At 69.3% G+C, this 221,680-nt stretch carries 225 protein-coding genes, 1 tRNA gene, 2 pseudogenes and 1 riboswitch (2 of these 229 only partly in view); of the genes and pseudogenes, 96 read left to right on the top strand and 132 right to left on the bottom strand.

The window, feature by feature from the left end; translation table 11 throughout:
* From AB0H36_RS01670 to hutH, 4 genes are all read right to left on the bottom strand, one after another.
* Positions 1-603, bottom strand: the 5' portion of a protein-coding gene (locus AB0H36_RS01670) for an ABC transporter permease (RefSeq protein WP_360514687.1). 57 nt of this gene lie to the left of the window's left edge; the window shows 603 of its 660 coding nt (coding positions 1-603); the start codon lies at positions 601-603; its stop codon lies beyond the left edge, outside the window.
* Positions 600-1,598 (bottom strand): ATP-binding cassette domain-containing protein, encoded by a 999-nt coding sequence (locus AB0H36_RS01665; protein ID WP_360514684.1) that lies wholly within the window; start codon positions 1,596-1,598, stop codon positions 600-602. Before AB0H36_RS01665 ends, AB0H36_RS01670 begins: the two co-directional genes overlap by 4 nt.
* Before the next feature lie 128 nt (positions 1,599-1,726).
* On the bottom strand, positions 1,727-3,382 hold the full coding sequence (gene hutU, locus AB0H36_RS01660; RefSeq protein ID WP_360514681.1) for a urocanate hydratase: 1,656 nt from the start codon (positions 3,380-3,382) through the stop codon (positions 1,727-1,729).
* 16 nt (positions 3,383-3,398) lie between these two features.
* A complete protein-coding gene (gene hutH, locus AB0H36_RS01655; RefSeq protein ID WP_360514674.1) occupies positions 3,399-4,946 on the bottom strand; it encodes a histidine ammonia-lyase in 1,548 nt (515 codons plus the stop codon).
* 105 nt (positions 4,947-5,051) lie between these two features.
* On the opposite strand from hutH, the gene AB0H36_RS01650 reads away from it, so the two are divergent.
* The 4 genes from AB0H36_RS01650 to AB0H36_RS01635 all read left to right on the top strand — a co-directional run bounded on the left by AB0H36_RS01650 (position 5,052) and on the right by AB0H36_RS01635 (position 8,594).
* Positions 5,052-5,948 carry a GNAT family N-acetyltransferase gene (locus tag AB0H36_RS01650; RefSeq protein ID WP_360514671.1) on the top strand — a complete coding sequence of 299 codons (897 nt, stop codon included), beginning with the start codon at positions 5,052-5,054 and terminating at the stop codon, positions 5,946-5,948.
* Positions 5,945-6,139: a hypothetical protein gene (locus AB0H36_RS01645; RefSeq protein WP_360514668.1), complete on the top strand. Its 195-nt coding sequence runs from the start codon at positions 5,945-5,947 to the stop codon at positions 6,137-6,139. Before AB0H36_RS01650 ends, AB0H36_RS01645 begins: the two co-directional genes overlap by 4 nt.
* A gap of 23 nt (positions 6,140-6,162) precedes the next feature.
* A complete protein-coding gene (locus AB0H36_RS01640; protein WP_360514665.1) occupies positions 6,163-6,921 on the top strand; it encodes an IclR family transcriptional regulator in 759 nt (252 codons plus the stop codon).
* A 257-nt stretch (positions 6,922-7,178) separates the two neighbouring features.
* On the top strand, positions 7,179-8,594 hold the full coding sequence (locus tag AB0H36_RS01635) for a carboxylesterase family protein (protein ID WP_360515117.1): 1,416 nt from the start codon (positions 7,179-7,181) through the stop codon (positions 8,592-8,594).
* 93 nt (positions 8,595-8,687) lie between these two features.
* Here the strand turns inward: AB0H36_RS01635 and rpsN are convergent, their stop codons facing one another.
* Positions 8,688-8,993: a 30S ribosomal protein S14 gene (rpsN, locus tag AB0H36_RS01630; RefSeq protein ID WP_360514662.1), complete on the bottom strand. Its 306-nt coding sequence runs from the start codon at positions 8,991-8,993 to the stop codon at positions 8,688-8,690.
* On the bottom strand, positions 8,993-9,160 hold the full coding sequence (rpmG, locus tag AB0H36_RS01625; RefSeq protein ID WP_360449989.1) for a 50S ribosomal protein L33: 168 nt from the start codon (positions 9,158-9,160) through the stop codon (positions 8,993-8,995). Before rpmG ends, rpsN begins: the two co-directional genes overlap by 1 nt.
* A gap of 73 nt (positions 9,161-9,233) precedes the next feature.
* Between rpmG and AB0H36_RS01620 the strand changes: the two genes are divergently transcribed.
* The 3 genes from AB0H36_RS01620 (at position 9,234) to AB0H36_RS01610 (ending at position 12,154) form a co-directional block, all read left to right on the top strand.
* Positions 9,234-10,340, top strand: a complete 1,107-nt coding sequence (locus AB0H36_RS01620) for a GTP-binding protein (protein ID WP_360514659.1) — start codon at positions 9,234-9,236, stop codon at positions 10,338-10,340.
* Entirely contained in the window at positions 10,337-10,582 is a 246-nt protein-coding gene (locus AB0H36_RS01615; RefSeq protein WP_360514656.1) for a type B 50S ribosomal protein L31, read from the top strand. The genes AB0H36_RS01620 and AB0H36_RS01615 overlap by 4 nt, the downstream gene beginning before the upstream one ends.
* Before the next feature lie 159 nt (positions 10,583-10,741).
* The gene (locus AB0H36_RS01610) at positions 10,742-12,154 is read left to right on the top strand and encodes an aromatic amino acid lyase (protein WP_360514653.1); all 1,413 of its coding nucleotides are present in this window, start codon (positions 10,742-10,744) and stop codon (positions 12,152-12,154) included.
* On the opposite strand, the gene AB0H36_RS01605 is transcribed toward AB0H36_RS01610, so the two are convergent.
* The 8 genes from AB0H36_RS01605 to kdpF form a co-directional block, all read right to left on the bottom strand.
* Positions 12,151-13,362 carry an SGNH/GDSL hydrolase family protein gene (locus AB0H36_RS01605; protein WP_360514649.1) on the bottom strand — a complete coding sequence of 404 codons (1,212 nt, stop codon included), beginning with the start codon at positions 13,360-13,362 and terminating at the stop codon, positions 12,151-12,153. The genes AB0H36_RS01610 and AB0H36_RS01605 overlap by 4 nt on opposite strands.
* Positions 13,363-13,480: 118 nt before the next feature.
* Positions 13,481-14,323 (bottom strand): hypothetical protein, encoded by an 843-nt coding sequence (locus tag AB0H36_RS01600; RefSeq protein ID WP_360514646.1) that lies wholly within the window; start codon positions 14,321-14,323, stop codon positions 13,481-13,483.
* A 561-nt stretch (positions 14,324-14,884) separates the two neighbouring features.
* Positions 14,885-15,562 carry a response regulator gene (locus AB0H36_RS01595; RefSeq protein ID WP_360514643.1) on the bottom strand — a complete coding sequence of 226 codons (678 nt, stop codon included), beginning with the start codon at positions 15,560-15,562 and terminating at the stop codon, positions 14,885-14,887.
* On the bottom strand, positions 15,559-18,138 hold the full coding sequence (locus AB0H36_RS01590) for a DUF4118 domain-containing protein (protein WP_360514640.1): 2,580 nt from the start codon (positions 18,136-18,138) through the stop codon (positions 15,559-15,561). Before AB0H36_RS01590 ends, AB0H36_RS01595 begins: the two co-directional genes overlap by 4 nt.
* A 12-nt stretch (positions 18,139-18,150) precedes the next feature.
* Positions 18,151-18,729, bottom strand: a complete 579-nt coding sequence (gene kdpC, locus AB0H36_RS01585) for a potassium-transporting ATPase subunit KdpC (protein ID WP_360514637.1) — start codon at positions 18,727-18,729, stop codon at positions 18,151-18,153.
* Positions 18,730-18,742: 13 nt separating this feature from the next.
* The gene (gene kdpB / locus AB0H36_RS01580) at positions 18,743-20,782 is read right to left on the bottom strand and encodes a potassium-transporting ATPase subunit KdpB (protein ID WP_360515114.1); all 2,040 of its coding nucleotides are present in this window, start codon (positions 20,780-20,782) and stop codon (positions 18,743-18,745) included.
* Positions 20,783-20,817: 35 nt separating this feature from the next.
* On the bottom strand, positions 20,818-22,479 hold the full coding sequence (gene kdpA, locus AB0H36_RS01575) for a potassium-transporting ATPase subunit KdpA (protein ID WP_360514634.1): 1,662 nt from the start codon (positions 22,477-22,479) through the stop codon (positions 20,818-20,820).
* The gene (kdpF, locus tag AB0H36_RS01570; protein ID WP_130442715.1) at positions 22,479-22,568 is read right to left on the bottom strand and encodes a K(+)-transporting ATPase subunit F; all 90 of its coding nucleotides are present in this window, start codon (positions 22,566-22,568) and stop codon (positions 22,479-22,481) included. The genes kdpA and kdpF overlap by 1 nt, the downstream gene beginning before the upstream one ends.
* 311 nt (positions 22,569-22,879) lie before the next feature.
* On the opposite strand from kdpF, the gene AB0H36_RS01565 reads away from it, so the two are divergent.
* Positions 22,880-23,500 (top strand): hypothetical protein, encoded by a 621-nt coding sequence (locus AB0H36_RS01565; RefSeq protein ID WP_360514631.1) that lies wholly within the window; start codon positions 22,880-22,882, stop codon positions 23,498-23,500.
* Here the strand turns inward: AB0H36_RS01565 and AB0H36_RS01560 are convergent.
* Entirely contained in the window at positions 23,497-24,300 is an 804-nt protein-coding gene (locus AB0H36_RS01560) for a PhzF family phenazine biosynthesis protein (protein WP_360514628.1), read from the bottom strand. The genes AB0H36_RS01565 and AB0H36_RS01560 overlap by 4 nt on opposite strands.
* A gap of 116 nt (positions 24,301-24,416) precedes the next feature.
* Entirely contained in the window at positions 24,417-24,809 is a 393-nt protein-coding gene (locus AB0H36_RS01555) for a RidA family protein (protein ID WP_360514625.1), read from the bottom strand.
* 147 nt (positions 24,810-24,956) lie between these two features.
* On the opposite strand from AB0H36_RS01555, the gene AB0H36_RS01550 reads away from it, so the two are divergent.
* The gene (locus tag AB0H36_RS01550) at positions 24,957-26,027 is read left to right on the top strand and encodes a hypothetical protein (protein WP_360514622.1); all 1,071 of its coding nucleotides are present in this window, start codon (positions 24,957-24,959) and stop codon (positions 26,025-26,027) included.
* Here the strand turns inward: AB0H36_RS01550 and AB0H36_RS01545 are convergent.
* From AB0H36_RS01545 to AB0H36_RS01535, 3 genes are all read right to left on the bottom strand, one after another.
* Complete coding sequence (locus AB0H36_RS01545) at positions 25,997-26,824, bottom strand: bifunctional helix-turn-helix transcriptional regulator/GNAT family N-acetyltransferase (protein WP_360515111.1); 828 nt, start codon at positions 26,822-26,824, stop codon at positions 25,997-25,999. The genes AB0H36_RS01550 and AB0H36_RS01545 overlap by 31 nt on opposite strands.
* 90 nt (positions 26,825-26,914) lie before the next feature.
* A complete protein-coding gene (locus AB0H36_RS01540) occupies positions 26,915-27,475 on the bottom strand; it encodes a cysteine dioxygenase family protein (protein WP_360514619.1) in 561 nt (186 codons plus the stop codon).
* A complete protein-coding gene (locus tag AB0H36_RS01535) occupies positions 27,472-28,377 on the bottom strand; it encodes an amidohydrolase family protein (protein ID WP_360514616.1) in 906 nt (301 codons plus the stop codon). The genes AB0H36_RS01540 and AB0H36_RS01535 overlap by 4 nt, the downstream gene beginning before the upstream one ends.
* Positions 28,378-28,490: 113 nt before the next feature.
* Between AB0H36_RS01535 and AB0H36_RS01530 the strand changes: the two genes are divergently transcribed.
* Positions 28,491-29,498, top strand: coding sequence for a LacI family DNA-binding transcriptional regulator (locus AB0H36_RS01530; protein WP_360514613.1), 1,008 nt, complete (start codon positions 28,491-28,493; stop codon positions 29,496-29,498).
* 230 nt (positions 29,499-29,728) lie between these two features.
* Here the strand turns inward: AB0H36_RS01530 and AB0H36_RS01525 are convergent, their stop codons facing one another.
* The 3 genes from AB0H36_RS01525 to AB0H36_RS01515 form a co-directional block, all read right to left on the bottom strand.
* On the bottom strand, positions 29,729-32,557 hold the full coding sequence (locus AB0H36_RS01525) for a M36 family metallopeptidase (protein WP_360514610.1): 2,829 nt from the start codon (positions 32,555-32,557) through the stop codon (positions 29,729-29,731).
* Positions 32,558-32,719: 162 nt separating this feature from the next.
* Positions 32,720-33,718 carry a hypothetical protein gene (locus tag AB0H36_RS01520; RefSeq protein ID WP_360514607.1) on the bottom strand — a complete coding sequence of 333 codons (999 nt, stop codon included), beginning with the start codon at positions 33,716-33,718 and terminating at the stop codon, positions 32,720-32,722.
* A gap of 119 nt (positions 33,719-33,837) precedes the next feature.
* Positions 33,838-34,788: a hypothetical protein gene (locus AB0H36_RS01515; RefSeq protein WP_360514604.1), complete on the bottom strand. Its 951-nt coding sequence runs from the start codon at positions 34,786-34,788 to the stop codon at positions 33,838-33,840.
* On the opposite strand from AB0H36_RS01515, the gene AB0H36_RS01510 reads away from it, so the two are divergent.
* From AB0H36_RS01510 to AB0H36_RS01490, 5 genes are read left to right on the top strand one after another with little or no spacing between them, the layout of a single operon-like run.
* Positions 34,777-35,643 (top strand): sugar ABC transporter permease, encoded by an 867-nt coding sequence (locus AB0H36_RS01510; protein WP_360514601.1) that lies wholly within the window; start codon positions 34,777-34,779, stop codon positions 35,641-35,643. The genes AB0H36_RS01515 and AB0H36_RS01510 overlap by 12 nt on opposite strands.
* Positions 35,640-36,452: a carbohydrate ABC transporter permease gene (locus AB0H36_RS01505; RefSeq protein ID WP_360514598.1), complete on the top strand. Its 813-nt coding sequence runs from the start codon at positions 35,640-35,642 to the stop codon at positions 36,450-36,452. The genes AB0H36_RS01510 and AB0H36_RS01505 overlap by 4 nt, the downstream gene beginning before the upstream one ends.
* Entirely contained in the window at positions 36,449-37,081 is a 633-nt protein-coding gene (locus AB0H36_RS01500; protein WP_360514595.1) for a hypothetical protein, read from the top strand. The genes AB0H36_RS01505 and AB0H36_RS01500 overlap by 4 nt, the downstream gene beginning before the upstream one ends.
* Positions 37,065-39,560, top strand: a complete 2,496-nt coding sequence (locus AB0H36_RS01495) for a GH116 family glycosyl-hydrolase (protein ID WP_360514592.1) — start codon at positions 37,065-37,067, stop codon at positions 39,558-39,560. Before AB0H36_RS01500 ends, AB0H36_RS01495 begins: the two co-directional genes overlap by 17 nt.
* Positions 39,561-39,576: 16 nt before the next feature.
* Positions 39,577-40,062, top strand: a complete 486-nt coding sequence (locus AB0H36_RS01490) for a hypothetical protein (RefSeq protein WP_360514589.1) — start codon at positions 39,577-39,579, stop codon at positions 40,060-40,062.
* A 45-nt stretch (positions 40,063-40,107) separates the two neighbouring features.
* On the opposite strand, the gene AB0H36_RS01485 is transcribed toward AB0H36_RS01490, so the two are convergent.
* Positions 40,108-40,488: a DUF779 domain-containing protein gene (locus AB0H36_RS01485; RefSeq protein WP_360514586.1), complete on the bottom strand. Its 381-nt coding sequence runs from the start codon at positions 40,486-40,488 to the stop codon at positions 40,108-40,110.
* 2 nt (positions 40,489-40,490) lie between these two features.
* Positions 40,491-42,014 carry an aldehyde dehydrogenase gene (gene adh / locus AB0H36_RS01480; protein WP_360514583.1) on the bottom strand — a complete coding sequence of 508 codons (1,524 nt, stop codon included), beginning with the start codon at positions 42,012-42,014 and terminating at the stop codon, positions 40,491-40,493.
* 91 nt (positions 42,015-42,105) lie between these two features.
* On the opposite strand from adh, the gene AB0H36_RS01475 reads away from it, so the two are divergent.
* Positions 42,106-43,557 carry a GAF domain-containing protein gene (locus AB0H36_RS01475; RefSeq protein WP_360514580.1) on the top strand — a complete coding sequence of 484 codons (1,452 nt, stop codon included), beginning with the start codon at positions 42,106-42,108 and terminating at the stop codon, positions 43,555-43,557.
* Positions 43,558-43,562: 5 nt separating this feature from the next.
* Here the strand turns inward: AB0H36_RS01475 and AB0H36_RS01470 are convergent, their stop codons facing one another.
* Complete coding sequence (locus tag AB0H36_RS01470; protein WP_360514577.1) at positions 43,563-44,111, bottom strand: hypothetical protein; 549 nt, start codon at positions 44,109-44,111, stop codon at positions 43,563-43,565.
* A 186-nt stretch (positions 44,112-44,297) separates the two neighbouring features.
* On the opposite strand from AB0H36_RS01470, the gene AB0H36_RS01465 reads away from it, so the two are divergent.
* The 5 genes from AB0H36_RS01465 to AB0H36_RS01445 all read left to right on the top strand — a co-directional run bounded on the left by AB0H36_RS01465 (position 44,298) and on the right by AB0H36_RS01445 (position 50,425).
* Positions 44,298-46,466 (top strand): (Fe-S)-binding protein, encoded by a 2,169-nt coding sequence (locus tag AB0H36_RS01465; protein ID WP_360514574.1) that lies wholly within the window; start codon positions 44,298-44,300, stop codon positions 46,464-46,466.
* Positions 46,467-46,553: 87 nt separating this feature from the next.
* Positions 46,554-47,345: a hypothetical protein gene (locus tag AB0H36_RS01460; RefSeq protein WP_360514571.1), complete on the top strand. Its 792-nt coding sequence runs from the start codon at positions 46,554-46,556 to the stop codon at positions 47,343-47,345.
* A 97-nt stretch (positions 47,346-47,442) separates the two neighbouring features.
* The gene (locus AB0H36_RS01455; protein WP_360514568.1) at positions 47,443-49,008 is read left to right on the top strand and encodes an alkaline phosphatase D family protein; all 1,566 of its coding nucleotides are present in this window, start codon (positions 47,443-47,445) and stop codon (positions 49,006-49,008) included.
* A gap of 10 nt (positions 49,009-49,018) precedes the next feature.
* Entirely contained in the window at positions 49,019-49,873 is an 855-nt protein-coding gene (locus AB0H36_RS01450; protein WP_360514565.1) for a hypothetical protein, read from the top strand.
* Positions 49,874-49,948: 75 nt separating this feature from the next.
* A complete protein-coding gene (locus AB0H36_RS01445; protein ID WP_360514562.1) occupies positions 49,949-50,425 on the top strand; it encodes a DNA starvation/stationary phase protection protein in 477 nt (158 codons plus the stop codon).
* Positions 50,426-50,428: 3 nt separating this feature from the next.
* On the opposite strand, the gene AB0H36_RS01440 is transcribed toward AB0H36_RS01445, so the two are convergent.
* Entirely contained in the window at positions 50,429-51,223 is a 795-nt protein-coding gene (locus AB0H36_RS01440; protein ID WP_360514559.1) for an SDR family oxidoreductase, read from the bottom strand.
* 99 nt (positions 51,224-51,322) lie between these two features.
* Here AB0H36_RS01440 and AB0H36_RS01435 point away from each other — a divergent pair, with 99 nt between their 5' ends.
* The 4 genes from AB0H36_RS01435 (at position 51,323) to AB0H36_RS01420 (ending at position 54,801) form a co-directional block, all read left to right on the top strand.
* Positions 51,323-52,060, top strand: a complete 738-nt coding sequence (locus AB0H36_RS01435; protein WP_360514556.1) for an Arc family DNA-binding protein — start codon at positions 51,323-51,325, stop codon at positions 52,058-52,060.
* Complete coding sequence (locus AB0H36_RS01430) at positions 52,057-52,884, top strand: DUF4097 family beta strand repeat-containing protein (RefSeq protein ID WP_360514553.1); 828 nt, start codon at positions 52,057-52,059, stop codon at positions 52,882-52,884. The genes AB0H36_RS01435 and AB0H36_RS01430 overlap by 4 nt, the downstream gene beginning before the upstream one ends.
* A 98-nt stretch (positions 52,885-52,982) precedes the next feature.
* Complete coding sequence (locus AB0H36_RS01425) at positions 52,983-53,198, top strand: hypothetical protein (RefSeq protein WP_360514550.1); 216 nt, start codon at positions 52,983-52,985, stop codon at positions 53,196-53,198.
* A gap of 133 nt (positions 53,199-53,331) precedes the next feature.
* Complete coding sequence (locus AB0H36_RS01420; RefSeq protein ID WP_360514547.1) at positions 53,332-54,801, top strand: hypothetical protein; 1,470 nt, start codon at positions 53,332-53,334, stop codon at positions 54,799-54,801.
* 97 nt (positions 54,802-54,898) lie between these two features.
* On the opposite strand, the gene dcd is transcribed toward AB0H36_RS01420, so the two are convergent.
* Positions 54,899-55,474 (bottom strand): dCTP deaminase, encoded by a 576-nt coding sequence (gene dcd, locus AB0H36_RS01415; RefSeq protein WP_360514544.1) that lies wholly within the window; start codon positions 55,472-55,474, stop codon positions 54,899-54,901.
* A gap of 256 nt (positions 55,475-55,730) precedes the next feature.
* A complete protein-coding gene (locus AB0H36_RS01410) occupies positions 55,731-56,174 on the bottom strand; it encodes a MarR family transcriptional regulator (RefSeq protein WP_360514541.1) in 444 nt (147 codons plus the stop codon).
* Positions 56,175-56,544: 370 nt separating this feature from the next.
* Between AB0H36_RS01410 and AB0H36_RS01405 the strand changes: the two genes are divergently transcribed.
* Positions 56,545-56,618: transfer RNA gene (locus AB0H36_RS01405), tRNA-Gly, on the top strand.
* Positions 56,619-56,725: 107 nt separating this feature from the next.
* Here the strand turns inward: AB0H36_RS01405 and AB0H36_RS01400 are convergent.
* Positions 56,726-57,439, bottom strand: coding sequence for a phosphatase PAP2 family protein (locus tag AB0H36_RS01400; protein WP_360514538.1), 714 nt, complete (start codon positions 57,437-57,439; stop codon positions 56,726-56,728).
* Positions 57,440-57,564: 125 nt separating this feature from the next.
* Positions 57,565-58,203: a helix-turn-helix domain-containing protein gene (locus AB0H36_RS01395; RefSeq protein WP_360514535.1), complete on the bottom strand. Its 639-nt coding sequence runs from the start codon at positions 58,201-58,203 to the stop codon at positions 57,565-57,567.
* Between the two features lie 151 nt (positions 58,204-58,354).
* Here AB0H36_RS01395 and AB0H36_RS01390 point away from each other — a divergent pair, with 151 nt between their 5' ends.
* Together AB0H36_RS01390 and AB0H36_RS01385 are read left to right on the top strand one after the other, a co-directional pair.
* Positions 58,355-60,373: a hypothetical protein gene (locus tag AB0H36_RS01390; protein ID WP_360514532.1), complete on the top strand. Its 2,019-nt coding sequence runs from the start codon at positions 58,355-58,357 to the stop codon at positions 60,371-60,373.
* 88 nt (positions 60,374-60,461) lie between these two features.
* On the top strand, positions 60,462-62,987 hold the full coding sequence (locus AB0H36_RS01385; protein ID WP_360514529.1) for a polysaccharide lyase family 8 super-sandwich domain-containing protein: 2,526 nt from the start codon (positions 60,462-60,464) through the stop codon (positions 62,985-62,987).
* Here AB0H36_RS01385 and AB0H36_RS01380 read toward each other — a convergent pair.
* From AB0H36_RS01380 to AB0H36_RS01340, 9 genes are read right to left on the bottom strand one after another with little or no spacing between them, the layout of a single operon-like run.
* The gene (locus tag AB0H36_RS01380) at positions 62,965-63,441 is read right to left on the bottom strand and encodes a MarR family transcriptional regulator (RefSeq protein WP_360514526.1); all 477 of its coding nucleotides are present in this window, start codon (positions 63,439-63,441) and stop codon (positions 62,965-62,967) included. The two genes, AB0H36_RS01385 and AB0H36_RS01380, sit on opposite strands and share 23 nt — an antisense overlap.
* Positions 63,441-64,043 carry a DJ-1/PfpI family protein gene (locus tag AB0H36_RS01375; protein ID WP_360514523.1) on the bottom strand — a complete coding sequence of 201 codons (603 nt, stop codon included), beginning with the start codon at positions 64,041-64,043 and terminating at the stop codon, positions 63,441-63,443. Before AB0H36_RS01375 ends, AB0H36_RS01380 begins: the two co-directional genes overlap by 1 nt.
* Positions 64,044-64,090: 47 nt before the next feature.
* On the bottom strand, positions 64,091-64,483 hold the full coding sequence (locus tag AB0H36_RS01370) for a type II toxin-antitoxin system VapC family toxin (protein WP_360514520.1): 393 nt from the start codon (positions 64,481-64,483) through the stop codon (positions 64,091-64,093).
* Complete coding sequence (locus AB0H36_RS01365) at positions 64,483-64,716, bottom strand: hypothetical protein (protein ID WP_360514517.1); 234 nt, start codon at positions 64,714-64,716, stop codon at positions 64,483-64,485. The genes AB0H36_RS01370 and AB0H36_RS01365 overlap by 1 nt, the downstream gene beginning before the upstream one ends.
* Before the next feature lie 47 nt (positions 64,717-64,763).
* Positions 64,764-65,945, bottom strand: a complete 1,182-nt coding sequence (locus AB0H36_RS01360) for an MFS transporter (RefSeq protein ID WP_360514514.1) — start codon at positions 65,943-65,945, stop codon at positions 64,764-64,766.
* Positions 65,942-66,967, bottom strand: a complete 1,026-nt coding sequence (locus AB0H36_RS01355; RefSeq protein WP_360514511.1) for a MerR family transcriptional regulator — start codon at positions 66,965-66,967, stop codon at positions 65,942-65,944. The genes AB0H36_RS01360 and AB0H36_RS01355 overlap by 4 nt, the downstream gene beginning before the upstream one ends.
* A 33-nt stretch (positions 66,968-67,000) precedes the next feature.
* Positions 67,001-67,519 (bottom strand): AAA family ATPase, encoded by a 519-nt coding sequence (locus tag AB0H36_RS01350; protein ID WP_360514508.1) that lies wholly within the window; start codon positions 67,517-67,519, stop codon positions 67,001-67,003.
* Positions 67,520-67,533: 14 nt separating this feature from the next.
* Positions 67,534-68,691 (bottom strand): anhydro-N-acetylmuramic acid kinase, encoded by a 1,158-nt coding sequence (locus tag AB0H36_RS01345; protein WP_360514505.1) that lies wholly within the window; start codon positions 68,689-68,691, stop codon positions 67,534-67,536.
* 1 nt (position 68,692) lies between these two features.
* A complete protein-coding gene (locus AB0H36_RS01340; protein ID WP_360514502.1) occupies positions 68,693-69,988 on the bottom strand; it encodes an MFS transporter in 1,296 nt (431 codons plus the stop codon).
* A 132-nt stretch (positions 69,989-70,120) separates the two neighbouring features.
* Here AB0H36_RS01340 and AB0H36_RS01335 point away from each other — a divergent pair, with 132 nt between their 5' ends.
* From AB0H36_RS01335 to AB0H36_RS01325, 3 genes are all read left to right on the top strand, one after another.
* A complete protein-coding gene (locus AB0H36_RS01335; RefSeq protein WP_360514499.1) occupies positions 70,121-70,633 on the top strand; it encodes a SigE family RNA polymerase sigma factor in 513 nt (170 codons plus the stop codon).
* Positions 70,630-71,988 carry a hypothetical protein gene (locus tag AB0H36_RS01330; protein ID WP_360514496.1) on the top strand — a complete coding sequence of 453 codons (1,359 nt, stop codon included), beginning with the start codon at positions 70,630-70,632 and terminating at the stop codon, positions 71,986-71,988. Before AB0H36_RS01335 ends, AB0H36_RS01330 begins: the two co-directional genes overlap by 4 nt.
* A 147-nt stretch (positions 71,989-72,135) precedes the next feature.
* Positions 72,136-73,047: an endo-beta-N-acetylglucosaminidase H gene (locus AB0H36_RS01325; RefSeq protein WP_360514493.1), complete on the top strand. Its 912-nt coding sequence runs from the start codon at positions 72,136-72,138 to the stop codon at positions 73,045-73,047.
* Between the two features lie 11 nt (positions 73,048-73,058).
* Here AB0H36_RS01325 and AB0H36_RS01320 read toward each other — a convergent pair whose 3' ends face one another.
* On the bottom strand, positions 73,059-73,565 hold the full coding sequence (locus AB0H36_RS01320; protein ID WP_360514490.1) for a histidine phosphatase family protein: 507 nt from the start codon (positions 73,563-73,565) through the stop codon (positions 73,059-73,061).
* 191 nt (positions 73,566-73,756) lie between these two features.
* Between AB0H36_RS01320 and AB0H36_RS01315 the strand changes: the two genes are divergently transcribed.
* From AB0H36_RS01315 to AB0H36_RS01290, 6 genes are all read left to right on the top strand, one after another.
* On the top strand, positions 73,757-75,616 hold the full coding sequence (locus AB0H36_RS01315; RefSeq protein ID WP_360514486.1) for an acyl-CoA dehydrogenase: 1,860 nt from the start codon (positions 73,757-73,759) through the stop codon (positions 75,614-75,616).
* A gap of 264 nt (positions 75,617-75,880) precedes the next feature.
* Complete coding sequence (locus AB0H36_RS01310; RefSeq protein WP_360514483.1) at positions 75,881-77,104, top strand: hypothetical protein; 1,224 nt, start codon at positions 75,881-75,883, stop codon at positions 77,102-77,104.
* Complete coding sequence (locus AB0H36_RS01305; protein WP_360514480.1) at positions 77,101-77,754, top strand: hypothetical protein; 654 nt, start codon at positions 77,101-77,103, stop codon at positions 77,752-77,754. The genes AB0H36_RS01310 and AB0H36_RS01305 overlap by 4 nt, the downstream gene beginning before the upstream one ends.
* Positions 77,751-78,989, top strand: coding sequence for a hypothetical protein (locus AB0H36_RS01300; RefSeq protein ID WP_360514477.1), 1,239 nt, complete (start codon positions 77,751-77,753; stop codon positions 78,987-78,989). Before AB0H36_RS01305 ends, AB0H36_RS01300 begins: the two co-directional genes overlap by 4 nt.
* A 129-nt stretch (positions 78,990-79,118) precedes the next feature.
* The gene (locus tag AB0H36_RS01295; RefSeq protein ID WP_360514474.1) at positions 79,119-79,889 is read left to right on the top strand and encodes a DUF4097 family beta strand repeat-containing protein; all 771 of its coding nucleotides are present in this window, start codon (positions 79,119-79,121) and stop codon (positions 79,887-79,889) included.
* Between the two features lie 202 nt (positions 79,890-80,091).
* Entirely contained in the window at positions 80,092-80,340 is a 249-nt protein-coding gene (locus tag AB0H36_RS01290) for a DUF6458 family protein (RefSeq protein WP_360514471.1), read from the top strand.
* Here the strand turns inward: AB0H36_RS01290 and AB0H36_RS01285 are convergent.
* The 8 genes from AB0H36_RS01285 to AB0H36_RS01250 all read right to left on the bottom strand — a co-directional run bounded on the left by AB0H36_RS01285 (position 80,330) and on the right by AB0H36_RS01250 (position 89,446).
* Positions 80,330-82,147, bottom strand: a complete 1,818-nt coding sequence (locus tag AB0H36_RS01285) for an NHL domain-containing thioredoxin family protein (protein WP_360514468.1) — start codon at positions 82,145-82,147, stop codon at positions 80,330-80,332. The two genes, AB0H36_RS01290 and AB0H36_RS01285, sit on opposite strands and share 11 nt — an antisense overlap.
* A 73-nt stretch (positions 82,148-82,220) precedes the next feature.
* Positions 82,221-82,589: a hypothetical protein gene (locus tag AB0H36_RS01280; RefSeq protein ID WP_360514465.1), complete on the bottom strand. Its 369-nt coding sequence runs from the start codon at positions 82,587-82,589 to the stop codon at positions 82,221-82,223.
* 290 nt (positions 82,590-82,879) lie between these two features.
* On the bottom strand, positions 82,880-84,514 hold the full coding sequence (locus AB0H36_RS01275) for a hypothetical protein (protein ID WP_360514462.1): 1,635 nt from the start codon (positions 84,512-84,514) through the stop codon (positions 82,880-82,882).
* A 133-nt stretch (positions 84,515-84,647) separates the two neighbouring features.
* Positions 84,648-85,541, bottom strand: a complete 894-nt coding sequence (locus AB0H36_RS01270; protein ID WP_360514459.1) for a carbohydrate ABC transporter permease — start codon at positions 85,539-85,541, stop codon at positions 84,648-84,650.
* A complete protein-coding gene (locus AB0H36_RS01265; protein ID WP_360514456.1) occupies positions 85,538-86,440 on the bottom strand; it encodes a sugar ABC transporter permease in 903 nt (300 codons plus the stop codon). Before AB0H36_RS01265 ends, AB0H36_RS01270 begins: the two co-directional genes overlap by 4 nt.
* A gap of 43 nt (positions 86,441-86,483) precedes the next feature.
* On the bottom strand, positions 86,484-87,764 hold the full coding sequence (locus AB0H36_RS01260) for an ABC transporter substrate-binding protein (RefSeq protein ID WP_360514453.1): 1,281 nt from the start codon (positions 87,762-87,764) through the stop codon (positions 86,484-86,486).
* A 205-nt stretch (positions 87,765-87,969) separates the two neighbouring features.
* Positions 87,970-89,001 (bottom strand): zinc-dependent alcohol dehydrogenase family protein, encoded by a 1,032-nt coding sequence (locus AB0H36_RS01255; protein WP_360514450.1) that lies wholly within the window; start codon positions 88,999-89,001, stop codon positions 87,970-87,972.
* A 4-nt stretch (positions 89,002-89,005) separates the two neighbouring features.
* Positions 89,006-89,446 (bottom strand): deazaflavin-dependent nitroreductase, encoded by a 441-nt coding sequence (locus AB0H36_RS01250; RefSeq protein WP_360514447.1) that lies wholly within the window; start codon positions 89,444-89,446, stop codon positions 89,006-89,008.
* A 58-nt stretch (positions 89,447-89,504) separates the two neighbouring features.
* Here AB0H36_RS01250 and AB0H36_RS01245 point away from each other — a divergent pair, with 58 nt between their 5' ends.
* Positions 89,505-89,966, top strand: a complete 462-nt coding sequence (locus AB0H36_RS01245; RefSeq protein ID WP_360514444.1) for a MarR family transcriptional regulator — start codon at positions 89,505-89,507, stop codon at positions 89,964-89,966.
* On the opposite strand, the gene AB0H36_RS01240 is transcribed toward AB0H36_RS01245, so the two are convergent.
* Genes AB0H36_RS01240 through paaN form a run of 3 tightly spaced genes read right to left on the bottom strand, consistent with a single transcriptional unit; the run spans position 89,954 to position 93,522 of the window.
* Positions 89,954-90,472, bottom strand: coding sequence for a flavin reductase family protein (locus AB0H36_RS01240; protein WP_360514441.1), 519 nt, complete (start codon positions 90,470-90,472; stop codon positions 89,954-89,956). The two genes, AB0H36_RS01245 and AB0H36_RS01240, sit on opposite strands and share 13 nt — an antisense overlap.
* A gap of 13 nt (positions 90,473-90,485) precedes the next feature.
* On the bottom strand, positions 90,486-91,862 hold the full coding sequence (locus AB0H36_RS01235; RefSeq protein ID WP_360514437.1) for a serine hydrolase: 1,377 nt from the start codon (positions 91,860-91,862) through the stop codon (positions 90,486-90,488).
* Positions 91,855-93,522 (bottom strand): phenylacetic acid degradation protein PaaN, encoded by a 1,668-nt coding sequence (gene paaN / locus AB0H36_RS01230; protein ID WP_360514434.1) that lies wholly within the window; start codon positions 93,520-93,522, stop codon positions 91,855-91,857. The genes AB0H36_RS01235 and paaN overlap by 8 nt, the downstream gene beginning before the upstream one ends.
* 95 nt (positions 93,523-93,617) lie before the next feature.
* Here paaN and paaI point away from each other — a divergent pair, with 95 nt between their 5' ends.
* The 3 genes from paaI to paaK are packed head-to-tail and all read left to right on the top strand — an operon-like array spanning position 93,618 to position 96,568.
* On the top strand, positions 93,618-94,049 hold the full coding sequence (gene paaI / locus AB0H36_RS01225; RefSeq protein WP_360514431.1) for a hydroxyphenylacetyl-CoA thioesterase PaaI: 432 nt from the start codon (positions 93,618-93,620) through the stop codon (positions 94,047-94,049).
* Positions 94,046-95,251: a 3-oxoadipyl-CoA thiolase gene (pcaF, locus tag AB0H36_RS01220; protein WP_360514428.1), complete on the top strand. Its 1,206-nt coding sequence runs from the start codon at positions 94,046-94,048 to the stop codon at positions 95,249-95,251. The genes paaI and pcaF overlap by 4 nt, the downstream gene beginning before the upstream one ends.
* A gap of 15 nt (positions 95,252-95,266) precedes the next feature.
* Complete coding sequence (gene paaK / locus AB0H36_RS01215) at positions 95,267-96,568, top strand: phenylacetate--CoA ligase PaaK (protein ID WP_360514425.1); 1,302 nt, start codon at positions 95,267-95,269, stop codon at positions 96,566-96,568.
* A gap of 30 nt (positions 96,569-96,598) precedes the next feature.
* Here the strand turns inward: paaK and AB0H36_RS01210 are convergent, their stop codons facing one another.
* From AB0H36_RS01210 to AB0H36_RS01200, 3 genes are all read right to left on the bottom strand, one after another.
* On the bottom strand, positions 96,599-97,240 hold the full coding sequence (locus AB0H36_RS01210) for a hypothetical protein (RefSeq protein ID WP_360514422.1): 642 nt from the start codon (positions 97,238-97,240) through the stop codon (positions 96,599-96,601).
* A complete protein-coding gene (locus AB0H36_RS01205; RefSeq protein WP_360514419.1) occupies positions 97,212-97,856 on the bottom strand; it encodes a DUF433 domain-containing protein in 645 nt (214 codons plus the stop codon). Before AB0H36_RS01205 ends, AB0H36_RS01210 begins: the two co-directional genes overlap by 29 nt.
* Before the next feature lie 90 nt (positions 97,857-97,946).
* Positions 97,947-98,618: a DUF433 domain-containing protein gene (locus tag AB0H36_RS01200; RefSeq protein ID WP_360514416.1), complete on the bottom strand. Its 672-nt coding sequence runs from the start codon at positions 98,616-98,618 to the stop codon at positions 97,947-97,949.
* 199 nt (positions 98,619-98,817) lie between these two features.
* Between AB0H36_RS01200 and AB0H36_RS01195 the strand changes: the two genes are divergently transcribed.
* The 3 genes from AB0H36_RS01195 (at position 98,818) to AB0H36_RS01185 (ending at position 100,635) form a co-directional block, all read left to right on the top strand.
* Positions 98,818-99,348: a DinB family protein gene (locus AB0H36_RS01195; RefSeq protein WP_360514413.1), complete on the top strand. Its 531-nt coding sequence runs from the start codon at positions 98,818-98,820 to the stop codon at positions 99,346-99,348.
* Positions 99,345-99,845, top strand: coding sequence for a DinB family protein (locus AB0H36_RS01190; RefSeq protein ID WP_360514410.1), 501 nt, complete (start codon positions 99,345-99,347; stop codon positions 99,843-99,845). Before AB0H36_RS01195 ends, AB0H36_RS01190 begins: the two co-directional genes overlap by 4 nt.
* A gap of 163 nt (positions 99,846-100,008) precedes the next feature.
* Positions 100,009-100,635 (top strand): TetR/AcrR family transcriptional regulator, encoded by a 627-nt coding sequence (locus AB0H36_RS01185; protein WP_360514407.1) that lies wholly within the window; start codon positions 100,009-100,011, stop codon positions 100,633-100,635.
* On the opposite strand, the gene AB0H36_RS01180 is transcribed toward AB0H36_RS01185, so the two are convergent.
* Positions 100,622-103,873 carry a BTAD domain-containing putative transcriptional regulator gene (locus tag AB0H36_RS01180; protein ID WP_360514404.1) on the bottom strand — a complete coding sequence of 1,084 codons (3,252 nt, stop codon included), beginning with the start codon at positions 103,871-103,873 and terminating at the stop codon, positions 100,622-100,624. The two genes, AB0H36_RS01185 and AB0H36_RS01180, sit on opposite strands and share 14 nt — an antisense overlap.
* A 74-nt stretch (positions 103,874-103,947) precedes the next feature.
* Here AB0H36_RS01180 and AB0H36_RS01175 point away from each other — a divergent pair, with 74 nt between their 5' ends.
* Positions 103,948-105,297, top strand: a complete 1,350-nt coding sequence (locus tag AB0H36_RS01175; RefSeq protein ID WP_360514401.1) for a serine hydrolase domain-containing protein — start codon at positions 103,948-103,950, stop codon at positions 105,295-105,297.
* Positions 105,298-105,520: 223 nt separating this feature from the next.
* On the opposite strand, the gene AB0H36_RS01170 is transcribed toward AB0H36_RS01175, so the two are convergent.
* From AB0H36_RS01170 to AB0H36_RS01145, 6 genes are all read right to left on the bottom strand, one after another.
* Complete coding sequence (locus tag AB0H36_RS01170; protein ID WP_360514398.1) at positions 105,521-105,964, bottom strand: VOC family protein; 444 nt, start codon at positions 105,962-105,964, stop codon at positions 105,521-105,523.
* Between the two features lie 31 nt (positions 105,965-105,995).
* Positions 105,996-106,487 (bottom strand): pyridoxamine 5'-phosphate oxidase family protein, encoded by a 492-nt coding sequence (locus tag AB0H36_RS01165; RefSeq protein ID WP_360514395.1) that lies wholly within the window; start codon positions 106,485-106,487, stop codon positions 105,996-105,998.
* 113 nt (positions 106,488-106,600) lie between these two features.
* Positions 106,601-107,416 (bottom strand): ABC transporter permease, encoded by an 816-nt coding sequence (locus AB0H36_RS01160; RefSeq protein WP_360514392.1) that lies wholly within the window; start codon positions 107,414-107,416, stop codon positions 106,601-106,603.
* Entirely contained in the window at positions 107,413-108,402 is a 990-nt protein-coding gene (locus tag AB0H36_RS01155; RefSeq protein WP_360514389.1) for an ATP-binding cassette domain-containing protein, read from the bottom strand. Before AB0H36_RS01155 ends, AB0H36_RS01160 begins: the two co-directional genes overlap by 4 nt.
* Before the next feature lie 88 nt (positions 108,403-108,490).
* A complete protein-coding gene (locus AB0H36_RS01150) occupies positions 108,491-109,807 on the bottom strand; it encodes an MFS transporter (protein WP_360514386.1) in 1,317 nt (438 codons plus the stop codon).
* Positions 109,804-110,544 carry a GntR family transcriptional regulator gene (locus tag AB0H36_RS01145; RefSeq protein ID WP_360514383.1) on the bottom strand — a complete coding sequence of 247 codons (741 nt, stop codon included), beginning with the start codon at positions 110,542-110,544 and terminating at the stop codon, positions 109,804-109,806. The genes AB0H36_RS01150 and AB0H36_RS01145 overlap by 4 nt, the downstream gene beginning before the upstream one ends.
* A gap of 265 nt (positions 110,545-110,809) precedes the next feature.
* Here AB0H36_RS01145 and AB0H36_RS01140 point away from each other — a divergent pair, with 265 nt between their 5' ends.
* Positions 110,810-112,237, top strand: a complete 1,428-nt coding sequence (locus tag AB0H36_RS01140) for a S8 family serine peptidase (RefSeq protein ID WP_360514380.1) — start codon at positions 110,810-110,812, stop codon at positions 112,235-112,237.
* 283 nt (positions 112,238-112,520) lie between these two features.
* Here AB0H36_RS01140 and AB0H36_RS01135 read toward each other — a convergent pair whose 3' ends face one another.
* The 7 genes and pseudogenes from AB0H36_RS01135 to AB0H36_RS01105 all read right to left on the bottom strand — a co-directional run bounded on the left by AB0H36_RS01135 (position 112,521) and on the right by AB0H36_RS01105 (position 119,378).
* Positions 112,521-113,351, bottom strand: coding sequence for a DMT family transporter (locus AB0H36_RS01135; RefSeq protein ID WP_360514377.1), 831 nt, complete (start codon positions 113,349-113,351; stop codon positions 112,521-112,523).
* Between the two features lie 40 nt (positions 113,352-113,391).
* On the bottom strand, positions 113,392-113,664 hold the full coding sequence (locus AB0H36_RS01130; protein ID WP_360515132.1) for a hypothetical protein: 273 nt from the start codon (positions 113,662-113,664) through the stop codon (positions 113,392-113,394).
* Between the two features lie 401 nt (positions 113,665-114,065).
* Positions 114,066-114,146: pseudogene (locus tag AB0H36_RS01125) on the bottom strand (hypothetical protein); the annotation flags it as partial.
* A gap of 72 nt (positions 114,147-114,218) precedes the next feature.
* A complete protein-coding gene (locus AB0H36_RS01120) occupies positions 114,219-115,694 on the bottom strand; it encodes a dihydrolipoamide acetyltransferase family protein (RefSeq protein ID WP_360514374.1) in 1,476 nt (491 codons plus the stop codon).
* A complete protein-coding gene (locus AB0H36_RS01115) occupies positions 115,694-116,671 on the bottom strand; it encodes an alpha-ketoacid dehydrogenase subunit beta (protein ID WP_360514371.1) in 978 nt (325 codons plus the stop codon). The genes AB0H36_RS01120 and AB0H36_RS01115 overlap by 1 nt, the downstream gene beginning before the upstream one ends.
* Positions 116,671-117,738 (bottom strand): pyruvate dehydrogenase (acetyl-transferring) E1 component subunit alpha, encoded by a 1,068-nt coding sequence (pdhA, locus tag AB0H36_RS01110; protein ID WP_360515108.1) that lies wholly within the window; start codon positions 117,736-117,738, stop codon positions 116,671-116,673. Before pdhA ends, AB0H36_RS01115 begins: the two co-directional genes overlap by 1 nt.
* A 440-nt stretch (positions 117,739-118,178) precedes the next feature.
* Positions 118,179-119,378 carry a phytase gene (locus tag AB0H36_RS01105; RefSeq protein ID WP_360514368.1) on the bottom strand — a complete coding sequence of 400 codons (1,200 nt, stop codon included), beginning with the start codon at positions 119,376-119,378 and terminating at the stop codon, positions 118,179-118,181.
* A gap of 190 nt (positions 119,379-119,568) precedes the next feature.
* On the opposite strand from AB0H36_RS01105, the gene AB0H36_RS01100 reads away from it, so the two are divergent.
* A complete protein-coding gene (locus AB0H36_RS01100; protein WP_360514365.1) occupies positions 119,569-120,516 on the top strand; it encodes an EamA family transporter in 948 nt (315 codons plus the stop codon).
* A gap of 506 nt (positions 120,517-121,022) precedes the next feature.
* Entirely contained in the window at positions 121,023-121,619 is a 597-nt protein-coding gene (locus AB0H36_RS01095; RefSeq protein ID WP_360514362.1) for a hypothetical protein, read from the top strand.
* Positions 121,620-122,069: 450 nt separating this feature from the next.
* On the opposite strand, the gene AB0H36_RS01090 is transcribed toward AB0H36_RS01095, so the two are convergent.
* Positions 122,070-122,786: an SDR family NAD(P)-dependent oxidoreductase gene (locus AB0H36_RS01090; protein WP_360514359.1), complete on the bottom strand. Its 717-nt coding sequence runs from the start codon at positions 122,784-122,786 to the stop codon at positions 122,070-122,072.
* Complete coding sequence (gene hisC / locus AB0H36_RS01085; protein WP_360514356.1) at positions 122,783-123,862, bottom strand: histidinol-phosphate transaminase; 1,080 nt, start codon at positions 123,860-123,862, stop codon at positions 122,783-122,785. Before hisC ends, AB0H36_RS01090 begins: the two co-directional genes overlap by 4 nt.
* 186 nt (positions 123,863-124,048) lie before the next feature.
* Between hisC and AB0H36_RS01080 the strand changes: the two genes are divergently transcribed.
* A complete protein-coding gene (locus AB0H36_RS01080) occupies positions 124,049-124,921 on the top strand; it encodes an arginine deiminase family protein (protein ID WP_360514353.1) in 873 nt (290 codons plus the stop codon).
* Between the two features lie 4 nt (positions 124,922-124,925).
* On the opposite strand, the gene AB0H36_RS01075 is transcribed toward AB0H36_RS01080, so the two are convergent.
* Together AB0H36_RS01075 and AB0H36_RS01070 are read right to left on the bottom strand one after the other, a co-directional pair.
* Positions 124,926-125,528 carry a PEGA domain-containing protein gene (locus AB0H36_RS01075; RefSeq protein WP_360514350.1) on the bottom strand — a complete coding sequence of 201 codons (603 nt, stop codon included), beginning with the start codon at positions 125,526-125,528 and terminating at the stop codon, positions 124,926-124,928.
* Positions 125,528-127,120: a phage tail tip lysozyme gene (locus AB0H36_RS01070; RefSeq protein ID WP_360514347.1), complete on the bottom strand. Its 1,593-nt coding sequence runs from the start codon at positions 127,118-127,120 to the stop codon at positions 125,528-125,530. The genes AB0H36_RS01075 and AB0H36_RS01070 overlap by 1 nt, the downstream gene beginning before the upstream one ends.
* 183 nt (positions 127,121-127,303) lie before the next feature.
* Here AB0H36_RS01070 and AB0H36_RS01065 point away from each other — a divergent pair, with 183 nt between their 5' ends.
* Complete coding sequence (locus tag AB0H36_RS01065) at positions 127,304-127,972, top strand: GntR family transcriptional regulator (RefSeq protein ID WP_360514344.1); 669 nt, start codon at positions 127,304-127,306, stop codon at positions 127,970-127,972.
* Positions 127,973-128,148: 176 nt separating this feature from the next.
* On the opposite strand, the gene AB0H36_RS01060 is transcribed toward AB0H36_RS01065, so the two are convergent.
* The 8 genes from AB0H36_RS01060 to AB0H36_RS01025 all read right to left on the bottom strand — a co-directional run bounded on the left by AB0H36_RS01060 (position 128,149) and on the right by AB0H36_RS01025 (position 137,226).
* A complete protein-coding gene (locus AB0H36_RS01060; protein ID WP_360514341.1) occupies positions 128,149-130,194 on the bottom strand; it encodes a hypothetical protein in 2,046 nt (681 codons plus the stop codon).
* Positions 130,195-130,263: 69 nt separating this feature from the next.
* Positions 130,264-131,517: an enolase C-terminal domain-like protein gene (locus AB0H36_RS01055; RefSeq protein ID WP_360514338.1), complete on the bottom strand. Its 1,254-nt coding sequence runs from the start codon at positions 131,515-131,517 to the stop codon at positions 130,264-130,266.
* Entirely contained in the window at positions 131,514-132,338 is an 825-nt protein-coding gene (locus AB0H36_RS01050; RefSeq protein WP_360514335.1) for an SDR family oxidoreductase, read from the bottom strand. The genes AB0H36_RS01055 and AB0H36_RS01050 overlap by 4 nt, the downstream gene beginning before the upstream one ends.
* 10 nt (positions 132,339-132,348) lie before the next feature.
* On the bottom strand, positions 132,349-133,158 hold the full coding sequence (locus AB0H36_RS01045; RefSeq protein ID WP_360514332.1) for a carbohydrate ABC transporter permease: 810 nt from the start codon (positions 133,156-133,158) through the stop codon (positions 132,349-132,351).
* Complete coding sequence (locus tag AB0H36_RS01040) at positions 133,145-134,074, bottom strand: sugar ABC transporter permease (RefSeq protein WP_360514329.1); 930 nt, start codon at positions 134,072-134,074, stop codon at positions 133,145-133,147. Before AB0H36_RS01040 ends, AB0H36_RS01045 begins: the two co-directional genes overlap by 14 nt.
* Positions 134,071-135,357: an extracellular solute-binding protein gene (locus AB0H36_RS01035; RefSeq protein WP_360514326.1), complete on the bottom strand. Its 1,287-nt coding sequence runs from the start codon at positions 135,355-135,357 to the stop codon at positions 134,071-134,073. The genes AB0H36_RS01040 and AB0H36_RS01035 overlap by 4 nt, the downstream gene beginning before the upstream one ends.
* A 16-nt stretch (positions 135,358-135,373) precedes the next feature.
* The gene (locus tag AB0H36_RS01030) at positions 135,374-136,081 is read right to left on the bottom strand and encodes an FCD domain-containing protein (RefSeq protein ID WP_360514323.1); all 708 of its coding nucleotides are present in this window, start codon (positions 136,079-136,081) and stop codon (positions 135,374-135,376) included.
* The gene (locus tag AB0H36_RS01025) at positions 136,078-137,226 is read right to left on the bottom strand and encodes a DUF4185 domain-containing protein (RefSeq protein ID WP_360514320.1); all 1,149 of its coding nucleotides are present in this window, start codon (positions 137,224-137,226) and stop codon (positions 136,078-136,080) included. The genes AB0H36_RS01030 and AB0H36_RS01025 overlap by 4 nt, the downstream gene beginning before the upstream one ends.
* A gap of 229 nt (positions 137,227-137,455) precedes the next feature.
* On the opposite strand from AB0H36_RS01025, the gene AB0H36_RS01020 reads away from it, so the two are divergent.
* On the top strand, positions 137,456-137,842 hold the full coding sequence (locus tag AB0H36_RS01020) for a phage holin family protein (protein ID WP_360514317.1): 387 nt from the start codon (positions 137,456-137,458) through the stop codon (positions 137,840-137,842).
* 11 nt (positions 137,843-137,853) lie between these two features.
* Positions 137,854-138,276 carry a low molecular weight protein-tyrosine-phosphatase gene (locus tag AB0H36_RS01015; protein ID WP_360514314.1) on the top strand — a complete coding sequence of 141 codons (423 nt, stop codon included), beginning with the start codon at positions 137,854-137,856 and terminating at the stop codon, positions 138,274-138,276.
* Here the strand turns inward: AB0H36_RS01015 and AB0H36_RS01010 are convergent.
* Together AB0H36_RS01010 and AB0H36_RS01005 are read right to left on the bottom strand one after the other, a co-directional pair.
* Positions 138,273-139,484 (bottom strand): pyrophosphate--fructose-6-phosphate 1-phosphotransferase, encoded by a 1,212-nt coding sequence (locus tag AB0H36_RS01010; RefSeq protein WP_360514311.1) that lies wholly within the window; start codon positions 139,482-139,484, stop codon positions 138,273-138,275. The two genes, AB0H36_RS01015 and AB0H36_RS01010, sit on opposite strands and share 4 nt — an antisense overlap.
* Positions 139,485-139,662: 178 nt before the next feature.
* A complete protein-coding gene (locus tag AB0H36_RS01005) occupies positions 139,663-140,100 on the bottom strand; it encodes an Lrp/AsnC family transcriptional regulator (protein ID WP_360514308.1) in 438 nt (145 codons plus the stop codon).
* Positions 140,101-140,187: 87 nt separating this feature from the next.
* Here AB0H36_RS01005 and AB0H36_RS01000 point away from each other — a divergent pair, with 87 nt between their 5' ends.
* A complete protein-coding gene (locus tag AB0H36_RS01000; protein WP_360514305.1) occupies positions 140,188-141,102 on the top strand; it encodes a DMT family transporter in 915 nt (304 codons plus the stop codon).
* Here the strand turns inward: AB0H36_RS01000 and AB0H36_RS00995 are convergent.
* Entirely contained in the window at positions 141,037-142,035 is a 999-nt protein-coding gene (locus tag AB0H36_RS00995) for an acetamidase/formamidase family protein (RefSeq protein ID WP_360514302.1), read from the bottom strand. The two genes, AB0H36_RS01000 and AB0H36_RS00995, sit on opposite strands and share 66 nt — an antisense overlap.
* Positions 142,036-142,164: 129 nt before the next feature.
* On the opposite strand from AB0H36_RS00995, the gene AB0H36_RS00990 reads away from it, so the two are divergent.
* The 5 genes and pseudogenes from AB0H36_RS00990 (at position 142,165) to AB0H36_RS00970 (ending at position 147,094) form a co-directional block, all read left to right on the top strand.
* Positions 142,165-142,857, top strand: a complete 693-nt coding sequence (locus tag AB0H36_RS00990) for a response regulator transcription factor (protein ID WP_360514299.1) — start codon at positions 142,165-142,167, stop codon at positions 142,855-142,857.
* A complete protein-coding gene (locus AB0H36_RS00985; RefSeq protein WP_360514296.1) occupies positions 142,854-144,482 on the top strand; it encodes a HAMP domain-containing sensor histidine kinase in 1,629 nt (542 codons plus the stop codon). Before AB0H36_RS00990 ends, AB0H36_RS00985 begins: the two co-directional genes overlap by 4 nt.
* 161 nt (positions 144,483-144,643) lie before the next feature.
* Entirely contained in the window at positions 144,644-146,059 is a 1,416-nt protein-coding gene (locus AB0H36_RS00980) for a trypsin-like peptidase domain-containing protein (RefSeq protein WP_360514293.1), read from the top strand.
* Between the two features lie 94 nt (positions 146,060-146,153).
* A pseudogene (locus AB0H36_RS00975) lies at positions 146,154-146,384 on the top strand (DUF664 domain-containing protein); the annotation flags it as partial.
* Positions 146,385-146,389: 5 nt separating this feature from the next.
* Positions 146,390-147,094 carry a pirin family protein gene (locus AB0H36_RS00970; RefSeq protein ID WP_360514290.1) on the top strand — a complete coding sequence of 235 codons (705 nt, stop codon included), beginning with the start codon at positions 146,390-146,392 and terminating at the stop codon, positions 147,092-147,094.
* Here AB0H36_RS00970 and AB0H36_RS00965 read toward each other — a convergent pair.
* Complete coding sequence (locus AB0H36_RS00965) at positions 147,091-147,423, bottom strand: L-rhamnose mutarotase (protein ID WP_360514287.1); 333 nt, start codon at positions 147,421-147,423, stop codon at positions 147,091-147,093. The genes AB0H36_RS00970 and AB0H36_RS00965 overlap by 4 nt on opposite strands.
* A gap of 284 nt (positions 147,424-147,707) precedes the next feature.
* On the opposite strand from AB0H36_RS00965, the gene AB0H36_RS00960 reads away from it, so the two are divergent.
* A complete protein-coding gene (locus AB0H36_RS00960; protein ID WP_360514283.1) occupies positions 147,708-149,615 on the top strand; it encodes a penicillin-binding transpeptidase domain-containing protein in 1,908 nt (635 codons plus the stop codon).
* A 98-nt stretch (positions 149,616-149,713) separates the two neighbouring features.
* Positions 149,714-150,064 (top strand): zf-TFIIB domain-containing protein, encoded by a 351-nt coding sequence (locus AB0H36_RS00955; protein ID WP_360514280.1) that lies wholly within the window; start codon positions 149,714-149,716, stop codon positions 150,062-150,064.
* 28 nt (positions 150,065-150,092) lie between these two features.
* Here AB0H36_RS00955 and AB0H36_RS00950 read toward each other — a convergent pair whose 3' ends face one another.
* Together AB0H36_RS00950 and AB0H36_RS00945 are read right to left on the bottom strand one after the other, a co-directional pair.
* Positions 150,093-150,506: a PaaI family thioesterase gene (locus AB0H36_RS00950; RefSeq protein WP_360514277.1), complete on the bottom strand. Its 414-nt coding sequence runs from the start codon at positions 150,504-150,506 to the stop codon at positions 150,093-150,095.
* Positions 150,507-150,533: 27 nt separating this feature from the next.
* Positions 150,534-150,848: a WhiB family transcriptional regulator gene (locus tag AB0H36_RS00945; protein WP_360514274.1), complete on the bottom strand. Its 315-nt coding sequence runs from the start codon at positions 150,846-150,848 to the stop codon at positions 150,534-150,536.
* A gap of 109 nt (positions 150,849-150,957) precedes the next feature.
* On the opposite strand from AB0H36_RS00945, the gene AB0H36_RS00940 reads away from it, so the two are divergent.
* Positions 150,958-151,392 (top strand): GNAT family N-acetyltransferase, encoded by a 435-nt coding sequence (locus tag AB0H36_RS00940; RefSeq protein WP_360514271.1) that lies wholly within the window; start codon positions 150,958-150,960, stop codon positions 151,390-151,392.
* 39 nt (positions 151,393-151,431) lie between these two features.
* Complete coding sequence (locus AB0H36_RS00935; protein ID WP_360514268.1) at positions 151,432-152,508, top strand: DNA polymerase IV; 1,077 nt, start codon at positions 151,432-151,434, stop codon at positions 152,506-152,508.
* Here AB0H36_RS00935 and AB0H36_RS00930 read toward each other — a convergent pair.
* Positions 152,505-153,344, bottom strand: a complete 840-nt coding sequence (locus tag AB0H36_RS00930; RefSeq protein ID WP_360514265.1) for an amidohydrolase family protein — start codon at positions 153,342-153,344, stop codon at positions 152,505-152,507. The two genes, AB0H36_RS00935 and AB0H36_RS00930, sit on opposite strands and share 4 nt — an antisense overlap.
* Entirely contained in the window at positions 153,341-154,432 is a 1,092-nt protein-coding gene (locus AB0H36_RS00925) for a mandelate racemase/muconate lactonizing enzyme family protein (protein WP_360514262.1), read from the bottom strand. Before AB0H36_RS00925 ends, AB0H36_RS00930 begins: the two co-directional genes overlap by 4 nt.
* Before the next feature lie 131 nt (positions 154,433-154,563).
* Between AB0H36_RS00925 and AB0H36_RS00920 the strand changes: the two genes are divergently transcribed.
* Genes AB0H36_RS00920 through AB0H36_RS00905 form a run of 4 tightly spaced genes read left to right on the top strand, consistent with a single transcriptional unit; the run spans position 154,564 to position 157,145 of the window.
* The gene (locus AB0H36_RS00920; protein ID WP_360514259.1) at positions 154,564-155,259 is read left to right on the top strand and encodes a GntR family transcriptional regulator; all 696 of its coding nucleotides are present in this window, start codon (positions 154,564-154,566) and stop codon (positions 155,257-155,259) included.
* A gap of 25 nt (positions 155,260-155,284) precedes the next feature.
* Positions 155,285-156,136 (top strand): fumarylacetoacetate hydrolase family protein, encoded by an 852-nt coding sequence (locus AB0H36_RS00915; protein WP_360514256.1) that lies wholly within the window; start codon positions 155,285-155,287, stop codon positions 156,134-156,136.
* Positions 156,137-156,172: 36 nt separating this feature from the next.
* Positions 156,173-156,763 (top strand): class I SAM-dependent methyltransferase, encoded by a 591-nt coding sequence (locus AB0H36_RS00910; RefSeq protein WP_360514253.1) that lies wholly within the window; start codon positions 156,173-156,175, stop codon positions 156,761-156,763.
* A 4-nt stretch (positions 156,764-156,767) separates the two neighbouring features.
* Positions 156,768-157,145 (top strand): VOC family protein, encoded by a 378-nt coding sequence (locus tag AB0H36_RS00905; protein ID WP_360514250.1) that lies wholly within the window; start codon positions 156,768-156,770, stop codon positions 157,143-157,145.
* Between the two features lie 635 nt (positions 157,146-157,780).
* On the opposite strand, the gene AB0H36_RS00900 is transcribed toward AB0H36_RS00905, so the two are convergent.
* From AB0H36_RS00900 to AB0H36_RS00880, 5 genes are all read right to left on the bottom strand, one after another.
* Positions 157,781-158,164: a hypothetical protein gene (locus AB0H36_RS00900; protein WP_360514247.1), complete on the bottom strand. Its 384-nt coding sequence runs from the start codon at positions 158,162-158,164 to the stop codon at positions 157,781-157,783.
* An 88-nt stretch (positions 158,165-158,252) separates the two neighbouring features.
* The gene (locus tag AB0H36_RS00895; RefSeq protein ID WP_360514244.1) at positions 158,253-158,552 is read right to left on the bottom strand and encodes a hypothetical protein; all 300 of its coding nucleotides are present in this window, start codon (positions 158,550-158,552) and stop codon (positions 158,253-158,255) included.
* Positions 158,553-158,655: 103 nt separating this feature from the next.
* The gene (locus AB0H36_RS00890) at positions 158,656-159,216 is read right to left on the bottom strand and encodes a histidine phosphatase family protein (protein WP_360514241.1); all 561 of its coding nucleotides are present in this window, start codon (positions 159,214-159,216) and stop codon (positions 158,656-158,658) included.
* Between the two features lie 115 nt (positions 159,217-159,331).
* Entirely contained in the window at positions 159,332-160,081 is a 750-nt protein-coding gene (locus tag AB0H36_RS00885; RefSeq protein WP_360514238.1) for a CbtA family protein, read from the bottom strand.
* Positions 160,082-160,085: 4 nt separating this feature from the next.
* A complete protein-coding gene (locus tag AB0H36_RS00880; protein ID WP_360514235.1) occupies positions 160,086-160,283 on the bottom strand; it encodes a CbtB-domain containing protein in 198 nt (65 codons plus the stop codon).
* Positions 160,284-160,335: 52 nt separating this feature from the next.
* A riboswitch (cobalamin riboswitch) is annotated at positions 160,336-160,401 on the bottom strand.
* A gap of 108 nt (positions 160,402-160,509) precedes the next feature.
* Between AB0H36_RS00880 and AB0H36_RS00875 the strand changes: the two genes are divergently transcribed.
* The gene (locus AB0H36_RS00875) at positions 160,510-161,151 is read left to right on the top strand and encodes a LysE family translocator (RefSeq protein ID WP_360514232.1); all 642 of its coding nucleotides are present in this window, start codon (positions 160,510-160,512) and stop codon (positions 161,149-161,151) included.
* 157 nt (positions 161,152-161,308) lie between these two features.
* Here AB0H36_RS00875 and AB0H36_RS00870 read toward each other — a convergent pair whose 3' ends face one another.
* From AB0H36_RS00870 to AB0H36_RS00860, 3 genes are all read right to left on the bottom strand, one after another.
* The gene (locus tag AB0H36_RS00870; RefSeq protein ID WP_360514229.1) at positions 161,309-162,682 is read right to left on the bottom strand and encodes an MFS transporter; all 1,374 of its coding nucleotides are present in this window, start codon (positions 162,680-162,682) and stop codon (positions 161,309-161,311) included.
* A gap of 41 nt (positions 162,683-162,723) precedes the next feature.
* Positions 162,724-163,092, bottom strand: coding sequence for a DUF1304 domain-containing protein (locus tag AB0H36_RS00865; protein ID WP_360514226.1), 369 nt, complete (start codon positions 163,090-163,092; stop codon positions 162,724-162,726).
* 95 nt (positions 163,093-163,187) lie between these two features.
* Positions 163,188-164,093 carry a hypothetical protein gene (locus AB0H36_RS00860; RefSeq protein WP_360514223.1) on the bottom strand — a complete coding sequence of 302 codons (906 nt, stop codon included), beginning with the start codon at positions 164,091-164,093 and terminating at the stop codon, positions 163,188-163,190.
* 55 nt (positions 164,094-164,148) lie between these two features.
* Between AB0H36_RS00860 and AB0H36_RS00855 the strand changes: the two genes are divergently transcribed.
* Entirely contained in the window at positions 164,149-164,706 is a 558-nt protein-coding gene (locus tag AB0H36_RS00855) for a CGNR zinc finger domain-containing protein (protein WP_360514220.1), read from the top strand.
* Positions 164,707-164,793: 87 nt separating this feature from the next.
* Here AB0H36_RS00855 and AB0H36_RS00850 read toward each other — a convergent pair whose 3' ends face one another.
* The gene (locus tag AB0H36_RS00850) at positions 164,794-166,545 is read right to left on the bottom strand and encodes a DEAD/DEAH box helicase (RefSeq protein ID WP_360514217.1); all 1,752 of its coding nucleotides are present in this window, start codon (positions 166,543-166,545) and stop codon (positions 164,794-164,796) included.
* A 198-nt stretch (positions 166,546-166,743) separates the two neighbouring features.
* Between AB0H36_RS00850 and AB0H36_RS00845 the strand changes: the two genes are divergently transcribed.
* Positions 166,744-167,256 carry a DinB family protein gene (locus tag AB0H36_RS00845; RefSeq protein WP_360514214.1) on the top strand — a complete coding sequence of 171 codons (513 nt, stop codon included), beginning with the start codon at positions 166,744-166,746 and terminating at the stop codon, positions 167,254-167,256.
* A gap of 890 nt (positions 167,257-168,146) precedes the next feature.
* Here the strand turns inward: AB0H36_RS00845 and AB0H36_RS00840 are convergent.
* The 3 genes from AB0H36_RS00840 to AB0H36_RS00830 are packed head-to-tail and all read right to left on the bottom strand — an operon-like array spanning position 168,147 to position 169,652.
* A complete protein-coding gene (locus AB0H36_RS00840) occupies positions 168,147-168,815 on the bottom strand; it encodes a TetR family transcriptional regulator (RefSeq protein WP_360514211.1) in 669 nt (222 codons plus the stop codon).
* Complete coding sequence (locus AB0H36_RS00835) at positions 168,787-169,206, bottom strand: DCC1-like thiol-disulfide oxidoreductase family protein (RefSeq protein WP_360514208.1); 420 nt, start codon at positions 169,204-169,206, stop codon at positions 168,787-168,789. The genes AB0H36_RS00840 and AB0H36_RS00835 overlap by 29 nt, the downstream gene beginning before the upstream one ends.
* 2 nt (positions 169,207-169,208) lie before the next feature.
* The gene (locus tag AB0H36_RS00830) at positions 169,209-169,652 is read right to left on the bottom strand and encodes a hypothetical protein (protein ID WP_360514205.1); all 444 of its coding nucleotides are present in this window, start codon (positions 169,650-169,652) and stop codon (positions 169,209-169,211) included.
* 115 nt (positions 169,653-169,767) lie between these two features.
* Here AB0H36_RS00830 and AB0H36_RS00825 point away from each other — a divergent pair, with 115 nt between their 5' ends.
* The 3 genes from AB0H36_RS00825 to AB0H36_RS00815 all read left to right on the top strand — a co-directional run bounded on the left by AB0H36_RS00825 (position 169,768) and on the right by AB0H36_RS00815 (position 172,743).
* The gene (locus tag AB0H36_RS00825; RefSeq protein WP_360514202.1) at positions 169,768-170,802 is read left to right on the top strand and encodes an amidohydrolase family protein; all 1,035 of its coding nucleotides are present in this window, start codon (positions 169,768-169,770) and stop codon (positions 170,800-170,802) included.
* Positions 170,799-171,158: a nuclear transport factor 2 family protein gene (locus AB0H36_RS00820; protein ID WP_360514199.1), complete on the top strand. Its 360-nt coding sequence runs from the start codon at positions 170,799-170,801 to the stop codon at positions 171,156-171,158. Before AB0H36_RS00825 ends, AB0H36_RS00820 begins: the two co-directional genes overlap by 4 nt.
* A 142-nt stretch (positions 171,159-171,300) precedes the next feature.
* Positions 171,301-172,743 carry an ankyrin repeat domain-containing protein gene (locus tag AB0H36_RS00815; protein ID WP_360514196.1) on the top strand — a complete coding sequence of 481 codons (1,443 nt, stop codon included), beginning with the start codon at positions 171,301-171,303 and terminating at the stop codon, positions 172,741-172,743.
* On the opposite strand, the gene AB0H36_RS00810 is transcribed toward AB0H36_RS00815, so the two are convergent.
* Entirely contained in the window at positions 172,709-173,854 is a 1,146-nt protein-coding gene (locus AB0H36_RS00810; RefSeq protein ID WP_360514193.1) for an ionic transporter y4hA, read from the bottom strand. The genes AB0H36_RS00815 and AB0H36_RS00810 overlap by 35 nt on opposite strands.
* Positions 173,855-173,918: 64 nt before the next feature.
* Between AB0H36_RS00810 and AB0H36_RS00805 the strand changes: the two genes are divergently transcribed.
* A complete protein-coding gene (locus tag AB0H36_RS00805) occupies positions 173,919-174,422 on the top strand; it encodes a GNAT family N-acetyltransferase (protein ID WP_360514190.1) in 504 nt (167 codons plus the stop codon).
* Here AB0H36_RS00805 and AB0H36_RS00800 read toward each other — a convergent pair.
* A complete protein-coding gene (locus AB0H36_RS00800) occupies positions 174,403-175,296 on the bottom strand; it encodes a LysR family transcriptional regulator ArgP (protein WP_360514187.1) in 894 nt (297 codons plus the stop codon). The two genes, AB0H36_RS00805 and AB0H36_RS00800, sit on opposite strands and share 20 nt — an antisense overlap.
* A 73-nt stretch (positions 175,297-175,369) precedes the next feature.
* On the opposite strand from AB0H36_RS00800, the gene AB0H36_RS00795 reads away from it, so the two are divergent.
* Positions 175,370-175,966: a LysE/ArgO family amino acid transporter gene (locus AB0H36_RS00795; RefSeq protein WP_360514184.1), complete on the top strand. Its 597-nt coding sequence runs from the start codon at positions 175,370-175,372 to the stop codon at positions 175,964-175,966.
* A 14-nt stretch (positions 175,967-175,980) separates the two neighbouring features.
* Complete coding sequence (locus tag AB0H36_RS00790) at positions 175,981-176,781, top strand: MBL fold metallo-hydrolase (protein WP_360514181.1); 801 nt, start codon at positions 175,981-175,983, stop codon at positions 176,779-176,781.
* Here AB0H36_RS00790 and AB0H36_RS00785 read toward each other — a convergent pair.
* Complete coding sequence (locus tag AB0H36_RS00785; RefSeq protein ID WP_360514178.1) at positions 176,778-177,689, bottom strand: SDR family oxidoreductase; 912 nt, start codon at positions 177,687-177,689, stop codon at positions 176,778-176,780. The genes AB0H36_RS00790 and AB0H36_RS00785 overlap by 4 nt on opposite strands.
* Positions 177,690-177,739: 50 nt before the next feature.
* Between AB0H36_RS00785 and AB0H36_RS00780 the strand changes: the two genes are divergently transcribed.
* Positions 177,740-178,435, top strand: coding sequence for a TetR/AcrR family transcriptional regulator C-terminal domain-containing protein (locus AB0H36_RS00780; RefSeq protein ID WP_360514175.1), 696 nt, complete (start codon positions 177,740-177,742; stop codon positions 178,433-178,435).
* On the opposite strand, the gene AB0H36_RS00775 is transcribed toward AB0H36_RS00780, so the two are convergent.
* From AB0H36_RS00775 to AB0H36_RS00760, 4 genes are all read right to left on the bottom strand, one after another.
* On the bottom strand, positions 178,354-179,319 hold the full coding sequence (locus AB0H36_RS00775; RefSeq protein ID WP_360514172.1) for a DMT family transporter: 966 nt from the start codon (positions 179,317-179,319) through the stop codon (positions 178,354-178,356). The genes AB0H36_RS00780 and AB0H36_RS00775 overlap by 82 nt on opposite strands.
* Positions 179,320-179,329: 10 nt before the next feature.
* The gene (locus tag AB0H36_RS00770) at positions 179,330-179,782 is read right to left on the bottom strand and encodes a hypothetical protein (protein ID WP_360514169.1); all 453 of its coding nucleotides are present in this window, start codon (positions 179,780-179,782) and stop codon (positions 179,330-179,332) included.
* Complete coding sequence (locus AB0H36_RS00765) at positions 179,770-180,456, bottom strand: MFS transporter (RefSeq protein WP_360514166.1); 687 nt, start codon at positions 180,454-180,456, stop codon at positions 179,770-179,772. The genes AB0H36_RS00770 and AB0H36_RS00765 overlap by 13 nt, the downstream gene beginning before the upstream one ends.
* 159 nt (positions 180,457-180,615) lie before the next feature.
* Positions 180,616-181,185, bottom strand: coding sequence for a DUF4865 family protein (locus tag AB0H36_RS00760; protein WP_360514163.1), 570 nt, complete (start codon positions 181,183-181,185; stop codon positions 180,616-180,618).
* A gap of 100 nt (positions 181,186-181,285) precedes the next feature.
* On the opposite strand from AB0H36_RS00760, the gene AB0H36_RS00755 reads away from it, so the two are divergent.
* On the top strand, positions 181,286-182,158 hold the full coding sequence (locus AB0H36_RS00755) for a hypothetical protein (protein ID WP_360514160.1): 873 nt from the start codon (positions 181,286-181,288) through the stop codon (positions 182,156-182,158).
* On the opposite strand, the gene AB0H36_RS00750 is transcribed toward AB0H36_RS00755, so the two are convergent.
* Genes AB0H36_RS00750 through AB0H36_RS00740 form a run of 3 tightly spaced genes read right to left on the bottom strand, consistent with a single transcriptional unit; the run spans position 182,145 to position 183,904 of the window.
* Positions 182,145-182,537 (bottom strand): GNAT family N-acetyltransferase, encoded by a 393-nt coding sequence (locus tag AB0H36_RS00750; RefSeq protein WP_360514157.1) that lies wholly within the window; start codon positions 182,535-182,537, stop codon positions 182,145-182,147. The two genes, AB0H36_RS00755 and AB0H36_RS00750, sit on opposite strands and share 14 nt — an antisense overlap.
* Positions 182,534-183,544 carry a pyridoxal-phosphate dependent enzyme gene (locus AB0H36_RS00745; RefSeq protein ID WP_360514154.1) on the bottom strand — a complete coding sequence of 337 codons (1,011 nt, stop codon included), beginning with the start codon at positions 183,542-183,544 and terminating at the stop codon, positions 182,534-182,536. Before AB0H36_RS00745 ends, AB0H36_RS00750 begins: the two co-directional genes overlap by 4 nt.
* 3 nt (positions 183,545-183,547) lie before the next feature.
* Positions 183,548-183,904, bottom strand: a complete 357-nt coding sequence (locus AB0H36_RS00740; RefSeq protein WP_360514150.1) for a helix-turn-helix transcriptional regulator — start codon at positions 183,902-183,904, stop codon at positions 183,548-183,550.
* A gap of 127 nt (positions 183,905-184,031) precedes the next feature.
* Here AB0H36_RS00740 and AB0H36_RS00735 point away from each other — a divergent pair, with 127 nt between their 5' ends.
* Positions 184,032-184,622, top strand: coding sequence for an ATP-dependent Clp protease proteolytic subunit (locus AB0H36_RS00735; RefSeq protein WP_360514146.1), 591 nt, complete (start codon positions 184,032-184,034; stop codon positions 184,620-184,622).
* Here AB0H36_RS00735 and AB0H36_RS00730 read toward each other — a convergent pair.
* Positions 184,558-185,709 (bottom strand): PLP-dependent aspartate aminotransferase family protein, encoded by a 1,152-nt coding sequence (locus tag AB0H36_RS00730; RefSeq protein ID WP_360514143.1) that lies wholly within the window; start codon positions 185,707-185,709, stop codon positions 184,558-184,560. The genes AB0H36_RS00735 and AB0H36_RS00730 overlap by 65 nt on opposite strands.
* 143 nt (positions 185,710-185,852) lie before the next feature.
* Between AB0H36_RS00730 and AB0H36_RS00725 the strand changes: the two genes are divergently transcribed.
* On the top strand, positions 185,853-186,350 hold the full coding sequence (locus tag AB0H36_RS00725; protein WP_360514140.1) for an Lrp/AsnC family transcriptional regulator: 498 nt from the start codon (positions 185,853-185,855) through the stop codon (positions 186,348-186,350).
* 17 nt (positions 186,351-186,367) lie between these two features.
* Here AB0H36_RS00725 and AB0H36_RS00720 read toward each other — a convergent pair whose 3' ends face one another.
* Positions 186,368-187,378, bottom strand: coding sequence for an LLM class flavin-dependent oxidoreductase (locus AB0H36_RS00720; protein ID WP_360514137.1), 1,011 nt, complete (start codon positions 187,376-187,378; stop codon positions 186,368-186,370).
* Between the two features lie 30 nt (positions 187,379-187,408).
* Positions 187,409-187,936, bottom strand: coding sequence for an NAD(P)H-dependent oxidoreductase (locus tag AB0H36_RS00715; protein ID WP_360514134.1), 528 nt, complete (start codon positions 187,934-187,936; stop codon positions 187,409-187,411).
* 170 nt (positions 187,937-188,106) lie between these two features.
* On the opposite strand from AB0H36_RS00715, the gene AB0H36_RS00710 reads away from it, so the two are divergent.
* Complete coding sequence (locus AB0H36_RS00710) at positions 188,107-190,353, top strand: AAA family ATPase (protein WP_360514131.1); 2,247 nt, start codon at positions 188,107-188,109, stop codon at positions 190,351-190,353.
* Between the two features lie 21 nt (positions 190,354-190,374).
* Entirely contained in the window at positions 190,375-190,515 is a 141-nt protein-coding gene (locus tag AB0H36_RS00705; RefSeq protein ID WP_360514128.1) for a hypothetical protein, read from the top strand.
* Here the strand turns inward: AB0H36_RS00705 and AB0H36_RS00700 are convergent.
* Together AB0H36_RS00700 and AB0H36_RS00695 are read right to left on the bottom strand one after the other, a co-directional pair.
* Complete coding sequence (locus tag AB0H36_RS00700; protein ID WP_360514125.1) at positions 190,512-191,084, bottom strand: hypothetical protein; 573 nt, start codon at positions 191,082-191,084, stop codon at positions 190,512-190,514. The two genes, AB0H36_RS00705 and AB0H36_RS00700, sit on opposite strands and share 4 nt — an antisense overlap.
* A gap of 6 nt (positions 191,085-191,090) precedes the next feature.
* Positions 191,091-192,863 carry a histidinol-phosphatase gene (locus tag AB0H36_RS00695; protein ID WP_360514122.1) on the bottom strand — a complete coding sequence of 591 codons (1,773 nt, stop codon included), beginning with the start codon at positions 192,861-192,863 and terminating at the stop codon, positions 191,091-191,093.
* 123 nt (positions 192,864-192,986) lie between these two features.
* On the opposite strand from AB0H36_RS00695, the gene AB0H36_RS00690 reads away from it, so the two are divergent.
* On the top strand, positions 192,987-193,679 hold the full coding sequence (locus tag AB0H36_RS00690; protein ID WP_360514119.1) for a M23 family metallopeptidase: 693 nt from the start codon (positions 192,987-192,989) through the stop codon (positions 193,677-193,679).
* Here AB0H36_RS00690 and AB0H36_RS00685 read toward each other — a convergent pair.
* The 4 genes from AB0H36_RS00685 to AB0H36_RS00670 all read right to left on the bottom strand — a co-directional run bounded on the left by AB0H36_RS00685 (position 193,676) and on the right by AB0H36_RS00670 (position 197,466).
* Positions 193,676-195,913: an arylsulfatase gene (locus tag AB0H36_RS00685; protein ID WP_360514116.1), complete on the bottom strand. Its 2,238-nt coding sequence runs from the start codon at positions 195,911-195,913 to the stop codon at positions 193,676-193,678. The two genes, AB0H36_RS00690 and AB0H36_RS00685, sit on opposite strands and share 4 nt — an antisense overlap.
* Positions 195,914-196,037: 124 nt before the next feature.
* Complete coding sequence (locus tag AB0H36_RS00680) at positions 196,038-196,388, bottom strand: hypothetical protein (protein WP_360514114.1); 351 nt, start codon at positions 196,386-196,388, stop codon at positions 196,038-196,040.
* Positions 196,388-196,837 (bottom strand): YdeI/OmpD-associated family protein, encoded by a 450-nt coding sequence (locus tag AB0H36_RS00675; RefSeq protein WP_360514111.1) that lies wholly within the window; start codon positions 196,835-196,837, stop codon positions 196,388-196,390. Before AB0H36_RS00675 ends, AB0H36_RS00680 begins: the two co-directional genes overlap by 1 nt.
* Positions 196,834-197,466: a DUF998 domain-containing protein gene (locus tag AB0H36_RS00670; RefSeq protein WP_360514109.1), complete on the bottom strand. Its 633-nt coding sequence runs from the start codon at positions 197,464-197,466 to the stop codon at positions 196,834-196,836. The genes AB0H36_RS00675 and AB0H36_RS00670 overlap by 4 nt, the downstream gene beginning before the upstream one ends.
* A gap of 58 nt (positions 197,467-197,524) precedes the next feature.
* On the opposite strand from AB0H36_RS00670, the gene AB0H36_RS00665 reads away from it, so the two are divergent.
* Together AB0H36_RS00665 and AB0H36_RS00660 are read left to right on the top strand one after the other, a co-directional pair.
* Entirely contained in the window at positions 197,525-200,179 is a 2,655-nt protein-coding gene (locus AB0H36_RS00665) for an alpha/beta fold hydrolase (protein WP_360514106.1), read from the top strand.
* 55 nt (positions 200,180-200,234) lie between these two features.
* Positions 200,235-200,597, top strand: coding sequence for a VOC family protein (locus AB0H36_RS00660; RefSeq protein ID WP_360514103.1), 363 nt, complete (start codon positions 200,235-200,237; stop codon positions 200,595-200,597).
* Between the two features lie 232 nt (positions 200,598-200,829).
* On the opposite strand, the gene AB0H36_RS00655 is transcribed toward AB0H36_RS00660, so the two are convergent.
* Together AB0H36_RS00655 and AB0H36_RS00650 are read right to left on the bottom strand one after the other, a co-directional pair.
* On the bottom strand, positions 200,830-201,060 hold the full coding sequence (locus AB0H36_RS00655) for a hypothetical protein (RefSeq protein ID WP_012924486.1): 231 nt from the start codon (positions 201,058-201,060) through the stop codon (positions 200,830-200,832).
* A 196-nt stretch (positions 201,061-201,256) separates the two neighbouring features.
* A complete protein-coding gene (locus AB0H36_RS00650) occupies positions 201,257-202,027 on the bottom strand; it encodes an SDR family oxidoreductase (RefSeq protein WP_360514100.1) in 771 nt (256 codons plus the stop codon).
* 156 nt (positions 202,028-202,183) lie between these two features.
* Here AB0H36_RS00650 and AB0H36_RS00645 point away from each other — a divergent pair, with 156 nt between their 5' ends.
* Positions 202,184-202,735, top strand: coding sequence for a MarR family transcriptional regulator (locus tag AB0H36_RS00645; protein ID WP_360514097.1), 552 nt, complete (start codon positions 202,184-202,186; stop codon positions 202,733-202,735).
* Positions 202,736-202,802: 67 nt separating this feature from the next.
* Positions 202,803-203,171, top strand: a complete 369-nt coding sequence (locus tag AB0H36_RS00640) for a VOC family protein (RefSeq protein WP_360514095.1) — start codon at positions 202,803-202,805, stop codon at positions 203,169-203,171.
* On the opposite strand, the gene AB0H36_RS00635 is transcribed toward AB0H36_RS00640, so the two are convergent.
* The gene (locus AB0H36_RS00635) at positions 203,162-203,977 is read right to left on the bottom strand and encodes a DUF3152 domain-containing protein (protein ID WP_360514092.1); all 816 of its coding nucleotides are present in this window, start codon (positions 203,975-203,977) and stop codon (positions 203,162-203,164) included. The two genes, AB0H36_RS00640 and AB0H36_RS00635, sit on opposite strands and share 10 nt — an antisense overlap.
* A gap of 72 nt (positions 203,978-204,049) precedes the next feature.
* Positions 204,050-204,538, bottom strand: coding sequence for an N-acetyltransferase (locus tag AB0H36_RS00630; protein ID WP_360514090.1), 489 nt, complete (start codon positions 204,536-204,538; stop codon positions 204,050-204,052).
* A 105-nt stretch (positions 204,539-204,643) separates the two neighbouring features.
* Here AB0H36_RS00630 and AB0H36_RS00625 point away from each other — a divergent pair, with 105 nt between their 5' ends.
* Positions 204,644-206,173 carry an LCP family protein gene (locus AB0H36_RS00625; protein WP_360514088.1) on the top strand — a complete coding sequence of 510 codons (1,530 nt, stop codon included), beginning with the start codon at positions 204,644-204,646 and terminating at the stop codon, positions 206,171-206,173.
* Positions 206,174-206,185: 12 nt separating this feature from the next.
* Here the strand turns inward: AB0H36_RS00625 and AB0H36_RS00620 are convergent, their stop codons facing one another.
* Positions 206,186-206,953 carry a glucose 1-dehydrogenase gene (locus tag AB0H36_RS00620; protein ID WP_360514085.1) on the bottom strand — a complete coding sequence of 256 codons (768 nt, stop codon included), beginning with the start codon at positions 206,951-206,953 and terminating at the stop codon, positions 206,186-206,188.
* A 16-nt stretch (positions 206,954-206,969) separates the two neighbouring features.
* Positions 206,970-207,572, bottom strand: coding sequence for a TetR/AcrR family transcriptional regulator (locus AB0H36_RS00615; RefSeq protein WP_360514082.1), 603 nt, complete (start codon positions 207,570-207,572; stop codon positions 206,970-206,972).
* A gap of 47 nt (positions 207,573-207,619) precedes the next feature.
* On the opposite strand from AB0H36_RS00615, the gene AB0H36_RS00610 reads away from it, so the two are divergent.
* From AB0H36_RS00610 to AB0H36_RS00590, 5 genes are all read left to right on the top strand, one after another.
* Complete coding sequence (locus tag AB0H36_RS00610; RefSeq protein ID WP_360514079.1) at positions 207,620-208,444, top strand: virginiamycin B lyase; 825 nt, start codon at positions 207,620-207,622, stop codon at positions 208,442-208,444.
* A gap of 57 nt (positions 208,445-208,501) precedes the next feature.
* Positions 208,502-208,750 carry a hypothetical protein gene (locus AB0H36_RS00605; RefSeq protein ID WP_360515129.1) on the top strand — a complete coding sequence of 83 codons (249 nt, stop codon included), beginning with the start codon at positions 208,502-208,504 and terminating at the stop codon, positions 208,748-208,750.
* Positions 208,651-209,409: a UbiA family prenyltransferase gene (locus AB0H36_RS00600; RefSeq protein WP_360515105.1), complete on the top strand. Its 759-nt coding sequence runs from the start codon at positions 208,651-208,653 to the stop codon at positions 209,407-209,409. The genes AB0H36_RS00605 and AB0H36_RS00600 overlap by 100 nt, the downstream gene beginning before the upstream one ends.
* A gap of 7 nt (positions 209,410-209,416) precedes the next feature.
* On the top strand, positions 209,417-210,364 hold the full coding sequence (pip, locus tag AB0H36_RS00595; RefSeq protein WP_360514076.1) for a prolyl aminopeptidase: 948 nt from the start codon (positions 209,417-209,419) through the stop codon (positions 210,362-210,364).
* An 81-nt stretch (positions 210,365-210,445) separates the two neighbouring features.
* Complete coding sequence (locus tag AB0H36_RS00590; RefSeq protein WP_360514073.1) at positions 210,446-211,255, top strand: phytanoyl-CoA dioxygenase family protein; 810 nt, start codon at positions 210,446-210,448, stop codon at positions 211,253-211,255.
* On the opposite strand, the gene AB0H36_RS00585 is transcribed toward AB0H36_RS00590, so the two are convergent.
* Together AB0H36_RS00585 and AB0H36_RS00580 are read right to left on the bottom strand one after the other, a co-directional pair.
* Positions 211,256-211,840 carry a YdeI/OmpD-associated family protein gene (locus tag AB0H36_RS00585; protein ID WP_360514070.1) on the bottom strand — a complete coding sequence of 195 codons (585 nt, stop codon included), beginning with the start codon at positions 211,838-211,840 and terminating at the stop codon, positions 211,256-211,258.
* Positions 211,837-212,808 (bottom strand): WYL domain-containing protein, encoded by a 972-nt coding sequence (locus AB0H36_RS00580; protein ID WP_360514066.1) that lies wholly within the window; start codon positions 212,806-212,808, stop codon positions 211,837-211,839. Before AB0H36_RS00580 ends, AB0H36_RS00585 begins: the two co-directional genes overlap by 4 nt.
* Positions 212,809-212,895: 87 nt before the next feature.
* Between AB0H36_RS00580 and AB0H36_RS00575 the strand changes: the two genes are divergently transcribed.
* The 3 genes from AB0H36_RS00575 (at position 212,896) to AB0H36_RS00565 (ending at position 215,963) form a co-directional block, all read left to right on the top strand.
* Positions 212,896-213,873, top strand: coding sequence for an ATP-binding cassette domain-containing protein (locus AB0H36_RS00575; protein WP_360514063.1), 978 nt, complete (start codon positions 212,896-212,898; stop codon positions 213,871-213,873).
* Position 213,874: 1 nt separating this feature from the next.
* Positions 213,875-214,687: an ABC transporter permease gene (locus AB0H36_RS00570; RefSeq protein ID WP_360514060.1), complete on the top strand. Its 813-nt coding sequence runs from the start codon at positions 213,875-213,877 to the stop codon at positions 214,685-214,687.
* Positions 214,688-214,916: 229 nt separating this feature from the next.
* On the top strand, positions 214,917-215,963 hold the full coding sequence (locus tag AB0H36_RS00565) for a hypothetical protein (protein ID WP_360514057.1): 1,047 nt from the start codon (positions 214,917-214,919) through the stop codon (positions 215,961-215,963).
* Between the two features lie 54 nt (positions 215,964-216,017).
* On the opposite strand, the gene AB0H36_RS00560 is transcribed toward AB0H36_RS00565, so the two are convergent.
* Together AB0H36_RS00560 and AB0H36_RS00555 are read right to left on the bottom strand one after the other, a co-directional pair.
* Positions 216,018-217,292: an erythromycin esterase family protein gene (locus tag AB0H36_RS00560; RefSeq protein WP_360514055.1), complete on the bottom strand. Its 1,275-nt coding sequence runs from the start codon at positions 217,290-217,292 to the stop codon at positions 216,018-216,020.
* A gap of 91 nt (positions 217,293-217,383) precedes the next feature.
* Positions 217,384-218,229: an NAD(P)H-binding protein gene (locus AB0H36_RS00555; RefSeq protein ID WP_360514052.1), complete on the bottom strand. Its 846-nt coding sequence runs from the start codon at positions 218,227-218,229 to the stop codon at positions 217,384-217,386.
* Positions 218,230-218,320: 91 nt separating this feature from the next.
* On the opposite strand from AB0H36_RS00555, the gene AB0H36_RS00550 reads away from it, so the two are divergent.
* Positions 218,321-219,262: an AraC family transcriptional regulator gene (locus tag AB0H36_RS00550; protein WP_360514049.1), complete on the top strand. Its 942-nt coding sequence runs from the start codon at positions 218,321-218,323 to the stop codon at positions 219,260-219,262.
* On the opposite strand, the gene AB0H36_RS00545 is transcribed toward AB0H36_RS00550, so the two are convergent.
* The 3 genes in view from AB0H36_RS00545 to AB0H36_RS00535 are tightly spaced (at most 53 nt apart) and all read right to left on the bottom strand, a layout consistent with a single transcriptional unit that may run on beyond the window.
* Complete coding sequence (locus AB0H36_RS00545) at positions 219,259-219,948, bottom strand: dienelactone hydrolase family protein (RefSeq protein WP_360514046.1); 690 nt, start codon at positions 219,946-219,948, stop codon at positions 219,259-219,261. The genes AB0H36_RS00550 and AB0H36_RS00545 overlap by 4 nt on opposite strands.
* 9 nt (positions 219,949-219,957) lie before the next feature.
* Complete coding sequence (locus AB0H36_RS00540; protein ID WP_360514043.1) at positions 219,958-221,595, bottom strand: class I SAM-dependent methyltransferase; 1,638 nt, start codon at positions 221,593-221,595, stop codon at positions 219,958-219,960.
* 53 nt (positions 221,596-221,648) lie between these two features.
* On the bottom strand, positions 221,649-221,680 hold the 3' end of the coding sequence (locus AB0H36_RS00535; RefSeq protein ID WP_360514040.1) for an MFS transporter. 1,195 nt of this gene lie beyond the right edge of the window; only the last 32 of its 1,227 coding nucleotides appear in the window; its start codon lies off the right edge, out of view — the gene reads right to left on this strand; its stop codon occupies positions 221,649-221,651.

Raw genomic sequence — 221,680 nt, 5'->3', positions numbered from 1 at the left:
CTGCAGACCGACGAGGATCAGGTCTGCGAGCAGCGCCAGCAGCAGCGAGAGCACCACGCCCACCACGACCGGAGTGAGGAAGTCCCGCTGGAAACCCAAGGTGAACAACTCACCCAGTCCGCCGATCCCGATCACCGCGCCGACGCTCACCATCGAGATGTTCGCGACGGTGACGACGCGCAGTCCCGCGAAGATCACCGGTACCGCGATCGGCAGATCGACCGCGACGAGTCGGTGCAGGGAGCCGTAGCCGACCGCGATCGCGGACTGCCGGACGTCGGGTGGCACTGAGCGCAATCCGTCGATCACGTTCCGGATCAGCAGCGAGACCGTATAGATGGTCAGCGCCACGACGATGTTGACCGGGGACAGCACTTTGGTGCCGAGGATCGCCGGCAACACGATGAACAGCGCGATCGAGGGCAGTGAGTACAGCACGCCGCCGAACGCGATCAACGGGTTTGCCAGCCAGGAGAAGCGGGTCGCCACGTAGCCGAGCGGCAGCGAGATCAGCAGTCCGAGAACGACCGGAATGATCGCCAGGTAGATGTGCTCGCGCAGCTGTTCCCAGATCAGGTCGAGGTTGTCGGCCACCCAGGTCATGATCGGAGTGCCTCTGCGACGATCGACTGGTCGACGACTCCGACTGCCCTGCCGGCGGCGTCGACGCAGACGCCCCAGCCGCTCGGCGAGGTCAGTACGGCGTCCAGCGCGGCACGCAACGAGTCACCCCGCTGGAAGACGGCGCCGATCGGCTGGATCTCGTGATCGTTCCGCCAGCCGACCGGCTTGTTGTCGTCGTCCAGCACGAGATCCGGCGGCAACGGCTTGAGCGGCAGCTCGTCGGGCTGGACGAAGGTGAGCGCGCGGTAGCCGCGGTCCTGCCCGACGAAGCCGCGGACGAAGTCGTCGACCGGGTTCGCAAGCAGGTCGGACGGCGGCGCGAACTGGGCCAGCTTGCCGCCGACCCGCAGTACCGCGACGTTGTCGCCGAGCTTGATCGCCTCGTCGATGTCGTGGGTGACGAACACGATCGTCTTGCCGATGTCGCGTTGCAGGCGGAGCAGCTCCTCCTGCAACTGGTGGCGGACGATCGGGTCGACGGCGCTGAACGGCTCGTCCATCAGCATGATCGCCGGGTCGGCCGCCAGCGCCCGCGCAACGCCGACTCGTTGCTGCTGGCCACCAGACAACTGGGCCGGGTACCGCTCGGCCAGCTTCACGTCCAGGCCGACCCGCTCGAGCAGCTCCATCGCGGTGGCGCGGGTCTTGCGCTTGTCCCAGCCGAGCAGCTTGGGCACGGTGGCGATGTTGTCCACGACCGTCTTGTGCGGGAACAGCCCGGCGTGCTGGATCACGTACCCGATCCCGCGCCGCAGCGTCACCGGGTCCTTGCCCTTGATGTCCTCGCCGTCGATCGAGATCGTTCCGCTGGTGCGCTCGATGGTGCGGTTGATCATCCGCAACGACGTGGTCTTGCCACAGCCCGAAGGCCCGACGAACACGGTGATCTGACCGCTCGGGATCTGCAGGGACAGCTTGTCGACGGCGACGGTGCCGTCCGGATACTGCTTGGTGACGTCCTCGAACTCGATCATGGCGCCCCTTCGCGCTCGTCGTCGGTCGCCCGATCGACCCTAGCGGAACGAGAGACCGAAGCCACGCGATTCTCATTCCCGGGAAAGTGCACCGTAACAATAGACAATGTCACGGTCGCACTCTGCGATCAGACCTCCTGCATCGGAACTCTGACTCCCCGTTCGGCCGCAACCTCTGCTGCCTTGTCGTACCCGGCGTCGACGTGCCGGATGACACCCATCGCCGGGTCGTTGGTGAGCACCCGCTCCAGCTTCTGCCGGGCCAACTCGGTGCCATCGGCAACCGATACCTGGCCGGCGTGGATGGACCGGCCGATGCCGACGCCGCCGCCGTGGTGGATCGACACCCACGACGCGCCGCTGGCCACGTTCACCATCGCGTTCAGCAACGGCCAGTCCGCGATCGCGTCCGAGCCGTCCAGCATTCCCTCGGTCTCCCGGTACGGCGACGCGACGCTGCCGGTGTCCAGGTGGTCCCGGCCGATCACGATCGGCGCCTCGAGCTCGCCGGCCGCGACCATCTCGTTGAACCGGACCCCGGCCTTGTCCCGCTCACCCTGGCCGAGCCAGCAGATCCGGGCCGGCAGCCCCTGGTACGCGACCCGCTCGCCGGCCATCTTGATCCACCGGGTCAGGTGCTCGTTGTCCGGGAACAGGTCGAGGATGGCCTGGTCGGTCCTGGCGATGTCGGCCGGGTTGCCGGACAGCGCCGCCCACCGGAACGGGCCCTTTCCCTCGCAGAACAAGGGCCGGATGTACGCCGGCACGAAGCCCGGGAACTCGAACGCGCGCGAGTACCCGGCCTTGCGGGCCTCGTCGCGGATCGAGTTGCCGTAGTCGAACACCTCGGCGCCCGCGTCCTGGAAGCCGACCATCGCGGCGACGTGCCGGGCCATCGAGGCCTGTGCGCGCTCGGTGAATCCGGCCGGGTCCTTCTCCCGTGCGGTCGCCCAGTCGTCGAACTCGATCCCGACCGGCAGGTACATCAGCGGGTCGTGCGCCGAGGTCTGGTCGGTGACGATGTCGATCGGGGCGCCCAGTTCCAGCAGCTCCGGCACGATCACGGCAGCGTTGCCCAGGACACCGATCGACAGCGGCCGCCGGGCCTTCTTGGCCTCCTCGGCCAGCCGCAGCGCCTCCTCCAGCGAGCCGGCCCGGACGTCGAGGTACCGGTGCTCGATCCGCCGGTCGATTCGCGAGGAGTCGACGTCGATGCAGATCGCCACACCGTCGTTCATCGTCACCGCCAGCGGCTGGGCGCCGCCCATCCCGCCGAGCCCGGCGGTCAGCGTGATGGTGCCGGCCAACGAGCCGCCGAACTTCTTCTCGGCCACCGCGCCGAACGTCTCGTAGGTGCCCTGCAGGATGCCCTGGGTGCCGATGTAGATCCACGAGCCGGCCGTCATCTGGCCGTACATCGTGAGGCCCATCGCCTCCAGCTTGCGGAACTCCTCCCAGGTGGCCCAGTCGCCGACCAGGTTCGAGTTCGCGATCAGCACCCGCGGCGCCCACTCGTGCGTCTGCATCACGCCGACCGGGCGGCCGGACTGCACCAGCATGGTCTCGTCGTCCTTCAGCGTGGTCAGGGTCCGCACCATCGCGTCGAAGGAGTTCCAGTCCCGGGCCGCCTTGCCGGAACCGCCGTACACGACCAGTTCGTCGGGGTGCTCGGCGACCTCGGGGTCGAGGTTGTTCTGCAGCATCCGCAGCGCGGCCTCCTGCTGCCAGCCGCGGGCGGTCAGGGTGGTGCCGCGGGGTGCGCGCACAGGACGGGGTCCGGACATGGGTGATCCAGCCTTTCTAGGAGAGCGGGCCGGTGACGGCCTCGGTCGCGTGGATATAGGTGCCGTCAGCAACAAGGCGGACGGAGTGCTCGATCTCGGGGGCCAGGTGCCGGTCGGTGCCCGGCCCCTCGACGTACTCCCGGAGGGCGGTCCGGACGGCGGCGGTGGCCGGCGCCGGGGTGAGCGGCGCGCGCAGGTCGAGCGCCCGCGCGGCGGTCAGGATCTCGACGGCGAGGACGCGCTGCAGCCCGTCGATCGCCTTGCGCAGCTTGCGTGCGGCCGACCAGCCCATCGAGACGTGGTCCTCCTGCATCGCGCTGCTCGGGATGGAGTCCACGCTGGCCGGTACGGCGAGCCGCTTGAGCTCGGACACGATCGCGGCCTGCGTGTACTGCGCGATCATGTGACCGCTGTCGACCCCGGGGTCGTCGGCCAGGAACGCGTTCAGCCCGTGGTTCCGGGCGACGTCGAGGAAGCGGTCGGTACGGCGTTCGCTGATGCTGGCCAGGTCCGCGACGGCGATCGCGAGGAAGTCGAGCACGTAACCGACCGGAGCACCGTGGAAGTTGCCGTTCGACTCGACCCGGCCGTCCGGAAGCACGACCGGGTTGTCGATCGCGGCGGCGAGCTCGTGGTCGGCGACCGTGGCCGCGTGCGCCGCGGTGTCGCGAGCGGCGCCGTGCACCTGCGGCGAACAACGCAGCGAGTAGGCGTCCTGGACCCGGTTGCACTCGGGACCGCGGTGGCTCGCGACGATCGCGCTGTCCGCGAGGATCGCGCGCAGGTTCGCCGCGGACGAACGCTGGCCGGGATGCGGCCGGAGCGCCTGCAGGTCGTCGGCGAACACCCGGTCGGTGCCGAGCTGCGCCTCGACGCTCATCGCGGCGGCGAGGTCGGCGGTCTTGAACAGCCGGTCGAGGTCGGCCAGCGCGAGCACCAGCATGCCGAGCATGCCGTCGGTGCCGTTGATCAGCGCGAGCCCTTCCTTCTCCGCGAGTACGACGGGAGTCAGGCCGTGGGTCCGCAATGCGTCGCCGGCATCCAGAAGGTTGCCTTCGGCATCGCGTACGAAACCCTCACCCATCACCGCGAGCGCGACGTGCGACAGCGGCGCGAGGTCACCGGAACAGCCGAGGCTGCCGTACTCGTGCACCACCGGAGTCAGGTTGGCGTTGAGGAGACCGGCGTACGCCTGGGCCGTCTCGACCTTCACGCCGGTTCGGCCGGTCGCGAGCGTCGACAGCCGGAGCAAGGCGAGGGCGCGGACGACCTCGGTCTCCACCTCGGGCCCGGAGCCGGCCGCGTGCGACCGGACCAGGCTGCGCTGCAACTGCGCCCGCAACTCCGGCGCGATGTGCCGGGTCGCGAGAGCGCCGAAACCGGTCGAGACCCCGTAGTGCGGGGTGTCCGCGTGCGCCAGGGCCTCGATCGCGGCCCGCGACTTCGCGATCTCCTCGAGCGCCTGGTCGCCGATCCGCACCCGGGCGCCGTGCCGTGCCACCGCCACGACGTCGGCCGCGGTCAGCGGCCCGACGCCGACGACTATCTCGTTCTGCTCATCCACCCGATCATTGCACCGCGCTACACGGACAACCGACAGCAGCGCCAGGCACTTTCTGTCTCGGATCTGAGACACGTCGATGGACCGCCCGACACATAGAGTGAAGGAATGGTGTTCGAGATCCGGCCGGCCCGGCCGGAGGACGCGGTGGGGATCGCCCAAGTCTGGGCAGCCACGATGCCGCAACTGGTCAAGACGGCCCGCGGGATCGAGGCGCAACTGCGAACCGGCAAGAGCCAGGTGGTCCTGGTCGCAGTGGACGGCCGGGACGTGGCCGGTTTCGGGACCGTCTACCTGCCCGACCCGGACGAACGAGGCCCACGGGTCCGGATCGCCGTACAGGTCCCGCCGGCGGCGCGAAGGCGCGGCATCGGCAGCGCGCTGGCCGAGGCGGTCGGTGCCGAAGCGGTGAAGGCGGGCGCGGTCGCGTTGCTGGTCGTCGTCGCGGACGAGGCCGAGTCGAAGCAGTTCGCGACCCGGAGAGGGTTCACCATCGGCCGCCGGATGTCCCAGTCCCGAGCCGATCTGAGCGCCGTACCGCCGCCGGCCGCCCTACCTGCCGGGCTGCGCCTGGCCGACTACGACCAGGTCGATCCGCGGGCACTGTGGCAGGCGGTCGTCGCGGTCACCGGCGGCGATCCGAGCGGGCTGTCGTTCTCGCTGCCGTACGACGAATGGCTGGCCGTCGACTGGGGACACCCGGATCTCCGGCGCGATCTCAGCTTCGCCGTGCTCGACGGCGACACCGTGCTGTCGTTCGTCACCACGACGGCCGACCCGGACCGGAAGGTGATCTGGTCGAACCTGACCGGCACCGTTTCGTCCGCGCGCGGCCGCGGGCTGGCGAAAGTGGTGAAGTCGGCCGCGCTGGCGCGGGCCCGGGACGCGGGCTTCGTCGTTGCGTACACCGGCAACGACGCGGGGAACGCCCCGATGCTCGCAGTGAACACCTGGCTCGGCTACGAAGTGTCGTCGAGCGCCTGGACCGCGGAGAAGGCCCTGTGACTCGAATCGTTCTGTCCCTCACGTTCTTCGGCGTCCTCGCGGTGGTGGTCGGGATCCTCACGTCCGGCGACGACCAGGACATCGACTGGGCGATCACCGGCAGCCTGTTCGGGGTCGCGCTGGCCGGCGAGGGAGTCCGGCAGTGGCTGCGCCGCAGCCGCGCCAAGTCCCGGGAATCGTCCGGAATCTGAGACTTCGCGGTTACGCTGCCGTTGTGAGCGGCAACGTTCCCGCCTCGACCCGCACGCTGCGGGTCCTGACGTTCCTGGCCACCCAGCCCGGACCGGTGCCGATGGAGCGCATCGCCTCCGCGGTCGGCCTGCCGCGCTCGTCGACGTACCACTTGCTGCGAGCAATGATCGATGAGGGCTTCGTGGTGCACCTGCCCGAGGAGAAGCGGTACGGGCTCGGCGTGGCGGCGTTCGAGATCGGGTCGGCGTACCTGCGGCATGATCCGCTGGAGCGGTTGGCTCGGCCGTTGCTCGTTCAGTTGGTGGCTGAGGTGGGTCAGACTGCGCATCTCGGCGTACTGCACGGGCGGGAGCTCGTCTACCTGCTGAAGGAGCAGCCGCCGCGGCCGGTGACGCTCGTGACGGATGTCGGCGTACGCCTCCCCGCGACGCTGACCGCGTCGGGGCGCGCGCTGCTCGCCGAGCTGCCGGCGGCTCAGGTACGGGCGTTGTTCCCCAACCCGGAGAGTTTCGTACGGCGGACGGACCTGGGACCGCAGACGCTCACCCAACTGCGGCGCCTGCTGGCCGACGAGAAGCGCCAGGGCTTCGCGCTCGAGGACTCCTTCATCAGCCCCGGCTTCTCCTCGGTCGCCAGCGCAGCCGTCGACCACGCCGGCCACCCCGTCGCCGCCATCAGCATCACCTTCCGCACCGACGTCGTACCACCCACCGACCGCCGCCTCCTCGCCCACAAAACCCGCCAGGCCGCCACCGCGCTGACCCGGCGGCTCCACGGGTAGTCCCCCGCGCGTGGTCGGGCCAGCCCGCGGTCCTGCTGCCGGAGCGTGGACACGTCGTGGCGGGACGCGGTCGTCGCGGCGGGCTCGGGGGCGTCACGGCAACTGAGTGGGGCTAGCACCACCTCGGGTGGGGACGTGGGGTGACTGTGTGGGGGGCGGTTGGGCGGAAGGGTTGAGGTCTGCCGGACGTCTAGGAGGAGACCGTGGTGCGTGGTGTGGTTGCGTTGGTTGGGGCTGTTGGGGTCGGGGCTGTGGGGATGGTGCCTGCGGCGGCCGGTGGTGGGGAGGTTGTGCGGACGGAAGGTGGGTTGGTTCGGGGGATGGTCCAGGAGGATGTGCGGACCTTTCGGGGGATTCCGTACGCGGCGCCTCCGGAGCGGTGGCGGTCGCCGCGGCCGGCCAGGCCCTGGGAGGGGATACGCGACGCGACGGAGCACGCAGACAGCTGTGCGCAGCCTGAGCATCCGGTTGGCATGGCGAGCACAAATGAGGACTGCCTGTATCTGGACGTGACGACGCCGAGGAGCGACGGGAAGAAGCGGCCGGTCGTCGTCTGGATTCATGGGGGCAGCTTCACCAACGGTGCCAACAGCGTGTACGGGCCCGACAGGTTCGCCGGCCGCGGTGAGGTTGTCGTGGTGCAGGTGCAATACCGGCTGGGCGCGTTCGGGTTTCTCGCCAGTCCGCTGCTCGGCGAGGACTCGGGCAACTACGGGCTGGAGGACCAGCAGGCCGCACTCCGCTGGGTCCGGCGGAACGCCCAGGCCTTTGGCGGTGATCCGCGGAACGTGACCGTGATGGGTGAGTCGGCCGGCGCCTACAGCGTCTGCGACCACCTGGCCTCCCCGACCGCGGCCGGGCTCTTCGATCGGGCGATCATCCAGAGCGGACCCTGCGCACAGGAGTACTCCGCCATCAACTACGCGGCACCCAGACCGCGATCAGTCGCGAACCACTACAGCAGCAACCTCGCGACCGAGCTGGGCTGCACCACTGCGGCCTGCATGAGAGCAATCCCCGCAGAAGAACTGCTCGCAGCGACCGCGGACGACGAGTTCGGTCCGGTGCTCGGTGGGCGTGTCCTCCCGCACCACCCGGCCAAGAAGATGGTCAACAACGTCCCGGTCTTGCACGCAGTCAACCACGACGAGGAGTCCGGTCGGTACGGCGCTCAAGAGGTCTTCGCCCAGCCGATCACGCAGGCGGAGTACGAAACCGCCGTACGCGAAACCTTCGGTGCCAAGGCAGACAAGATCCTGGCCGAGTACGCCGACGTCCGCCCCGCCGGCCGTGCCCTCGCGACCGTCATGACCGACTCGCACTGGTCCACCCCCGCCGCTAGGACCAACCGCATCCTGTCGACACGCATGCCGACGTACGCGGTTGAGTTCGCCGGCGAGGCGCCCTGGTACGCCGGGGCGCCCAAGCCGACCTGGCCCGTCGGCTCGCACCACCTGAGTGACGTCGCCTACTTCTTCGACCTGGCCGTCCTCGAGCCGCCGCAGCAGGAGTACGCCGACCAACTCATCACCACCTGGGCCGACTTCGCCCGCACCGGCACCACCCCCTGGCCGCGCACCCGCCCGGGCGACCGGACCGTCCAGTCCCTCACTCCGACCGGCACCACCCGGACCGACTTCGTCGCCGACCACCGGATCCGCTTCTGGCAGTGATCGACAACGTACGACGGCCCTCCGCGAAGCCACCTGACTTCGGGGAGGGCCGTCGTACGCCCAGGCCGCGGCATCCACGTCGCGGGGCGGGCACTACCAGGAAGACTTGGTGATGCCCGGGAGCTCGCCGCGATGGGCCATCGCGCGGAAACGGACTCGGGAGATGCCCGCCTTCCGCAGGTACCCCCGAGGACGGCCGTCGGCGACGTCGCGGTTGCGCACCCGGATCGGGCTCGCATCCCGCGGCAGCTGCTGCAGCTTGAGCTGGGCCGCGCCGCGGTCCTCGAAGGACGACCGCGGGTCGGCGATGATCCGCTTCAGCTCGGCGCGGCGCGCGGCGTACCGGGCGACGGTCCGCTTGCGCTGCTCGTTCTTGGCGATCTTGCTGGTCTTCGCCATCAGCGCTCTTCGCGGAAGTCCACGTGCTGCCGAACGGCGGGGTCGTACTTGCGCATCACCAGGCGGTCGGGATTGTTCCGCCGGTTCTTGCGCGTTACGTAGGTGAAGCCGGTGCCCGCCGTGCTGCGGAGCTTGACGATCGGGCGGAGGTCGTTGCGCTTGGCCATGCTGGGTTCCTTTCCTCAACTGCGATCCACAGTGTACGTTGTACTGGTAATCATTTTCAATAAGGGAGTGTGGATGCTGCCGGTGACCTTGCTCACGGGGATCGACGAGCGGTTCCGCGGCGCAGTGGCGGGGAACCTGCTGGCCGCAGCCGGCTCGCGGGGCGTACTGGTCGAGTACGACGTCAGCGGCCTGGCCGACGGGTCCGTCGTACGGATCGCCCGGACCGCCGGCGGCGTGATCGACCGCGAGGTGATCCGGATGAGCCACCCGTGCGTGTCCTGCGCGATGCGCGGCTCCCTGGTCGCCCTGCTGGTGAGCATCGCGGCGGTCGAGCGGTACGACGCCGCGATCGTGTCGGTGCCGGGTGCCGGGGACACGCAGGCGATCGCCGAGGAGATCGCCCGCGACGGCGACGGCGAGCTCCGGGTGGACGCGGTCCTGACCACGGTCGACACCGGCAGCGTGATCGACGACCTCACCGGCGATCAGCTGATCCAGGACCGCGGGATCCCGACCGCCGCCGAGGACGGGCGAGCGATCGCCGAGGTGGTCGCCCGTCAACTCGAGTACGCGAATGCCGCCGTGCTGAGCAGCGACGACGAGACCGTCCGGGCGCTGACCCAGGCGATCAATCCACAGCTTCTGGTCCGGACCACGCCGGCGGGGCTGCTCGGCGTACGGCTGCACGATCCGGACGCTGCCGAGACCTGGACCGAGCCCGGCTCGATCTGCGCGACCACCGAGAGCGGCCCGGTCCGGACGCTGGTCTGGCAGGCGGACCGGCCGTTCCACCCGGAGCGGCTCTACGACGCCCTGGAGGACCTCGTCGCCGGTACGGCGCGGGGCCGCGGGACGCTGTGGATCGCGACCCAGCACCGCAACCGGCTGAGCTGGGACAGCTTCGGCACCAACATCTCGATCGGCGTGCTCGGTCCGTGGCTGGCCGACCTCCCGGCCGACCGCTGGGCCGGGGTCGGGCAGCAGCACCAGGCCCGGTCGGCCCTCGAGTGGCACCCCGATCACGGCGACCGGGCGTCGTACCTGTCCATCACCGGGGTCGGGCTGGACGTCCGGGAATTACGCGAGCGCCTGGATGGTTGTGTCCTGCGTGCGGACGAAGCGGTCCACCCCCTGACCGACCCGTTCGCCCCTTATCTGGAAGGAAGTACTGCAGCATGAAGAAGGACATCCACCCCGACTACCGCCGGGTCGTCTTCCGGGACAAGTCCGGCGACTTCAGCTTCCTCACCGGTTCGACGCGCGAGAGCAACGAGACCATCGTGTGGCACGACGGGAACACCTACCCGGTCGTCGACGTCGAGATCTCGGCCGCGACGCACCCGTTCTACACGGGCCAGCAGCGCGTGATGGACACCCAGGGCCGGGTCGAGAAGTTCAAGAAGCGCTACGGCAAGGCATAACCCCGGACACCTTTCAGGGACCTCGGACAGCTGACCAGCTGTCCGAGGTCCCTGGTTCATGTCCGGACTCTCGTCAGCGTCTCGGATTCGAGACGGGGACCGCGGCTGGGTTGCTGCTCAACGACCGTGCGGCGGCTCACACTGAGGACTGTGGAGCCGGTGGAGATTCTCGGGGCTGGACTGACCCCGTTGGAGGCCGTGGCGCTCGGGCAGCGGCGGACTGCGGTGCGGTTGGGTGACGTCGCGCGGAAGCGGATGCACGAGTCGGCGCTGGCGGTGGCCGAGGTCGCTCAGCGGCGGCCCGTGTACGGGCGGACCACCGGGGTCGGCGCCAACCGCGACGTGCTGACCTCCGACCCCGAGCACGGCGCGCGGTTGCTCGGATCGCACTCCACCACCGGTACGACGTCGTACCCGAAGGATGTGGTCCGGCTCGGGCTGCTCATCCGGGTCAACCAGCTCGCGTCCGGCGGATCCGGCCTAGAGCCCGAGGTCGCCGACGCGATCGTCGCGCTGCTCAACGACGACGAACTGCCCGACCTGCACCGCGGCGGCGCAATCGGGACCGGCGATCTCGGGCCGCTCGCCGAGCTCGGCCTCGCGCTCGGCGCGGTCGTCGACGGGACCAGCGCACTCCCCCTGCTCTCCAGCAACGCGCTCACCCTGGCCGAGTGTTGCCTCGCGTACGTCGAGGCCGCCACGCTGATCAACGTCGTACCGCTGGTCGGCGCCCTCTCGCATGTCGCCCTGCGCGGCAACGCCGAGGTGTACGACGTCCGCGTGCACGAAGCCCGCCCGCAGCCAGGCCAGGTCCGGGTCGCACGCCGGATGCGCGGGCTGCTCGACGGCCTGCCGATCACACCCGCCCGGGTCCAGGATCCGTTCGGGCTCCGAGCCTTTGCGCAGGTCCTCGGACCGGCCGTCGACCATGTAGATGCTCTCGGCAACAGTCTCCGGATCGACATCAACGCCTCCGCCGAGAACCCGTTGGTGGCCGGCGACACCGTGCTCCACAACGGCAACTGGCACGCGATGCCGATCGCGCTGGCCCTTGACTCGCTCCGGCTGAGCCTGCATAGCGTCGCGACCTTGTCGACATCCCGCGTCGCGAACCTGGTCGACCCGGAGTTCACCGGACTGAGCCGGTTCCTGGCCAGCGGTGCGGAGGCGAGCTCGGGCGTGATGATGATCGAGTACGTCGCCCACGACGCGCTGGCCGCGGTCCGTTCGGCCGCGCAGCCCGCGACTCTCGGTACGGCGACACTGTCCCGCGGAGCCGAGCACCACGCCAGTTTCGCGCCACAGGCCGCCGTACTGACGGCTCAACTCCTCGACGCACTTCGTGAAGTGCTGGCCAGTGAGCTGGTCACCGCCGTACGGGCGATTCGCCTTGCAGGCTGGACGCCTGACGATCTCACGCCGGCCGCGGTCGGGCCGTGGCTGGCCGACGCGCTGGCCGCGCTGCCAGACGATCTCACCGACCGATCGCTGCGGGAGGACCTGGAGATCGCCCGCGGCCTGCTCACGCAGTGGGGCGATCGCCAGGTCGAGCATCCCGCCGAAGCGGGCTAGAGCTCCTTCAGGTTGAACGCCTGAGCCATTGCCTTGAAGCCTTCGGCGTTCGGGTGCAGGTGGTCGCCGACGTCGTACGCCGGCAGCATCTTGGACGGCGCCCCCGGGTCGCGGACCGCCTTGTCGAGGTCGACGACGGCGTCGTACTCACCGGACGTCCGGATCCAGTGGTTGAGCGCCTGCCGGTCCGCCTCCCCCTCGGGCGTGTAGTAGCCGGCGCCCTCGTACGGCGTCAGCGTCGCGCCGATCACCTTCAGCCCGGCCTGGCGCGCCCGCTCGATGAACTGCCGGTGCACCGCGATCAACGCCGCCGGCTCGACCGCGCCGCGGCTGCCACCGATGTCGTTGATGCCCTCGAGCAGTACGACGGTCTGCACGCCGGCCTGCCCGAGCACGTCCCGGTCGAACCGCGCCAGCGTCGAGTCTCCCGCCGTACCGGCGTTGTTGAGCAGGCGGTTGCCGCTGATCCCGGCGTTGAGGACGCCGAGCTCGCGGTGCGCCGGCTGGGCCAGCAACCGGTCGGCCAACTGGTCCGGGTACCGCAGGTTCTGGTCGATCGGCGACACCACGCCGTCAGTGATCGAGTCGCCGAACAGCACGACCGAGCCGCGCACTCGGCTCCGCACGTCGACACCTTCGATGATGTAGCGGGCCATCCCGGAGATCGCCTGGTACTGCGACCCGTCGCCGCCGGTCTGGTCACCGGTGGCCAGAAAACCCGTCGCGTACCCGGCCGGGTGCTGGGTCAGCGGGCCCGTCGGACCGGGGAAGTACGTACTGATCACCAGGTCGGTGTCATCAGGTACGGCGACGCGCACCGGGTCGGACACCCACTCAGCACCTGCCGGGATCGTCACCGACGGCTGGCCGCCGAACAGCACCGGGACCAGCTTGGCCGGCTGGACCGTCGGCGTACCGGCGAGGTCGTCACCACGCGGCGTCAGCGTCACCTTGCCGACGACGAGCGGGGATGTGCCGTAGACGTTCGACAACCGCAGCCGGAGCTCCGAGCCACCGACGCTCAGGTGAGCCACTTGCCGCAGGGTCGTGTTGGTGACACCGGTCGCCGAGAGACCCGACGTACCCGGTGGAGTGACGGCGACGGCCCAGCTGCCGATCCAGTCGGGTGACAGCGAGGCCGAGGCGGCGGGAGTGAGCGGGATCGCGAGCAGCGCCAGAGCGGCGACGAGCTGTTTGAGACGACGCATGAGACCACCTTCGTCTGGGCGGAAACGGGGTGTTCCCTTCGATCTCACCCAGAGTCGCCACTCACTCGCAACCGGTCATCGGTGAGCGGTCGATCTTCAGAGCCGAACGCACATCCTTTCAGAGTCGGCCGTACGCCTTCAGAGTGCGGAGGGCGGCGATGGTGACGACGCCTCGGTACTCGAGAGTGGCGGCCTGGCTCGGGGGTTCCCAGGTGAGGGCCCAGCCGCCGTCCGGCCGCTGGTCGGCGATCAGGCGGTCGAGGTGTGCCTCGATCTTGGCGTCGTCGAAGAGCGGTCGCCAGAAGCTGTCCGGCGTCGGGGCGAAGTGCAGCGGGGTGACGCCGTACGTCGGGTCCGCGGCGTCGGCGCGGTACCAGTTGAGCTTGGGCAGCCAGTCGCGGATCCTGTCCAGGTCGACATCGTCGGTGTGCTCGAGGAACTCCATCGACACATGCATCGAGTGGGCATCCTCCGGGAAGCCCTTCGCGAGCTCGGCGGCACACCAGGCAGCGGCCTTGTCCCGCCACGGGTGCTCGAAGCCGAACCGGTAGAGCTGCCCGACCAGGCCGGCCGTCGGGTTGAGGCTCGGCTCGTAGGTCCATTCGCTGATGTGCTCGGCCCGCGGGTAGCCCTCGACAGCCGGGCCGCAGAGCGGGACCGCACCATCAGGTGTCGCGATCGCCTGCAGCCAGTCGACGGCCCGCCGGATCATCTCCTCGTCCCGCGCCCCGGCCGTCAGCATCGTCTCGAACGCAACCTGCACGTCCAGCGGCAGGCTGTCCGGGCACCGCTTGTCCGGCTCGAGCCCGTGCCCGAACCCACCATCCACGTTCCGGTAGCCACGCAACGCGTCCACAACCCCACCCGAGTCGGCCCCCTCGAAGACCGTCGCAAACACCCGCCCCTCGAGCAGCCGCCCTTCCCGCCGTACGAAATCCCGTCCCGCACCCAAGATGTCCATACCCCCACCTTGACGCACCCCACCCCCAATCTCTTGAACAAAACAGACAACCCCGCCCCCTCGCCCGCCGCCTCCGCCGGGGACGGGCTTCCTCCTGCTCGACAGGGAGTCCCGATCACCCCCAACGCCCGAAGCCGTTCCGCTACCGGAGCAAGGCCAGCCGGCGCAACTCTCGGGGCAGCTCTCGGGGGCTTGCCCACCCTGCCGTGGACTTACACACGAAACAACCTGTGCAAGCTCCCCAGTCCCTCCGCAGACCCCCGGCTGTAGCCACGTCGACTCTCACCCCAGCCGACAGCATGCGTGCGCTCACACCATCCGCACCCCAATCGCGGCCGGTCCCACCAACCACACCTCTCCAGCGCCTCCACACCACACCACCACGCACCGCAGTCCGCCCCACCCCACCAAAGCACGCCGTCAACCGCGGGCGGCAGCCCGCAAACCGCCCGGCGGCAGCCGGGCAAAGAAAGCACGGCGCCAAGCCGGGGGCGGGTGGGAGCGCGCAGCGGACGCGACGCAGGAGCGACGGCGAAGCACGCGTGGGGGCTTACACCGCGTTTACGGTTCGAAGCGGTAGCCCATGCCTGGTTCGGTGAGGAGGTGTTTGGGGCGGGCCGGGTCCGGCTCGAGTTTGCGGCGGAGTTGGCCCATGTAGAAGCGGAGGTTGCCGCTGGCGGTTTCGTAGCCCGGGCCCCAGACCTCCGTGAGGAGTTGCCGTTGGGACATCAGCTTGCCCGGGTGCCGGACCAGGACCTCGAGCAGGTGCCATTCGGTGGGAGTGAGCCGGATGTCCTCGCCGTTCCCGAGCGTGACCCGCTTGGCGGCCAGGTCGACCGACGCGCCGCCGACTGTGACGACCGGCTGGTCCTGGGAGAGGTTGCTGCGGCGCAGTACGGCGCGCATCCGGGCCAGCAGCTCGTCGATCCCGAACGGCTTGGTCACGTAGTCGTCGGCGCCGGCGTCCAGCGCCTCGACCTTGTCCGTCTGGTCGGTTCGGCCGGACAGCACCAGGATCGGCGCCTCGGTCCAGCCGCGCAGGCCGCGGATCACGTCGACTCCGTCGAAGTCCGGCAGCCCGAGGTCGAGGATCACGAGTTCCGGCGGGTACTGCGCCGCGACCTTCAACGCCGCCGTACCCGAGCCGGCCAGATGCACCTCGTACCCCCGGGCCCGCAGATTGATCTGCAACGCCCGCACGATCTGTGGTTCGTCATCGACCACCAGGACGCGGGTCATTCATGCACCTCCGGCGCAGAGCGTTCGCGGGCGCCCGGCACCGGCGCGTCGGCCGGGCGCAGGGTTGCGGTCGGGATCGCGACCACCATGGTCAACCCGCCGCCGGGCGTGTCCTCCGGCTGCAGAGTCCCGCTCATCGCCTCGGCGAGACCGCGGGCGAGCGCGAGGCCGAGGCCGACGCCGACGGTGTTGTCGGTGTCGCCGAGCCGCTGGAACGGCGCGAACACCCGGTCCCGGTGCTCGCGCGGGATCCCTGGACCGCGATCGATCACCCGGATCTCCACGGTGTCGCCGAGCGCGCTCCCGGTCAGCAACGGCGGACGCCCCGCAGGCGAGTAGCGCAGCGCGTTCCCGAGCAGGTTCACGATCACCCGCTCGAGCAACGCCGGGTCGGCTTCGACCAGCGGCAGCGTGTGCGGGATGTCCACCGTCACCTTGTCGCCGTCGTCGCCGAGCTCCGCGAGTGCGCCGGGCATCACCTCGTCCAGCGCCATCGGCCGAGTGAAGACGGGGAGTACGCCGGCCTGCAGGCGACTCAGGTCGAGCAAGTTGTCCACCAGACGCGTCAGCCGGTCCAGCGACTCGTCCGCGGTCTCCAGGAGCTCGGCGCGCTCCGACTCACTCCACTCGACGTCGTCACTGCGCAGGCTGGTCACCGACGCCTTCGCCGAAGCGAGTGGTGACCGAAGATCATGGCCGACGGCGCGGAGCAACGCCGTACGGAGCCTGTCTGCCTCAGCGAGCGGTTTGGCCTCGGCGGCGGCCTCGCTCAGCCGGGCCTTGTCCACCAGCGCGGCAGCGTGCGCAGCGAACGCACCGACCAGGCGGCGCTCGTCTGCGGCCAGCCGATGCCCCTGCAGAACCAGGACGAGATTCTCGCGCGCCGGGATCTCCGCGTCGCCGTCCTCCGGGCGGCCGCAGGTCATGGTGCCGGCGGTCGCCAGCGGCCGCCAGACCTCGGTCAACTCGTCGTCGTCCACCCGCTCCATCAGGCACGCCCCGGTCATCCCGAAAGCTTCGCGGACCCGCTCGAGCAGGGCAGGCAGCGCGGTCTCGCCCCGCAGCACAGACCCGGCCAGGGTCGCCAACGTCTCCGACTCGGCCGCCGCTCGGGCGGCCTGTCTGGTCCGTCTGGCTGCCCGGTCCACGACCGAGCTCACCATCGCCGCGACGAGCACGAAGATCACCAGCGCGAGCGCATTGTTCAACTCAGCGATCGTGAACGTCCGGGTCGGCGGTGTGAAGAAGTAGTTCAGGACCAGCGAACCACCGACCGCGGTGACCATCGCCGGCCACATCCCGCCGACGAGGGCGACCACGACGACCGCCAGCAGGAACGCCAGCACGTTGCTGGTCAGGTTCAGGGTGTCGCCACCCAGCCCGAGCAGCAGCGCTAGGAGCGGAGGCAGTACGACGGACAGCACGAAGCCCTGGATCCTGCGCCGCCGGGACAGACTGCCGTGCAGCCGCGGCAGCCGGCCGCGGCCCATCTGCGAGTGAGTGACGATGTGTACGTCGATGTCGCCGGAGTCGCGGATCGTGCTGACCCCGATCCCGGGCCCGGTGAGCAGCGAGCTGAACCGCGAGCGCCGGCTGCCGCCCAGCACCAGCTGGGTGGCGTTCTCGGCCCGGGCGAAGGTCAGCAGGGCCGCGGGTACGTCGTCCCCGACGACCTGGTGGTACGTGCCGCCGATGCTCTCGACCAGGTTGCGCTGTTCGGCGAGGCGCTTCGGGTTGGCGCCGGTCAGACCGTCGGAGCGGGCGACGTGGACTGCGAGCAGGTCTCCACCGGAGGACCTGGCGGCGATGCGGGCGGCACGCCGGATCAGTGTCTCGCCCTCGGGGCCGCCGGTGAGGGCGACCACCACCCGCTCCCTGGCTTCCCAGGTCGAGTCGATGTCATGTTGGGCACGGTATTGCTGCAGGCCCGCGTCCACCCGGTCGGCGAGCCAGAGCAGCGCGAGTTCGCGCAAAGCGGACAGGTTGCCGACCCGGAAGTAGTTGCCCAGGGCAGCGTCCACCTTGTCCGCCGCGTAGACGTTGCCGTGCGCCATCCGCCGGCGCAACGCCTCCGGGGTCATGTCGACGAGCTCGATCTGGTCGGCCGCGCGGACCACCCGGTCCGGCACCTTCTCCTGCTGCGGTACGCCGGTGATCTTCTCGACCACGTCGTTGATCGACTCCAGGTGCTGGATGTTGACCGCCGAGATCACGTCGATCCCGGCGGCCAGCAGCTCCTCGATGTCCTGCCAGCGCTTCTCGTTCCGGCTGCCCGGCACGTTGGTGTGGGCCAGCTCGTCGACCAGCGCCACCTCCGGACGCCGGGCCAGTACGGCGTCCACGTCCATCTCGGTGAAGCTGGCGCCGCGGTAGTCGATGATCCGCCGCGGAACCACCTCCAGGCCCTCGATCATCTCGGCGGTGTGCACCCGGCCGTGCGTCTCCACGAACCCGACCACAACGTCGGTGCCGCGGTCGCGCCGCCGCTGGCCCTCGCCCAGCATCTTGTAGGTCTTCCCGACGCCGGGCGCGGCACCCAAGTAGATCCGCAGATGCCCACGGCCGCTACTGCTCATATGTCCATGCTCTCAGAGTGCGGCCAGCGCGTTGTTGAGCTTGACCACGTTCACCCGGGGCTCACCGAGGAAGCCGAGGGTGCGACCCTCCGTGTTGTCCTGCACGAGCTTCTCGACCGTGGCCACAGGCAGTCCACGCTCGCGCGCGACCCGGTTCACCTGCAGGGCGGCGTACGCCGGGCTGATGTGCGGATCGAGGCCGCTGCCACTCGCCGTGACCGCGTCCGGCGGCACCTGAGACGGGTCGACACCGTTCAGCGTCGCGATCTCCTGGCGCCGCTGGTCGATCAGTTTCAGCAGCTCAGGGTTGTGCGGCCCGTACTGCGAGGCCGCGCTCCCCATAGCGTCGTAGTCCACAGCGGAAGGACGGGTCTGGAACCACTCCTTGCCATAGGCCTGCCCGATCAGGTCCGACGCGGTGTCCTTGCCGTCCACCTGGACGATCGAGCCGTTGGCGTTCCCGTGGAACAGCGCCTGCGCCGCCCCGGTCATCACCAGCGGATAGATGATGCCGAGGGCAACGGTGAAGAACAGCAGGGCCCGTACGGCGACCCCGAACTGCCGGACCGAGCCGGGCAGATTGCTTGCCATGAACAACTACCTTTCAGCGGAGACCGGGGATCAGCGAGATCACCAGGTCGAGGAGCTTGATGCCGATGAACGGGGTGATCAGGCCACCGACGCCGTACACCAGCAGGTTGCGCCGCAACATCGACGACGCCGAGGACGGCTTGTACCGGACCCCGCGCAGCGCCAGCGGCACCAGCGCCACGATGACGAGCGCGTTGAACACGATCGCGGACACGATCGCCGACTCCGGCGAGTGCAGCCCCATGATGTTCAGCTTGTCCAGGCCCGGGTACGCCGCCGCGAACAACGCCGGCAGGATCGCGAAGTACTTGGCCACGTCGTTCGCGATCGAGAACGTGGTCAGCGAACCGCGGGTGATCAGCAACTGCTTGCCGATCTCGACGATCTCGATCAGCTTGGTCGGGTTCGAGTCGAGGTCGACCATGTTGCCGGCCTCCTTCGCGGCCGACGTGCCGGTGTTCATCGCCACCCCGACGTCGGCCTGGGCCAGCGCCGGCGCGTCGTTGGTGCCGTCACCGGTCATCGCGACCAGCCGGCCGCCCTCCTGCTCCTTCTTGATCAGCGCCATCTTGTCCTCGGGCGTCGCCTCGGCCAGGAAGTCGTCGACGCCGGCCTCCTCGGCGATCGCCTTCGCGGTGAGCGCGTTGTCGCCGGTGATCATCACGGTCCGGATGCCCATTGCGCGCATCTGGTCGAACCGCTCCCGCATGCCTTCCTTGACCACGTCCTTGAGGTGGATCACGCCGAGCGCGCGCGCCGTACCGCCGATCGCCTCGGCGACGACCAGTGGGGTTCCGCCGGAGGCCGAGATGCCGTCGACGATCTCGCCGAGCTTCGGGTCGGTGGTCCCGCCGTGACCGTGGATCCAGGCGTTCACCGCACCGGCCGCGCCCTTGCGGACCTGCCGGCCGTCCACGTCCACGCCGCTCATCCGGGTCTGCGCGGTGAACTCCACGAACGTTGCGTGCGGCAACTCTCCGGTGTGCCGCTCACGCAGTCCGTACCCGTTCTTCGCCAGTACGACGATCGACCGGCCCTCCGGCGTCTCGTCGGCCAGGCTGGACAGCTGGGCAGCGTCCGCGAGCTCGGTGTCGGTCACGCCGTCGACCGGGATGAACTCCGACGCCTGCCGGTTGCCCAGCGTGATGGTGCCGGTCTTGTCCAGCAGCAGCGTGTTCACGTCACCCGCGGCCTCGACCGCCCGGCCCGACATCGCCAGCACGTTGCGCTGCACCAGCCGGTCCATCCCGGCGATGCCGATCGCGGACAGTAGCGCGCCGATCGTGGTCGGGATCAGGCAGACCAGCAGGGCCACCAGGATCACGATGCTCAGGTCGGTGTGGGCGTAGTTCGCGAACGTCGGCAGCGTCACCGTGGCGATCATGAAGACGATCGTCAGGCTGGCCAGCAGGATGTTCAGCGCGATCTCGTTCGGCGTCTTCTGCCTCGACGCGCCCTCGACCAGGGCGATCATCCGGTCGATGAAGCTCTCGCCGGGCCGGGTGGTGATCTTCACGACGATCCGGTCCGACAGCACCTTGGTCCCGCCGGTGACCGCGCTGCGGTCGCCGCCGGACTCCCGGATGACCGGTGCCGACTCGCCGGTGATCGCCGACTCGTCGACACTCGCGACACCCTCGACGACGTCACCGTCGCCGGGGATGATCTGGCCGGCCTCGACGACCACCAGGTCACCGAGCTGGAGCTGGGTGGCCGGCACCTCCTCCTCCCGGCCCCCGGCCAGCCGCCGGGCGGTGGTCTCGGTCTTGGCCCGGCGCAGGGTCTCGGCCTGGGCCTTGCCGCGGCCTTCCGCGACGGCCTCGGCCAGGTTCGCGAAGATCACGGTCAGCCAGAGCCAGACCACGATCCACCAGACGAACACGCTGGAGTCGGTGAAGGCGAAGACGGTCGACGCGACCGCGCCCACCTCGACCACGAACATCACCGGGTTCTTCACCATCACCCGCAGGTCGAGCTTGCGCAGCGCGTCCGGCAGGGAGGTCAGCAGCATCTTCGGGTTGAACAGACCCGAGGGTGCTCTCTTCGGGGTCACCGCCGGCTTCGACGCCGGCGGCTTCAACAGCGTGGTCACAGTCCCTCCGCGAGGGGTCCGAGAGTCAGTGCGGGGAAGTAGGTCAGGCCGGTCACGATCAGCACGACGCCGACGAGCATCGTCACGAACAGGGCTTTGTGGGTGGGCAGCGTGCCCTGGGTCACCGGGACCGGTTGCTGGCGGGCCAGCGAGCCGGCCAGGCCGAGGGCGAGCACGATCGGCACGAACCGGCCGAACAGCATCACCAGCCCGAGCGCGGTGTTGTAGAAGGGGATGTTCGCGCTGATCCCGCCGAACGCGCTGCCGTTGTTGTTGCCGGCCGAGGTGAACGCGTACAGCACCTCGGAGAAGCCGTGCGGGCTGTCGGTGTTGAAGATCGAGGCCCGCGCCACCGCCAGTCCCATCGCGACCGAGGCGCCGACCAGCACCACGGTCGGCGTGGTCAGGATGTACAGCGAGACCAGCTTCATCTCGCGGGCGGTGATCTTCTTCTTCAGGTACTCCGGGGTCCGCCCGACCATCAGGCCTGCCACGAACACGGTCAGGATGGCCAGGATCAGCATGCCGTAGAGCCCGGTGCCGGTGCCGCCCGGCGTGACTTCGCCGAGCATCATGTGGAAGAGCGCCGTACCGCCGCCGAGGGCGGTGAACGAGTCGTGCGCCGAGTTCACCGCGCCGGTCGACGTACCGGTGGTGGAGCTCGCGAAGAGTGCGGAGGCCCATTCGCCGAAGCGGGTCTCCTTGCCCTCCATCGCGGCACCGGCCGCCTGGGTCGCCGTACCCGCGCCCTGGTTCTCGAAGAACGTGGCGGAGAAGGTGAAGGCCGCCCACAGCGTGCCCATCACGCCGAGGATCGCGTAGCCCTGCTTCTTGTCCTTGACCATGACACCGAAGGTCCGGGTCATGCAGACCGGGATCAGCAGCAGCAGGAAGATCTCGAACAGGTTCGACAGCGGGTTCGGGTTCTCGAACGGGTGCCCGGAGTTGGCGTTGTAGTAGCCGCCGCCGTTGGTTCCGAGCTCCTTGATGACCTCCTGGCTGGCGACCGCGCCGCCCGGGATCGTCTGGGTCTGGCCGACCACCGAGGTGACCTCGTGACCGCTGGAGAAGTTCTGTACGACGCCGGTCGCGACCAGCACCAGGGTGCCGACGATCGCGATCGGCAGCAGGATCCGCAGCGTGGTCCGGGTCAGGTCGACCCAGAAGTTGCCCAGCCGGTCCGTCTTGGACCGGGCGAAGCCGCGGATCACCGCGACCGCGACGGTCATGCCGACGGCCGCGGACAGGAAGTTCTGCACCGCGAGACCGGCGAACTGGACCAGGTGGCCCATCGTCTGCTCGGGCGAGTACGACTGCCAGTTGGTGTTCGAGACGAACGACGCAGCCGTGTTGAACGCCAGCCCCGACTCGACGCCGGGCAGGCCGTTCGACAGCGGCAGGTGCCCCTGCACGCGCTGCAGGACGTAGAGCAGTATGACGCTGACCGCGGAGAACGCGAGCAGCGACCGGGCGTAGACGGCCCAGGTCTGGTCGGCCTTCGAGTCGACGCCGAGCAACTTGTAGGCCCCGCGCTCGATCCGCAGGTCGCGGTCGGACGAGTAGACCCTCGCCATGTAGCCACCCAGCGGCCGGTAGACCGCGGCCAGGCACGCGAGGAGAAGGCCGACCTGTAACAGGCCGGCGGCGGTGTCGGACATCAGAACCTCTCGGGGAAGATCAGGGCGGCGACGAGGTAGAGGACCAAGGCCGCCGCGACCACCAGGCCGGCGATGTTTTCGGCGCTCACAACTTCTCCACTCCGCGCAGCGCGGACCAGACGGCCGCGAAGACGACGACGGTGACGGCGAGGTAGATCACGTCAGCCATGCCGGCGCCACCTCACACAAACAGTGCTCATGACCCCACTGCACACCGCTCGCTGCCCGGTCAGGAGTGTTCTCACAGCCCTCTCACAGCGGCTGACAGACCTCTCACAGGGCTCTCACGAGCACTGATTCCGACGGTGATCTTCGGGTGGGACTTCGCGCTGCGGCCCGTAGTCCGCATACTTACGCCTGGCAATCACCAGCCCACTGATTGATAAGGGAAGAACAGCTAGTGACTGAACTGGATATCGCCCCAACCGAGCAGTTCTTCTCCGCGGAGACCCGGGAGGCGCTCGCCGAGGCGAGCCGCCGGCTGGCGGAGCGGCTCCAGGCCCACACCGAGGCCCTGCTGGCGATGACCGGCGACGAGGAGCAGACCGCGATCTACGACCAGAACGCGGCGCTCGAGGAGCTCGTCGAGAGCTGGAACGACGCCGTCTTCGAGCACACCGGTACGGCGCCGCTGCTGCTGGAGGACAGCGCCGACGACGAGGACGACGAAGAGGTCGAGCAGGACCAGGTGATCAGCGTGGTGTCACGCTTCGACCTGCGCGTGGTCGACCTGGACGCGCTGCTGGAGGCCGGCCGGGCCGCGCAGGAGCGGCACCCGGCCGAGCTGGACGAGACCGGCGAGAAGGACCCGGTCGACTCGGCCGAGCAGGCGATCTACGAGATCAGCCGTGAGGTCGGCGAGGCGTGGTTCGAGCTCCCGGGCATCGAGATGGTGGCCGGCGCCCGCGCGTACGTCGTACCGGAGCACCCGTTCGAGCCGCTGGACGCGGACGCCGAGGACGTCGTCACCGAGCTCATCGCCCCGAACGGCGTCGCCACCCACGCGGAGACCTGGGCCTAGACCGTCAGCTCACCGTCGAGTGTGGTGACTGCGCTGCCGCTCAGGTAGACGCGGTCGCCAGCCGCGGTGACCTGTAGGACACCGCCTCGGGCGGAGGCCTGGTAGCCGACCAGGTCGTCCCGTCCGAGGCGCCCGGCCCAGTACGACGCCAGGGCGGTGTGCGCGCTGCCGCAGACCGGGTCCTCGGGGATCCCGGCGGCGGGCGCGAAGAACCGCGAGACGAAGTCGTATTCCTGACCCCGCGCAGTGACGATGGTGCCGCGGTTGCCGTCGCGGCGGTTGACCGCCTCCAGCGCGCCGATGTCCGGCGTCACTGCCCGCACCGCCGCCTCGTCCGGCAGCACCACCAGTACGTCGGTCAGCGCGCCGGTGCTGTGCACACTCTCCGGCTGCGCCCCGAGCGCCTCGACCAAGCCGTCCGGTACGGCGATCTCCGTGGTCGGCGAGATCGGGAAGTCGAGCGTGATCGCGTCGCCGACCGACGCGAGCAGGATGCCGCTGCGCGTGCTGAACCGGACCTTCCCGCCGACCAGCCCGTCGCCCGCCAGCACGTGCGCGGTCGCGAGGGTCGCGTGCCCGCACATGTCGACCTCGATCGTCGGGGTGAACCAGCGCAGGTCCCAGTCCGCGTCGGACTGGTCGGACGGCCGCGCGAAGGCGGTCTCGGACAGGTTCATCTCCGCCGCGACGTCCTGCATCCAGCCCGCGTCCGGCCACTCACCGGCCGCCAGCACGCACACCGCCGCCGGATTCCCACCGAAAGCCCGCTCCGCAAATGCGTCGACCACCCTGATCCTCATACGCCCGACGCTAGATTTCCCGACCCCCGGAATCCATAGCCACTTGCCAACCGGGTGGCCCGCTCATGCCATCGCCACCGGCCCCCCACCACTACCGGCCGAAGGCCGGCTGCTTTTCATGCCATTGCGACGGCTTCGATCTCCAGGAGCCAGTTTTCTGAGTAGATGTCGCAGATGATGACCGTGAGTGCCGGCGCGTGGTCGCCGAGGACCTCCTCGCGGATCTTCGAGTTCAGCCCCCGGAACTGCCGGTCCGACAGGTACGTCGTCACCTTCACCAGGTTCTTGACGCCCATCCCGGCCTCACCCAGCACCGCGAGCACGTTCCGCCAGACCATCCGGCACTGCGCCTCGAAACTCTCCGGCACCCGCCCGTGCTCGTTGCCCCACGGCACCTGGCCGCTGACGAACACCATCCGCCGGGCGCCGTCCACCTGTACACCGTGCGTGTAGTTGCCCGCGGCCGCCGGCAGGATCGCCGGGTTCAACGGCGCGATCGCAAAATCCATCCGTCCCCCTCCACTCCACCAGTCCCCGCCCCCGGGTGTCAGTACTGCCCTCATGTCTACCCTGCCGACCTCCGCCCACACACGCGGCGGCCCGGATCGATGAGGAACCGACAAACAAGTGACATCTCGGCCGGTAGGGTCACCAGGATGGAACGGACGGTCGAGCGTCTCCTGGGGGTCCGCGTCGTCGAGCGCATCGACCTCGGCAGCAGCGAACAGGCCCCGGTCGCCCGGCTGATCCTCGATCGCCCGTACGACGGCATCGGCCCCACCGTGATCGCGAAAGGACTCCGGCGCGGCGGCACCGCTTGGGGTGATGGCGCCGAGTTCCAGCGCAACGAGAAGCTGGCGCTGAACCACCTGCGCGGGACGGGACTCGCACCCGTGCTCCTCGCACGCAGCGAAGAGCCGGCGGACGAGCAGGACGAGCAGGTGATGGTGATGTCCGACCTCGGCCCCGGCCCGACCGTGCAGGAGTTGTTGTTCGGCGACGACCCGGAGGCGGCGACTGAGGGTCTGCTGGCGATGGCACGCCTCGCTGCCAAGCTGCACAGCGCCGTCGATCCGCAGTTCGCCGCGGCCCACGAGGTGCGGTTCCTCGACCATCCGCTGCACCTGTGGCCGGAGGTGGTCGACGCGGCGGCAGAGCTCGGCTTCCCGCCGCCGGGTGACGTCGAGCTGGCCGCGCTGACCGACGACCTCGGCAGCCGGGCCACCTTCACCCACGGCGACCTCACCCCGAACAACGTCGTACTCGTCGACGGCGAGGCCCGCTTCGTCGACCTGGAAGGGGCCGGCCGCCGGCATCCCGGGATGGACGCGGCCGGCTTGCGGCTTCCGTTCCCGGCGTACGGGTACTGGGCGGTCCTCCCCGACGACGTGCTTGCTCAGGTGGACCGCGCGTACCGGGACGGGCTCGGTCCACTGGACGATTCGACGTACGAGCACCTGATGGCGACGGGGTGCGCGGCGTGGGCGATCGTGCGCGCCGCGCGGTTGCGGCTGATCGCGTCGACCGACCAGGACCCAGCCGAGGCGGTCAGGCGCCGTACGCAGATCGTCCAGACCCTCACGTCGGCGGCAGCGACCGCCGTACCTTTCTATCCGGCGCTCGGCCGGTGGTTCGAGGAGCTGACCGGGAGCATGCAGCTGCGCTGGGAAGAGGCCCGCCGACCGCCTCGCGGATTTCAGGCCTTCAAGGACTTCTCGAACCAGTGATGGGCGTACGGCTCGTCGTTGAACGCGGGCACCTCGGTGTAGCCGGACGCGCGGTACAGGCTGATCGCCTCGACCAGGTTGCGGTTGGTCTCCAGCCGTACGGCGCTCGCGCCCCGAGCGACCGCCTCGCGTTCGAGCTCGGTCAGCAGCCGCCGCCCCAGGCCGAGGCCGCGCGCGTCTGGTGACACCCACATGCGCTTGATCTCCGCGGGCTCGTCGCCGTGCAGTTTCAAGGCGCCGCAGCCGACCGGCTCCGAGTGCAGCGTGGCGACCAGCAGCAACCCGGCCGGCAGCGTCAGCTCGGCGTTGTCCGCCGAGATGCTCCGGGTGTGGTCGAAGCCTTGGTCGAAGCGGTCGCGGAGCTCGTCGAAGTACGACTGCACGCAGTACGCCGCCTCCGGCTGCCGCGGATCGGTGATGGCGACCTCCACCATCGACGCGGTCAGCAAGCGGGCGACGTCGTCCATCGCCGCGACCAGCCGCTCGCGCTGGCTCTCGCTCAACGGCTCGAGGATCGATGCGGCCAACTCGTCCGACCGCTTGTCCAGCACCTGCCGCTCGGCCGCGCCCTTCCTGGTGAGCCGCGCGATCCGCACCCGCGCGTCCGCCGTACTCGGCTCGACCCGGACCAGCCCGTCGCCCTCCAACGACCGCAGCAGCCGGCTCAAGTACCCGGAGTCGAGATCCAGCCGGGCCCGCAACGCCCGCACGTCACACCCGTCCCCGATCTCCCACAGCACCCGAGCCTGCCCCAACGACCGATCCCGAGCCATATACGCATCACTCAACGCCCCCACCCGCTGAGTAACCACCCGATTGAACCGCCGCACCACCGCAACACCCATCCTCTGACCTTAGTCAGAGAATGGGTGCCGGTACAGACAGCTTCAGTCGAGCGGGCGGAGTTCGTCGGCGTAGGAGACGGAGACTCGGCGGAGGACGCCTTCCTTGACGGAGTACTGGCCCATGCGCCACAGCGGCGGGCTGTAGGCGTGGACGGTGACACTGCCCTTGTCGAGGCCGGTCAGGCGGTGGATGTGGTCGGGGCCGAAGCCGTAGACGTCGCCGGCCTCCACCTCGGTCTCGATCGACTCGGTGCCGATCGCCAGGTTGTGCTCGACCAGCTTGCCCTTGGCAACCGCGACCGCGCCCGAGGAGACGTCGTGGTCGTGCCAGCCGGTGTCGTTGACCGGCGTCCAGCAGATCAGCCAGACGTCGACGTTCGCGTCGCGGTGCAGCGAGGCGAACACCCGCTCCTCGTCGCTGTAGGCGACCTTGTCCTCCCACAGGCGCGGCTGCGCTGCAACCGACGAGGCCAGCTCGGACAGCTCCTGCGGGTCGAGGTCCCGGCCCGGGAGGTTGTCCAGCGAAAGACAGTTGTTGAGATCCACAAGCCGGCTGGGCTGGCGCGCCGGGACGTTCGGGACGTCGATGGGCTGAGCAGTCACTGCACTCCCCTCTCAGGAGATGGTTTCCCGGCCCCGTACAGGAGCCGGTGTGGGTTGTCGTGGCGGATCACCGCGGTCGCGGCGGCGCCTTGGCGATGGTCGGTGATCCCGGCGTACGGCCGGTCGGTGCCGTGCACGACCTGGTCGATGCCGAGGACCCGCGCGACCGCGTCGATCCCCTGCGGGCCGTAGCTCGAGGTGTCGACATACAGGTTGGGGTCGATGGTGCCGAGCCGGCCGCCGCGGGCGGCCAGCCGTTCGTGGTGCACCGGCGCGAGACCGGCCGCGGCGACGAAGCACAGCCGCAACAGCGGGAACTCGCGTCGGCCGCCGTACGCGTGCCAGGCCCACCAAGCGGCCTGCAACTGGTTCGCGTAGTCGACGACGGGCGCCCACCAGCAGGGAGCCTCGTCGATCGGCTCGGCGGCACCCGGGTGGACGAGGATCGGCTTGTCCAGCCCCTCGGCAGTCGCCAGCAGCTCCCCCTGCGCGGCCCATCCGGCCGGCGTGCCGAGGACGTGCGCGGGCAGCTGCACACCGAGGAATCCGTTGCTCAGCAGGGATTCCAGGCCCTGAAGGTCGGGCTCCAGCAGGCAGATCGACGCCCACGCCTTGAACGGCTCGGGCAGTGCGGCCGCGCCGGTGTGCCATGCGTCGAGCAACGCATGATCACCGAGCTGCTCGACGCCGAGCGGACTCGACAGTGAGACCGCGGCAAGCGCCGTACCGGCGTCCTGCTCCAGCGCCACCCGCTTGTCGATCGCGTGCGCCGCCGGGTCGCACTCGTACGGCGCCTCGGTCGCGGTGTGCAGCGTCCACCCGTCGAGGTACGGCGCGGTACGGCGAGCCCGGAGCCGGTCGACGAACTCCGCCGGCCACAGATGCTGGTGGACGTCGATCACGGCTCCTCCTCCCGGACCTGATCAGATTGAAGCGCTTCAGGATGTCTAGAGTGAAGCGCTTCAAAGGGCTGGTTGTCAAGTTTCTGTCCGACGGACGGGCTAGGGTTCAAGGCATGTCCGGAAACACCCGGAGGCCGACCCTCAAGGACATCGCGGCCGAGACCGGCCTGTCGATGGCAGCCGTGTCCTACGCGCTGCGCGGCCTGCACGGGACGCCGGAGACCATCCAGCGCGTCCAGGAGGCCGCCGAGCGGCTCGGCTACCAAGCGGACCCGGTCGCCCGAGCCCTCGCGTCCGGCCGGAGCGGCTCCGTCGGCGTGCTCTGCGCATCCCTCGAGGACCTCTGGCAGCAGCGTCTCGCGGCCGCGCTCGGCCGGGAGCTGCTGGCGCCGGACCGGAACGCCTGGATCATCGACTCGGCCGGCGACGCCGACCGCCAGCTCGAGCTCGCCCAGCACCTGGTCGACCACCGCGCCGACGCGATCGTGGTGATCCCGGTCAACCCGGCGGCGAAGGGCTGGGCCAACATCGCCCAGCAGGCGCCCGTGATCGCGATCGGCGACGCGCTGGCCGGCGCGAAGGCGAAGTCCGAGGTGATCTTCGACAACGAGAGCGGCGTCAGTACGGCGCTGCGCCGGCTGGCCGACGCGGGACACCGGACGGTGGCGGTGCTCAGCCCGTCGCACCGCTTCGAGATCCAGCGCCCGGCCGAGGAGATCGCTCAGCGGGTCGCCTCCGGACTGAAGCTGAAGGTCCGCATCCTCCCGTGCCCGCACGACCTGCCCGGCGCGACCGAGGTCGCCCGCGAGCTGCTCAGCAGCACTCCACGACCGACCGGCATCCTGGCGCTCGCCGACTCGATGGCCTTCGGCGTGTACGCCGCCAGCCGCGAGCTCGGCCTCCGCGTCCCCGAAGACCTCTCCCTGCTCGGGTACGACGACCAGCCGCTGAGCCAGCTGCTCACGCCGCCGCTCTCGACCTTCCACTGGCCGCTCGACGACCTGGTCGCCGACGTGGTCGCGCGGGTCACGTCCGCCGTCGACACCAACCGCCGGGTCCGCCGTACCACCGTCGCCCCGACCCTGATCGAGCGCGGCTCGGTCGCCGCCCCGCCCACCTGAGCGCGGCGACGACCCCTGAGCCACAACATCCATCCCGCGAAACTAAACCAATCCAATCGACTTACTTCCCACCATCCACCATCCGGACCGACGCCTGTGCATGGAGTGTGCCCAGCCCCCGCGTGCTCCGGGGAAGAGCCAACCCACGCGTGCTCCGCGTAGGTCAACCATCGAACGACGGAAGGCCGGCCGAGTGGGATGCTCGGCCGGCCTTCGCGGGGGGACGCAGGCTACTTCGTGCCGAAGACCTGGATCTCGGTCAGGTCGGTGAACTGGCAGCCGGCGTAGCCGCCTGCCGGGCAGTTCCTGGCGAAGTCCGGGACCTGCGGGCTGAGCAGCCAGACCCGCACGTACTGGACGTCGGTCGCGTTGCCGCTCGGGGTGAGCAGGTTGTACTTGCCCACGTTGGCCGCGGTGAACGTGCCCTCCTGAGCGGTCGCCCAGGTGGTGCCGTCGGCCGAGGTCTCGATCCGGTACTGGCCGGTGGCCGCGTCCTCCGGGTCACCGCAGGTGTTCGACGGGTCGACGTTGAACGCGCTGATGTCGACCTTCTCCGGCAGCTTGATGTCCACGTGCTTCGGCACCATCACGCCGGTCGGCGTGCCGTTGTCGTCGCCGGTGGTACTGCCCCAGCCGGTGCCCTGGGCATTGTCGATCGCACCGCCCGGGCCGCAGCCGTAGTCGCTGTAGTCCGGGCCGTTGAAGTCCGTCACCGAACCGCCGCCGGAGGTGGCCGCCCAGTTGCGGCGCGGCGCGAAGTCGGCCTTGCCGCCCGCCTTCACGGTCACCTTCTGGACGATCAGCTCGTAGCCGGGGCCGGCCACGACGACCTTCGGGTAGGTGCCCGGGGCAACGTTGGTGATGGTGTACTTGCCGGCCGCGTCCGTGACGCTGGAGTAGTCACCCGCGTAGCCGGAGGCGTGACCACCGATGTAGACGAGTGCACCGGCCACCGGAGCACCGGTGTCCTTGTCGGTCACGGTCCCGGTCAGGGTCGTGGTCGCACCCGTCGGCGGCTTGTGGAAGTCCTCCGCCGGGTACGCGTCGCCGCCGTCGACGACACCGGCGTACCAGCCCATGCCGCGGTTGGCGAACACGGTCCAGATGACGTCGGCGTTCTTGCCGCCGCTGGCGACCAGGTCGGCCTGCACGATCGCGTTCCGCATGTCGAGCATGGTCGGGTCGGCCGGCGACAGCTCCATCGCCCGGGTGATCAGGCTGACCGCGTAGCCGCGGCCGAACCGCTCCCGCAGGTCCCACAGCGTCTGTGCCCAGACCTCACCGGACGCGTGCACCTCCGGCGACCCGCCGATGGTCGGGAAGTCGCCGTACGTGTAGCCGCCCTTCGAGCCGTCCGGCTGGACGCAGTTCGGGCTGACGGACTTGACCCGGCAGTCCATCGCCTGGGTGCGGATCGAGCCGCCGTTGGTGACGTACTTGCCCTCGAGCACCTCGCCCGGCGCGGTGGTGTCCTTCTCCAGGCCGTGCGAGACCAGGTAGTCGAGCGCGTAGAAGTCGCTCCAGGCCTCGCCCATCGAGCCGCCCTGGATGCTGTTCAGCGTCGAGTTGCCGGTGGCATCGACTACCAGGCGGTTCGACAGGCCGTGGGTGTACTCGTGGTACAGGATGTCCGCCGAGCTCGACGAGCTGGTCGGCACGAACCCGCCCTTGAACAGGTACATCTGCATGGTCGGCGGGGTGCCGTCCGGCGGGGTGCTCATGTTCGCGTTGTTGGCGTGGTCGGCGTCCGGTCCGCCGTCGGCGCCGGTGGCCGCGCCGTCGAGGGCGTTCAGCAGCACCGGGTCACCGCCCGCGGCGTCGAACGAGCCGGCCGCCGGGGTGAAGCTGATCGGCGGCTTGGCCAGCCAGTCGTGGAAGTTGCTGGCCAGGTAGAACCCGTTGGTGACGTCCTGGTTCATGTTCGTCTTCCAGGAGTCCGGCTTGGCCGGGTCCCAGGTGCAGATGTACGACGTGGAGCAGGACGACGCGGCGTTCGGGAACGACACCAGCTTGAACTCGGCGGTGGTCTTGGTACCGGGCACCTTGACGGTCTCACCGGCGTTCGGCTGGTTGTCGTCGTTCAGGTCCGCGAAGGCGGCCACCGAGGTGCCTTCGAGCAGGGTCTTGGCGTTCTTCGGCAGCCACTTGTTGTAGACCAGGTTCTCGACCCGCTGCGTGCCGCCCTTCGCGGCGCCCGGGTAGTTGTCCACCACGAGGGCGTCGCCGAGGCCGTCGCTGGACAGGTTCCGGCGGTACAGCAGGCCGCCGGTCTGGGCGTCGATCACGTGCGTGTAGATCTTGGTGCCGCCGGTGTTGGTGTACGTCATCCAGCCCTTGCGCAGGCCGTCGGCGGTGTGGAACCACACCAGCTTGGCGGTGTCGCCGTTGCTCCACTTGGTGACCGCGCCAGATGCCTTGGCGGTCGCCGGCTTCGCCGTACCACCGACGTCGTTGGCCGCGGCGGTGCGAGCCTCGGCCGCGGTCAGGCTCGGCGCGGCCGCGGCGGACCGGCCCTGGGCCTGCGAGGTCAGTCCCGCCACCGGGGCGCCCATGACCGAGATGAGCTGGCCGTTCTTGGTGACGTTGGCCTTCAGGCCGTTGCCGAACACCTCGACGCCGTCGACCACCTGGGACCAGAACACGTGGTGGGTGCCGAGGTCGTCGATGTAGTCCTTGCGCAGCTTCAGCGTGCCCAGGTCGGCCTCGGACAGCTTGAAGACCTCGGGGTGCGCCTTCACGTAGTTCAGCGCGATGTCCCGGGCCTTCTTGGCGCTCCGGCCGGTCAGGAAGCCGTCCAGCTTCGTCACCTGGGCCGGGGTGCCGGTGTTCGGGTCCACCTCGACGACGCCCTGGGAGCCGAGCGAGTTGCGGAACTTCTCCGAGGCGGCCGACTCCTTGCCGGCCACCTTGGCGGCCCGCGCGTACGTCGTCTTCGCGCTCGGGATCCGGGCGTCGTAGTAGCCCTTCTGGTCCTTGCTATGGGCCTTTCCGGGCTGGGCCGCCGGGCCCTGCTCCGGGCCGGCCGTCTGCGCGGCCGTGGCGCCGCCGGCGGCGGTCACGACCAACACAGTGGCTGCGGAGACAGCGGTGGCTGCCAGGAGCCCCCGCCCTCTGCGTGATGTGGTCACAGCAACGCTCCATGGAGTTGGGTGCGCGGATCGCCCTGCACGATCCGTCCGCGGGCGACCCTAGGCCGCAGAGAGGTTCCCGAGGAAGGAAAATCACCGGAACGGCGTGGAGACGAGGGATGTCCTTCGTGCCCGGAACAGTACTAGGAGCGACAGCAGAATGGTTGCACCCAGCCACGAAGCTCCGGCCGCGAGTGTCGGGCCGCTCGGATGCACGATCGACTCACCGCGCTGCGCCTGCCAGGTGACCAGCCAGATCAGCCCTGCGTACGACGCGGCGCCGACGAAGACAAGCGCGGTCCGCGGACCCTCGGGCCGCAGGATCGGGTACCGCCGGGCGAGCAGAACGAGGCCGAGGGCAACCAGCGGGATCGCCTGCAGCGCGTGCACACCGAGGAAGTGACCGATCCTCAGGTCACCGGCCTGCGTGCTCCAGCCGGTGATCGGCAGCCCGGCGCCGCCGTCCTCGACACCCACGGAGTGCGACCCGAGGTGCAGATGCTTGCCTGCCGCGGCAGCTTCTCTTTCCTGCGCCGGAGTGATCCGGAACATCAGGTTCCCGAGCAGCATGCCGCCGAGCGTCGTACCCAGGGCCAGCCGGATGCTCCAGCGCAGCGCCCGGTCACCGGGCTTGTCGAACAGCAACTGGATCGCGATCACCAGTACGGCGGCCCAGACCAGGTAGATCGTGGTCGCCATGATGTTGTGGATCAACTGGTCGGTCGGCGTTGACATGTTGAAGTGCAACTGCCGGCCGCGAACCACGACCTGCCCGGCGATGAGGACCATCTCGGCCGCGACGCCGACGGCCACGACCGTGCCCATCCACCAGCCGAGCCGCCGGGCCTTGGTCTGCAGCGACAGCATCCACGCCAGCGTGACGCAGTAGATCCCCAGGCTGATCGCGAACTTCAGCGGCTTCATCCAGATCGGATGACCGAGCAGGATCCGGTCGTCGAACAGGGCGCCGCCGATCGCGACCAGGGTGGTCGCGGCGAGCCCGATCGACGCCCAGAGCAACGGTCGGTGCAGCCGTCGCGGCGTGCCAGGAAGAGTCGGTACGGCGTCCGGCCGCGCGGTGGTCGTGGTCATGCATCGATCCTCGGCACTGCAGCGCCGGGGATCAGGAGCGTCACCTCCACTCGAGGGGTGGACCTGGACCTACCCCCAGAACGGGCGGACCCTGGGCGTGGCAGGGTCCGCCCGTTCGCTCAGAAGGCGCCGGCTGCGTTCGGGGTGCCGAGGCCGGTCGGGCCGTCCCAGCCGGTGCGCGCGGTGCACCACTGGGTGGTCGGGCAGGTCCCGTTGCTGCCGCTGGTCACGTCGAACAGCGAGCCCGGGTGCGCGTACGGCAGTGCGTTCGCGTAGCCGCTGGTGTTGCCGGACAGCGCGTAGACCGCGGCGATGATCGGCGCTGCCTCACTGGTGCCGCCGAACTGCGCCCAGGTCGACGCCGTCTTGCTGGTCGGGTAGTAGATCGCCATGCCGCCCTTGGCCGGGTCAGCGGCTGCGGACACGTCGGCCATCGCCCGCTTCGAGCAGCCGGTGCCGAAGCTCGCGGCCGCACTCAACGCCGTGTTGTACGACGAGCAGCCCGAGCCGGCGCCGTCCCACACGGTCTCGCTCCAGCCACGACTGTTGCTGGCCGCAACAAGCGACGTACCTCCGACGGCAGTCGTGTACGACGACGAAGCCGGGTAGCTGCCGCCCTGGTAGCCGTCGTCACCGGTCGATGCGGTCACGGCGATACCAGGGTGGTTGTAGTAGCTGCCGTATGTCGCGTCGGACGCGTCGCCACCGCCGTAGCTGTTCGAGATCGCGACCACGCCGGGCTGCTTTGACGCGGTCACGACCGCAGTGCCGAGATCGGCGAAGCTGGCCGAGTCGGCCTGGACGACGACGATCTTCGCATCAGGTGCGGCCGCCGAGACCGCGTCGACGTCCAGGGCCTGTTCGCCGGCCCAGCCCGCGTTGAACCGCGGCAGCGACGTACCGCCGGTCTGGTTGATGATTCGCAGGCAGCCGTTGGCCGTCGTACACGCGGACAGGCCGAACTGGGAGCGGTAGACGCCGAGGTCGCGTTCCAGGTTCGGGTAGCCGTAGGCATCGACGATCGCCACCGTGCGGCCGCCGGCGCTCAGGCCGTTGGTTTGAAACCACAACGGCGGGACTGGCTGCCCGGTTATCTCTTCATCAGCCCTGCCGTCCTGCTCTTCCTGGTCTTCGTCGCCGCTCCCCTGGTCGCCGCGTTCGGGCTGAGCCTGTTCCACTGGGACCTGCTGAGTAGGCCGGAGTTCGCCGGGCTGGACAACTTCCGGCAACTCGTGACCGACGGGGACACCATCCGCGCGGTGATCAACACCTTCGTGTTCGCGATCTCGTCGGTGGTGACGCACATCGGCTTCGGCATGCTGCTCGCGCTCGGCGTGCACCGGACCATGACGCGCGGCACGAAGTACTTCGTCCGGACCGCGTTCTTCTTCCCGTTCCTGGTCTCGTGGGCCGCGGTCGCGCTGATCTGGAAGTACGTCCTGGATCCGACGTTCGGCCTGGTCAACCACTACCTGTCGGCGACCACGAACTGGCTGGCCTCGCCGACCTGGGCGTTGCCGACGCTGATCGCGGTCGACTGGTGGCACACGATCGGCTACACGTTCATCATCCTGCTGGCCGGCCTGCAGACGGTGCCGGCCCAGCTGCACGAGGCCGCTCGGGTCGACGGCGCGAACGCGTGGTGGCGGTTCTGGAGCGTCACGATGCCGGTGATGTCGCCGACGATCTTCTTCGCCACCGTGATCACGTTCATCGGCGCGTTCCAGATCTTCGACCCGATGGTGATCATGACGCAGGGCGGGCCGGACGGCGCGACCCGGAGCATCGTGATGTACACCTACGAGAAGGGCTTCCAGTCCTTCGAGGTCGGGTACGCCGCCGCCCTCTCGCTGGTGCTGTTCGTGGTGATCATGATCGTGACCGGCTTGCAGTTCCGGCTCAGCCGCCGGTGGGTGCACCAGTGAAGGGCAAACTGATCGACCTCGTGCTGGTGCTCGCCGGGCTGCTGATGATCGCGCCGCTGGTGTGGCTGATCGTGAACGCGCTGTCCGAGCCGATCGACGCGTTCCAGCTGCCGCCGCGGTGGATCCCGCGACCACCGACGCTGGAGAACTTCCAGCAGGTGCCGGACCTGATCCCGTTCGCGCAGATGGCCTGGAACAGCTTGCAGATCGCGGTCATCACCACCGTCGGGTCTCTGCTGACCAGTGCGCTGGCGGCGTACGCCTTCTCCCGGTTGCGCTTCCCGGGACGGGACCAGATCTTCTCGGTGCTGCTGGCGGCGCTCGTCGTACCGGTGCAGCTGACCGTGGTGCCGATCTTCATCCTGATGCGGTGGCTGCACCTGGTCGACACCTCGGTGGCGATCTGGCTGCCGGCGCTGGTGAACGTGTTCGGCATCTTCTTCCTGCGGCAGTACATCGCGTCGATCCCGCGGGAGCTGGACGAGGCTGCGATCATGGACGGCGCCGGGCACTTCTGGATCCTGTTCCGGGTGATCCTGCCGCTGGCCCGGCCGGGGCTGACCGCGCTCGGCATCTTCGTCTTCGAGGCGTCCTGGAACAACTTCTTCTGGCCGTACATCTTCCTGTCGTCGCCGGAGAAGATGACCCTGCCGGTCGGGCTGGTGTCGTTGCAGGGGGCAATGGGTGGCGGTCCGGCCGTGGTGCTGTTCGCGGCGATCACGCTGGTGGTGCTGCCGATCCTCGTGCTGTTCCTGATCTTCCAGCGGTCGTTCATCGCGTCGATCGCGACCACCGGGCTGCGTGCATGACCGACTACCTCCCTGCCGCCTTGCGGGCCATGTGGCACGAGTCGCCGCTGCTCGCAGCCGCCGGAGTCCTCGTGTGTACGGCGTCCGGACTCGTCGTGCTGTTGATGCCGGGTGTGTCGCCGGTCAGCGTGCTACTCGGTGCGCTCGTGGTCGGACCGGTCTGGGCAGCTGTGATGGCTACTGCTGACTCAGCCGTGCGAGATGGCCGCGGTGGTGTGTGGTTGCTGCTTCGCAACCTGAGGAGATGCGGTCTCGCGGGCGTTGAGGTGGCCGCCGTACCTGCCGTGTTCGGTGCGCTGGCTCTGCTCAATCAGGCCGTCTACAGCGGTCCGGTCTTCGCGGTCCCGTTGGCTGTCAGCGGTTGTGCGACCGTGCTTGCCTTGCTGGCGTCCTGCTACGCGTTCAGTCTGCGCGTGACGGCGGGCCTGCGTGGCAAGACACTGTGGCTGACCGCGCTTCACCTGGTCGCACGTGCGCCGTTGGTCCCACTCGGCGTGCTGGCGTTGGCCTTCGTCGCGCTGCTGCTCGGTACGTCGGTCACTGCATCGCTGTTGTTGCTCGCCCCTGGGCCGGTGGCGTTGTTCGCCTCGGCCGGTACCTGGACGGAGAATCATGCACTACACCGGTGACAAGCTGACGCACTTCGCGCTGCCGTTGGGAGGTCTGGGGACCGGGACCGTGGCGCTGGCCGGCAACGGCGCGTTGCGGCAGTGGCAGTTGCACAACATCGGCAACCACGAGGCCCATGTGCCGGACAGCTTCTTCGCGCTCCGGGTGTCGCAGGTGGAGCCGCCGATCGACGAGATCCGTTTGCTGCAAGGGCCGCTGCGGGAGCCGACGAACACGCCGCTGGTGACTGATGACGTCGTACCGGCTGGTGAGCGGCGGTTGCACGGGCTGCTGCGGCCTGTTGGTGAGGCGACGGTGTCAGCGGTGTATCCGCGGGCGCGGGTCGACTATGCGACTGACCTGCCTTTGGACGTAAGCATGGAGGTGTTCAACCCGCTGGTGCCTGCTGATTCGGCTGCGAGCTCATTGCCGGTCGCGGCGTTCACCTTCACGTTGCACAACCGCGGCGACTTCGCCGTGCACGGTCTGCTCGGCGGCGCCTTGCAGAACTCGGTGGGCTGGGACGGGGTGACTCCGATCGATGGCGTCTCGTGCTCCTTATACGGCGGCAACACGAACCGAGTACGGCGTTCCGGAGAGTGGACAGCGCTCGTCTTGGAGAACACTGTTCTCAGTTCGGATCACCCGGGCGCCGGGCAACTGGTGTTCTCGACCGAGAACAGTGATGCCTTGACCTATCCCCAGTGGTCGACGCCGGAGCAGTTCATCACCTTCCTGGCCGGTCGCCCGACCCGCCGACCGTTCCCCGCCGACGGTCCGAGTGCCCCCGGGACAACCTGGAACGGCGGGCTGGCCACGCCGTTCCGCCTGCAGCCGGGCGAGACCACCCAGGTGCGGTTCCTGATCGCCTGGCACTTTCCGAACCGATATGTCGACTTTCAGCAGTTCGGCCCGAAACGCGACTACGGCCACAGCCGCTTCTGGCTCGGCAATGCGTATACCCGCCGTACGCCCGATGCCGTTGCAGTGGCCGACTCCTTCATCACCCAGTGGGCTGAGCTCGAGGTACGCACCACATCCTGGGCAGACGCGTTCGAGGACAGCACGCTGCCCGGTGAGGCCGGACCACGACTCGCTGCACTGGTTGCCGACGTACGAAGCCCGACTGTCTTCCAGACCGACGACGGCACTGTGTTCGGCTTCGAGGGAGTGCTCGGTGCGTCCACCGGAATGTGGGGCGGCCGGTACGGCGGCTCCTGCCCACTCAACTGCACCCATGTGTGGAACTACGAGCAGACCCTGGCCCGTCTCTTCCCCGCGCTCGAACGGAACATGCGCGACACGGAGTACGACGTGATGCAGGCGCCCGAGGGCTACATCCCACACCGGGTGATCGCGCCGACGTACCACCGGCAACTGTGGGACGAGGTGATCGGCGGCCCGGAGGAGCCGGCGCTCGACGGCATGCTCGGCAACATCCTCAAGACCTACAGAGAGGTACGGCAGGGCGCAGGACTCGACTGGCTCGCCGAGCGGTGGCCGAACGTCGAGCGACTGCTCACCCACATCCGCACCAAGTGGGACCCAGCGGGGACCGGCGTACTGCGCGGCATCCAGCCCAGCACGCACGACATCGACCTGTGCGGCGTCAACACCTTCATGGGCTCGCTCTGGCTCGCTGCACTCCGCGCCGCCGAGGAGATGGCCCAACTGCTGGGTGCGGACGGCAAGGGCTACCGCACGCTCTTCGAAGCAGGCAGCAAGGCATACGACGACCTCCTGTTCACCGGCGAGTACTACAAGCAGGTGCTCGCACAGGACGAGAAGCCGGACTTCCAGTGGGGCGACGGCTGTCTCGCCGACCAACTGGTCGGCCAGTGGTGGGCGCACCAACTCGACCTGGGCTACGTCCTGCCCGCGGATCACGTGAAGACCGCCCTGCGCAACGTGGTCCGGCACAACCTCCGCACGAACTTCGAGGGCTTCGACCACCCCTACCGCGTCTTTGCCGACGGCAACGACACCGGCCTCCTCATGTGCACCTGGCCGTACGGCGGCCGCCCGGACGTCCCGACCCGGTACTGCGACGAGGTGTGGACCGGATCCGAGTACCAGGTCGCCGCCCACTGCCTGTACGAAGGCCTCGTCGACGAGGGCTTCCAGATCCTCCAGGGCCTCTGGAACCGCTACGACGGCAGCCGCCGCAACCCCTTCAACCCGATCGAGTGCGGCGACCACTACATCCGCAACGCCGCCGGCTGGACCGTCCTCGAAGCCCTCGCCGGCTTCCGGTACGACGCCCTGTCCGGCGCCCTCACCTTCGCCCCACTCGACGTCGCCCGCTCCGCCGACACCTGGCAACTCCCCTTCGTGGCCGGCACCGGCTGGGGCGTCGCCACCAGCACCCCCGAGTCCCTCACCCTGACCTGCCACGCCGGCCACCTGACCGTGGTCACAGTCCACGTCGACGGCACCGCCCTGCCGGCCGCCGAAACCGTCGTCGCCCCCGGAAAACCGTTGGTGATCCCCAGAACCTGACCTCTACCGTCGACACATGTCGCTGCTCGAACGCGCACAGTCTCTCCAGGACGAGGCCCGGCAACTCACGGCCCAACTGCAACTCGAGACTGCCTTTCCCTGGCAGCCAGTGGTCATCGGAAGTGCCCTGTCCGGCCTGATGGTCGTACGCGACCTCGACGTCATGTTCGACGCCCCCGACGCCACCGCTGCCACGGTCCTGGAAGGCCTGGCAACCCTGGCCCAACGAGTCGACCTCCGCAGCGTCGACTTCCACGACGAACGCGCCGACCGCCGCCCGACCCCAGCCATCACCGACGAACGCTTCTACGCCGTCCTCCACACCCCCACCTGGAAGATCGACCTCACCTTCTGGCTACACGTCGTCGACCGCCCCCACGTCCCCGACGCCCTCCGACTCCGAGACGCCCCATCCGACAAACGCCTCACCATCCTGCGGTTGAAGGCGGCCGGGCCAGACCTCGGGAGCTCGGACATCTACGACGCCGTACTCGGGAACTGAAGAGTGCCGGCCGGCCGGCAACGCCAGCGGACGGGCGGCACTCGCTCAGGGGAGTCCTAGGGCTGCGAACTCCTGGTCGGTGAAGAGGCGGGAGCGGATCAGGAAGCGGACGCCTTCGGGGGCCTCCACCGAGAAGCCGCTGCCGCGGCCCTTCACGACGTCGACGGTGAGCTGGGTGTGCTTCCAGTACTCGTACTGGGCCGCGGACATCCAGAACGGGACCGGCCGGTCCAGTCCGGTCACCACCAGGTCGCCGAGATGCACGTCCGCCGACCCCGTGCGGAATTCCCCGTCCGGGTAGCACATCGGCGAGCTGCCGTCGCAGCACCCACCGGACTGGTGGAACATCAGCGGACCGTGCATCCCGGTGAGACGGCGGAGCAGGTCCGCCGCCTCGTCGGTGAGCAGCACCTTCGCGACCGCCATGGTCAGAAGAACCCCAGCTTGCTGGGGCTGTAGCTGACCAGCAGGTTCTTGGTCTGCTGGTAGTGGTCGAGCATCATCTTGTGGTTCTCGCGTCCGATGCCCGAGCTCTTGTAGCCGCCGAAGGCCGCGTGCGCCGGGTAGGCGTGGTAGCAGTTCGTCCAGACCCGGCCGGCCTGGATCTCGCGGCCCGCCCGGTACGCGGTGTTGATGTCGCGCGACCAGACCCCGGCGCCCAGGCCGTAGAGCGTGTCGTTGGCGATCTTCATCGCGTCGGCGTAGTCGTCGAACTTCGTCACCGCGACGACCGGCCCGAAGATCTCCTCCTGGAAGATCCGCATCTTGTTGTCGCCCTCGAACACGGTCGGCTGGATGTAGTACCCGCCGGCCAGGTCGCCGCCGAGCTCGGCGCGGCCGCCGCCGGTGACGACCCGGGCGCCCTCCTGCTTGCCGATCTCGATGTAGGCGAGGATCTTCTCGAACTGGTCGTTGCTGGCCTGCGCGCCCATCATCGTGTCGGTGTCGAGCGGGTGGCCCTGCTTGATCGCCTGGGTCCGGCCGACCGCGTCGGCCAGGAAGCCGTCGTAGATCGAGGACTGGATCAGCGCCCGGGACGGGCAGGTGCAGACCTCGCCCTGGTTCAGCGCGAACAGCGTGAAGCCCTCCAGCGCCTTGTCGTAGAAGTCGTCCCGCGAGGACGCGACGTCCTCGAAGAAGATGTTCGGGCTCTTGCCGCCGAGCTCGAGCGTGACCGGGATGATGTTCTCCGACGCGTACTGCATGATCAGCCGGCCGGTCGTGGTCTCACCAGTGAACGCGACCTTGGCAACTCTGTTGCTTGAGGCAAGCGGTTTGCCGGCCTCGACGCCGAATCCGTTGACCACGTTGAGCACACCGGGTGGCAGCAGGTCGTGGATCAGCTCGAGCAGCACGTGGATCGACGCCGGGGTCTGCTCGGCCGGCTTCAGTACGACGGCGTTGCCGGCGGCCAGCGCGGGCGCCAGCTTCCAGGTCGCCATCAGGATCGGGAAGTTCCACGGGATGATCTGCCCGACCACGCCGAGCGGCTCGTGGAAGTGGTACGCGATGGTGTCGTCGTCGATGACCGAGACCGAGCCCTCCTGGGCCCGCAGCGCACCGGCGAAGTAGCGGAAGTGGTCGACCGCCAGCGGCAGGTCGGCGGCCAGCGTCTCCCGCACCGCCTTGCCGTTGTCCCAGGTCTCGGCGACCGCGAGCGCCTCGAGGTTGGCCTCGATCCGGTCGGCGATCTTGTTCAGGATGGTGGCCCGTTCGGCCGGCGAGGTCCGGCCCCATCCCGGTGCGGCACCGTGGGCGGCGTCGAGGGCTCGCTCGACGTCGTCCGCCGTACCGCGGGCGATCTCGGTGAACACCTCACCGGTGACGGGAGTCGGATTCTCGAAGTATCCGCCCTTGACCGGCGGCACCCATTCGCCGCCGATGTAGTGCTCGTAGCGCGATTTGTACGCGACCGGGCTGCCATCCGACCCGGGAGCTGCGAAAATCGTCATCGGTCCTCCTTCAACGTCGTCGGAACCTGACGGTGGATCGAACGTAGGTGGCGCTACGTTGCACGGACGTTGCAACCCGGAGTGAGGCTGGATGGACGCACCGGAGCAGGCACGCCGGTTGAGCAGGCTGTACGACGAGGTGCTCGGCGGCGGCCGCGTGCCCGGCGCACCACGCCCACTGGTCGCCGCCTCGTGGGAGCGGTCTCTCGCCGCCGCGGTCGACCCCGAGCGGGACGCGCCGCCGGTGGTCGTCGACGCGGACCTGCTCGAAGGCCTGCGCGCGAACCACCCGCTGAGCGCCGTCCTGCCGGTGCTCCGCCAGACGCTGACGTCGATCGCCGACGAGGCGTCGCACATCATGATCATCACCGACGCCCGCGGCATGATCCTGTGGCGCGAGGGCGCGGCCGACGTACGGCGCCAGGCCGACCGGATCGCGTTGTCCGAAGGCGCGGTGTGGTCGGAGGACCAGATCGGCACCAACGGCATGGGTACGGCGCTCGCCGTCGGGCAGCCGGTGCAGATCCACTCGGCCGAGCACCTGGTTCGCCGGATCCACGAATGGACCTGTGCCGCCGCTCCGGTGCACGACCCCGACACCGGCAAGCTGCTCGGCGCCGTCGACGTGTCGGGCCCGTTGCGCACCGTCCACCCGGCGATGGTTGCCCTGGTCACTGCCGCCGCCCAGCTGGCCGAAGGACAGCTCCGCGTCCGGATGGCCGCGGCCGACGAACTCCTCCGGGCCCGCAACATGCGGCACCTGAACGCATTGGGCGACGAGCCCGGCGCATTGCTGACCCCGACCGGTCGCGTGCTCGCGGTCCAGCCGCTCGAGTGGTTGCCCGACCGGCTCGACGTTCCCGACGGCGCGGACCGGATCGACCTCGGCGACGGTCGCGAAGGCGTGATCGAGCAACTCGACGAAGGCTTCCTGCTACGCCTCCCCGGCACGCCGGTCCGCCGGTCGCGGCCGTCGTTGCGGCTCAAGCTCCTCGGCGCCGGCCAGCCGATCGCGGTCGTCGGCGACCGTGAGATCGCGCTGACGCTACGACGAGCCGAAGTACTCGCCCTGCTTCTGCTGCACCCGGCCGGCCTCACCGCCGAGCAGCTGATGCTCCAGCTGTACGGCGACGAGGGCAACCCGACCACGGTCCGCGCCGAGATGCACCGGCTGCGGAACCTGCTCGGCGGCGGCGTCCTGGACACCAAGCCGTACCGGATCATCGCCGACGTCTCCGGCGACATCACCGACGTACAGAACGCTCTCCGCGCCGGCGACCTGAGCAGCGCCCTCGAGCTCTACCCCGGCGCGCTGCTCGCACGCTCCGACGCCCCGGCCCTCCGCGCCGAACGCGACGAGCTCGACGCCACCCTCCGCCGTGCAGTCCTCGACTCCGGCGACGCCGACCTGCTCTGGCGCTTCGCCCAGACACCGACCGGCGCCGAGGACCTGGAGATCTTCGAGACTCTGCTGATCGTGCTCCCACCGACCGATCACCGCCTGCCTGCCGTGGCGGCTCGGCTGCACCGGTTGGCGGAGTAAGTAGGTCACTCGCGGCCGATGAGGATCCACATGTAGTCGCGGTTCTTGACCGGGAAGGTGGCGGTCTTGCTGCTGATTTCCTTGGTCTTCTTGCAGTCGCTGGTGGTGTAGCGCCAGCGGACCACCTGGACGCGCCAGGACTGCTTGAGCTGGTGCAGGCGGCGGATCTTGCCGGGCGGGACCTCGGCCGTGTACGACCAGGTCTGGGAGACCGAGTGCGACTTGCCGACGGTCTTGGAGTACTTGTTCTGGATCTCCGCGATCACCAGCGGGATGCTCACGCCGAGATCGCCGGACCAGGACGAGTTCGACTCCGAGGTCGCCGTCTTCTGGTAGGTGATCCGGCCCGGGCCCTCCAGCCACTCGCTGTAGAGGTTCGTGCCGACGTAGACCTCCTTGCCGCCCCGGGTGTACCAGTAGACCGCTTTGGTGTCGCACTTCTTCGCGACCCGGACGTCCGGATCCACTGGCGCCGCACTCGCCGTACTCGCTCCGTGCACCAGAATTCCGCTCGCCAGCACCATTCCCGCGACCGCTGCCCGCTGAAGACGCATCGCACTCTCCCGTGAATTCATTCCCATCACTGCACTCGCAGTGGTAGGAAACTTACGGATTGGTCCAATGCGGCGACAACGGATCCCCGGTAACGGTCCGTCTCGGTTTGTTCAAGGTCACATCTCGGGCGTGATGAGCCCGACACCGACATGACTCGCGGGTAACCAACCAATAACATCGCTGGTATGCAGATCCTCGCCATCGTCGTCTCGCTCGCGATCACCGCTGTCGGCGTCGCGTTGTTCGGCAAGACGATCGGGCACATGGTGTCCGTCATCAGGCTCGGCCGGCCCACCGCGGGCCGGACCGGCCACCCGGCGCAGCGCACGGTCACGCTGGCCAAGGAGACGCTGGGCCACACCCGGATGCTGCAGTGGAGCCACGTCGGCATCCTGCACTGGTTCGTCGCGTTCGGTTTCATCGGGCTGTTCCTCAGCCTCGTGACGGCGTTCGGCCAGCTCTTCGACGCGCACTTCGCGCTGCCGATCATCGGGCACTGGTTCGTCTTCGAGTGGGTGACCGAGTTCCTCACCTGGACCGGCCTGGTGTCGATCATCGGGCTGATCGTGATCCGGCTGCTCAACCTGCCGAAGGGCCACCTGGCCCGGTACAGCCGGTTCTTCGGGTCCCGCGCCTGGCAGGCGTACTACGTCGAGTACACGATCCTCGGCGTCCTGGTCTGCATCCTGCTGCTGCGCGGCCTCGAATACCAGCTCGGCGCCGGGGACAAGTTCCACTTCCCGGGCACGTACTTCATCGGCGAGCGCCTGTTCGGCGGCCTGAGCGAGCAGGGGCTGGAGAACGCGGTCTACCTGGTCGCCATGGTCAAGATCCTGATCTCGTTCGCCTGGATGATCACCATCTCGCTGAACGCGACCATGGGTGTCGCCTGGCACCGGTTCACCGCCTGGCCGAACATCTGGTTCAAGCGCGAGGACGACGGCGGTACGGCGCTCGGCGCCCTGCAGCCGATCATGGTCAACGGCGCGCCGATCGACTTCGAGAACATCGACGAGCTGGACGAGGACGCCGCCCTCGGCGTCGGCAAGGTCGAGGACTTCACCTGGAAGGGCCTGCTCGACTTCACCACCTGCACCGAGTGCGGCCGCTGCCAGTCGCAGTGCCCGGCCTGGAACACCGAGAAGCCGTTGTCGCCCAAGCTGGTGGTGATGAACCTGCGCGAGCACGCGTACGCCAAGGCGCCGTACCTGCTGGCGTCGTCCGACGACGAGCGCAAGTCGCTGCCGGAGCTGGTGCTCGCCGAGCAGGACAAGCCGCTGGTCGGCCCGGCCGACGTCGCGGTGATCGACGAGGAAGCGCTGTGGGCGTGCACGTCGTGCGGCGCGTGCGTGCAGCAGTGCCCGGTCGACATCGAGCACGTCGACGCGATCATGGACATGCGCCGCTACCAGGTGCTGATCGAGTCCTCCTTCCCGTCCGAGCTCAACGGGCTGTTCAAGGGCCTGGAGAACAAGGGCAACCCGTGGAACATGAACCCGTCCGGCCGGATGGACTGGGCCAAGGACCTGCCGTTCGAGGTGAAACAAGTCGGCGGCGCCGGCCCTGATGATCCAGAGTCCCTGGACGAGGTCGAGTACCTGTTCTGGGTCGGCTGCGCGGGCGCCTTCGAGGACCGCGCGAAGAAGACCACGCAGGCCGTCGCCGAGCTGCTGAACATCGCCGGCGTCAGCTTCGCCGTGCTGGGTGACGGCGAGACCTGCACCGGCGACCCGGCCCGGCGGTCCGGCAACGAGTTCGTCTTCCAGCAGCTGGCGATGCAGAACGCCGAGGTCTTCAAGGAGACCAAGGTCCGCAAGGTCGTCTCCACCTGCGCGCACTGCTTCAACACGCTGAAGAACGAGTACTCCCAGCTCGGCGTCGAGCTCGACGTCATCCACCACACCCAGCTGCTGAACCGCCTGGTCCGCGACGGCAAGCTGACCCCGGTCGCCCCGGCCGACAGCTCGCTCAACGGCCAGAAGATCACCTACCACGACCCGTGCTACCTCGGCCGCCACAACCAGGTGTACGACGCCCCGCGCGAGCTGCTCGACATCATCCCGGGCGCCGAGTACGCCGAGATGCCGCGGAACCAGACCAAGTCCTTCTGCTGCGGCGCCGGCGGCGCCCGGATGTGGATGGAGGAGAAGATCGGCAGCCGGATCAACCTGAACCGGACCACCGAGGCGGTCGAGACCGGGGCGGACAAGATCGCCACCGGCTGCCCGTTCTGCCGGGTGATGCTGTCCGACGGCCTCACCGCCAAGCAGGCCGACGGCTCGGCCCGCGAGTCCGTCGAGGTCGCCGACGTCGCCCAGCTCCTGCTCGCCTCCGTAAAGCGTGGGGAAAGCTGACTGCCACCAGCTGCAAATCCCTTCCCCCTCAGGTGGTCCAGACCATAAGATCCGGCGTCTGCATCATCTGGGGAGGAATCAGCAGTTATGAAGTTCCGCTTTGCGCTGTCCGCTGCCGCGACAGTGCCACTCGTTCTCGGCCTGGCTGCCTGCGGCGGCGAGCCGGCCGCGACCGGCTACAAGCCGTCCACACCGGGGTCGACGTCGGTCAGCACCGCCGAGCCGCAGAAGGTCGTCCCGGCGGCCGCGCACCTCGACTCGACCAGCTTCATGCCGGCCGTGAAGAAGGGGATGGTCGGCAAGGACACCGTGAAGGTCTCGATGACGATCGAGACCGGTGGCGAGAAGGCGACCATCACCGGCGAGCAGTCGATGAATCCGGTCAAGGCGAAGATCGACATGAAGGGCGCCGCGTTCGGCGGCCGGATGAAGCTGATTCTGGTCAACGACATCGCGTACGTGCAGATGAGTGACCTGCCGAGGGGCAAGTACCTCAAGATCGACCCGAACTCCGACCACCCGATGGCGGCCGAGGTCGCCTCGATGGTCGAGGAGATGAGCCCGACCAAGACCTTCGACGCGTTCGACGCCGGCCTGAAGAAGGTGGAGTACATCAAGACCGAGGCGCTCCAGCGCCGCAAGGTCGACCGCTACGAGGTCACCGTGGACACGGCCGCGGCGATGAAGGCTCAGGGCCAGAAGATGCCGGCGGGCGCCCCGAAGGCGATCGTCTACACGATCTGGATGGGCCAGGCCGACCACCTGATGTACAAGGTGTCGTTCAACCTGATCGGCGCCAGCGCGACGATGACGACGTCCGACTGGGGCGAGCCGGTCAGCATCAAGGCGCCGGCGGCGAAGGACATCGTGGAGGAGTGAGACCGGAATCGGTCAGATCCCACCCGATCGTGAGAACTTCTCGTAATCTCCCGTTACGGAAGTGATCACCTCTGGATGATCGGGTGGGCTGGTGCCGATGCGAAGTACTCGACGAAACTTCCTGACCGTCACCGGAGCGGCTGCCGCACTGGCCGTGACCGGCAACCTTCCCGACGTGCAGCGGGCGTTGGCCGGCGCGACCGGCGGCCCCGACCGGCGGGATCTGTACACGCTCGGGGTCGCATCCGGGGATCCGTTGCCGGATGCGGTGGTGATCTGGACCCGGCTCGCGCCGGAGCCGCTCGCGCCGTTCGGTGGGATGGATCGCCGGCCGGTCGAGGTGCAGTGGCAGGTCGCTGAAGACGAGCGGTTCCATCGGGTCGTCCGCCAAGGCACCACCCAGGCCCGGCCCGAGTCGAGTCACTCGGTGCACGTCGACGTACGCGGCCTGCGCCCGTGGCGGCACTACTGGTATCGCTTCCGCGTGAACGGGAAGCTCAGCCCGGTCGGCCGGACCCGGACCGCGCCGCCGGCCGAAGCGTACGTCCCCGAGATGTCGCTGGCGTTCGCGTCCTGCCAGGCCTGGTGGGAGGGCTGGTACACGGCGTACGCCGACATGGCCAAGCGCGAGCACGACGTGGTGTTCTTCCTCGGCGACTACATCTACGAGTTCGGCATCGACCGCGGCATCCGGCCGAACTCGAACGAGCCCTGGATGACCCAGCAGACCGTGACGCTGGACGAGTACCGCGTCCGGTACGCGTCGTACAAGATGGATCCCGACCTGCAGGCGGCGCACGCGTCCGCGCCCTGGGTGGTCACGCTCGACGACCACGAGGTGGTCGACAACTGGGCCGACGAGGCGCATCCGAGCGCACCGCCCGCGCAGTTCCTGGTACGGCGAGCCAACGCCTTCCGCGCGTACTGGGAACACATGCCGATGCGGCTGGCCCAGCTGCCGAAGGGCCCGGACATGCAGCTCTACCGGCGGATCCGGTACGGCCGGCTGGCCGAGTTCAGCGTCCTCGACACCCGCCAGTACCGCTCTGACCAGGCGTACGGCGACGGCACCAAGGCGCCCGGCCCGGAGACGAAGGACCCGGCGCGCACGATCACCGGCGACGCGCAGGAGAAGTGGCTGCTCGACGGCTGGGCCGCGTCCCGGTCGCGCTGGAACGTGCTCGCGCACCAGACCGCGATCGCCCGGCTGGACACCAAGGAAGGCCCTGAGGTGCTGGTGCCGATGGACACCTGGGACGGATACGAGGCGTCCCGCGACCGGGTGCTCGGCGGCGCCGTACAGCGCAAGGTCCGCAACCTGGTCTCGATCGCCGGCGACCTGCACCGCAGCGTCGCCTCGGACCTCAAGCTCGACTTCGCCGACCCGGACTCGCCGACCGTGGGCACCGAGTTCGTCGGGACGTCGATCACGTCCGGTATCGACGGGATGGATCTCGATCCGGGCGGCGCGACGCTGCTCAAGGAGAACCCGCACATCAAGTTCGGCAACTTCCAGCGCGGCTACGTGAGCTGCAGCATCACGCCGCAGCGCTGGATCTCCGACTACCGCGTGGTCGACAAGGTCAGCGTCCCGAACGGCGCCGTCAGCACCCGCACCCGGCTCCTCGTCGAGGACGGGCGCCCGGGAATCCAGACCCTCTGAGGAGAGACCGATGACGATTCGATGGCAGTCGGCGGTCGCCCTCGGCGCCGCGGTCGCGACCGGCGTGGTCGCCTCGACAACCGGCGGCGCTCCGCGCACCGACGTACAGATCTCCGTGGCCCCGCAGCAGCTGAGTGTCGTGGGCCTGCCCTGCTTCCCGGGCATGCTCAACCTCACGATGACCAACACCGGCAGCGAGGACAGGTACGCCGACCTGACGCTGGACCCGAGTGGTCCGCTCCAGCCGTCCCGGGAAGTGTTCTCGTCCTGGCTGCCTGCGGTCGACCCGGACCAGCCGGTCAGCGCGCCGGTCGAGGTCCGGGTCCCGCGGGACACGCAGCCCGGGCAGTACTCCCTCGACCTCGAGGTCGAGGGGTCCAAGCTGACCGTCCCGGTCACGGTGAATCCGCTGCCATCCAAGGGGCCCGGCGACAACCTCGCGCTCGGCGAGCAGGCGTCCGCCTCGTCGACGCACGGCAACTTCGCGCTGTGCGGAGCGGTCGACGGCGACAGCGACTCCGAGCACTGGGACACGCTGACCGGCTGGAACGACGGGACTCGCGCCGCCTTCCCGGACACCTACGACGTCGCGCTGGCCGAACCGAGCACGATCAACCGCGTCGAGCTCTACACCCTCGACTCGGTGAAGTACCCGGCCCCGGCCAACGGCCTCCGCGACTGGGACGTCCAGGTGCGCAACGGGACCGGCGACTGGCAGACCGTCACCCAGGTCCGCGGCAACACCGCCGGCCACGTCACCTCGACCTTCACCCCCACCCAAGCCACCGCCGTCCGCATCCTCTGCCTCGCCGGCAACGGCAACACCTACTCGCGCATCGTGGAGCTGGAGGTGTACGGCTCCTAAGCGCATGGCCAGATCTGTGGCAGACCCGTCGGAATGGACATGGTGTCGGCAGGCTGCCGTCAGCAGGATTGAGGCATGACAACCACAGCGACTCGCCCCGCCTTCCACGCCTCCGCAACGCTGACGGCAGACCTGCAGCAGCTCCTCGCCGACCTGATCGCCCTGCACCTGCAGGCCAAACAAGCTCACTGGAACGTCGTCGGACGCAACTTCCGGGACCTGCACCTGCAGCTCGACGAGATCGTCGACGTGGCCCGCGTCGCCGCGGACACCATCGCCGAGCGGATGCGCGCCCTCGGTACGACACCCGACGGACGCGCCCCGACGATCGCGGCGTCGGCGACGCTGCCGGAGTTCCCCGGCGGCGAGCAGGACGTGACGGCCGTCGTCGACGTGGTGACGGCCGCGCTGCACGCCACCGCAGGTACGGCGCGCTTCATCCACGACCGCGTCGACGCCGAGGACCCGTCGACGGCCGACCTGCTGCACGCGATCATCGTCGACCTCGAGAAGCAGGCCTGGATGCTCGGCACCGAGAACCGGGGTGCCTGAGGCTCAGCGCAGATAGGAGGCTCCGTTGAAGTCGAGGACGGCGCCGGTCGACCAGCCGGCCTTGGGTGACGCGAGCCAGTAGACGGCGTCCGCGACCTCCTCGGCGGTGGCGGTGCGGTTGAACGGGCTCTGCGCCCGGATCGCGTCACCGCCGGGGCCGCTCAGGACGGACTCAGCCATGTCGGTGGCGATGAATCCGGGCGCAATTGACGTCACCGTGATGTCATGCGGCGCCAACGACACCGCCAAGGACTGCCCGAGCGAGTGCAGTCCAGCCTTGGAGGCGCCGTACGCAGGCACGTCGGGCTCGCCGCGGTAGGCCCCTCGCGACCCCACGTTGACGATCGCGCCCCGCCGTACGCCCTCAGCCGGGTCCTTGTCGAGCATCTGCCGGGCCACGCACCAGGTCACGTGCGCCGCCCCCTCCAGGTTCACCGCGAGGGTACGGCGCCACGCCGACACCCATTCGTCGTACGACGTCTCGGCCAGTGGATGCCCGATCCGCCGGGACCCCGACACCGGCTCGTCGACGAACAGCGCGGCGTTGTTCACCAGTACGTCGATCCGGCCGAGAGCAGCCGCCGATTCCTCAACCAGGGCAGGGATTGCGGCCGGATCGCCGAGATCGGCCGCAATCACCGCGTGACCGTCTCCGGGCAGTCCGGCGCGCACCTCCTCGGCCCGGTCGACCGCTCCGCGGCAGTGCAGCACGACCCGGTCACCGGCCTGCGCGAACACCCGAGCGACCGCGGCTCCGACACCCCTGGACGCACCTGTGACGAGTACCCCTCTGGACACGCTCTCTCCCTGTCGTCGACTGTGCCCATTCTGCCGTGGCGGCGCGATGACATCAGAACGGGTTGACAGTGACGTCACTATGACGTCATAGTTGCTGTCATGGAACTTGACCACTATCTCGAATCGGTCCGGCGGAGCGTGGAGAACGCCACCGCCCTGGCCGACGAACAGACTCGCTCCGTGGCACAGCGCCTCGGAGCCACGCTGGATGACGCGGGCCGGCTGGCCCTCATCTCAGCCCTGTCCGACGCCGCCGGGGAGATCAGCCGCGAGCTGTCCCCCGGTTCGGTCGAGCTCCGGATGGCCGGCGGCCGTCCGGAGTTCGTCGTCACGCCGGCCCCGAGCCAGCTGACCGGACACGACGACCACGACGACATCGACGAGGAAGAGACCGACGAGCCCGCGGAGACGATCGCGCCGGACGCGGACGAGCCGACCGCGCGGATCACGCTGCGGCTGCCGATGTCGGTGAAGAACAAGGTGGACGAGGCCGCTGCCGCCGAGGGCATCTCCTCGAACGCGTGGCTGATGCGCACCGTGATGACCGCGCTGAGCGACCGGGGCCGCGGTGTCCGCGCTCCGCGTCCGCCGCGGCCCCCGCGCGCTCCGCGGGGTGGCTTCTTCGGGCCTGAGGGCCCACTCGGCCCGAACGGACCGCTCGGACCCGACGGCGTCTTCGGACCGGACGGTGTGTTCGGCCCCGACGGCCCGTTCGGCGACGAGGGTGTCTTCGGACCGGAGCGCGGCCGGCGTGGCCGCGACCGGGACCATGGCCGGCGCGACCGGGACCGCGGGCACCGCGGGCCGGGCCAGCGGATGACGGGGTGGGTCCAGTGAGCTTCACATCGCAACTCACCGAGGACGCGAGCAAGATCGACCGGGTCCGGATCGAGATCGGCTCCGGGCTGGTCGACATCCGGCCGGCCGACGGCGACCAGACGACTGTCGACCTCGAGGTCAGCGCCGGCGACGAGAGCGACGTCATCTTCGAGGTGCGCGACGGCGAGCTGATCGTGGAGGGTCCGCGCGACGTCCGCCGCGGCCCGGAGATCCAGGTCCGGATCGCCACCCCGGCGACTCTCGACGCCCGGATCAAGACCGGTTCCGGCGACATCACCTCCCGGATGCCACTGGGCACCGCCCGGCTGGGCACCGGCTCCGGCAACATCACGCTCGACCGGGTCGAGGGCGACCTCGGCGTCAGCACCGGCAGCGGTGACGTCCGGGTCGGGCACGTCGTGGGCGCGGTCCGGGCCGGCACCGGCTCGGGGTCGATCGACATCGACGAGGCCGGCGACGCGCTCGGGCTGAGCACCGGCTCCGGTGACGTCCGGATCGGCGACGCGGCCGGCCGGACCACGGTCAAGGTCGGCTCGGGTGACATCACCATCGAGCGGATCCGGGACCACTCGGTCGCCACCTCCGGTTCCGGCGACGTCACGGTCGAGGTCGCCGACGGACCCAGCGTGCAGGCCGAGACCGCGCGCGGTGACGTCCGGATCGGGGTGCCCGACGGCGTCCCGGCGTACCTGGACCTGAAGACGGTCACCGGACGGATCCGGTGCGACCTCGAGCCCGGCGACCAGCCGGCCGAAGGCGAGCGCTCGCTGATGCTGCGGGCGCGCACGGTCTCCGGCGACATCAGCGTCGTCAGGGCCTGACTGATCGCCCCAGGAGGTCCCGCCGGGACTGGGATCCGGCGGGACCTGGGCGAAGCATTGCCGAAACCAGCACGGGACGACGTGAGGGGAGCAGGACGATGATCACCGAGTATCAAGAGGTCGCGCGTTGCCAAGTCGAGGACCGGATCCGGGCCGCCGAGCTGCGGGCCCAGCGCAACGAGCTGCGAGCGGCTGCGAAGGACGGCCGGGTCAGCGGTCCGCGGCACGAACTGGCCGCCGTACTGCGTCGCCTGGCCGATCGCCTCGAGCCGCAGCCACAGCACCGCCGAACCGGATTGTCGGTCGTCCGGTGACCGGCCGGCCGGTGAACGGGGCGGCCGCCCTCTGCAGCTTGCTGCAACGCCTGGGTCTGGTGACTCTGGGGACCCGGAGCCACTGCTAGCGTTCGTCGCGACCGTTTCGGTGCGACCTGGGGAGTAACGAACGATGCAGCGTCCGATGGCCGTCGCCACCGCCGCCACCGCCGCCGTTGTCCTGCTGGCCGGGTGTGGCGGCAACGACGACAAGCCGAGCCCGACGTCCGAGAGCAGCGGCACCACCTCCAGCACGCCGTCCGCCCCGGCAGTCGCCTCCTTCGACCCGCCGAAGGCCTTCGTCGCGAACGCAGCCTTCGGCATCGAGCGCACGGCGAAGGACAACGAGTACTCGCTGCACGAGGGCATGGTCGGCCAGACCACCCTGATCGCGGGACGCACCGGCATCACCGGCCGCAACATCGCCGCCCAGGGCCAGCCGTGGACCATCCCGTCCGCCGAAGCCTCGACCACCGAGACGGTCGGCCTGTCCGCACCGATGGGTGTCCAGCTCGACGGCAAGGACGTCGTCGCGATCGCCTACGTCCAGAAGGACAAGGGCAACGGCACCCAGAAGGCCAAGGGCCAGGTGGTGTTCCAGTGGCTCGACGCGACCGACGGCAAGAAGGTCGCCGAGGTCATCGCGGACCTCACTCCGGCGCTGGGCGCCGGTGAGGGCGGCGACAACGTCGTGAGCCAGGCGTACGACGCCAAGACCGGCCAGATCGTGGTCGGGGTCGGAGCCGACGGCCAGGCGGCCGCCAAGAAGGGCGGCGAGGTCTTCACCGTCTACGCCGACCCGAAGACGCAGAAGTCGGCCGTCATCCCGTTCGTGATGCCGGCCGGCGTGCTGAACGGCGTCGTCGCCGGCGCGAAGGCCTCCAACCAGGAAGGCGCCGCCGACGGCACGGTCGTGATCGCCGACGGGGCGACCGGCAAGATCACCAAGCAGACCCCGACCAAGCAGGACTACCTGGTGGCGGCCGGCAGCGGTTCCCAGCGGGCCTACTTCGGGTCCACGACGGCCCTGGACGGTGACAAGTTCAACAACGTCCTGTACTCGGTCGACATCGCGACCGGCGCCGTCGTACCGACCAAGTCGCAGGTTGTGGACGAGCGGATCAGCACCTTCACCTGCTGGGGCGACCAGGCAAAGGCTGTGGTCTGCACGTCCGGTGAGTCCGGCGGCCAGGAGATCATCGGCTTCGACGACAGCACCGGCGCGAAGACCTGGGGATACACGGACAAGTCGGCCAGCCGGGTGGTGCCGTCGGTCACCGCGGCGTTCCACGGCGTCGTCTACGCCCAGACCGAGGCGCAGCCGGTCCTGATGGACGCGGCGACCGGCGCGGACGTGCCGACCAGTTCCGCGACACCCACCGAAGGTGCCGCCCCGACGGAAGGCGCCTCCCCGACCGAGGGGACGCCGTCGTCCCAGGGCAACGACCCGGGCAGCGCGAACGGCTCGGACATGTCGCTCTACAACGGCAAACCGAAGTCGCCGACCGCGGTCACCCAGTACGGCGGCGTCTACCTGCAGCCCCCCGGCGGCACCACCTACGACTTCCAGTCCATCCTGATCACCCTGTCCCCCACCGACTGATCACCACCCCGACCGAAGGCCGGTTGCGGTCACGCAGTACGGGCACTCGGCAGTGGCTTCTACATGATTCTGATCGCGCTGAGTCCTACCGCGTGATTCAGATGTCGGTGCGGTGGAAGTTCTTGAAGGAGCGGGACGGGGTGGGGCCGCGCTGGCCTTGGTAGCGGGAGCCGTACTTGGCCGAGCCGTACGGGTGCTCGGCCGGGGAGGACAGCCGGAAGAAGCACAGCTGGCCGATCTTCATCCCGGGCCAGAGCTTGATCGGCAGCGTCGCCACGTTCGACAGCTCCAGCGTCACGTGCCCGGAGAACCCGGGGTCGATGAACCCGGCGGTGGAGTGCGTGAGCAGCCCGAGCCGGCCCAGCGAGGACTTGCCCTCCAGCCGCGCCGCCACGTCGTCGGGCAGCGTCACCAGCTCGTACGTCGACCCCAGCACGAACTCACCGGGGTGCAGGATGAACGGCTCCTCCCCCTCCGGCTCGACCATCCGGGTCAGGTCGGGCTGTTCCTCGGCCGGGTCGATGTGCGGGTACTTGTGGTTCTCGAACACCCGGAAGAACCGGTCCAGGCGGACGTCGACACTCGACGGCTGCACCATCGCAGCGTCGAACGGGTCCAGCTGAACCCGCTTCCCGTCGAGCTCGGCCAAGATGTCGCGGTCGGAGAGCAGCACGACCGCACGTTAGCAGCGCCCCAGCCCCCAGCCCAGCGCCAGCCCACGGATTCCGGTCCAATCCCCCATTCGTCCTGGTGTGGCCGCCGACCGGCGACCACACCGGGAATTCGTACGCCTACGGCCCACGATCCGGATCGCGGTGCCCGGTGGCGGCTGTCCGGAGCCCTCAGCTCCCCGGCGTCACCACTCCTCCGGGCCTGTCCCGCGTCCACCTCGGGGCCTGAGGCAACGAAAGTGCCTCAGTGCCGGCCGCTCAGCCGGACAGCTTGTTGAAGCGCGACACCTGGGTGGCGAAGGTCTTCACCTGCGCCGGCGACCAGTCCTTGAGCAGGTCCTCGATCACCTTGTGCCGCTTCTTCCGGGCCGCCGCGAGCTTGCGCTTGCCGGCCGCGGTCAGCGTCAGCAGAGTCGCCCGGGCGTCCGACTTGTCGGCCGCCCGCTTCAGCAGACCCTCTTCCTCCAGCCGTGCGCAGGCCCGGCTGACCGGACCCTTGTCCACCTCGAGCGCAGCAACCAGGTCGGCCATCCGCACCGGCGCCAGCTCCTCGACGTGGTTCAGCAACGCGTACTGCGCCGGCTCCAGGTCCGGGTGCGCGTCGTCGGACAGCTTCCGCTGCAGACCACGCAGCCGCCGTCCCATCGTGACGAGCTCCTTCTCCAGGTTGTCCAGCACGTCACTCGTGTCTGTTGCCACCATTCACCCCTTCATCCAGTTGCCCCGCAACCATCTTGTCCGGTCCCGGTGAGGACCGCATCCTCACGTTGCGTCGAAATGTTGCCCCCGGCAACGCGTTCTAATCTGCCAGAAGATGCCGGACCTGCCCAGTCCTGGGCGTGCCCTTTGTGGAAAACTGCCCAGGAACCCCACCCGCAAACCGCCCCGCAGCCCCTTTTCGATGCATTCGGCATCAGTTCTTGGGTACGGCGACGCCGTACACCTCCCCGCCCCCGGCCACGACCCGGCGCACCGGATCCTCATCCGCGCCGCGGCACGCCGGACCCACCGTGGCCGGGACCCCACCCATCAGCTATGCTCGTCTCCGCCTGCTGGTGCCACCGCCAAGCATGCGGGTGTAGTTCAATGGCAGAACATCAGCTTCCCAAGCTGACAGTGCGGGTTCGATTCCCGTCACCCGCTCCATTTGTCAGGACAAAGTCGAGCCCGGGTCTTCAGGACCCGGGCTCTTCGTTCGTCTGCTGTTGGTTGCCTTGGCACCCTACTTCCGACAATTCGGCTTTTCGGCTGGATCAAACGGTTGACTCAGGCAATCGTCGGGTGGTCTCACGGTCGAGCAGCAGGCCGGCCATCCTCGTGGTGAGTGGAGTGGCGATGAGTAGGAGCGCTGCGACGAGGGTTGCGCCGAGGACGGTGCCGGCTGCGACGTCGTGGGGGTAGTGGACGCCGGCGGCGACTCGGGCCAGCGCGACTCCGGCCGCGAGCGGCAAGGCGAGGGCGGCGAGTCGGGGGCGCAACAGGGCGATGCCGATGGCCAGGCCGGCTGCGAGGGTGGCGTGGTTGCTCGGGAATGACCAGTCACCTGCCGCGGGACAGTGCGCGATCACCTCGGCGCCGGGCACCGCGCGGCACGGACGCTCTTCGTCGACCACCAGCTTCAACGCCTCACTCAGGCCGTAGGCCACGACCGTCCCGATTCCGGTGAGCAGTACGCCGGCCACCGTCCGGGCGTCGCGATAGTGAAAAGCCACCCGCAGAAGAAGCAGCCCCAGCGCGACCAGCAGACCGCCGCCCGCGAGGTCGACCAACGACCCCATCCAGGACGGCGCGTCCGCCACCACGTCGTTCAGCGCCCGGAACGCCGACGCGAAGTCGCCGGTCGTCACCCGCACCGGGACGGTCGTCCCCAGACCGCCCGGATAGAGCAGTACGACGACAACCGTCCCCAGAATCAGCACACCCAGCGAACCCAGTACCCGACGGACTCCGTCGTACCTCCATGTCATGACCTCGACGCTAGGAGCGACGACGAGCCGCCGCAGTGAGCCAAAGTCCTACCGGCCCCCTGACGATCGTCAGGTTGTTGCCTGGAGCACCTTGATACGCACCGGAGCGCCGCGGCCGCGCAGCGTCAGGTGGGGAGAGCATCCTCACTCCTGGAGAGATAGGGCGCGATCATCAGGTCCAGCTGCTCGGTCAGGAACTCGTGCAGCGAGCCCCAGCCGTTCACCGCCCAGACCTGGAGGGCGCCGTTGAAGCAGACAAGGGTGTGGCGAGCCAGCGCCGGTACGTCGGTGTCCGGCCGCAGCTCGCCGGCCTCACGGGCGGCCAGGTAGAGGCGGGCGCAGCTGTCCACGATCGCCGCGGAGTGCGCCAGCGCGTGCGCCCGGAACTCCGGGTCGGCGACGTCGAGCTGGACGAAGCCGAGGCCGTTGCCGAGCTCCTCGCGGTGCTTGATGTGGGCAACCGCCGTCAGCGCGAAGTCCCGCAGGATCGCGAGCGGGGAGGTGTTCCGCGCCTCCGCCTCCTCGACCGCCCGGAGCACCATCAGCGGCGACCGGGCCGCCGAAGCGAGCAGCAGGCCGCGCTTGGAGCCGAAGCGCTGCATCAGCGTCGGCGGGGCCAGGCCGACCCGCTCGCCGACCGCGGCGAGGGTCAGTTTCACCGGTCCCAGCTCGGCCAGCACCTGGCGGGTCGCGTCCAGGATCACGTCGTCGCTGACCAGCCGCGGCCGGGCCACTCCAGCACCTCCGAGTTTGTGAATCGCCATTCGTTAATTCATGAACAGTAACAGATCCTTGTGCGATCAGTTATCCAGAGCAACGGGTGAACGACGGGACCCGAAGAGGGCCCGTCCCGGGAGCCCGTTGCCCGGTCCACCCGCCGCGGGCTGGGTTCGTCGTACCAACGGGAGCCTCTTCATGCGTTTCGCCCGCACCGCCCTGGGCCTGTTGCTGACCCTGGCCGGCCTCGTGGTCACCATCGCCGGAGCAGTCGCCGCCTTCTGGCTGGTCGGCCCGGACAACACGGTCACCACCGGCAGCCGCCAGTTCACTAGCCAGGGCCTGGCCGTCATCTCCGCGCCCGACCTGCTCGACCGGCACGGACCGACCCTGCACGTGACCGCGACCGGCGACAAACCGGTCTTCGTCGGCGTCGGGCAGGACCTCGACGTCGCCGACTACCTGGCCGGCGCGTCCCACACCCGGCTGATCCGGTTCGACCCGCCGGCCACCTTCGGCACGCAGGAGATGCGCGGCCGCAGCGCCCGGCTGACGCCGCCGGCCGAGCTTGACTGGTGGGTCGCGGAGGCCGGCGGGACCGGCCGGCAGTCGCTCGCGTGGCCGATCCAGGACGGCCGGTACGACGTGGTCGTGATGAACGCGGACGGCACACCCGCCGTGGGCGCCGACGTCCGGTTCGGCGTCGAGGTTGAGCGCGCGTTCGGGGTCTGTCTGCTGGCGCTGGGCGCCGGCATCCTGGTGCTCGCCCTCGGCCTGGTCCTCACCTTCCGCCGCCGCAAGCCGCCCGGGGTTGCCCCCATCCCCCGCCTGCTGCCCGCGCCTGTCGCCATGCCGGCACCCCAGCCCGCCGCCCTGCCGGAGCCGGTTGCCACCTCGGAGCCGGCGGTTGCGCCGGAGCCGGTCGCCAGGCCGGTCGTGCGGCAGCCGGAGCCGAGGCAGCGGGAGCCGCGGCTTCCGGAGCCGATCGGCGCTGCGCCGATGCTGATGACGCCGTCGGCGGTGGCCAAGGCGAAGGCGAAGTCGCCGGCGTTCCTGGTCGCGGTCGGCGCAGTCCGGGCCGACGACGAGCCGCAGTACGAGACGCAGTACGACGAGACGCCGTACGAGACCGCCTGCGAGACGACCCTCGAGACCACCTACGCGATCACCGAGTACGACGAGGAGCCGGAGACCGTGCGGCTCGAGGAGTCGCCGGAGTTCGAGCGCAGCGACGAGGCGGTCCGGAAGACCGCCGCCCTGCTCGCCAGCGGCGCTTTGTTGCTCACGACAACGAGCTGCGGACTGCTGCCCGCCAAGAACAGCATGGCCGCGCCGGAGACCCGCCCGGCCGTCACCCTGGCCGACGCGCAGGCCGTGGTCGCGAAGTACAACCAGGTCAACAACCAGGCGAACCAGGCCCGCGACGCCAAGCTCGCCGAGACGATCGAGGCGAATCCGACGCTGGCCCAGACCCGGGCCGGCTACCTGATCGGCCGCAAGCTCGACCCGAGCGGCAAGGACAGGAACAAGCCGTTCACGTACACCGAGCCGCAGATCGGCGCGCCCGAGTTCGGGTCGTACCCGATGCGGTTCGTGGTCAGCTCCGGCGTCTCGACCGACCCCGGCAGCCGTCAGCTCGGCGTCTGGCAGCGGCAGAGCGCCGGCACCCCGTGGCTGCTGACGAACTCGGTCTACCCGCTCAAGACGGTGAAGCTCCCGTCGATGGAAGGCCTGCGGACGCCCGCCCAGGCCGACCTCGACCAGCTCGCCGCCCAGCCGTCCGCGGTCGGCGCGGCGCTCGCGTCGTACCTCTCGACTGGCGGGAAGTCGAAGCTGTTCACCCCCTCGCCCGGTACGACGTCACTCCTCGAGCGGCGCGCGAAGTCGAAGGTGGCGGACACCGACGAGAGCTACATCGCGAGCGTCGCCGACACCTTCGCGGCGTCCGGCGAGCCGCTCACCTTCATCACCTCGACCGGCGAGGCGCTGGTCTTCCTCTCCCTCACCGAGCAGTACCTGCAGCGCGTCGAGCCCGGCTCGAACGCCTACTGGACCAGCGGCGAGGCGACCGCGTTCAGCAGCATGGTCAAGTACACCCAGACCATCCACCAGGACTACCTCTACCAAGCCGCGCTGGTCATCCCCACGAAGTCCGCCGGGGGCCCGACCCGCATCCTCTCCATCGACGGCCAGCTGGTCGGCGCCGGAGGTTCCTGAATCATCAGCATGCAAGCGCTTGCCGAAGGATAGTTCCGGCTGATTGACTCCCGGGGTGAGGTTTTTCCCAACCGCTGAGGGAGTATCAGTGGACATCACCCGCCGCCGCCTGCTGTCGTTCGTGCCCGCCACCGCCCTGCTGACCGCGGTCAACCCTGCCCCAACCGCCCGCGCCACCGCGGGCGCGACGATGGCTGCCCTGGAGGCCGACGCGAGCCAACTGCTCGCCAACGCGGTCGCGATCTATGCCGGTACGCCGGAGTCGAACGCCCGGCCCGAGGTCGCGGCCAAACTCGCCAACCTCGACGCGACCGCCCGGACCTGGCTGGCCGCGATGGACCGAGCGCAGGCGAACGAGCTCTTCGCCGGCCTCCCGCTCGGCACCAGCGATCCGAACTTGAATGCGTCGTACCAGCACCTTTACGAGATCGCGCTCGCGACCAAGCGCCCCGGCCCGGCGTCCGACCTGCAGGGCAACGAGCAGGTGCGCGCCGGGGTCGCGGAGAAGCTCGCCTGGCTGCACGAGAACTACTACGGCGACCAGTCGAAGGGGTACTACGGCAACTGGTTCACGTGGGAGATCGGCATCTCCACCCACGTGTCGAAGACGCTCGCCCTGCTCGACGCGCCGGCCGCACTGGTCGCGCAGTACGTCCCCTCGATGGACGCCTACCTGCGCAACGGCAAGGACGGCGACGTCGACCTCGACTCGCGCTTCCACACCGGCGCGAACCTCGTCGACATCACCGCCAACCGGGTCCTGCAGGGCGCGCTGATGGGTGACGACGCGCGGATCCGGAAGGCGCTGCAGGACCAGTTCACCGTGTTTGCGACGATCGACCCGTACAACCTGCAGCACGGCGTGACCGACGGGTACTACGCGGACGGCTCGTTCATCCAGCACTCGTCCGTCGCGTACACCGGCTCGTACGGGAAGGGACTGCTCAGCCGCGTCGTGCAGACGATCAAGGTGCTGGCCGGCACCGAGTACGCGCAGGGTGACGACCTGGTCGGCGTGGTTCAGGGCTGGGTCGAGCACGGGTTCGCGCCGCTGATCTTCGAGGGCTGGATGATGGAGATCGTCAAGGGCCGCGCGGTCTCCCGGACCGCCACCGGGTACGCCGACGTCGCGGTCGTGGTGGAGGCGATCGTCGACCTGGCCGACTACGCGACCGGCGCGGACGCCGACCGGCTCAAGGCGTTCGCGAAGTTCACCGCGCAGCCGACGATCAACCCGGTCAGCTTCGTGTCGCCGGTCAGCATCGCCCGGTTCGCCGACCTCAAGGCCGACCCGGCCGTCGTCCCGGCCGACCTGAACCCGGCGGCGAGCACCACGGCGTTCAACGCGATGGACCGGACCGTGCACCGGCGGCCCGGGTACGCGTTCGCGCTGGCCCGGAACTCGGAGCGGATCAGCAAGTACGAGTACATGAGCGGCGAGAACCTGCTGCCGTGGTTCCAGGGCGACGGCGCGCACTACCTCTACCTGGCCGGCCAGGACCAGACCCAGTCGTTCGGGATCGACTACTTCACAACGGTCTCGCCGTACGCGCTCGGTGGGGTGACCGCGCCGGTCGAGGCCCGCAAGTCGATCCCGGAGCTCTACGGGACGCCGTACTACGACAACCCGGACCACCCGCTGAACTTCACGCCGTCGAGCGAGTCGCAGAACAAGTACGTGTACTTCCCGGTCGGGACGAACGCGTACTCCGGCGGCGCGACGCTGGACGCCTACAGCGCGGTCGGGTGGGTCCAGTCGAGCGACTTCGCGTACGAGTCGCGTGACGAACTGCCCGACGACTTCGTGGTCTACCGCAACGCCGAGGCGACCAAGTCGTGGTTCATGCTCGACGACGAGATCGTCGTACTGGCTGCCGGCGTCACCGACGACACCCGCGCGGTGACGACGACGCTCGACACTCGAATCGCGGCTCCAGGGGATGCTGTGTCGATCACCGGCGTACGGCGGGATGGCCAGGCCTGGACCGGGAGGGGTACGACGGATCCGCGGTGGCTGCGGTACGCGAACGGCGGAACGTCGATCGGGTACTACTTCCTGCAGCCGAGTCAGGTGTCGGTCGGACTGGAGCAGGTGACGCGCAGCCGGCGAGTGGTGCGGACGTCGAACCCGGACACCGCGGTGACCAAGCAGGTCTTCGGGCTGACGGTCGCGCAGCCGGCCGGGTCCAAGCAGTCACTGGCCTACGCTTTGGTGCCCAATGCAACAGAATCCGGGCTGCGCTCCTACCAGCACGGGCGTGTGGTCGTGCTGTCGAACACCCCACGGCTGCAGGCGATCACTCATCTCGGGCTGCGGCTGACCGGCGCCAACACCTTCGGTCCCGGGCGGCACAACCTGCCGGGGCTCACCATCGACGGGCCGGCGTCGGTGCTGCTGCAACGACACCAGGACCACGCGGTCACCGTCGCCGCGTCCGATCCGACCACCTCGCGCGACACGATCACGGTGAACCTGTGGGCGCACTACCTGCGTCCCGAGTCCCCGGTTGCCGATGTTCAGGTGGTGCGGACGGTGACCGGGACGCGGCTGACGTTCACCACGCATCACACGTACGGACGGAGCCTCGCGGTCAAGCTTCTTCCAGCTTGGTGATCAGGGCCTGCATGGTGGCGAGCGTCGTACGGAGCTCGTCGAGGTCGACGGTGGCGGCGAGCTTGTCGCCCCACGGATGCTGGGCGATCGAGATCTGCCGGATCGCCCAGTAGCCGGACTCGGTACAGGCGAGCAGCTTGGCGCGGCGGTGGGCCGGGTTCGGGCGGTATTCGGCCAGGCCGCGCTCGACCAGCAGGTCGGCGATCCGCTGCACGCCCTGCCGGCTGACGCCCATGATGCGGCCGACCTCCGCGACCGATCGCGGCTCGTCGAGGACGCCGCCGAGGACCTGCCACCACGCGGCGGTCAGCCCGCCGTGCGCGGCGAGGTCCTGGGCGGCCTCCATCAGTCGCGCGTTCAGCCGGAAGGTGGCCAGGACGACGTCCGTCAACAGCGCACCACCTTCCGACTGCGGATCCGGCCGCGGCCAGTCCTCGCGTGGTGGAACAGTCATCAGCCGACCAGAGCCGGGTACGACGACGGGTCGGCGCGGTGGAACACGCCTTCGTACGCGTCCAGCTTCTTCTCGTCCGCGAGTCCGAGCCGGCCGAGCGCCGCCCGCGCGAACTGCACCGGCGAATCCGGCCCAGCCGTGATCAGATCGCCGTCGACGACCGCACGCTCGTCCACGTAGTTGTCCCCGCCTTGGTAGCCGGTGGCCAACAGGTACTCCTTCACCGCGCTCGTGTGCTTGCGCTCGTCGAGCAGCCCCTCACGCGCCAGCCCGGCCGTAGCCCCACAGATCGCCGCCACCGGCACACCCGCCTCGAGGAACCGCCGCGCCAACTTCGCGAATGCGTCCCCCTGCCCCTCATCCCACAGCGCCGACCCAGCCAGCACCAGCAGATCCCCGTCCGCAGGCTCGACGTCTCCCAGCGCCACGTCCGGCACAACCCGCAACCCACCCATCGTGGTCACCGGCTCCGCTGTCTCCCCCACCGTCACAACCTCCCACTGCTCGCCGGTAAACCGCCCGGTCCGCAGCTCGACCAGCAGATGCCCGATCTCCCAGTCCGCCCACGTCTCGTAAACACCCACATACGCTGTCTTCGTCATAGACAACATGTTGTCATGACGGCAACATGTTGTCAATAGCTCCCGACTCAGGCAGGCATGTCGACGGGGAGTCCAGCGACGCGAGCCGCGTCGGCGAGGCGCTTGTCATAGGTGATGAAAGAGGTGAGCTGAGCACGGACTCGAAGAGCCGTCGCCAGGTGAATGGCATCGAGACTGCGGACGGTCGCGGGTTTCACGGTCTGTGCGAGGATCCGGATGCCGGCATCCAGTTCCAGCAGGTCGATCAGATCAAGGACCGGGTGGAGCCGGACTACTGCTGCAGGGGCATAGCGGGCCAACGCCCGGGACGACTCGACCTCCGCGAGGACCGAGCTTGTCCAGCCCGTTTCGGCTCGCTGGTCGAGCCAGTCGCGGAGCGCCTGCGACTCGGCTTCGGCGTGCACGAGCTTCACGATCGCCGCCGAGTCCAGATAAATCATCAGCGCTCACCCTCGCGGGCACGCGCGATCTCCGCGGCGACGTCGATTCCATCGGGTTCACCGAGCGGCATCCGCAGTACGGCACGACGCATCGCAGCGGCGCGCTCCCTCCGCTGAGCGGCTTCCAGTACTGCCTGCCGAACAGCCGCCGAGCGTGAACTGCCGTCGTGAGTCAGAACGTCCAGCGCGTGCTCGGTCTCCGCGTCGGTCCTGATGGTGATGCTGTCTCCCATGAAGCCAATGTAAGACAAAGTGTCTTTCATTGCCAGGCGCGCAGACCTCAGACCGCGGCGCCGCGTTGGGTTGTGGAGGTCAAGGCGAGGCGGGTGAGGGTCAGGCCGGCGAGGGCGGTGGTGGTGGCGCAGAGGGTGAGGGCTTGGTGGATGTTGAGGGCTGCCAGGAGGTTGGTGGAGGGGATCAGCGGGATGGTTTGGGCGAGGGATGGGAGGGACTGGAGTCGGGTCAAGTGGGTGCGGGGGGTGGCGCGGACGAAGACGGGGGCCAGGTGGGAGGTGAAGAGGCCTACGCCCAAGCCTTGGAGGAGTGCGGCTGCGGTGGCGAGCCAGGGGGATGGGGAGAGGGTCAGGGCGGTGATGCCTGCGGCGCCTAGTAGGCAGCCCAGGCCGGCGGTGAGGTTGGGGCGGGTTGACGTGCCGCGGCGGGCTGCCACGAGGGTGACGAGGAGGCTGCCGGTGACGGTTGCGGCGACGATCAGGCCGGTTTGGGTGGCGGACCAGGCGTGAGCTCTTGCCAGGAGTGGGATGCAGAGGGACGTGACTGGCAGGACGAAGGCTGCGACTGCGGCGACCACGAGCAGGATGGTTCGCAGGGTCCGGTCCGACCAGGCGACGCGGATGCCGTCGAGGGCGTCGCGGGCCACCGACTTGCGGTCGGCTGACGGCTGCACGTCGTACGGCGGTTTGATCGCGAGGAGGACGCAGCACAGTACGGCGAAGGTTGCGGCGTCGATCGTGAGGGCGCCGGCCAGGCCGAGGGAGGCGACGAACAGGCCGCCCATGGGGCCGCCGGCGAGCCTGACGACTTGGTTGGCCGACGTACTCATGGCCATGGCCTTCGGCAGGTCGTCGTCGGTGACGAACAGGCGGGGCAGGGCGCCGGCGGCCGGCAGTGCGAAGGCGTCGACGGTGCCGATGACGGCTGCGGTCAGGATCAGCAGAGTGGCCGAGCTGCCCGCGAACGCCACGGCGGCGGCCAGGCCGAAGCAGCATGCGCCGACGATCGCCGAGCAACTGATGAGAACGCGGCGGGGACCCCAGCGGTCGCCGAGGACGCCGCCGAGCAGGAGGAGTACGGCGCGCGGCAAGGTGAACGCGGTCAGCACGAGCCCCGCGACGTGCGGGGCGATCCCGGTCGCCGCCCAGCCGAGCGCGAAGAACAGCGCGCTGTCGCCGAACGCCGAGAGTGTGGACCCTGCCAGCCAGCCGTAGTACGGCCGGTTCACCCGTCCAGCCGGACAGGCATCACCAGCGTGGTGAACGTGCCCTGGTCGGCCGAGCGTACGACGACCGGCCGGTCGGACGCCCCGATCTCGAGCAGCACGTCGGGCCCGACACTCGCCTCCAACGCGGCCGCGAGCAGGCCTGCGGTGAACCCGATCCGCGCCGACCCGGACCCGATCACGTCGAGCTTCACCTCACCGTCGATCCGCAACGCCACCGGATCGATGTCAAAGGCAACAACATCCCGCCCTTCCAGGGCCGCCCTCAACTCACCCCGATCCACCACGACCCGGCACGTCGGCGGCGTCAACCCGTCCAGAATCCCTTGGTACGCCGGATACTCGCCGGAAACCACCGTCAGCCGGCGCACATCCCCGTCCCGCGCGAGCTCCAACTCGTCACCTGCCAACTCGACCCGCACCTGGTCCCCGGCGGTCAACCACCGGATCAACTGAGTCAGCTCGGACGCCGGCACCAGCACACTCGTGGTCGCCCCGCTGAAGTCCACGGGTTGAACGGTCCGCACCGACAACCGATACCGATCGGTCGCCACCAACCGCACCTCGTCCGCGGTGAGCTCCAACCGCACGCACTCCAGCACCGCAAGTTCGGCCTTGGCATCAGGTGAAGCGGCGGCGGGGGTTACCTGGCGGATGGCGCTGGCCAGCTCGGGGGCGCCCAGGACGGCGACTGTGCGGTTGGCCAGGAGGGTGGACAGGAGGTGGTCGGCGGCGGCTCGGGTGGCGGTGGATTTGGCTTCGAGGGTGCGTAGGTGGGTTTGGATTTGGGCGGCCAGCTCGGCGGGGGTGGCGTCCAGGGCGGTGCGGACTTCGGGGAGCGGGAGGCCTATCTCGCGGAGGTTGCGAAGGAGGCGGGCCCGGGGCGCCTGGGACGGGGCGTAGTAGCGGTAGCCGTTGGTCTCGTCGACCTCGGCAGGCGGGAGGACACCGCAGTCGTCGTAGAAGCGCAGCGCGCTCGGCGCCAGGCCCACCAGCCGGGAGAACTCACTGATCGTCAACCTCATGCCGTGACCCTCAGCCCTGCACCAACTCGAAGGTCAACTTCGCAGCCGTCCCCACAACCCCAGCGTCTTCCCCAGCCGCTCGCCGCGGATCCAGTCCAGGATGCCCTTCGCCGACCGCTCGGGTGACACGTCGCCACGAACCGAGCGCGGCACGTGCTTGCGGATCTCGACCGCGTCCGCGATCGCCTCCTCGATCTGCGCGTCGGGCCAGCCGCGTCCGGCCAGCCGCTTCCGCCGTACGGCGTCCGGGCAGTCCAGATGCAGCCACCGGCCCTCCGGCAACTCGGCCGGCAGCCCCGGCGTGAGCAGCAGCACCGGGATCCCGGACCGGCGGATCAGCTCGGTGATCCGCAACCACAGCGCGTTGTACGCCGGCCAGATCGGCGCCGCGGTCGGAGCGGCGATGTCGATCCCCAGCAACCGTCCGTGATCGTCCAGCAACTCGTCCATGTCCATCACGACCATGTTGCCCGGACTCAACCGCACCAGTTCCGGCACCACCGTCGACTTCCCGGAACCGGGTGCACCCGTCACCACGAAGAGCCTTGTCACGAGACCAGTGTGAGTCAATCGATCGTGAGACTCATCGGGGGTCGCGCGTCTCCGGCCACAACCGGCAGTCCGCGCGCTCCCGGCGTGATCGACCCGAGCACGCTTGTATGCCGCGCGCCCGTGCAGCTCGGGACCGTCCCGCCCAGCCCGTTCACGGTCAGGAACCCGAGTACGGCGAACGCGTAGGCCTCCTTCGCCGCCGACGGCAACCCCAACTCGTCCGTACTGCGCACCGGCACCGACCCGAGGTCCGACGCCAGCATGTGCATCAGCACCGGGTTCCGGATCCCTCCCCCGGACGCGACCACCTCGGTCCCGCCGTACCGCCGTACGGCGTCCGCGACGGTCCGCGCGGTCAGCAGGGTCACCGTCGCGAGCAGGTCGTCCGGCGGGACCTCCGACGACAACCCCTCGAGCGCCCGAGCCAGGTAGGCGAGGTTGAACAGCTCCTTGCCCGTGCTCTTCGGCGCCGACCGGCCGTAGTACGGCTCGGCCAGCAACCGCTTGAGCAGCTCCCCATGCACCCGGCCGCGCCCGGCCATCGCGCCGTCCACGTCGTACGGACGGCCGGTCAGCTCGGTCACGACCGCGTCGATCAGCGCGTTCGCCGGCCCGGTGTCGAACGCGACCGGCTCGCCGTGCACCACGGTGATGTTCGCGATTCCGCCGAGGTTCAACGCGATCGGCACACCGGGTCGCCCACGCAACCAGAGCACGTCGATGATGCTCACGAGCGGCGCACCTTGCCCACCGGCGGCGACGTCGCGGGCCCGCAGGTCCGACACCACCGTCGTTCCGGTCGCCTCAGCGATCCACGCCGGCTGGCCGAGCTGCAACGTGCCGCGGACGGTTCCGCCGTCGACCCAGTGGAACACCGTCTGACCGTGCGACACGATCAAGTCGGCGGACCCGCCGCAGAGTTGCTCCACCGCCTGCCGCGCGACGTCCGTGAACGCCTGCCCGATCCCGGTGTCCAGCCGGCACACCTGCTCCATCGACGTACTTGCCGGTGGCAACGACTCCGCGATCGCGGCCCGCAACTCCGCCGGATAGGGCTGGCTGAGCAGACCGAGTGGCGTCAGCACCAACCGGTCCCCGTCCAGCCGCAGGTCCGCGGCGGCCGCGTCGATCGCGTCGTACGACGTCCCGGACATCAGGCCGATGACTCGCATGTCAGTCCCGCAACTCCCGTCGGTGGTCGTCACCGCGCAACGTGAGCAGGGCGACCACGCTCACCGCGCAGGTCACGGCCACGTAGTACGCGGGGATGTCGATGTTCTTCGTCCGCTTGATCAGCTCGGTGATGATCAGCCCGGCGCAGCCGGAGAACACCGCGTTGGACAGCGAGTAGGCCAGCCCGAGACCGGTGTAGCGGGCCCGGGTCGGGAACATCTCCGCCAGCATCGCCGGCCCCGGACCGGCCATCAGCCCGACCACCAGACCGGCGACGAACACGGCCGCACCCTTGACCGCGGTCCCGGACTCCTTGTCCTGCAGCAGATTCATCAACGGGAACGCGAGTACGACGACCAGCGCCGCGCCGGTCACCATCACCGGCCGACGCCCGATCCGGTCGCTCAGCCGGCCGGCCGGCAGGATCGCCGCGGCGAACCCGGCGTTCGCCAGCACGGTCGCGACCAGCGCCTGCTGGAACGTCGCGTTCAGCGTGGCCTGCAGGTACGACGGCATCACCACGAGGAACGTGTATCCGGCGGCAGACCAGCCCATCAGCCGGCCGATGCCGAGCGCGATCGCCTTCGCGACCTCCCCGGCGCCGGCCGGGCGCGGCTCCTCCTGCTGGACCCTGGCGAAGTTCGGCGTCTCATCGAGCCGGAGCCGCAGCCACAACGCGACCAGGCCGAGTGGCAACGCGAGCAGGAACGGCACCCGCCAACCCCAGTCGGTCAGCGCCTCCTTGCTCAGCACGGTCGCCAGGATCGCTGCGAGTCCCGCGCCCGCGAGCAGTCCGAGGGCGACGGTGAACGACTGCCAAGCGCCGTACAGACCGCGCTTCGTCTTCGGCGCGAACTCGGTCATGATCGACACCGCGCCGCCGAACTCACCACCGGCCGACAACCCCTGCAGGGCCCGGACCAGCGTCAGCAACCAGGGCGCCGCGGCGCCGACGGTCGCGTACGTCGGCAGCAGGCCGATCAGCGTGGTCGACAGCGTCATCAGCAGCAGGACCAGGATCAGCGTCGGGCGCCGGCCGATCCGGTCGCCGACCCGGCCGAACACGGCGGCGCCGATCGGCCGGAAGAAGAACGCCAGCGCGAACGAGGCGTAGGTCTTGATCAGGCTCTCGGCGTCGCTGGTCGAGGTGCTGCTGAAGAAGTTCGCCGCGATCACCGTCGCGAAGAAGCCGTAGGCGCCGAACTCGTACCACTCGACGAAGTTGCCGACCGTGCCGGCGACCAGGGACCGCCGGGTCCGCGGGTCGGCAACGGTCTGACCGGGTGCTGAGCTCATCGGCGTCCTCCTAGGACAGGGCCCGTAAGTTTTTCCCATCCCCACTGATCATCTTCGTCTATAACTTCCCAGCCGCGCGACCCGTCATGCAACCTTCCGGGTGCCGCCGGTGTCTAGGTAGTACCAGACCAGATGACCGAGGAGGGGCGGATGGTCACCCGCGGTGACGATTTCGACGAGTTCGTCCGGGGCAGCTCGACCCGGCTGCTCCGGACCGCCGTACTGCTCACCGGCGACCGCGCGGCGGCCGAGGACCTCGTCCAGGAGACGTACGAGCGGGTGTACGTGCGCTGGCGGCGGATCCACAGCGCGCCCGAGGCCTACGCCCGCAAGACGCTCGCCAACCTCGCGGCGAACCGGTGGCGCAGCCGGGGCCGCAAACCGGAGCTGGCGCTCGTCGACCACGACGTCCCCACCCCGGACGGGACCGAGGACCTCGTCGTCCGCGACCAGCTGCTGACCGCGCTCCAGGAGCTGCCGCCGCGGCAACGAGCGGTGGTCGTCCTCCGGTACTACGAGGACCTCACCGAAGCGCAGACCGCCGAGGCGCTCGGGTGTTCCCTCGGCACCGTGAAGAGCCAGGCCTCCCGTGCTCTGGACCGGCTCCGCCTGATCACCGAACCAGCCCTGGAAGGACTCCGATGACCGAGACCGAACTCAAGCAGCGGCTGGGCGCCGGCGTCGACGACGTCGAAGCGCCCTCGGACCTGCTCGACCGGGCCCGCCTCGGTGGCGCCCGGCGGCTCCGCCGGCGCCGCTTCCTCGCCCTCACCGCCGGCACGCTCGCCGTGGCCGCCTTCGGCGGTGTCGCCGTCACCGCGCCGGCCGTTCTGGACCGCCTGCAGGACCCGCCGGCCGCGTCGGCACCGGTCGCCGCCGATCTGTACAGCTTCCTGACGAAGACGCCGACTCGAGGCAACCTGGCGGACGACCACGCCTACCTCGAGGAGGTCCTGACGGCATGGCGGACCAGCCACCGCAAGTCCCCCAACTACGACCGCGGCATCTTTGACCACCTGCAGGGCAACCCGCAGGTCTACTGGGCCGGCAACACCCCCGGCGGCCGGGTCGCGATCGTGGCCGAGCACTCCTACCTGCGGCACCACGACAACATCCAGCTCGACAAGGAGGGCGTCTACACCCTCGTCGGCTTCGTTGTCGACGGCAAAGATGGCAAGCCCACGATGCTGGCCGACAGCTACCCGGCTCCCGGCGCCGGACTGATGACCGGAATGGTGGCGACGAAGGGCGACACCAAGGCGCTCGTCGTCCTCGACACCGGCAAGAAGGCCGGCTGGTCGGCCGGCCGGACGTACGGCGAGGACGGCGGCACCAGCCGCGAGTACACCCCGCTGCAGTTCAAGGACGGCGTCAGCGTGGTCGAGCTTCCGCGGGACGCCGACCTCGCGGATCTCAGCATCAGCGGGCTGCCGGCCAACGGCGAGGCCTACCAGGGGATCGTGAACGGCGGCGTCGAAGCGGCGAAACCGGAGCAGAACCCCGGCGACCGGCGACTGTGGAGCGACTTCACCGAACTGGAGACCTGGCCGATGACCGCCGGCGCGGACACGCTGAGCACGGTCGCGACGAACCGGTTCGAGACCGCCCTTGACGCCGTAACGGACAAGAACTACTACACCCTCGGTCACTCGTTCTGGGTCGCGTACGGCGTGACCGCGAACGGCTCGTCGGTGTACATGGGCGAACAGCAGGTCGACAACGACCCGACGCGCGTGTACGCCGTACTCGAGCCCAAGGCCGGCAAGCGCACCATCGTCCCCGGCGGCGTCCCGGACGGGAACTCGCCGCTGCCGGTGTCGGTCAAGCTGCCCGCCGGCCAGGGCTGGGCCGTCGCGCGCAAGGGCGCGAACCTCTCCTACCGGTACGACGGCGGCGCCTGGAGCACACCGCGCACAAACGCGGTCCTGGTGCCCGCCGGCGACAAGGCGGAGGTGAAGGTCGAGGCGAGCGGGACGACGGAGGTGGTGACGCTGCGCTGACGACCTCTTGACAGCGGGTTCGGGCCGATCGATGATCTTGCCTGCTATACCGGTTTATCTCCTCTCGCCGCCTGGGCGTTCGGCCAGGCGGCGAGAGCGACTTAACCGATATAGCTACATCCCGCCCCGATGACGAGGAGTCGATCGATGAGTGCACCGCTCATGCGCAGAAGGACCCTGTTGTCAGCCCTGGCCGCGACCACCGCCGCCGGAGCCGCCGTACCGGCCGCCGGCACCGCCTACGCCAGGCCGCGGCCGCGCGCGAAGACCGGACCGATCTCGGTGGTCTACATCGAGGTCAACAACGAGAGCATGACGAACGCCGCCAAGTACACGCTCAGCAAGGGCGGCGCCCAGGTGTTCGACGTCGCGATCATCTTCGCGGCGAACATCAACTACGACGGCACGAACGCCTACCTGCACTTCAACGAGAACGTGCAGAACGTGCTCGACAACGTGGCGACCCAGGTCCGGCCGCTGCAGCAGAAGGGCATCAAGGTCCTGCTGTCGATCCTCGGCAACCACCAGGGCGCCGGCTTCGCGAACTTCCCGTCCCAGCAGGCCGCCGACGCGTTCGCCCAGGAGCTGGCCGACGCGGTCAACCAGTACGGCCTGGACGGCATCGACTTCGACGACGAGTACGTCGAGTACGGCAACAACGGCACCGGACAGCCGAACGACTTCTCGTTCGTCTACCTGGTCCAGGCGCTGCGCCAGAAGCTGCCGAACAAGCTCATCACGCTCTACGACATCGGCCCGGCGTCGGACCGGCTGAGCTACAACGGCGTGAGCATCGCGAACACCTTCGACTACGCCTGGAACCCGTGGTACGGCACCTGGATGGTCCCCAGCGGACCGAGCGACAAGGCCCGGCTCTCCCCCGCCGCCGTATCGATCACCGCGACGAGCTCGTCCACCGCGGCCAGCCTCGCCCAGCGCACGGTCGACGAAGGGTACGGCGTCTTCCTCACCTACAACCTCACCTCGACGACCAGCGCGAGCTACATCTCGGCCTTCACCAACAAGCTGTACGGCAGCTCCGCCGTCTACATCCCCTAAAGCACGTACTCCTAGCCTGGTCGCCACTCGAACGGAGTGGCGACCAGGTCTTCGAGGGATGCCCGGCTGCCGAGCAAGTGGTCGAGCGACCAGCGGTTCGCGGAGTGCGCGACAATCAGCACCACCTGGCCGTCGTACCAGCGTTTGAGGTCCTCGAGGAACGATCGGGTCAGCTCCATCACCTCCCAGTAGCTCTGCCCGCCCGGAAACGGGGTCTGCACCCGATTCGCCCGTGGCTCGAGCGAGCCGCGCGGCGCGCCGTTCAGCACGCCGTAGTTGCACTCGCGCAGGCGCCAGTCCTGGAAGTGCGGCGCCGTCAGGCCGGACGCCTCGACCGTCTGCACGGCCCGGCGCAGGTCGGAGCTGAACACGACGTCGACGTCCTTGCGGCGGGCGCCCAACTCGGCCGCCTCCCGCCGCCCCGCAGCGGAGAGCTCGCCGGGCAGCCAGCCGGTGGCGATGCCCTGCTCGTTGTCGAGCGTCGTCGAGTGCGTCTCGTAGACCAGCCTCAGCTTCACGGGACAAGTCTCCTGGATCACGTCCCGGACAAACTTCTTTGTCTTCGTTACCCACGGGTATATACTTAAGTTACTCGTGAGTACAATGCTGCCGAAGAGGTAGGGGACCCCTGTGAGAGAGCGAAGCGATCGAACAAATATGCACAGCAGCCTCTGGCTCACGCCGCAGCCGAGCGAAGCGAGGTGAAGGCGTGAGCCACTACAAGTCGAATCTGCGGGATATCGAGTTCAACCTGCTCGAGGTCCTGGGCCGGGACGAGGTGCTCGGGCAGGGCCCGTACGCCGAGATGGACGTCGACACCGCCCGTGAGGTGCTGGCCGAGATCGACCGGCTGGCCAAGCACGAGCTGGCCGAGTCGTTCGCCGAGGCCGACCGCAACCCGCCGGTCTTCGACGCGGAGGCGCACGAGGTGCGGATGCCGGAGGCGTTCAAGAAGAGCTACCACGCCTACATGGACGCCGAGTGGTTCAAGCTGGAGCTGCCGGCCGAGCTGGGCGGCCAGCCGACGCCGCCGTCGCTGCGCTGGGCCGCCGCCGAGCTGGTGCTGGGCGCCAACCCGCCGGTGCACATGTACGCCGCCGGCCCCAACTTCGCGCACGTGCTCTGGCGCAACGGCGTCGACCGCGACAAGAAGATCGCGCACCACATCATCGAGCGCGGCTGGGGCGCCACCATGGTGCTGACCGAGCCGGACGCCGGCTCCGACGTGGGCGCCGGTCGGACCAAGGCCACCCTGCAGGACGACGGCAGCTGGCACATCGAGGGCGTCAAGCGGTTCATCACCTCGGGCGAGCACGACCTGACCGAGAACATCGTGCACCTGGTGCTGGCCCGGCCGCAGGGCGTCGAGGGCGTCGGCGGCCCGGGGACCAAGGGCCTGAGCCTGTTCGTCGTGCCGAAGCACCACTTCGACCTGGAGACCGGCGAGCTGACCGGGGAGCGCAACGGCGCCTTCGTCACGAACGTCGAGAAGAAGATGGGCATCAAGGTGTCCACCACCTGCGAGGTCACCTTCGGCGACGGCATCCCGGCCAAGGGCTGGCTGCTCGGCGAGGTGCACGACGGCATCGCGCAGATGTTCCAGGTGATCGAGTACGCGCGGATGATGGTCGGCACCAAGGCGATCGCGACCCTGTCCACCGGCTACCTCAACGCACTGGAGTACGCCAAGGAGCGGGTCCAGGGCGCCGACCTGACCCAGCCGGCCAAGGACGCGCCGCGGGTCACCATCACCCACCACCCGGACGTCCGCCGCTCGCTGCTGACGCAGAAGGCGTACGCCGAGGCGCTGCGGGCGCTGGTGCTGTTCACGGCGACGTACCAGGACCGCGCCGAGCAGGCCCGGTACGCCGGTGAGCACGACGTCGTCGCCGAGGGTGTGAACGACCTGCTGCTGCCGCTGGTCAAGGGCTACGGCTCGGAGAAGTCGTGGACGCTGCTCGGCACCGAGTCGCTGCAGACCTTCGGCGGCTCCGGCTTCCTGCAGGACTACCCGATCGAGCAGTACGTCCGGGACGCCAAGATCGACACCCTGTACGAGGGCACCACGGCGATCCAGGGCCAGGACCTGTTCTTCCGCAAGATCATCAAGGACCAGGGCAAGGCGCTGGGCCACCTGGCCGAGCAGATCCAGGGCTTCGTCGCCTCCGAGGCCGGCAACGGCCGGCTGAAGGAGGAGCGCGGGCTGCTGGCGAAGGGCCTGGAGGACACCCAGACGATCCTCGGGGTGATGGGCCAGGCGCTGATGGCGAGCAACCCGCAGGCGGAGAACGGCGACCCGCGCAACATCTACAAGGTCGGCCTGAACACCTCGCGGCTGCTGTACGTGCTGGGTGACGTGGTCTGCTCCTGGCTGATGCTGCGGCAGGCCGAGGTCGCGCTGGACCGGCTCGGCGGCGAGCTGTCCCCGGCCGAGCAGGACTTCTACACCGGCAAGGTGGCCGCGGCCCAGTGGTTCGTCCGGTCCACGATGCCGTCGGTCCGCGCCGAGCGCGTCAAGGCCGAGCTCACCGACCTCGACGTGATGGACCTGCCGGAGTCCGCCTTCTGAGTTTCCCGGCTCCTCGATCACTTGCGCGGATCGGGCCGGAGGCCGGGCATTCCGGGGCAGATCGATCTGCCCCGGGTTGCCCCGCGATCTGCCCTGGTGAAGCAGCTCTCGATAGAGGAACGTTTCTGCCCGTGGCACCCAGCGACCCTGGCTCGGCTTCCCCTGTCCGAGCCAGGGCCGTGCCAGGTCGGAGTGGGGAACCTCTCGTCCACGGAGTGCGTCCGTGGTGCTGTGTCCACGTCAGGTCGTCGTACGCTGTGCGCGATGTTCGCCCGCCTGTGTCGCCTAGCCGCCCTGCTCGCCGTCCTGGCGTGCCTGCCTGTTCTTCCCGCGCGGGCCGCGACCCCGGAGCTCGCCGACCGGGTCGCCGCCGCCTGGCGGAACGACAAGATCTACGTCGACGAGCGGCTCCGCGCGATCCCCGAGCTGGACCGGGTCCGCGCGGCGGCGGCCACCGTCGACTTCGCCGTGTACGTCGCGATCGTGCCGCGGACGCCGTACACCCGGGCGAAGACGAGCGACCTGATCACGCTGCTGCAGGCTCGCGTCGGGCAGCCAGGGCTGTACGTGGTGGCGACGGCCTCGGACAGCTACTGGTTCTTTACGGACGAGTTGTACCGGCCGGCCGGGCTGAAGGGCCGCAGCCTCACCCGGGTCCAGTTGGACGACGAGCGGTACCGCGACATCGTCGACGACCGGCCCGGTCCGCGGATCGTGCGGTCGATCCAGCAAGCCGCGACCGCGTACGACGGTCGCCCGTTGCCGGCGATCCCGGCCGCCGACCTGGAGCCGGAGCGTGAGGTGCGGCGGGGCAGGTCGGCCACCGACCTGGAGGACCTGTCCACGTTCATCGGCATGGGGGCCGGCGCGCTGGCCGGTTTCGCGCTGACGCTGTGGCTCGTCCTGCGCAGGCGCGGCGGGGGACGGGACTCGACGCGCGGAGCGGCCGGCGGCGAGCCGATGACCGTGGACAAGATGCAGTTCCGGGCGGACGACTGGATCGAGCGGGCGCAGCTGGCACTCGACCGGTTGGACAAGAGGCGCGGAAAGTCGGTGAAGGTGCTCGACCAGCGCGACGACGCCTACCGTCGCCTCGACGCGGCGCGCAAACTGCGGGATGGCGAGCCCGACGACCTGCTGTCCGTGACCGGCGCCTTCGTACTGGCCCGCCAGGCCGAGCGGGGCGCGAGTGGAGCCCAGGTGCTGCCGCCGTGCTTCTTCGACCCGACCCACCGGTCCGGGACGATGACGGTCGAGTGGTCGGACGACATCGCGGTGCCCGCCTGCCAGGCCTGTGCGCGGATCGTCGGCAAGGGCGAGACGCCGTACGGTTTGCAGGTCTGGCAGCGGTCCGGCCTGCTGGGCCGCGAGCACGTTCCCTACTGGACGCTGGACCCCGAGGACAACGTCATGGTCGCGACCGGCTTCGGCGCACTGTCCGACGACCTGCCCGAGCGGGTTACTCGACTCCAGGACGGTGTCCGGTGAGGCGCCTGATCCTGTTGCTTGCAGCAACTGTTGTGTTCCTGTCCGGGACGGCGTGGGCCGCGGCCCCGGCGGATCCACGGATCACCGCGGCGACCGCCGCCTGGGCGACGCAGCCGCTGTACGTCGACCAGGACTTTGCGTCCGTGGTGGACGCGTCCCAGTCGGCGGAGCTGCTCCGCGCGATCGAGGCCGCGCCGGTCCCGGTGTACGTCGCCGTCGTACCGACCGGGGAGTGGTTCGAGGAGGAGGGCGACACCGAACTGCTGGCCGGCCGGCTCGCCGCCGCGCACGGCAAACCGGGCTTGTACGTCGTGATGGACAGCAACACGACGCACGGCGTCGAGCACGAGATCGCGGCCTGGGCGCCGTCCAGCGACTACGCGAAGGCGAAGCAATCGATGGGCAGTCAGCTCTCGGACTACCTCGCGGACGTCAAGAAGGACGACCGGTACGAGGCGAAGCCGGCCCGGACCCAGCCGCTGCCGCCGCGTCCGGAGACGACCTCGGAGCCCGAACGATTCACGGTCGGCGCCGCGATCGGCAACGGGATCGGCGGCGTCGTCCTCGGCCTGATGGGCGGCGCGCTGCTCGCCGGCGTCGTCCTCGCCATCGCGGCCATGGTGGCCCGACGACCTGGAGGAACCCGGTGAGAACCCGGCTGGCCCTGACCGTTCTGCTCACGCTGCTGGTGTCGCTGACCGCCGTCCCCGCGCGGGCCCAGACTCCGGCCGAGCGGGCGAAGGAGATCGCGACCGTGTTGGCGAAGACGCCGCTGTACGTCGACCCGGCGTACGACTCGGCCCTGCCGGACAACCTGCGCGAGGACGTGCTGGCGAAGACGAACGCGCTCGGGTATCCGGTGTACTCGATCGTGTTGCCGTTGACACCCGGCGACGCGTTCCAGGGCAAGGAGCGCAGCGCCCTCACGCTGATCATCGACGCCCTCGACCGGCCAGGGTTGTACGTGGTCGTCGACGGCGGCGGGCGGTTCCCCTGGTACGAGGCGCACGAGTTGCCGCAACTGGACGACGACAAGCTCCGTGCGGTCCGGGAGCGGGCGCTCGACGACACCGGGTACGACGCGGGGCCGACCGAGGTGCTGGCCCGGATGTACGCGCTGCTGGCAGCTCCCGCGTTGCCGCCTGCCACGACCAAGCCGACCACCCCGCGGTCGTCGTCGCGGGATGATTCGGACGAGGAGTCGGTGGCCGGCACGGTAGTGCTGTTGGTCGGTCTGGGGATCGCCGCTCTGGTCGGGCTGGGCCTGGTCATCGGCCTGCGTAGGCCGGGCTCGCGACCACAGGACCGGCCACGGCGGGAGAAGCCGTTCAGCATCCCGCCGCACGTGGCCGCGACGGTGGCCGCCGAGCGACGCCGACGGCTGGCGGGCGAGACGGCTGTCGAGCTCACCACACTGGGCTCGGACCTGGCTGCGTTACCCGCCGCCGAGGGCGAGGGGCTGCGGCACCAGCAGGCGGCGCTCGACGCGCATCAGGCCGCCGGGAAGGTGCTCGACTCGTCGGAGGATCTCGTCGACGTGGTCGGCGCGATGGTGCTGCTGGACAAGGCACGGCGGGAGTACGACGCGGCCGTGGCGGTGGCGGCCGGGCGGAAGCAGGACGCCGTACCGGCGTTGTGTGCTTTCAACCCGCTGCACGGGCGGTCGTCGGGACGGCCGACCCAGGTGGAGGCCAACGGGACGACGTTGACGCTGCCGTTGTGCGGCGAGTGCCGGCGGGCGCTGAAGCAGGGCAAGGCGCCGGCCTCGCTGCCCGGTGCCGATGGTCCCTACTGGCACGGCCACGACCTGTGGGCGCGGACTTTCTTCGGCAGCATCGACGACGATCTCGCCGATGCGGTGTCGCGGGGCGAGTACCGGCGCTGACCTCAGGCGTCCCTGAGGTGTGGTTCAGGGACGCCTCGGGGGATCTGCCGGATCCTGCGCCACCGGCCCCCGGCCTACTGTCGAGCGGACAGGACGGCCGGTCGTGGCCGGGACTCGAAGGGGCGGATGATGGCGGAGACCAAGCAGCTCGGGGCAGTGCTTCTGGTGGCCGGGGCGGCCTTGGCATTCTGGCAGTTCGGGGACCGGGACTCGACCGACGACCACGAGCTCGGCGACCGGATCAGCACGGTCCAACTGGCCGCCGAGAGCTCCGACGTCACCATCAAGGTCTCCGACGGCGACAAGACGACCGTCCAGGAGAAGCGGCACTTCTGGTTCTGGAAGCACGGGGATGCCTACTCGGTCGAGGACGGCGTCCTGAAACTCGACGGCGACTGCGGCTGGCAGTGCAACGCCGACTTCGTGGTCACCGTCCCGCGCGGGACGAAGGTGACCGGCGAGAACGGCAGCGGGGACGTCTCGATCACCGGCGTCAGCGGGGTGGACGCGCAGTCGCGGTCCGGGACGATCGAGATCAGCGACGTGACCGGCGACGTGAAGCTCGACCTGACCTCGGGTGACGTGGTCGTGAAGGACCTGACCGGCAAGCTGGATGTCAGCGCCACGTCGGGTGACATCGAGGCGTCCGGGTTGAAGGGCGGTCCGGTCACCGCCGAGACCACCTCGGGTGACCTCGAGCTCCAGTTGGCCGAGGCGAACGACGTCCGGGCGAAGGGCACCAGCAGCGACATCGAGGTGATCGCGCCGGCGGGCGGCTGGAACGTCAGCACCGAGACCCGCAGCGGCGACGTCGAGAACAACCTCGGCGACGACCCGAACGGCTCCCGCTCCATCACCGCCACCACCACCAGCGGCGACATCGAGCTGAAGACCAGGTAGAGCGTTTACGCACGGGTACCGAGTGTGCGTTCGGTGGTGTAACAGACATGCGTTGTGCATGGATTACACCGTGCGATCAGAGTAGTTTCGACGGTGAGGAAACACTTCACTAGGAGGCTCACATGAGTGAGCGAAGCGAGCTCATCAGAGAGCACAGCGCACCTCGTGTCTCATGGGCGCCCGGAGCGAAGCGAGGACGACCATGAGCATCGGTGTGGGGATCTTTCTGATGGTCGTTGGCGCCATCTTCGCCTTCGCCGTCCAGGACTCGTGGGACGCTGTCAACCTGACCGTGGTGGGCTACATCCTGATCCTCGCCGGACTGGCCGGGATCGTGCTCTCCTTCTACATCACCAACCGGCGCCGTCGGGTCGAGACCGACGCGATCGATCCGGCGATCGAGGAGGAGTACCGGGTGGTCGAGGAGCACCACCGCGACGTCAAGGAGTAGACGCTCCGGACAGCACCAGCTCGAGCCGCGTGGCACCGTCCGGGGTCACGCGGATCGGAACTCCCCAGTCCTGCCGGTGCATGTGACACGCGGGGAACTCGACTTCCGCTGAGTCGTCACACGACGCAGCCTGTACGGCGACATGCAGCACGCCGTCGCCGACCCGCTCATCGATCACGAGCCTGCGGGTGAGGTCCGTTGAGTCGCCCGTGCCTTCCAGGAGCAGGCTCTCCGGGGTCGACGACACGAGCAGCCGGGTCGACGGGCCGTAACGGTCGTCCAGCTTCTGCCCCGGCGGCGGCGTGAACACGACCTCGAGCGTGACCTCGCCGGGCGTGACGTCCATCGGTGGACGTTGTGTCCGGGTGCTGAACTCGTCCGCGGTCGCCGAGGCGCCGAGCGGGATCCGGCTCAGCCGGTGCGCGGCCGACTCGACCACCAGGAGTTCGTTGCCCACGACAACGGCACCGCTGGGCTCGGCCAGGCCGGTCGCCATCGTGTCGACCACCTCGGTGCGCGGGTCGAACCGTCGTACGGCGCCGTTGTAGGTGTCGGCGATCGCGATCGAGCCGTCCGGCAGGACGGTCACGCCGAGCGGGTGCTGTAGCAGGGCATCGCTCGCCTTGCCGTCGCGCAGGCCGAAGTCGAACAGCCCGGTGCCGACGGCCGTGTGCACCTCGGTGTCGATCCAGCGCAGCGCGGAGATCTCCGAGTCGGCCAGCCAGAGACGGTCGCCGTCGACGGCGAGTCCGCTGGTCTGCGCGAACCAGGCCTGGTCGAGCGCGCCGTCCCGCAGGCCCTCGTTGGTGGTGCCGGCGGCGACTTCGGTGACCTTGGCGAACGGGTCGAAGGTCCAGAGCTGGTGTACGCCGGCCATCGCGATCCACACCTTGTCCTGCCACCAGGCGACGTCCCACGGTGAGCTGAGGACGTCGGTGCCGTCGCCGTCCATCCACTGCTTGCCGGTGCCGACCAGGGTGGTGACGTGGCCGGTCTCCAGGTTGATCCCGCGGAGCGCGTGGTTCACGGTGTCGGCGACGACGACGTCGTACCCGAGCTCGGCGGCGACGTCGGCCGGTAGACGGGTGAGGCCGTTCGGCTCGGAGAAGGTCGCCTGGTCAGCGGGGCCGTCGGCGAATCCACGGTGGCCGGTGCCGAACCGGCGTACCACTGTGGTCGCGTCGGCGGCGAGCTCGACGATGCTGTGGTTGCCGGCGTCGGCGACCAGGAACCCGTTGTCCAGAGCAACCACCTTCGCCGGGAAGCGGAGGTCGGTGGGCTCGGGCGCCGGAGCGACGTACGGCGACTTGCCCCGCGTCAGCGTCCCCGCCTGCTCGTGCTCGGCGATCAGCTCCGCCAGCTGGGCGTCCAACGCATGGGCATGGCCCTCACCGGAGTACTGCGCGACGATGTAGCCGTTCGGATCCACGAGCACCAGCGTCGGCCAGGCCCGGGCGGTGTAGTTCTGCCAGGTGATCAGCTCCGGGTCGTCCAGCACCGGATGCCCCACCTCGTACCGCTCCACGGCGGCACGAACCGCCGCCTCCTCCCCTTCATGCGCGAACTTCGGCGAATGCACCCCCACGATCACCAGCGCATCCCCGTACTTCTCCTCCAACGGCCGCAACTCGTCCAGCACATGCAGGCAGTTGATGCAGCAGAACGTCCAGAAATCGAGCAGCAAATGACGACCTCGGAAGTCCGAGATCGAGTAGGACTTACCGCCAGTGTTGAGCCAGGCACGGCCGCGCAGCTCGGGCGCACGGACGAGCGGGCGACGTGGACCGGAGTTTGAAGCAGGAGTCACCGGTCCATTGTCGCCGATCCACCCAAGCACCCGGATCGTCGTCCGCCGACGCTGAGAGGGGCGGGCGGCACGCTCATTCTCCTGGCTCAGCAGCCCAGGTGACGGTCAGACGCTCGTCCGCGACGAACCGGGCCCCTCGCCGTCCCTGACACACGGCGACCTCATCGATCGCCAACTTCAGCAGCTCCCGCTTCTCCCGGACATCCGCCAACGACCACTTCGTTCGGATCAGGGCCGCATCTCGAAGCCAGGAGGATTCGACGACCGGCGGCGGCGCAGACGCCAAGGCATGGCGGAGATCTTCAATGCGACGAGACAGGGCCTCGTTGAGCGACAAATACCGATCGCGATCGATGAGTCGCCGTACATAGTGATCCTCGTCCAGCAACCTGCGCGATGCTTCCTCCTCGGCGAGAGCATTCTGAATCGCCGCCCTCCTCATGGCTGCCTCAGGGTCCGCCGCCGCGGTCAGGCGCGTGACAATGACTTGAAACAGCTCATCGCCGTCTCGCAGCGCTCCCAGACGATTCAGCCAGATCTCTGCAACCGCCGCGTCGAGGGCTGGCTTGTAGGCACCGCCCGGCGAGTCGCACCAGCGGCCTAGCCGGATCGACTGGCAGCGGTACGAGTTGCCCTGCCTACTACTCCGGTCCCCGATGCCCTTGCACTACAGGTCTATCAGGCCGCCGACACTCTTGGTCATCCGGGCGTCACAACTCCGCGCTCTCGACGTCAGCGCGGGAGGATGAGGGTGTCGGTGAGGAGTTTGGCGGTTTTGCGGAGGGTGGCGGGGGAGGAGGAGAGGTCGGTGGCGAGCGTGTAGGGGGTGAGGGGCTCGCCGGGGCCGACCAGGCGATGGCGGTGGGCGAGGAGCCAGACGATGGCTCTCGGCCAGGTGGAGAGGCGGGCTTTGGCGAGCAGGTCGGGGGCGTCGCGGACGAGGCGTTCGGCGATGTCGAAGGCGTCGGGGGCGTACGTCGTACCGAGGGTTTCGCCGGCCATCAGCCAGGCGTGCGGGGCGAGGACGGACAGGGTCGCGGCCTGGGACTTGTCGAGGCCGCGCAGGTCCGGCTGGGGTGGGGTGCCGAGGCCGGACAGCGCCCGGTAGGCGTCCTCGAGGTCGTTGGACGACTCGTCGAGGAAGACGCGTTCGCCCGGTTTGGAGCCGACCGGGTCGACCATGGCCGCGGCCTCCAGGGCCGGCGTCCACACGTCCACCGCGTCGACCGCCTCGTCGATCGCGTCCAGCGCCAGCTGGGTGCGGTCCCCCGCGAACTCCAGCCACGCCTTCACCACCACCGGCACCGCCTCGAAGTAGGTGCTGTCAGCAAGCACCTTGCGCGGCAGCCAGTGCGCCAGGAACAACTCCACCAGTACGGCGCTGACCCGCAGCGGACCGCCGACCGTGTGGTCCACCGCGTGGTCGATCCACAGCCGCGCGATGTCCGCGGCGTCGTCGGACAGCCCAACGGCGTAAGAGGACCTGAGGAACTCCTCGACCAGCTGCTCGCGCTGCTTCGGTGACAGCAACGGCCGGATCGGCGGGCGGATCGGGCGCTCCGGCAACTGGGTCAGCCGGTTCACCAGCAGGCCGGAGAAGAACTCGAAGTCCTCGGTCACCGGCGGGTCGTCGTAGTCGTTGGTCTCGCCGAGCGCCTGCAGGATGATGCCGGCCGCGGTCGGCGGCCGGACCGTCCGGATCGTCACCCGGCCACCGCGCTGGTACGCCTCGAGCACCCGGTCCACCGGCGGGCCGACGAACACGTCCTTGACGATCGCGCCGAGGTTGTTGTCGATGAACACCACCACGGTGTGCGGATGCTGCTCGTCGTCGTAGTCCAGCACGACGCTCAGCCCGTCGCCGGTGATGTCCTCGGAGACGATCGCGCTGGTCAGCCGGAACCCGGCGATCCGGGTCACCCACTCCGACACCCAGGGCTCGGTCCGCAACCGGGACAGGTGCGCACGCTGCAGCGGCAACCGCCCGGCCGGGCCGACCGTGCGGGCCAGACTCGTCAACAGGACAAAGGATTCCGGGTCGCGGCGCTCGCCGAGCACCCGGGCGGCGTCGGCCCAGAAGAACCGCTCCACCTCACCGATCTCGTCCGGCCGCCCGGCCGGCCACAGCTGGTCGGCAAGCATGGCGGCGGATCGCGCCACCGAGGCCTCCGCGATCACCGGGTGCAGGGCCCGCGGCGCGGCGGCGAGGTCGAGGGACAGCGTTTCCAGCAGGGTTTCCAGCACGGCGACACTCGGCGTGGTGTCGACGTCGACACCCGCTGTGGGTCCTGGGGGCGGAGCCGGGGTGGAACCGACCAGCCGCAGATGGCTTGGTCGTCCGTTCCGGCCTCGTGGTGACTTGGTCACGTCCGCGACATTACCGCCCAGCCCCAGTCCGCCGCAGGCCCCTGCGCGCGTCCTGTGGATAACTAGGTCGACACGCCGTCACCAGCCGACTGCGGCCCGTGTATCGAGTAGCACGGGCCGCAGACGCCGTACGTCAGCCCTTCAGGGCGCCTGCCATCAGGCCGCCGATGAACCAGCGGCCGAGCAGGATGTAGACGAGCAGGGTCGGGAACGACGTGATCAGCGCGCCCGCCATGCTGGCCGCGTAGTCGACCTTCTGCCCGCCCGCCAGCGCTGCCAGGCCCAGGGTGACCGGGCCGTTCTGCTGCGTGGTGAGGAACAGCGCGAACAGGAAGTCGTTCCAGACCGAGGTGAACTGCCAGATCAGCGTCACCACGAACCCGGAGATCGAGATCGGCAGGATGATCCGGCCGTAGGTCTGGACCAGACCGGCGCCGTCCACCCGGGCCGACTCGATGATCTCGTTCGGCACGATCGTGGCGTAGTAGTTCCGGAAGATCAGTGTGCAGATCGGGATGCCGTAGATGACGTGCGCGATGATCAGGGTCGGCACCCCGCGGGTGACGTCCAGCTCGGTGAACGTCGTCCGCAGCGGCAGCATCACCGCCTGGTAGGGGATGAACATCCCGAACAGGATGAACGCGAACACGATGTTCGCGCCCGGGAACCGCCAACGGGCCAGCACGAACCCGTTCATGGATCCGATCATCGACGAGATGATCGCGGCCGGGATCGCCAGCGACAGCGACCGGACCATGTACGGCTGCAGCACGTCCCAGGCCTTGCTCCACGGCTCCACCGTCCAGACCTGCGGCAGGTTCCACTGCGCGGCGGCGGTGGTGTCGCTGGACGTCTTGAAGCTGCCGACCACCACGACGTACACCGGGATGAGGACGAACAGCAGGAAGAACAGCAGCAACAGGTACTTGACCGATCGGCTGAGCCGGGTCGTCCCGTCGGCGCTGGTCCGTGGCTTCCGGCGAATCGCTGTCGCGGTGGTGCCGGTGGCCGCTTCCGTGGCGGTCATTCGTTGGACTCCTGCCGGACCGTGTACGCGACGTACGGAATGACGAGTACGGCGACGACCGCGAGCATCACGATCGCGATGGCGGCCGCCTTGGCCTGGTCGCCGCGCAGCAAGGTGTTCCACAGGTAGATCGAGGGCACCTCGGTGCGGAACTGGTTCGGCCCGGTGATCGCGTAGATCAGGTCGAACAGCTTCAGCGACATGTGGCCGAGGATGATCAGCGCCGACAGCGCGATCGGCGACAGCTGCGGGAAGAGCACGTGCCGGTACAGCTTGAACTCCGAGGCGCCGTCGACCCGCGCCGCCTCGCGCAACTCCGGCGGGATCCCCCGGAAGCCGGCCAGGAACAGCGCCATGATGTACCCGGACAGCTGCCAGACCGCCGGCAGCGCGATGGCCGCCATCGTGGTCCATCTGCTCCCGGCGGTCCACCAGGAATTCTCCAGGAAGTTCAGCTGGAGTAGATGGAACAGCCGGTTCAGCCCGCGGGCGTCGTCACCCTGGGACGGGTTCAGCAGCCAGCCCCAGACGACCCCCGAGGCGATCATCGAGATCGCCATCGGGAACAGGAAGATCGACCGGAACACGCCCTCGCCGGTGACCCCCTTCTCCAGCAGCAGCGCCCAGATCAGGCCGAAGATCAGCGTGCCCACGATGAACAGCACCGTGAGCACGCCGAGGTTCTTCAGCGAGTTGAGGAACCGGTCCTCGTTGAACAGGTTCGTGTAGTTCTCGAACCCGACGTAGTCGACCGAGCCGCCTCGGCGCGCGGTGTGCCGGTCGGTCATCGACGTGTTGAACGTCCACGCGATCAGCCCGTACACGAAGTACCCGAGCAGCAACACAGTCGGCAGCAGCACCAGGGCTCCAGGACCCCAGGTGCGAATTCTCCCGTGCATGCTCAGCTCACCGCCCGAGGACCGGTCCGCAACTCGCCTCGCATCAGCTCGTCTTCATCGCGGTGCCCAGCGCCTGCTGCAACTGAGCGACGTCCTGGCTGCCACTGAACTGGCTGATCGCGGACAGGATGTCGTTGTTCTGGCCCAGCGTGCACGCGGCACCGTGAGCGCAGGACGGGACGATCTTGTCCTTCTTCCAGTCCGCCATCGCCGCCTGCTGGTACTTCGGGTAGTCCGCCGGGTTGGCGTCCGACCGAGCCGGGATCGAGCCCTTCTTGGTGTTGAACGCCTTCTGCCCCTCGGCCGAGCCGGTGACCTTCAGCCAGCACTTGGCGCCGTCGGGGTTCTGCCCGTTGGTCGGCAGCGTGAACGAGTCCGCCAGGTACTGGAAGTTGCCCGCCGTACCCGGAGCCGGCCAGTAGGTGTAGGCCGTGTCCGGCACCTTGTCGGCCAGCTGCTGCGCGGCGACCCAGTCACCCATCAGCGTGTAGCCGGCCTGGCCCTTGTTCACGTACCCCAGCGCGTCCGGCCAGTCGATCGCCTCGCGGTCGGCGTTGGTGAAGCCGAGCAGGGTCTTGTACTTGTTCAGCGCGGCCGTCACGTCGCCGCCGGCCCAGTCGGTCTTGCCGTCCCAGAGCCCGGTGAACTTGTCCGGCCCGAGCTCGGCCAGCAGCACGGCCTCGACCAGCATCTGCTGGGCGAAGCCCTTGGAGATCGCCAGCGGCGCCTTCACCCCGGCGGCCTTCAGCTTGTTGAGGTCGGCGATCCAGGCGTCCACGCTGGCCGGAGCCGTGGCGCCGTCGATGCTCGCCTTCTTCAGCACCGTCGGGTTGGCCCACACCACGTTCGCGCGGTGCACGTTGGCCGGGATCGAGTAGATCTTGCCGTCGACGGTCAGGTTGTCGATCAGGTTCTGCGGGAAGGCCTTGTCCAGCCCGAAGTCCTTGTACAGCTGGCTGACGTCGTCGACCTGGCCGGCGTTGATGTAGTCCTTCAGCTCGGCGCCGGCATGCGCCTGGAAGGTGGACGGCGGCTTGCCGGCCTGCAGGTCGTTGGCCAGCACCTGCTTCGCGTTCGAGCCGGCGCCACCCGCGACCGCGGAGTTGACGAACTTGAAGTCGGTGCACTCGGTGCCGAACACCGAGACCAGGCCGTCCAGACCGGCCTTCTCACCACCGTCTGCCCACCAGGTGAAGACGGTGACGTCCTTGGTCGCGGCCGCGTCCCCTCCGTCGCCACCATCGTCGCTGTTCCCGCAGGCGCTGACCGCGAGAAGACCCGCCGCACCCAGCACCGCGACGGCCTTGCTCAGACCACCACGCATGTTTTCACTCTCCGATCAGTTGATGGAGCCGCCTGTGACAACGATGCCCCCTTGACGGCCCAACTCTGGGCACGCCGCGCGCCAGGTGTCAACGATCCGCGCAACCGCGTTGCGCAGCCGTGACCCCCGGTGGGGCTCACGTGTGAGAGCGCGCACATCGAGCGCCCGACCGGGCACCGCGCGCACTGAGATTGCGCGTTTGTGACTACGGTGTGAGCAGAACCTTGATCGCGCGGCGCTCGTGCATGGCCTGGTAGCCCTCGGCTACATCGGCGAGCGGGAGCTCGGAGTCGAACACCAGGCCTGGGTTGATCTCTCCGGACAGCACGTCGGCCATCAGTTCGGGCAGGTATGCCCGCACCGGCGCCATCCCGCCGGCCAGCCCGACGTTGCGGCTGAACATCGTGCGGATCGGCACCTCGACCCCGTGCGGCACTCCCACGAACCCGACCGTTGCCCCGGCCCGCGCGACGTCGAAGGCGGTCGTCATCGCCTGCCCGGTCCCGACACACTCCAGTACGGCGTCCGCCCCGACCCCACCGGTCAACTCGAGTACGGCGTCCCGCGCCGCGTCACCGCGTTCGGCAATGATGTCCGTGGCACCGAACTTCGCCGCAAGCTTCTGCCGTGGTTCGTGCCGCGACAGGGCGACGACCCGCTCCGCGCCCATCCGCGAAGCAGCCAGTACGCCGCACAGCCCGACAGCACCGTCTCCGACCACCACGACCGTGTCACCGGCCTTCACCCGGGCGGCCCGCGCCGCATGCCAGCCGGTGCCCATCACGTCGGACAGCGTGAGCAGCGACGGGACGAGGGAGTCGTCCGGCGGCTCAGGCGTGGCGACGAGCGTGCCATCGGCGTACGGAAGCTTGACGTACTCCCCTTGACCGCCGTCGGCCAGGCTGCTGCCGTAGCCGACCAGATTCTGGCAGGCGGTCTGGTAGCCGGCCTGGCAGTGCGGGCAGGTCCCGTCGCTCACCACGAACGGCGCGACCACGAAGTCACCCGGCTTGACCGTGCGGACGTCGCTGCCGATCTCCTCGACGATCCCGACGAACTCGTGCCCGATCCGGCTGCCCGGCCGGATCTTGTTCTCCCCACGGTACGGCCACAGATCCGACCCACAGATGCACGAGGCAACCACCCTCACCACCGCATCCGTCGGCCCGTCGAGCTTCGGATCGGCGACATCGCTCAGCCGGACGTCGTACGGCGCATGGATCGTGGTGGCTCGCATGGCCTCACACTACGAGAAAGACCACCGATCCCGGCGCGGCCGCGGCGAACTCGTCCGGGTCCGCGCTCGTGACGGCGCCGACGTGGATGAAGAACGGCACACCGTTGGGGACCTCGGCCGGAAACGCCCGGAGCACCGCCTCCTTCTCGGCCGGATCCACGACCTCCTCCAACCGGACCCGCCTGGACTTCCGGCCGGCTGCGAGCACGCCCCACCCGGCGGCCTGTGCGTTACGCACCCAGTCCGAGGTCGGCACCGGACTCAGGATGTAGCGCCTCCCGTCCACGGTCAGCGGCGAGACCGGGGTCGTCCGCATCGCACCGCTCGAGCGGCCGGGCACGGACAGCACGTGGATGGTGCCGAGCGGCAGCCCGGCGCGGGACAGCAGCCTGACCAGTCGGTTCACCGGCTTCAGCCAGCCGGGCAAAGGCGTCGTGACAGCCATCGCAACCTCCGCTTTATTTCGACGATCGAAACATTGGATCGAGGGTAGACTATTTCGAGTGTCGAAACAAAGCCTGATCGGGGAGATCACCGAGGCGGTGGTGCGGTTCCAGAACGCCACGGATCGGGTGGACGCCGCGGCGGCTTCGGCGCTCGGCGTGAATCGGACCGATCTGCTGTGCATCGGGCTGCTGCTGCGCAGCGGTGGACTGACCGCGGGGCAGCTCGCGGTCGAGGCGGGTCTGAGTCCGGCCGCGACGACCGCTGCGATCGAGCGGCTGGAAGGCTTCGGGTACGCCGTACGCACGAAGGACGACGCTGATCGGCGCCGGGTGCTGGTGACGGCGACGCCGTTGGTGGCGGGGCGCGTGGAGAAGCTGTACGGCCCGGTCAGGCCGTCCGGGACAGCGGTGCTGTCGCGCTACACCCGGGCGGAGTTGGAGACGATTCACCGGTTCCTGGTCCAGGGTGAGGAGTTGCAGGACCGGGAGGCGAAGCGGATCCGGGGTCAGAGCGTGTAGTAGCGGCCGCGGCGGTGGACCAGGGCGGGGGTCTCGTCGGGCGAGAGCTCGACGTGGGCGATCTCGAGCTGGACCTGGAGGGCCCAGCCGACCTCGGGTGGGTCTGGGGTGACCAGGGTGCAGCCGGCCCAGGTCTCGACGCCGACCGGCGCCGGACCCCATTCAGTGTCGGTCCAGTCGATCATCTTGAACGGACCGCCAGGTGCCGGGGCGACGTACCCGAACGCGTCGGCCAGTTGGCGATGCGGTTCGCCGAGCAGGGCGACGACCGCGGTTCTTGCCTGCTGCAACGTTTCCCAGAGGTCCGAGTCCGGGTCGATCAGGCCGACGACATACCCCGGGTCACCGTCCGCCACGATCATCGACGCCACGGTCAGGCCGGCCCGCTTGCCGTCGTACGCGGTGGTCCAGAGACCAACGGGCGACGCCAGCCGGCCGCGCAAGCGCCGTACCGGGCTCCGCTCGGACTCGGACGGCAGGAACGGATGATCGCCGTGGATCGTCATGCAAGAACGGTACTCAGCCGGCTGTCACCCGCGACGGCAGGGCGAACTGTTCGATCGGCTGCATCCGCAGTCCGCCGGCGGACCGGATCGACTCCGGGCGGCCGTCCGCGCCGAACGTGAAGTGGTACCGCTGGCCGTACGACCCGCCGCCGTGGTCCTCGGTTACCAGCAGGGTGTCGCCGTCGACCTCCAGCGTCGGCGGCTTGTCCGCCGGATCGCCCAGGGTTGGATCGACCGTGTACAGCCGCCCGCCGAGCTCGACGATGTCGGTGACGCCCCAGAGCCCGGCGTACCGTCCGGTGAAGCGGCTCAGGTCGGCCGACTGCCCCGGGCGCTCCTTCGACTGCGCCAGGTCGAGCAGCTTGAACAGGCTCTCGGCCAGCTGCTGCGCCGGCCCGTCGATCGCGTTCGTCAACACCGACACCGCGATCCCGGCCTTGCCGTCGACCAGCGACCGCGTGATGTGGCCCGGGTAGCCGCCGCCGTGGCCGAACAGCTCCCGGTCGCCGGTCTTCGCCAACTGCAGACCGAGCCCGTACTTCGGCCAGTCGTCGGTCCCGACGCTCCACTGCGCGTGCTGCATCTGGCGCTTCGACGAGTCGGTCAGCAGCCGGTCGTCGCCGGGCAAGTGCGCGGAGAAGTACGTGACCAGGTCGGTCGCGGTGCCGTAGAACCCGGTCGCGGCGGCCAGCGCCTGGGTGTCGACGTGGTCGATCGGCACGCGCGTGTCGGCGTACGCGAGGGAGCTGTAGCCGGTGGCGTACTCCGCGCTCCGCGCCGGATCCAGCTCGGGTCCGAGGTCGGACAGCCCGAGCTTCTCGACGATCTCGGTCCGGACATGGTCGTTGTACGACCGGCCGGTCGCGCCCTCGATCACCAGCCCGAGCAGCCCGTAGCCGATGTTGGTGTACTTGAACCGCTCGTGCTCCGCGATCACCGCGGCCTCCGGCGACCGCAGTACTGCGAGCAGCTCGTCGCGATCGGGGAACGGCTGCGCGAGCTGCCAGAAGTCCGCGTCGTCGCTGTCCCGGGTCAGGCCGCCGGCATGACTCAGCAGATCCCGCAACGTCAGCTTGCCGGCCGGCGCGTCGACCAGCTCGGTGACGTGCATCTCCGCCTTGTCGTCGAGCCGCAGCCGGCCCTTCTCGACCAGCTGCAGCACGGCCGTCCCGGTGAACGTCTTCGAGTGCGACGCGATCCGGAACAGGTGCCGTTCGGTCAGCGGTACGGCGCCTTCCACGTCAGCCAGACCGTACGCCGCGCTGAGGGCGACCGAGCCGTTCGCGAACACGGCCGCCTGCACGCCCGGCACCCGCAGATAGCGCTGTCTGAACGCGAGCCAGCTGCGGTAGTAGGTCAGAACTTCCTGCAGAGACGCACCATCAGACATGACGCCTAGACTGAATGACGCGGAAGCGACTCGCAACGTAAGCGCCGTCGGTGTATGTCGCGTTGGCGGCCGGGTTGGCGCCGGTGCCGTGGAAATCGCTGAAAGCAGCCGATTGATTGACGAACACCTGACCGGTCAGGTTCTCCGACAGCGCGACCCCCGCGTCCAGGGCGGCCTCCCGCGCCGCGTCCAGGGTCTTGGCGTCGGTCGAGTAGATCCCGGCCGTCATCGCGCCGCCGTCGGTGACGGTCTTGCGGAACAGGTCGATCGACTCGTCGGTGTCGGCCGTCTTGACCAGGAACGACACCGGCCCGAAGCACTCGCGCCCGTACACCTCCTCGTCCTTGGCGTCGATCGCGACCAGGAGCGGCGTGCGGACCAGGGCGTCCGGGAAGGCCGGGTGCTGGATCGAGCGTGACTCGAGCACGACGTCGCCGTACTCCGGGGCGAGCTCGAGCCGGCTGATCACGGCCTGGTTGACGATGCCGCCGAGGATCTCGACCGCGCGGGCGTCGTCGCCGAGCAGCTTGCCCATCGCGCCGGCGATCCCGGCGCCGACCTCCTCGAAGGACTTGCGGCCCTCGTCGGTCTCGATGCCGCCGGCCGGGATGAAGAGGTTCTGGGTGGTGGTGCACATCTGGCCGGAGTACAGCGACAGGGTGAAGGCCAGGTTCCCGGTCAGCGCCTTGAACGCGTCGGTCGAGTCGATGATGACCGCGTTCACGCCGGCCTTCTCGGTGAAGACGGTCGCCTGGGTCGCGTTCTGCTCCAGCCACTCGCCGAACTCGCTGCCGCCGGTGAAGTCGACCAGCTTGACCTCGGGCCGGGTCGCCAGCGGCTTGGCCAGGCCGTCGCCGGCCCGCTCGGCGGCCAGCGTCACCAGGTTCGGGTCGAGGCCGGCCTCGGCGAGCACCTCGCGGCACACCTGGACGGTGATCGCCAGCGGCAGGACGGCCAGCGGGTGCGGCTTGACGACCACGGCGTTGCCGGTGACCAGCGACGCGAACAGGCCGGGCCAGGAGTTCCAGGTCGGGAACGTGTTGCAGCCGATCACCAGCGCGACGCCGCGACCGGCGACGGTGAACGTCTTCTCCATCCGGATCGGGTCGCCCTTGGCCGGCTTCTCCCAGGTCGCCTCGGCCGGGTAGCGGTTCATCTCCTCGTAGGAGTACGCGACCGCCTCGAGCGCCCGGTCCAGCGCGTGCGCGCCACCCGCTTGGAACGCCATCACGAACGCCTGGCCGCTGGTGTGCTGAACCGCGTTGGCCAACTCGAAGACGCGCTTGTGCAGCCGGTCGAGGATCTCCAGGGTGACCCCGGTCCGGCCGTCGATCCCGGCGTTGCGCCAGTCCTTGAGCCCGGCCTGTGCCGCCGCGAGCAGGTCGTCGAGACCGTCCTCGACCATGCGTGGGTAAGCGATGTCCAGCTTGATGCCGTACGGCGAGTGCTCGGTGACCACCTCGCCGCGCGACCCCGGGATCTCCAGCGGGAACGTCGTACCGAGGTAGGCCTCGAACGCGGCCTTGCCGTCGGCGGCCGCGGTCTCGCCGTACACCCGCGGACTGGGCGACTCCGGGAAGGCGGAGTGGTAGCCGCGGCCGCGGATCGCCTTCAGCGCGTCGTCGAGGCGCTCGCGGTGGGTCGCCAGCCAGTCGGTCATGGGTCCTCCAAGCTCGGGGTCTGCGTCTGTGATGTTACAGTCGATGCCGCGACCGGGGATAGAGTGTCACAAGCCTTCTTCTCGATAGGGCAGGTATGGCTGACGATTTGGCGGCCCGGGTGGCCGCGGCGATGTGGGCGGAGGACACCGCCTCCGCCGGCCTGGGGATGCGGCTGGCCGAGGTCGGCGACGGATTCGCCCGGATCGAGATGCCGGTGCGCGAGGACATGGTGAACGGGCACGGTATCGCGCATGGTGGATTCGTGTTCTGCCTGGCCGACTCCGCGTTCGCGTTCGCGTGCAACTCGCGCAACCAGGTCACGGTCGCGCAGACCTGCGACATCGTCTTCGTCGCCCCGGCCAAGCATGGTGACGTGCTCGTCGCCGAGGCGCGGGAGCGGACGTCGTACGGCCGGAACGCGATCTACGACGTGACCGTCCGGCGCGGCGACGAGGTGATCGCCGAGTTCCGCGGCCGCAGCCGTCAGTTGTCCGGCACGATCATTTCCCCGGAGGAAGAGTCATGACGCGTGAGGCGTTTCTGGTTGATGGTGTGCGGACGCCGATCGGCCGGTACGGCGGTGCGCTCGCACCCGTCCGCCCCGACGATCTGGCCGCTGGGGTCGTGTCCGCTCTGCTGGGCAGACACTCTTCTCTTGACCCCGCGATGATCGACGACGTGATCCTCGGCTGCGCGAACCAGGCCGGCGAGGACAACCGGAACGTGGCCCGGATGGCGGTGCTGCTGGCCGGCCTTCCCGCCCAGGTGCCTGGTACGACGATCAACCGGCTGTGCGGATCCGGGTTGGACGCGGTCGCGTCGGCGGCCCGGTCGATCATTGCCGGAGACAACGAGATCGTGGTCGCCGGCGGCGTCGAGTCGATGTCCCGGGCGCCGTTCGTGATGCCCAAGGCAACGACCGCGTTCGCGCGGCAGGCCGAGATCTTCGACACCACGATCGGGTGGCGGTTCGTGAACCCGGTGCTGCAGCAGCAGTACGGGATCGACTCGATGCCGGAGACGGCCGAGAACGTCGCCGCGGACTTCGGCGTCTCCCGCGAGGACCAGGACCTGTTCGCCCTGCGCAGCCAGCAGCGCGCGGCGAAGGCGCAGGCGAACGGGCGGCTGACCGAGGAGATCGTGCCGGTCTCGGTCCCGGGCAAGCGAGGCGCTGTGACTGTCGTCGAGGTCGACGAGCACCCGCGGGAGACCTCGCTCGAGGCGCTGGCCGGGCTCAAGACGCCGTTCCGCTCCCCCGGCACGGTCACTGCGGGCAACGCCTCCGGCGTGAACGACGGTGCGGCCGCTCTTTTGGTGATGAGCGGTGCGGCCGTCGAGCGGCTCGGAGTCACACCGTTGGCGAGGATCGTCGGTACGGCGGCGGCCGGCGTGCCACCGCGGATCATGGGAATCGGCCCGGCCCCGGCCACGCGCAAGCTGCTCGACCGGTCCGGTGTCGCGCTGTCGGACGTCGGCGTGATCGAGCTGAACGAGGCGTTCGCGTCGCAGTCCCTCGCCGTACTGCGGGAGCTCGGTCTGCCCGACGACGCCGAGCACGTGAACCCGAACGGCGGCGCGATCGCGCTCGGCCATCCGCTCGGGATGTCGGGCGCTCGACTCGCGCTCACCGCTGCCCTCGAGCTTCGCCACCGCGACGCCGGGTACGCGCTGGCCACCATGTGCATCGGAGTGGGCCAGGGCATCGCGACCCTGCTCGCTCGTCCGTGACCTGGAGGTGTCGTGATGCTCGGCGAGCCCTGTCCCGAGGACCTGCGTGACGACGGCGAGCGGCTGTCCGTCGACGAGCTCCGCTCCCGTCAGCTTTCTCTGCTGCAGTCGACGGTCGCGTCGGCGTACGAGAACGTGCCGCACTACCGGGCCGCGCTGTCCGCGGTGGGATTCGAGCCGGGCGACCTGCGATCGCTGGCGGACCTGAGCAGGCTGCCGTTCACCGCGAAGGCGGATCTGCGGGAGAACTATCCGTTCGGGATGTTCGCCGTACCGCGGTCTGAAGTGGTGCGGGTGCACGCCTCCTCGGGTACGACGGGACGGCCGACGGTGGTCGGGTACACCCGGCGCGACCTGGACAACTGGGCCGACCTGATGGCCCGGTCGATCCGTGCTGCCGGTGGCCGGGCGGGCGACGTGTGCCATGTTGCCTACGGCTACGGTCTGTTCACCGGCGGGCTGGGTGCTCATTACGGCGCCGAGCGGCTCGGGTGCACCGTGGTACCGGTGTCCGGCGGGATGACCGAACGGCAGGTCGACCTGATCCGCGACTTCGGCGCCCGGATCATCATGGTCACCCCGTCGTACTTCCTCGCCATCGTCGACGAGCTGGAGTCCCGCGGCCTCGACCCCCGCGACACCTCGCTGCGCATCGGGATCTTCGGCGCCGAGCCCTGGACCGAGCAGATGCGCTTGGAGGTGGAGGAGCGGACGGGCATGCATGCCGTGGACATCTACGGCCTGTCCGAGGTGATGGGGCCGGGCGTCGCGCAGGAATGCGTCGAGACCAAGGACGGCCTGCACATCTGGGAAGACCACTTCTACCCGGAGATCATCGACCCCGTCACCGGCGAGGTCCTCCCCGACGGCTCGGTCGGCGAACTGGTGTTCACCACCCTCACCAAGGAAGCATTCCCCGTCCTGCGCTACCGCACCCGCGACCTGACCCGCCTGCTCCCCGGCACCGCCCGCCCCGGCATGCGCCGGATGGAGAAGATCACCGGCCGCACCGACGACATGATGATCGTCCGCGGCGTCAACGTCTTCCCCACCCAGATCGAGGAACAGATCCTGCTCGTCCCGGGCCTCACCCCGCACTACCTCTGCATCCTCACCCGCCCCACCCGCCTCGACGAATTGACCGTCCAGGTAGAAGCCACCCCCGATTTGGGTGATCGCAATACCGCCGCAGCCCACCTGACCCGCCGAATCAAGGACCGAGTAGGCGTAACCGCCACCGTCGAAGTACTCCCACCCCACACCTTGGAACGCTCCCTAGGCAAAGCCAAACGAATCAAAGACAACCGCGGACTCTGACTCACGCGCGGCTACCGCCGTGCGTTCCGGCTACCGCCGTGCGTTCCGGCTACCGCCGGGTCTGCGCGCTCCTCCGTCGCACGCGATCGACCACCCGGTCGACGTGGTCCGTAGGCGGGCTGTCCCACCGGCCCGGCGGTTGTCGCATCGGCGGTGACCGTCAGACTCCGACTCGAACCGAGGGCTCGGACAGGAACTGGTGACCATCCACAGGCCATTCGCTGTTCGACCCCACCAGAGGGGCGTCACCACAGTCCAAGGCGGCCGACTGCTAGAAACGCAGGTCCTGCAGCCGGTCGGCGTACACGCCACAGACGAACGGACCGGGCTGCTCGCACCGCCTGAGAGGGCCGGCCACAAGCACTCGAACCGCAAGACCTGCTCCGCCTTCGTGAGGTTCGCGTTGGTCAAGCAGAAGACTCGCAAACCCGACCTGGCCAGCGCGGCACGCTCGAGCGGTCGCCTCCGGATCGCATCGTCCTTCGTCAGCACGACGAGATCCTCAGCATCGGCCCAGGCAATCCATTCGGTGTCCTCGACGGTCCGACGTCCGAACACCTCGTGCTTGGTCAACGCTTCGCTGCCCAGTCGACGAACCAGGTGAGGGATCGCGATGCCGCCAAGACCGACGTCGATGTAGAACCTAGGCTGCTCGGATGTGGGGCCGGACAAGGGCCTCGACCTCGGTGGTCTGGATGCCGAACTCGTCGGCGATCAGCTGGTAGGGCTCGCCCGCCCGTGCCAGGTCGACCACATCCTCGACGCGCACACCGACGCCTGCCAGAATCGGCTGCCCGAAGGAGACCAAGGGATCGACAACGACGTCGGCCCCTCGATACGCCACCAGCCGAAGTCTGCTCGCGTAATCGTCGGGCGCCCACTCGACGGATTTCAGCCCGAGCTCGACTACGCCAGGCAGGCCGCCTTGGCTGTCGCGGATTCGCTCCCATGAAGCGCCCTCGCCTTCGGCCGCGATCTCAGCCAGGAGGTCGCGTCCATCGTGGGCGATACGTCGCCAGGCGAGCGGATACGGCCTGTCGAGCTCGTTGCGCAGCCGGATCGCAGCGTCGCGAATCGCACCCAGAGACAGACCGGACTGCCGCAGTTGGCGAAGCATGTGCGTCTCGACCAGGCTCGCGAAGGTGATCGACGCGTCGCTGGTTCGTTGTCGCTCGACGACCTGGAGCGCTCGTGTCTTCACCCAGTAGCCGAGGGTCGAGGGAGGTAGGTCCAGGTGGCTCGCTGTCTCTGCGCGCGTGAGAATCGGCAGGTCGAATCGCGGATCCATCCACACCACCTCCTTCCGTGATCACAGCCTGTCGATGACCAGGATGCCAGTCCGGGCGGACAGTATGCGTTCGGCTATCCACAGAACCGCCTACAGGAGGGGTTCGGGTTGGGGGTGTTTGGGGCGGCGGAAGGTGGGTGGGCGGACGAGGGCTTCTACTTCGAAGTCTTCGAGGTTGTGTTTGGCCGCCAGGTCGCGGTACGTCGTGCCGGTGCGGACTTGGTCGACTACCTCTTCGACGCGGACCTCGGAGTCGGCGACGAGGGGTTGGCCGTGGGAGCGGCGGGGGTCGACGATGACGTCGATGTCGTGGTAGATGACGAGGCGGAGGGTGGCGGCGTAGCCGTCGTCGGACCAGGTGATCGCGGCTGAGCCGCGGCGGAGGACGCCGGGGAGGCCGCCTTGGCTGTCGCGGATGCGTTCCCAGCCTTGCTCGCGACCTTCGGCGGCGATCTCGATCAGCAGGTCGCGGCCATCGTGGGCCAGGCCGGACCACGCCAGCGGGTAGTGGCGGCCGGCACGGGAGCGCAGGGCGACGGCGGCTTCGCCGATCGCCTGCAGGGACAGGCCGGCCTGGCGGAGGTGCCGGAGCATGTGGGTCTCGACGAGGCCGGCGAACGTGATGGTCGGCTCGCCGCGCCCGCCGCTGCGCGCTTCCAGGGCACCGGACCGGAGCCAGTCGCCCAGAGTGGTGGGTGGTAACCCCAGGTGAAGCGCGACCTCGGCGCGGGTGTAGAGCGGAAGGTCGAACCGTGGGTCCACGTCTCACCTCTTCGCGCGGTGCGGGCGCTGTCCGGACCAAGACTGCCAGAAACCGAGTTCCGGACCGGGCCGTCGGGCGGATATGGTGCTGTCAACTGGTGGAGAGGAGGTGAGCGCGATGTGCAGTCCGACCGTCGTGCCGCCCGTCCGCCGTGCCCGCGGCTGAGACCGGGTGGCTCCACATTCACAGGAGCTTTGAATGACCGAAGTACTGCGTCCGCCGCTGACCGCCGACGAGCGCGCTCAGCTGATCGGATGGCTCGACCTGCAACGTTCCTTCGTCCGGATGAAGTGCGAAGGACTCTCCGAAGAAGATGCCCACCGCAAGCTTCTGCCGACGTCGCCGTTGATGACGATCGCGGGGCTGGTGGCGCACCTGCGCTGGAACGAGTACGCGTGGTTCCAGCTCAACGTGGCCGGCGTACCGGACACCGGCCAAACCCCTTGGACCGAGGACGGGCATCCCGACGCGGAGATGTTCGTCGACGACGTGCCGCTGGCCCGGTTGCTCGAGGAGTACGACGCCGAGTGCAAGCAATCCAACGCGGCAATCGCCGGCCTCCCGCTGGAGACCGTCGAACGCGGGCAACCGGCAGACAAGGCGGCCTCGTTGCGGTACGTCCTCTGCCACATGATCGAGGAGACCGCGCGACACGTCGGCCACCTCGACATCATCCGCGAACTCCTCGACGGCCGTACCGGCTACGTGCGGATGGCGGACCCCACATGAGGCCACCACTGACCGGCGACGAACGCGCCCAACTGGTCGGCTGGCTCGACCATCAACGATCGCTGGTCCGGCCGAAGTGCGAGGGCCTCAGCGAGATCGATGCCCATCGCAAGTTGTTGCCCACGTCACCGCTGATGACGGTGGCCGGGCTGGTCGCGCACCTGCGCTGGGTCGAGTACTCCTGGTTCACCGAGAACCTCCTCGGTACGCCGGACACCGGCCAGACCCCGTGGACCGAAGGCGGCCATCCGGACGCCGAGATGTTCGTCGACGACGTACCGCTCGCGCAGTTGCTCGACGAGTACGACGCCGAGTGCAAGCGGTCCAACGAGATCGTCGCCGGCTTCGCGCTCGACGACGTGGAACGGCTCTTGGTCCGCGACGCGGGCCGGGCGTCGGTGCGGTACATCCTCTGCCACATGATCGAGGAGACCGCGCGGCACCTCGGGCACCTCGACATCATCCGCGAGGTGCTCGACGGCGCCACCGGCGACTGAGGTGAGCGGACCGCCAGGCCATCACAATCGCGACCACGAGGACCGGGTGACGCTCGGCCCTGCTCCGGTCAGCGATCTGTGATGGCCTGGCGACCCGCGACAGTGACGCCGAGTGGTGGATAGGATGTCCGGCATCTGGCACGGGGTAGCGACAAGAGGTGTGATGAGGGAACCCTCCGTACGCCGTTATTCCGGGCGGTCAGTCGAGGAGTGGAAGGCTGCGCGGCGCGAGCGGTTGCTGGCCGCCGCGCTGGAGTTGTTCGGGACCGAAGGCTATCCCGCGACGTCCGTGGAACGCCTGTGCACACAGGCGAAAGTGTCCACCCGGCACTTCTACCACGAGTTCCAGAACAAGGAAGCCGTGCTGCTCGCGGTGCACGCGCAGGTGATCGAGCTCGCGGTGCGCAGCACCGGCGACGCGCTGCGCCAGACCGACGGCCGGCCGATCCGCGAGCGGATCGAGGCGGCGGTCGACAGCTACCTGCGCACGATCATGGAAGACCTGCGCCGGGCCCAAATCTCGTTCGTCGAAGTGGTCGGGACCAGTCCCGCGGTCGAGGAGCAGCGGATCGCGTTCCGGGAGCTGATGATCGGCAGCGTGCAGGAGCTCGGTGGCACCGCGGTCGGGCGTGGCGAGATCAAGGACAAGGACTTCCGGTTCCTCGGTCTGTGCTTCTTCGGTGCGGTGAACACCGTCGTCTACGACTGGATGCTGGCCGACCCGCGGCCGCCCGAGCAGACCGTGCAGCAGGCGCTCCGCGACCTGGCCGTCCAACTCATGACGAGCTGAAGCGCTTGCGGAGCTCGGCGAGGGCCTCGTCCCGCGGGAGCGACGCGCCGGCGTCGTACGCCTGCTCGAACGCGCTCGCACCCAGTACGTCGCGCAGTCGGTCGAAGCTCGCGCGGACGTCGGCGGTGGGGATGCTGCGCATGCCACGCATCGCCGCGGCGAGGCCGAGGGTCCGGGCCGCGAGCTCGGTGTCTCCGGCGAGCAGGTCCACCTCCGCGGCGCCTTCCACGATCACCGACGCCACCGGCATGTCGTCGGTGCTCAGGCCCAGCTCCATCGCCTGGCGGCTGTAGGCGACGGCGTCATCGAGCTCGCCACGCGCGACGCTCACCCGGCTCAGCTGCGACAGCATCATCGCCTGGCCGTGCGGCGCCATCCGCTCGGCCTCGAGGTCGAGCATCGAGTACGCGCGCTCCGCCAGCTCCTTGGCCTCGTCGAGCTTGCCTGTCCGCAGCGCGATGCGCGACATCCCGGCGTACGCCATTCCCTGGCCGCTGCGCGAACCGGTCTCCTCGGCCAGCCGCATCGCCCGCTGCAGGTCGGCCCGCGCGCCCTCCAGGTCGCCCAGCTCGATCCGGCTCATCGCGCTCTGGCCGAGGATCTGCGGGACACCTTCGACGGTGCCGAGCTCCTCGAGCAGGCCCATCGACTCGTCCAGCGCTTCGAGGGCGCGCTCGTGGTCGCCCTGGATGCCCAGGTAGCTGGACAGGCCGCGGAGGGCGAGCGAGATGCCCCAGCGGTCGCCGATCGCCCGGAACCCGTCGAGCGCGAGCGTCAGGTCGGCGGCCATCTGGTCGACGTCGCCCTCGTTCTCGCGGAACATCGCGGTCATCATCACGCCCATGTTGCGAGTCCACGGGTCCTGGTGCTCGCGGGCGACCTGCAACGTGTTGAAGCAGGCCGCCTTGTCGCGCCGGATCGCCGACCAGACCGCGTTCGTGAACAGGCCGACACCCGCGCTCGCGACCTGCTCGTGCCGCCGGCTCAGCAGGCGAACCTCGGCCAGCCCACGCACCGCCTGCGGGAACGAGTCGGTCGGGTCCTCACCACTCGACAACGTGCCGAGCGAGAACAGCATCAGCGCCGTCGCCCGGTCCAGCGGCGAGCTAGGACCAGGTACGGCGAGCGCCGCCCGCATCCACGTGACACCTTCGGCCGGGCGACCGCACATGTTCCAGTACTCGCCGAGCGCGGCCACCAGCTGGACGGCCGACCGAGCCGAGCCGCTGTCGATCGCCGTACGCAGAGCGTCGACGAGGTTCTCGTTGTCCGCGGTCAGCCGGGCGATCCACTGGATCTGTTCGGCGGACCGCAGCTTCGGCCGGGCCTGGCGGAGCAGGCGGCTGAAGTACTTGGTGTGTGCGTTCCGGAAGTACCCGTACTCACCCGAGTCCTGCAGCTGCTCGGCGGCGTACGCGCGGACCGTCTCGAGCATGCGGTAGCGCACGGACCGGTCGTCGGCCGCTGCCTCGACGAGTGATTTGTCGACAAGGGACGCCAGTACGCCGAGCACGGACTCGGGCGGCAGGTTGTCGTCGCTGCACACCTGCTCGGCGGCCTCGAGCGTCGCACCGCCGGAGAAGAGCGACAGCCGCCGCGCGACCGCCTGTTCCTCCGGGTCGAGCAGCTCCCAGCTCCACTCCACGACTGCACGCAACGTCTGGTGGCGGGGCAGCGCCGTACGCGATCCGCTGGTCAGCAAGCGGAACCTATCCGCCAGCTTGTCGACGATCTGCGCCGGAGTGAGCGCCCGCAGGCGCGCCGCCGCCAGCTCGATCGCCAGCGGCATCCCGTCCAGCCGCCGGCAGATCTCGGCGACCGCTGCCCGGTTGGTGTCGGTGAGCATGAAGTCGGGGCGTACGGCGCGGGCCCGGTCGACGAACAGCTGCATCGCCGGGTAGTCGCCGTCGGCGTCGTTGTCCTCGGGCGGCAGGCCCAGCGGCCCGACCGGATGCAGGTGCTCGCCCGGGATGCTCAGCGGCTCGCGACTGGTGGTGAGCACCCGCAGCCGTGGGCAGGCCGCGAGCAGCGAGTCGACCAGACCGGCGACTTCGTTGACCAGGTGCTCGCAGTTGTCGAGCACGAGCAGGATGCGGCGATCGGCGATCACCTCGACCAGTCGCTGCGTTGCTGCCCGGCTGGTCGGGAAGTGCTTGGGGGCGAGCGCCGTACTGAGCTCCTCGACGTACTCGGTCGCGCCGAGCGCGGACAGCACAGCCGGCGCGACGTCCGCCGCATCACCGAGTGGCGCAAGCTCGACGAACCAGATCCCGTCGCCGCTCTGCTCCATGAGCGAGCGCCCGGTCTCGGTCGCCAGTCTGGTCTTCCCTGCGCCACCAGGGCCGACCATGGTCACCAGGCGCGTCCCGTCGCTCACCAGGCGGGCCAGCTCGGTCACGTCATCCCGCCGCCCGACGAAGCTGGTCAGTGGTGCACGCAGGTTGCTGCGCGGCTTCGGAGCGGCCGGCGCAGGTACGGCGGTCGTCGTGGCGGGCGGATCGATCGAGTCACCCCGCAGTACTGCGACATGCAGATCTCGGAGCCTGGTCCCGGGATCGGCGCCGAGCTCGTCGGCCAGGGTCTCGCGGACTCGCTCGTACGCGGCCAGCGCCTCGGCTTGGCGGCCGTCGGCGTACAGGGCTCTGATCAGCAGCTCGTGCAGTCGCTCGCGCAGCGGGTGGGCCGTGGCGAGGCCCTCGAGCTCGGCGATCAGCTCGCGAGCGTGACCGCAGCTGACTGCGGCCTCGGCGAGGTGCTCGGTGGCGGCGAGCCGGAGCTCGGCCAGGCGGTCGGCCTCGATGGCGGCGAACGGCAGGTCGCGGAGGTCGGTCAGCGCGTCACCGCGCCAGAGCTTGTCTGCCTGGGTGAGCAGGGTCCACGCCTTCTCCGGGTCGGAGCCGATCAGCCCGCGGCCGCGCCGTACCAGGTCCTCGAACTGGAGGGCGTCGACGCAGTCCGGGCCGATGGTCAGCGTGTAGCCGGCCGGGCCTGACTGGACAGCGATGCTCGACTCGGTGGCGGGCAGGCCGGCGCGCAGGCGGGAGACGAGGGACTGCAGCGCGTTGGCGCTGGGCGCCTCGGTACCCCAGAGGCCGTCGACCAGAGTCTCGACGCTGACCGGTTTGCCCGCGCTCAACGCGAGCCGGGCGAGCAGTCCGCGCAGCCGAACTCCGCGGACGTCCAGCGGAGTCCCGTCGGCCGCCCACATCGCGAGAGGCCCAAGCACCGCTATGCGCACCCGACCAGCCTCGCACATCCCCCCGACCAAATACCCCTGCCGTTTGTCATTGCCTTCCCTTACAGTCGGCAGTCGTGACAGATATCGCCGCGCAGACCCAGACTGCGCTCACCCGCCTCGTCGCGGAACGTCAGACCAAGGGGCGCGTGCCCGGTGTCGTGGGAGCCGTCGCCCGGGACGGGGCGCTGGCCTGGTCCCACGGGGCCGGATCCGCCGACCTGGACGCTCCCGGTGTGCCGCCGACGGCCGACTCGCAGTTCCTGATCGCCTCGCAGAGCAAGACGCTGACCGCGGTCGCGATCATGGCGCTGCGCGACGAGGGCAAGCTCACCCTCGACGACCCGGTCGAGAAGCTGATCCCGGAGAGCAAGCACGAGGGCATCACCGTGCGGCAGATGCTCAGCCACGCCAGCGGGATGCAGCGCGAGCCGGTCGGCGACGTCTGGGACGTGATGAAGTTCCCGGACCGCGACGAGCTGGTCTCGGGCTGGAACGACGCCGAGCGGGTCGGCAAGCCGCACCACCGGTTCCACTACTCGAACCTGGTCTTCTCACTCCTCGGCGAGATCGTCGCCCGCCTCGACGGACGCTCCTGGTACGACGCGATCAAGACCCGGATCCTGGATCCGCTGGAGATGCGCCGTACGACGGTCGGCATGGACGGCGGACCGACAGCCGTCGGCTACTACGTGCCGCCGTTCTCCGACGTTCCGGTCCGCGAGCAACTGCTGAACCTCGGCTCGATGGACGCCTGCGGCGGGCTCGCGAGTACGGCGGAAGACCTGGCGAAGTGGGCCATGTTCGTCGCGAACCCGGTCGACGAGGTGCTGTCGAAGGACACCCTGGACGAGATGTGCCAGGTGCAAATCATGGCCGACCTGGACCGCTGGCAACTCGCCTTCGGCCTGGGCTTCATGCTGCTGCGCCGCGGCGACCGGATCTTCGTCGGCCACGACGGCGGGATGCCCGGTCACATCACGTCGACCTTCGTGCACCGGCCCTCCGGTACTGCGGGCATCGCACTGCAGAGCTCCACCTCCGCGCCGGCGCCGGGCCTGCTGGCCACCGACCTGATCATCAAGGTCCTCGAGGACGACCCGCTCCCGGCCGACCCCTGGGTCCCCGGTACGACGGTGCCGGACGAGCTCGTCGGCGTCCTCGGCACCTGGTTCTCCGAGGGCACCCCGTTCGTCTTCTCGGTCAAGGCCGGCGAGCTCCAGGCCAAGTCCCCCGCCGCAGCCGAGCACCTCGCCCCCGCCGTCTTCACCCGCCTGTCCGAAGACGTCTACCGCACCACCTCCGGCCGCGAAACCGGCGAACTCCTCCGCATCACCCGAGACGCCACCGGCACCCCAACAAAGTTGCACTGGGCAACCTACCTCTGCACCCGCGACCCATTGGCCTTCGGCGAACACCTGCACTGAGTGTCCTCAGTTGCCCGGGGTCTGCTCGTCGGTTAGGCTCTGAGTATTCCCCCAGTTGCTTCGGTGGCTGGGCGCGAGGCCCCACTTCGGTGGGGCTTCTGCTTTTCACCAGTCCTGGGGCTTGTGGACGACCGAGCCCACGGAGTCCAGGATCTTCTGCGGGAACTGGCTTGCTCCCAGGACACCTGGCCTGATCGGCTTGGTGAACGTCGGCCGGCAGGTCTCAGACGACGCAGAAGTCGTTGCCTTCGGGGTCGGCCATCCAGAGGTGGTCGAGGTCGGGGGAGGCGTCTTTGCGGATCTCGTGGACGATGGTGGCGCCGGCCTCGACGAGGGTGGCTGCGACGGCGCGGATGCGTTGTTCGCGCAGCGGTTGGGGTTCGGCGCGGCCGCCGCTGACCTGGAGGTCCAGGTGCAGGCGGTTCTTGACCGTGCGTGGCTCGGGGACCTTGAGGAACGAGATGGCGGGCAGCACGCCGTTCGGGTCGGACAGGCTGGCGCCGTCGTTCCACTCGTCCTCGGGCACGTTCTGGTCGGTCAGGAACGCCTCCCAGGTGTCCCAGCCCGTCGGCGGATCCGAGCCCACGTAGCCGAGCGCCGTACCCCAGAACCGCGCGAGCCGGCCCGGGTCCGCGCAGTCGATCGTCATCGTCCATCTGGTCGTCATACCGCCACTCTGACGGACGCCATGGACAGATCTAGCTGCGCCAACGCGTGGCGCTGAACCCGTGCTCCTTGCCGAAGGCGAACACCTGTGCCGGCTCGACCGCGTAGACGTGCCGCGGATCGAGGTCGGCCGGATCGTAGAACTCGCCGTCCCTGACGAATGGATGCCACCACGGATACTTGACCGGGAACAGGTCCGCGATCGCCTGCAGCCGGGCTCCGTCCCGAACGCGATCGGCAGTCCCTTCGAGAACCAGGTCGACCTCAGCACCGGGCACGGTGACCGCGCAGCCGTTGTTCCGCTCGAGATTGCGGGTCTTGCGGGACCGCCGGAAGGTGACGAAGCAGAACGTTCCGTCGAGCGACACCCCCAGCACCGGCACCACGTGCGGCCGCCCATTCGGGTCGGTCGTCGCAAGCAGGAAGTCCTCCGCCTCGGCAACACGCGTCTGCGCGTCCGCCCAGGTGAGCGCTGTCAGAGGTGTGTCGCGAGGGCTGGACAGTTGCTCGGGTGCCGGTTCCATGTCATCGACACTAGGGTCGACAACAGCATTGCGAAAAGCGATGATTGTTGATCGAATCGATCGCTACTGACGATAGGGGCCGGGAACGTCCCCGGCCCCTATCCGTCGGATGATCAGGTACGGCGGCGGTAGGCGCGGATCGCCAGGGGTGCGAAGACCGCGATCAGGCCGGCCATCCAGGCGAGGGTGATCAGCAGCGGCTTCTGGATGTCGCCGCCGAGCATCAGCGCCCGCATCAGGTCGACCAGGTACTTGACCGGGTTCACGTTCACGAACGCCTGCAGGAACCCCGGCAGCGTGCTGGTCTGCACGAACACGTTGCTGCCGAAGGTGAGCGGGAACATCACCAGGAACGCGATGCCCTGGACCCCCTGCGCCGTTCGCAGCGTCAGCCCGAGCCAGACCCAGATCCAGCACATCGACAGCGCGAACAGCAACACGATCAGGAGCGCCAGCAGGCCGTAGCCGACCCCGTTCTGGAATCGGAACCCGAGCACGAACCCGGTGCTCATCAAGATCACGATCGACAGCGTGTACCGGACCGCGTCACCGAGAACCGCGCCGATCAGCGGCGCCACCCGGGCGATCGGCAGGGACCGGAACCGGTCGAAGACACCCTTGGCGAAGTCGTCGTTCAGCCCGACGCCGGTGCCCATCGTGGAGAACACCACGGTCTGCACCAGCAGCCCTGGCAGCAGGAACGGCAGGTAGTCCCGCCAGGTCCCGCCCTGGGCGATCGCGCCGCCGAACACGAACAGGAACAGCACCAGGAAGATGATCGGCTGGAACGTCACGTCCGCCAGCGCTTCCGGGTTCTGCCGGATCCGGACGATGTTGCGCCAGGCAAGCGTCAGGCTCTGCTCGACCCAGGCGAACGGCCGGCTCCGGCGGCTCGCGTGGGCCGGGGCTTCCAGTGTTGCGGTGGTCATCGACGCACTCCTTCCAGTACGGCGTCCTGCGTCTTCTCCTCGGCGGTGTGCCCGGTGAGGGCGAGGAACACCTCGTCCAGACTCGGCAGCCGCAGCGCCAGCTCGGTGACCGCGATCCCCTCTTCGTCGAGGCGCCGTACCACCACCGGCATCGGCGTGCCGTCGCTGACCGGTGCGCTGACCAGGGTGTTGACGACGTCGACGGTCGGGCGGACGCCGACCGACTCGGCGACGATCGCGGCGACCCGCTCGAGGTGCGCGGGCTCGGCCGGGCGTACGTCGAGCGACTGCCGGCCGGCCTGGGCCTTGAGCTCGGCCGGACGCCCGGAGGCGACCACCTGGCCCTTGTCGAACACCACGATCGAGTCGGCCAGCGCGTCGGCCTCCTCCAGGTACTGCGTGGTGAGCAGCACCGTGGTGCCGTCGAGCACCAGGTTCCGGACCGTCTCCCAGACGCCGTTGCGGGCGTGCGGGTCGAGACCGGTGGTGGGCTCGTCGAGGTAGAGGATGCTCGGGTTCCCGACCAGGCTGGCGGCCAGGTCGAGCCGGCGGCGCATACCGCCGGAGTACGTCTTCGCGATCCGCTCCGCCGCGCCGGTCAGCTCGAACCGCTCCAGCAGCTCGTCCGCCTTGGCCCGGGCCTGCGCCCGCGAGTACCCGAGCAGCCGGCCGATCATGACCAGGTTCCGGCGGCCGGACATGTCCTCGTCGACCGAGGCGTACTGCCCGGTCAGGCCGATGATCCCGCGGACCTTGCCGGCGTCGCGGACGACGTCGTACCCGCCGACCATGGCGTGGCCGCCGTCCGGGCGGATCAGGGTGCCGAGGATGCGGACCGCGGTGGTCTTGCCGGCGCCGTTCGGCCCGAGCACGCCGAGCACGGTGCCGGTCGGCACGCTCAGGTCGACGCCGGCGAGGGCGGTGGTGTCGCCATATTTCTTGACCAAGCCGACCGCCTCGATGGCGACCTGGTTCGTTGTGGTCATCGGTTCCTCCCAGTGGACTCACTTCACTGGGACTACCGTCCGACGCCGTACTGGCACCGCCCTGGCACTCCGCTGTCAGGCCGCTGGCTCAGCCCTTCAGCGGCATGATCTGGTTGGCAAGCAGGGCCTGGTAGGCCTCGGGGTTGTAGCGGGCCAGGTGGCCGCGGGCCTTGCGGCGGTACTTGAGGATCTGCCGGGTGCCGATCGCCCACAGCACGTACTGGAACGCCAGCGCGAACTTGAAGTCGTCGATCGTCTGCGGCGCACCGCCCGACGACACGTCCAGCAGGATGCCGACCATGCCGATGCAGATCAGCATCGCGATGAACCCGCCGGTGTTGACCATCCCGTTGGCCGCCCCGAACCGGGTCGCCGGGTTGAACGTCCGGGCGTAGTCGAGCCCGAGCATCGAGCCCGGTCCGCCGGCCGCCTGGACGACGATCAGCATCAGCAGCACCGGCATCGGCGCCCGGCCCGGCCACAGCAGTACGACGGTCCACATGAGCACCGAGCCGCCGATCACGGCCAGCACGATCCACGACCGGTAGAACGGGAACCTCGCGGCATACCGGCCGACCAGAGGCCCGTAGAACAGGCTCGCCAGCACGGGGAGGATGAGCATCGCGGCAGCCGTGGTCGGAGGGACGCCCTGCCCCTGGACGAGGAACGGGTAGCCCCAGAGCAGACCGAACGTTCCGCCGGAGAAGCTGGTGGTGAAGTGCGTCCACAGCCCGAGCCGTGTGCCCGGCTCCTGCCAGGCGCGGCGCAGGTTGCTCCGTACTTCGGTCAACGACTGCTTGGTCCGCCTGAGCGGCACGTCGTACGGCGTGTCCCTAATCAGGAACAGTACGGCGACACCTGTGACCAGACTGAGCACACTGGCAGCGGCGAACGTGCTGGTCCAGCCGAAGGCGTGGAACGCGGCGGCCATCGGCACGGTCGAGACGATCGCGCCGACACCGCCGAGCATCCCGGTGGCCTGCGACATCACCGGCTGCCGTAGCGCGGGGAACCAGGACATGACGACCCGCAGCACGCTGATGAACACCAGTGCGTCGCCGACACCCAGTACGGCGCGTGCAGCGAGCGCAGCCGGATAGGAGTCGACCAGACTGAACGCGGACTGCGCAGCGAACAGCAGGACCGACGCAGTGATCAGCAGGCGCTTGGAGCCGTACCGGTCCAGCAGGATGCCGACCGGCACCTGCATGGCGGCGTACACAGTCAGCTGTACGACGGTGAAGCTCGCAAGCGCGGATGCGGAGATGTCGAAGCGCTCTGCGGCCTGCAGACCGGCGACACTCATCGAGCCGCGGTGCAGCACCGTCACCAGGTAGGTGAGGACAGCAGTGGTCCACACCGCCCAGGCACGCCGTCCGCCCAGGGGGTAGAGAAGTTCTGTCACCGAGTACTCCGCAGGTCGGTGGCGGCCTCGTTGATGTGGGTGACGACCAGCTCGCGGAACCGCTTCACGCTGTTGCCGTCGAGGGCGTCGATCATCTCCTGGTGCGCGGTGATGGACTTGTCCATCCGGGCCGGCTGCATCTCGATGCCCGGCACCCCCATCCGGACCTGGCGGTCGCGCAGGCTGTTGTACAGCTTGGCCAGGATTTCGTTGCCCGCGGCACCGACGATCGCCTCGTGGAAAGCCCGGTCGGCCTCCAGGAAGCTCTTCGCGTCGCCGGTCCTGCGGTGCGCGCGCATCTCGTCGACGCGCTGGGTGAGCGTCTCGATCAGCTGCCGGCGCCGCGGCCAGACCTTGGCGGCCGCATGCGTCTCGATCAGCTCGCGGGCCTCGAGCACGTCGTCGATCTCCTGCGGGAGCACCGGCAGGACGAGCGCGCCCTTCTTCGGGTACAACTTCACCAGGCCGGACTCCTCCAGCCGGAGCAGCGCCTCCCGGACCGGGGTGCGCGACACCCCGACGGCCGTGGCCAGCTCGCCCTCGGTGAGCAGCTCGCCGCCCGGGTAGGTGCGATCCAGGATCGCGGCCTTCACGTACGCGTAGACCCGCTCGGCGGCCGGGATCTTCTCCACCCCCGGCGCCGCCTCGACCACGACCCGCGCGATCTCCGCGGTCTGGTCGCCCAACTCGATGTCTGCTGCTCTCGCCGGCGCTTGTTCCGGCACCCCGCCTGTCACTGAACCCTCACCCATACGACTCGTATCTCTGTTGTATCTATCCTACAACAGTGGCCCGTCCACCGGTGTTCCCCAGCTTGTCCACCAGTTATCCACAGGTCAATCCACAGATGTGGGCAACTCCCTGTGAACAAGTGAACCGTGTGTAGTGACGATCTTGGGCTTGTGGAGGGTTTCCCCTGCGTTGTGGATGAAGAACTCCGCCGGTTCGGAAATCGCTCTAGAGTCTCCGATTACCGTGCTCGACCGTCCTCGAGGAGACAGTGTGATCCGAACCTCCCGGCCTCGCCGGCTGACTGCCGGCCTGGCCGCCGCCGCCCTGGCCCTGACCGCATTCGGTGCGTCGACGGCGAACGCCGTACCGACCGCTGAGCCGACTTCGGCGGCGGCCGCGCCTGGGCCGCTGATGAACTACGTGGTCAACACCAAGGCGTCCGCCGGGCATGTGAAGAAGGTCGAGAAGGCGGTGGTCGCGGCCGGCGGCACCGTCGTCCAGTCGTACCGGCAGCTCGGCGTGGTGATCGCCCAGTCGACGAACGCCGACTTCAAGACCGCCGTCCGCACCGGCAAGTACGGGCGCGACGTGCAGTCCGTCGGCGCCACCCGGACGGCCGCGGTGAGCGAGGGACCGGCCGGCGGCCTGAAGTCCCTCGGCGAGGTGACGGCCGCGCCGGCGCCGGACCCGCTGGAGAAGGACCAGTGGGACATGGTCCAGATCAAGGCCGACCAGGCGCACGCGGTCACCGACGGCTCCCGCAGCGTCCTGGTCGGCATCAACGACAGCGGTGTCGACGACACCCACCCGGACCTCGCGCCGAACTTCGACAAGGCCGACTCGGTGAGCTGCGTCGACAACGGCGTACCGGACACGGCCGAGGGCGCGTGGCGTCCGACCACCAGCTCGCACGGCACCCACGTCGCCGGAACCGTCGCCGCCGCCCGGAACGGCGTCGGCATCGTCGGCGTCGCGCCGAACGTGCGGATCGCCTCGGTGAAGGTGGTCAACAACGACGGCTTCATCTACCCGGAGTACGCGATCTGCGGCTTCGTCTGGGCCGCCGAGCACCACATGGACGTCACCAACCACAGCTACTTCATCGACCCGTTCGAGTTCTGGTGCAAGGACACCGGTGACCAGGGCGCCGTCCAGGAAGCAGTACGGCGTGCCGTCGACTACGCCACGCATCGCGGCGTCCTGTCCGTGGCCGCGGCCGGCAACTCGAACTACGACCTGGCCAACAAGACCACCGACTCGAACAGCCCGAACGACACGACGCCGGTGACCCGGACGATCAACAACGACTGCCTCGACATGCCGACCGAGCTGCCGGGTGTCGTCACCGTCGCGAGCACCACCCAGGCCGGCGTCCGGAGCGGATTCTCCAACTTCGGCCTGAACAAGATCGACGTCGCCGCCCCCGGCAGCTCGATCCTGTCGACGGTCTGGCCAGGTGGCGGCTACGGCCGGATGAGCGGCACCTCGATGGCGTCCCCGCACGTCGCCGGCGTGGCCGCGCTGATGAAGTCCACCCACCCGTGGTGGGGCCCGAAGCAACTAGAGTCCGCCCTCCGCAACCAGGCCGACGACACCGCCTGCCCCACCACCCCCGACCCCCGCTGCACCGGCACCACCGCCAACAACGCCTTCTTCGGCGAAGGCCTCACCGACTCCCTCGACGCCGTAACCCCCTAACCAGACCGAGTGGGGGTCCCCCGCCCGGGACCCCCACTCCTCAACAACTGTGGTCAGCCCACGCGTCCGCTACGCGCGGCTCCTACGTCGCCGTGCTACGCAGCCGCTCCCACCCACCCGTCTGCTGGGCGCTGCCGCGCCCCCATGCGCGCTGCCGCGCTCCTTCGACCGCCATGTGATGCCGCCGGGCCGTACTCCATCAGCGCTGGTGGAGACGGGCGGTGGAAGGAACTGTTCGTAGAGAGGTGTGCGGCCTCAGACGTCACCCGTGGATGAGTGCTTGTCAGCCCAGGCTGATCAGTACGATGCCGCCTACTACTACTGCGGCGGCTAGGGCTCGGCGGGGGCCGAAGTGTTCGCCGAAGAAGAGGGCGCCGATGATGGCGCCGAAGATGATGCTGGTTTCGCGGAGGGCGGCGATGGCGGCGAGGGTGCCTCGGGTTTGGGCCCAGAGGACGAGGCCGTAGGCGACCATCGAGACCACGCCGCCGCCGAGGCCGGAGAGTACGGCGGAGCGGGGCTGCCGGAGCACCCTGGTGCCGCGCCAGGCGAGGACGACCAGCGGCATCAGGAAGCCCTGGAGCATGAAGACCCAGCCCATGTACGTCAGCACCGGCATCTTGTGGACCGCGAGGCCGTCGACGACCGTGTACGCCGCGATCGTCAGCCCGGTGCCGAAAGCCGCCAGCAGCGCCGGGACTTGCTGTCGACCAGGCCGGCCGATGAACACCAGTGCGATCAGGCCCGCCGAGATCAGCAGCACCCCGGCGAGCTCGACCACGGCCAGCGCCTGATGCAGCACGACGATCGACACCACGGCCACCACCCACGGCGACGTACCGCGGGCCAGTGGATACATCTGGCTGAACTGACCCAGCTGGTACGACGCAAGCAGGCCACCCAGATACGCGAGATGCAGCACCGCCGACGCGATGATGTAGCCCCAGGTATCCGCCGGTGGCAGGCCCATCACCAGGACGGCGACCAGCCCGATGGCCCCCGCCGCCAGCTCGAACAACGCCAGCCCGGCCACCCGATCCGGCGCGCCATGAGCCATCGCGTTCCAGGTGGCATGCAGCACCGCCGCCCCCAGCACCACCATCAAGACCACCACCGCTACACCCTCTCACCAGACATCTGAGCGGTCAGGCGGATTACGCCGACGGCAAGCGGGCCGAGGTGGTGGCGCAGGGTCTCGGCGAGTTGCAGGAGGCCAGGGTCGGGCCGAAGATGCCGGTCGGGTTCACCACGACAAGCTCGGTGTCACCGTCGTCGTTCTCCATCAGGTCCCACGCGGCCCGCTCGGCGATCGCCTTCGAGCGCGGGTACGGCGCCAGACCCGGCGTCTCGGGATCCGTCCAGTCGTCCTCGGTGAACTCGGCGCCCGGCTTCGGCGTGTACAGCGACCTTGAGAACCCACCGACCATCTCGAACGCCGAAATGTGGTTGGTGGCTTCTCAAGGTCGTGCTGGCAGTACCCGCAGGGTGCCCTCGCGCGCGGGCGGATCAGCTCGTCGGGATCGGCGGGCTGGGCGACCGGGATGGGCGAGGCGACATGGTGGACCTCCTCGCACCCCGCCACTGCGGCCGGCCAACCGTCGTCCGACATCAGGTCCGCGGGAACCACCTCGAGGCCGGCATCGTCCGCACCGCAATGGCGAACGGCCGCGCGCAACTGCCTGCTGGGCGCGATCTCGGCCTCGATGCGCTCCGCGTGCCGGAGCAGCAGGTCGCGCTGTTCGGCTGCTGCCTCGCGGCCGCGGGCGCGGTTGGCCAGGTACGTGCGCATGTCCTCGATGCCGACGCCGGCCGCGCGGAGACAGACCAGCGCCTCGAGTACGTCGAGGTCCTCGGTGCGATAGCGGCGGTGCCCGCTGTTCGGCGTCGCGGCCGATCGGGCCGGCCGCAACGCTCACACACCTCGAGCGCTTGAGGGCAACACGAAGGCCCGGGTGGTTGCACCCGGGCCTTGGTGTTTGCGTCAGAACATCAGGGCGCGGGCTGGGTCCTCGAGGATGCCGGCGACGTCGGCGAGGAAGGTGGAGCCCTTCTCGCCGTCGATCATGCGGTGGTCGAAGGACAGCGCGAGCGTGGTGATCCAGCGCGGGACGATCTCGTCGTCAACCACCCACGGCTGCTTGCGCACCGCGCCGAACGCGAGGATCGCAGCCTCGCCCGGGTTGATGATCGGCGTCCCGGCGTCGACCCCGAACACGCCCACGTTGGTGATCGTGAACGAGCCGCCCGCCTGGTCGGCCGGCGAGGTCTTGCCCTCGCGCGCGGTCGCGACCAGGTCGTTCAGCGCGCGGCACAGGTCGGGCAGGGTGAGCGAGTCGGCGCTCTTGATGTTCGGCACGATCAGGCCGCGCGGGGTGGCCGCGGCGATGCCGAGGTTCATCGAGCCCTTGTAGACGATCTCCTGCGCCTGCTCGTCCCAGGCCGCGTTGACGATCGGCGTACGGCGAGCCGCCAGGACGACCGCCTTCGCGACCACCAGCAACGGCGACACCTTGAGGTCGCGGAACGCCTTGTCGCCCTTCAGCCGCTCGACCAGCGCCATGGTCTCGCTGACGTCGACGGTGATCCACTCGGTCACATGAGGCGCCGTGAACGCGCTGGCTACCATCGCCTGCGCCATCACCTTCTGCACACCCTTGATCGGCACCCGCGTGTCACCCTGCGCGGACACCACCGGAGCAGCCTCCACCACCGGAGCAACCACGGGCTCCGCCGCCTGCGCGCCGGACGCGTATGCCTCGACATCAGCCCGCGTGATGATGCCCCCGGCTCCGGTGGCGGTCACAGCTGCGAGGTCGATGCCCAGATCCTTGGCGAGCTTCCGCACCGGAGGCTTGGCCAACACGTGCACGGCACCTGCAACCCCGTTGCCTTCAGCAACGGGCGAGGGGACGACGGGTGCCGAGGCGGCGCCTGCGGCGCTGGTGGCGAGGGCACCCGGCGCGGTGCCGGGCGCAGCGCCGACTGGCGCAGCGGGCGTGGGTGGCGCCGTGGCAGCAGCAGCCGGAGCTGAGCTGGCGGAGGGTGCGGGTGCGCCCTTGCGGGGGCGGCGTTTGGCTTCTGTGGTTCGGGGGCCGTAGCCGACCAGGACGGCGGTGCGGCCGCCGGGGGCTTCGCCGCCGATCTTGCCGGCCTCGGGCTCGTCCGGAATGGCGGGCACCATGTCGTCGGCCAGCTGGCCCTCGTCACCGGCGACGGACTCGGTCTGGACGGCGATGATCGGCGTACCGACCGGGATCGTCTCGCCCTCGGGGACCAGGAGCTCGGTGACGGTGCCGGCGAACGGCACCGGGAGCTCGACCAGCGACTTCGCCGTCTCGATCTCCACCACGGTGTCGTTCAGCTTGACCGTGTCGCCCGGCTTGACCTTCCAGCTGACGATCTCGGCCTCGACCAGGCCTTCGCCGACGTCGGGGAGGCGGAACTGCTGGATGCCCATCAGTACCCCATCACCCGGTCGACCCCGTCGAGCACCCGGTCCAGGTCGGGCAGGTACTCCTCCTCCATCCGCGACGGCGGGTACGGGGTGTCGAACCCGGCCACCCGCAGCACCGGCGCCTCGAGGTGGTAGAAGCACTCCTCGGTGATCCGGGCCGCGAGCTCCGCGCCCGGGCCGAGCGTGTACGGCGCCTCGTGCACCACGACCGCCCGCCGGGTCTTCTTGACCGACGCGAAGATCGCCGGCAGGTCCAGCGGCGAGATCGTGCGCAGGTCGATGACCTCCAGGCTCCGGCCGTCCTCGACGGCGGCCTCGGCCGCCTGCAGGCTGGTCTTCACCATCGGGCCCCAGCAGAACAGCGTCGCGTCGGTGCCCTCGCGGACCGTCTTCGCCTGGTGCAGCGGCAGCGCCGGCGGCACGGTCTCGTCCAGCTCGGCCTTCTCGTGGTACCGGCGCTTCGGCTCGAAGAAGACGACCGGGTCGTCGGAGGAGATCGCCTGCTGGATCATCCAGTACGCGTCCACCGGGTCGCCGCAGGAGACGACCTTGAGGCCGGCCACGTGCGCGAACAGCGACTCCGGCGACTCCGAGTGGTGCTCGACCGCGCCGATGCCGCCGCCGAACGGGATCCGGATGACGACCGGCATCTTGATCTTGCCGAGCGACCGGTAGTGCATCTTCGCGACCTGGTTGATGATCTGGTCGTACCCCGGGAAGACGAACCCGTCGAACTGGATCTCGCAGACCGGCCGGTACCCGCGCAGCGCCAGGCCGACCGCGGTGCCGATGATGCCGGACTCGGCCAGCGGGGTGTCGATCACCCGGTCCTCGCCGAAGTCCTTCTGCAGCCCTTCGGTGACCCGGAAGACACCACCGAGCTTGCCGATGTCCTCGCCCATCACGACGACCTTCGGGTCGGCCTCCATCGCCGCCCGCAGGCCCATGTTGATGCCCTTGCCGAGGCTGATCTTCGCCATCAGTGACCCTCCCCTTCGAACGAGGCGGCGTACGCGGCGTACTGCTGCTTCTGCTCGGCCAGCTGTGCGGTCTGCTCGACGTACACGTGGTCGAAGAAGTCGGTCAGGTCCGGATCCGGCATGGACAGGCAGCCGGCCCGGAGCTCGGCGGCGATCTTGTCCGCCTCGGTGTCGATCTCGTCGAACCACGCCACGTCGACCGCGGCCGAGCGGGTCAGGTACGCGCGGACCCGGGCGATCGGGTCCTTGAGCTTCCAGTGCTCGAGGTCCTCGTTCAGCCGGTACTTGGTCGGGTCGTCGGAGGTGGTGTGGGCGCCCATCCGGTACGTGTAGGCCTCGACCAGGGTCGGGCCGCTGCCCTCGCGGGCCCGCTTCAGCGCCTGCTGGGTGACGGCGTACGTCGCGAGTACGTCGTTGCCGTCGACGCGGACGCCCGGGAAGCCGAAGCCGGCCGCGCGCTGGTAGAGCGGGATCCGGGTCTGCCGGTCGATCGGCTCGGAGATGGCCCACTGGTTGTTCTGGCAGAAGAACACGACCGGGGCGTTGAACACCGAGGCCCAGATGAAGGCCTCGTTCACGTCGCCCTGGCTGCTGGCGCCGTCGCCGAAGTACGCGATCGTCGCCTCGCCGCTCTCGGCGTCGCCGATCGCGTGGTCGCGCTGCTGGCCCATCGCGTACCCGGTCGCGTGCAGCGTCTGGGCGCCGATCACGATCGTGTACAGGTGGAAGTTGTTGTCACGCGGGTCCCAGGCGCCCTGGTCGACGCCGCGGAACAGGCCGAGCAGCCGCAGCGGGTCGACGCCCTGGCACCAGGCGACGCCGTGCTCGCGGTAGGTCGGGAAGACCATGTCCTTGCTGTTGAGGGCGCGGCCGGAGCCGATCTGCGCGGCCTCCTGGCCGAGCAGTGACGCCCAGATTCCGAGCTCACCCTGCCGCTGCAGGGCGGTCGCCTCGGTGTCGATCCGGCGGACCAGGACCATGTCCCGGTAGAAGCCCTTGATCGCCTCGTCGTCCAGGTCGAACGCGTAGTCCGGGTGCTCGACGCGCTCACCTTCGGGCGTCAGCAGCTGGACGAACTCGACCTCCTCGGAGGCCTGGGGCGGACTGACCGGCGCCTCGTGCGGCGCGAACACTTCCGGGGCACTCCCCGGCACCGACTCACTCACATGCACTCCTCGGGTTCGAGCGCGGGATCGCCGCGACCGCAACGTTGCACGGGGGCCGGCCCTTCAGCCGGGTGAGGCTTCGCAGGCAGGACCGCGTGGATCCAGGGGTTGATGCACTGTCTCTACTACCAGTAGACCTCCTCACCGGCCTCACTGGCTGCACTACTTGCCGGACACCGTACCCAGCAGTTGCCTGATCCGCTAACTGTCTGGACGCTCGCGGGTACGGCGGTACCGAAACTGGTCCCCGGCTGAGACACCAGTCCATCAACTGGTCACATCTTCCCGCTTGTGACAGTCGATCGGCGAACGATGCGAGATGTGTCACAACTGGGTACCGATTACGGGAGCTTTTCGAGTCGGACGAGCTTGAAGTTGGTGCCTTCGCGGTCGCCGTCACCCGGCGTGTTCTCGCCGTCATGCACAGCGAACAGGCCATGCGGAAACAGCGGCCCGAGCGGCTCGGTCGTCACTGCCGCACCGTCACTGTGTTGTACGCCGTCCGTCCGCGGCCCGTCCGCCACCTGGAAGCCGGCGCGATAAACCAGCCGGCGCCCCTCCATCCGGTAGATCGCGAACGTCGAGTCACCCTGGCTGGACGCGTAGAGGGTCCGTACGCCGTGCCGGTAGGCGATCGTCAGCCCCTCGGCGTCCGCGCTCAGGTGCTTCCCGGCGTCAGCGCTGACCGGACCGGTCGGCTCGCACTCCTCGGTCTCCTCGTCGTACGCGGCCGGCTGACCGAACTCGCGCACCTTCTCGAGCAGCTCCGGCTTCCCGTTCAGCGGGATCCGCCAGACGCCGACGTCCTCCTGGGCGGCGTACAGGTCGTTCGTGGTGCGGTCGAACACCATGCCCTCGAGCTGCGGCCGGTCCCCCGGCTCCTCGCAGGGGCTCCAGATGCTGCCGTCGGACAGCTTGAAGCTGCTCGGCAGGTCGACCTTCGTGATCGGGAGGTAGGTGACCTTGCCCTTGCCGTCCGGGACCAGCCGGAAGAAGCCGACCCGGGTCTCGCTGCGCCGGGTCACCGCGACGACCGGCTGACCCTTGACCACGGTCGCGGCCAGGCCGTACGCGGTCCGCTGCTCCTGGACCTCCTCGGTGTCCTTGCTGAACACGAGTGGCGCGTCGGCGCTGGTCACGTCGGTGAGCCGGCCGGCCTTCACGGCGTACGTCCGGAGCTGGTCCCGGCCACGGTCGGTAACGACAGCCAGGTTGCCGACGAGGTCGACGTTGTTGAACCGGCCAGGCTCCTGCCCCGGCGCGGGCGCCGGCGGCGTGGCGAACCGCTGCACCTCCTTGCCGGTGAGGTCGAAGACGGTCAGCCCGCCGTTCTTCAGCGTGCCGAGTACGACGCTGCGCTCGGGGTGCTTGCTGTCGATCCAGATGGCCGGGTCGTCCGCGTTGGCGTTGCCGCCCGCGTCGTCGTCCCAGTTCGGCGCGGTCTCGGCCGCCGCGGCCACCTTCGGAAGCTCACTCGCGTACGCCGGCTGGACACCCAGCGTCACGACCAGCGCACCAATCACCACACCGGCGACCCGCATCCCACTCTCCTCACTGTCGGCACGCACTGTTGGCACGCACTGTTGGCACGCACTGTCGGCACCACGGGGCACCTTGCCGGGCCCCGATGGCGTGGCGGGAAACAGCGGATTGCTGGCCGGAAACCGCCTTGCGCCGGCCATGACCCGTAATTATCGTTTAGGCATTACACCCCTGACAGTGAGGACGAGGATGGCCTCCGCTTCCGCCGCCGTACTGCCCGAGACCGGTGGGCGCCAGGCGTCAACGGCGATGATCTGGTCTGCCCTGGCGGTCGTGTACGTCGTCTGGGGTTCGACGTACCTCGGGATCCGGGTGGTCGTCGAGGCAGAGATCCCGCCGATGCTCGGGATGGCCGCCCGGTTCCTGGTGGCCGGCCTCCTGCTGGCGGCGTTCCTGGGCCTGAAGTCGGGCTGGCGACGGCTGCGGGTGAGCAAGCAGGAGGCGCTCGGCGCGGCCGTGGTCGGTCTGCTGCTGCTTGCCTTCGGCAACGGCGCGGTCGCGATCGCGGAGCAGACTGTGCCCTCCGGGCTGGCCGCACTGCTGGTCGCCGCGATCCCGCTGTGGCTGATGCTGCTGCGTGTCGGCGGTGGGGATCGACCGCGGGCGCTGACGTGGGTCGGCGTACTGATCGGCTTCGCTGGTGTCGCACTGCTCGCGTTGTCAGGTGGCAACACGAGTGCGAAGCCGCTATCGGTGGCGATCCTGGTCGTCGGCACGATCTGCTGGGCGACGGGCTCACGGTTCTCGCCGCAGCTCGGTCTGCCGCGCGATCCGCTGGTGGCGGCGCTCTACGAGATGCTCTTCGGCGGTGCGGCGATGGTGTTGCTCGGCGTACTGCGGGGCGAGCCGGGCCGGCTGCACATGGACCGGATCGACGGCTCGGGGTGGATCGCGCTGGGGTATCTGGTCGCATTCGGGTCGCTGCTGGCGTACACGGCGTACAGCTATCTACTGGCGAACGCGCCGATCTCGCTGATCGGGACCTACGCGTACGTGAACCCGGCTGTCGCCGTACTGCTCGGGTGGCTGATCCTCGACGAGCACGTGACCTGGCAGATCCTGTTCGGGGGCGGCGTGATCATCATCGGGGTGGCCCTGGTGGTGACGGCCGAGCGGCGGCCGCGTACGACGTCCTGACCGTCGGGGCTGCCGTCATCGGCTCCTGACAAGGAAGAACCCGGGCCCCTGAGGACCCGGGTCTCCCACCGCTGCCGATGCGCGCGGCAGCGGGACCTTGTTGCCGGCCGACGCCATGCCCCGAAAAAACACGGCGCGAAACTCCGGCAATGGTTCCAACGATATTCCGATTCATCATGGTATTGCCAATTCGGCGACCACCGAGCCCACCGACAACAATCTTCCGAATCACCGGGTTTCATCCGTCACCCGCGCACACTCAACGACGGACACCGGCATCGGTTACGGGCGGTCGCCGGCAAAAGTGAGGATGCCTCCAACCGCACCTGGTTACCGGCAAGTTGCCTGGTCAGGGCGGGTTCGTTGCCTCGTCAGCGAAGTCATCACGCGACGGCTATGAGGGCCCCCCGTGGATCAAATAGTTGACGAAAAAGTTTGTAACCGGCCCCGTCAGGTGTCGTTACCACTAAGACGAATCCGTCAAACCCGAAAGGAAACCTGGCATAATGCAGGTAACTCGCAAGATCGCCGCTGCCGCGGCCGTGGCGACCGTCGCCACGCTGGGCCTGGCCACCGTTGTGAGCGCGAACGTTCTCGACGACGCCACCCAGAAGGCTCAGGGCACCGGCCTGGCCGACGCCGCGTCCGTGGCCAGCAAGGGCTACGGCAAGGGCGGCCCGAGCTGGCACTGGGTCAAGAAGGACGGCTCGCTCGTCGCCGTCGACGACAACAACGTCGGTCCGTTCCAGGCCTGCCACAACTTCGGTTCCGGCACCGGCATCGGCGGCAACGTGCCGGTGAGCGACGTCGTCGGTATCGTCGGCTGGGGCAACGACGGCAACAGCGTGACCGCCGTCAAGACCTGTGAGCAGGACAGCGAGCAGAACAACAAGAAGTGGTACAAGGCCGACTCGGACGGTCTGGTCTCAGTGAGCAACAACAACGTTGGCCCGTTCCAGGCCTGCCACAACGAGTTCTCGGCCACTGGCATCGGCGGCAACGTGCCGATCACCAACCTGAGCGGCATCCTGGGCCTGGACAACGACGGCAACTCCATCGACTCGCTGAAGACCTGCGAGCAGGAGTCCGAGCAGAACAACTGACCCCTCCCTGGTCAGTGATGCAGGACCCGAACGAGTCACCTCGGTGGGGTGACTGATTCGGCAGCACCACCCGCGGCGCCGGGAGCAAGCCTCACTCCTCCCGGCGCCGCCCCCCGCCCGGCCCCGTCCCAGCGCGGGCCGGGCGCAGATCTTTCATCCGAGGAATCTCCCCCACGCGTGCTGAGGATCCTTCCCACGCGTGCTATGCAGCCGCTCCTTCGTCGCGGCTACCGCGAAGATGCGACCGCAGCAGCCACGTTCCGCCGGGTGCCGGCGTCTGTGGTGCGAGCAACCGGTCGGTCACGCAGGAACCGTGGGCATGCCACAGGTTATTTCGTGTGCAAGCCCACCAGAGAGTGCCTCCGGTCCCGGGGTGCCGCCGGAACCACCGCCATCTGAAGCGCGATAGCGCGCACCAAAGGGTGGATGGGAGCGGGCGCGTGGGGACAACTACAGGTTTCTCAGGTCGACGCAGGTGCCGTTGGGGAGGTGTCGGTTCAGCAGGGACCAGATGCCGGTGGCGGCGTCTGTCGGGGTGGTTAGGGCTCCGGTCTCCTTGAGGTGGTGGAAGCGGGCTACTGCGGGGAAGGCCTGCTCGGGGGTCGAGCGGATCTCGGACTGCATGGCGGTGTCGACTACGCCGGGGGCTACTGCGATGACGCGGCAGCCGCCGGTGTCGGGCTGTTCGGCGCCTACCGTGCGGACCCAGTGCTCGACGGCCGCCTTGCCGGCGTTGTACGACGACCAGCCTGCATAGGCCGTCGTCGCCGCGCCGGACGACAGCAGGACGAGATGGCGCTCGCACGTCAGCCCGGCGGTTGCCTGGAGGAACGCCTGTCCCAGGACCTGCGGCGCAGCGGAGTTCAGCAGGACCGCGCGGGTGTAGTCGGATCCGTCGACAGCGGCCGCCGGCCCGATCGGCGAGATCGTTCCGGCGTTGTGGATGAACACCACGCGGTCGCCGTTGTACCCGGCCAACTCGTCAACGAAGTGCTCCGCGACACGAGCCCAGTTGGCCGGGTCCGACAGGTCGGCCTTGAAGTGTTCCGCGGGACCACCGCCACTGCGGGACACGTCGATCACGCGCGCGTCGTCGTACGGGACCGTTGCGGCCAGGGCCGCGCCGATCCCGGCTGACGCTCCCGAGATCCAGATCAGCGAGGTCACTGGCGCCAGGCGCGGGCGACGGACAGGAACAGGTCGTTCGCCTCGCGTTCGCCGATGGTGACCCGTGCGCCGTCACCCGGGAACGGCCGGACCGAGACACCCTCGGCCTGGACCGCCTCCGCGAACGCGACGGTGTCGTCGCCGAGAGGCATCCAGACGAAGTTCGCGTGCGTCTCGGGGCCGTCCCAGCCGGCGGCACGGAGCTCGTCGACGACCCGGGTGCGCTCGGTCACCAGCGCGTCGACCCGCTCGAGCAGCTCCTCCTCCGCGGCCAGCGACGCGATCGCCGCGACCTGCGCGACGTGGCTGACCCCGAACGGCAGGGCGCACTTGCGGATCGCCGACACCACCGGCGGGTGCGCGACGGCGTACCCGACCCGGAAGCCGGCCAGGCCGTACGCCTTGGAGAAGGTCCGGAGTACGACGACGTTCGGCCGGTCGCGGTACAGGTCGATGCCGTCGATCACGTCGGGCTCGCGGACGAACTCGCGGTACGCCTCGTCGATCACGACCAGGACGTTCGACGGTACAGCGTCCAGGAACGCGAGCAGCTCGTCACGCCGTACGACCGGTCCGGTCGGGTTGTTCGGCGTACAGACGAGGACGACCTTGGTCCGCTCGGTGAGCGCGGCCTCCATCGCCTTGAAGTCGTGCCGCGCGTCGTCGGTCAGCGGCACCTGGACCGACGTCGCGCCGGTCAGCTGGACCGCGATCGGGTACGCCTCGAACGAGCGCCAGGCGTAGACGACCTCGTCACCCTCCGAGCACGAGGCCTGCAGCAGGTGGTAGAGCAGCGCGACGGACCCGGTCGCCACGGCAAGGTCACTCGCCGGTACGCCGAACCGCGCCGAGAGCGCCTCGAGCAGGTCGACCGCGCCCATGTCGGGGTAGCGGTTCATCTGGCCCGCGGCCTCGGTGGCGGCGGCGAGGACGCCGGGCAGCGGCGGGTACGGGTTCTCGTTGCTCGACAGCTTGTAGGTCGGCCGGTCGTCGGTCCGGGCCGGCGGACGGCCGGGCTTGTAAGCCGCGACGTCGTCCAGGCACGCCCGGAACCGCACCACATCCTCTGCGCTCATGTCCGCAGGCTAGCTCCAACCCCACTCCCGAACCACCCTCCCGGACGTGGTCTGGCCCACCCCACGACCGGACGTTTGACTCCCGGCGATCCGGACTGCACACTGACGGATTGTCGGACAATCAGGGGATCTGTCAAAAGATCTCAGGTGCCGCGGCCGTCCGGACGCGGGTTGGAGGGAGTGCTCATGGGTCAGTCGCTGGGGTGGGGTCGCCGGTATCTGATGGTCCGCCCGGACCACTTCCGGATCGACTACGTGATCAATCCCTACATGTCCACGCACGACCAGCCGGACCCCGAGCTGACGCTGAAGCAGTGGGACTCGCTGCGGCAGGCGATCGTCGACGCCGGCGGCGCGGTCGAGGTGCTCGCGCAGCGGCCGGACTCGCCGGACATGGTGTACGCGATGAACCTCGGCCTGGCGACCGCGGACGGGCGGGCGATGCTCTCGCACATGCGGTTCGAGCCGCGGCGGAAGGAGTCGCTGACCGCGGCTGACTGGTTCGTCGGGCACGGGTTCACCCTGGACCAGACCGGATCGGGTGGCGTCGGGGCGCACTTCGAGTCCGGGGACGCGTTCGTGTACGGCGACAGCCTGGTCGTCGGGTACGGGCCGCGGACCGAGCTCGGTGCGCTCAAGCGGCTGGCGGCCGAGTGGGGCATCCGGGTCCGCGGGCTGCGGATCACCCACGAGGGGATGTACCACCTCGACCTGCCGTTCTGCCCGGTCGACAGCACCCACGCGATGATCTACCCGCCGGCGTTCGACACGGAGAGCCAGGCGGAACTGTTCCGGATCGTGCCGGACCCGATCGTGCTCACCGATGACGAGGCGTTCGCGTTCAGCGGCAACTCGATCGTCGTGAACGAGACGATCATCATGCCGGCCTGCTCACCGCGCCTGCACGACATCCTGACCGGCCTGGGGCTGCGGGTGGTCGTCCTCGACCTCACCGAGTTCCACAAAGGCGGCGGCTCCGCCCGCTGCCTGACCAACCCCCTTGACTTCGACCTGACCCCAGCCACCGCCCCCGGCGGGGAGCTCATCCTCCCCGCCTGACCGCCTACTTCGTGTAGATGAGCTCGAGTTTCTCGGGCTCGTAGCCGTGGCCGGTCAGCCACTCGAGGGCCTTCTTCTGGCCTTCGGAGTCGGTGATCTTGATGTAGAAGGCCAGGTACTCGGGGTCGCCGGGGTGGGCCTGCGAGATGCCCTGGTTGATGGTGAAGCCGGGGCCGATGTACGGGAGCTCCTGGAGGATCGGGTACTTGGCAGCGAGGCGGCGGTTGAGCTCGTCGAAGCGGCGGCCGGACTCGGCCTCGGCCTCCAGCTGCTCGCCCGGGTGCTGCTTCTCCCAGGCGCGGCCCTCCGCGCTGTTGGAGAACAGGTACATCTTGTACTGCGAGTCCTCGCTGATCTCGACCGTCTGGGTGTAGGACTGGAAGCCACGCCGCTCGCCGGTGAGCGTGTGCTTGCCTTCCTTCAGCTTGATCTCGCCGTTGGCCGGGACCTGCTTGCCGTCCACGGTGAGGGTCAGGTCGTTCGGGATCGACTTCACGGTGAGCGTGTGCTCGGGGTTGCCGCGGAACAGCAGGATCCCACCGAGCACGATCAGCGCGATCACGACCACCGTGCCACTCAGCACGAACAGCCGCCGGTTCTCATCCATCAGTCCGAAGCTCCAGATTGCTTGAGCCGGGCCACCGTGTAGTGGCCGCGGCTGTCGGAGAAGTACACGTGCGAGGCCTCCGGCACGTGACCGTACAACGACGCCGACGCCGCGTTGTACGTGCGCCCGTCGCCGCCCTCGTAGTTCCCGGTGTACAGGTAGGTGTGACCGTCGATGATGAAGATGTCGCCGGGCTTCAGCTGGCCCTCGTTGGTGAAGTTGTCGAACAGGTCGTACTTCCCGGAGTTGCGCAGGTAGGCCAGCTGGGCGGTCGTCCCGCGCGGGGCGTAGTCCGGGTCCGCACCACTCATCCGCATCACCGTCGCCACGAACACGCCGCAGTCGGTCAGCACGTCCTCACCGGACGAGCCGTTGTGGTCGCGCACCGCCTGCTCGTAGGTCGGGTTGATCGGCTTGGGGTTGTGACCGTGGTTCGGGGTGTCCCAGGCGAGTTGGAGGGCGGTCTGCACGATGTCGCCGTTGCCCGCGCAGCCGCCGCCGTCGTCGGACGGCGCGGTCCCGCCGAACGTCTCCAGCACCTCGCGGGCCGCGGTCTTGCGCTGGGTGTACCGCTCGTGGTTGAGGTTGTCGGAGCCCAGGAAGCGTTCGTAGTACCGGCCGAAGGCGACCGCGGCGTCCTCGACCGACCGCGCCTGCTTGAGCATGTCGCCGGCGTGCTCTTCCGGGATCGCGGTCTCGCCGGCCAGCTGCTTCTTGAGGAACTCGAGCTGGTACTCCAGCGAGGCGATCACGGCGTCGTCGATGCCGGCCTGGCGGGACGGGTTGATCATCTTGCCGGCCGGCGTCCACTGGACGATGCCCCAGCCGCCGGAGAAGGTGACCACGTCCGACGGGTTGGTCACCGTGCCCGGTGCGGTGCCCTCCTTCCGGCCGGGCTCCACGCCGGACTCGTGGATCATGTTGCCGACGATCCCGGCGGCCTGCTCCTTGGTGTAGCCGTTCGAGGCGAAGTAGTTGAACGCCTTCTGCTGGTTGTTCGACCCGACCAGGCCGCTGCAGCCGCACCCGCCGCTGTCGGCTCCGGTCTCGTCGCCGAACAGGTTGTCTTCCTCGGGCTTGGTGTTGACCAGGTCGCCGTTATTTTCCTTGTCGATCCACAGCTCGAAGTGCAGGTGGGCGCCGGTCAGGCCCGGAGTACTTTCGTCCTCGGAGCCGACGGTGCCGATCGGGTCGCCCCGCTTGACCGTCTGCCCGTTCCGGACCGAGATGTCCTTCAGGTACTTGTACCGGGTCTCGACGCCCCGGTCGTGCTTGATCCGGATCTGGCGGTCGGCCGTGGAGACGATCTCGCCGTCCTCGCCGGCGTAGACCTTCTTGCCCTCCTCGATCTCGAAGTCGATCCCGGAGTGGCTGTTGCCCTCGGAGTCGGGATCCGACCAGCCCTGGTCGATCTCGTGCCGGTCGGTCGGCCACGCGAAGGTGGCGCCCTCGGTATCGGACGGCACGCACTGGGCCGCCGCGGTGTCCATGCTGGCCAGGCCGCCGACGATCAGCGCGACCACGATGATCAGCGGCAGGACCAGCACCAGCATGACGCCGCCGAGGATCGGCAGTGCTTTGCTGTCACCCACGGTCGGCTCCTCGCTGGCTCAGTGGCCCTCCGCGGCGGATCGCGGAGAGGGGCGGCCACTGGGGAAGATGCTGCCCGAAAACAAGGTCACCATGTCGGGAGTTATCCACAGGTTGGGCGGCGGGTCGGGCGCGGACGCCGGGTCGCGCGCGACAACGGACCTTGACTGGACGAGAATCTCCCCATGTACGAACGGCTGCGGGTGGATCGCTCGACCACGGTGGACCGGGTGGTCGACGCGCTGCGCGCTGCCCTCTTCGCCGGCGACCTGGAGCCTGGTACGCCGTTGCGCGAGCAACCGCTCGCCGAGGCGCTGGGTGTTGCCCGGAGCACCGTTCGCGAGGCGATGACGATGCTGGTCACCGAGGGTCTCGCGATCCGGGAGCCGAACAAGGGCGTCAGCGTCGCGATCCTGCACCCGGAGGCGGTGGCCGACATCTGCCGGGCCCGGTTCGTACTGGAGTCGGCCGGGATCCGGGCCTGGTTCGACGCCGACGAGGCAGCGCGGGAGCGGGTCCGGGAGGCGATGCGGACGTTCGCCGCGACCGCCAAGGACGGCGCCGACCCGGAGGCGATGACCGAGACGCACCTGGCCATCCACCGCAGCCTGGTCGCGCTGACCGGCAGCGAGCGGCTGATCGCGACCGCCGACGCGATCACTGGCGAGGCGCGGCTCGCGCTGGCCCGCGTGGACGCGCTCCGCCAGGACGCCCGGCAGCAGGTCGCCTCACACCGCAAGCTCGTCCGCCTGCTCGAACGCGGCGAGCTAGACGAGTGCGTCGAGGAACTCAGCCGCCACCTAGCCGGCGCCCAAGAGTCCCTCCTCGAAGCGATCGCAACCCCTCCCACCTAACAGCTCGCCCCCCAATCCGAGGGGTTGCCCCCTCAAATTCCCAGCGGGCAACCCCCCATCTCAGTCGGCAACCCCCAGCCCAGAGCGACAACCCCACACCTCAGCGGGCATCCCTCGAACTCGGGGGTTGCCCACTCAAAACCCCAGCGGGCAACCCCCACATCAGTGGGCAACCGCTAGCGGGGGAGCAGGCCGGTGGCGGTGATGTCGTAGGTCGTTGAGCCGATGCGGAGGCCTGTCAGGCGGGCGTCTGGGTCTAGGGCGCTGACCTGCGGGTTCGCCGTGACGGTGCCGTCCAGGGCGATGTCGAGGCCGAAGATGCCCTCCAAGATCAGGCTGACCCAGGAGCCGGAGGACGAGCAGGACCAGTCGATCAGGTAAGGGAACTGCGGCGGCGACTTGCGCGCCCCACCCGCCATCGCCGGCACCGCCTCCTCCACGAAGTGCGCCTGACCACACGGCCCCTGGTTGGCCGTACGAGCCAGCCCCGGCAGCCAGTCCAGCAAGACGTCACCACGACCCAGTGCGAACAACGCTCGCCCCGCATCCGCCGGCCAGGCCGGATACGCGCCGTTCCACTGGTGATCCGGCCGCACGCTGAAGGCAGCATCCGCGTCGTACGGCGACAGCGCACGCATCCACGTGGGCGTCTGCAACTCCCGCCGGAAGAACGCGACCATCTCGCTGCGCTGCTCCGGCGAGAGGTCGGCCGCCATCGTCGTACCCACGATGTTGAAGTCGTAGCAGTGCCGAACCGGGACCAGTGCGCCATCCGGCTGGCGTGCGTGCCAGAACCCGGCGCCCTCGATGTACAGCTCGTTGACGTGGCCTGCCTGCTCGTCCGCCTCCTTGCGCAGCAGCTCGGCACGGTCGTCGTCGCCAGAGCGTGCGGCGACCTCAGCGGCGACGCGCAGGCACCAGATGTTGGCGGCGTTGAAGCTGGCCACCTCGTGCACGTAGCTGCTGACGCACTCCAGCAGATTGTCGATGCCGCCGTAGTCCGCCAGCGCGTGCTCGCCACGCATACCGCGCCAGGCGGTCGCCCAGTCGTGCAGGTGCTCCGCCACCGGCTTGTCGCCCACAGCGGCGTCCAGGAAGCCGGAGTCCCCGGTGAAGCGCACGTAGTCGCGGACCAGCCGGGTCATGGCGAAGTCGTTGACCGAGTACCAGTAGCCGACCGGACCGCCGGTCAGCCACTCGGTACCGAAGTGCTTGTGGATGTCGAGGTCGATCCAGTGCTCGATGTGCCGCCGCATCGGCTCCGGGTCCAGCAGAGCATGCGTCAGCGAGGACAGGCTGTAGTCCCAGATGAAGGTCGTGGTCTGCCAGTACCGCGGCATCAGCGTGTCGTACGTCCGCCCGAGCACACTGGCCGGGTTGTCGCGCCGGAACCACACCACACCGAGCACACCCCACCAGTACAGCTTCCGCAGCGCCTCGTTCGACGTCTCCAGGATCGGCAGCGACCCACTGAACCCGTCACCGGCCGGGTCGAACGCATCCGCCAGCGCCTTGTCCCACGCAGTCTCCGCCGCAGCGAAGACAGCCGTCACATCGTCCACACAGGCGTCGTAATGAGATGTCGCCTCAGCGAGATCGCCCGCCAGCACGTGCACATACCCAAGACGCGCGCGCCCCGACTCGTCGAGCTCAACAGTTGCCTCAAGCATCGACCGGCCCACGGAGGCCGGTACGTCGACACCCTGCAAGCTCACCGCGGACCCGGACTCCCCCGTGCCGACAACCCGATTGTCGACAATCCGCAGGGGGTTCGGTTCCGACGGCGGCTCGGGCTTCAACCAACCGCTCCCCGAGCGGGTCGCCGTGCTGTCCAAAGCAAACCCGAGGCGGACCGAGCGACCGGCCGCACCGGACACCTCGAGCTGCACGACGACCGCGGGGCGACCAGGAGCGCAGGCAGTTGTCGTGCGCAGCGTCAACCCGTCGACCACTGTCGAGCGCACCACGCAGTCAGGACGCCACACCACCTCGACCACGCCGCCGTACGAGCGGGCCAGCCGCCCGTCCACGTACAGCTGACCGGTGATGCAGTCCCCATGCGAGTACGGCGGGAAGTTCACGCTGCGGATCGCGAACACGTCCAGGTCCACCTGCGCGGTGCCCAGGAAGTTCGTCAACCCGGGCGGGTTGAACATGTCGTCGTACGTGTGGGTCAAGACGTCGCTGGCGAGGTCGGCGCTGGACGGGATGGTCGTGGTCATGGGGCCTCCCGGCCTGGACTGAGGAGCGGAGGGAGCGAAGCGACTGGAGTGACGAGGGAAGGCCGGGAGTCAGGGCCCCATGACACGCCGTGCCGGAGGCGCGGCCGAAGGCACAGGGTCGGCCCAATCGGTGTTCGGCAGCAGGGGGTACCAGTCCGGTCTGGCCGGGTCCCGGTCGTAGGGGTAGGGGCCGAGCTCGTGGAACAGCTCCGCGTACTCGGCGAGTTTGTCGCGGTCCAGCTCGACGCCGAGCCCGGGGCCGTCCGTTACGGCGATCGCGCCGCCGTCGTACGGAATCTTGCCGCCGGCAATGATGTCGTCGCGCAGGTGGTGGTAGTGCGCGTCCGCCGCGAAGGACAGGTTCGGTACGACGGCCCCCAGGTGCAGCATCGTGGCCAGCTGGATGCCGAGCTCGCCGGAGGAGTGCACGGCGACGCCGAGCTGGAACGTCTCGCAGACGCCGGCCGCCTTGATGCACGGCCGGATGCCGCCCCAGAACGTGGTGTCGAGCAGGATCACGTCGACGGCGGGGTCGCGGACGTTCGCGGCGAGCTGCTCGAAGTTCACCACGACGGTGTTCGTGGCCAGCGGGATCGAGGTCTTCGAACGGACCCGGCGCATCCCGTTCAGGCCCCAGGTCGGGTCCTCGAGGTAGTCGTTGTCGAGGTCCTCGATACCGCGGGCGAACCGGATCGCCTCCTCGACCCCGAAGGCGCCGTTCGGGTCGAACCGGACCCGGTGCCCGGGGAACGCCTCGGCCAGCGCCCGGAAGCACTCGCGCTCGTAGTCCGGCGGGAAGACGCCGCCCTTCAGCTTGTGCACGCTGAACCCGTGCTCGTCGACGAGCTCGCGCGCATGCTTGACCAGCTGCTCCGCCGTGCGGATCTCGCCGGTCCCGTCGTCGGCCGCGTGCCGGAAGAACAGGTAGCTCGCGAACGGCACCTTCGAGCGGACCTTGCCACCGAGCAGCTCGTGCACCGGCACGCCGAGGTGCTTGCCCTGCAGGTCGAGACACGCGAACTCGACCGCGGCCAGCAGCTGCGTCCGGTTGTTGTAGAGACTCGCGGTCGGGTTGGCGAGCATCCAGCGCAAAGCTTCGGTACGCGCGGGGTCGTGGCCGACCAGATAGGGCTTGAGACCGACGACAGCCGCCTCGGCGCTCTGCCCGCCACCGCCCATCTCGCCCAGCCCGATCAGCCCGTTGTCGGCCTCGATCTCGACCACGGTCCGCACGAAGCGCCCCCAGTGCGCGCCGTTGCTGTGCCGCAACGGCGCCTCCAGCGGCATCGTCACGGTAGTGGCCCGGATGTCGACAATCCTCACTTCGAGTCCTCCGGCAGTACGACGGCCAGCCCCGCGGTCAGCCCGCCGTCCACCTTCACGTCCGCCCCGGTCACGAAAGCCGCCGCCGGAGACGCCAGGAAATGGATGACCTCGGCAACTTCTCCAGGCGTCGCCACCCGGCCGAGCGGGTGCGAGCGGCCCCACTCGGCAACCACCTCGTCCGTCGACCGCCCACCACCGAACTGGGCGGCCGACGTCCGCAGCATCGGCGTGTCCACGGATCCCGGACAGACCGCGTTCACCCGGATCCCCTCCGGAGCGTGGTCGACAGCCATCGCCCGGACCAGGGACAGCAGCGCACCCTTGCCCATCGAGTACGCCGCCACGCTCTTCTGAGCCGCGTACGCCTGCACGGACGCGACCACTACGATGCTGCCACCACGCGGGAGCTTCGGCACGAACGCCTGGCACGCGAAGAACACGCCCCCGACGTTGATCGCCATCACCTCGTCGTAGACGGCATGCGGAGTGTCCACCACCGTGCCGTACCGCTGCACCCCAGCCGCGCAAACCAGCACGTCCACGCTGTCCAACTGCTCCGCAGCTCCTGCCAAGGCAGCCCGGTCACCGGCGTCGACGGCGATCCCCCGCACCCCCAACTCGTCCTGGAGGGACGCGAGGGCATCCGCATCCCGGTCCAGCACCACGACGTCGTCGCCCGCGGCATGGAAACGTTCGACCGCACCACGGCCGATCCCCGCGGCTCCCCCGGTGACTACAACCGTGCGACGGCCCCCCACCCCGCCGCCGGAGGCGGCGCTGTCGTCGACACCGAAGGTGTCCTCAGGTGCCTGTGGCATATGCGTCCTTTCAGAACTGACCCAGGGCCAGGCCCCGGGAGAAGAAGCGTTGTGCGGCAAGGAACAGGATGACGGTGGGCAGTGACACCAGCAGGCCGCCCGCGAGCACGGTCGGCAGCGCGGCGCCGCCGTACGTGCTCTGCAGGCCGGTCAGGGCGGGCATGATCGGGCGGACCGACTCGGACTGGCTCAAGGTCAGGCCGAGCAGCAGGTCGTTCCAGACGAAGGTGGCCTGCAGGATGAAGATCGCCGCCAGCGCCGACCCGGCCATCGGCAGGTAGATGCTGCGGAAGATCCGGAACAGCCCGCCGCCGTCGACCACCGCGGCCTCGAACACGCTGCGCGCGATCCCGGTGAAGAAGTTGCGCATCACGAACGCCGAGAACGGCACGCTGATCGCGGTGTAGACGACCACCATCCCGAGCCGGGTGTCGTAGAGGCCGGAGTCGGCGTACCCGGAGAAGAGCGGCATCAGGATCATCTGCAGCGGGAAGATCGTCCCGCCGAAGATGAACACAAACCACAGGAACCCGTGGCGCAACCGCAGTACGACGATCGCGTAGCCGGCCGCGGCGCCGATCAGCACCGCGAGCACCGGCGACACCACGCTGTACAGCGTCGTCGCCACCAGGGTGTCGCCCAGCGCGGCCTTACTCCACGCGTCCGCGAAGTTCGCGAACAGGGCGAACCCGTCCGGCTTCCACACAGACGCAGGGTCGTACCCGTCGACGGCCTTGGACGCGTTGACGATCAGCAGGTAGACGGGCGCGAGCCACAGCAGCCCGAGGACGACGAGGACTCCGGTCCTAACCTTGCTCACGCGAGTCCCCCAGTTGGTAGCGCAGGTACAGGATCGACGCGGCGAAGGTGACCAGGCTCAGGAACAACGCGATCGCGGAGCCCTGCCCGTAGTCGTTCAGTACGAACGTCTCCTTGTACATGGAGAGTGCGAGCGTCTCGGACGACGTACCAGGACCGCCTTGGGTCATCACCCACACCACATCGAACGTCTTGAGACTGCCGACGATCGACAACCCGATCACGACCGTCGTGATCGGCCGAAGCTGCGGCCAGAGGTGGTGCAGGAACAGCCGGAACCCCTCGGCGCCGTCCAGCCGGGCAGCCTCGAGCGGCTCGGCCGGGATGGACTGCAGACCGACGACGAACAGCAGCGCGTTCACACCGGCCGCCTGCCAGGTCACCGCGACGATCATCATCAGCGTGTTGCCCGGGCCGGCCTGCAGCCAGCCAGTGTGCTCACCGGGCAGCCCGAAGAACCCGAGTGCCTGGCCGAGCGCGCCGTCCGGCTGCAGCACGAAGCCCCAGATGACGCCGACGGCCACACCGGAGATCGCGTACGGCAGCAGGAACGGCAACCGCAGCCACGTGCCCCACTTGTGCCCATACGTCAGTACGGCGACCAGCAGCCCGAGCATCACGGGGAGCGTCACCATGCCGGCGACCCACAGCAGCGTGTTGACCAGCGCCCCCACCAGGTCGGGATCGCTGAACATCGCCTTGTAGTTGGCCAGCCCGGACCAGACCGGCGACGCCAGGCCGTCGTAGTCGGTGAAGCTGATGTACGTCGTCCACAGGAACGGCAGGTACAGCAGCAGTGCGACCACACCAGCAGCCGGCAGCCCGAACAGGGGCGCGACCCGCGCACCCGTCCGGGCTGACTGCTGGGCGGTGGCCCGCTGCTTGGTGGCAGCGGGCCGCTCGATCGTGGAGGTCACTTCTGCTTGGCCCAGTACGCGTCCGCCTCGGCCTGGATCTTCTGAAGGCCCGGCAACGGGTCGCCCGGCTTGGTGACGAACGCCCCGAACACCTCCAGCGCCTTGTTCGCGACCGGCACCGGCGTCGCCTCGAACCAGCGGTTGATCAGCCGGTACCCGTCACCACCGACGTCCTTGTTGAGCGCGGCCAGGCTCGGGTCCTTGACCTCGGCCTTCGGGTTGAAGGACAGGTCGCCGCGGGAGTTCGCCCAGGCGGTCTGCGCCTCCGGAGTGACCCACCACTCGGTCCACTTCTTGACCGTCGAGGTGTGCTCGCTCTGAGCCGCCGAGCACACCGGGCCGGTCTCGAAGATCATCGACGTCTTCGGCAGCGCCGGGTTCACGTTCGGGATGACGAAGAAGTCGTAGTCGGTGCCGGCCTTCATCTTCAGCGAGTTCAGGTTGCCGCTGAACCAGGTGCCGAAGTTGATCATCGCCACGTCGCCGTTCTTCAGCTGAGCCTGCGGCTCGGTCTTCGAGCCCGGGTCGCTGAAGTAGCCGGCGTCGATCATCTTCTTCCAGTCGTTCATCACCTCGACCACACCCGGGTCGGTCCACTTCGCCTTGCCGGCCGCGAGGGCGTCGTACAGGTCCGGGTCCTTGCCGGCCAGCAGCGTCTCGAACCAGACGAAGCTGAACAGGATGTTGGTCTGGTAGAACGGCTTCACGCCGGCTGCCTTGACCTTGTCGGCGACCGCCACCAGGTCGGCCCAGGTCTTCGGGGTCGCGGTGATCCCGGCCTTCTTGAAGACGGCCTTGTTGTAGTACATCACCCAGTAGCCGGCGTTCAGCGGGACGCAGTACTGCTTGCCGTCAAACGTGAAGTACTGCTTGAGCTGCTCCGGCACGTTGCCGTCGGCAACCGCCTTGGTCCACTGGTCGGTGGTCTCGGCGACCAGCTTCTGGTCGACGAGGTCCTCGAGCTCCTTGCCGGTGTGCCAGGTGAACAGGTCCGCCTTCTCCTTGGTCCGGAACGACGACCGGATGAACGCGGTGTAGGTGTTGGAGTCGGAGTACCCGACCGGCTCCATCCCGACCCCGATGTCCTTCTTGCTGGCCGCGCCGACCTGGACGAAGGCGTCCTTCCAGCCGCCCTTGTCGTTGTAGAACTTCAGCGAGTCGACCGGCTTGTCCTCGCCCTTGGCGGCCTCGGTGCCGCCGCCACCGCCCCCGCAGGCGGACAGCACGAGCGCGCCGGCCACCGCCAGAGCGGTCAGTGCTTTGCGGTTGGTGATGCGTGACATGGTGCGTCCTTCCAGCTCAGGGTTGCTGAAGTCGGTCGTTGATGACGGCAAGGACTCCGTCGAGGTGTTCGCGGGTGAGGCGTTCGGCCAGCTCGGGATCACCGGCCAGTACGGCGGCGTGGATGGCCCGGTGCTCGTCCAGGTCGGTCTGCCGGTCGCCGTGGATGTGCAGGATCTCCAGCTGCTCGCGGACGTTGACCACGGTCACGGACTCGACCACCTCGGCCAGCGTCGCGTTCCCGGACGCCTGCGCGAGGGAGCGGTGGAAGTCCATGTTGACCTCGGCCAGCTGCGCGTGGTCGCCGGAGGCGATCAGCTCCGCCGCGGCGGTGAGGTCGCGGTCCATCCGCTGCAACGCGGCCTCGGTCCGGACGCGCGCGGCCAGGGCGGCCACCGGCGGTTCGATCAGGGCACGGGCCTGCAGCAGCTCGATCAGGCGGTCCGACGAGGGGGTCGGTGCCAGTGGGTTCGGCAGGACCAGGCGGCCGATGTGCGGGCCGACGTACACACCGGACCCGTGCCGCAGCTCGACCGCACCGGTGGCTTCCAGCCGTCGCAGCGCTTCCCGAACCGTCGGTACGGCGACCTTGAACCGGTCGGCCAGCGACCGGACCGACTCGAACTGGTCACCCGACGCCAGCTTGCGGTCCGCGATCAGCGCCAGCATGGACGCGGCCAGGTCGTCGAGCAGACTCCGCCGTACGACGCCACCCGACGTGCTCATTGCGCTGCCGCCAGGGTGACGGCGACGAAGCGTGGCCGGTAGATGCTCACGTCGGCGTACAGGTCGGTGTTGGCGTCCAGGCTGTTGACGTTGTAGCTGATCAGCAGCTCGTTGCCGCGGCGCCGGTCCGGGTGGTCGTGGGAGTTGTAGGTGATGATGTTGGCGTTCTGGTAGCTGCCGTCGGCACCGGTCTCCGGGGTCTGATAGAGCTCGACCGGCTTGACGAACGGACCGGTCGGCGAGCAGGAGAAGTACCCGAGGACTCGCTTGCTGAACAACTCGGTGGTGTCGTGCGTGACCAGCACGTAGCCGTCACGCCACCTGGTCACGCTGTGCTCGTTGGCGACGCCCTCCAGCACGCGCACCGAGGCGGTCTCGTCCGCCGACCAGCCGCTGCCGGTCCAGTACTCCCACGGCTTCCCGATGAGGTCGTCGCCGCGCACCCGCGCCACGTGCTGGTACTTCGACGCACCCAGGTCCTCGACACCGTAGATGTAGGTGTAGCCGCCGTCCCGTTGCAGCCACGCCGACCACTGCACGTTGGCGGCGGACGGGATCGGGATCAGCTTGCGGAGCTTCAGCGACTTGCTGTCGAACCGGGCGACGTAGTTGCTGGCCCAGCGCCAGTCCCACTGTCCCGGACCGGTCTTCTCGAACCGGAGGGCGACGACGTCGAGGTTGCGGCCCGCGTCGCTGGTCTGCGCTGCGCCGAACCAGTACCAGCCGTTGGCCGGCGGTGGTACGAGCGCTTTCGGGTTGACCGTCGTACCCCCGGTGACGGTCTTCAGCGAGCTGCCCCGCTGAACCACGAACGAGTTGTTGATGAACGGCGTCGTGGTCGGACGACTGCCGTCGGGGTTCACCGGGCCGAGGAACGTGTCGGAGAAGATCCACACGGTCCGGCCGCCGGAGAGCTTGACCGAGTTGGTGGTGTCGCCGCCGGTCCAGCCCTTGCCGGTGTAGCTGTAGGCGTTGAGCTGACCCTCCGGGTCGGCATGCGGCTGCGCCTGCGCCGTCCAGTTGGTCCGTACGGCGTCGCACTCGGCGGCCCCGTCCGGAGTGGCAGCCTCGGCCGCCGGCACGCCAACTGCCGTCGCTGCCAGCGACAGTGCGGCTACTGCAGACACCCAACGACGTGGTGACATCTTGGCTCCCAGCCCCGGTTTCCCGGCAGTCATTCACCGCACGAACGAAAGTGATCTGATCACTTGGTCATTAGCCTGTCAAGACCTCGCCCTCTGATGCACCTTGAGAACCCACCAACCACTTCCGGCGCCCGGAAATGATCGGTGGGTTCTCAAGGTCGAGGGAGTCGGGGTCGGATCAGGGTGTGGCAGGGTCGCGGGGCACCTGGCGGGTGGGAGGATCGACGGCATGAAGAACTTGATCATCAAGTTGCTCGCCAACGCGGTCGCGCTCGCGATCGCGGCCTGGCTCATCAGCGGGATCACCATCCAGGGCGCCACCACCGGCCGGCGGATCCTCACGCTGCTGATCGTGGCGGCCATCTTCGGCCTGGTGAACGCGATCGTGAAGCCGATCGTGAAGCTGCTGTCGCTGCCGTTCATCATTCTGACGCTCGGCCTGCTGATCTTCGTGATCAACGCCGCGATGCTGCTGCTCACCTCGTGGATCACCGGGAAGCTGGACGTCCAGTTCCACGTCGACGGCTTCTGGGCGGCGCTGCTGGGCTCGCTGGTGATCACGGTCGTCGGCATGCTGCTGAACGCCGTACTCCCGGACAAGGCGGAGATCCGCTGACCGTGCGCCGGGTGGAGATTGTCTGCAGCGGGAACATCTGCCGGTCGCCGATCGGTGAAGTGGTGCTGCGCGCGAAGCTGGCCGAGGCGGGGATCGACGACGTGGTCGTGACCAGCTCAGGGACCGGTGGGTGGCACGTCGGCGACCCGATGGACCCGCGCGCCGCGGCCGCGCTCAGGCGGCGTGGGTACGACGGCAGCGCGCACCGGGCGCAGCAGTTCCGGACCGGATGGTTCGTCGACCGCGACCTGGTGCTCGCGATGGACTCCGGTCACCTGTCGGAGCTGACCCGCCGGGGCGGAACGGTCCAGTTGTTCGCGGAGATCGACGTACCGGATCCGTACTACGGCGAGGACGACGGCTTCGACGACGTCCTCGACCAGATCGAGAAGGCGGCCGACGTGTGGGTCGGCCGCCTCCGGTCGAAGCCCTAGGACTGGCCGATCTCGGACCGCAGGCCGACGAACCAGTCGACGCCCGGGTCGAACTCCTTGCCGCCGGCGATCCGCGGGAACTCGATCGCCCGGAGCTCGTCGCCGCGCTCCTCGTCGTGACCGACCACACCGCTCTCACCGCGCAGCGCGGCGTCGACCGCGTAGTCGGTGCACTCCTTGATCAGCGCGAGGTCGCGGTCGTTGGCCGCGGCCGAGCGGCTGAAGTAGCCGCTCTTCTGCACCATCGTCTTCTCGGCGCCGATCCGCTCGGCGAACTGCTTGGCGAACCACGCGCCCGGGTTGATGGTGTCCAGCTTGACGTGCCCGAACGGGTCCCGGCCGACCTCCTCGCCGCGAGCCTCCAGCTCGGCCACGATCGACTCCACGCCGGCGCCCTCGGACAGGAAGATGTTGACGCAGTCGGTCTCGTCCATCACCTTGCGCAGCCGGTCCGCCTCGGCGTCCAGGTCGATCGTTGCCTCCGGCACGTACACCGCGTGCACGTCCCAGCCGGCCGCGTCCAGGCCGATGCCCGGGTTCCAGTCCTGCTGCTTCCACCAGTCGCGGTACGCCTGTGCCGTTGCCGCGGTCAACCATCCGCAGTTGCGGCCCATCACCTCGTGGACGATCAGCATCCGGGGGTTCGAGGAGTGCTCGGCGACGATGTTGCGGGCGTACAGCGCGCCCTGCTCGGCCGCGGTCCAGGCGCCCAGGCTCTGCCGGATCGGGATCACGTCGTTGTCGATCGTCTTCGGCAGGCCGACCACGGTCAGGTCGTAGTCGTGCTCGTGCAGGTACGCCGCCAGGTCCGCGGCGGTGGTGTTGGTGTCGTCACCACCGATGGTGTGCAGTACGTCGACGCCGTCGGCGACCAGCCGCTCGGCCGCGACCTGGAGCGCGTTCTGGCCGTCGGCGATCAGGCCGCGCTTGACCAGGTCGGCGGTGTTGGTCAGCTTGACCCGGCTGTTGCCGATCGGGCTGCCGCCGAACTTGTGCAGCAGGCCGGCCTTCTCGCGCACCTCGGGGGTCACGTCGAGGTGCCGGCCGCTGAGCAGGCCGTGGTAGCCGTTCAGGTAGGCGATGATCTCCACGTCGGGCGCCACCTCGGTGTAGCGCTCGATCAGCCCGCCGACGGCGGACGACAGGCAGGGCGCGAGCCCGCCGGCGGTGAGCAGGGCAACTCTGCGGACAGACTTGTCGGCAGCCATGGGTCGGGTCCTTCCAAAGGTCGCTGAAGTCGCCCCCAAGAGTAGTGATGCAGACCACTCCCGGCGGTGGTTAGGCCCACTGTGCGGACCGCCACGCCATCACAACCGCGGCCGCGGCCGCGGTCCCCGCGGGAGGCGGGCGGGATCGGGCGATTGTGATGGGCTGGCGGTCCGCCCCTCAGTCGAGGGGGACCGGGCGGGGTGGGACCGGGGTGGAGACGACGAACGAGCTGTTCGTCCGGCCGTAGGGGCCGAAGTGGTCGAGGAGGGCCTCGAGCTTGTCGATCGCGGCGACCTGGACCCGCATCAGGAAGCAGTCCTCGCCGGAGATCCGGTGGCACTCGACGACCTCCGGCGTACTCCGCGCCAGCTCCGCGATCCGCAGGACCTGGCCAGGCCCCGGCTGGAGCCGGACCCAGGCGGCGACCGGCCGGCCGAGCGCAGCCGGATCGATGTCGAGCCGGTACCCGCGGATCACGCCGGACTCCTCCAGCCGGGTGACCCGCTCGCGCACGGTCGGCGTCGAGACACCCAGCCGGCGGGCCAGCTCGGCAGTCCGCAGCCGGGGATCGGCTTCCAGCTCCTGCAGGATCCGGATGTTCAACTCATCCAGCAATCCGCTTTTCGTTTCGGTAAGCAACTCAGCCTCCTAGCCTCCGTATCAGCATGGTAAACCCAATCCATCCTTTCTAGCGTTGTGGGCATGAATCCCACCGCACTCGGTGCCGCCGGCGTGAGCGTCGTCCTCTGGGCCTCGTCGTTCGTGGCGATCCGGCACCTCGGGACCGAACTGTCGGCCGGTCCGCTGTCGCTCGCCCGCCTGCTGGTCGGAAGCGTCCTGCTGGGACTGCTCCTGCTGGTGAAGCGAGAGCCGTTCCGGATGCCGCAGCGGCGCGACTGGCCGCTGCTGCTGGCTTGCGGTCTCCTATGGTTCGGCCTCTACAACGTCGCGCTCAACGCGGCCGAACGGCGACTCGACGCCGGTACGGCGGCGATGGTCGTCCACATCGCACCGCTGCTGGTCGCCCTGCTGGCCGGACTCGCCCTGGGCGAGGGCTTCCCGCGGCAGGTGGTTCTCGGCAGCCTGATCGCCTTCGGTGGCGTGCTGGTAATCGGCCTGACGACGTCGACCGGTCGGGCCGAAACCTGGGGTGTCGTGCTGTGCGTGACGGCTGCCGTGTCCTATGCCGTCGGTGTGGTCACGCAGAAGCCTTTGCTGAGCCGGCTGCCCGCTGCACAGGTCACCTGGCTGGCCTGCGTCATCGGCACGGTCGTCTGCCTCCCGTACACGCCCGCACTGTTTCAAGAGATCGGTACGGCGCGTCCGGCGACGCTGTGGTGGGTGTTCTACCTCGGCGCCTTCCCGACCGCGCTCGGCTTCACGACCTGGGCCTACGCCTTGTCCCGGACCAGTGCGGGTCGCATGGGCGCGACGACGTACCTGGTGCCGATGATTGCCATCCTGCTCGCGTGGGTGTTCCTCGGTGAGACACCGGCCGGTCTCGCACTGGCGGGTGGGGCGCTGTGCCTGGTCGGTGTGGCCGTCAGCAGGTCACAGCGTCGCCGCAAGGTCGCGGAGGTGCCGGTGGATGCCGCTGTAGACGTCGGCCGCCGGTAGCAGGCGCTTCGGGACCTTGGTGACCACGCTGTAGTTGGCGTCGACCACGTTGGCCAGCGGTACTTCGCTGACCTGGCTGAGCAACTGGTAGGCGTCGAGCTTGTCCAGGCCGTACAGGGACCCGAGCCAGCCGACCATGTCGACCTGTCCGGCCCGCCAGGCGTCCTCGAGTGGCCGGCTCGACCCGACCACGGCCAGGTAGTCGTCGTTCTCGATCCGCGGCCAGGCCGGTCCCGGCGTCTTGAGCAAGTCGACGATCAGTACGACGTTCATCGCGCCCTCGACCGCGGTCCCGCAGGACTCGCCCTCGCCCTGGCGGTAGTGGCCGTCGCCGACCGAGAACAGTGCGCCCTCGACGTTCACGTTGAGGAAGCAGGTCGCGCCGACTCGCATCTCCGGCGTGTCCATGTTGCCACCGAACGTGTCCGGCACCAGCGACGAACGCACCTCACCCGCCGCCGGCGCAAGGCCGACTGTGCCCAGCATCGGCTCCATCGGCAGCGAGACCTCGAAATCGCTGCCCTGCGCCTGGAAGCCGACGGTCTGCTTCTCGGTGTCGACCTCGTAGATCCAGGTCCGCTCGGGCAGCGGGTCCTGCAGCGTCGCCGTCCGGTCGGTGCTGGTCAGGCCGCCGAAGAACGGGATCGTCGCGGAAACACCCCAGCTCCGTGCCGGGGTGAGCTCGACGAAGTGCAGGACCAGGGTGTCCCCCGGCTCGGCGCCCTCGACGTGGAACGGGCCGGTCTGCGGGTTGACGAACGGCATGGTCAGCGATGCGCTCGCGAGGTCCGCCGTACTGCGCAGGGAGCCGCAGAACGCGTCCTCGGTCCAGAGTTTCAACGCCGTCCCCGGCCTGATCCGCCGCACCGGGGCGGCGCCGCCGAAGGTCCAGGCGTACTCGTCGGGCTGGGGCGTGAATTCGACGATGTCCACGAGTCGCAAACCTAAGGTGCCCAGGAGGTGTTGGGCGAGCGATCAGCGGGTTCTCAGGCGATTCTCACAGAGACGGCCTAATCTCGACAAAGATTGAACTGGTCCTTCTAGCGAAGCGGGGAACGAGAGATGCGCGTACTGGTGGTGGACGACGACCGGGCGGTCCGGGACTCGCTGCGCCGTTCGCTGGAGTTCAACGACTTCGAGGTGGTGACCGCGTCCGACGGCGCCGAGGCGCTCGCGGTGATCGGCAACGTCGAGCCGGACGTCGTGGTGATGGACGTGATGATGCCGCGGCTGGACGGCCTGGAGACCACCAAGGCGCTGCGCGCGGCCGGCAACAACGTGCCGATCCTGGTGCTGACCGCGCGGGACGCGGTGGCCGACCGGGTGGACGGCCTGGACGCCGGCGGCGACGACTACCTGACCAAGCCGTTCGCGCTCGAGGAGCTGCTGGCCCGGCTGCGCGCCCTGCTCCGCCGCAGCACCGCCCCCGGCGAAGGCGGCCAGCGCGGCGAGGTCCTGCAGTACGCCGACCTCGTCGTCGACGTGGACGCCCACGAGGTGCACCGCGGCGACGTCCCGATCCCGCTCACCCGGACCGAGTTCTCCCTGCTCGAGCTGCTGATCCGCAACCCGCGCCGGGTGCTCGAACGCGCGGTGATCCTGGATGCCGTCTGGGGTTACGACTTCCCGACCACCGCGAACTCCCTCGAGGTCTACATCGGCTACCTGCGCCGCAAGACCGAGGTGAACAACCTGCCGCGCCTCATCCACACTGTGCGTGGCATCGGCTACGTACTGAGAGACACCCCACCGTGAGTTCGTCCAACCCCGACTTCCCGTCGTACACCGATCGCCCGACCCAGCAGGCCGCGCCGGCCGGTCGCGGGCCGGTGCAAGGCCCGCCGACACCAGGCGCTCCACCGCCTCCGGTTGCCAATGGCAACGGCAACCGGGTGGTGGCGACCGCTACCCAGACCAAGGACTGGTGGCAGGCCAAGCTCCATCGGCTGAGTCTGCACGCCCGCGTCACTCTGCTGGCGGCCGTCGCGGTCGGCCTCGCGGTGGCGATCGTCAGCATCGCGGCGTACATCACCGTGCGGCAGCAGATGTACCAGAACCTCGACGACAGCCTGATCGACCGCGCCGGCGCAGCCGCCCAGAAGGGCGTCCTGACGAACCTGACCAACCTGGGCAACGTCCCCTCGGACGCGCTCGGCCTCAGTGACATCCGAGTCGGCATGATCAGCGCGGACGGGGAGACGTTCGGCGCGCGGAACAGCCTGCTCCCGCCGATCGGCCCGGCCGAGCTCGAGATCGCCCAGAACCAGGGCGACGAAGCCAGCCTCCGGACTGTCGGAGCCCGCAATGGCGAGTCCCACTTCCGCGTGGTCGCCGTACCGGCGCGCTACTGCCCGCTCGGCGTCGACTGCCGGGACGACCCCGGGGCGTTCCAGCCGGCGGCACTCGTCGTCGCCCAGTCGCTGGAATCGATCGACCGGACGCTGCACAACCTCGGCGTCGTGCTGTGGGCCTTCGGGCTGATCGGCGTGATCGGCGCCGCCCTCGCCGGGAACGCGATCGCGCGGTCCGGCCTGCGGCCGCTGGCGCGGCTGACCGCTGCCGCCGAGCACGTCGCCCGGACCGAGGACCTGAAGCCGATTCCGGTCACCGGGTCCGACGAGATCTCCCGGCTGGCGCAGGCGTTCAACGCGATGCTGGGGGCGCTGGCCCGCTCGCAGGACCGGCAACGGCGGCTGGTCGGTGACGCCGGGCACGAGTTGCGGACGCCGCTCACCAGCGTCCGGACGAACCTCGACCTGCTCGCCCAGGCGGACAAGCGGGGTGGCCTCCGGCCGGAGGACCGGCAGCAGCTGCTGGACGACGTGCGGGCGCAGATGGACGAGTTGACCACGCTGATCGGCGACCTGACCGAGCTGGCGCGCGACACCCCGCAGGTGCGCAACGCCGAGTTGATCGAGCTGCAGAACGTGGTCGAGGACGCGGTGATGAAGGTACGGCGGCGCGCGCCGGGCCTGGAGTGGGACGTTCAGCTCACGCCGTTCCCGGTGTGGGGTGACGAGCGGCTCCTCGGCCGCGCGGTGACCAACCTGCTCGACAACGCCGCGAAGTACAGCATCCCCGAGGACACCGCCGTACGCGCGGACGGACAGCCCGTCGGCCGGGTCACAGTGCGGCTCCAGGACGGTGTGCTCACGGTGACGGACTCCGGTCCGGGCATCGCCGAGGCGGACCTGCCGCACGTCTTCGAGCGTTTCTACCGCTCCAGCGAAGCCCGCAGCCGTCCTGGCTCGGGGCTGGGCCTGGCGATCGTGAAGCACGCGGCCGAGCAGCACGGCGGCATGATCTACGCGCGCAATGCGCCCGGCGCGGGCGCGCAGTTCACGCTGTGGCTGCCGCACGCCGCCACCCAGACCCGCTGAGTCGCAGCAGGCCCCCGGTACGCCCGTACCGGGGGCTTTTGTGTGCGCAAGGGAATCTGAAGACGAGCTGACTGATCCTTCAGGGGATCTTCATGGAGTTCTTCGGCAGCTCTGACGGGATCTTCAGGGGCCTCTCAGGTCCAGCCCGCAAAGTATTGGCCATGAACGAGAACCAGCCGCAGCAGCCGCAGAACCAGCCGGGCCAGAACCCGCAGCAGCCGGAGCGGACGCAGCAGTTGCCTGAGCGGACGCAGCAGCTTCCGCTGGGTGGCTACGGCCCGCACCAGCAGCAGCAGTTCGCGCCCCAAGGTGGGCAGCCGCGGCAGGGTCAGCACCCGTCGGGCGGCAGTGCTTACCCACAGTTCGGGGCCCCGGGGACGCATCAGGGGACGTCTCCGGGCCCGAACTGGCCCTTCGGTCCGCAGCCCCCGCAGGGCGGCGCCCAGACCGGGGCCCCGGCATCCGCCGGCAAGCCCAAGCGGCTCGGCCTTGCGCTGGTAGCAGCCACGGCTCTGGTCGTCGGCACCGCCAGCGGTGTCGGCGGCGCCGCGATCTACTCGGCGACGAACGACTCCACCAGCAACACCCCGTCGGTGACCGCGCCGCTGAACGGCAACCAGGCCGCGCCGGCCTCGGCGCCGGACGGTTCGGTGCAGGCCGCCGCCGCGAAGGTGCTGCCGAGCACGGTGAAGATCGCGGTCGCGACGTCGCAGGGCGCGGGGACCGGCTCCGGCATCGTGATCAGCAAGGACGGCCTGATCGTCACCAACAACCACGTGGTGGCCGGCGCCGGCAACGGCGGCGAGATCTCCGTGATCCTGAACGACGGCCGGACGGTCAAGGCCACCATCAAGGGCACCGACCCGCTCACCGACCTGGCCGTGATCAAGGCGGACGCGACCGACCTGACCCCGGCCACCCTCGGCAGCAGCGGCAAGCTCGCCGTCGGCCAGGGCGTGGTTGCGATCGGCTCGCCGTTCGGCCTGGAGGCCACCGTGACCAGCGGGATCGTCTCCGCGCTGAACCGCCCGGTGACGTCCGGCGACGACGAGCCGGGCAGTACGACGGTCTTCCCAGCAGTACAGACGGACGCCGCCATCAACCCCGGTAACTCCGGTGGCGCCCTGATCGACCTCGCCGGCCAGGTGGTCGGAATCAACAGCGCGATCAAGACCGCCGGAGGATCGGGACAATCCGAAGGCGGCAACATCGGCCTGGGCTTCGCAATCCCGATCGACCAGGCCAAGCCGATCATCGACGAGCTGGTGGCCAAGGGCAAGGCCACGCATGCGCGGCTCGGCGTCCAGGTCGGCGACGCGCAGTCTTCCGGCGGGCTCTCCAGCGGAGCACGCCTCGGCGAGGTGACGCCTGGCGGTGCGGCGGACAAGGCCGGTCTGCAAGCGGGTGATGTGGTGACCGCTGTGGACGGCAAGGCGATCGCGTCAGGGGACGCGTTGGTCGCCGCGGTCCGTTCGCACCGCCCGGGCGACGAAGTCAAGCTCACGCTGACCCGCAACGGCCAGTCCCAGACGGTGACCGCCACCCTCGGCTCCGACAACGGCAACCCCACCGGCTGACCCCGGACCCTTCCCTGACCGGGACTGCGGCCGCCCACCGAGCGGCCGCAGTCCCTCAACTCCAGCCGCCGCCGAAGGCGGCGTTGTCTTTGTCGACGGCGTACCGCTGGGTCAGCTGCTGGACGAGTTCGAGGCGCAGTGCAAGGAGTCGAACGAGATTGTCGCCACGCACTCGCTGGACGACGTCGGCAAGCACCCGGACTTCGGCGCGGGCCAGGCCACGCTGCGCTGGATGCTGCTCCACATGCTGGAGGAGACGGCCCGGCACGTCGGCCACCTCGACACCATGCGCGAGCTGCTGGACGGCCAGAAGGGGTACTACTAGATGTCATGAGTGTGGAGATCCGGCGGGCGAATGAGCGGTTCCAGACCACGAGTGAGTGGCTGGACTCGCGGCACTCGTTCTCGTTCGGACCGCACTACGACCCGGCGAACATCGGGTTCGGCTTCCTGGTCGCGCACAACGACGACACGGTTGCCCCCGGCACCGGGTTCGACACGCACCCGCACCAGGACCTGGAGATCGTGACCTGGGTACTCCGCGGCGCCCTGGCGCACCGAGACTCCGAAGGCCACACCGGCGTTGTGCACCCCGGTCTCGCGCAGCGGATGAGCGCCGGCTCGGGCATCCGGCACTCCGAGTGGAACGACGGCGACGAACCCGTGCACTACCTGCAGATGTGGGTACGCCCGGAGCAGTTCGACCTCACGCCGTCCTACCAGCAGGCTGCCGTGGACCTCTCATCCGGCGAGCTGGTCCCGATCGCGTCCGGCCTGCCGAAGCACGCGAGCAGCACCGCGATCAGCATCAACCAGCGCTCCGCCGGGATGTCGGTGGCCCGGCTGGCTCCGCGTCAGGCGGTCGGCTTGCCGGCAGCGCCGTACGTGCATCTCTTCGTTGCCCGAGGCACCGTGAACCTGGAGGGCGCCGGTGACCTCGGTACGGCGGACGCCGTACGGCTGACCGGGGTCGACGGACCACGGGCCACCGCGGGAGCCGACGGGGCCGAGCTGCTGGTGTGGGAGATGTATTAGTCGCGCTGCTCGCTCATCGTCCAGACGTGACGGAGCGCCTGGCCGGCGACGCCTTCGGGGTTCTGCGCGAAGCCTTCCACGAACTGGCTCATGTGCTGCTGCCACCGCTGGTCGATCGGGTCGTCCTTGAGCTGCGCGACGGCGGCCTCGAAGTCGGCGCACACGACCAGGTGGAACAGGTCGCGGCCGCTGCGCCAGATCGACCAGTCGTCGATGCCGGCGTCGCGCATCACCGTGATCAGCTCGGGCCAGACGCGGGCATGCTCGAGCTCGTAGGCCTCTTCGGTGCCGGGAAGAAGCCGGCTGTGCAGAGCTAGGCGGTTCGTCACAAGGGAGCAGAATACGCCGGGCGACGCCGTCGCGGTGACCGAACCGTGACCCGTCCCGAGGGCTGGATTCGACGGTGATCGTGATTCGTCCTGGCTCTTGCTGCCGATACACCGCGGCGATCGATCGCTGCCAGATCAGGTGAATTTCGCGATGACTGCCAACTCCGGGGGTGGGGCGGGCGTCGTAGCTTGAGTGGCTTGAGTAGTTTCGCCCTCGTGGGGGGATGGCCACACGCCGAAGACTGTCCCCAGCCTCCATCCGTCATCGTGCGAGAGTTGAGAACGTGAAGCGAACCACTGCGATCGTCTGTCTGAGTAGTCTGCTGATCACCGCCGGTTGTTCGGACAGCAAGTCCGGCAGCGACGGCAAAGCGGATCCCAACGACGAGAAGCAGGCGTCCGCCGAGGTGGTGAAGCAGTTCGCCACCGCCTGGGTCGCCGCGTGGGCTCCGGACGGCAAGCCGGACGCGGCCGGGGCGCTGACCGACAACCCGACGGTCTTCGCCAAGCGGCTGGACGACGTCGACTCCGCCCTGGTCGCGAGCACCGTCAAGGTGGAACCGCAGGGCGACCCGGAGTGCGCCGACGACAACACCTGCACGCAGGAGCTCGCCGTCGAGGCTGAGCTGCGCGGCATCGGCGCGATGAAGTGGACCAGTACGGCGACCGCCGTGAAGGGCGACGGCGGCTGGAAGATCAAGGCCGCCGGCGACACCATCTACCCCGGGCTCGGTGACGCGAACTACCTGAAGCGGGCGCGCGCGCTGCCCGCGCGCGCGTCGATCCAGGACCGCAACGGCGTCGCGCTGACCGCGAACCGGCAGGTCGTCATCGTCGGTGTCGCGTCCGGGACGAAGGCGACGGCAGCGACGTACGCCGCCTTCACGAAGAATCTGGACGTGGACGGCGCGAAGCTCGCGGCCCGGGCCAAGGCCGCGCCGGCCGGCCAGTTCGTCGACGCGATCACCATCCGCGCCGAGGAGTGGGAGAAGCTGCGGCCGACGATGGGCAAGCTGCCCGGGGTGCTGACGATGGGCGGCACCCAGTCGCTGCCGCCGACCGCGTCGTTCGCGCGGTCGATCCTCGGCACCATGAAGACCGCGACCGAGGAGACGCTGAAGAACGCCGGGCCGACCGCGTCCGCGCAGGACCAGGTCGGGACGACAGGCCTGCAGTACGCGTTCCAGGAGCAGCTCGCCGGAACGCCGGGCGGGACCGTCACGCTGCGGGACGGCAAGACCAAGATGACGATCAAGACCGTCTTCAGCCAGAAGGGCACCGCCGGGAAGCCGGTGAAGACCACGCTGGACACGAAGCTGCAGGTTGCCGCCGAGGCCGCGCTGGCGACGAGCAAGCTGCCGGCGTCGCTGGTCGCCGTACAGGCCTCGACCGGTCAGATCCTGGCCGCGGCGAACGGGCCGCAGCCGACCAACTACAACCGCGCCTTCCAGGGTCGGTACGCGCCGGGCTCGACGTTCAAGATCGTCACGTCGGCGGCGCTGCTGGGCAGTGGTGAGACCGCCGCGACCTCGCTGCCGTGCACGAACACGATCACCGTGTTCGGCAAGTCGTTCAAGAACTACGACGGCCTGGCGGCGTACGGCGGCGGGACGATGCAGAAGGCGTTCAACGAGTCCTGCAACACCGCGTTCATCTCGCAGCACGGGCGGCTGCCGAAGGACGGGATGACGAAGGCGGCCGCGATGTTCGGCCTCGGCCCGGACCTGAACCTGTCGATCCCGGCGTACGGCGGTTCGGTGCCGGCGCCGAAGGACGACGTCGCCGAGGCCGCGTCGATGATCGGCCAGGGCACCGTGACCGCGAGCCCGCTCGGGGTCGCGATGATCGGTGCGACGGTCGCCCACGGGACCGCGATGAAGCCGGTGCTGGTCCCGGGCAAGGACGCCGCCGGAGCGGCCGCCTCTCCGTTGCCCCCGGCAACCGCCGCGGCGCTGCGCACGTTCATGCGCACCACCGTCACCGGCGGGACCGCGAAGGTGCTGGCCGGCAACGGCGCGGTCGCCGCCAAGACCGGCACCGCCGAGGTGGTCCAGAACGGCAAGGTCGTCACCAACGGCTGGATGGTCGGCTACCGCGGCGACGTGGCCTTCGCCGTCATCGTCGAAGGCGGCGAGTCCGGCGCCAAGGCCGCCGGCCCGATCCTGAAGAACTTCCTCGGCCGCTTCCAGTAGGCCGGTCGGCTTGCTGAGGCGTCAGGAGAGTGGGGCAACTCCCTGAGAGTTCCCTGAACTCCCGTCGTTTCGGGGAAATCGTCACCTAGGGTGGCGGAATGGAGAGTTTGACCTGCCCCAAGTGCCGAGGCGCGATGCGTACCTACGAACGCAGCGGCGTCACCGTCGACCAGTGCTCCGAGTGCCGCGGGATCTTCCTGGACCGTGGTGAGCTGGAGCGGCTGGTCGACGCCGAGCTGAAGTACAACGCACCGCAGCCTCGCCGCGACGAGAAGCGGTACGACAACGACCGCAGGGACTACGACGACCGCCGCGGCTACGACGACAAGCGGGGGTACGACGACCGTCGCCGCTACGACGATGACGACCGTCGGTATGACCCGCGGTACGGCAACCAGGGCCACCCGCGCAAGAAGAAGAAGTCCTTCCTGGAAGAGCTCTTCGACTGACCCAGGGGCCCGGCGCTGTGATCGCCCGTCATCGACGCGCGGCGATCACAGTGCCCTGCGCGACGGCGCACAGCGTGGCGGCGCCGTCGCCGTCGATCGTCGACAACTCGCAGGTGCAGGTAGCCTGCCGGCTGCCCGCGTGCACGACCTTCGCCTCCGCACGCAGTACCGCGCCCTGGGCCGGGCGCAGGTAGCTGATCGTGAAGCCACCGGTCAGCACCTCGGGCCCCATCGCCGCCCCCGCCGCGAAGGTGATCGCGTTGTCGGCCGCGTAGCCGAGGACGCCACCGTGCAGGAACCCGTTCTGCTGCTTGAGGTCGTCGCGGATGTCGAGCTCGAGGGTCGCCCCGCCGTCGCCGAAGGCGGTCAGCCGGGCGCCGACCAGCACGCTGAACGGCTGCGCGGCCAGGACCTTCTCGGCCAGCTCGTAGGTCAGCTCCATGCATCCAGGTTAACCGGCGGGTAACCCTCAGTGCTGCCGAGCGTGCAGGGCCGGCTCGCGCTCCTCCTCGGTGGTGCCACCCCAGACGCCGTACGCCTCCCCGACGACCAGGGCGTGCTCGCGGCACTCCCGCCGTACCGGGCAGGTCCCGCAGAGGGACTTGGCGAGCGTCTCGCGGGCGTGCTTGCGCAGGCCGCGCTCGGACTCGGCGGCGAAGAAGAGCTCCGGGTCGACGTCGCGGCACGCGGCCTCGTCCTGCCACGCCCAGTTCTCGATCAGCGGGTACGGCAGACCGACCGGCGCCTTGGCCACTGCGCCTGCGGGAGGTTTGCGCCGTCTCATCCCGGTTTCCTCACCTGCGTCCACATCACGTGTTCAGGTACCCGCCGCGCAAACGCCGGGGCAGTATGGTCGGCAGATGAGCACGCCGCCGCCCGTCACACTCCGTCCGATGACCGAGACCGAGTTCGAGGCCTGGAAGCACCGCAACACCGAATCGTTCGCCGCCGGGATGGGACCTGCCCGCGGGCTGACCCCCGAGGAGGCGATCGAGGTCGCTCACCGTGAGGTGGAGAAGTTGCTGCCCGACGGTCGGGACACCGAGCAGCACGTGATCTGGATGGCGTGCGACGGCGACGAGCCGGTCGGCAGCCTGTGGATCACCACGAAGCCGCGGATCCCGTTCATCTTCGGTCTCGAGGTCGACGAGAACCACCGCGGCAAGGGCTACGGCCGCTCGATCATGCTGGCCGGCGAGGAGGAGGTCCGCCGCCTCTGCTACACCCAGCTGGACCTGAACGTCTTCGGCAACAACCGGACCGCCATCAACCTCTACACCTCGCTCGGCTACACCGTCACCTCGCAGCAGATGCGCAAGAAGCTCTGATCCACGCCGCTGTCGGTGGGCTGTGGTTATCTGTCGGGTATGAGCTGGTGGCTCCTGCACGTGGACATGGATCAGTTCATCGCGGCTGTGGAGATCCGCCGGCGTCCGGAGCTGGCGGGGTTGCCGGTGGTGGTCGGCGGGTCCGGGGATCCGACGCAACCACGGCAGGTCGTGGCCACGGCGTCGTACGAGGCTCGTGAGTTCGGCGTGCACTCAGGGATGCCGGTGCGGGCGGCGTACAAGAAGTGTCCGCAGGCAGTGTTCCTGCCGTCGGACCCGGTCGCTTACGAGGCGGCGTCGACCGAGGTGATGGACACGCTGCGAGCGTTCCCGGTGGTGGTCGAGGTGTGGGGCTGGGACGAGTGCTTCGTCGGCGCCGAGACCGACGATCCGGAGCGGCTGGCTGCGGAGCTGCGAGCGGCGGTCGCCGAGCGTACGACGCTGACCTGCTCGATCGGTATCGGCGACAACAAGGTCCGCGCCAAGCTGGCGACGACGTTCGCGAAGCAGCCGCGGTCGCACGCGACGCCGTTCGAAGAGGCCGGTACGGCGCAGGTCGACGGCGTCTACCGCCTGACGGCTGCGAACTGGCGCGAGGTGATGGACCACCGGGCGGTCCGGGAGCTGTGGGGCATCGGCAGCCGGATGGAACGCAACCTGAACGAGCTCGGCGTCGTCACCGTCGCCGACCTCGCCGCCGCGGACCTCGACATGCTCCGGAAACGCTTCGGCCCGAAGATGGGCGCCTGGTACGCCGCCCTCGGCCGCGGACTCGGTGACACCCAGGTCACCGACGTACCCCGCGAGCCGGTCTCCCGCAGTCGCGAGGAGACCTTCCCCGAGGACCTGGCGGAGCGCGACGAGATCGTCGAGCAGGTCCGCCGGATCGCCGTCGAGGTCACCCGGGACGTCGTCGCCGAGGGCCGGAGCATCCAGCGCATCGCGGTCAAGGTCCGGTTCAAGAACTTCTACACCCCGATCAAGAGCCGCAAGCTCCCCGAAACCACCCAGGACCCCGAAGTCATCGCAGCCGCCGCCCTCGAAGTCCTCGACAAGTTCGACCTCAAACGCCCAGTCCGCCTCCTCGGAGTCCGAGTCGAATTCGCAACTGACTAGAGCTTGTAGGTGTGGGTGGCCGTGGTTTTGAAGACGGCCTCGCGGTCTGATGCGTTGAGGGTCGCAGTGAGGGTTTCGGCGGTGGAGACGACCTCGGTGTAGGACGCGGCGAGCAGGCAGACCGGCCAGTCGGAGCCGAACATGGTTCGGCTCGGGCCGAAGGCGTCCAGGACGGTGTCGGCGTACGGCTGGAGGTCGGCGGGCTTCCACGTGGACCAGGGGGCCTCGGTGACCATGCCGGAGAGTTTGCAGGTCACGTTCGGGAGCCCGGCCAGCTCGCGCAACTGGCCGGCCCACGGCTCGAGCGGCTCGCCAATCACGGGTTTGGAGATGTGGTCGACGACGAAGGTGAGGCCGGGATGGGCTCGCGCAGTCTCGATCGCGGCGGGCAGGTGCGGGGTCTTGGTGAGCAGGTCGTAGACCAGGCCGACGTCCGCGACCGCGGCGAGACCGCGTTGCACCTCGGCGCGCAGCAGCCAGTTCACGTCCGGCTCGTCGTGCACCTGGTGGCGGATCCCCTTCAGATAGGCGCCGTCCGGCCGCGCCTGCAATCCGGCCAGCACGTCGGCGATGTCGGGCGCGGCGAGGTCGGCCCAACCGACCACGCCGGCGACCAGGTCGTTGCTGGCAGCAACTTCGAGGAACTCGACCGTCTCCTCGACCAGCCCGACGGTCTGGACCAGGACGGTCGCGGTGACATCGGCCGCGGCCGCGAGTGGCGCCAGGTCGTCGATAGAGAAGCTCCGCCGGATCGGGTCCATCTCCGGTCCTGTCATCCAGCTCTGCTCGCGGACGGTCAGGTCCCAGACGTGGTGGTGGGCATCGACTCTGCTCATCCGACCCTCCGATCGTCGATCGCGTCGCTGTCCCAGTCGATCCCGAGCCCGGGCGTGTCCGGAGCCACCGCGTGACCGTCCGCGACCACCATCTCGGACCGCGTGATCGCCCGCAACTGCGGGATGTGTTCGACGTACCGGCCGTTCGGTACGGCGGCCGTCAGGCTGACATGCAGTTCCATCAGGAAGTGTGGACAGACCTCGAGGTTGAACGTCTCGGCCAGATGCGCCACCTTCAGCCACGGCGTGATCCCGCCGATCCGGGCCACGTCGACCTGGACGATCCCGGCTCCGCCGGCGGCGACGTACTCCCGGAACTGCGACACCGAGTACAGCGACTCGCCCACCGCGATCGGGATCGAGGTGGACTCGGCCAGCCGGACATGGCCGGTCAGGTCGTCGGCAGGCAGCGGTTCCTCGAACCACGACAGGTCCACGGCTTCGAAGGCAGCGGCTCGCCGTTTGGCCTCGGCGTACGTCATCGACTGGTTCGCGTCGACCATGATGTCTATCGACGGTCCGACCGCGTCGCGGACCGCCTGCAGCCGTTCGAGATCCTCGTGCACCCGCGGCTTGCCGACCTTGAGCTTGACCCCGGGCCAGCCGGCCTTCTGCGAGGCCAGCGCCCCGGCGACCAGTTCGTCGGTTGTCAGGTGCAACCAGCCGCCCTCGGTGTCGTACAACGGCACCCGCTGCCGGTACCCGCCCGCCAGCCTCCACAACGGCTCGCCGGCCCGCAGACACCGCAGGTCCCACAACGCGGTGTCCACCGCCGCCAGCGCCAGCGAGGTGATCGCGCCGACCGTGGTCGCGTGCGTCGACCAGAACAGGTCCGACCACAGCGCCTCGACGTTCCGCGCGTCCGCACCCACGAGCCGCGGGAGCAGATGGTCGGTCAGCAGCGCCAGTACGGCGGTGCCGCCGGTGCCGATGGTGTAGGAGTACCCCAGCCCGGTGATCCCGTCGGCCGTCTCCAGCGAGACGAAGATCGTCTCCTGCTTCAGGAACGACTGCACCGCGTCGGTCCGGACCGTCTCGACGTCCAGGTCGACGAGGAAGGCCTCGGCCCGGGTGATCGTCGTACTCACGGTGCGCTCGAGGGGCTCGGGATGGTCATCGGCGGCTCCAGATCCTATAGGATATTGCGAACCTGATGCTGCCGCTTCACACTGGAGCCGTCAAGTGTGGGGCAGAATGAGAGCCTCTGGGAGGAGCGACGGTGACCGATGCGCATGTGGGTCTGGCGGGGCAGCTCACGCGCCTGCCTCAGCGACAGGTGCTGAGCGACGACGTCTACGAGACGGTCAAGGGCCTGATCATGGACAGCGTGGTCGAGCCCGGCACCCGGCTGAACATCGACGCGCTGACGCGGGAGCTGGGCATCTCGCAGACCCCGATCCGGGAGTCGCTGGCCCGGCTGGAGTCCGACGGCCTGGTGATCAAGGAGCCGCTGCGCGGTTACCGGGTGTCGTCCCGGCTGACGCTGGCCGAGTTCGAGGACCTGTTCGAGTACCGGCTGCACATCGAGCCGTGGGCGGCCGGCCGCGCCGCCGAGCGGGCCGGCACCGAGGACCTGTCCCGGCTCAAGTCGGAGATGCTGAGCTACACCGACGTACCGGACCGTCCGGCGTACGAGAGCTACCGGGCGATGGCCGCGCACGACCAGCGCTTCCACGACCTCGTGCTGGAGCTGTCCGGCAACGAGACCGCGCGGCTGTCCTTTGCCCGGACACACTGCCACCTGCACCTGTTCCGGCTGTACTACGGTGGCGGCATCGCGACGAAGGCGTTGCGTGAGCACAAGGCAGTCGTGACCGCCGTCCGGAAGGGCGACCCGGGGGAAGCGGCCGACGCGATGCGGGCGCACATCGAGGCCTCCCGGGCCCGGTTGCGGCCGATGTTCGACAAAGTGTGATCCGTCCTGATCCAGGGAGATACCTGTGGAACTGCTGCGTCTCGGCGCAGTCGGCGAGGAGCGCCCGTACCTGCGCGCCGCCGACGGCACCGTTCACGACCTGAGCCCGCTCACCGCCGACATCGACGGGGCCTTCCTCGCCTCCGACGGCATCGCCCGCACCCGGGCCGCGCTGGCGGCCGGTGAGCTCCCGGTGGCCGACGTCGAGGGCCTGCGGGTCGGCGCCCCGATCGCGCGCCCGCCGGCGGTGGTCTGCATCGGCCAGAACTACGCCGCCCACGCGGCCGAGTCCGGCGCCGAGCCGCCGAAGCAGCCGATCGTCTTCTTCAAGCACCCGAACACCGTTGTCGGCCCGTACGACGAGGTGCTCGTGCCCCGCGGATCGGCCAAGACCGACTGGGAGGTCGAGCTCGCCGTCGTGATCGGCAAGGAGGCCCGGTACGTCGAGACCGACGAGGACGCGCTCGCCTGCGTCGCCGGGTACGCGGTCTCCAACGACGTGTCCGAGCGCGCCTTCCAGATCGAGCAGTCCGGCGGCCAGTGGTCGAAGGGCAAGTGCTGCGAGACCTTCAACCCGCTCGGCCCGGCGCTGATCCCGGCCGACGAGGTCGACGACGTCCAGAACCTCGACCTGAAGTCCTTCGTGAACGGCGAGCCGCGGCAGGCCTCGAACACCCGGGACATGATCTTCTCCGTCGCGGCGCTGATCCGCGACCTGTCGCAGTACATGACGCTGAGCCCCGGCGACATCGTCAACACCGGCACCCCGGAGGGCGTCGCGTTGTCCGGCCGGTTCCCGTACCTGGCCCCCGGCGACACCATGGAGCTGGAGATCCAGGGCCTCGGCAAGCAGAAGCAGACCCTCGGCAAGGCCTGATCGAAACTGTCCCCGGCCGGCCTTAGGGTCGGCCGGGTGGACTCCCTGGATGACATCCGGACTTCGTACGACACCGTCGCGCAGTCGTACTCCGAGATCGTGCAAGACGGGCCGGCCGACGAGCCGGAGTGCCTTGACCTGTTCGCGAAGCTGGCCGTGGGACCGGTCCTCGATGTGGGGTGTGGACCGGGGAGGCTCGCCGGTCTCCTGCATGAGCGCGGCCTGCAGGTGATCGGAGTCGACCTGTCCCCCGGCATGATCGAGATCGCGCGGCGCGACCATCCGGGGCCGGACTACCGAGCCGGGTCGATGACGGCCCTGGATCTGCCGGACGGTTCGGTCGGCGGCGTGATCTCCTGGTGGTCGATCATCCACCTGCCCCGCGGGGTGGTGCCGGAGGCGCTGGCGGAGTTCCACCGCGTGCTCGCCCCCGGTGGCGCCCTCACGCTGGGCTTCCACCTCGGAGACGAGTCCACCCACAAGACCTCCGGGTACGGCGGCCACCCGATGAACATCTACGTTCACCGCTGGACCCCGCTCGCCCTGACCGACCTCGCTGTCGCCGCGGGCTTCACGCCGTACCTGGATGCTGCCCTCGCCGACGACCGCCTCTTCTTCCGGAAGTGATCCCATGACCTCGCGCGTGCGCACCGTCACCTTCGACACCCACGACCCGTACGAGCTGGCCGGCTTCTGGCTGAAGGTCCTGAGGGCTCCTCGGCCGGACGACGACCAGCCGGGCGACCCGTCCGCCGCCGTGGTGACGGACTCGATGACGCTGCTGTTCGAGCAGAACGACGACGAGAAGGTGGTCAAGAACCGCGTCCACCTGGATCTCGAACCGGACGGTCCTCGCGACGAGGAAGTCGAGTGGCTGCTCACCCTGGGCGCGACGGTCGCGCACGACCGCCGCGAACCGGATGGCACGGGTTGGGTCGTCATGCTCGACCCGGAGGGCAACGAGTTCTGCGTCCTCCGAAGCGCCGCCGAACGCGCCGCCACCAGCTGACCATCCCACGCGTGCTCCCACCGCGGGTGCGGGCTTCTCGCCCGGTCGACTACGCGGGGCCGGCGCCCGTCAGCCAACCAACCGCGTGAGGGGGGATTAACTGCTGACCGGCCCGGGTCGGCGATCAGCAGGAATGCGTTGGGGTGCGGCGGCCGAGCTCGCCACGACTGGGGGCCTTGCGGAGGTACTCGTGGGCTTGCACACGTTATGTCCTGCGCAAGCCCACCAAGGCAGGGGTAAGCCGCCGAGATCTGTCCCCGTCACGATCGAGCAGGCCGGGCGACTGCGTTACCCCGGATGAAAGCCGGTGTGTTCTGCCGTCCGGGTTGCCGGGAGCTCGCGGGGCCATGTGATTGGCGACTACCACCGAACCGCGAGGCCGCGTCGTACACCAGCGGACGGTCGTTCTGCGGACAGCAGCCGCCGGAGGGTGGTCGATCGCTTGCGAGGAACGAGCGAGCAGGCCGGGCGACAGCCCAATTCGCGGGGCGACAACACCGCAGCTGCGGGCGGCAGCCCGCGTACCGCCGGCGGGAGCCTGGCAGAAGAAGACCGGCGCTGAGCCGGGGGTGGGTGGGAGCGCGCGTAGCAGCCGCGACGGAGGAGCGGCTGCGTAGCACGCGTGGGGCAGACTCCTACAGGTCGTCGACGTACGGTGTTTGGCCGGTGAAGGTTATGCGCCAGTCGGTGTTGCGGGCTTCTACGAGCAGGTCGTAGCCGTCGCGGCGGGCGAGTACGCGGTACTTGCCGTCCTCGGCAGGCTCGTCCTCGACCTTCCAGCCGCGGGCTTCCAGCGTCTCGGCGGCGAAGCTGATCAACGCCTCCGGGTCCGGGGACGTCGGGTCGCCGGTCTCGACCGCGATCGTGCACACGGACTCGGGACCGCGGTCGTCGGACAGGGCGCCTGGGCTCACGGGACCGACATCCTGGGTCACCGTGGGTGTCTGGTCCGGTACGACGGTCGCCGCGACCGCGAGCAGTTCCGAGCGGAGGAAATTGCGGGCCTGCGTAAGCGTCATACGGGTGGGTCCTTTCGGTGACACCAACCGTCATACACCTTGCCTGGCGATCCCCGCGACGCCAAGCCGCGATTCGCCGTACGACTGCCTACTCGGTGAACCGCGGGGTCTCCCCGGCCAGCGTCAGCCGCCACTGCCCATCCCAGCCGTGGACAGTGATCCCGAAGCCGTGCCGGCGGGCGAGGGCCAGGTGATGTCCGTCCTCGACAGGCAGGACCGTCGCTTCCCAGCCCCGCGCGGTCAGTGCGCTGCCCGCCGCGGCAACCTGGCCGGCCGGATCGATCACATCCGGGTCGCCGTTCTCCACCGTGATGGGACAGATTGTGTCCGGCCCGCTCCCGTCGAACAGCGCCTCCGGATTCACCGGGCCCGGGTCGTGCGTGACCACGGCGTCGTACCCGGCAGGTTCCGGGTACGTGCGATCAGCTGGTCAAGCCGATCGGCCTCCGTCATGGCTCCCCTCCATCCCCGCGACACTCCGCGGGGAGGAGTCAACCGCACTCGCGGGTCAGCCGAACGCGAGTGACCACGTTGTGGAGCGAGAGGGCGACCGTCGCCAGCGGCCGGACGTCGACGTGGCGGAGCGACTCCGCGGGCGCGTCGAGGACGTACAGGACGATCGCCCGGACGACGGCGGGGTGCACGACGGCCACTGCAGTACGGCGCTCGTCGTCCTGACCGACGTCTCCGAGCCAGTCCGCGACACGGGTCAGTAGGTCGTTCTCGGTCTCGCCGCCCGGTGGCGCGGTGTGCGGTCGCTCGAGCCAGGCGGCGACCCGCTCCGGCTCGGCGGCCAGCAGGTCTTCGAGCTCGCGGCCGGACCACTCGCCGTACTCCCGATCCCGCAGCGCCGCCTCGACGACCGGGGTCAGGCCGAGAGCTTCCGCGGTGCGTACAGCGGCCACCTCCGGCCCGGCGTACACCGTGTCAGCCTCGAGCTTGAGCTCGCGGGCGGCCGACAGGCTCGCATGGTCCGGCTCGGCGTCACCCCCGAGGACGAGGCCGCGCAACGCGGGAGTCAGAGCATGCGCGACCAGCGTCAACCCGGTCATGGGGCCTCCCGGCCTGGACTGAGGAGCGGAGGGAGCGAAGCGACTGGAGTGACGAGGGAAGGCCGGGAGCCAAAGCCCCATGACCCGCCGAGCGCTGGCGAGGCATTCAACACTGTCAAGCGGCAACCACTTTCTGTCGGGACAACCGGTGGTCCACCGCGGCGGCGTACCCGAATCCGAGCAGGAGCCACAGCGTCGCCTGCGTACCGAGCGAGGCGAACCGGAACTGCCACAGCAGCGTAGCGGGGAACGACCCCGGAACCTCGTTGATCGCAGGCAGGATCAGGTACGCCGCCACGATCGTGACGAGGAAGGCACCGGCCCCGCCGGCGAGCCGCGCGAGGTCGCCGTACCGGGCGGCCCAGCGGGACGCGGCGACGCCGGCCCACCCGGCGAGCAGGCCGATCACCAGCGTCAGCAGGTAGGTGACGGTACGGCGGGTGATCGTCTCGGGGTCGCCGACGGCCGGTGGGTTCGGCGGGTACTTCAGGAACGGCACCAGCACGATCCCGACGAACCCGGCTGCGGCGAGTCCGAGAGCGGCGTACGAGTCGTTGCCGGTCCGCAGCTTGCGCCGGAGCAGGGTGTAGGCGACGGCGAAGATGCCGCCGAGGGCGACGCCGTACAAGGTGGTGGCGAGGAAGAGCCCGGCTCGCTGGCCGTCGCGGCTGACGAGCGGTTCTTCTTCGGCGGCGGACGCGGTGCCGTCGCCGTGGTCATGGGTGTGCGCGCCGGCGGCCTCCTCGATCGCGATCGCGGCATCGATGTGCGGTTCGCCCATCGTGTACGCGAAGGCTCCGGCCAGCAGGCCGGCGAAGAGTCCGACGATCAGTCCGCGCACCAGGAGCGATCCGAAGGTGCGCATCGGGCTAGTGGCAGGGCACGCCGAGCAGGTGCCGGCCGTCGTGCATCAGCTCGTGCAGGTACATGCCCGACTGCGACACGGCGCCCTGGTCGAACGCGACCAGATAGCCGAGCAGGAGCAGCAGGCCGACGCTGAGCAGCGTCACGGCGAGCAGCCGGGGTGAAAGGGCCGGTACGGCGACTGTGCGGGCAGGAGCTGCCATCTGAACCTCCTGGGGAAGTGCGCGTCCCCTTCGAAAGGCTGCTGGTGCCCGAGCGTCCTGACTCACGAGCAGTGCTCGCTCACAGTGGCGCGGCCGTGCCGGACTCTCACCGGCTTCCCTCATGGCACCGCAGGTTGTCCCAGGAACCGTAGCGGTGCGAGTCGACGGGGGTCAACGAGTGGACAAGTGAGGTGACGTTCCCCACCCCCGCCCTTAACCTGGGCAGATGCCGTCCGGTCATCATCTGGTCGCGTTCGCGATCACCGCGTTCATCATCATCGTCGTCCCCGGTCCGAGTGTGCTGTTCATCGTCGGCCGAGCGCTGGCGGTCGGGCGGCGGGAGGCGGTGCTGACGATGGTCGGCAACACCGTCGGCGCCGCGGTCCTGCTGATCGCGGTCGCGCTCGGCCTCGGCACCCTGATCGCCGCCAGCGCGATCGCCCTGACCGCGGTGAAGCTCGCGGGTGCGGCGTACCTGATCTATCTCGGCGTGCAGGCGTTCCGCAGCCGGAAGTCGCTGGTCGAGGCGATGACGAGCGGGGTGAAGCCGGGCAGCAGCCGCCGGACCATGCGTCAGGGGTTCCTGGTCGGGATCACCAACGCCAAGACGGCGGTGTTCTTCGCCGCCGCGCTGCCGCAGTTCGTCGACCCGGGCGCGACCAGCCCCGCGTGGCTGCAGATCCTGATGCTCGGCCTGATCTTCATCGCGATCGCCCTCGTCTCGGACAGCGTCTGGGCGCTGGTCGCCGGCACAGCCCGCGAGTGGTTCGCCCGCTCACCACGCCGCCTCGAGCTGGTCGGCGGCACCGGCGGCCTGATGATCATCGGCCTCGGCGCCAGCATCGCGGTCACAGGGTCGAAGGAGTAGTGCCTCGTCGAGGACCGTTGGTGCCTCTAGCGGTGGTCCAGTCGTCCGCTGGCAAGGCGGAGGAGGAGAGCAATGCGGAGCATTGCGCGACGACGACAACGCCGCCAGCGGGCGTCTGGGGCGCCGCTAGGGGTGCCGAACGGTTCTTGACGAGGCACTAAGTACGGCGTCCCGCCTGGACGCCGAGGAGGGCGAGCAGGGCCGGGAGGCCGAAGGCGACCAGGTAGGCGGTCGGGGCGGAGTGCGGCTCGAGTACGGCGAAGAGTGAGCCGCCGACGGCCAGGACCGTTGCGGTGGACAACGAGTCGCTGAGCTGCAGGGCCGAGCTGTTGGCGCCCTGCTCGTCGCGCTCGGAGTACTCGAGCACCAGCACCGACAGGGTTGGGAAGACCGTGCCCATGCCGAGGCCGGTGAGGCTCCAGCCGAGGATGCCGACGACGACCGGGACGCCGTCGTTCAGGGTCAGCGCAGCGGTGACGATCCCGAGCAGGATCGCGACCATACCGGCCTGCAGGAACACCGCGTGGGAGAACGGCTGGTTGGGCCGGCCGCGGTACCAGGAGGCTGCGCTCCAGCTCAGCGCGCTGACGGTCAGCACGAGTCCGGCGACGGCCGGGGACAGGCCGCGCTCCCGGGTCAGCATCAGCGGCAGGAACACCTCGGCGCCGAAGCCCGCTGCCGCGACCAGGCCTCTGAGCGCGACGACGGACGGCAGGCCGGACTTGAAGACGAAGGTGCCACTCGGCAGCAGCTTCGGGGCGAAGACGACGACACCGGCCAGACCGATGGCGAGCAGTACCAGCTGCAGTCCGCCGTGCTGCTGGCCGCCGTAGTGCAGCAGACCGACGCCGACCGCCGCTGCGACTGCCCAGAGCGCCCGCTTGTCCCAGAGCCGCCCGGACCGGGGTTCATGGGCGTCCCCGCGGGCCAGACCCGGCCGCATCACGAGAGCCGCCGGGATCGCGATCGCCGGTACGGCGAGGAACACGATCCGCCAGTTGGTGTGCTCGACGATCAGACCGGCGATCGCAGGGCCGACCAGCGACGGCACGACCCAACCGGTGGCGAACGCGGCGAAGATGCGGGGCCTCAGCTGGGCCGGGTACAGCTGTCCGACCACGACGTACAGGGCGACCGTCAGCAGGCCGGATCCGAAGCCTTGGATGACGCGCCCGACGACCAGCACCTCCATCGTCGGAGCGAGGCCTGCGATGACCAGACCCGCCAGGAACCAGGCCGTCCCGTGCCAGAGCGGCCGGGTCGGGCCCTTCAGGTCACTCCAGGTGCCGGAGATGACCATCGCGACCACGCCGGATGCGAGCGGGCCGCCGAACGCGAGGGCGTAGAGGTAGAGCCCGTCGAGCGCTTGGGCGACCGTCGGCATGGCGGTGGTGACGGCCAGCGACTCGAACGCGACCAGGGTGATCAGCGCGACCATCCCGATGGTCAGCGCCCGGTACTGCGGCGAGAGCACACCACCGGTCGTGGGTGGGGCTTCAGTGCTGGTCGGGTCCGCGGCTGTCGTGGTCATGCCGAGAACCCTCGGACATCAAGTGCACTTTAAGTCAACTGTCAAAGCACAGCGGCGAGCACGAGCGCCAGGATCGGCGGGACGGCCTGTGCGGCGGCAGCGCGCACCATCCGGCGGTCGGAGGCGATCAGGACGAGGCCGGCGCCCGCCATGCACGCGCAACTGAACAGCGCGATCGCGTGCCCCTCGTCACCGCCGAAGATCAACCCACCGAGCGCGCCGAGGGCCAGGAACAGGTTGTAGAAGCCCTGGTTGAACGCCCACGGCGCCGCGACCGCGGCCTCCACGTCGTCCTTGACCAGGAACCGCCGATACGTGCTCGGCTTGCGGAACAGCAGGCTCTCCATCGCGAACACCGCCAGATGGAACACACCCGCCAGTACGACGAACACCTGCGCGATCGGACTCATCCACGTCCTCGCTTCGCTCCGGGCGCGGATGAGGCACAAGACACGCTGTGTTGGATTGTGACCTCGCTTCGCTCGCTCACGAGCGAACCGTACTCTCAGCCGCGCCACTCGACCGCGAAGGCGCGCGCGGGGTTGGTCCGGAAGATCGCCTCCGCCACGCCCTTGCCCAACTGCCGTTCGATCCGCGGGCGGAGGTGAGTGAGCAGGTGCGGCATGCCGGGGCCCTCGCCGGTCGCAGCCCGCGCCCGCGCGGTCGTGGTGTCCCCGCCGAGCAGCAGTCGGTCGCCGTACCCGCTGTCGACGAGTGTGGCGAGGCAGTCCATCAGCCACGGGTCGGTCGCGTGGTTCGCCCGCGAGGGCCCGTCGAACGCCAGCCACGCACCCCGCTCGGCCAACTCCCGGTGCGCCCGGTGATCAGGCGACCGGTTGAGATGCCCGAGGATCACCCTCGACGGCGGTACGGCGAGCTCGTCGACCAGCAGATCCAGTACGGCGTCCGCCGCGGAGCAGTGCTCGTGATGGACCGCGATCGGCGCTCCGGTGACGTGATGCGCCTCGGCCGCGGCCCTCATCACGGTCTGCGCGTGGTGGTCCAGAACATGAAATCCGCCGGCCACCTTGATCAAACCGGCCCGGACCGAACTGTTGCCGATGCCAACGGTCAGCTCACGCGTGAAGACCTCCACCAACCGATCGCGTACTCCGTCGACGAACCCCGCCGGATAGTGCTCGGGGCGATGTAGCCCGGTGGCCGCGACGATCGAAACCCCTGCATTCCTTGAGATCCCGGGTAGCTCGTCGGCGCGTCGGCCCAGCCCGTGCGGCGTCCACTGCACGATCGCCTCACCACCCGCTGCGGCGAAGTCCTGCACCTCGGCCAGCGCCGCCTTCGCATCGTCCAACTCCTGCCCGGGCAACACGACCGAACGGAAGAACAGGTGGTCGTGCGAGTCGCAGACGCCGAGCTCGCCGGGAGCGCGATCGCCCAGGACGGTCCTCACGGTTGTAACGGTTGACACGTTGCCAACGTAACGGCCGGGGCGTTACGATGTCCAGGTGGCTGATCGGATGGACTTTCGGTTCGACCTGGGCGCGACCTGGCTTAATCTCCTGGCGACACGCGGTACGCACTTCGGCGAACACCCGGTGGAGCGGATGCCGACCGTCGAGCGGTTCGCGGAGTGGCTCGATCGGGTCGAACTGCGGCCGACACGAAAGGTCACCGCCGAGGACCTGGCGTCAGCGCACGAGTTGCGCGAGACGCTGCGCCCCATCGCACTGGCGACGGTCGACGGCGTACGACCGAGTCCGGCAGATGTGAAAGCGCTCGGCCGTTTCCTCGATGCCGATCCGCTCCAGCTGAAGGTCACCGACCGGCTGACGCGCAGCCGCCCCACGACCGCGACCGAATCCCTCAGCCGAATCGCCCGTCAGGCCGCAGATCACCTGACCGGCCCCGAGCGGCACTTCCTCGCAGCGTGCCCCGAGCAAGACTGCCGAGGCGTCTTCAGCGACCCCTCCGGCCGCCGCCGCTGGTGCCCCAACCCAACCTGCGCCACCCGAGGCCGAGTCCGGGCCCACCGAGCCCGAAAAGCCCGGTCAGACAACGCCTGACCGGGCCTCTCCAAGCTGCGACCGACGGCCCTGCGACCGCGGGTCCGAATCTTCAGATCCGCGGATCGCCGGGTCAGCGACGATCGGTCAGCGGCTGCGGCGGGATGTGCCGGTGCGGGTGCCGGCGGAGAAGGCGGCGGCGCCGGCGGTGCGCGGGGTGGAGCCCGGCGTGCTGGTGCTGTACGTCTTCGGAGTGCTCGCGGACTTGGAGCGACCGCGACCCCGCGCCGATCCACCAGACTTCGCCCCGTCAGCAGGCCGCTGACCGCCCGACCGCTGGCCGGTCGCCGACCGCTGGCCCGTCGCCGACCGCTGGCCCGTCGCCGGCTGCGAGCTGCGCCGACGGCGGTTGCCTCGGCCTGACGTGCTGCCGGTAGAGGCGACGCGCTCCGGGGCATTGAGTTGCGGCTCGACGAAGGTGCGCTCACCTGGAGCCAGCTCAGTGAGGAGCGGGTCACCGGCGGTGAGCTTGGTGACCGTCGGGGCGATCCCGGCCTTGCGGGTGAGGTCGCGGACATCGCGGACCTGGTCGTCCGTCATCAGCGTGACGACCGTACCCTCGGCTCCCGCGCGGGCCGTGCGACCCGAACGGTGCAGGTATGCCTTGTGCTCGATCGGCGGATCCGCGTGGATCACCAGCGCGACATCGTCGACGTGGATACCGCGGGCCGCGATGTCGGTCGCGACGAGCGTCTTCGCCGTACCGTTGCCGAAGGCCTCGAGGTTCCTGGTCCGGGCGCCCTGGGACAGGTTGCCGTGCAGCTCGACGGCCGGGACGCCCTGGGCGATCAGCTTCTTCGTCAGCGCCTTGGCGCCGTACTTGGTCCGGGTGAACACGAGCGACCGGCCCGGTGCCGCGGTCAGGTCGACCAGCACCGGCAGCCGGGAGTCGGACTGCACGTGCAGCACGTGGTGGGTCATCTTTGCGACCGGCGACTGCGCCGAGTCGACGCTGTGCGTGACCGGGTCGGTCATGAACCGCTGCACGAGTACGTCGACGCCGGCGTCCAGCGTGGCGGAGAACAGCAGCCGCTGGGCGTCGGCCGGGGTCGCCTCGAGGATCCGCCGTACGGCGGGGAGGAAGCCGAGGTCGGCCATGTGGTCGGCCTCGTCGAGCACGGTGATCTCGACACCGTCGAGCTTCACGTGACCGGCCTGCAGGTGGTCCTCGAGCCGGCCCGGGCAGGCGACGACGATGTCGGCGCCCTTGCGCAGGCCGGTGATCTGCGGACCGTGGCCGACGCCGCCGAAGATCGTCATCGTGCGCAGCCCGAACGCGTCGGTCAGCGGCGTGATCGACGCCTGGATCTGGGTCGCCAGCTCACGGGTCGGCGCCAGGATCAGCGCCCGCGGGTGATGCGGCCGGCGCTTGGCGCCGCTCGCAGCGAGGCGGGCGATCACCGGCAACACGAACGCGTACGTCTTGCCGGAGCCGGTCCGCCCGCGACCGAGCACGTCCTTGCCGGCCAGCGAGTCCGGCAGCGTCGCCGCCTGGATCGGGAACGGCTTGGACACACCGGCCGCGGACAACGCGTTCACCAACGGACCCGGTACGCGGAGATCGGCGAACGTGAGGTTGTCGGGGACAACGAACTCGGCGACGTCGTCGTACGTGTCCAGGTCTGCAGTGTTGTTGCTGTTGACAACCTTCGGCTGCCGGTCGCCGCGGCGGCGCTGCCGGCCGCGGCTCGGGCGCTCCTGGTTGCCGTCCGCTGTTGCGGTGGTTGCGGGCGCACCTGCACCGTCGGGGCGGGCGCCGGAGCGGCGCCGGCGACGCGGACGGGAGGTGGAAGTGGATTGGGCTTGCGTGGATGTGGACGTGGGGCGGCTGGCCGCCATGTAGTGCTCCAAAAGTCGGGGGGTCGTCCTGCCCGGCGCGGCTCCGGCCGCGGCGCGTGGTAGTCGACTGCTGGCGCAGTGTGTTTGCGCTCACCGGCCCGAGGCAGAACTGGGCGGGCCGTCTTCGCCAGTCTACGGCACCAGGGGGCACGCGCACGTGAGTTGTCGACAGGAGGTCCGTCACATAGGTTCAGGCGCGTGACTACGGCTGACTCCCGGGTGATCCCGGCCAAGGTCGGGGGCGAACGCGAGCTCCTGCAGGGTTTCCTCGACTTCCACCGCGGCACACTGCTCTGGAAGCTGTCCGGCCTGACCGGCGAACAACTCGTCCAGCGCACGGTCGAGCCGTCGAGCATGTCGCTGATCGGACTCGTCCGCCACCTGACCGAGGTCGAGCGCTACTGGTACCAGCGCTGCCTGGCGGGGCAGGAGGTGCAGCACAAGTTCTGGAGCAACGAGTACCCGGACGGCGACTTCGACCTCGTCGACCCCGCCCAGGCCGAGGAGGACCTGGCCGGCTACCAGGACATCGTGAAGATCTCCGACGGGATCATCGCCGAGTACGACCTCGACCACACCTTCATCCGCCCGCGGCCCCGCGGCGAGTACTCGGTGCGCTACCTCCTCCTCCACATGATCGAGGAGTACGCCCGCCACAACGGCCACGCCGACCTCCTCCGCGAACGAATCGACGGGCTGACGGGGGAGTAGATCTCCCCCACGCGTGCTACGCAGCCACTCCTCCGTCACGGCCGCTACGCGCGCTCCCACCCACCCGGTTGTTACTTGCGGGCTGCCGCCCGCGATTGAGGGCTTGGTTGGTGGACGTCCGCAGGACAGCCGCCCGTCAAGGCGACTGCTTGGTCGGTGGGCGATCCGCAGGACGACTGCCCGTCACGGCGACTGCTTGATCGGTCCCCGTCCGCAAGACGACTGCCTGCCACGGCGACTGCTGGTCGGTGCCGTCCGCAAGACGACTGCCCGTCACGGCGACTGATTGGACGGGGTGCTGTCCGCGGGACGAGTCGGCCGCTGTAGGTGCATGGTCGGGCGCTGTCGGTGAGACGGCTGCTCGCCCGGAGGTAGGCGTACAAGCGCCGACCTGCGGCTGGCTGGAGTCGGAGGCGTCATGCCCCTTCTGGGTGCTCGCACAGGAGGTAGCGGTTCTCCTGGCTGATGCGTGGGTCGGCTTGGTCCCCAGAACGCCGCCGGTGGGATCGAAGGCACGGTTCCCTCGTCTCGGCCGTGCCACTCCGGTCACTCCCTCGAACTGGATCCCGTGCTGCGGACCGCCAGGCCATCACAATCAACACCTACATCCGACGCCCAGCCTGGCACCGCCGACGGCAGCCGATTGTGATGGCCCAGCGGTCCGGCTTCCCAGGCAGTCGCCGTGACGGGCAGTCGTGGTGCGGACGGGCGCTGGTCGTGCGGTCGAACGCGGCGGCAGCCGCGGATCGCGGGCGGCAGGCCGCACGTGTTGGGTGGGAGCGCGGAGCGGGCGCGGTGGAGGAGCGGAGGCGGCAGCCGCGCGTGTTTGGGTGGGAGCGCGCAGTGGGGAAGCGGCCGCGTAGGGCGCGCGGGTCGGACGCAGGTGTGGGTCAGGTTTTGAGGGTGCGGATTAGGGCGGTGAGGTCGTTGACTACGCCGCGGACGCCGGGGAGGCGGGTTAGGCGGAGTAGGCGGTCTACCAAGGGGACCGAGCGGTCGATCAGGGACTTGGTTCGGCGTAGGGCGGGGCTGTCGTCGTGGACCCAGAAGAGGACTATGCCCATCTGCATCAGCCACAGGAGCTCGGGGAGCTCGGCCTTCAGGTCGGCGGGGAGTTTGAGGTCGGAGCCGTCGACGACCTGGCGGAAGATCTCGACGCTCGCCTCGCGGGCCGGGCGGGACTGGTCGCTGAACGGTGACAGTGGGCTCTTCGGCTCGGCTGCAGTCTTGAAGAAGGTCCCGGCGAACTCGTGGTACGGCGCCGCGACCTCCAGCCAGGTCCGCAGTACGCCGGTCAGTCGCGGCACGAACGCCTTCTCCGTGGCCAGGATCGAGGCGACCGCTTCCCGGTGCTGGTCCTGCAGGTGGTCGTAGTACGCCTGCATCAGGTGTTCTTTGGAGCTGTAGTAGTAGTACGCGTTGCCGACCGACACCCCCGCCTCGGTGGCAATCGCACGCATCGTGGTCTTGCCATACCCCTGCTCGCGGAACAGCCGCAGCGCGGTGGACAGGATCAGCTCCCGGGTCTGCTCACCCTTCAACGTCGCACGTTCCGTCACATCGGTCAGCGTAGTCACCTCCCTCCCGAACACTGGTCCAGCTCCGCAGACCGGCGGCCGCCTGCACCATCGCCCGCGCCACCGGTCGCATCGCCGGGTGCGCCAGTCGTACGGCGGTGTGCCTGTGCTCCCACGTTGTCCACAGGCACACGATCCACGCGCGGTCGCCGACGTACACGGACCCGTCGTCGGCGACCGTCACCTCCCGCAGCGTGGCCGCGTGGTCCAGGCCGGGGTAGAGCGCCCGCGCGTCCGCCGACCCCGCCGCGACGAACCGCAGGTGCACTACCCCTCCATCCCCGTTCGGCGCCGGCCGCTGCGCCGCCAGCCACGCTCTGAACCGGCGGCACAGCCCGCACTGCTCGTCGTACAGGACGGTCAGCTCACGCATGGTCAGTAACCGAAGCGCGGCGGAGGCTCGGTGCCGGTCAGCGCTCCGGCCGGGCCTCCGGGCGGGAGGACGTCGTTCGGCGGCACCGGCGGGTTGGTCATCTCGTCGATCCGGCTGCGGCGACGGATCGCGTTGAAGACCCAGACGTTCGTCAGGTGCAGCCCGCCGAGCACGAGCATCACGATGCCGAGCTTCACGCTCAGCTGCTCGAACACCCCCCGCGCGTCCAGCACGGCGTTGTCGGTGCGCAGGAACAGCGTCACGAAGCCGAGGTTCACCAGGTAGAACCCGACCACGAGCAGCCGGTTCACCGCGTCGGCGAAGTCCTCGTTGCCGTGGAACACGTCGACCAGGAAGATCCGCCCGTTCCGGCTCAGCGTGCGCGCCACCCAGACGATCAGCGGCACTGAGATCACCAGGTACAGCAGGTACGTCGTCACGGTCATGCCGATCACCATCCTCACTTTTGAACACGTTCAAGTAGAACGTAGCGCCAGCTTTTGAACATGTTCAAGTAGGACGGTACGTGAGCTGGGTCTCCTGCTGGGGCAGGATGGCGGGATGACGACCTGGGTCTTCGAGGGGACGGTCCTGCCGGCCGGCGACATTGCCCGGCTCGTGCTCGGGGCCGGTGACAACGACGTGCTGCCCGGGCGGTTCGCCGTACCGGGGCTGGTGGACTCGCACTGCCACCTGACCATGGGGCCCGGCGACCACGGGCCGGCGATGTTCGGCGCGGACTTCGCGAACGAGCGGCTCGGCGAGCTGGCCAACGCCGGGGTGAGCGCGCTCCGGGACGTCGGCGGCAACCGCGAGGTGACCCTCAAGCTGGCCACGACCGAGGACGACAGCCGTCCGTTCGTGCTCGCGGCCGGCCGATTCCTCGCCCCGCAGGGTCGCTACTTTCCGGGGATGTACGACCCCGTCGCCCCGGAGGACCTGCTCGCCGCGGTCGAGGCCGAGATCGCGAACGGCGCAACCTGGCTGAAGCTCGTCGCCGACTTCCCGGAGGTCGGCCCGGACGGCCCGATCCGCGGCAGCGAGGTGGCACAGACCTACCCGACCGACGTCATTCAGGCGATGGTCGACCTCGCGCACTCACGGGGTGCGCGCGTCGCGGCGCACACGAACACGCCGATCGTCAGCGACCTGGTCCGGGTCGGCATCGACTCGATCGAGCACGGAACGTCGCTCACCGAGCAGGACCTGGAGACCCTCGGCGCCCGCGGTGGCGCCTGGACGCCGACCCTCTGCGCCTCGGTCGGCGAGATCCCGAACGCCACTCCGGAGCAGGAGTCGCGGCGCCAGGCCCGGTCGGAGTACCTCGCCTCGGTGCTCCCACTCGCCGACCGGTACGGCGTCCATGTCCTGACCGGATCCGATGTCGTCGGCTCGGTGGCCGGCGAGGTGGCCCTGCTCGTGAAGCACGGGCTGACCGTGGACCAGGCGCTGGCCGCCGCGTCGACGAGCGCGCAGGAGTATCTCGGCCTCCGCGGCGACGGCAACCTCGTCACGTACGACGCCGATCCGCGCGAGCACCCCGCCGTACTCGCGAACCCGGCGGCCGTCGTCCTCAACCACCGGCGGATCGCGTGAAGGAGAAGGACCTGGACCGGTGGGTCGCGAAGTACCGGAAGGCCTGGGAGTCGAACGATCCGGCCGACATCGCGGCACTGTGGACCGAGGACGCCGCCTGGTACCGGCGTCCGGACGAGGAGCCGGTGCTCGGCCGGGACGCGATCGTGACGGCCTGGCTGGAGGTGGCGGACGCGCCGGGTGAGACGACGTTCGAGTACGACGTGCTCGGCTTCGGCGACGGGGTCGGGTTCGTCCGCGGCTGGACGACGTACCTGACCGAGCCGCCGGCCGAGTTCAGCAACCTGTGGGTGATCCGCCTCGACAAGGACCGCGCGCACGAGTTCACCGAGTGGTGGATGGAACGGCCGCTCTGAGCTAGCCTTCCGGGTAGGAGCTCAGGGCGCCACCGGTCCGCGGGAAGGGCTCAGCCCACCTGATCACGGAGTTGTGCGGTTGATGTTCACCTCCTTTCTCGCCTGACGACGCGGACAGCAGGCTCGTAGAGAGGAGGTCGCGATGCCGACCCGGAATCTCCCGAACGACCCGCACCTGGACCACCTGCGCAAGCAGGCCAAGCAGCTCCTCAAGCAGGTCCGTGCCGACGACCCCGACGCAGTCGCCCTCGCCGCCGAGTTCCACCCGGTGCAGACGCTGGCCGACGCGCAACTGGTGATCGCCCGGAGCTACGGTTTCCCCAGTTGGCCGCGGATCGTGCGGCATCTCGAGCTGGTCGACCGGTACAGCCGGTCTCCGCATCGGCAGTCGATAGGCGGCCCGCTCGAGACGCCCGAGCAGCGCGCAGACGAGTTCCTCCGGCTGGCGACCCTGCACTACGGTCAGGACGACCCGGCCCGGCAGCACTCCGCGCAGCAGCTTCTCGAGCGCTTCCCGGACATTGCCTTGAGCAACATCTACACCAAGGTCGTGGCCGGCGAGCTGGACGCAGTACGCGCGGAGCTTCCGCGGCAGGCACGCGCAGAGGGCGGACCGTACCGGTGGGAACCGTTGCTGTACCTGGCCTACAGCCGCCTGGACGCGCCCCATCAGGTGGAGATCGCCCGCCTGCTGCTCGAACACGGCGCGGACCCGAACGCGGGCTACCTATGGCAAGGCATGCCGTCACCCTTCACCGCCCTGACCGGCGTCTTCGGCCGTGGTGAAGGCGATCAGCCGCCGCATCGCGACCGGGTCGAGCTCGCGCGACTGCTCCTCGACGCCGGCGCCGACCCGAACGACAGCCAGACCATGTACAACTGCGGTCCCGGTGCTCCTCCGCCGTACGACGACATGCACTTGGAGCTCCTGCTCGAGTACGGGCTCGGACGCGGCGACGGCGGTCCGTGGCATGAGCGGATGACCGCTGCGCACCCGACACCACAGCAGCTCCTGGAGGACGAGCTGGTGTTCGCCTCCTCAGAAGGTTTGCTGCACCGCGTCGAGCTGGTGCTTGCCCAAGGCACTGATCCGGGGGGACGCGGGACCGAGCACCCGGTGTTCTGCGGACACCGTGCCTACGAGCTGGCCGCCGTCCAAGGGCACGCCGAGATCGCCGAGCTCCTCCGCGCTGCCGGCGCGGCGCCGCTCGATGAAGTCCACCAGGTGTTCGCGGCGATCATGCGTGGTGAGACGCCGGACGTCAGCCCCGAGCTCGCCGCGCGTGCCGTCGCCCGCAACCCCTACCTCCCGATCCGGGCCGGCGAGATCGGCCGGACGGAAGCCCTCACACCGTTGAAGAACCTGGGCTTCGACCTGAACATCATGGGCGGGTCCGCAGCGATCCACCAGGCCGCGCTCTACGGACACCTCGACACCGTGAAGAAGCTCATCGAGCTAGGCGCCGACCCCGAGCAACGCGATCCGTCGTACGGCGGGAACGCGCTCGGCTGGGCCGATCACAACCACCAGCAGGCGGTGATCGACTACCTCAAGGGCTTACCGCAAGGAACAGGAACGCGCTGAAAACCATCAGGTGTACGGCACCCTGCAGCAACGTCGCGCGTCCGGTGGCCAGTGTCAGGATGCCGGTCACCACGGTCAGCGCGAACAGCACCATCTCCTTGCCACCCAGCCCGAGCACCAGCGGTCCGTCGAGCCAGATGGACGCGATCGCGATGGCCGGGATGGTGAGGCCGATGCTTGCGAGCGCCGACCCGAGCGCGAGGTTCACGCTGGTCTGGAGGCGGTTCCGCAGGGCTGCCCGCACTGCGGCAACCGTCTCCGGCAGCAGCACGAGCAGCGCGATGAGGACGCCGACCACCGCGAGCGGCGCGCCGGCCGATTCGACCGCGGACTCGAGCCGCGGCGAGACCGTCTTGGCCAGTCCGACCACCGAGATCAGGCAGACGAAGAGCAGGCCCAGGCTGAGCAGCGCGGTCTTGCTGCTCGGCGCGACCGCGTGCTCGTCCTGGTCCTCCTCGTCGACCACGGCCGGTGCCTCGACATCGCGGTGTCGCTGGACTTCCGGCGTACCGGCGAGGACCGGCAGGAAGTAGTCGCGGTGCCGGACGGTCTGGACGAAGACGAAGACGCCGTACATCACCAGGGAGACGACACCGGCGAAGGCGAGCTGGGCCGGGCTGAACTGCGGGCCCGGCGCGCTGGTCGTGAACGTCGGCAGCACCAGGCTGAGCGTGACGAGCGCGGTCATCACGGCCAGGGCGCCGCTGGACGCCCGGACGCGGAACTCCTGCACGTGGTGGCGCAGCGAGCCGACGACGAGAGACAGGCCGAGGATGCCGTTGCAGGTGATCATCACCGCGGCGAACACCGTGTCCCGCGCCAGTGACGACGCCTTGTCGCCGCCGGACGCCATCAGCGTCACGATCAGCGCGACCTCGATGATGGTCACGGCGAGCGCGAGGATCAGCGTGCCGTACGGTTCGCCGACGCGGTGCGCGACAACCTCGGCGTGGTGGACGGCCGCGAGCACCGCGGCGCCGAGCCCGGCGCAGACCAGGATCAGCAGGATGGCGCCCAGGTCGCGACCCCAGGACAGCAACAGCACGAGGAAGGCCAACGGGGGCACGGCCAGACTCCAGCGTGGGAGCCCTTGGAGCACGGTTCTTGTCATCCTCAGACAGTCTATCGGGAATGTTGTTGGCATCCTGGGCTTCTCGGGTGATGCTTCTCGCACTATGTCAGTACAGATCAGGAATGCCACACCGGCCGACTGGGCGGCGATCTGGCCGTTCTTCCACGACATCGTCACCGCGCAGGAGACGTACGCCTACGACCCGGAGCTCACCGAGGAGCAGGCGGAGGCGCTCTGGATGTCACCGTCCAAGGACCCGCTCAGCCGGACCACGGTCGCGGTCGATGCCGACGGCACCGTTCTGGGCAGCGCCAACATGTACCCGAACCGGCCGGGTCCGGGATCCCACGTCGCGAGCGCGAGCTTCATGGTCGGCTCGGCGGCCCGCGGCAAGGGCGTCGGGCGGCTGCTCTGCGCGGACATGATCGACTGGGCCCAGCGATCAGGCTTCCGGTCGATCCAGTTCAACGCGGTCGTCGAGACCAACGCGGCTGCCGTGCACCTGTGGCAGGGCCTGGGCTTCACCATCATCGGCACCGTCCCCGAGGCGTTCCACCACCCCAAGCACGGGTACGTCGGCCTGCACGTCATGCACCGCCCGCTCTGAGTCCCACCGCAGCTGCGCGCAGCACTGCGGCGGTCAGCGCGTCCAGGACGCTGGACTGGAGCTTCCAGTGCTGCCAGTACAGCGGGACGTCTATGTACTTGCCCGGAGCAACATCCACCAGGCGGCCGGCGGCCAGGTCGGGTTCGGCGACCTCGTCCTCGATCATGCCCCAGCCGAGGCCGATCCGGACGGCCTGGTGGAACGCGCCAGGCGCCGGCACCGCGTGCGTCGGCGGGTCGAGCTTGCGCCTGGTGACCTTGCGGATCAGCCGGTGCTGCAGCAGGTCCTTGGTGTTGAACACGATCATCGGCGCCTCAGCCAGCGCGTCCGGTAACGGCTTCCCGGCCAGCCAGCGCTCGGCGAACGCGGGCGTGGCGACCGGCAGGTACCGCATCTTCCCCAGCGGCACGACGCGGCAGCCCTGCACCGGCCGTGGATCGCCCGTCACTGCGGCGAGGACTGTGCCGTTGCGCAGGAACTCCGCGGAGTGCTCCTCGTCCTCCTGATGGACGACGAACCGCGCCGCGTGCTGCTCGGACAGGTCGAGCATCGCGGGCAGGAACCAGTTGTTCAGCGAGTCCGCGTTCACCGCGATCGGCAAGCGAAGCGTGTCGACCTTGCCACGGACCGCCGCGATCGCCTCCAGTTCCAACAGCGAGACCTGCCTGGCCAACCGGAGCAGGGCTTCACCCGCCTCGGTGGGTTTGGCCGGTTTGGCGCGCATCACGACGACCTGGCCGAGCCGGCTCTCCAGCGCCTTGATTCGCTGGCTGACGGCCGAAGGCGTGATGTTCAGACGGCGTGCGGCCGCGTCGAAGCTGCCTTCGTCGACCACGGCCGCGAACGTGTCGAGCTGTGCGGAGTCGATCTGCATGATGAAACCATGCTAATGCCCCTTCAGAATCTTTAGCTGGTTTGAGGGCGATCGGCTACCTACCGTCGTAGACATGCCCCTCCTTGCCGGCTTTGCCACGACCTTGTCCCTGATCGTCGCGATCGGAGCGCAGAACGCCTTCGTGCTGCGCCAGGGCCTGCGCCGCGAGCACGTGCTGCCGGTGGTGCTGGTCTGCGCCCTCTCCGACGCACTCCTCATCTCCAGCGGAATCGCCGGCCTCGGCGCGCTGCTCACCCGCAGCGAGCTCGCGCTCGACATCGCGAAGTACGGCGGCGCCGCCTTCCTCTTCGTGTACGCCGCCTTCGCCGCGAGGCGCGCGCTCAACCCCGGCGCGATCAGCCCGGCCGACCACGCCCCCGCGGCCCTGCGCAGCGTGTTGCTGACCTGCCTCGGCTTCACCTATCTCAACCCGCACGTGTATCTCGACACCGTCGTACTGCTCGGATCGCTGGCCAACCAGCGCGGAGCGGACGGCCGCTGGATCTACGGCATCGGCGCGGTCACCGCGTCGTTCACGTGGTTCTTCGCACTCGGATTCTTCGCCCGCAAGCTCACGCCGCTGTTCGCCCGCCCGCGCGCCTGGCAGGTCCTCGACTCGACCATCGCCGTACTGATGGCCGGCCTGGCCACCTGGATGCTCCTCGACTGACCGAGACTGTGCCGGTGGACGTAACAGTGTTGTGCGATGCGGTGGCGGTGTTCCCGGAGCCCATTGAGGACGCGCTGCCGGGGTGGAGCGCGGAGAATGCGGCGTGGACCTCGGCGGTGATGCCCGGGAACGTGCGGGCCGCGGGCTGGTGGCTGCATTTCCACAGCTATCTGGTGACCGGGGACTCCGGTGTCGTGCTCGTCGATGCGGGCATCGGCCCGGCAGGCGGCGAGGCCGCCAAGTGGCTGGGGGTGGCCGGACGGCTACCTGGGCTGCTGGAGAAGGTCGGCGTGCGGGAGAGCGACATCGACACCGTCGTGCTGACGCATGTGCACCTCGATCACGTGGGGTGGAGCGCGGATGCCGATCGGCCGCGGTTCGAGAACGCGGAGTACGTCGTACAGCGGGCTGAGCTCGAGCACGTGCGGGGCGGGGCGACGTACGAGCGGATGCTCCGGCCGATCGTGGACGCCGATCAACTCCAGGTGGTGGACGGCGAGACCAGGTTGCGCGGACTGCGGCTGCTGCCGACGCCGGGGCATACGCCCGGGCATCAGTCTGTGGTGACTGAGCGTGCGGTGCTCGGCGGCGATGTGCTCGTACATCCGGCGCAGGCTCGGTGGCCTGAGCTCATCTACGTGTACGAGCGGGATCCGGCGCGGGCCGTGACCTCGCGACGTGAGGTGCTGGAGTTGGCGGCCGCGTCGGGGATTCCGATCGCGGCCGCCCATCCACATGCTGCGCTGTCCGGTGACGTGCGCGCGTTGGCGGCTCCGGCCGATGGCAGCGCGGTCTGCCCGCCGTACAAGCTTTAGCGGTAGCCGGTGGTGTCGGCCGGCTTGCCGGGGTCCTGGACCTCGACCATGTACCGCCACGCGTCCGGCCGGCTCCCGTCGAGGTCGGTGAAGCCGTAGACCTGGGCGAGCTCGCCGCTCGACGTGGACTTGCCGTTCCAGCGCCGTACGTCGGGGTCCGCGGCCAGCGCTGCCGCCGCGCGGCCGACGTACGACGGGCTCTCGGAGATCGCGAAGTGCGGGATCCGCTCGGTCGCGTCCTGCCAGGTCTCCTCGGTCACGCCGAAGCCTTCGAGCATCGCCTCGGACCGCAGCCAGCCCGGAGTGAGCAGGACGGCGGTCGCGTCGTACTTGTCGAGCTCGTGGGCGAGGGCGAACGCCATCCGGCTGACGGCGCCCTTGGCGAGGTCGTAGAAGAACGAGACCCGGTAGTTGTCCGCGTTGTACTCGTTCGTCCCGTCGGTCATCTCGATGACCAGGCCACCCGGTGACTTGATCAGCAGCGGCAGCGCGTAGTGGCTGGTGATCACGTGCGTGTCGATGCCGAGCCGGAGCAGCCGCAGGCCGTCCTCGAGGTTGCTCTCCCAGACCGTCTTGTCCCACTCGGGCTCGCTGAACTGACCCCAGATGTCGTTCACCAGGATGTGCAGCGCGCCCTGCTCGGCCTCGATCCGCTCGATCAGAGCGCGGACCTGCTCGGGATCCAGGTGGTCCACCGGTACGGCGATGCCGTGACCGCCGGCCTGGTCGATCAGCTCGGCGGTCTCGTCGATCGTCTCCGGGCGGTTCATCTCCGACCGCCGCCCCTTCGTGGTGCGCCCGGTCACGTACACGGTCGCGCCCGCGGCGCCGAGCTGGACCGCGATCCCCCGCCCGGCTGCCCGGCTCGCCCCGGTCACCAGCGCAACCTTCCCCGCCAACGGCTTCATACCCGCCTCCATGTTTTCCATACGCTGTATGGTTATGTACCATACGGCGTATGGTTAATGTTGGCAAGCGGTCCGGCCGACCTCGTGCCGGCGAGGAGCGGCTGAGCCGGGAGGCGATCCTGACGGCGGCGCTGCGGATCGTCGACGACGAGGGGATCGACGCGCTCACCATGCGGCGGCTCGCGTCGACGCTCGGGGTCAACCCGATGTCGCTCTACCACCACCTGCCGAACAAGGCGGCCGTCCTGGGCGGGCTCGCAGAGCTGGTGTTCGCCGGCGTGGAGCAGACCGATCCGGGCGACGCCGTGCCTTGGCAGGAGCAGCTCAAGCAGGCGGCGCGGGCGTATCGCAACGCGCTCCGGGCGCATCCGAACCTGGCGCTGCAGGTGCTGTCCGACACGTCGGCGGTCTCGGAGGTCGTGGTCGTGACGGTGGAGCCGTACTACCGCGCGCTCGATCGCGCCGGGTTGTCACCGCGGCAGATCGTCGAGACGGTGAACACGCTGGTCGACTTCATCCACGGCTTCGCCCTCGGCGAGGCGTCGGTCCGCTCGGAGACGTTCGACCTGGCTCCCGACCTGCTCGCCCGGGTGCAGGGACTGCCCGCGGGCAAGGCGCCGACGCTGGTCCGGGTGGTCAGCGAGCTGGGCCCGGAGGGTCTCGCCTACGACTTCGACAGCGGCTTCGAGTCCGGGCTGACCGTGCTGACCGCCGGTATCGCGACCTTGGCCGACCGCGACCGGTAGCGCGAGATCGCGACCCCGACCAGGCAGAGCAGGCCGCCGAGATAGGCCAGTGGCGCCGGGCTCTCGCCGAGCAGCAGCCAGCCGAGGAAGATCGTCAGCGGCGGGACCAGGTACGTCGTCGCGCCCATCCGGCCGGCTGTCGTGCGGGCCAACGCATAGGCCCAGGCGGTGAAGGCGATCGCGGTCGGGAACGCCCCCAGGAACACGACCCACCAGATGCTCGACGGCCGCGCGTCGGCCGTCTCCCGGACCAAGGCCGGCGCGAACGGCAGGCAGCTGACCGTGCCGATCAGGCAGGCCAGCCAGGTCACCTCGAGCGCCGGCAACCTGGCGAGCAACGGCTTCTGCGTGACGACGCCGATCGCGTACGCCGCCGCGGCGGCGAGGCACAGGACGACGCCCCACGTCTCGGCCCGGCCGTCGGACGAGGAGAGCCCGATCAGCACCACCCCGCCGAACGCGGCGACGCTCCCGATCACCAACTGGCGCGGGAAGCCCTCGTGCAGGAAGACGCCGGCCAGCAGGGCGATCAGCAGCGGGCCGATGTTCACGAGCATGGAGGTCGTGCCGGCGTCGAGGTGTTGCTCGGCTGCGTTCAGCGTGAGGTTGTAGACGCCGAACCACAACAGACCGCACGGCACCAGGAACTTCCAGTCACCCTTCGCCGGCCAGCGCCGCGGCCGCGTGAACACGAACACTCCCAGCAGCACGCTGCCGACCAGCAACCGGCCCAGCGACAGCGCACCGGCCGAGAACTCGTGCCCGACATGACGGATCGCCACGAACGCGGCAGCCCACAACACCACCGCCACCGCCGCAGCACCCACCGCCTGCACGCTGTGCTGGATACCTCCCCCACCCCACCACCCCGGTCGCTTCCTCATGTCTGCGAGGCTAGGTCTCGGACACTTCGGCCGACACCGAATTCTTCGCCGGCGGCAGCGCGAACGGTACGACGATCGCCGTCAGCAGCACCGGGATCGTCAGCGCGGCAACCAGCACCGCCATGCTGAACCACAACGAACCGACCGCGAACCCGACGTACACCGCGACCGCGAACACCTCGGCGAAGAACCCCGACACCGACGTCACGGTCGCCCGCGCCGGACCGGTGATCGAGTCCTGCAGCCGCGCCTCGGCGACCACGATCACCAGTTGCATCACGCCGTACCCGATCGCGATCGGCGCGAAGCCCCAGGCCGTGCCGCTCAGCGCACCCCAGGCGATGAGTCCGGCCGTCGCTCCGAGCCCGATCGCGAAGGTTGCTGCTGGCAACTTGTACGCCGGTCCCGCGAGCGCGCCGCCGATCGCCTGCGCGGCAACGGTCACCGCGATCAGCAACGGCACGACCTGGTCGACGCTCCCGCATCTCTCGCGAGCAACGGGAAGTACTCGTCGAACGCCAGGAAGCCACCGAGCAGGGCCACCAACGCCACTGCTCTCCGCACAGCCCGACTGGTCAACGCCTCGGTCACGCCTGCCCGCAGCATCGTCCAGTACTCGCTGAGCGCAGCCCGGGTGGTGGTCGAGTGCGGCTCGTCCTCCTCCGGCTGGGCCGGCTCGACGGCCGGCGCCTCCGGGAGCGTCAGCGCGACCGCAGCCTGGACCAGACAGCTGAGGACACTCACGATTCCCGCCAGCACGTAGCCACCGAGGTCGAACAGCGGCGCGGCCAACGCGGTCGCGGCCAGGTTGGCGATCAGCGAGGCCGACCTGGCCCGGCCGAGCAGCCCGGCGTACTTGTCGGTGCAGTCGCGGGCGGCCAACTCGTCGTACACGAAGGCCTCGAACGTGCCGGAGATCAGCGCGGACGACACACCCCACAGCACGAAGCCGAGGGCGAAGCCGGCGAACGACGGCACGGTGATCCACGCCGCGTACCCGAGTGCGCTGATCAGCGCGCCGAGGACCAGCAGCTTGCGCCGCGAGTACGTGTCGGCCCAGGCGCCGGACGGCACCTCGAGCACGAAGGCGGTCGTCGACCAGATGACGAACAGGATCGAGATCTGGGCGGCCGACAACCCGTGGTCGGCGAACAGCAGCTGGTAGAGCGGGTACAGCGGGATGAAGTCCTGCAGCGCCTCGTACGCGACGATGCGGCTGGACAGGCTCCTCGGCAGGCGGTCAGGGCGTCAAAGGTGCGGGCTCGGATATCTCATGTCTTGAAAGATACGGCGAAATCAGCGCCCCAGCAGATCTTTTCTTCCGGGTGTGGACAAGTGCAGCACCTGGTACCGCGTGCCCGGCACCGGGCCGGGCTCCGGCGAGTTCCACAAGGTGAAGAACACCAGCTCCCAGCGGCTGGGATCGACGGCCAGCGCCGCAGAGTGCACACCGGACCGCGCCGCGTTCTCGCGGAGCACCTCGAGCGCCGCACCGATCGGCTCCGCGGGGTCCACGTCGTTCGCCAGCGTCTGCGTGTGCCTGGTCGCGCTCAGCGCGGGCTGATCCGCCGCCGGGCCGGGCAGCGCCTCCACCCCGGTCCAGTGCCGCACCGGCGGCCGGCCGAAGGAGGTGCAGATCGCGCTGAAGAAGCCGCCGCCCCAGAGGAAGCGGCCCATGCCGGCCGAGTCGTTCCACAGATAGAACGGCGCGTACTGGTTGATCATCGCGCCGTTCGCCCGGTCCTGGATCAGGTACGCCTTGATCCCCAGCCCGTCGAAGTCGTCCAGCCGGTGCCCGGTGGTCTCCACCCGGCGCCGGATGATCCCCATGTCGTAGTCGGTCGGCAACGTGATCTCGTACTGCATTGCGTACACGGTCCACACCCTTCCGCTAGGTCCCGGACATACTAGTAGGTACAGAAGAATTGGGGAGCGCTGTCGTCCACACGTCGGTCAGAGTAGGGCGATGGGTGACGTGATCGAACGGATCTGGGCGAAGTTGCCTGCGGGCAGCCGGGAGCCGCTGGTCGACGGCTTGAGTCCGTCGGACCTGCAGTCCGTGCTGCTGGACGTGAGCCGTGGCCGGGCCGCGAAGGTGACGCCGGCGCGACTGCTGCAGCGCTGGCAGCAGGACCGGTTCGTGCAGCCGTCGACGTCCGACCCCCGGCAGCTCGTGAAGACCCAGCAGCGACTGTGGGAGCGGCTGCCGGACCAGTTCGCCGGCGTCGAGCTGTCGCCCGTGACTCCGCTCGGCACCTGCTCGGCAGTGTCCAACATCAACCAGCATCAGGTGCTCAGCACGATCCGCAGTACCGAGGTCGCCAGCGACCCGACCAACGAGCTCGCGATCGAGGCGGCCGTACGGCGTCGTGCCGGTGAGCCACGGGTGCATCTGGCCGCGTGCCAGCGGGTCGTGCGGGCGCAGGCGGTCGAGGGGCCGGGGATGTTCGCGCACTTCCAGCTGTTCGTGCTGGTGTCGAGTGCGCGGGACACCGGCTCGGGACGGACCGAGGCGGAGCTGCTGGTGGACCACCTGCAGTACTGGCACGACGTGCTGGGTGATGCGGCCGAGCTGACCTTCACCACGTTCACGCCGTCGGCTGTGCGGGAGCGGATCGACGACACCGTCCGTCCGGCGCTGAAGACCGAGCTGGTCGAGGACGCGGCGCGGGAGAAGGGCCGGAACTACTACGCCGGTACGGCGCTGGGCATCGGCTGCGACGGCGCAGAGCTGGGCGACGGTGGTTTCACGTGGAGTGCCGACCTGCTTGGCGATGCGAAGGAGCGCTGCCTGATCTCCTGCGTGTCCACCGAGCGCCTGACCGCTATCTCAGCTTGAGCAGCGCCGCATCGGTCGGCCTGAACCCGCACGCCTCGACGTAGAACGCGGTCAGGTGTGGCTCGTAGTCCACATGGAGCCACTCACACCCGGCCGCCTTCGCCTCCTCGGCAGCAGCAAGCACCAGCCGCTTCCCGATGCCCTGCCGCCCGTACTCCGGGTGTACGGCGGTGTCCAGCACGAACGCATGGGCACCGCCGTCCCAGCACACCTGGACGAACCCGACCAACTGCTCGTTGCTGAAGGCCCCGACCCACGTGAGCGCCCACCGCTCCAACCGCTCCCGCCACGGCTGCACCGTGATGTCACTACCGAACGCAAGCCCGTGAAGCGTCGACAGCTCGACGTCATCCACCGGAAACCGCACCACGAGCTTCACAACACCTCCTCCGCCGATGGGCGTTGACGGGCTTCGGTGCTGATCAGGATGACGGTGCTGTCCGGCCTGAGCTGCAGGCGGTCGCGGGCGGCGCGGAGGCCGGCGAGTGTGGCTGCGCCGCTTGCGCCCGACGAGATGCCGGCCGCGGCCAGGTCGTCCACTGCCTGCAGCGCCTCGTCGTCGTCGACTGTGACCGCGTAGTCGAGGCCTGAACGCAGTACGGGGTAGGCGAGGGTCGACGCCGTACCGCAGTTGAGGCCGGCCATGACCGTCTTGCCGGTCGGCACGGTGACGAGTTCGCCGGCCAGCAGACTCGTGGTGACGCAAGAGGCGGATGCGGGTTCGACACCGAGCACAGCGGGTGTCAACGGGCCACTGCGGTAGTGCGTGACGGCTGCCTGCGCGATCGACCCCACGCCCATCGGTACGACGACCAGGTCCGGCTGTACGTCGATCTCGCGGAACAGGGTCGAGTACCCGTCCACGATGTGCTGCGGCACCACCTCGTACCCGGGCCAGGCGGAGTCCTGGATCAGCAGCCGGCCGGGGTCGTCCGAGTACGACGCTGCCTCCGCGACGGCGGCGTCGTAGTTGTCAGGTACGACGGTCACCGTCGCGCCCTCGGATCGGATCGCGTCGATCGCCGCATCGCTCACGACGTCCGGGACGAACACGTGGGAGGGCAGGCCCAGCAGGGTCGCACGGCGAGCCACTGCCCGGCCGTGGTTGCCATCGGTCGCGGTCACGAGCTCCACCGGACCCGCGTGATCCTGCAGCGCGCGGTGGATCGCCCACCACGCGCCAAGCGCCTTGAATGCGGGCAGGCCGAGCCGCTGCGACTCGTCCTTTACCAGCACCTGGCCGACACCCAGCTCAGCGGCCACCGACGGGACAGGGGTCAGCGGCGTCGGGCGGTACCCCGGGAGGCTCTGGTGGAAGGCCAGGACCTCGTCGGGTGGAGGCGCCGTACGCCAGGAGCGTGCGGTCGGGTTGTCGTACCAGCGCACGACCTAGGCGACCAGGCAGAAGGCCTCGGCCGAGCCGGAGTAGGCACGCGGGGACGAGGCGATCCGGCGCGGAGCCGACTGCTCGACCCGGATCGCGGCCGTCTGGAGGTGGATCGGCAGCGTGGACCGGACGGCGGTCGCCAGGTCGAACTGCACCTCGGCCAGCAGGTCGGTCAGCTCGAGGTCCAGCGCGCGGCAGATCGCGGCGAGGATCTCGGACGACGGCTCCTTGCGGCCGCGCTCGATCTCGGACAGGTAGGGCACCGACACCTGCGCCAGCTCGGCGAGCTCGCGCAGGGTGATCCCCCGCTCGCGCCGCAGCCGGCGGAAGACGTTCCCGATCACCTGGCGTAGCAGCACGTCTGGCCCTCCTTGCCTCCGGATGTCCTGTTACGAGTGTGCCATCCCGGCCAGGTCTGCGGTGGGCAGATCTGCCACGGGCAGATTCCCGACCGATTCCGGACGGTCCGCGCGCAGGCTGGACGGCATGAGTGAGATCAAGCCTCTCGACGACCACATCTACCAGCGGCTGCTGTGGCAGCGGATCCTCGTCCTGGGCGACGAGATCAAGGTCGAGAACGCCAACGCCCTGTGCGCCCAGCTGATCCTGCTGAACGCCGAGGACCCGAAGGCGGACATCTCGCTGTACATCAACTCCCCCGGCGGCTCGGTGTCTGCCGGGCTGGCAATCTACGACACGATGAACTTCATCTCCAACGACGTGGCGACGTACGCGATGGGCATGGTCGCGTCGATGGGGCAGGTGCTGCTCACCTGCGGGGCGCCGGGGAAGCGGTACGCGCTCCCGCACGCCCGGATCATGATGCACCAGCCGACCGGCGGGATGGGCGGTACGGCGTCCGACATCAAGACCCAGGCCGAACAGGCCATCAAGGCACGCGAGGACCTGGCCCGACTGATCAGCGAGCGGACCGGCCAACCGGTGGACCGGATCACCACCGACTTCGACCGGGACCGCTGGTTCACCGCCGACGCGGCCCGCGACTACGGAATCATCGACCAAGTGCTGACTGAAGATCAGCAGTCAGGTCGTCAACGTCTTCCAGCCCGAGGCTGAGGCGTAGCAGACCCGCGTCGGGCTTGGCTTCTTCTGCGACCAGGCGGTGGGTCAGGGCGGCGGGGTGTTGGATGAGGGTGTCTACGCCGCCCAGGGAGACTGCGTGGGTGATGAGGCTCAGGGAGCCGGCTACTCGGGCGGCTGCTTCGTAGCCGCCGGTGACGGTGAAGGCCAGGACGGCGCCTGGGCCGGACTGTTGGCGGCCGATGAGCTCGTGGGGGTCGGAGAGGCCGGGGTAGTAGACGGCCTCGACGGCGGGCTGGGCTGAGAGCCAGTCGGCGAGTTTGGTGGCGGTTGCCTGCTGCGCCCGTACTCGCACTGGCAGCGTCTGCAGTCCCCGGTGCAGTTCGTACGCCGCCAGCGGGTGCAGGAGGCCACCGGTCACGGCCCGGATCTGACGGAGCCGGGCTGTCCACTCCACGCCGGCCGCGACGACGCCGCCCATGACGTCGCCGTGGCCGCCGAGGTACTTGGTGGCCGAGTGCAGCACCAGGCTCGCCCCGTGACGAGCCGGCTGCTGCAGGACCGGCGTCGCGAACGTGTTGTCCACAAGCACCGGCACGTCGCCCGCCTGCCGGACCACGGCCGCGATATCCACAAGCTGCACGGTCGGGTTGGCCGGCGTCTCCAGGAGAACCAGTCCGGTCTCCGGCCGGATCTCCGCCGCCACCGAGTCGGCCGACGTGTAGCTGACCGTCGTACCCAGCAAGCCTGTGGACAACAGGTGGTCGGACCCGCCGTACAGCGGTCGTACGGCGACCACGTGCGGGCGGCCGGCGGCGACAGTGGCGAGCAGGCAGGCGGTGAGCGCAGCCATCCCGGAGCCGAAGGCGACCGCCGAGTCGGTGTGCTCGAGCTCCGCGAGCGCGTCCTCGAAGCGGGCCACCGTCGGGTTCCACAGCCGCTGGTACACGAGGCTGCCGCCGTCCGGCGCCTTGCCTTGCGTGAGTACGTCGTACGACGTCCCGCCGGCCGTCACCCCGGGCAGCGGATAGGTCGTGGACAGGTCGATCGGCGGCACGTGGACGCCGAGCGCGGTGAGGTCGTCACGGCCGGCGTGCACCGACCGGGTGTCGAGCTGGGTCATCCGTGCCTCCTCAAGGTCGCCTGCACTCACTCGGCGATGAGGATGGAATCTTCTGCAGATCAGCCGCAACAGTTCCGAAGAAAATTCATCCACAGGCTCATCCACACGCTGTGGATTCTGTGGAGGAGTCCTACAGTGGTGCCATGCCGAAGGATCGTCGGACCCCCGGTCCCGCCCCGCGCGCGGCTCCGGACGGGCTCGACGACGTCGACCGGGAGCTGGTCCGATTGCTGGCCGGCAACGGCCGGATGCCGAACAACGCGCTCGCGGAGGCAGCAGGCATCGCCCCGTCGACCTGCCTGATGCGGGTGCGGTCGCTGCGGGAGCGCGGGGTGATCCGGGGCTTCCACGCCGACGTGGACCTGGCGGCGCTCGGGCAGCCGCTGCAGGCGCTGGTCGCGGTGCGCATCGGGGCGCACTCGCGTGACGAGATCAACCGCTTCCGGACGAAGGTGCCCGGGCTACCGGGTGTGCTGTCGCTGTTCCACGTCAGCGGCGCGAACGACTACCTGCTGCACGTGTCGGCTGCGTCGCCGGACGCGTTGCGCGAGTTCGTGCTGGACCACCTGACCGCTGACCCAGCCGTAGTACACGCCGAGACGAGCCTCATCTTCGAGCACGTCCGCGGCGGAGCGAGCTAGGGCGCGTCAGACACGCCCTAAAGACCCCAGGCGGCTGCCAGCTGAGCAAAGGAGTGCCGGCGCTCGGCGGGGTTGTGGATATTCGTGGTGATGATCAGCTCGTCGGCGTCCGCGGCCTTGGCACGGCTCGACAGATCGGCAACGACCTGGTCGGGCGTGCCGACAGAGACCAGACCGGCCCACTCCTCGACGGCCGCGCGTTCGGCGTCGGACCACGGGTAGGCGGCAGCCTCCTCGGGAGACGGCAGCGGGCCCGGCCGACCGGAGCGCAAGCGCAGCATCGAGAGCGCGTTGGCCTGAGCCAGCTGCTGCGCGCGTTCCTCGGTGTCGGCGACGATCGCGGCCAGCGCGAGGATGACATGCGGCGTCGATTGGTGGTCGGAGGGCTGGAAGTTCTCCCGGTACGACGCGATCACACCGGCCGGGTCGAGAGTCCCGAAGTGACCGGCGTACGCGAATCCGGTCCCGAGTGCGGCCGCGGCCTGACCGCCGTACGTGCTGGAACCGAGGATCCACACCGGCGGCAGCGGTACGTCGTCCGGTTGCGCGGAGATCGGCGCGAACGGGTGACCGGCCGGGAAGCCTTCCGCGTACGCGCGAAGCTCGGCGTACTGCTCGGGGAAGTCGTCAGCGCCGAGCGCCTCCCGGCTGCGGCGCAGCGCGAGCGCGGTCCGCTGGTCGGTGCCGGGCGCGCGGCCGATGCCGAGGTCGATGCGATCGGGGTGCAGGCCGGCCAGCACGCGGAACGTCTCGGCGACCTTCAGCGGTGAGTGGTTCGGCAGCATGATGCCGCCGGAGCCGACGCGGATGTGCGAGGTGGCCGCGGCGACGGCCGCGATCATCACCTCGGGCGTCGAGCTGGCCACGCTCGGGATGTTGTGATGCTCCGCCAGCCAGTAGCGCTTGTACCCGGCGGCCTCGGCGGCGCGGGCGAGCTCGAGGGTCTCGTGCAGCGCCTGTGACGGTCGCGATCCCGTCGGCACCGGCGAGAGGTCGAGCACGGACAACGGCATCGGTTCGGAGGTCACGTTCAACCACCAACCGCGGCCCGCCGCGAGCTATTCCGGGTACGGCGTTCGTTCGCGAGCGTCCCGCAGTGGCCTGGCCCACCAGGCGAGCTGGTCGAGCAATGCGGCCGCGGCACGCGGTGTCGTGGGGTCGACGGGCTCGCCGTCCGCCGTGAAGTCGGTCTCGTGGAAGCCGAGGGTGTCGCGAATCGTGACCGCGTGGAGCTCGCCGAACACCAGTCGCAGCTGCTCGGCGGCCCGGAGTCCGCCCGACCGGCCGCCGTACACGACGAAGGCGATCGGCTTCCCGTACCAGGGCCGCCGTACGGCGTCGATCGCGGTCTTGAGGTCACCCGGGTACGCGTGGTTGTACTCGGCGGTGACGATCACCGCGGCGTCGGCGTCGGCGATCCGGGCCGGCAACTCGGGCAGCGGGACGGCGCTCAGGTCGATCAGGTCGAGCTTGAAGTCGTCGGACTGCTCGACCTGGCGGGCGAACCAGCGGGTGACCAGAGTGCCGAAGCGACCGGGGTCGACGGTGCGGGTGAGCAGGGCCAGCCGCAGCGGATGAACGGTCACGCCGGGGACGCTAATACCTCAACACCACTTGAGGTCAAGGCGGCGACGAGGAGGCAGTTCAGAATAGGGGGGATCCGGGATAAACTCAGGGATTTATGGCTGCCACCGGAGGAAATGCGGAAATGTCCTCCAGGAACCAACGGGCTGCATTTTATCACAAGGGGTTTGAATTGCCGAATCCGGTTCAGGCCGAGCAGGTTCACCTGACGGCGTTCTACGCTGCGCTCGACGCCGAGCGGGAGCGCGCCGAGGCCCGCAAGCAGGACGAGCAACTGGTCCATACCCGTAACGCGCAGGCCTTGCACCAGCGCGACGGCCGGATCCGTGAGCTGAACACCCGGCTGGCCCGGCTCAACTCGGCCGAGGAAGGCCTGTACTTCGGCCGCCTGGACGCCGCCGACGGCGAGACCCTGCACATCGGCCGGCTCGGCTTGCACGACGACGACTACGAACCGTTGCTGGTCGACTGGCGCGCGCCCGCAGCCCGCCCGTTCTACATCGCCACGGCAGTCGCGAACGAGGGCGTCGTACGGCGCCGCCACATCCGGACCCGGCTACGCAAAGTGGTCGACGTTCAGGACGAGCAGCTCGACCTCGACCGGGACGCGCCGGACGCGTCCAAACCCGGGACCGGCGTAATGGGCGAGGCGGTCCTGCTCGCCGCGCTCGAGGCCCGCCGGACCGGCCGGATGGAGTCGATCGTGCAGACGATCCAGGCCGACCAGGACCGGATCATCCGCTCGGAACTGCCCGGAATCCTGGTCGTCCAGGGCGGTCCGGGCACCGGAAAGACCGCGATCGCGCTGCACCGCGCGGCCTATTTGCTTTACACGCACCGTGAGCAGCTGGAAAAGCGCGGAATTCTCGTGGTCGGCCCGAATGCGGCGTTCCTGCGGTTCATCGGCGAGGTGCTGCCGTCACTTGGTGAGGACGGCGTCCGCCTCGTCACCGTCGCCGAGCTGTACCCGGGCCTGACCGCGACCCGGCCGGAGGTCGCAGAGAGCGCCGAGGTCAAGGGTCGCGCGGTGATGGCCGAGGTGATCGCGAAGGCGGTCGACGACCGGCAGTGGGTGCCGGACCGCCCGATCCAGCTCACCGTCGACCGGACCGTGCTGCGGCTCGACCCGTCGTTCTGCGCGGACGCCCGGGCGCGGGCCCGCAGCCGCAACCTGACCCACAATCAGGCCCGGCCGTTCTTCCTGACCGAGGTCGTCGACTTCCTCACGAACCAGTACGCCGACCTGATCGGCGCCGACCCGCTCGGCGGCGAGAACCTGCTCGACGACTACGACCGCCAGGAGCTGCGCAAGGAAGTCCTCGCCGAGCCGGCTGTGCAGGCGCTGCTCGACCAGCTCTGGCCGCTGCTCAGCCCGCAGAAACTCCTCGAGGACCTGTACGGCGACGAGGACCGGCTGGCCGTGGCTGCGCCGCAACTGAGTGTCCTCGATCGCGAACACCTCCTGCGGTACGGCGACGACTGGAGTCCGTCCGACGTACCGCTGCTGGACGAAGCGGCGGAGCTGCTCGGGGACGATGGCCGGGAAGCGGCGAAGGAGAAGGCGGCCCGGGCGCGGGCGATCGCTTACGCACAAGGCTCGCTGGACGTGCTGACCGGTTCGGCGTCGACCGACTTCGACGAGGACGACGACGCGGAGGTGCTGACCGCGAAGGACATCCTGGACGCCGAGATGCTCGCGGAGCGGTACGAGGCGGACGACGACCGGACGCTGGCCGACCGGGCCGGGGCCGACCGGCGGTGGACGTACGGGCACGTGATCGTGGACGAGGCGCAGGAGCTCGCGCCGATGGCGTGGCGGGCGATCGCGCGGCGTTGTCCGCTTCGCTCGATGACTGTGGTCGGTGATGTCGCGCAGACCGGTGCGATCGGCGGTGGGACGAGCTGGGAGAGTGCGCTCGGGTCGACGTTCGGCGATCGCTGGCGGCTGGCCGAGCTGACGCTCAACTACCGGACACCGGCCGAGGTGATGGAGCTCGCTGGTGATGTCCTGCGCGAGGTCGACCCACGGGCGAAGGCGCCGCGCTCGGTCCGATCGACCGGAGTGCGGCCTTGGCACGCGAACATTGCGCCGGCGGACCAGGCGGCGTACGTGCAGAAGGTGGCGGCCGAGGAGACGCAGCACGGGCAGGTCGGTGTCATCACGTCCCGCAACCGACTCGAGTTCGTGCAGGAGGCGGTCGCTCACCTCGACGACGTGACGGTGCTGAGCGCGGCCGGCGCGAAGGGCCTCGAGTTCGACTCTGTCCTGGTCGTCGACCCCGACGGCATCCTCGTCGAGTCACCACGCGGCCTCCGCGACCTGTACGTCGCCCTGACCCGCTGCACCCAACGCCTAGGAGTAGTCGGCCCGCTCCCCGACGTACTCCAGTCCTCCACTGCGTGGGATGACCGTCGGTGAGGCGAGTCCTACCGTCGAAGGATGAAGAAGCCGCTGAGGTGCGTCCTCCGCGTGCACACCTGGCGAACCAGGCGCAATGAGGAGGGCCAGCGCTACCAGCTCTGTCTGGGGTGCGGGATCACGCGCGACAAGCTGACGCTCAACGACTTCGGGGGTGGTTAGTGGTCAGCGCAGCATTTCTGTTGGTGTTGGAGTTCGAAGGGGATGAGGAGGTTGCCGGCGGCTGGCTGGACCTGGAGGACCAGGCGGCCGGCGCGGCGGAGGGGGCGCAGGAAGTCTCGGGTGTCGACGAGTGCATCGTCGGTGACGGATAGACCGCCGACGGCCTCGAGTTGATCGATGCCGCAGCGGGTGCGGAGTTCCGCGGCCGGCATGATCCCGTGCGCTTGTTCGTGGCCGGGCCAGCGGACAGCGCGTCCCGCCGTACCGAGGGCTGCTTCGACGGCGGCGAGGTAGGCACCGCGGACGAGCTGGCTCGGGCCGGCCAGCTCCGGCTCGGACGCGCCGGGCCGGGTGATCGCGAGGCCGGCGTGCTGAGTGGCGAAGCGACCGCGGACGGCGTCGGCCAGGTCCGCCGTACTCATCAGCGAGACCGCCACGTGCGGGCGGTCGCCGCCTGACACCATGTGGGTGCAGGCGACGACCGGCTGGTCCACGGCGTCGAGCAGGTCGTACAGCAGGTGGTCGGCCGCGGCCGTGTCCCGGCTGTCTGCGTCGATCGCGATGATCATGGGCGACTACTTCGGCAGGACCCAGATCGGGTTCGTGTAGAACCACAGGTCGACCCACGGGTCCGCGTCGCCGACCACGTCGAGCTGCGGTCCGGCCGGGTCGACCGCCGCGCCGAGGTAGCCGGGCTGGCTGCGCTTCCCGTCGGTGCCGCGGACGCGGACGTAGAACGGCGCCTCCGCCTTGCCCAGCGGGTAGACGAGCTCGAACGTGCCGCGCCGGCCCGAGGTGTCCCACTGCCGGACGACCTTCGTGTTCGGTGCGGTGAAGGTGTCGCGGTCGGAGACGGTCCCGGTGACCGCGCCCTGGATCACGTCGACCCGGTTCAGGGTCGGCACGAAGCTCGCCCAGTTCGGCATCGTCTGCGCGGTGATCCGGACGACGAGCTCGAGCGCCTTGCCCTTGCGCGTGATCAGGGCGCCGCCGAGCGGCTCGCCGTACCGGTTGCCGACCTCACGGACCTCGACCTCGACGCCCTTGGCCAGCGCGCCGTGGTCGACCCAGACGCGGCCGTTGCGCAGGCCCTCCATCACCGCGAGGTAGTCACGCCGGTCCGCGCCGACGTGCGTGCGGCTGTAGAAGCCGGGCCAGAAGTCGCCCGCGGTCCGGTTCACCGTGTTGCCGTAGACCGGGTCCATGTAGCGGCCGTCGCGGTCGAACTGCGCCTGGCTCGAGCCGTCCGGACGACGCGAGGTCTCGTTCCAGTTCACGTGCGAGTCGGAGTTCGCGCTGATCCACCACGGCTTGCCCTCGGCGAGCAGGCTGTCCCACAGGCCGCCGACGGTCGCCGTCATCCAGTCGAAGCCGCCCCAGGTCCGGTAGCTCTCGGCCGGGTAGCCGGGGAACGAGTTCGCGTTCGGCGAGTTGCCGTAGAAGCCGCGGGCGCTCGCGCCGCCGATCCCGGCCGGCAGTCCGGCCGCCTGGTGACCGGGCGCGCCCTCGAAGCCGACCGCGATCCGCGGGTCCGCGTCGCGCCAGTTGCGGATCTCGTGCGGGCTGTCGATGCCGTTGCGGGCCGGGTGGTTGGCCAGGAACAGCGCGTCCGCGACCCGGCGGCTGTCGACCTGCTGACCGAGCCACTGGATGCCGGACACCGCGAGCGCCTCGTTGGCGGGCGTGTTCGCGCCGGCGCCCTTCACACTGCCGTCGTAGCTGTTCTCGAACTGCTTCAGTACGTCGACCTCGCGGCTGCCCGGTGCGACGAAGACCGTGCCGTGCTCGGCGGCCGGGATGTTCCACTCCAGGCCCTGGAAGATCAGCGTGTTGCGCAGCTCCGAGCGGGCCGCCTTGATCTGCGGGTTGACCAGGTCGACGCCGATCCGGGCGTGCGTCGCGCCGCCGTGGTCGGTGATGACCAGCCAGTCCAGCCCGTACGCCGCAGCGTGCCGAGCCTGGTCGATCACCCGGTACAGACCGTCGGAGCTCAGCTGCGTGTGGATGTGGTGGTCGCCGGCCAGCCAGACGTTGGGGCGCTGGCCCGCCTTGAAGATCCAGCCGTCCTGGGGAGCGGCCGCCGCGGCGACCTGCGCTCCGGTGACGGCGAGCGCCGCCGTACCTCCGAGGATGCCCGCCGATCGCAGCAGGACGCGCCGGGACACCTCGGTCGGCGAGAGGTCGCTGTCCGGCACCGACTCGTCGAGCGCCGCCAGCGTGGCCGCGTCCAGCTCGGTGTTCGGGTGGTGGTGGTGATGCCCGTGGCCGTGGTCATGACCGTGGTCGTGGCTGTGGTCATGCCCGTGGTCGTGGTCGTGCGGGTGGCTGTGGTCGTGCGCGTGCCCCATCGTGCGTCCTCTCGGATGGCGGAATCCCGCGCGATCATCGCCCTTTCCCATGACCACCAGATGTTGTCCCGGTGAACGCCTCCGGATGGACAACCCGCCGCCGGACCACTTCAATGTCCCAGGATGAGAACTCGCTGGACGACGGTCCGACGGGCCGCGACCACCGCGGTCACGGTCGGTGGTCTGCTCGCGCTGCCCGCGTGCAGCGACTCCCAGTCGGACGCACCGGCCGTCCGGGCGAGCAGACCGTCGGCGCAGACCCCGAGCCGGTCGCCGTCCCCCTTGCCCGTGGCAAGGTACGTGTTCCCCATCCGCGGCTGTGAAGCTTCTGCGTCACAGAGTCACCACGACTACCCGGCGTCCGACATCTTCGCGAAGACCGGCTGCAAGTTCGTCGCTCCGGTGGACGGGAAGGTGGACGAGGTGACCGCAGTCGACCACTGGGACCCGGACACCAACGTCGGCAGGGATCGCGGTGGGCTGTCAGTGTCCGTGGTGGGCGTCGACGGCGTCCGGTACTACGGTTCACACCTGTCGGCCATCGGTGCCGGTATCAAGCCAGGATTGCGCGTGCAAGCCGGCCAGTTGCTCGGCTCGATCGGCAACACCGGCAGCGCCCGGGTCACGCCGTCCCACCTGCACTTCGGAATCAGCTGGCCGACCCCACCCGGCCGCTGGTGGATCCGCCGCGGCGCGGTACCACCCCAGGCCTACCTGAACGCCTGGCGCGAAGGCCGCCAACTGTCTCCCGTCGCTGCAGTGGCCAAGGCCCGCCGGGCCTACGGCACCGACCGCGGCTGCCGCTCGTACTGCTAGTCGACGGCTTCGAAGAGTGGTACGTCGTCGTCGGGGAGGGTGATCTCGACGCGGTCCAGGTGGCCTTGGTACGGGAACGTGCCGGTGTACTCGGTCGACGCCGGGGAGGCGCCGTCGTGGCCGATGTCGAGGCCTTCCCAGCCGTGGAAGTTCGGGAGCACTGCGTCGAGTTTGCCGGAGGCAACTTCTTTGGCGTCGACCAGGAGGCGCACGGAGGCGGTGCAGTCGCCGGTCTTCTCCACGTCCACCGCGAGTTCCGTCGTACCCACAGGGATCGGCGCATCGGACCGGAAGAGGGTGTGCTTGCCGAGATAGTTGTGGTCGAACACCAGCCGGCCGTCCTTGACGAACAAGGAGAAGCCGGTGGCCACACCGCCGAGCGCCACCAGTACGCCGTCGCCGTCTGATGTGGCGCGGTCGACGAAGGCGGTCATCCGGTGTGAGCGGTTCATCGTCGGCGGGCATGCGGCTGCCGGCAGGTGCGGCATCCCGCGGTAGTAGACAAAGTTGCGTCGGGCCCGGATCGATCCCGGCCTGGCCACCTTGGCTCGTACGGCGAAACCGCGGTCGTCGAGGGGCAACACGTCGTACTTGCCGGCCTCTGCCCAGAACCGCTGCTGCAGCTCCGCCAGCTTCTCCGGATACCGGGAAGCGACGTCGTCACACTCCGACCAGTCGGTCGTGGTGTCGTACAGCTCCCAGCGGTCCTCGGCGTAGTCCGTCCCCCGCTGGTGAAACGCGACGGCCTTCCAACCGTCGTGCCAGATCGCGCGGTGGCCGAACATCTCGAAGTACTGCGTGCGATGCGTCGTCGGCGCATCGGCGTCGTCGAACGTGTAGCTCAGCGGCGTGCCATGCAGCGGCAACTGCCGCACCCCTCGGTACGTCGCGGGCGCCTCGACGCCGACGAGGTCGAGCACGGTCGGCGTGATGTCGATGACGTGGTGGAACTGGGTCCGGATCGCGCCGGAGTCGGCGATCCGGCCCGGGCACCGCACGACCAGCGGCACGCGTACGCCGCCCTCGTGCGTGTTCTGCTTGTAGCGCCGGAACGGCGTGTTCCCCGCCTGCGCCCAGCCCCACGGGTAGTTCGAGTGGCCGCGGGGTCCGCCGATCTCGTCGAGGTGCTCGAGGTTCCAGGCGAAGTCGGGCTCGATCCCGTTCTGGAACGCGGCCGGGTTGAGCGAGCCGCGCTTGCCGCCCTCCTGGCTCGCGCCGTTGTCGGACATCACCACGATCAGCGTGTTGTCCAGCCGTCCCAGTGCCGCCAGCGCGTCGACGAACCGGCGCAGCTCGGCATCGGTGTGGTCGAGCATGGCGGCGTACGCCTCCTGCAGGCGAGCGAACAGGCGACGCTCGTCGTCGGTGAGGTCCGCCCACGGCTCGACCCCGTCGTTGCGCGGCGACAGTTGGGTGTCGGCCGGGATGACGCCGAGCTCCTTCTGCCGGGCGATCCGCCGGTCCCGGATCACGTCCCAGCCCTGGTCGTACCGGCCGCGGTACTTGTCGAGGTACTCCTGCGGAGCCTGGTGCGGTGCATGCGCGGCGGCGAACGCGAGATGCAGGAAGAACGGCTTGTCCGGCGTCGTCGAGATCTGCGCCCGCACGAACGAGATCGCCTGGTCGACCAGGTCGGTGGTCAGGTGGTAGCCGTCCTCCGGCCGGGCCGGCGCCCCGATCGCGTGGTTGTCCGCGTAGAGCTCGGGGTAGAAGCAGTCGGTCTCGGCCTCGAGGAAGCCGTAGTACCGCTCGAAGCCGCGACCCAGCGGCCACTGGTCGTACGGACCGGACGCGGTCGTGTGCTCGGTCGGCGCAAGGTGCCACTTGCCGACGCACATCGTGTTGTAGCCGGCGTCGACCAGCATCTCGGCCAGGGTCGCGGCCGCCTTCGTGACGTGTCCGCGCCCGTTCGGGTAGCCGGTGTCGAGGTTGGACAGCAGGCGCATGCCGACCGAGTGGTGGTTCCGCCCGGTGAGCAGCGACGCCCGGGTCGGCGAGCACAGCGGTGTCGCGTGGAAGTTCACGTACCGCAGCCCGCCGGCGGCGAGGCCGTCGATCGTCGGGGTGTCGATCTCGGACCCGAAGCAGCCCAGGTCCGCGAACCCGACGTCGTCGAGGACGACGTAGACCACGTTCGGCGCCGAGGCTCCCGGCGTCGGGACGGACGCCCAGTGCGGCACCGAGTCCAGGTGGGTCAGTCCGATCCGCCCCGCGAACTGCCGGCCCTCGTCCATGACCCTCCTGTGCTCGCCCGAAGTGCACTGGTCGGACCAGTGCACTGAGTCGTTGCCCAGGATTTCCCCGGCGGATGCCGGTGTCAAGTGGTGCCGGGTGTCGGCGAGGGTATCGGCGGGGGTGTCACGGCCCAACGATCTGGCGGATCTCCGACTCGCCTTCCCAGCCCGGCCAGGTGCGGCGGTGCAGGTCCATGAACCGCTCGGTCCAGTGGATCGCGTCCGCCCGGGTCGGCACGTCGTACAGCGCGTAGGCGCCGAGCGGGGCCGGGTCGTCGAAGGGACCGTCGGAGACGGTGAGCCGGCCGGCCGAGACGGCGACCCTCGTCGCGGTGGCGACCGGGAGCAGGCCGGCGGTGTCCACGAGGACTCCGCTGCGCGCCGCCTCCGCGCTCAGCGCCGCGATGCCTTCGTGCAGGGCCGGTGGCGGGAAGCCGTGCGACTCCGACGTACGCAGCAAGGCGATGAAGCGCATCAGCGGGCCCGGCCCTCGCGCAGCATGCCGATCGACTTCTCGATCCGCCGGGCCTTGGTCTCCTCGGTCTTGGCGCCGGTCACCTGCAGGACGTGCCACTGCTGCTTGCTGTAGCTCAGCGTCTGCCAGAACTCCTGCGCCTTCGCGTCCCCGGCCAGTGCCGCGGCGAACTCCTCGGGTACGTCGACCTCGCGCGGAGCCGTGTCGAGTACGACGTCGACATCGAGTACGTCCCCGGCCGCGACCCCGGCCTCGGTACGGCGTTCGCTGCTGACGCCCAGCAGGTACCGTCCGCCCATCCGGGCGATCGAGGTGCGGAACGTGAAGCCGTTGACGGTCACGCTGACCTTCGGGTGCGCACCACCGCCGAGCGCCTCGACGATCTCGGCGGGCACCTCGAACCCGGCCGTGGTCTTCCCAGTGCCCTCGAGCTCGGCCGTGAACTTCATCGCAGACTCCCCTCTGCGCGGGCGCGCAGCATCAGCAAGGTGATCCAGGTCCAGCCCAGAATGACAGCGACGGTGAACCCGAGGTTGACGGCCGCCGTGCCGGCCCCGGCGCCGAGACCGGCCAGGCCGAGGAAGTAGACGATGCCGGTGATCAGCGAGAACCGCGCCCAGCCGGCCGAGCGGTGCCGCCCGAACCAGCGGCTGAGCACGAAGCACGCGACGATCAGCCCGATGAACCCGATCATCCCGGCGATGACGTGCCCCACCCCGTGCCAGCTCACCGTCTCCGGCATCGCGTCCGGTGTCCCCGGCGGGAACCCGAGCGCCGGATCGGCCCGCATGAGCCCGGCCGCGGCAACGCCGGCGCCGTACACGATCAGGCCGCCGACGCCCCAGCGCGACCGCTCGCCGGGCGCGAACGACCTGGCCAGCCCGATCGCGCCGATCACGGTCAGCAGCCCGGTGCCGACCATCATCACCGAGTGGATCCAGCCGCCGGTCCCGTTGGCGAGCAGGCTCAGCGAGTGTTTGCGGATGTCGAACCCGTCGCGGACGATCGCCTCGACGGTGCCGATCCCGACGTACAGAGGGCCGGCGAGTGCCCCGGCCAGCAGGAGAGGTCGTTTCATGGCTTCAGCCTCGATCGAAGGCCTTTAGAAAACCTTCGGGAGTCCTAGGCTGAGGCGCATGCGATTTGGCGTGCTCGGGCCGGTGACGGCCTGGACCGATGACGGCCAGGCGGTGCGGATCCCGGACCGGAAGGTGCGGGGCCTGCTGGCTGACCTGCTGCTGCATGCGGGGCGGCCGGTCGCGGCGGCGGCGATCATCGACGATCTGTGGGGCGACGAGCTGCCGGCGAATCCGACCGCGACGCTCCAGACTCGGGTCTCCCAGCTCCGCAAGGCCCTGGACGACGCCGAGCCCGGGGCGCGCGACCTGGTGCAGACGACGCCCGCCGGGTACCTCATCGCCGTCGCCGCCGAGGCTGTGGACTCCGGCCGGTTCCGCGCGCTGGCGGCTCGGGCCCGGCAGACCGGCAGCGCCCGGATGCGCGCCGCCACCCTGGCTGATGCGCTGACGCTGTGGCGCGGTCCGGCGTACGCCGATGTCGCTCAGGACGCGTTTGCCCGGGCAACGATCGACCGGCTCGACGAGGAGCGGCTGGCCGTTCAGGAGGCGTACGCCGAAGCCCGGTTGGTGCTCGGTGAGTACGACGAACTCGTCGCCGAGCTGGCCGAGCTCGTGGCGCGGAACCCTTTGCGTCAGCGGCTGCGCGCCGTACAGATGAAGGCTTTGCATCAGTCGGGTCGACAAGCCGAGGCGTTGGAGAGCTACGGCGATCTGCGGAGTCGGCTGGCCGATGAGCTCGGGCTGGATCCCGGTCCGGAGCTGGTCGCACTGCATCAGGAGATCCTCACCGAGGCCCCGACTGTCCGGGCGCCGCTGAAGACCAACCTGCCGGCCGAGGTCGAGCTGATCGGCCGTGATGCGGCTGTGGACGAGGTCGTGGAGCGTCTCGCCTCGGCGCGGCTGGTGACGCTGACTGGCGCGGGTGGCGTCGGCAAGACGAGCCTCGCACTCGCGGCAGCCCGCCGAAGCGGAGACGAAGCCTGGTTGGTCGAGCTCGCGGCACTCGACGCTGGGCCAACGGCCGATGACGTGTCGGCGTTGATCGAGGCAACGACCGGGTTGGTTGTCCTCGACAACTGCGAGCACGTGATCGATGCCGCCGCGGACGTGGTTGCGCGGCTGCTGCGTGAGACGCCCCAGCTGCGGATACTCGCGACCAGCCGGGAGCCGCTTGCTGTCGCGGGTGAGCACCGTTGGCCGGTGCCGCCGCTGGATCTTCCCTCCGCTGATGCAGACGCGGCCGCGAGCCCGGCCGTCCAGCTCTTCGTTGCGCGTGCCACGGCGGCCGATCCGCGCTTCACCCTGACGGCCGACAACACCGCAGCCGTGGTTGCGTTGTGCCGTCGGCTCGACGGGCTTCCGCTCGCGCTCGAGCTGGCCGCGAGCCGGGTGGCGGCGATGGATGTGCGCGACCTGGTCGACCGGTTCGATGACCGCTACCGCCAGCGTGGTCTGCCCGATCGGCAGCAGACGCTGTCGGCGATGGTCGAGTGGAGCTGGGATCTGCTCGGCGAATCGGAGCGTGCCGTGTTGCGCCGGCTCGCGCCGCATCCTGGCGGGTGCACGCTGGCCGCGGCCGCGGCGGTGTGCGCGGGCGACGACGTACCGGTCGCTGATGTCGCCGAGCTGCTGAGCCGGTTGGTTGACCGCTCGCTCGTCGTACGCGTGGATGGGACGTCCGGGTCGCGGTATCGGCTGCTGGAGACGGTCCGTGCGTTCTGCCTGCAAAGACTGGAGGCAGCCGGGGAGCTCGAGACCACGCGGCTCCGCTACGAGCGGTACTTCGAAGGGCTGGCCCGGCACACCGAGCCCCGGCTCTACGGGCACAGCGAGCTGTTCGAGTACCTCGGCGGCCTGTACGGCGACGCCCCGCAGCCGGCCGCCACCCCGGCCGCGATGTTGCCTCGGACAACGACCGTGACCTCGGCCGACGGGACCCCGATCGCGCTCGAGACGTACGGCGCCGGCGAGACGGCGCTCGTCCTCGTCGGCGGCGCGCTGAACGACCGGCGGACCTTCGTCCCACTCGCCAAACGGCTGGCCGACCGGTTCACCGTGGTGACCTACGACCGGCGCGGCCGAGGCGACAGCGGCGAGGTGCTGCCGTGGGCGGTCGAGCGGGAGTTCGAGGATCTGGCCGCGGTCGTCGACGCGGCCGGTGGTTCGGCGTACGCGCTCGGGGTCTCGTCCGGCGCGGTGCTCGCGGCCGAGGCAGCGGTGTACGGCGTCCCGATCCTCGGGCTGCTCCTGATCGAGCCGCCGTTCATCATCGACGACACCCGGCCGCGGCTCGCCCCGGACTTCGCGGGCCGGCTGCAGGAGCTGGTCGAGCAGGACCGGTACGGCGACGCGACCGAGCTGTTCCTGGTCCAGGCCGTTGAGATGCCGGCCGAAGTGCTCGCGCCGATGCGGTCCGCCCCACTGTGGAAGGAACTGGAGGCCCTGGCTCCGACGCTGGCGTACGAGGTCCTGGTGATGGGCGACTTCAGCATCCCGGACCACTGGGCGACCGCGATCACCGTGCCCACGCTGGTGATCGACGGCGGCGAGAGTCGGGACTGGCGCCGGAACACCGCGCAGGTCGTGGCCGACCTGCTCCCCGACGGGCGGCGACTGACCATGGACGGGCACCCGCACGACGTCGAGCCGGACGTACTCGGCCCGATCGTCGAGGACTTCGTCGCCCGGACCATGTCGAGGCGGCTCGGGTAGTTCCGACGTACTCGATGTGGGGAGCTGATCGGCAGCTCTCGCAGAGAGGACAGTGATGCAGCCCGTTCTGAACAGCATGTTGCTCGGCAGCGCCGACCCGGAGCGGTTGAAGACGTGGTACCGCGACGGCTTCCACGCCGAGGTGGACGGCTACGGCAACCTGAACCTCGGTGGCTTCGGCCTGGTCATCGAACACCGCGACGACGTCGCCGCCAAGACCGCCGAACCCGGCCGGTGCATCGTGAACTTCGCCGTCGACGACATCGAGGCCGCGGCCGCGCACCTGCGCAGCCTCGACGTCGAGTGGCTGGTGCACCCGGAGGACCGCGGTGTCGGGTGGTTCGCCACCCTGGTCGACCCGGACGGCAACTACGTCCAGCTGATCCAGATGAAGCCGGAGTACTTCGCCGGGCTCTGAGCACAGAGAACGTCCGCGCCGGCCTTGGGAACCGGTGCGGACGGGGTCTCTTCTGCTGGTCGTGCAATCAGGCGCATTCAGGGGAGAAAGGGCGGCAAGCGGGGGGCAGAGCGCCAACGCCCGCCTGCCGCCGTCGACACCTTTGGTGATCGAGGTGAGGTTCTCGACCGGGCCGCGTTACCGGGTGGGTTGTCTGGTGAGATACGGAACGCGAAAAGGTGCCGAGTGCTTCTCAGCGGGGTGCTACATCCCACATGCGCTCGCCGGGCAGGGGGTCGGGGAGCCGGTCGACGGCCGGCATCGGGTCGTTGGTGACCCGAAGACCGGCGAAGCGGCGGCTCATGGCGTGTGCGTACCGCTCGGCCAACGCCGGCTCGGCGTTGTAGTCGGCGATCACGTGCTCACCGAACCAGACTCGGACGCGTCGGCGTTCAGACGTCTGGGTGGCGGTGGCGGTTGTCACTGGTCCTCCTGGCTGTAACTCGAAGGTGGCCGGCCTGGGACGCGGAGCGAGCGCGATGGCGGTGCGCCGTGTGTTCACCGTCACGTCAGATCCAACGGAGGACGCGGACCCGAAGTCACGCCCCGATCGCGATTCCGGGAACTTTTTCGAGACCGCCCAGGCCCGAATTCTTCGAGCCTGTGTTCGATTACCGCAATCAGCCGAACGGGCCGCGGGTCGAGACCCCGCCGTCGAGCACGAGCTGCTGACCGGTGACGTACGCCGACGCGTCCGAGGCGAGGTAGACGACGGCTTCGGCGATCTCCTCGGACCGGCCGAGCCGGCCGGCCGGGATCTCGTCGACCCACTCCCCGCCCGCGTCGGGTGCGGTGTTCGCCACCGCGGTCGCGATCGCGCCGCCGGCCGCGACGTTCATCCGGATGCCGTCGCGGGCGTACTCCGCCGACACCGTCCGGGCCAGACTGAGCAGGCCCGCCTTCATCACGCCATACGCCGCCTGCTCGGGAGCGGCCATGATCCCTGTGACCGATCCGATGCTGACGATCGAACCGCCGCCACCTTGGCCGAGGAAGACCCGCACGGCCGCGCGGACGGCCCGCATGACATAGCGGAGATTGACCTCGTAGATGGTGTCCCAGTCATCGTCGGTCATCTCGTGCAGCTTGACCGCGGGAACGAAGGCCACCTGGCCGCCGACCACCGTGACCAGGATGTCGAGGCCGCCCAGGTGCTCCACTGCAGCGGCGACCATGGCCTCGACGTCCTGCAGGGAACGGACGTCACCTGCGAACGGGTAGGCCGTCGCGCCGCGTTGACGGAGCTCGGCCGCGGCCTCCGCGGCGCGGGCGGGATCGATGTCCACGACAACTATTGCCGCGCCTTCGTCCCCGAAGGCGTTGCCGACGGCGCGGCCGATTCCCGCTCCACCGCCACCGATCACCAGCGCACGTTTCCCGGTCAGCCGCATGTCCCGGAGCGTAGACGATCGCGGGCGCAACCGGTCGAGGGCGTGTTTGATTATGAATTCACAGGATTTCCTCAGGAACGACACGCCGGGCTGTCGGAAGGAGTCCGTACGCTGGATTTCGTGACCATCGAAGACGCTGGAACGCAGCCTCGACCTGTGAGTTTGGCCCTGGCGGTCCCCGAGCGACGGGCCGACGGGGTCGTGCAAGCACCCGATCGGATCCAACCCACCGGCCTCGCGGCCGTACAGACCGAGCAGCTGATCGGCGACGTCGGCGACGCGCTGCGGCTGCTCGACGCGGTCGAGCGCGTCCGCGGCCACGCGCATCCCCTCGTCCTCGGCCTGCAGGACGCGGTCGGCCTGAAGATGCCCGCGGCGCTGGTGCTGAGCGCGATCGCGAACGGCCGGCGCAACGCCGACGAGGTCGCCGACCAGGTCGGTACGACGCCCGGCGAGGCGGAGCTCGCGATCGCCGAGCTCGAGGCGCTCGGCATGGTCCGGACGGATCCGCGGCTGACCGTCACGTCACTCGGCCAGGCCCGGCTCTCCCAGCTGGACGCGCTCACCGTCCGGGTGCTCGACGTCGTGACCGGCATCCTCGGCCCGTCCGACGCCGGCCACCTGATCCGGCTGCTGCACACCGTCGCCGACGGCCTCGAGTCCGCCGCCGTCACCGCAGCCGTCCCCCAGGTGGCCATCCACAACTGACTCATGTCGAGCAGCCGCTGTCCGCAACGACGTACCTGACGTAAACCTGATCTCAGGGAGGTATGTCATGTTCAAGGACACGAAGGCGTTCAGTAGTTTCTCGGTCAACGACATCCCGGCCGCCAAGGAGTTCTACGGCGGCAAGCTCGGACTGGATGTCGCCGAGGAGAACAGGTTGCTCCGGCTCAACGTCGCCGGCGGCAACCCGGTGATGGTCTACCCGAAGGACAACCACGTCCCGGCCGAGCACACCGTGCTGAACTTCCCGGTCGACGACATCGAGAAGACCGTACGGGAGCTGGCCGGCTCGGGAGTGACCTTCGAGCGGTACAGCGACGACCACGACGAGCTCGGGATCCTTCGTGACCCGCGGGGTCCGGCGATCGCCTGGTTCAAGGACCCCGCGGGCAACACGCTGGCGATCATTCAGGAGTGAGGAATCGGGTCGTCGTACTGGCCCAGGCGGCCCTTGTAGCGGGCGCCGTTGAAGTAGGGCCAGGAGTACGGCGTGCAGCCGTGCATGCCCAGTGTTTGTTGCTGCATCACCGGCGCCGGCTGGCCGGGTCCCGGGCACAGCTCGTGGCCGCGGCCGAGCCGGTGCCCGGTCTCGTGGTTGATCATGTACTGCCGGTACGCCGCGAGCGATGCGCCGGAGTTCGGCACACCGTGCACCCAGCGCGCGACGTTGAGCACGACCCGGTCGCCGATCCGGCAACTGGTGTAGCGGTCGTACCCGCCACCGCAGATCGTGTCGCGCGTCGCGGGCGTCACCAGCATCAGCGTGAAGTCCGGGTTCTCGCCCGGACCGACCTGCCGGAACCGCCAGAGCCCGTGCGACGCCCAGCCCTGCGGAGCGCCGTACGTCGCCCGGACGAACTGCGCCAGCGCGGTCCGGTCGACGCCCTTGATGCCGCCCTCGATCGCGATCTGGAAGGTGAGCAGCCGACCGCCGCGGCCGATGACCGCCGGGTTCGCGGGCAGGACGGCGTACGACACGGACCCTCGCGCCGGGTAGGTGATCTGTGGCAGCGGCCGCGCGGGGGACGGGGTGGAGCGCTCGCCGGGGTCGACCGGCCTGACGGGTTGCTGCACGCTCTGCGCCTGCTCCGAGGTTTCCGCGACCGGGCGGGCCGGGTAGCCGTGCCTGGCCAACGGGCTGGCGGGTAGCTGGTACAGCGCTCCGGCCGCGACCACGACCGCGATCGCCAACCCGGTCATCCTGGCAACACTCCGACGGCGCATCTGGTGAGCTCCTCACAGCGCCCCTCTGAGCGCATTCTCACTCGTTCTTGCCCGGGTGCCCAGAATCCCTTCTCAGCCCACAGCCCCGACCCCGAAGCGCATCGTCGGATAGTTCGCCTCGACGAAGCCCAGCGCCCGGTACAGGTCGATGCCGTCATCGGTCGCGTGCAGCTCGACCCGGCCGACGGCGGTCTCGTCGCGGAACCAGTCCAGCAACGCGACCACGCAGGCCCGGGCGAGCCCGCGCCGCCGGAAGTCCGGCTCGGTGCTGACGTTGTACAGGTGACCACGCAGCGTGGTGATGTCCTTCGGGCCCGGCGGGTGGACGTAGACGTTGCCCGCCGCGCCCGCGACCACGCCGACGCTCGGGTCGTCGACGACGTACGCGGCGAAGGTCTCCGGCGACGCGAGCTGCCCGGCGAACCATTCCCGCGCGATCCCGCGCCACGGGGCGTCCGGGCCGCCGACGTCGTTGCCCATGGCCTCGAGCATGAGGCCGCGCAGCCGGACCAGGGCGTCCGCGTCGTCCGGCTTGGCCCGCCGTACCTGAATGTCAGTCACCAAACCATCCTGCCAGCCGAACTTTTTGTCCGGTCAGGGAATCGAACGGAGTGGACGCGAACCGGGGACGCGTCCACTGTCTTGCCGCCGATCGACAGGAGCGCCGTGTCCCCGAGCACCAGAGCCCGCCGCGCCGCTCGTGCCCGTCGGCCGAGACCTCGGCTGCGGACCTCCGTCGGCGCCCTCGCACTGGCAGTCCTCGGCGCGCTTCTTCCCGGTACGGCGTACCTGGCCGCCCGTCGATTCCGCCTCGGCACCGTGGTGACGCTGACCAGCCTCACGGCGTACGGCGCGGCCGCCTACCTCGGCCTGAAGCGCCGGGACGACGTGATCGCGTGGGCCCTGGATCCGGAGTTGCTGCTCTGGGTGGTCGGCGGACTGGCCGCGGCCGCCCTGTGCTGGGTCGTCGTACTCGTCACGTCGTACAAGATGCTGCGGCCGCTCACAGCGGCGCCGGTGTCGCGGCTGTTCGGCGCGGTGGTGGTCGGGCTGGTCTGCTTCGCCATGGCGTCCAGTACGGCGCTCGGCGCGCAGACGCTGATGGCGCAGCGCAGCCTGGTGCGGAAGGTGTTCGGGAACGACGAGACGAAGAGCCAGACCCGGCCGACCATCACCAACACCAAGGATGTGTGGGCGCAACTCCCCCGGCTGAACATCCTGCTGCTCGGCGCGGATGATGGCGAAGGGCGGGACGGGACCCGGACCGACACCGTGATGGTCGCGAGTATCGACACCAGGACCGGGGACACCGCGCTGATCTCGCTGACCCGGAACTGGATGCGGATGCCGTTCCCGAAGGACTCGCCGCTGCACAAGCTGTACCCGACCGGCTTCTGGGACCCGAACGGGCCCAAGGAGCAGTCGAACTTCTACCTGGACGCGATGTACCGGATGGTCCCGGAGCTGCACCCCGGCATCCTCGGGCCGTCGGACAACGAGGGCGCCGACGTGCTGAAGCTGTCGGTCGGCGAGGCGCTCGGTCTGAAGCTGCACTACTACGTGCAGATCAACCTGGCCGGGTTCGAGCAGCTGGTCGAGGCACTCGGCGGGATCACGGTGAACATCAACTACCCGGTCCCGGTCGGCGGGAACGACGACAAGCAGATCCCACCGAACCGCTACCTCGAGCCCGGCCCGAACCGGCATCTGAACGGCGAGGACGCGCTGTGGTTCGCCCGCGGCCGCTACAAGGTGCCGGGCGCGGACGTGGCCCGGCAGGCGCGTCAGCGCTGCACGATCAAGGCGATCGTCGAGCGCGCCACCCCGCAGAACGTCCTCACCAACTACCAGTCGATCGCGAAGGCCGGCGAGCAGCTGATCCGCACCGACGTCCCGGAGAAGCTGGTGCCGCACCTGGTCGGCCTCGGCCAGAAGGTGAAGTCGGCCAGGATCAGCAACATCGACCTCGACAAGAAGAAGAACTACCCGAACGGGCGCAACCCGAACTACGCGGGCATGCGGGCCATCGTGCAGAACGCGCTCACCCCGCAGCCGAAGCCGCGGCCGACCGCACCGGCGACAACCACAACGCGTCGGCCCACAACCCAACCGACGACCAAACCGTCCACCCGGCCGGCCGCGACGCCGACCACCTCCGACAACCTCACCGAGGCCTGCGCCTACAACCCCAGCTGAGCTCGCCGGGGCCTAGGCGTAGCGGACGCCGAGGCCGCCGTCGACGGCCCAGTTCGCGCCGGTGACGAAGGCAGCGGCCGGCGAGGCCAGGAAGCAGACCACCTCGGCGACGTTCTCGGGTGTCCCGATCCGGCCGAGTGGGTGCACGCTGAGCGCCTTCTCGCGTTCGCCGGGGATGGTGTCGAAGAACTCCTCGAGCAGGTCGGTGCCGATGTAGCCGGGGCTGACCGCGTTCACCCGGACCTGGTGCGGCGCGACGTCGAGGGCCAGGCTGCGGGTCATCCCGACCAGGCCGGACTTGGCCGCCGCGTACGGGAACATTCCGGCCGTGGTCAGGCTGGAGTGGATCGAGGCGATGTTGACGATCGAGCCGTGCCGGTTCTCGATCATCGAGGGCAGCACCTGCCGCGCCATGAGCCAGGCGCCCTTCAGGTCCACGTTGAAGACGCCGTCCCACTCCTCGACAGTCATCTTGGTGGCGTCGGCGTACGCGTTCTTGCCGGCGTTGTTGACCAGCACGGTGATCGGCGCGCCGAGGTCGTCGGTGAGCTTCTCGACGGCCTGGCGGACGGAGGTCTCGTCGGTGATGTCGCCGACCGCGGCCGCGACCTTGGCGCCGGTCTCCTGGAGTTCCGCGGTCGTCGCGGTGAGCTGGTCGGCCAGTACGTCGACCAGCGCGACGGCGGCGCCCTCCTCCGCGGCCTTCGCGGCCACGGCCCGCCCGATCCCGCGCGCGGCCCCGGTCACCAGCACGACCTCGTTCGTCAGACGTCCAGTCAACGCAGTCTCCTCAAACCTAGGCGTGAGTAGACCCTAATCCGGACCGGGCTGATGCGGCGGCTGCTCTCGCGTAGCGGTCAGCGGCGGCCTCGGACAACGGCTGCCGGAGCAGCACGAGCTGGTGATAGAGCGGGGCGGTCGCGGTCATCACCACCTCGTGCGGATCGATCGACTCGTCCACCTCCCCGCGTACAACGGCCCGCCGTACGACGTCCGCGCTGCGGCGATACCGGTCCACCCAGAACGCGGTCAGGGCATCGGCGGCTTCCGGCGTCCGGAACGAGGCCGCGATCACCGCCTGGGTCACCGACGGGCGAGCGGTCAGCGCCTCGTGCACCTCCCGGTTGAGCGCGACCAGGTCGCCCTCGAGCGTCCCGGTGTCGGCCGGCTCCCACGAGTCGTCGAGCCCGGCCTGCAGCAGGTCGACGAGCAACCCGGCCACCGTCTTCCACCGCCGGTACACCGTCGTGCGGTGGACGCCGGACCTGGCCGCGACCGCATCGACCGTCAACCCGTCGTACCCGTGCTCGGCCAACTCGGCCTCGACCGCCGCCAGCACGTCACTGCGCACCCGCGCCGTCCGCCCACCCGGCCTGCTTGCGCGCTCGCCTGTCGTCATGGCAGCATCTTAATGCAACAGCCGTCGCATTAGTGAAGGAGCCAGCCTTGTTGGTCACCGAACATGAAGTCAGCGGCCCGTACGGCGTTGCCGTCGTCGACGGTGAGGTGTGGACGACGCAGGTTCACGCCGGTGTCGTCGCCCGGCTCTCAGGTGAGCGGTACGACGCCGGCGAACGGCCGAGCGTGATCGTGCCGGGTCCGGATGGCGCGCTGTGGTTCACGCGGAGCGGGGACAACCGGATCGGGCGGATCGGGTCGTCGGCGACCGCGTTCGAGGTGCCGGGGTCGCCGTACGGGATCTGCGCCGGGCCCGATGACGCGGTGTGCTTCACGCTGATGGACACGGATCAGGTCGGGCGGATCACGGTCGACGGCGCGGTGACGACGTACCCGATCGGGACGTCCGGGGCGTTTCCGGCGATGATCACCGCGACGGCCGACGACCTGTGGTTCACGCTCAACCAGGGCAACGCGATCGGGCGGATGACCACGGCCGGCGACGTGACGACGTACCCGCTGCCGACCGACGCGGCGGGACCGGTCGGGATCAGCGCGGGCGCGGACGCGGTGTGGTTCGTGGAGATCCTCGCGGACCAGGCCGGCCGGATCACGCCGGACGGGAAGGTCGAGGAGTTCGCGCTGCCGGCCGGGTGGAAGCCGCACGCCGTGGTCGCGACCGACGACGGCGGCTGCTGGATCACCTTGTGGGGTGCGGGCGCGGTCGCCCGGTTGGATGCCGGGGGCAACCTGATCGAGGAGGTCGCGCTGGGCGAGAGGTCCGAGCCGCACGGGCTGGCCCTGGACGCGGACGGATCGGTCTGGGTGGCGCTCGAGAAGGGTTCCGTTGCTCACATTCAACCGGGAGAGTGAGGGGGTTCACTCTCCGGAAGGAGGACCGGTCCGGGCCGGCGGGAGCAGAGTGGTGGTGTGACCACGACGCTGGGGGTTCGGACCGCGGCACCGCGGGTCCGGGACGTGCTCGCGGTCGGCCGGCCGGCGTTCTGGGTCGTGTCGATCGTGCCGTACTACGTCGGCATCCTGCTCGCGACCCGGCGGCTGGTCCCGCCGCTCGAGGACTGGCCGCGGCTGATCGTCGGCGCCGTCGTGATGGGCCCGCTGGTCTGGCTCGCGGTGCTCGCGATCAACGATGCGTACGACCTCCGAGCGACCGGCTGAACCCGCGCAAGTCCAAGTCCCCACTGCTCGACGGCCGGATCACGCTGCGAGCCGTGAAGCGACTGGCGTTCGCGGCAGCAGTCGCCGCGGTCGGGATCAGCCTGCACGTCGGGATCGTGTTCGCGCTCGGCGTCCTGCTCGCTGTCTTGCTCGGGTACGCGTACAGCGTGCCGCCGGTCCGGTTGAAGACCCGGGCGGGCTTCGACGTCGCGGTCAACGCGGTGGCGCTCGGCGCGTTCGGGCCGCTCGCCGGTTGGGCAGCCGTCAATCCTGACCTCAGCGGCTTCCCGTGGCTGATGGGCCTGCAGGGCACGTTGGCCGCGGTCGGTCTGTACCTGCCGACGACACTCGCCGATCTCGAAGCCGACCGGGCGGCCGGGTACCAGACGATCGCGGTCCGCTTCGGCGCGCGGGCGACGTACCTGATCGGGTACGGCGCCTGGATCGCGGCGGCCGGGCTGTCGGTCGTGCTGGCCGCGACGGACACGATCATCCCGCGCAGCATGCTCGTGCTGGAGGTCGTGATGGTGCCGGTGCTGATCGCGGCGTACCGGCGACTGATCGGGCCGGGGCAGTCGTTCAGGGGGATCATCGTGCTCGCGTCGCTGTTCCTCTTTCCCTGCGGCACGTTCGCGCTGACGTACACCGGCGTGCTCTGATCGGACCATGTATCCCGAGACCGAGCCGTACGACCACGGCCTGCTCGAGGTCGGCGACGGCCACCGCGTGTACTGGGAGGTCTGCGGCAACCCGAACGGCAAGCCGGCCTTGGTGATCCATGGCGGCCCAGGCTCCGGCGCGGGTTCCTCGTGGCGGCGGTACTTCAACCCGTCGAGGTACAAGGTGGTGCTGGTCGACCAGCGGAACTGCGGCCGCAGTACGCCGGACGCCGCCGAGCCGGACGTGGACCTGAGCACGAATACCACCGCCCACCTGATCGCGGACTTCGAGCAACTCCGGGTCCACCTCGGGATCGGAAAGTGGCTGCTGCTGGGCGCCTCACACGGCGCAACGCTCGGGCTCGCGTACGCCGAGCAGCATCCTGACGCGATCTCGGAGATCGTGCTGTTCAGCGTCACCAACACGACCCGGCGGGAGGTCGAGTGGGTCACCCGGGACATGGGCCGGATCTTCCCCGAGGAGTGGGCGCGCTTCCGTGACGGCGTGCCGGAGGACCAGCGGGACGGGAACCTGGCGCTGGCGTACAGCCGCCTGCTGCACGACCCCGATCCCGCTGTCCGGGAGAAGGCGGCGCGGGACTGGTGTGACTGGGAAGACACGCACGTCCGGACGCACCCGGACTGGAAGCCGGACGCCGCGTTCGAGGATCCGGTCTTCCGAATGCGGTTCGCCCGGCTCGTCACGCACTACTGGAGCAACGCCGCGTGGCTGGACGAAGGGGTGCTGGTGCGCGAGGCGGGCAAGCTGGCCGGCATCCCGGGCGTGCTGATCCACGGGAAGCTCGACATCAGCGGTCCGCCCGACATCGCCTGGATGATGGCCCAGGCCTGGCCGGATGCCGAGCTGCACCTGGTCGAGCAGGAAGGGCACGGGGCCGGTGGCCGCCGAACGAACGAACTGGTGCTGGCGGCGCTGGATCGGTTCGCGGGCTGAGCCGGGTCGGTGCTCTGATTCGGGCAAAGATTTGATCACTGATCTTTACATCGATAAAGCGTCCCGCAACCCTTGTGTCCCATGACTCTGACCCGCCCAGAGCTGGTGACCGACTACACCCTCAGCCGGTCCGCCATCGCGCACTTCGCCGAGCACGGTTTCGTGAAGCTGAAGAACGTGCTGAGCGCCGAGACCATCGCGGCGTACGAGCCGGAGATCACCGGCAAGGTGATCGAGCTGAACACCCAGGACCTGCCGCTGGAGGAGCGTGACACCTACGGGAAGGCGTTCCTGCAGGTGATGAACCTGTGGCAGGACAGCGAGCAGGTGCTCGAGTTCGTCTCCTCACCGCGGCTGGCGCGGATCGCGGCGCAACTGCTCGGCGTGCAGTCGGTCCGGCTGTACCACGACCAGGCGCTGTACAAGGAGTCCGGCGGCGGGGTCACGCCGTGGCACGCGGACCAGTACTACTGGCCGTTCACGACCGACCGGTGCGTGACGGTGTGGGTGCCCCTGCAGGAGACGCCGATGGAGATGGGTCCGCTGTCGTTCGCCGCGGGCAGTCACGTCTTCGAGCACGGCCGGGACCTGCCGATCAGCGACGAGTCCGAGCGGGTCCTGCAAGAGGCGCTGGCCGAGCAGAACTTCACCGAGGTTTCCGAGCCCTACGAGCTCGGCGAGGTCAGCTACCACCTCGGCTGGACCTTCCACCACGCGCCGCCGAACACCACCGACATCCCGCGGCGCGTGATGACGATCATCTACGTCGACGCCGCGATGGAGATCGCCGCACCCGCCAACAAGTACCAGGAAACCGACCTCGCCACCTGGATGCCCGGCAACCAACCCGGCGACCAGGTCTCCTCCCCCCTCAACCCCTTGCTGTACTGATCACAGCGTCCGCTTCTGCGGGTAGATCGTCTCGCCCCGCTCGAGTTGCTCGACGACCCGCGCGATCCACCGCGCCCTGGTCTCCGCTCGCTTCGGCGACGTGACCCGGTACACGACCGCGAACCGGTTGGCGCTGGTCAGGATGTCGAACATCGCCTGCGCCCGGGGCACCGCCGCCAGTGCCTCGGCCAGGTCCGCCGGAACCTCGAGCGCACCGGATCCGCCGTACGCCCGGTCCCAGCGGCCGTCGGACTTCGCGAGCTCGACCTGCTCGCGGCCGGCCGGGACCATCCGGCCTGTTCGTTCCAGCCGCTCGACGATGGTCACGTTCCGCTTCGACCACAGGCTGCGGGCGCGCCGAGGTGTGAATCGCTGCGTGAACGTGTGCTCGTCCCGCCCCTTCCGCTGGCCGTCGATCCAGCCGTGGCACAGCGCCTCCTCGAGGGCCTGGTCGTAGCTGAGGCTCGTCGGGGTGGTCACGTTCTTCTTGGCGAGGACCAGCCAGATCCCGTCGTTGACCTGATGGTGCTCTGTAAGCCAGTCGTGCCAGGCGTTCGCGTCGGCAACCACGAGTTCGGTGCTCATGACGCCGCGGCGGTGTAGCGCTGGGCGAGGTGGGCGGCAGCGTCTTTGAGTTCCTGGGGGCCGATGAACTCGAGGTCGCACTCGAACATGCCGTAGTTGGCGGCAAGGCCGGTCCAGGACCAGCCGTTGAGGATGAGGCGGCAGCTGGTCGGGGTGATCTCCTCGACGACCGCGTCGCGGCCGGCCCACTGGACGATGTCGGACGCCTTCGCCTGCAGGATGGCCTCCCCACGGCACGGCCACTGGTCCCGCGACTTGAACTGGTTCGAGATGTACGTCGCCACGTCGGGCGCCGGCAGCTCCCGCGGGGTGAAACGCGGCCCGGTCGGCGTCTTCGGCGTCATCCGGTCCACCCGGAACGTCCGCCAGTCCTTCCGGTCCAGGTCCCAGCCGACCAGGTACCACTTCCAGCCCCACGTCACCAGGTGATGCGGCTCGACCTTCCGCGGCGGCTGCCACTCGTCGTCGTTGGACGCCCGCGGTGACGCGTAGTCGAACCGCAGTACCTCCCGGGCCCGCAACGCCATCCCGATCGCGATCAGGTGGTCCGAATCCACCTTCGTACGGCGTGAACCGGCGTACCGGTCGACCGTGGTGACCTGAAGTGCGTCGACCCGTTGCCGCAACCGCGCCGGCATCACCTGACGGACCGTGGCGAGCGCGCGCAACGCACCCTCCTCGATGCCGGTGACCGTGGTCGTCGCGGTCTGCAGGGCGACCGCGACCGCGATCGCCTGGTCGTCGTCGAACAGCAGCGGCGGCAGGTCTGCGCCCGCGTCGAGGCGGTAGCCGCCGTCCGGTCCCTTGGTCGCGCGCACCGGGTAGCCGAGATCGCGCAGCCGGTCGACGTCGCGGCGGACGGTGCGCGGGCTGACCTCGAGTCGTTCGGCCAGCAGCGCGCCCGGCCAGTCGCGGCGGGCCTGCAACAGGGACAGCAGCGAGAGAAGTCGAGCCGAGGTTTCGGACATGACTTCAGATTGCCACGAGTACCGGCCAGAACCTGTCCTCTACCGCTGGAAAAGTCGTGCTTACCAACCTCAGCAAAGGAGACATCCGTGATCAGTACCCGAGAGCTCACCCGGGACTTCGCGGTGAGCCGCACCGAGACCGTGCACGCCGTCCGCGGCATCAGCCTCGACGTCGAACCCGGCGAGCTGGTCGCCGTCCTCGGCCCGAACGGCGCCGGCAAGACGACGACCTTGCGGATGCTCACCACCCTGATCGCGCCGACGTCGGGTACGGCGACGGTCGCCGGGTACGACGTGACCGCGCACCCCAGCCAGGTCCGCCGCCGGATCGGGTACGTCGGCCAGGGCAACGGCGCCGGCCACAACCAGCGGGCCGGTGACGAACTGGTCGGCCAGGGCGTCATCTACGGACTCGACCGACGGGCGGCCAAGCGCCGTACCGGCGAGCTGCTGGAGGCGCTGGAACTGACCGAGCTTGCCCGCCGCAAGGTGTCCGAGCTGTCCGGCGGCCAGCGGCGCCGCCTCGATGTCGCGATGGGCCTCGTGCACGCGCCGAAGCTGCTGTTCCTGGACGAGCCGTCGACCGGTCTCGACCCGCAGAACCGGGCGAACCTGTGGGACCACATCCTGCGGATGCGCGAGGAGTACGCGATGACGATCGTGCTCACCACGCACTACCTGGACGAGGCGGACTCGATGGCCGAGCGGGTCGTCGTGGTGGACCACGGCCAGGTGATCGCGGACGACACCGCCGAGGCGCTGAAGGCCAAGCTGGCCGGCGACCGGCTGGCCGTGACGGCCGCGCCGGGCAACCTCGCGAAGCTCGCCGAGCTGGCGGAGAAGTTGCCGGGAGCCCAGGAAGTCGTTGCCGTCGGCGACGAGCTCAGCGTCCGGGTCGCGGACGGGCCGGCGGCGCTGCCGGAGCTGATCGCGGCAGCCCAGCAGTACGGCGTACCGGTCGCGGCGGCCCAGGTGCACCGCCCGACCCTCGACGACGTGTTCCTCAACCTGACCGGCCGCAGCCTCCGCGAGGCTGCTGCTGCGACCAACGGAAAGGCAGCCTGACATGACCACCCTCACGCTTTCGACCCCTGCGATCCAGGTCGCGGAGGAGCCGCGGCGGAACCTGCTCCGCGACATCCGGATCGTGATGACGCGGGAGCTCAAGCCGGTGCTGCGGGATCCGTTCTCGCTGCTGTTCGGGATGATCCAGCCGCTGGTGTTCCTCGCCCTGTTCGGGCCGTTGCTGTCCGGCTCGATGGGCGCGACCTTCGGGGACGGCGTCTGGCAGTGGTTCGTCCCGTCGATCCTGGTGATGACCACGCTGTTCGGCACTTCGACGACCGGCGCGAACCTGCTGTTCGAGTTCCAGACCGGCGCGCACGAGCGGATGCTGGTCACACCGCTGTCGCGGTCGTCGCTGCTGGTCGGCCGGGCGCTGAAGGAGATGGTGCCGCTGTTCGGGCAGGCGGTCGTGGTGATCGCGGTGATGACGCCGTTCGCCTTCGACCTGCACCTCGGCGGCGCGATCGTCGGCCTGGCGCTGCTCGCGGTGTTCGGGGTCGGGCTCGGAGCGTTCAGCTACGCGCTGGCGATCGCGGTCCGCAAGCAGGACTGGATGTTCTGGGTGGTGCAGCAGACCTTCCTGTTCCCGCTGATGATCCTGTCCGGGATGCTGCTGCCGCTGGAAACCGGTCCGGGCTGGATGAAGGTCGCGGCGAAGTTCAACCCGCTGTCGTACGTCGTCGACGCCGAGCGGACGCTGTTCTCCGGTGACGTGTTCTCCAGCGCGGCCCTGTGGGGCTGGGTCGCCGCGATCGTGACCGCCGTCCTCGGCCTGACCGTCGGCATCCGCGCGATGCTCCGCTCGGGCAGCTGACCCAATTGGGCCATGACCCTGATGAGCCTCTGAAAACCGAGGCGAATCACCTACGGTAGCGGACAGATCACCCACCGCCCACTAGGAGATCTGATGAGGCCCCGCCCCGCCCTGCTCAGCATGCTCGGATCCATGCTCGGATCCATGGCCGTCGCCGCGCTCGCCACCACGAGCGCGGTGGCGGCCGTTCCGTCGGCGCCCGACGAAGCCCCCGGCCGCGGCCACGGCGGTGCTGGCGACCGACACCGACGGCGACTCGCTGCCCGACACCTGGGAGACCAACGGGTACGACGCCAACGGTGACGGCACCATCGACGTGAACCTGCCCGCGATGGGCGCGTCGCCGACCAAGAAGGACCTGTTCGTCGAGATGGACTACATGTCCGGCCGGCTGACCAGCACCGCGGGCCTGGACCGGATCGTCCAGGTCTTCGCGTCCGCGCCGGTCAGCAACCCCGACGGCACCACCGGGATCAAGATCCACCTCGACGCGGGCGCCGCGGCCGGGGCGGCGTACAACCTCGGCGGCGGCAACCAGGTCCCGTACGACAACAACCTGCAGCCGTCCGGGTCGCAGACCACCGCGATCAAGAACGCGAACTTCGCGAGCGCCCGCCGTGCGGTCTTCCACTACATGTTGTGGGCCGACAGCTACGACAACGGCTGCAGCAGCGGCCAGGCGTTCGCGATCCCGAACGACACGTTCATCGTCACCGTCGGCCCGAAGTGCGGCTGGGCCGGCACCGACGACCAGGAGGTCGGCACCTTCATCCACGAGCTCGGGCACAACCTGGGCCTGCGGCACGGCGGCACCGACCACGGGAACTACAAACCCAACTACCTGAGCGTGATGAACTACTTCTTCCAGCTCGGCGGCGTGCTGCGCTCCAACGGCACCCTCTACTGGGGCTACTCGAACGTCGCCCCGGCGGCGCTGAACGAGGCCAGCCTGCGGGAGTCCGTCGGCCTCGGCAGCTCGGCGTCGGCGTGGAAGACCAAGTGGAAGTGCCCGAACGGCACCACCCGGACGACGTCCGGCGCAGCCAGCGGGCCGATCGACTGGAACTGCGACGGTGACGCCACCGACACCACCGCCGCGGACATCAACGACGACAACGCCACCACGACGCTGACCGCCCAGAACAACTGGGCGAACATCGTCTTCGGCGGCGGCGCCGTCGGCCAGGGCGCGAGCTTCCAGGCCAAGACCGCGGCGTCCGAGCTCCAGGAGATGACCCACTCCGAGTACGTCAAGGTGCAGCACAGCCACCGCTGACGGCCCAGCGCGAGGCCCCGCACCTTCAGGTGGGTGCGGGGCCTTCGCGTTGGGTCAGTGCAGCAGTTGGGCTGCGGTGACTCGGTGGAGGTGGATCAGGACGTCGTACGTCGTGCCGAGCTTCACCGGGAGGTCGGGCCACGGGTAGGCGGTGCCGATGTCGCGGGTCGGGCGAGCGACGCTCAGCCAGTCCTTGGTCGGCTTCGGGAGGGTCCGCAGGTCGACCAGATAGTCGCGGTACGGGACCTGGTCAAGGGTGTGCTCGTTGTTGCCGGCCGGTGCGGACCCGATGGTGAAGGTGCGTAGCCGGCCCTGGGGATCCTCGGTGTCGTTGGCGTTGAACGAGCCGCTGTCGAAACTCAGGCCGACGTTGACGTAGCCCTTGCCGAGTTGCTCACGCAGGAACGCGCCCTGGATCTTCGGGTACTGCGACGGCATCGACGAGTCGTAGCCGACGTGCCCGTTGTGCGCGGACAGGACCGCCTTGTCACCGGTCGTCCGGGTCCACCAGGCGGTGTTGTCGGCCATCGCCTGGTCGCGGAACAACATTGCCTTGGGCAACTCCGTCGGGCTCTCGACGTCGAAGGAGTACAGCTTGGTGGTCTGCCAGATCGCCCGGGCGTGCTGGATCGTCCACTGGTCCTTGGTCTGCTGGACGATTTTCAGCGCTTCACGGGCCGACGCTTCGAGGGCCTGGCGCTCGGGCAGGGGTTTGGCGAAGTACGTCGTACTCCACTCGTTGTACTCCGCGGTCGAGCGGATGCCGGCGTACAGGCGGGTGAGTCTGGGGTCCTTGGCGGCGACGCGGTCGATCAGGGCCGGGCTCGCGTAGCCGACGTCGTCGCCGACGAAGCGGAGCTTGCGGGCGTGGGTGCGGTTGTAGGCGCGCATCCACTCGATCAGGTCGAGGTACTCCTGGACGTTCCAGAACCCGTACGCGCCCTGGAACTCGCGGCGCATGATCTCGCGCGGGTCGCCGACGCCGGTGACGACGTACCGGTCGAGCTCGAGGCCGGTGCTCCAGCTCGCCTCGAGGACGAACGCGGTGAAGCCCTTCTGCTCGACGAGCGTCCGGAAGATGCGGTGCTTGAGCGTGAAGAACTCGTGCGAGTTGTGCGTGGCCTCGCCGACGCCGACGACCTTCGCCGTACCGACCATCCGGGTCAGCGGGCGAAGGTCCCAGGCGGTGCTCGACGGGTCGGTGCTGATCAGGGGGTGGGCCGCTCGGGTCAGGGCCGGGACCGGGTTGGTGGGCGGTGCTGCGGTCGCTGTGGATGCGGGCAGCGCCACTGCGGCGAGCAGGGCGACAGCGGCCGGGACTCTCTTCATCGATGCCTCCTTGGTGGGTGCTTCAACGCTGTCGCGGCCGCCCGCCGCTCCCCATCCTGCAGTCTCCCGACTCGAGGTGGCGCCTGCTCTACTACTGCTGCCAGATTCCGGTCGTGGCGGTCTCGCGGGCCCAGTCGGCGAAGTCGCGCGGGGCGCGGCCGAGGACCTGCTGAACGCCGTCGGAGACGTACTCGGACCGGTGGTTGCGGATCACCGCGAACAGGTCGCGGACGGCCTCGGCGTCCTCCTGGTCGAGACCCTGCTCGACCAGCTCGGTGACGTGAGCCTGCGGCTCGAGGTCGACGTACCGGATCGGCCGGCCGGTCGCGGCGGTCAGCTCGGCGGCGACCTCGGTCATGGACAGGTGGCGCGGTCCGGAGATGGCGAAGGTCGCGCCGGTGTAGGCCTCGTCCAGCAGTACGGCGGTCATCACGTCGCCGACGTCGTTCGTGTCGATCCAGGCCTCGCCGCCGGTCCCGGCCGACACCCGGATCTCACCGGCCAGCACGTGGTAGCGGAAGAAGTCCTCGCTGAACCCCTGCGCGAACCAGGACGGCTGGACGATCGTCCAGTCGGCGCCACTGTCCTTGACCGCGTGCTCGAGCGCGAGCGAACCGTCGTACACGGCGAAGTCGCGTCCCGGGCTGCCGACGCCGCGGCCGGAGAGCAGCACGACCCGGCGGAGGCCCTCGTTGGCGGCCTGCTTGATGAACCGGCAGGCCTGGGCGAGACCGGTCGGGCCGACCGGCGGCGCCAGGTACGCCGTCTCGGCGCCGGCGATCGTGGCGGACCAGGTGCTGTCGTCGTACCAGTCGAAGGGCTGTGCGCTCGACCGGGAGGCCAGCCGGTAGGGGACGTTGCGCGCCTCGAGCTGCTCGACGACGCGGCGGCCGGTCTTGCCCTTACCACTCAGGATCAGAATCGGTGTCGTTGTCATGGCATAACTTCATCGTGGTTCGATGAGACAAACCATGGTTGTTCGGCGCAATTCGATGTCCGAGGCGCTCAGGTGGCGTACTGTGGTCGCCATGGATGTGCTGGACGACCTGCTGGCCGGGACCCGGGCGCGCGGTGGCGTGTTCAACCTGACGATCATGGATCCGCCCTGGGCGCTCGACATCTGCGACGAGGCCGCGCTGTCGCTGGCCACGCTGGTCCGCGGATCGGCCTGGGTACGGCGGGACGGCATCGAGCCGCTGCGGATGGAGCAGGGCGACGTCGCGGTGTTCACCGGGCCGGCGCCGTACATCGTGGGTGATGCCGTGGCGACGGCGCCACAGCTGCGGATCCATCCCGGCGGCCGCTGCGAACCGTTGCCTGGGGCACCTGTCGACTACAGCGCGCGACTCGGGGTGCGGACGTACGGCGGGCGGGCCGAGGGCGAAGCGATGGTTGCCAGCGGCACGTATCAGCTGGCTGGGGATGTGAGTCAGCGGTTGCTGGCGGCGCTTCCATCGGTGCTCGTCGTACCGGCTGCCGAGGTCGCCGGTTCGGTGATGGACATCGCGCTGGCCGAGATCGCGCGGGACGAACCCGGTCAGCAGAGCGTGCTGGATCGGTGGCTCGATCTGGCGTTGATCACGACGCTGCGGGCGTGGTTCGCGCGGCCGGAGTCGCAGGCGCCGGGGTGGTACCAGGCGCAGAGCGACCCGGTTGCCGGGCTGGCGTTGCGGCTGATCCACGAGAATCCCGCGCATCCGTGGAGCGTGACCGAGCTCGCCGACCGCGTCGGTGTCTCCCGAGCCAGCCTGGCCCGGCGCTTCACCGCCCTCGTCGGCGAGGCCCCGATGACCTACCTCACCGGCTGGCGCATCACCCTCGCCGCCGACCTCCTCCGCTCGACCCGCGACACCGTCGAGTCCATCGCCCGCCAAGTCGGCTACGCCAACGCCTTCGCCCTCAGCGTCGCCTTCAAACGAGTCCGAGGCACCACCCCCACAGCCCACCGCCGCACCGCAACTGCTGCCTAGTGCGTGGTGGATCGCATGAAGGCCAGGGCTTGCGGCCAGGCCAGGCGGAAGGCGTCGGCGTTGACCGGCTTGTCGTGGCGGGACTTGTCGGAGAAGCCGTGGTCGGCGGCTGGGAAGTACTGGGTGAAGGTCGCACCGGTCTGACGGGACTGAAGGATGGTCTCGAGGGCCTCGAAGTCGGCGTTCGGTACGGCGGTGTCGGCGCTCGGGTAGCTGACCAGCACCGGCGCCGTGATCGCGCCGGCCTCGGCGATGGCGTCGTACGTGTGGTGCGGCGGAAGCTTCGACGGGACGGTCGGGTGGAACGCGACCACGTTGGTCACCCGGTGGTCCCGCGCCGCGAGCAAGAACGCGAACCGCCCGCCGAGGCACCAGCCGATCACCCCGACCTTGTTGCACCCGAGATCACCCGTCAGGTAGTCCAGCAACTCGATCTGGTCGGCCAGCGCCTTGTCGTCATCCATCTCACGCAGCAGCGCCCCAAGCTCCTCGCGCGTCGAGTCGTCCGTACTCCGCCCCTTGAACGGATCCCAGACCAGTGCCGTGATCCCCTCCCCGGCCAACTCGTCCGCCCACTCCCGAACCTGCTCCCCGATCCCCGTGATCATCGGCAGCAACAACATCCCGGCCCGCCCCACCCGCGCCAGATAGGCATCCTGCTCCCCAACCCGCACCGTCACACCCATACGCAGATCCTAAACAGGCTTCACCGCACGGACCCAGAACCGCGTCTGCGTGAAGGTCACCGGCACGGATTCGTGCAGTCGCAGCAGTGTCTCGGCGTACCGATCGACCCCGAAGTCGTCCGGCACGTCCCACGGCACGAGCTTGAAGTAGTAGGTCAGCGCACCGATGTCCCGGAAGGCCATGGACCCGCGCCACTCGTCACACTCGTCGATCACGAACCCGGCTGCGGTCAGGCTCTGGGTTGCATACGCCAAGGTGAGATCGAGGTACGCCGCCGTGCCACCGAAGATCTCGTGGGCCTCGGCGAAGTCGTCCCCGCCGACCTGCTGGGTCAGGAACACCCCACCCGGCGCCAGCACCCGATACACCTCCGCCGGATCCAGCACCTCATGCCGATTCATCACCAAGTCGAAGCGGCCGTCCTCGAAGGGCATGGTTTCGTCGGTGTCGGCGTCGTACTGCACCACGGGTATTCCGCGAACGGCGAGGCGCTCGGTGGCGACCGGGAGATTGGGTTCCCATCCCTCGGTCGCGACGACATCGGCCGGCAGCGCATCCGCCAAGGCCAGCAGCCGCTCCCCGCCCCCGGTCCCCATGTCGAGCACGTGCCGCGCGCCCCGGAGCGCCGTACGACAAGCGGTCTCGAAGTCCCACGGCGGATCCTCCGCGTCGACACGCCCAGCCAGATGCGAGAAGTCCCAGCCCTCCCGAACCCGCTCCTCCTCCGCACGCCACGCCGCGAGGAGCGCCTCCCGTCCGCCCAGCGCGACGCGGCGGCCGGTGCCGATCTCCTCTGACTCCTCGTCTGTGATGACGGCGAAGGCACCTGCAGGTACTCCCGGCAGCGCGGCGACTGCGACCGCCGTGCTCAGCAAGGCGTCCTCGCCGGCGCCGGTGATGAAGAAGACGTAGGTGTCGCCGTACTCCTCACCCTCGTCATAGATCTCGAAACTGCCGTCACTCGACTCATCGTCAAGAAACTCCTCGACGTCGTCGATCCACCCGAACTCATACCCAGCCTCGCCTGGCAGGATCCCGCCCTCCCCGCTCAACGGCACGTGAATCTCGACGATCACCGCTTCCTCGCCTCCGCTGTGTGCGACCGAGCCATCCCCGCAGTCTCGTTCACGTGGCACCGGATCACCCTCGGCCAGCACCCAGTGTCGTGGCAGCTGAGCATTCGGCTGTCCCTGCAGTTCACGGAGACGTCGGCGGCGCACGGTGCCCACGCTGAGCGGTGCCGGACGCACGTCGTACGGCACCGCCGGGGTTTCGCCCACGGCCTCCAGCGACTCCGCCATGCGGGTGATGCCGTCGAGGACGGCCGGCAGGGCGAACAGTCTGCGTTCGTCAGGCTCCAACGGCTCGAGCCGATCGAAGTCGACGTGCATCCGCACCACGTGCCGCTTGCGACCGCGCCGTACTCGCTCGTCGGAGTCGGGACTCAACGTGTGCTCCGCCTTCAGCACGAGGAGTTGCACCTCCAGCACCGGAGCCTCGCTGATACCCCGCCACCAGGCCAGCCACGCCTCGTCCTCGCCGAGGAGGTCGACAACTCGGTCGACCTCCTGCTTGAACCCGTTCTCGGCGCCGCTGTTCAGCGCGATGACGCCACCCATCAGCCAGTACTCCGGCACACCTCCCACGCCAGGACTGTAGCGGCCGCCATCGCCCAGTTCACGGGTCTTCCGTAGCGGGTCTACTTGGTTGCGGCGAGCATGCGGAGGACGG

Source organism: Kribbella sp. NPDC050820, from assembly GCF_040653975.1.
Lineage (GTDB): Bacteria > Actinomycetota > Actinomycetes > Propionibacteriales > Kribbellaceae > Kribbella.
The sequence above is the reverse complement of the archived record's forward strand: the minus strand, read 5'-3'. Positions and strand labels throughout refer to the sequence as shown.

What these genes read in the sequence shown, in the direction of transcription:
- AB0H36_RS01665 (WP_360514684.1), bottom strand. Translation starts at nt 1,598, where the DNA reads ATGATCGAGTTCGAGGACGTCACCAAGCAGTATCCGGACGGCACCGTC.
- hutU (WP_360514681.1), bottom strand. Translation starts at nt 3,382, where the DNA reads ATGTCCGGACCCCGTCCTGTGCGCGCACCCCGCGGCACCACCCTGACC.
- AB0H36_RS01650 (WP_360514671.1), top strand. Translation starts at nt 5,052, where the DNA reads ATGGTGTTCGAGATCCGGCCGGCCCGGCCGGAGGACGCGGTGGGGATC.
- AB0H36_RS01635 (WP_360515117.1), top strand. Translation starts at nt 7,179, where the DNA reads ATGGTGCCTGCGGCGGCCGGTGGTGGGGAGGTTGTGCGGACGGAAGGT.
- rpsN (WP_360514662.1), bottom strand. Translation starts at nt 8,993, where the DNA reads ATGGCGAAGACCAGCAAGATCGCCAAGAACGAGCAGCGCAAGCGGACC.
- rpmG (WP_360449989.1), bottom strand. Translation starts at nt 9,160, where the DNA reads ATGGCCAAGCGCAACGACCTCCGCCCGATCGTCAAGCTCCGCAGCACG.
- AB0H36_RS01620 (WP_360514659.1), top strand. Translation starts at nt 9,234, where the DNA reads ATGCTGCCGGTGACCTTGCTCACGGGGATCGACGAGCGGTTCCGCGGC.
- AB0H36_RS01615 (WP_360514656.1), top strand. Translation starts at nt 10,337, where the DNA reads ATGAAGAAGGACATCCACCCCGACTACCGCCGGGTCGTCTTCCGGGAC.
- AB0H36_RS01605 (WP_360514649.1), bottom strand. Translation starts at nt 13,362, where the DNA reads ATGCGTCGTCTCAAACAGCTCGTCGCCGCTCTGGCGCTGCTCGCGATC.
- AB0H36_RS01600 (WP_360514646.1), bottom strand. Translation starts at nt 14,323, where the DNA reads ATGGACATCTTGGGTGCGGGACGGGATTTCGTACGGCGGGAAGGGCGG.
- AB0H36_RS01595 (WP_360514643.1), bottom strand. Translation starts at nt 15,562, where the DNA reads ATGACCCGCGTCCTGGTGGTCGATGACGAACCACAGATCGTGCGGGCG.
- AB0H36_RS01590 (WP_360514640.1), bottom strand. Translation starts at nt 18,138, where the DNA reads ATGAGCAGTAGCGGCCGTGGGCATCTGCGGATCTACTTGGGTGCCGCG.
- kdpC (WP_360514637.1), bottom strand. Translation starts at nt 18,729, where the DNA reads ATGGCAAGCAATCTGCCCGGCTCGGTCCGGCAGTTCGGGGTCGCCGTA.
- kdpA (WP_360514634.1), bottom strand. Translation starts at nt 22,479, where the DNA reads ATGTCCGACACCGCCGCCGGCCTGTTACAGGTCGGCCTTCTCCTCGCG.
- AB0H36_RS01560 (WP_360514628.1), bottom strand. Translation starts at nt 24,300, where the DNA reads ATGAGGATCAGGGTGGTCGACGCATTTGCGGAGCGGGCTTTCGGTGGG.
- AB0H36_RS01555 (WP_360514625.1), bottom strand. Translation starts at nt 24,809, where the DNA reads ATGGATTTTGCGATCGCGCCGTTGAACCCGGCGATCCTGCCGGCGGCC.
- AB0H36_RS01550 (WP_360514622.1), top strand. Translation starts at nt 24,957, where the DNA reads ATGGAACGGACGGTCGAGCGTCTCCTGGGGGTCCGCGTCGTCGAGCGC.
- AB0H36_RS01530 (WP_360514613.1), top strand. Translation starts at nt 28,491, where the DNA reads ATGTCCGGAAACACCCGGAGGCCGACCCTCAAGGACATCGCGGCCGAG.
- AB0H36_RS01520 (WP_360514607.1), bottom strand. Translation starts at nt 33,718, where the DNA reads ATGACCACGACCACCGCGCGGCCGGACGCCGTACCGACTCTTCCTGGC.
- AB0H36_RS01500 (WP_360514595.1), top strand. Translation starts at nt 36,449, where the DNA reads ATGACCGACTACCTCCCTGCCGCCTTGCGGGCCATGTGGCACGAGTCG.
- AB0H36_RS01495 (WP_360514592.1), top strand. Translation starts at nt 37,065, where the DNA reads ATGCACTACACCGGTGACAAGCTGACGCACTTCGCGCTGCCGTTGGGA.
- AB0H36_RS01490 (WP_360514589.1), top strand. Translation starts at nt 39,577, where the DNA reads ATGTCGCTGCTCGAACGCGCACAGTCTCTCCAGGACGAGGCCCGGCAA.
- AB0H36_RS01485 (WP_360514586.1), bottom strand. Translation starts at nt 40,488, where the DNA reads ATGGCGGTCGCGAAGGTGCTGCTCACCGACGAGGCGGCGGACCTGCTC.
- adh (WP_360514583.1), bottom strand. Translation starts at nt 42,014, where the DNA reads ATGACGATTTTCGCAGCTCCCGGGTCGGATGGCAGCCCGGTCGCGTAC.
- AB0H36_RS01475 (WP_360514580.1), top strand. Translation starts at nt 42,106, where the DNA reads ATGGACGCACCGGAGCAGGCACGCCGGTTGAGCAGGCTGTACGACGAG.
- AB0H36_RS01470 (WP_360514577.1), bottom strand. Translation starts at nt 44,111, where the DNA reads ATGCGTCTTCAGCGGGCAGCGGTCGCGGGAATGGTGCTGGCGAGCGGA.
- AB0H36_RS01465 (WP_360514574.1), top strand. Translation starts at nt 44,298, where the DNA reads ATGCAGATCCTCGCCATCGTCGTCTCGCTCGCGATCACCGCTGTCGGC.
- AB0H36_RS01460 (WP_360514571.1), top strand. Translation starts at nt 46,554, where the DNA reads ATGAAGTTCCGCTTTGCGCTGTCCGCTGCCGCGACAGTGCCACTCGTT.
- AB0H36_RS01455 (WP_360514568.1), top strand. Translation starts at nt 47,443, where the DNA reads ATGCGAAGTACTCGACGAAACTTCCTGACCGTCACCGGAGCGGCTGCC.
- AB0H36_RS01450 (WP_360514565.1), top strand. Translation starts at nt 49,019, where the DNA reads ATGACGATTCGATGGCAGTCGGCGGTCGCCCTCGGCGCCGCGGTCGCG.
- AB0H36_RS01445 (WP_360514562.1), top strand. Translation starts at nt 49,949, where the DNA reads ATGACAACCACAGCGACTCGCCCCGCCTTCCACGCCTCCGCAACGCTG.
- AB0H36_RS01435 (WP_360514556.1), top strand. Translation starts at nt 51,323, where the DNA reads ATGGAACTTGACCACTATCTCGAATCGGTCCGGCGGAGCGTGGAGAAC.
- AB0H36_RS01425 (WP_360514550.1), top strand. Translation starts at nt 52,983, where the DNA reads ATGATCACCGAGTATCAAGAGGTCGCGCGTTGCCAAGTCGAGGACCGG.
- AB0H36_RS01420 (WP_360514547.1), top strand. Translation starts at nt 53,332, where the DNA reads ATGCAGCGTCCGATGGCCGTCGCCACCGCCGCCACCGCCGCCGTTGTC.
- AB0H36_RS01410 (WP_360514541.1), bottom strand. Translation starts at nt 56,174, where the DNA reads ATGGTGGCAACAGACACGAGTGACGTGCTGGACAACCTGGAGAAGGAG.
- AB0H36_RS01400 (WP_360514538.1), bottom strand. Translation starts at nt 57,439, where the DNA reads ATGACATGGAGGTACGACGGAGTCCGTCGGGTACTGGGTTCGCTGGGT.
- AB0H36_RS01395 (WP_360514535.1), bottom strand. Translation starts at nt 58,203, where the DNA reads ATGGCGATTCACAAACTCGGAGGTGCTGGAGTGGCCCGGCCGCGGCTG.
- AB0H36_RS01390 (WP_360514532.1), top strand. Translation starts at nt 58,355, where the DNA reads ATGCGTTTCGCCCGCACCGCCCTGGGCCTGTTGCTGACCCTGGCCGGC.
- AB0H36_RS01380 (WP_360514526.1), bottom strand. Translation starts at nt 63,441, where the DNA reads ATGACTGTTCCACCACGCGAGGACTGGCCGCGGCCGGATCCGCAGTCG.
- AB0H36_RS01375 (WP_360514523.1), bottom strand. Translation starts at nt 64,043, where the DNA reads ATGACGAAGACAGCGTATGTGGGTGTTTACGAGACGTGGGCGGACTGG.
- AB0H36_RS01370 (WP_360514520.1), bottom strand. Translation starts at nt 64,483, where the DNA reads ATGATTTATCTGGACTCGGCGGCGATCGTGAAGCTCGTGCACGCCGAA.
- AB0H36_RS01365 (WP_360514517.1), bottom strand. Translation starts at nt 64,716, where the DNA reads ATGGGAGACAGCATCACCATCAGGACCGACGCGGAGACCGAGCACGCG.
- AB0H36_RS01355 (WP_360514511.1), bottom strand. Translation starts at nt 66,967, where the DNA reads ATGAGGTTGACGATCAGTGAGTTCTCCCGGCTGGTGGGCCTGGCGCCG.
- AB0H36_RS01345 (WP_360514505.1), bottom strand. Translation starts at nt 68,691, where the DNA reads ATGCGAGTCATCGGCCTGATGTCCGGGACGTCGTACGACGCGATCGAC.
- AB0H36_RS01340 (WP_360514502.1), bottom strand. Translation starts at nt 69,988, where the DNA reads ATGAGCTCAGCACCCGGTCAGACCGTTGCCGACCCGCGGACCCGGCGG.
- AB0H36_RS01335 (WP_360514499.1), top strand. Translation starts at nt 70,121, where the DNA reads ATGACCGAGGAGGGGCGGATGGTCACCCGCGGTGACGATTTCGACGAG.
- AB0H36_RS01330 (WP_360514496.1), top strand. Translation starts at nt 70,630, where the DNA reads ATGACCGAGACCGAACTCAAGCAGCGGCTGGGCGCCGGCGTCGACGAC.
- AB0H36_RS01325 (WP_360514493.1), top strand. Translation starts at nt 72,136, where the DNA reads ATGAGTGCACCGCTCATGCGCAGAAGGACCCTGTTGTCAGCCCTGGCC.
- AB0H36_RS01310 (WP_360514483.1), top strand. Translation starts at nt 75,881, where the DNA reads ATGTTCGCCCGCCTGTGTCGCCTAGCCGCCCTGCTCGCCGTCCTGGCG.
- AB0H36_RS01295 (WP_360514474.1), top strand. Translation starts at nt 79,119, where the DNA reads ATGGCGGAGACCAAGCAGCTCGGGGCAGTGCTTCTGGTGGCCGGGGCG.
- AB0H36_RS01290 (WP_360514471.1), top strand. Translation starts at nt 80,092, where the DNA reads ATGAGCATCGGTGTGGGGATCTTTCTGATGGTCGTTGGCGCCATCTTC.
- AB0H36_RS01280 (WP_360514465.1), bottom strand. Translation starts at nt 82,589, where the DNA reads ATGAGGAGGGCGGCGATTCAGAATGCTCTCGCCGAGGAGGAAGCATCG.
- AB0H36_RS01270 (WP_360514459.1), bottom strand. Translation starts at nt 85,541, where the DNA reads ATGACCGCCACGGAAGCGGCCACCGGCACCACCGCGACAGCGATTCGC.
- AB0H36_RS01265 (WP_360514456.1), bottom strand. Translation starts at nt 86,440, where the DNA reads ATGCACGGGAGAATTCGCACCTGGGGTCCTGGAGCCCTGGTGCTGCTG.
- AB0H36_RS01260 (WP_360514453.1), bottom strand. Translation starts at nt 87,764, where the DNA reads ATGCGTGGTGGTCTGAGCAAGGCCGTCGCGGTGCTGGGTGCGGCGGGT.
- AB0H36_RS01255 (WP_360514450.1), bottom strand. Translation starts at nt 89,001, where the DNA reads ATGCGAGCCACCACGATCCATGCGCCGTACGACGTCCGGCTGAGCGAT.
- AB0H36_RS01250 (WP_360514447.1), bottom strand. Translation starts at nt 89,446, where the DNA reads ATGGCTGTCACGACGCCTTTGCCCGGCTGGCTGAAGCCGGTGAACCGA.
- AB0H36_RS01240 (WP_360514441.1), bottom strand. Translation starts at nt 90,472, where the DNA reads ATGACGATCCACGGCGATCATCCGTTCCTGCCGTCCGAGTCCGAGCGG.
- AB0H36_RS01235 (WP_360514437.1), bottom strand. Translation starts at nt 91,862, where the DNA reads ATGTCTGATGGTGCGTCTCTGCAGGAAGTTCTGACCTACTACCGCAGC.
- paaN (WP_360514434.1), bottom strand. Translation starts at nt 93,522, where the DNA reads ATGACCGACTGGCTGGCGACCCACCGCGAGCGCCTCGACGACGCGCTG.
- paaI (WP_360514431.1), top strand. Translation starts at nt 93,618, where the DNA reads ATGGCTGACGATTTGGCGGCCCGGGTGGCCGCGGCGATGTGGGCGGAG.
- pcaF (WP_360514428.1), top strand. Translation starts at nt 94,046, where the DNA reads ATGACGCGTGAGGCGTTTCTGGTTGATGGTGTGCGGACGCCGATCGGC.
- paaK (WP_360514425.1), top strand. Translation starts at nt 95,267, where the DNA reads ATGCTCGGCGAGCCCTGTCCCGAGGACCTGCGTGACGACGGCGAGCGG.
- AB0H36_RS01205 (WP_360514419.1), bottom strand. Translation starts at nt 97,856, where the DNA reads ATGGATCCGCGATTCGACCTGCCGATTCTCACGCGCGCAGAGACAGCG.
- AB0H36_RS01195 (WP_360514413.1), top strand. Translation starts at nt 98,818, where the DNA reads ATGACCGAAGTACTGCGTCCGCCGCTGACCGCCGACGAGCGCGCTCAG.
- AB0H36_RS01190 (WP_360514410.1), top strand. Translation starts at nt 99,345, where the DNA reads ATGAGGCCACCACTGACCGGCGACGAACGCGCCCAACTGGTCGGCTGG.
- AB0H36_RS01185 (WP_360514407.1), top strand. Translation starts at nt 100,009, where the DNA reads ATGAGGGAACCCTCCGTACGCCGTTATTCCGGGCGGTCAGTCGAGGAG.
- AB0H36_RS01170 (WP_360514398.1), bottom strand. Translation starts at nt 105,964, where the DNA reads ATGACGACCAGATGGACGATGACGATCGACTGCGCGGACCCGGGCCGG.
- AB0H36_RS01165 (WP_360514395.1), bottom strand. Translation starts at nt 106,487, where the DNA reads ATGGAACCGGCACCCGAGCAACTGTCCAGCCCTCGCGACACACCTCTG.
- AB0H36_RS01160 (WP_360514392.1), bottom strand. Translation starts at nt 107,416, where the DNA reads ATGACCACCGCAACACTGGAAGCCCCGGCCCACGCGAGCCGCCGGAGC.
- AB0H36_RS01155 (WP_360514389.1), bottom strand. Translation starts at nt 108,402, where the DNA reads ATGACCACAACGAACCAGGTCGCCATCGAGGCGGTCGGCTTGGTCAAG.
- AB0H36_RS01130 (WP_360515132.1), bottom strand. Translation starts at nt 113,664, where the DNA reads ATGGTCGGTGGGTTCTCAAGGTCGCTGTACACGCCGAAGCCGGGCGCC.
- AB0H36_RS01120 (WP_360514374.1), bottom strand. Translation starts at nt 115,694, where the DNA reads ATGGGCATCCAGCAGTTCCGCCTCCCCGACGTCGGCGAAGGCCTGGTC.
- AB0H36_RS01115 (WP_360514371.1), bottom strand. Translation starts at nt 116,671, where the DNA reads ATGGCGAAGATCAGCCTCGGCAAGGGCATCAACATGGGCCTGCGGGCG.
- AB0H36_RS01105 (WP_360514368.1), bottom strand. Translation starts at nt 119,378, where the DNA reads ATGCGGGTCGCCGGTGTGGTGATTGGTGCGCTGGTCGTGACGCTGGGT.
- AB0H36_RS01100 (WP_360514365.1), top strand. Translation starts at nt 119,569, where the DNA reads ATGGCCTCCGCTTCCGCCGCCGTACTGCCCGAGACCGGTGGGCGCCAG.
- AB0H36_RS01095 (WP_360514362.1), top strand. Translation starts at nt 121,023, where the DNA reads ATGCAGGTAACTCGCAAGATCGCCGCTGCCGCGGCCGTGGCGACCGTC.
- hisC (WP_360514356.1), bottom strand. Translation starts at nt 123,862, where the DNA reads ATGAGCGCAGAGGATGTGGTGCGGTTCCGGGCGTGCCTGGACGACGTC.
- AB0H36_RS01080 (WP_360514353.1), top strand. Translation starts at nt 124,049, where the DNA reads ATGGGTCAGTCGCTGGGGTGGGGTCGCCGGTATCTGATGGTCCGCCCG.
- AB0H36_RS01075 (WP_360514350.1), bottom strand. Translation starts at nt 125,528, where the DNA reads ATGGATGAGAACCGGCGGCTGTTCGTGCTGAGTGGCACGGTGGTCGTG.
- AB0H36_RS01065 (WP_360514344.1), top strand. Translation starts at nt 127,304, where the DNA reads ATGTACGAACGGCTGCGGGTGGATCGCTCGACCACGGTGGACCGGGTG.
- AB0H36_RS01060 (WP_360514341.1), bottom strand. Translation starts at nt 130,194, where the DNA reads ATGACCACGACCATCCCGTCCAGCGCCGACCTCGCCAGCGACGTCTTG.
- AB0H36_RS01050 (WP_360514335.1), bottom strand. Translation starts at nt 132,338, where the DNA reads ATGCCACAGGCACCTGAGGACACCTTCGGTGTCGACGACAGCGCCGCC.
- AB0H36_RS01035 (WP_360514326.1), bottom strand. Translation starts at nt 135,357, where the DNA reads ATGTCACGCATCACCAACCGCAAAGCACTGACCGCTCTGGCGGTGGCC.
- AB0H36_RS01030 (WP_360514323.1), bottom strand. Translation starts at nt 136,081, where the DNA reads ATGAGCACGTCGGGTGGCGTCGTACGGCGGAGTCTGCTCGACGACCTG.
- AB0H36_RS01025 (WP_360514320.1), bottom strand. Translation starts at nt 137,226, where the DNA reads ATGTCACCACGTCGTTGGGTGTCTGCAGTAGCCGCACTGTCGCTGGCA.
- AB0H36_RS01020 (WP_360514317.1), top strand. Translation starts at nt 137,456, where the DNA reads ATGAAGAACTTGATCATCAAGTTGCTCGCCAACGCGGTCGCGCTCGCG.
- AB0H36_RS01010 (WP_360514311.1), bottom strand. Translation starts at nt 139,484, where the DNA reads ATGGCTGCCGACAAGTCTGTCCGCAGAGTTGCCCTGCTCACCGCCGGC.
- AB0H36_RS01000 (WP_360514305.1), top strand. Translation starts at nt 140,188, where the DNA reads ATGAATCCCACCGCACTCGGTGCCGCCGGCGTGAGCGTCGTCCTCTGG.
- AB0H36_RS00990 (WP_360514299.1), top strand. Translation starts at nt 142,165, where the DNA reads ATGCGCGTACTGGTGGTGGACGACGACCGGGCGGTCCGGGACTCGCTG.
- AB0H36_RS00980 (WP_360514293.1), top strand. Translation starts at nt 144,644, where the DNA reads ATGAACGAGAACCAGCCGCAGCAGCCGCAGAACCAGCCGGGCCAGAAC.
- AB0H36_RS00970 (WP_360514290.1), top strand. Translation starts at nt 146,390, where the DNA reads ATGAGTGTGGAGATCCGGCGGGCGAATGAGCGGTTCCAGACCACGAGT.
- AB0H36_RS00955 (WP_360514280.1), top strand. Translation starts at nt 149,714, where the DNA reads ATGGAGAGTTTGACCTGCCCCAAGTGCCGAGGCGCGATGCGTACCTAC.
- AB0H36_RS00950 (WP_360514277.1), bottom strand. Translation starts at nt 150,506, where the DNA reads ATGGAGCTGACCTACGAGCTGGCCGAGAAGGTCCTGGCCGCGCAGCCG.
- AB0H36_RS00945 (WP_360514274.1), bottom strand. Translation starts at nt 150,848, where the DNA reads ATGAGACGGCGCAAACCTCCCGCAGGCGCAGTGGCCAAGGCGCCGGTC.
- AB0H36_RS00940 (WP_360514271.1), top strand. Translation starts at nt 150,958, where the DNA reads ATGACCGAGACCGAGTTCGAGGCCTGGAAGCACCGCAACACCGAATCG.
- AB0H36_RS00935 (WP_360514268.1), top strand. Translation starts at nt 151,432, where the DNA reads ATGAGCTGGTGGCTCCTGCACGTGGACATGGATCAGTTCATCGCGGCT.
- AB0H36_RS00930 (WP_360514265.1), bottom strand. Translation starts at nt 153,344, where the DNA reads ATGAGCAGAGTCGATGCCCACCACCACGTCTGGGACCTGACCGTCCGC.
- AB0H36_RS00905 (WP_360514250.1), top strand. Translation starts at nt 156,768, where the DNA reads ATGACCTCGCGCGTGCGCACCGTCACCTTCGACACCCACGACCCGTAC.
- AB0H36_RS00900 (WP_360514247.1), bottom strand. Translation starts at nt 158,164, where the DNA reads ATGACGCTTACGCAGGCCCGCAATTTCCTCCGCTCGGAACTGCTCGCG.
- AB0H36_RS00890 (WP_360514241.1), bottom strand. Translation starts at nt 159,216, where the DNA reads ATGACCGGGTTGACGCTGGTCGCGCATGCTCTGACTCCCGCGTTGCGC.
- AB0H36_RS00885 (WP_360514238.1), bottom strand. Translation starts at nt 160,081, where the DNA reads ATGCGCACCTTCGGATCGCTCCTGGTGCGCGGACTGATCGTCGGACTC.
- AB0H36_RS00880 (WP_360514235.1), bottom strand. Translation starts at nt 160,283, where the DNA reads ATGGCAGCTCCTGCCCGCACAGTCGCCGTACCGGCCCTTTCACCCCGG.
- AB0H36_RS00875 (WP_360514232.1), top strand. Translation starts at nt 160,510, where the DNA reads ATGCCGTCCGGTCATCATCTGGTCGCGTTCGCGATCACCGCGTTCATC.
- AB0H36_RS00870 (WP_360514229.1), bottom strand. Translation starts at nt 162,682, where the DNA reads ATGACCACGACAGCCGCGGACCCGACCAGCACTGAAGCCCCACCCACG.
- AB0H36_RS00865 (WP_360514226.1), bottom strand. Translation starts at nt 163,092, where the DNA reads ATGAGTCCGATCGCGCAGGTGTTCGTCGTACTGGCGGGTGTGTTCCAT.
- AB0H36_RS00850 (WP_360514217.1), bottom strand. Translation starts at nt 166,545, where the DNA reads ATGGCGGCCAGCCGCCCCACGTCCACATCCACGCAAGCCCAATCCACT.
- AB0H36_RS00835 (WP_360514208.1), bottom strand. Translation starts at nt 169,206, where the DNA reads ATGCGTGAGCTGACCGTCCTGTACGACGAGCAGTGCGGGCTGTGCCGC.
- AB0H36_RS00830 (WP_360514205.1), bottom strand. Translation starts at nt 169,652, where the DNA reads ATGACCGTGACGACGTACCTGCTGTACCTGGTGATCTCAGTGCCGCTG.
- AB0H36_RS00825 (WP_360514202.1), top strand. Translation starts at nt 169,768, where the DNA reads ATGACGACCTGGGTCTTCGAGGGGACGGTCCTGCCGGCCGGCGACATT.
- AB0H36_RS00815 (WP_360514196.1), top strand. Translation starts at nt 171,301, where the DNA reads ATGCCGACCCGGAATCTCCCGAACGACCCGCACCTGGACCACCTGCGC.
- AB0H36_RS00810 (WP_360514193.1), bottom strand. Translation starts at nt 173,854, where the DNA reads ATGACAAGAACCGTGCTCCAAGGGCTCCCACGCTGGAGTCTGGCCGTG.
- AB0H36_RS00805 (WP_360514190.1), top strand. Translation starts at nt 173,919, where the DNA reads ATGTCAGTACAGATCAGGAATGCCACACCGGCCGACTGGGCGGCGATC.
- AB0H36_RS00800 (WP_360514187.1), bottom strand. Translation starts at nt 175,296, where the DNA reads ATGCAGATCGACTCCGCACAGCTCGACACGTTCGCGGCCGTGGTCGAC.
- AB0H36_RS00795 (WP_360514184.1), top strand. Translation starts at nt 175,370, where the DNA reads ATGCCCCTCCTTGCCGGCTTTGCCACGACCTTGTCCCTGATCGTCGCG.
- AB0H36_RS00785 (WP_360514178.1), bottom strand. Translation starts at nt 177,689, where the DNA reads ATGAAGCCGTTGGCGGGGAAGGTTGCGCTGGTGACCGGGGCGAGCCGG.
- AB0H36_RS00780 (WP_360514175.1), top strand. Translation starts at nt 177,740, where the DNA reads ATGGTTAATGTTGGCAAGCGGTCCGGCCGACCTCGTGCCGGCGAGGAG.
- AB0H36_RS00775 (WP_360514172.1), bottom strand. Translation starts at nt 179,319, where the DNA reads ATGAGGAAGCGACCGGGGTGGTGGGGTGGGGGAGGTATCCAGCACAGC.
- AB0H36_RS00760 (WP_360514163.1), bottom strand. Translation starts at nt 181,185, where the DNA reads ATGCAGTACGAGATCACGTTGCCGACCGACTACGACATGGGGATCATC.
- AB0H36_RS00755 (WP_360514160.1), top strand. Translation starts at nt 181,286, where the DNA reads ATGGGTGACGTGATCGAACGGATCTGGGCGAAGTTGCCTGCGGGCAGC.
- AB0H36_RS00735 (WP_360514146.1), top strand. Translation starts at nt 184,032, where the DNA reads ATGAGTGAGATCAAGCCTCTCGACGACCACATCTACCAGCGGCTGCTG.
- AB0H36_RS00730 (WP_360514143.1), bottom strand. Translation starts at nt 185,709, where the DNA reads ATGACCCAGCTCGACACCCGGTCGGTGCACGCCGGCCGTGACGACCTC.
- AB0H36_RS00725 (WP_360514140.1), top strand. Translation starts at nt 185,853, where the DNA reads ATGCCGAAGGATCGTCGGACCCCCGGTCCCGCCCCGCGCGCGGCTCCG.
- AB0H36_RS00705 (WP_360514128.1), top strand. Translation starts at nt 190,375, where the DNA reads ATGAAGAAGCCGCTGAGGTGCGTCCTCCGCGTGCACACCTGGCGAACC.
- AB0H36_RS00700 (WP_360514125.1), bottom strand. Translation starts at nt 191,084, where the DNA reads ATGATCATCGCGATCGACGCAGACAGCCGGGACACGGCCGCGGCCGAC.
- AB0H36_RS00695 (WP_360514122.1), bottom strand. Translation starts at nt 192,863, where the DNA reads ATGGGGCACGCGCACGACCACAGCCACCCGCACGACCACGACCACGGG.
- AB0H36_RS00690 (WP_360514119.1), top strand. Translation starts at nt 192,987, where the DNA reads ATGAGAACTCGCTGGACGACGGTCCGACGGGCCGCGACCACCGCGGTC.
- AB0H36_RS00685 (WP_360514116.1), bottom strand. Translation starts at nt 195,913, where the DNA reads ATGGACGAGGGCCGGCAGTTCGCGGGGCGGATCGGACTGACCCACCTG.
- AB0H36_RS00680 (WP_360514114.1), bottom strand. Translation starts at nt 196,388, where the DNA reads ATGCGCTTCATCGCCTTGCTGCGTACGTCGGAGTCGCACGGCTTCCCG.
- AB0H36_RS00675 (WP_360514111.1), bottom strand. Translation starts at nt 196,837, where the DNA reads ATGAAGTTCACGGCCGAGCTCGAGGGCACTGGGAAGACCACGGCCGGG.
- AB0H36_RS00670 (WP_360514109.1), bottom strand. Translation starts at nt 197,466, where the DNA reads ATGAAACGACCTCTCCTGCTGGCCGGGGCACTCGCCGGCCCTCTGTAC.
- AB0H36_RS00665 (WP_360514106.1), top strand. Translation starts at nt 197,525, where the DNA reads ATGCGATTTGGCGTGCTCGGGCCGGTGACGGCCTGGACCGATGACGGC.
- AB0H36_RS00660 (WP_360514103.1), top strand. Translation starts at nt 200,235, where the DNA reads ATGCAGCCCGTTCTGAACAGCATGTTGCTCGGCAGCGCCGACCCGGAG.
- AB0H36_RS00650 (WP_360514100.1), bottom strand. Translation starts at nt 202,027, where the DNA reads ATGCGGCTGACCGGGAAACGTGCGCTGGTGATCGGTGGCGGTGGAGCG.
- AB0H36_RS00640 (WP_360514095.1), top strand. Translation starts at nt 202,803, where the DNA reads ATGTTCAAGGACACGAAGGCGTTCAGTAGTTTCTCGGTCAACGACATC.
- AB0H36_RS00635 (WP_360514092.1), bottom strand. Translation starts at nt 203,977, where the DNA reads ATGCGCCGTCGGAGTGTTGCCAGGATGACCGGGTTGGCGATCGCGGTC.
- AB0H36_RS00615 (WP_360514082.1), bottom strand. Translation starts at nt 207,572, where the DNA reads ATGACGACAGGCGAGCGCGCAAGCAGGCCGGGTGGGCGGACGGCGCGG.
- pip (WP_360514076.1), top strand. Translation starts at nt 209,417, where the DNA reads ATGTATCCCGAGACCGAGCCGTACGACCACGGCCTGCTCGAGGTCGGC.
- AB0H36_RS00590 (WP_360514073.1), top strand. Translation starts at nt 210,446, where the DNA reads ATGACTCTGACCCGCCCAGAGCTGGTGACCGACTACACCCTCAGCCGG.
- AB0H36_RS00585 (WP_360514070.1), bottom strand. Translation starts at nt 211,840, where the DNA reads ATGAGCACCGAACTCGTGGTTGCCGACGCGAACGCCTGGCACGACTGG.
- AB0H36_RS00580 (WP_360514066.1), bottom strand. Translation starts at nt 212,808, where the DNA reads ATGTCCGAAACCTCGGCTCGACTTCTCTCGCTGCTGTCCCTGTTGCAG.
- AB0H36_RS00570 (WP_360514060.1), top strand. Translation starts at nt 213,875, where the DNA reads ATGACCACCCTCACGCTTTCGACCCCTGCGATCCAGGTCGCGGAGGAG.
- AB0H36_RS00560 (WP_360514055.1), bottom strand. Translation starts at nt 217,292, where the DNA reads ATGAAGAGAGTCCCGGCCGCTGTCGCCCTGCTCGCCGCAGTGGCGCTG.
- AB0H36_RS00555 (WP_360514052.1), bottom strand. Translation starts at nt 218,229, where the DNA reads ATGACAACGACACCGATTCTGATCCTGAGTGGTAAGGGCAAGACCGGC.
- AB0H36_RS00550 (WP_360514049.1), top strand. Translation starts at nt 218,321, where the DNA reads ATGGATGTGCTGGACGACCTGCTGGCCGGGACCCGGGCGCGCGGTGGC.
- AB0H36_RS00545 (WP_360514046.1), bottom strand. Translation starts at nt 219,948, where the DNA reads ATGGGTGTGACGGTGCGGGTTGGGGAGCAGGATGCCTATCTGGCGCGG.